General features: G+C 60.8%; 198 protein-coding genes, 2 tRNA genes, 3 rRNA genes and 2 pseudogenes (1 of these 205 only partly in view). 109 read left to right on the forward strand and 96 right to left on the reverse strand.

All coding sequences use genetic code 11. From position 1 onward, the window contains the following. Positions 1–256: 256 nt before the first annotated feature. The 11 genes from OQ248_RS09630 to OQ248_RS09680 all read right to left on the reverse strand — a co-directional run bounded on the left by OQ248_RS09630 (position 257) and on the right by OQ248_RS09680 (position 9,284). Positions 257–1,768 (reverse strand): YdgA family protein, encoded by a 1,512-nt coding sequence (locus OQ248_RS09630; protein ID WP_265812704.1) that lies wholly within the window; start codon positions 1,766–1,768, stop codon positions 257–259. Between the two features lie 199 nt (positions 1,769–1,967). Beyond that, complete coding sequence (locus OQ248_RS09635; RefSeq protein ID WP_085733402.1) at positions 1,968–2,603, reverse strand: NADH:ubiquinone oxidoreductase subunit N; 636 nt, start codon at positions 2,601–2,603, stop codon at positions 1,968–1,970. 93 nt (positions 2,604–2,696) lie between these two features. Next, positions 2,697–4,139: an efflux transporter outer membrane subunit gene (locus tag OQ248_RS09640; protein WP_265812705.1), complete on the reverse strand. Its 1,443-nt coding sequence runs from the start codon at positions 4,137–4,139 to the stop codon at positions 2,697–2,699. Then, complete coding sequence (locus OQ248_RS09645) at positions 4,136–5,020, reverse strand: HlyD family secretion protein (RefSeq protein WP_265812706.1); 885 nt, start codon at positions 5,018–5,020, stop codon at positions 4,136–4,138. The genes OQ248_RS09640 and OQ248_RS09645 overlap by 4 nt, the downstream gene beginning before the upstream one ends. Next, the gene (locus OQ248_RS09650) at positions 5,017–5,226 is read right to left on the reverse strand and encodes a DUF1656 domain-containing protein (protein ID WP_265812707.1); all 210 of its coding nucleotides are present in this window, start codon (positions 5,224–5,226) and stop codon (positions 5,017–5,019) included. Before OQ248_RS09650 ends, OQ248_RS09645 begins: the two co-directional genes overlap by 4 nt. Continuing rightward, the gene (locus tag OQ248_RS09655; protein ID WP_265812708.1) at positions 5,223–7,286 is read right to left on the reverse strand and encodes an FUSC family protein; all 2,064 of its coding nucleotides are present in this window, start codon (positions 7,284–7,286) and stop codon (positions 5,223–5,225) included. Before OQ248_RS09655 ends, OQ248_RS09650 begins: the two co-directional genes overlap by 4 nt. After that, positions 7,283–7,711, reverse strand: a complete 429-nt coding sequence (locus OQ248_RS09660; protein WP_248738715.1) for a MarR family transcriptional regulator — start codon at positions 7,709–7,711, stop codon at positions 7,283–7,285. The genes OQ248_RS09655 and OQ248_RS09660 overlap by 4 nt, the downstream gene beginning before the upstream one ends. A gap of 124 nt (positions 7,712–7,835) precedes the next feature. Next, positions 7,836–8,117, reverse strand: coding sequence for a type II toxin-antitoxin system RelE/ParE family toxin (locus OQ248_RS09665; protein ID WP_265812709.1), 282 nt, complete (start codon positions 8,115–8,117; stop codon positions 7,836–7,838). Then, positions 8,107–8,352 carry a type II toxin-antitoxin system Phd/YefM family antitoxin gene (locus OQ248_RS09670; protein WP_065257453.1) on the reverse strand — a complete coding sequence of 82 codons (246 nt, stop codon included), beginning with the start codon at positions 8,350–8,352 and terminating at the stop codon, positions 8,107–8,109. Before OQ248_RS09670 ends, OQ248_RS09665 begins: the two co-directional genes overlap by 11 nt. Before the next feature lie 95 nt (positions 8,353–8,447). Beyond that, positions 8,448–8,693: a DUF2789 domain-containing protein gene (locus tag OQ248_RS09675; protein WP_065257452.1), complete on the reverse strand. Its 246-nt coding sequence runs from the start codon at positions 8,691–8,693 to the stop codon at positions 8,448–8,450. 129 nt (positions 8,694–8,822) lie between these two features. After that, complete coding sequence (locus OQ248_RS09680; protein WP_085712631.1) at positions 8,823–9,284, reverse strand: YbaK/EbsC family protein; 462 nt, start codon at positions 9,282–9,284, stop codon at positions 8,823–8,825. A gap of 175 nt (positions 9,285–9,459) precedes the next feature. On the opposite strand from OQ248_RS09680, the gene OQ248_RS09685 reads away from it, so the two are divergent. Both OQ248_RS09685 and OQ248_RS09690 read left to right on the forward strand, forming a co-directional pair. Further along, a complete protein-coding gene (locus OQ248_RS09685) occupies positions 9,460–10,011 on the forward strand; it encodes an NfeD family protein (RefSeq protein ID WP_265812710.1) in 552 nt (183 codons plus the stop codon). A 2-nt stretch (positions 10,012–10,013) separates the two neighbouring features. Beyond that, positions 10,014–10,772, forward strand: coding sequence for a slipin family protein (locus OQ248_RS09690; RefSeq protein ID WP_114880952.1), 759 nt, complete (start codon positions 10,014–10,016; stop codon positions 10,770–10,772). Here the strand turns inward: OQ248_RS09690 and OQ248_RS09695 are convergent. From OQ248_RS09695 to OQ248_RS09725, 7 genes are all read right to left on the reverse strand, one after another. Next, positions 10,738–11,712 (reverse strand): sulfotransferase family protein, encoded by a 975-nt coding sequence (locus tag OQ248_RS09695; protein WP_265812711.1) that lies wholly within the window; start codon positions 11,710–11,712, stop codon positions 10,738–10,740. The genes OQ248_RS09690 and OQ248_RS09695 overlap by 35 nt on opposite strands. Beyond that, on the reverse strand, positions 11,700–12,485 hold the full coding sequence (locus OQ248_RS09700; protein ID WP_265812712.1) for an aspartyl/asparaginyl beta-hydroxylase domain-containing protein: 786 nt from the start codon (positions 12,483–12,485) through the stop codon (positions 11,700–11,702). The genes OQ248_RS09695 and OQ248_RS09700 overlap by 13 nt, the downstream gene beginning before the upstream one ends. Continuing rightward, complete coding sequence (gene cysC / locus OQ248_RS09705) at positions 12,482–13,087, reverse strand: adenylyl-sulfate kinase (RefSeq protein ID WP_265812713.1); 606 nt, start codon at positions 13,085–13,087, stop codon at positions 12,482–12,484. Before cysC ends, OQ248_RS09700 begins: the two co-directional genes overlap by 4 nt. Next, entirely contained in the window at positions 13,071–14,585 is a 1,515-nt protein-coding gene (locus tag OQ248_RS09710) for a TolC family protein (protein ID WP_265812714.1), read from the reverse strand. The genes cysC and OQ248_RS09710 overlap by 17 nt, the downstream gene beginning before the upstream one ends. A 47-nt stretch (positions 14,586–14,632) precedes the next feature. Then, positions 14,633–21,016: an Ig-like domain-containing protein gene (locus tag OQ248_RS09715; protein ID WP_265812715.1), complete on the reverse strand. Its 6,384-nt coding sequence runs from the start codon at positions 21,014–21,016 to the stop codon at positions 14,633–14,635. A 53-nt stretch (positions 21,017–21,069) separates the two neighbouring features. Next, on the reverse strand, positions 21,070–21,915 hold the full coding sequence (locus tag OQ248_RS09720; RefSeq protein WP_265812716.1) for a sulfotransferase: 846 nt from the start codon (positions 21,913–21,915) through the stop codon (positions 21,070–21,072). Between the two features lie 138 nt (positions 21,916–22,053). Next, complete coding sequence (locus OQ248_RS09725; RefSeq protein WP_265812717.1) at positions 22,054–23,649, reverse strand: glycosyltransferase family 39 protein; 1,596 nt, start codon at positions 23,647–23,649, stop codon at positions 22,054–22,056. 241 nt (positions 23,650–23,890) lie between these two features. Between OQ248_RS09725 and OQ248_RS09730 the strand changes: the two genes are divergently transcribed. From OQ248_RS09730 to OQ248_RS09755, 6 genes are all read left to right on the forward strand, one after another. Further along, positions 23,891–24,478: a tail fiber protein gene (locus OQ248_RS09730; protein ID WP_085733413.1), complete on the forward strand. Its 588-nt coding sequence runs from the start codon at positions 23,891–23,893 to the stop codon at positions 24,476–24,478. Positions 24,479–24,536: 58 nt separating this feature from the next. Then, positions 24,537–24,848: a hypothetical protein gene (locus OQ248_RS09735; protein ID WP_265812718.1), complete on the forward strand. Its 312-nt coding sequence runs from the start codon at positions 24,537–24,539 to the stop codon at positions 24,846–24,848. A gap of 169 nt (positions 24,849–25,017) precedes the next feature. Further along, entirely contained in the window at positions 25,018–27,087 is a 2,070-nt protein-coding gene (locus OQ248_RS09740) for a type VI secretion system tip protein VgrG (RefSeq protein WP_265812719.1), read from the forward strand. Continuing rightward, positions 27,084–27,935, forward strand: coding sequence for a DUF4123 domain-containing protein (locus OQ248_RS09745; RefSeq protein WP_265812720.1), 852 nt, complete (start codon positions 27,084–27,086; stop codon positions 27,933–27,935). Before OQ248_RS09740 ends, OQ248_RS09745 begins: the two co-directional genes overlap by 4 nt. Next, positions 27,932–28,705: a hypothetical protein gene (locus OQ248_RS09750; RefSeq protein ID WP_265812721.1), complete on the forward strand. Its 774-nt coding sequence runs from the start codon at positions 27,932–27,934 to the stop codon at positions 28,703–28,705. Before OQ248_RS09745 ends, OQ248_RS09750 begins: the two co-directional genes overlap by 4 nt. A 12-nt stretch (positions 28,706–28,717) precedes the next feature. Next, positions 28,718–30,904, forward strand: coding sequence for a lipase family protein (locus OQ248_RS09755; RefSeq protein ID WP_265812722.1), 2,187 nt, complete (start codon positions 28,718–28,720; stop codon positions 30,902–30,904). A 1-nt stretch (position 30,905) separates the two neighbouring features. Here OQ248_RS09755 and OQ248_RS09760 read toward each other — a convergent pair whose 3' ends face one another. The 15 genes from OQ248_RS09760 to OQ248_RS09830 form a co-directional block, all read right to left on the reverse strand. Then, positions 30,906–31,403 (reverse strand): GNAT family N-acetyltransferase, encoded by a 498-nt coding sequence (locus OQ248_RS09760; protein WP_265812723.1) that lies wholly within the window; start codon positions 31,401–31,403, stop codon positions 30,906–30,908. Between the two features lie 5 nt (positions 31,404–31,408). Further along, positions 31,409–33,505 carry a biotin/lipoyl-binding protein gene (locus tag OQ248_RS09765; RefSeq protein ID WP_265812724.1) on the reverse strand — a complete coding sequence of 699 codons (2,097 nt, stop codon included), beginning with the start codon at positions 33,503–33,505 and terminating at the stop codon, positions 31,409–31,411. Continuing rightward, on the reverse strand, positions 33,506–34,825 hold the full coding sequence (locus OQ248_RS09770) for an HlyD family efflux transporter periplasmic adaptor subunit (RefSeq protein WP_265812725.1): 1,320 nt from the start codon (positions 34,823–34,825) through the stop codon (positions 33,506–33,508). Beyond that, positions 34,822–35,601 carry an efflux RND transporter periplasmic adaptor subunit gene (locus OQ248_RS09775; RefSeq protein ID WP_265812726.1) on the reverse strand — a complete coding sequence of 260 codons (780 nt, stop codon included), beginning with the start codon at positions 35,599–35,601 and terminating at the stop codon, positions 34,822–34,824. Before OQ248_RS09775 ends, OQ248_RS09770 begins: the two co-directional genes overlap by 4 nt. Positions 35,602–35,684: 83 nt before the next feature. After that, positions 35,685–37,136: an efflux transporter outer membrane subunit gene (locus tag OQ248_RS09780; protein ID WP_265812727.1), complete on the reverse strand. Its 1,452-nt coding sequence runs from the start codon at positions 37,134–37,136 to the stop codon at positions 35,685–35,687. Then, on the reverse strand, positions 37,133–38,203 hold the full coding sequence (locus tag OQ248_RS09785; protein ID WP_265812728.1) for an HlyD family secretion protein: 1,071 nt from the start codon (positions 38,201–38,203) through the stop codon (positions 37,133–37,135). Before OQ248_RS09785 ends, OQ248_RS09780 begins: the two co-directional genes overlap by 4 nt. An 18-nt stretch (positions 38,204–38,221) precedes the next feature. Further along, positions 38,222–39,757 carry an MFS transporter gene (locus OQ248_RS09790; protein ID WP_265812729.1) on the reverse strand — a complete coding sequence of 512 codons (1,536 nt, stop codon included), beginning with the start codon at positions 39,755–39,757 and terminating at the stop codon, positions 38,222–38,224. 102 nt (positions 39,758–39,859) lie between these two features. Further along, positions 39,860–40,777, reverse strand: a complete 918-nt coding sequence (locus tag OQ248_RS09795) for a LysR family transcriptional regulator (RefSeq protein ID WP_085712612.1) — start codon at positions 40,775–40,777, stop codon at positions 39,860–39,862. 58 nt (positions 40,778–40,835) lie between these two features. Continuing rightward, positions 40,836–41,702, reverse strand: coding sequence for an ABC transporter permease (locus tag OQ248_RS09800; RefSeq protein WP_085608535.1), 867 nt, complete (start codon positions 41,700–41,702; stop codon positions 40,836–40,838). A gap of 20 nt (positions 41,703–41,722) precedes the next feature. Beyond that, positions 41,723–42,583, reverse strand: coding sequence for an ABC transporter ATP-binding protein (locus tag OQ248_RS09805; protein ID WP_265812730.1), 861 nt, complete (start codon positions 42,581–42,583; stop codon positions 41,723–41,725). A gap of 5 nt (positions 42,584–42,588) precedes the next feature. Next, a complete protein-coding gene (locus tag OQ248_RS09810) occupies positions 42,589–43,614 on the reverse strand; it encodes an ABC transporter substrate-binding protein (RefSeq protein WP_265812731.1) in 1,026 nt (341 codons plus the stop codon). A gap of 18 nt (positions 43,615–43,632) precedes the next feature. Further along, the gene (locus tag OQ248_RS09815) at positions 43,633–44,529 is read right to left on the reverse strand and encodes a TauD/TfdA family dioxygenase (RefSeq protein ID WP_064382651.1); all 897 of its coding nucleotides are present in this window, start codon (positions 44,527–44,529) and stop codon (positions 43,633–43,635) included. Positions 44,530–44,816: 287 nt separating this feature from the next. After that, positions 44,817–46,184, reverse strand: a complete 1,368-nt coding sequence (locus OQ248_RS09820) for an HlyD family type I secretion periplasmic adaptor subunit (protein ID WP_085712607.1) — start codon at positions 46,182–46,184, stop codon at positions 44,817–44,819. After that, a complete protein-coding gene (locus OQ248_RS09825; protein WP_265812732.1) occupies positions 46,174–48,330 on the reverse strand; it encodes a type I secretion system permease/ATPase in 2,157 nt (718 codons plus the stop codon). The genes OQ248_RS09820 and OQ248_RS09825 overlap by 11 nt, the downstream gene beginning before the upstream one ends. Positions 48,331–48,364: 34 nt before the next feature. Then, a complete protein-coding gene (locus OQ248_RS09830) occupies positions 48,365–49,717 on the reverse strand; it encodes a TolC family outer membrane protein (protein ID WP_119428529.1) in 1,353 nt (450 codons plus the stop codon). Between the two features lie 360 nt (positions 49,718–50,077). Here OQ248_RS09830 and OQ248_RS29015 point away from each other — a divergent pair. The 3 genes and pseudogenes from OQ248_RS29015 to OQ248_RS09840 all read left to right on the forward strand — a co-directional run. Further along, positions 50,078–50,503 (forward strand): annotated as a pseudogene (locus OQ248_RS29015) (retention module-containing protein); the annotation flags it as partial. Positions 50,504–50,575: 72 nt separating this feature from the next. Beyond that, positions 50,576–59,110: pseudogene (locus tag OQ248_RS09835) on the forward strand (LapA family giant adhesin); the annotation flags it as partial. A gap of 148 nt (positions 59,111–59,258) precedes the next feature. After that, complete coding sequence (locus OQ248_RS09840) at positions 59,259–59,597, forward strand: tryptophan synthase subunit beta (protein ID WP_085712603.1); 339 nt, start codon at positions 59,259–59,261, stop codon at positions 59,595–59,597. Positions 59,598–59,817: 220 nt separating this feature from the next. On the opposite strand, the gene lapD is transcribed toward OQ248_RS09840, so the two are convergent. Both lapD and lapG read right to left on the reverse strand, forming a co-directional pair. After that, a complete protein-coding gene (lapD, locus tag OQ248_RS09845; protein ID WP_265812734.1) occupies positions 59,818–61,764 on the reverse strand; it encodes a cyclic di-GMP receptor LapD in 1,947 nt (648 codons plus the stop codon). A gap of 14 nt (positions 61,765–61,778) precedes the next feature. Beyond that, positions 61,779–62,471, reverse strand: a complete 693-nt coding sequence (gene lapG, locus OQ248_RS09850) for a cysteine protease LapG (protein ID WP_248744649.1) — start codon at positions 62,469–62,471, stop codon at positions 61,779–61,781. 195 nt (positions 62,472–62,666) lie between these two features. Between lapG and OQ248_RS09855 the strand changes: the two genes are divergently transcribed. The 5 genes from OQ248_RS09855 to OQ248_RS09875 all read left to right on the forward strand — a co-directional run bounded on the left by OQ248_RS09855 (position 62,667) and on the right by OQ248_RS09875 (position 69,724). Further along, complete coding sequence (locus OQ248_RS09855; RefSeq protein ID WP_134828692.1) at positions 62,667–63,377, forward strand: GntR family transcriptional regulator; 711 nt, start codon at positions 62,667–62,669, stop codon at positions 63,375–63,377. A 750-nt stretch (positions 63,378–64,127) separates the two neighbouring features. Beyond that, positions 64,128–64,904, forward strand: a complete 777-nt coding sequence (locus OQ248_RS09860; protein ID WP_265815081.1) for a DUF3050 domain-containing protein — start codon at positions 64,128–64,130, stop codon at positions 64,902–64,904. Then, on the forward strand, positions 64,901–65,830 hold the full coding sequence (locus tag OQ248_RS09865; protein ID WP_265812735.1) for a diiron oxygenase: 930 nt from the start codon (positions 64,901–64,903) through the stop codon (positions 65,828–65,830). The genes OQ248_RS09860 and OQ248_RS09865 overlap by 4 nt, the downstream gene beginning before the upstream one ends. 13 nt (positions 65,831–65,843) lie before the next feature. Further along, complete coding sequence (locus OQ248_RS09870; protein WP_265812736.1) at positions 65,844–69,233, forward strand: non-ribosomal peptide synthetase; 3,390 nt, start codon at positions 65,844–65,846, stop codon at positions 69,231–69,233. 23 nt (positions 69,234–69,256) lie between these two features. Beyond that, on the forward strand, positions 69,257–69,724 hold the full coding sequence (locus OQ248_RS09875) for an SRPBCC family protein (protein ID WP_265812737.1): 468 nt from the start codon (positions 69,257–69,259) through the stop codon (positions 69,722–69,724). Positions 69,725–69,782: 58 nt separating this feature from the next. Here OQ248_RS09875 and OQ248_RS09880 read toward each other — a convergent pair whose 3' ends face one another. Further along, positions 69,783–71,663 carry a methyl-accepting chemotaxis protein gene (locus OQ248_RS09880; RefSeq protein WP_085712595.1) on the reverse strand — a complete coding sequence of 627 codons (1,881 nt, stop codon included), beginning with the start codon at positions 71,661–71,663 and terminating at the stop codon, positions 69,783–69,785. A gap of 311 nt (positions 71,664–71,974) precedes the next feature. Here OQ248_RS09880 and OQ248_RS09885 point away from each other — a divergent pair, with 311 nt between their 5' ends. From OQ248_RS09885 to OQ248_RS09900, 4 genes are all read left to right on the forward strand, one after another. Continuing rightward, on the forward strand, positions 71,975–72,475 hold the full coding sequence (locus OQ248_RS09885; protein WP_265812738.1) for a sigma-70 family RNA polymerase sigma factor: 501 nt from the start codon (positions 71,975–71,977) through the stop codon (positions 72,473–72,475). Continuing rightward, positions 72,475–73,488, forward strand: a complete 1,014-nt coding sequence (locus tag OQ248_RS09890; protein ID WP_265812739.1) for a FecR family protein — start codon at positions 72,475–72,477, stop codon at positions 73,486–73,488. Before OQ248_RS09885 ends, OQ248_RS09890 begins: the two co-directional genes overlap by 1 nt. Before the next feature lie 87 nt (positions 73,489–73,575). Further along, entirely contained in the window at positions 73,576–76,077 is a 2,502-nt protein-coding gene (locus OQ248_RS09895; protein ID WP_265812740.1) for a TonB-dependent siderophore receptor, read from the forward strand. Between the two features lie 76 nt (positions 76,078–76,153). Continuing rightward, positions 76,154–77,332, forward strand: coding sequence for a PepSY domain-containing protein (locus tag OQ248_RS09900; protein WP_265812741.1), 1,179 nt, complete (start codon positions 76,154–76,156; stop codon positions 77,330–77,332). A gap of 73 nt (positions 77,333–77,405) precedes the next feature. On the opposite strand, the gene rrf is transcribed toward OQ248_RS09900, so the two are convergent. The 7 genes from rrf to OQ248_RS09935 form a co-directional block, all read right to left on the reverse strand. After that, positions 77,406–77,521 (reverse strand): 5S ribosomal RNA (rrf, locus tag OQ248_RS09905). A gap of 150 nt (positions 77,522–77,671) precedes the next feature. Further along, positions 77,672–80,562 (reverse strand): 23S ribosomal RNA (locus OQ248_RS09910). A gap of 245 nt (positions 80,563–80,807) precedes the next feature. Continuing rightward, positions 80,808–80,883, reverse strand: a tRNA-Ala gene (locus tag OQ248_RS09915). Positions 80,884–80,913: 30 nt separating this feature from the next. After that, positions 80,914–80,990: transfer RNA gene (locus tag OQ248_RS09920), tRNA-Ile, on the reverse strand. A gap of 81 nt (positions 80,991–81,071) precedes the next feature. After that, positions 81,072–82,608, reverse strand: a 16S ribosomal RNA gene (locus OQ248_RS09925). The 16S, 23S and 5S rRNA genes sit together here with 2 tRNA genes alongside, the layout of an rRNA operon. Positions 82,609–83,252: 644 nt before the next feature. After that, positions 83,253–84,473: a CaiB/BaiF CoA-transferase family protein gene (locus OQ248_RS09930; RefSeq protein ID WP_119429956.1), complete on the reverse strand. Its 1,221-nt coding sequence runs from the start codon at positions 84,471–84,473 to the stop codon at positions 83,253–83,255. 13 nt (positions 84,474–84,486) lie between these two features. Further along, positions 84,487–85,668 (reverse strand): acyl-CoA dehydrogenase, encoded by a 1,182-nt coding sequence (locus tag OQ248_RS09935; protein ID WP_265812742.1) that lies wholly within the window; start codon positions 85,666–85,668, stop codon positions 84,487–84,489. Between the two features lie 158 nt (positions 85,669–85,826). Here OQ248_RS09935 and OQ248_RS09940 point away from each other — a divergent pair, with 158 nt between their 5' ends. The 11 genes from OQ248_RS09940 (at position 85,827) to OQ248_RS09990 (ending at position 95,940) form a co-directional block, all read left to right on the forward strand. Further along, positions 85,827–86,726: a LysR family transcriptional regulator gene (locus OQ248_RS09940; RefSeq protein WP_265812743.1), complete on the forward strand. Its 900-nt coding sequence runs from the start codon at positions 85,827–85,829 to the stop codon at positions 86,724–86,726. Positions 86,727–87,160: 434 nt separating this feature from the next. After that, the gene (locus tag OQ248_RS09945; protein WP_265812744.1) at positions 87,161–88,282 is read left to right on the forward strand and encodes a Re/Si-specific NAD(P)(+) transhydrogenase subunit alpha; all 1,122 of its coding nucleotides are present in this window, start codon (positions 87,161–87,163) and stop codon (positions 88,280–88,282) included. Positions 88,283–88,297: 15 nt separating this feature from the next. Next, positions 88,298–88,618, forward strand: a complete 321-nt coding sequence (locus OQ248_RS09950) for an NAD(P) transhydrogenase subunit alpha (protein ID WP_003220416.1) — start codon at positions 88,298–88,300, stop codon at positions 88,616–88,618. Then, positions 88,618–90,051 carry an NAD(P)(+) transhydrogenase (Re/Si-specific) subunit beta gene (locus OQ248_RS09955; protein ID WP_265812745.1) on the forward strand — a complete coding sequence of 478 codons (1,434 nt, stop codon included), beginning with the start codon at positions 88,618–88,620 and terminating at the stop codon, positions 90,049–90,051. Before OQ248_RS09950 ends, OQ248_RS09955 begins: the two co-directional genes overlap by 1 nt. Positions 90,052–90,266: 215 nt before the next feature. After that, on the forward strand, positions 90,267–91,760 hold the full coding sequence (locus OQ248_RS09960; RefSeq protein WP_085713003.1) for an acetyl-CoA hydrolase/transferase family protein: 1,494 nt from the start codon (positions 90,267–90,269) through the stop codon (positions 91,758–91,760). Between the two features lie 321 nt (positions 91,761–92,081). Further along, positions 92,082–92,297, forward strand: a complete 216-nt coding sequence (locus tag OQ248_RS09965; RefSeq protein ID WP_003220409.1) for a DUF1127 domain-containing protein — start codon at positions 92,082–92,084, stop codon at positions 92,295–92,297. A 257-nt stretch (positions 92,298–92,554) separates the two neighbouring features. Next, a complete protein-coding gene (locus tag OQ248_RS09970) occupies positions 92,555–92,764 on the forward strand; it encodes a DUF1127 domain-containing protein (RefSeq protein ID WP_265815082.1) in 210 nt (69 codons plus the stop codon). Positions 92,765–92,899: 135 nt separating this feature from the next. Then, the gene (locus tag OQ248_RS09975) at positions 92,900–93,217 is read left to right on the forward strand and encodes a DUF2388 domain-containing protein (RefSeq protein ID WP_085713004.1); all 318 of its coding nucleotides are present in this window, start codon (positions 92,900–92,902) and stop codon (positions 93,215–93,217) included. Positions 93,218–93,324: 107 nt separating this feature from the next. Then, on the forward strand, positions 93,325–93,633 hold the full coding sequence (locus tag OQ248_RS09980; RefSeq protein ID WP_265812746.1) for a DUF2388 domain-containing protein: 309 nt from the start codon (positions 93,325–93,327) through the stop codon (positions 93,631–93,633). A 28-nt stretch (positions 93,634–93,661) separates the two neighbouring features. Beyond that, positions 93,662–93,982 carry a DUF2388 domain-containing protein gene (locus tag OQ248_RS09985; RefSeq protein WP_065260625.1) on the forward strand — a complete coding sequence of 107 codons (321 nt, stop codon included), beginning with the start codon at positions 93,662–93,664 and terminating at the stop codon, positions 93,980–93,982. Further along, positions 93,979–95,940, forward strand: coding sequence for a DUF4105 domain-containing protein (locus tag OQ248_RS09990; RefSeq protein ID WP_265812747.1), 1,962 nt, complete (start codon positions 93,979–93,981; stop codon positions 95,938–95,940). The genes OQ248_RS09985 and OQ248_RS09990 overlap by 4 nt, the downstream gene beginning before the upstream one ends. A gap of 69 nt (positions 95,941–96,009) precedes the next feature. Here the strand turns inward: OQ248_RS09990 and OQ248_RS09995 are convergent, their stop codons facing one another. From OQ248_RS09995 to trpB, 3 genes are all read right to left on the reverse strand, one after another. Next, entirely contained in the window at positions 96,010–96,453 is a 444-nt protein-coding gene (locus OQ248_RS09995) for an anti-virulence regulator CigR family protein (RefSeq protein WP_114880913.1), read from the reverse strand. Between the two features lie 119 nt (positions 96,454–96,572). After that, the gene (gene trpA / locus OQ248_RS10000) at positions 96,573–97,385 is read right to left on the reverse strand and encodes a tryptophan synthase subunit alpha (protein ID WP_265812748.1); all 813 of its coding nucleotides are present in this window, start codon (positions 97,383–97,385) and stop codon (positions 96,573–96,575) included. Beyond that, positions 97,385–98,617: a tryptophan synthase subunit beta gene (trpB, locus tag OQ248_RS10005; RefSeq protein ID WP_265812749.1), complete on the reverse strand. Its 1,233-nt coding sequence runs from the start codon at positions 98,615–98,617 to the stop codon at positions 97,385–97,387. The genes trpA and trpB overlap by 1 nt, the downstream gene beginning before the upstream one ends. A gap of 112 nt (positions 98,618–98,729) precedes the next feature. Here trpB and OQ248_RS10010 point away from each other — a divergent pair, with 112 nt between their 5' ends. Continuing rightward, positions 98,730–99,647 carry a LysR family transcriptional regulator gene (locus tag OQ248_RS10010; protein WP_265812750.1) on the forward strand — a complete coding sequence of 306 codons (918 nt, stop codon included), beginning with the start codon at positions 98,730–98,732 and terminating at the stop codon, positions 99,645–99,647. Here the strand turns inward: OQ248_RS10010 and OQ248_RS10015 are convergent. Next, positions 99,620–99,946: a DUF883 family protein gene (locus OQ248_RS10015; protein WP_007953918.1), complete on the reverse strand. Its 327-nt coding sequence runs from the start codon at positions 99,944–99,946 to the stop codon at positions 99,620–99,622. The genes OQ248_RS10010 and OQ248_RS10015 overlap by 28 nt on opposite strands. A 156-nt stretch (positions 99,947–100,102) precedes the next feature. Between OQ248_RS10015 and OQ248_RS10020 the strand changes: the two genes are divergently transcribed. Continuing rightward, complete coding sequence (locus tag OQ248_RS10020) at positions 100,103–100,318, forward strand: dodecin (protein WP_003220389.1); 216 nt, start codon at positions 100,103–100,105, stop codon at positions 100,316–100,318. Between the two features lie 125 nt (positions 100,319–100,443). After that, positions 100,444–100,668 (forward strand): DUF1161 domain-containing protein, encoded by a 225-nt coding sequence (locus OQ248_RS10025; protein WP_085713011.1) that lies wholly within the window; start codon positions 100,444–100,446, stop codon positions 100,666–100,668. A 78-nt stretch (positions 100,669–100,746) separates the two neighbouring features. Here OQ248_RS10025 and OQ248_RS10030 read toward each other — a convergent pair whose 3' ends face one another. Continuing rightward, positions 100,747–101,748, reverse strand: a complete 1,002-nt coding sequence (locus OQ248_RS10030) for an LLM class flavin-dependent oxidoreductase (RefSeq protein WP_134828656.1) — start codon at positions 101,746–101,748, stop codon at positions 100,747–100,749. A gap of 244 nt (positions 101,749–101,992) precedes the next feature. Between OQ248_RS10030 and OQ248_RS10035 the strand changes: the two genes are divergently transcribed. Together OQ248_RS10035 and OQ248_RS10040 are read left to right on the forward strand one after the other, a co-directional pair. Continuing rightward, on the forward strand, positions 101,993–102,424 hold the full coding sequence (locus OQ248_RS10035; RefSeq protein ID WP_065260634.1) for an OsmC family protein: 432 nt from the start codon (positions 101,993–101,995) through the stop codon (positions 102,422–102,424). Between the two features lie 102 nt (positions 102,425–102,526). Further along, entirely contained in the window at positions 102,527–102,766 is a 240-nt protein-coding gene (locus OQ248_RS10040) for a DUF1161 domain-containing protein (RefSeq protein ID WP_085713012.1), read from the forward strand. A gap of 6 nt (positions 102,767–102,772) precedes the next feature. On the opposite strand, the gene OQ248_RS10045 is transcribed toward OQ248_RS10040, so the two are convergent. Continuing rightward, positions 102,773–103,192: a hypothetical protein gene (locus tag OQ248_RS10045; RefSeq protein WP_085713013.1), complete on the reverse strand. Its 420-nt coding sequence runs from the start codon at positions 103,190–103,192 to the stop codon at positions 102,773–102,775. A gap of 40 nt (positions 103,193–103,232) precedes the next feature. Then, complete coding sequence (locus OQ248_RS10050) at positions 103,233–103,655, reverse strand: hypothetical protein (protein WP_085733829.1); 423 nt, start codon at positions 103,653–103,655, stop codon at positions 103,233–103,235. A 59-nt stretch (positions 103,656–103,714) separates the two neighbouring features. On the opposite strand from OQ248_RS10050, the gene OQ248_RS10055 reads away from it, so the two are divergent. After that, positions 103,715–104,797 (forward strand): aminopeptidase, encoded by a 1,083-nt coding sequence (locus OQ248_RS10055; RefSeq protein WP_265812751.1) that lies wholly within the window; start codon positions 103,715–103,717, stop codon positions 104,795–104,797. A gap of 102 nt (positions 104,798–104,899) precedes the next feature. Here the strand turns inward: OQ248_RS10055 and OQ248_RS10060 are convergent, their stop codons facing one another. Continuing rightward, positions 104,900–105,550 carry an HAD family hydrolase gene (locus OQ248_RS10060; protein ID WP_265812752.1) on the reverse strand — a complete coding sequence of 217 codons (651 nt, stop codon included), beginning with the start codon at positions 105,548–105,550 and terminating at the stop codon, positions 104,900–104,902. A 28-nt stretch (positions 105,551–105,578) separates the two neighbouring features. Then, positions 105,579–106,124 carry a gamma carbonic anhydrase family protein gene (locus tag OQ248_RS10065; protein WP_007953951.1) on the reverse strand — a complete coding sequence of 182 codons (546 nt, stop codon included), beginning with the start codon at positions 106,122–106,124 and terminating at the stop codon, positions 105,579–105,581. An 88-nt stretch (positions 106,125–106,212) separates the two neighbouring features. On the opposite strand from OQ248_RS10065, the gene prlC reads away from it, so the two are divergent. The 3 genes from prlC (at position 106,213) to OQ248_RS10080 (ending at position 110,715) form a co-directional block, all read left to right on the forward strand. Further along, positions 106,213–108,264 carry an oligopeptidase A gene (prlC, locus tag OQ248_RS10070; protein WP_265812753.1) on the forward strand — a complete coding sequence of 684 codons (2,052 nt, stop codon included), beginning with the start codon at positions 106,213–106,215 and terminating at the stop codon, positions 108,262–108,264. Continuing rightward, positions 108,261–108,551, forward strand: coding sequence for a YheV family putative zinc ribbon protein (locus tag OQ248_RS10075; RefSeq protein WP_265812754.1), 291 nt, complete (start codon positions 108,261–108,263; stop codon positions 108,549–108,551). The genes prlC and OQ248_RS10075 overlap by 4 nt, the downstream gene beginning before the upstream one ends. Positions 108,552–108,663: 112 nt before the next feature. Beyond that, entirely contained in the window at positions 108,664–110,715 is a 2,052-nt protein-coding gene (locus OQ248_RS10080; protein ID WP_265812755.1) for a M3 family metallopeptidase, read from the forward strand. On the opposite strand, the gene OQ248_RS10085 is transcribed toward OQ248_RS10080, so the two are convergent. After that, the gene (locus tag OQ248_RS10085) at positions 110,702–111,346 is read right to left on the reverse strand and encodes a dual specificity protein phosphatase family protein (RefSeq protein ID WP_085713019.1); all 645 of its coding nucleotides are present in this window, start codon (positions 111,344–111,346) and stop codon (positions 110,702–110,704) included. The genes OQ248_RS10080 and OQ248_RS10085 overlap by 14 nt on opposite strands. 300 nt (positions 111,347–111,646) lie before the next feature. On the opposite strand from OQ248_RS10085, the gene OQ248_RS10090 reads away from it, so the two are divergent. Genes OQ248_RS10090 through OQ248_RS10100 form a run of 3 tightly spaced genes read left to right on the forward strand, consistent with a single transcriptional unit; the run spans position 111,647 to position 115,494 of the window. Then, the gene (locus OQ248_RS10090) at positions 111,647–112,393 is read left to right on the forward strand and encodes a gluconate 2-dehydrogenase subunit 3 family protein (protein WP_265812756.1); all 747 of its coding nucleotides are present in this window, start codon (positions 111,647–111,649) and stop codon (positions 112,391–112,393) included. A 2-nt stretch (positions 112,394–112,395) separates the two neighbouring features. After that, entirely contained in the window at positions 112,396–114,180 is a 1,785-nt protein-coding gene (locus OQ248_RS10095) for a GMC family oxidoreductase (protein WP_248740278.1), read from the forward strand. Between the two features lie 12 nt (positions 114,181–114,192). Further along, entirely contained in the window at positions 114,193–115,494 is a 1,302-nt protein-coding gene (locus OQ248_RS10100; RefSeq protein WP_265812757.1) for a cytochrome c, read from the forward strand. 53 nt (positions 115,495–115,547) lie between these two features. Here OQ248_RS10100 and OQ248_RS10105 read toward each other — a convergent pair whose 3' ends face one another. Continuing rightward, positions 115,548–115,850, reverse strand: a complete 303-nt coding sequence (locus tag OQ248_RS10105; RefSeq protein WP_265812758.1) for a hypothetical protein — start codon at positions 115,848–115,850, stop codon at positions 115,548–115,550. A gap of 233 nt (positions 115,851–116,083) precedes the next feature. Here OQ248_RS10105 and OQ248_RS10110 point away from each other — a divergent pair, with 233 nt between their 5' ends. From OQ248_RS10110 to OQ248_RS10120, 3 genes are all read left to right on the forward strand, one after another. Continuing rightward, the gene (locus tag OQ248_RS10110; protein ID WP_249484392.1) at positions 116,084–117,142 is read left to right on the forward strand and encodes a PA0069 family radical SAM protein; all 1,059 of its coding nucleotides are present in this window, start codon (positions 116,084–116,086) and stop codon (positions 117,140–117,142) included. Between the two features lie 215 nt (positions 117,143–117,357). Then, positions 117,358–118,089, forward strand: a complete 732-nt coding sequence (locus tag OQ248_RS10115; RefSeq protein WP_265812759.1) for a carbonic anhydrase — start codon at positions 117,358–117,360, stop codon at positions 118,087–118,089. Positions 118,090–118,179: 90 nt separating this feature from the next. Continuing rightward, positions 118,180–119,706, forward strand: coding sequence for a SulP family inorganic anion transporter (locus OQ248_RS10120; RefSeq protein WP_248744375.1), 1,527 nt, complete (start codon positions 118,180–118,182; stop codon positions 119,704–119,706). A 52-nt stretch (positions 119,707–119,758) separates the two neighbouring features. On the opposite strand, the gene OQ248_RS10125 is transcribed toward OQ248_RS10120, so the two are convergent. After that, the gene (locus OQ248_RS10125) at positions 119,759–120,391 is read right to left on the reverse strand and encodes a hypothetical protein (protein WP_065260651.1); all 633 of its coding nucleotides are present in this window, start codon (positions 120,389–120,391) and stop codon (positions 119,759–119,761) included. Between the two features lie 369 nt (positions 120,392–120,760). Here OQ248_RS10125 and coxB point away from each other — a divergent pair, with 369 nt between their 5' ends. The 4 genes from coxB (at position 120,761) to OQ248_RS10145 (ending at position 125,049) form a co-directional block, all read left to right on the forward strand. Then, positions 120,761–121,888 carry a cytochrome c oxidase subunit II gene (gene coxB / locus OQ248_RS10130; RefSeq protein WP_085713027.1) on the forward strand — a complete coding sequence of 376 codons (1,128 nt, stop codon included), beginning with the start codon at positions 120,761–120,763 and terminating at the stop codon, positions 121,886–121,888. An 82-nt stretch (positions 121,889–121,970) separates the two neighbouring features. Next, a complete protein-coding gene (gene ctaD, locus OQ248_RS10135) occupies positions 121,971–123,557 on the forward strand; it encodes a cytochrome c oxidase subunit I (RefSeq protein WP_114880897.1) in 1,587 nt (528 codons plus the stop codon). Positions 123,558–123,584: 27 nt separating this feature from the next. Further along, complete coding sequence (locus OQ248_RS10140; protein WP_085713029.1) at positions 123,585–124,136, forward strand: cytochrome c oxidase assembly protein; 552 nt, start codon at positions 123,585–123,587, stop codon at positions 124,134–124,136. Positions 124,137–124,161: 25 nt separating this feature from the next. After that, complete coding sequence (locus OQ248_RS10145; RefSeq protein ID WP_265812760.1) at positions 124,162–125,049, forward strand: cytochrome c oxidase subunit 3; 888 nt, start codon at positions 124,162–124,164, stop codon at positions 125,047–125,049. Between the two features lie 9 nt (positions 125,050–125,058). On the opposite strand, the gene OQ248_RS10150 is transcribed toward OQ248_RS10145, so the two are convergent. Then, entirely contained in the window at positions 125,059–125,262 is a 204-nt protein-coding gene (locus OQ248_RS10150) for a twin transmembrane helix small protein (protein ID WP_065260656.1), read from the reverse strand. A gap of 71 nt (positions 125,263–125,333) precedes the next feature. Here OQ248_RS10150 and OQ248_RS10155 point away from each other — a divergent pair, with 71 nt between their 5' ends. The 5 genes from OQ248_RS10155 to OQ248_RS10175 are packed head-to-tail and all read left to right on the forward strand — an operon-like array spanning position 125,334 to position 129,242. After that, complete coding sequence (locus OQ248_RS10155) at positions 125,334–126,074, forward strand: SURF1 family protein (protein WP_265812761.1); 741 nt, start codon at positions 125,334–125,336, stop codon at positions 126,072–126,074. After that, positions 126,040–126,633 (forward strand): hypothetical protein, encoded by a 594-nt coding sequence (locus OQ248_RS10160; protein WP_248744378.1) that lies wholly within the window; start codon positions 126,040–126,042, stop codon positions 126,631–126,633. Before OQ248_RS10155 ends, OQ248_RS10160 begins: the two co-directional genes overlap by 35 nt. A 10-nt stretch (positions 126,634–126,643) precedes the next feature. Beyond that, positions 126,644–127,723: a COX15/CtaA family protein gene (locus tag OQ248_RS10165; RefSeq protein WP_265812762.1), complete on the forward strand. Its 1,080-nt coding sequence runs from the start codon at positions 126,644–126,646 to the stop codon at positions 127,721–127,723. Continuing rightward, a complete protein-coding gene (gene cyoE / locus OQ248_RS10170; RefSeq protein WP_192552650.1) occupies positions 127,711–128,610 on the forward strand; it encodes a heme o synthase in 900 nt (299 codons plus the stop codon). The genes OQ248_RS10165 and cyoE overlap by 13 nt, the downstream gene beginning before the upstream one ends. Further along, on the forward strand, positions 128,607–129,242 hold the full coding sequence (locus OQ248_RS10175; protein ID WP_085733848.1) for an SCO family protein: 636 nt from the start codon (positions 128,607–128,609) through the stop codon (positions 129,240–129,242). Before cyoE ends, OQ248_RS10175 begins: the two co-directional genes overlap by 4 nt. Positions 129,243–129,532: 290 nt before the next feature. Here OQ248_RS10175 and OQ248_RS10180 read toward each other — a convergent pair whose 3' ends face one another. The 3 genes from OQ248_RS10180 to OQ248_RS10190 form a co-directional block, all read right to left on the reverse strand. Continuing rightward, positions 129,533–130,303 (reverse strand): MetQ/NlpA family ABC transporter substrate-binding protein, encoded by a 771-nt coding sequence (locus tag OQ248_RS10180; RefSeq protein WP_265812763.1) that lies wholly within the window; start codon positions 130,301–130,303, stop codon positions 129,533–129,535. Between the two features lie 77 nt (positions 130,304–130,380). Beyond that, the gene (locus OQ248_RS10185; RefSeq protein WP_065260662.1) at positions 130,381–131,055 is read right to left on the reverse strand and encodes a methionine ABC transporter permease; all 675 of its coding nucleotides are present in this window, start codon (positions 131,053–131,055) and stop codon (positions 130,381–130,383) included. Further along, positions 131,055–132,062 (reverse strand): methionine ABC transporter ATP-binding protein, encoded by a 1,008-nt coding sequence (locus tag OQ248_RS10190; protein WP_085713036.1) that lies wholly within the window; start codon positions 132,060–132,062, stop codon positions 131,055–131,057. Before OQ248_RS10190 ends, OQ248_RS10185 begins: the two co-directional genes overlap by 1 nt. 194 nt (positions 132,063–132,256) lie before the next feature. On the opposite strand from OQ248_RS10190, the gene katE reads away from it, so the two are divergent. Then, positions 132,257–134,464: a catalase HPII gene (gene katE, locus OQ248_RS10195; protein WP_265812764.1), complete on the forward strand. Its 2,208-nt coding sequence runs from the start codon at positions 132,257–132,259 to the stop codon at positions 134,462–134,464. Positions 134,465–134,559: 95 nt separating this feature from the next. On the opposite strand, the gene OQ248_RS10200 is transcribed toward katE, so the two are convergent. The 4 genes from OQ248_RS10200 to zur are packed head-to-tail and all read right to left on the reverse strand — an operon-like array spanning position 134,560 to position 137,359. After that, a complete protein-coding gene (locus OQ248_RS10200; protein ID WP_265812765.1) occupies positions 134,560–135,273 on the reverse strand; it encodes a PA5502 family lipoprotein in 714 nt (237 codons plus the stop codon). 37 nt (positions 135,274–135,310) lie between these two features. Then, complete coding sequence (gene znuB, locus OQ248_RS10205) at positions 135,311–136,099, reverse strand: zinc ABC transporter permease subunit ZnuB (RefSeq protein WP_065260666.1); 789 nt, start codon at positions 136,097–136,099, stop codon at positions 135,311–135,313. Continuing rightward, positions 136,092–136,877, reverse strand: a complete 786-nt coding sequence (znuC, locus tag OQ248_RS10210) for a zinc ABC transporter ATP-binding protein ZnuC (protein ID WP_065260667.1) — start codon at positions 136,875–136,877, stop codon at positions 136,092–136,094. Before znuC ends, znuB begins: the two co-directional genes overlap by 8 nt. After that, the gene (gene zur / locus OQ248_RS10215) at positions 136,877–137,359 is read right to left on the reverse strand and encodes a zinc uptake transcriptional repressor Zur (RefSeq protein WP_011331783.1); all 483 of its coding nucleotides are present in this window, start codon (positions 137,357–137,359) and stop codon (positions 136,877–136,879) included. Before zur ends, znuC begins: the two co-directional genes overlap by 1 nt. Positions 137,360–137,416: 57 nt before the next feature. Here zur and OQ248_RS10220 point away from each other — a divergent pair, with 57 nt between their 5' ends. Next, entirely contained in the window at positions 137,417–138,346 is a 930-nt protein-coding gene (locus tag OQ248_RS10220) for a zinc ABC transporter substrate-binding protein ZnuA (RefSeq protein WP_085713039.1), read from the forward strand. A 42-nt stretch (positions 138,347–138,388) separates the two neighbouring features. Here the strand turns inward: OQ248_RS10220 and OQ248_RS10225 are convergent, their stop codons facing one another. Together OQ248_RS10225 and OQ248_RS10230 are read right to left on the reverse strand one after the other, a co-directional pair. Beyond that, positions 138,389–139,342: a homoserine kinase gene (locus OQ248_RS10225; RefSeq protein ID WP_085713040.1), complete on the reverse strand. Its 954-nt coding sequence runs from the start codon at positions 139,340–139,342 to the stop codon at positions 138,389–138,391. Positions 139,343–139,401: 59 nt separating this feature from the next. Beyond that, entirely contained in the window at positions 139,402–139,692 is a 291-nt protein-coding gene (locus OQ248_RS10230; protein WP_114880887.1) for a DUF2782 domain-containing protein, read from the reverse strand. A gap of 74 nt (positions 139,693–139,766) precedes the next feature. Here OQ248_RS10230 and polA point away from each other — a divergent pair, with 74 nt between their 5' ends. Beyond that, the gene (gene polA / locus OQ248_RS10235) at positions 139,767–142,571 is read left to right on the forward strand and encodes a DNA polymerase I (RefSeq protein ID WP_134828636.1); all 2,805 of its coding nucleotides are present in this window, start codon (positions 139,767–139,769) and stop codon (positions 142,569–142,571) included. A 413-nt stretch (positions 142,572–142,984) separates the two neighbouring features. On the opposite strand, the gene yihA is transcribed toward polA, so the two are convergent. Beyond that, positions 142,985–143,629: a ribosome biogenesis GTP-binding protein YihA/YsxC gene (yihA, locus tag OQ248_RS10240; RefSeq protein ID WP_085733858.1), complete on the reverse strand. Its 645-nt coding sequence runs from the start codon at positions 143,627–143,629 to the stop codon at positions 142,985–142,987. A gap of 191 nt (positions 143,630–143,820) precedes the next feature. Between yihA and OQ248_RS10245 the strand changes: the two genes are divergently transcribed. From OQ248_RS10245 to OQ248_RS10275, 7 genes are all read left to right on the forward strand, one after another. Beyond that, positions 143,821–144,126: a c-type cytochrome gene (locus tag OQ248_RS10245; protein ID WP_085713044.1), complete on the forward strand. Its 306-nt coding sequence runs from the start codon at positions 143,821–143,823 to the stop codon at positions 144,124–144,126. 32 nt (positions 144,127–144,158) lie between these two features. After that, entirely contained in the window at positions 144,159–144,770 is a 612-nt protein-coding gene (locus OQ248_RS10250; protein ID WP_169428253.1) for a c-type cytochrome, read from the forward strand. A 211-nt stretch (positions 144,771–144,981) separates the two neighbouring features. Then, positions 144,982–145,623 (forward strand): thiol:disulfide interchange protein DsbA/DsbL, encoded by a 642-nt coding sequence (locus OQ248_RS10255; protein ID WP_085713046.1) that lies wholly within the window; start codon positions 144,982–144,984, stop codon positions 145,621–145,623. A 14-nt stretch (positions 145,624–145,637) separates the two neighbouring features. Further along, positions 145,638–146,516, forward strand: coding sequence for an endonuclease/exonuclease/phosphatase family protein (locus tag OQ248_RS10260; RefSeq protein ID WP_265812766.1), 879 nt, complete (start codon positions 145,638–145,640; stop codon positions 146,514–146,516). Beyond that, a complete protein-coding gene (locus OQ248_RS10265) occupies positions 146,513–148,615 on the forward strand; it encodes a diguanylate cyclase (RefSeq protein ID WP_265812767.1) in 2,103 nt (700 codons plus the stop codon). Before OQ248_RS10260 ends, OQ248_RS10265 begins: the two co-directional genes overlap by 4 nt. Before the next feature lie 95 nt (positions 148,616–148,710). Beyond that, the gene (locus OQ248_RS10270; protein ID WP_265812768.1) at positions 148,711–149,490 is read left to right on the forward strand and encodes an N-acetylmuramoyl-L-alanine amidase; all 780 of its coding nucleotides are present in this window, start codon (positions 148,711–148,713) and stop codon (positions 149,488–149,490) included. Positions 149,491–149,564: 74 nt separating this feature from the next. Continuing rightward, positions 149,565–151,178 (forward strand): EAL domain-containing protein, encoded by a 1,614-nt coding sequence (locus OQ248_RS10275; RefSeq protein WP_119429918.1) that lies wholly within the window; start codon positions 149,565–149,567, stop codon positions 151,176–151,178. Here OQ248_RS10275 and OQ248_RS10280 read toward each other — a convergent pair. Then, positions 151,175–152,965 (reverse strand): KinB sensor domain-containing domain, encoded by a 1,791-nt coding sequence (locus OQ248_RS10280; protein WP_265812769.1) that lies wholly within the window; start codon positions 152,963–152,965, stop codon positions 151,175–151,177. The genes OQ248_RS10275 and OQ248_RS10280 overlap by 4 nt on opposite strands. A 10-nt stretch (positions 152,966–152,975) precedes the next feature. After that, entirely contained in the window at positions 152,976–154,322 is a 1,347-nt protein-coding gene (gene algB / locus OQ248_RS10285) for a sigma-54-dependent response regulator transcription factor AlgB (protein ID WP_025112294.1), read from the reverse strand. A 427-nt stretch (positions 154,323–154,749) separates the two neighbouring features. Here algB and OQ248_RS10290 point away from each other — a divergent pair, with 427 nt between their 5' ends. The 5 genes from OQ248_RS10290 (at position 154,750) to OQ248_RS10310 (ending at position 159,094) form a co-directional block, all read left to right on the forward strand. Then, positions 154,750–155,034, forward strand: a complete 285-nt coding sequence (locus tag OQ248_RS10290; RefSeq protein WP_265812770.1) for a hypothetical protein — start codon at positions 154,750–154,752, stop codon at positions 155,032–155,034. A gap of 67 nt (positions 155,035–155,101) precedes the next feature. Further along, positions 155,102–155,266 (forward strand): DUF1328 domain-containing protein, encoded by a 165-nt coding sequence (locus tag OQ248_RS10295; RefSeq protein ID WP_003177151.1) that lies wholly within the window; start codon positions 155,102–155,104, stop codon positions 155,264–155,266. 2 nt (positions 155,267–155,268) lie between these two features. Continuing rightward, the gene (locus OQ248_RS10300; protein ID WP_085713053.1) at positions 155,269–155,733 is read left to right on the forward strand and encodes an inhibitor of vertebrate lysozyme family protein; all 465 of its coding nucleotides are present in this window, start codon (positions 155,269–155,271) and stop codon (positions 155,731–155,733) included. A 697-nt stretch (positions 155,734–156,430) separates the two neighbouring features. Next, on the forward strand, positions 156,431–157,762 hold the full coding sequence (gltP, locus tag OQ248_RS10305) for a glutamate/aspartate:proton symporter GltP (RefSeq protein WP_011331769.1): 1,332 nt from the start codon (positions 156,431–156,433) through the stop codon (positions 157,760–157,762). A gap of 102 nt (positions 157,763–157,864) precedes the next feature. Further along, a complete protein-coding gene (locus OQ248_RS10310; RefSeq protein WP_192559401.1) occupies positions 157,865–159,094 on the forward strand; it encodes a spore maturation protein in 1,230 nt (409 codons plus the stop codon). A gap of 114 nt (positions 159,095–159,208) precedes the next feature. Here the strand turns inward: OQ248_RS10310 and OQ248_RS10315 are convergent, their stop codons facing one another. The 9 genes from OQ248_RS10315 to OQ248_RS10355 all read right to left on the reverse strand — a co-directional run bounded on the left by OQ248_RS10315 (position 159,209) and on the right by OQ248_RS10355 (position 169,378). Then, complete coding sequence (locus OQ248_RS10315; protein WP_265812771.1) at positions 159,209–159,829, reverse strand: ABC-type transport auxiliary lipoprotein family protein; 621 nt, start codon at positions 159,827–159,829, stop codon at positions 159,209–159,211. Continuing rightward, positions 159,826–160,764, reverse strand: coding sequence for an MlaD family protein (locus tag OQ248_RS10320; RefSeq protein ID WP_265812772.1), 939 nt, complete (start codon positions 160,762–160,764; stop codon positions 159,826–159,828). The genes OQ248_RS10315 and OQ248_RS10320 overlap by 4 nt, the downstream gene beginning before the upstream one ends. A gap of 1 nt (position 160,765) precedes the next feature. After that, positions 160,766–161,551 (reverse strand): ATP-binding cassette domain-containing protein, encoded by a 786-nt coding sequence (locus OQ248_RS10325; protein WP_265815083.1) that lies wholly within the window; start codon positions 161,549–161,551, stop codon positions 160,766–160,768. A 14-nt stretch (positions 161,552–161,565) separates the two neighbouring features. Continuing rightward, positions 161,566–162,714, reverse strand: coding sequence for an ABC transporter permease (locus OQ248_RS10330; RefSeq protein ID WP_265812773.1), 1,149 nt, complete (start codon positions 162,712–162,714; stop codon positions 161,566–161,568). 55 nt (positions 162,715–162,769) lie between these two features. Further along, the gene (locus OQ248_RS10335; RefSeq protein ID WP_119429912.1) at positions 162,770–163,798 is read right to left on the reverse strand and encodes a DUF5924 family protein; all 1,029 of its coding nucleotides are present in this window, start codon (positions 163,796–163,798) and stop codon (positions 162,770–162,772) included. A 76-nt stretch (positions 163,799–163,874) separates the two neighbouring features. Continuing rightward, on the reverse strand, positions 163,875–165,266 hold the full coding sequence (locus OQ248_RS10340) for an insulinase family protein (RefSeq protein WP_265812774.1): 1,392 nt from the start codon (positions 165,264–165,266) through the stop codon (positions 163,875–163,877). 94 nt (positions 165,267–165,360) lie between these two features. Next, positions 165,361–167,019 carry a Na/Pi cotransporter family protein gene (locus OQ248_RS10345; protein WP_134828627.1) on the reverse strand — a complete coding sequence of 553 codons (1,659 nt, stop codon included), beginning with the start codon at positions 167,017–167,019 and terminating at the stop codon, positions 165,361–165,363. Between the two features lie 213 nt (positions 167,020–167,232). Then, a complete protein-coding gene (locus OQ248_RS10350; RefSeq protein WP_114880872.1) occupies positions 167,233–168,000 on the reverse strand; it encodes a TerC family protein in 768 nt (255 codons plus the stop codon). Between the two features lie 70 nt (positions 168,001–168,070). Continuing rightward, complete coding sequence (locus OQ248_RS10355) at positions 168,071–169,378, reverse strand: CitMHS family transporter (RefSeq protein WP_119429908.1); 1,308 nt, start codon at positions 169,376–169,378, stop codon at positions 168,071–168,073. A 324-nt stretch (positions 169,379–169,702) separates the two neighbouring features. Between OQ248_RS10355 and OQ248_RS10360 the strand changes: the two genes are divergently transcribed. Then, the gene (locus tag OQ248_RS10360; RefSeq protein WP_265812775.1) at positions 169,703–170,104 is read left to right on the forward strand and encodes a GFA family protein; all 402 of its coding nucleotides are present in this window, start codon (positions 169,703–169,705) and stop codon (positions 170,102–170,104) included. A gap of 1 nt (position 170,105) precedes the next feature. Here OQ248_RS10360 and OQ248_RS10365 read toward each other — a convergent pair whose 3' ends face one another. After that, a complete protein-coding gene (locus tag OQ248_RS10365) occupies positions 170,106–170,432 on the reverse strand; it encodes a DOPA 4,5-dioxygenase family protein (RefSeq protein WP_114880871.1) in 327 nt (108 codons plus the stop codon). 84 nt (positions 170,433–170,516) lie between these two features. Here OQ248_RS10365 and OQ248_RS10370 point away from each other — a divergent pair, with 84 nt between their 5' ends. Beyond that, entirely contained in the window at positions 170,517–171,182 is a 666-nt protein-coding gene (locus OQ248_RS10370) for an NAD(P)H-binding protein (protein ID WP_265812776.1), read from the forward strand. On the opposite strand, the gene OQ248_RS10375 is transcribed toward OQ248_RS10370, so the two are convergent. Next, positions 171,183–172,133, reverse strand: a complete 951-nt coding sequence (locus OQ248_RS10375; RefSeq protein WP_265812777.1) for a LysR family transcriptional regulator — start codon at positions 172,131–172,133, stop codon at positions 171,183–171,185. Between the two features lie 114 nt (positions 172,134–172,247). On the opposite strand from OQ248_RS10375, the gene betC reads away from it, so the two are divergent. The 3 genes from betC (at position 172,248) to OQ248_RS10390 (ending at position 176,532) form a co-directional block, all read left to right on the forward strand. Then, positions 172,248–173,762 carry a choline-sulfatase gene (gene betC / locus OQ248_RS10380; protein WP_265812778.1) on the forward strand — a complete coding sequence of 505 codons (1,515 nt, stop codon included), beginning with the start codon at positions 172,248–172,250 and terminating at the stop codon, positions 173,760–173,762. 16 nt (positions 173,763–173,778) lie between these two features. Continuing rightward, entirely contained in the window at positions 173,779–174,696 is a 918-nt protein-coding gene (gene choX, locus OQ248_RS10385) for a choline ABC transporter substrate-binding protein (RefSeq protein ID WP_248740301.1), read from the forward strand. A gap of 267 nt (positions 174,697–174,963) precedes the next feature. Beyond that, positions 174,964–176,532: a SulP family inorganic anion transporter gene (locus OQ248_RS10390; RefSeq protein ID WP_265812779.1), complete on the forward strand. Its 1,569-nt coding sequence runs from the start codon at positions 174,964–174,966 to the stop codon at positions 176,530–176,532. Between the two features lie 105 nt (positions 176,533–176,637). Here the strand turns inward: OQ248_RS10390 and aroE are convergent, their stop codons facing one another. Together aroE and hemF are read right to left on the reverse strand one after the other, a co-directional pair. After that, positions 176,638–177,459, reverse strand: coding sequence for a shikimate dehydrogenase (aroE, locus tag OQ248_RS10395; protein WP_265812780.1), 822 nt, complete (start codon positions 177,457–177,459; stop codon positions 176,638–176,640). Positions 177,460–177,468: 9 nt separating this feature from the next. Continuing rightward, on the reverse strand, positions 177,469–178,383 hold the full coding sequence (gene hemF, locus OQ248_RS10400) for an oxygen-dependent coproporphyrinogen oxidase (protein WP_265812781.1): 915 nt from the start codon (positions 178,381–178,383) through the stop codon (positions 177,469–177,471). Between the two features lie 152 nt (positions 178,384–178,535). Between hemF and OQ248_RS10405 the strand changes: the two genes are divergently transcribed. After that, on the forward strand, positions 178,536–179,513 hold the full coding sequence (locus tag OQ248_RS10405; RefSeq protein WP_265812782.1) for an NADPH:quinone reductase: 978 nt from the start codon (positions 178,536–178,538) through the stop codon (positions 179,511–179,513). A gap of 23 nt (positions 179,514–179,536) precedes the next feature. On the opposite strand, the gene OQ248_RS10410 is transcribed toward OQ248_RS10405, so the two are convergent. From OQ248_RS10410 to OQ248_RS10445, 8 genes are all read right to left on the reverse strand, one after another. Beyond that, a complete protein-coding gene (locus OQ248_RS10410; RefSeq protein WP_265812783.1) occupies positions 179,537–180,835 on the reverse strand; it encodes an AMP-binding protein in 1,299 nt (432 codons plus the stop codon). Next, the gene (locus OQ248_RS10415; protein ID WP_265812784.1) at positions 180,825–182,093 is read right to left on the reverse strand and encodes an aminotransferase class I/II-fold pyridoxal phosphate-dependent enzyme; all 1,269 of its coding nucleotides are present in this window, start codon (positions 182,091–182,093) and stop codon (positions 180,825–180,827) included. Before OQ248_RS10415 ends, OQ248_RS10410 begins: the two co-directional genes overlap by 11 nt. Further along, positions 182,090–183,184 carry a DUF3419 family protein gene (locus tag OQ248_RS10420; RefSeq protein ID WP_265812785.1) on the reverse strand — a complete coding sequence of 365 codons (1,095 nt, stop codon included), beginning with the start codon at positions 183,182–183,184 and terminating at the stop codon, positions 182,090–182,092. The genes OQ248_RS10415 and OQ248_RS10420 overlap by 4 nt, the downstream gene beginning before the upstream one ends. A gap of 42 nt (positions 183,185–183,226) precedes the next feature. Beyond that, the gene (locus tag OQ248_RS10425; RefSeq protein WP_265812786.1) at positions 183,227–183,961 is read right to left on the reverse strand and encodes an iron-containing redox enzyme family protein; all 735 of its coding nucleotides are present in this window, start codon (positions 183,959–183,961) and stop codon (positions 183,227–183,229) included. Next, positions 183,939–184,610 carry a hypothetical protein gene (locus OQ248_RS10430; RefSeq protein ID WP_265812787.1) on the reverse strand — a complete coding sequence of 224 codons (672 nt, stop codon included), beginning with the start codon at positions 184,608–184,610 and terminating at the stop codon, positions 183,939–183,941. The genes OQ248_RS10425 and OQ248_RS10430 overlap by 23 nt, the downstream gene beginning before the upstream one ends. Positions 184,611–184,882: 272 nt before the next feature. Next, a complete protein-coding gene (locus OQ248_RS10435; RefSeq protein WP_265812788.1) occupies positions 184,883–185,440 on the reverse strand; it encodes an L-threonylcarbamoyladenylate synthase in 558 nt (185 codons plus the stop codon). A 54-nt stretch (positions 185,441–185,494) separates the two neighbouring features. Continuing rightward, a complete protein-coding gene (gene dprA, locus OQ248_RS10440) occupies positions 185,495–186,595 on the reverse strand; it encodes a DNA-processing protein DprA (RefSeq protein ID WP_265812789.1) in 1,101 nt (366 codons plus the stop codon). A gap of 79 nt (positions 186,596–186,674) precedes the next feature. After that, positions 186,675–187,700, reverse strand: coding sequence for a LysM domain-containing protein (locus OQ248_RS10445; RefSeq protein ID WP_265812790.1), 1,026 nt, complete (start codon positions 187,698–187,700; stop codon positions 186,675–186,677). Between the two features lie 169 nt (positions 187,701–187,869). On the opposite strand from OQ248_RS10445, the gene def reads away from it, so the two are divergent. Genes def through OQ248_RS10470 form a run of 5 tightly spaced genes read left to right on the forward strand, consistent with a single transcriptional unit; the run spans position 187,870 to position 192,434 of the window. Then, the gene (gene def, locus OQ248_RS10450; protein WP_065260143.1) at positions 187,870–188,376 is read left to right on the forward strand and encodes a peptide deformylase; all 507 of its coding nucleotides are present in this window, start codon (positions 187,870–187,872) and stop codon (positions 188,374–188,376) included. Between the two features lie 57 nt (positions 188,377–188,433). After that, complete coding sequence (gene fmt / locus OQ248_RS10455; protein ID WP_265812791.1) at positions 188,434–189,393, forward strand: methionyl-tRNA formyltransferase; 960 nt, start codon at positions 188,434–188,436, stop codon at positions 189,391–189,393. Beyond that, positions 189,390–190,700 (forward strand): 16S rRNA (cytosine(967)-C(5))-methyltransferase RsmB, encoded by a 1,311-nt coding sequence (gene rsmB, locus OQ248_RS10460; RefSeq protein WP_265812792.1) that lies wholly within the window; start codon positions 189,390–189,392, stop codon positions 190,698–190,700. The genes fmt and rsmB overlap by 4 nt, the downstream gene beginning before the upstream one ends. Positions 190,701–190,722: 22 nt before the next feature. After that, positions 190,723–192,099, forward strand: a complete 1,377-nt coding sequence (gene trkA / locus OQ248_RS10465) for a Trk system potassium transporter TrkA (RefSeq protein WP_085713086.1) — start codon at positions 190,723–190,725, stop codon at positions 192,097–192,099. 20 nt (positions 192,100–192,119) lie between these two features. Further along, positions 192,120–192,434, forward strand: coding sequence for a tetratricopeptide repeat protein (locus OQ248_RS10470; RefSeq protein ID WP_265812793.1), 315 nt, complete (start codon positions 192,120–192,122; stop codon positions 192,432–192,434). Between the two features lie 51 nt (positions 192,435–192,485). Here OQ248_RS10470 and OQ248_RS10475 read toward each other — a convergent pair whose 3' ends face one another. Further along, positions 192,486–193,373, reverse strand: a complete 888-nt coding sequence (locus OQ248_RS10475; protein ID WP_085713088.1) for a lysophospholipid acyltransferase — start codon at positions 193,371–193,373, stop codon at positions 192,486–192,488. A gap of 40 nt (positions 193,374–193,413) precedes the next feature. Then, positions 193,414–193,971 carry a DNA-3-methyladenine glycosylase I gene (gene tag, locus OQ248_RS10480; protein WP_265812794.1) on the reverse strand — a complete coding sequence of 186 codons (558 nt, stop codon included), beginning with the start codon at positions 193,969–193,971 and terminating at the stop codon, positions 193,414–193,416. Positions 193,972–194,052: 81 nt separating this feature from the next. Here tag and glyQ point away from each other — a divergent pair, with 81 nt between their 5' ends. From glyQ to OQ248_RS10500, 4 genes are all read left to right on the forward strand, one after another. Beyond that, entirely contained in the window at positions 194,053–195,006 is a 954-nt protein-coding gene (glyQ, locus tag OQ248_RS10485; RefSeq protein WP_003187265.1) for a glycine--tRNA ligase subunit alpha, read from the forward strand. Then, positions 195,003–197,057, forward strand: a complete 2,055-nt coding sequence (gene glyS / locus OQ248_RS10490) for a glycine--tRNA ligase subunit beta (protein WP_114880852.1) — start codon at positions 195,003–195,005, stop codon at positions 197,055–197,057. The genes glyQ and glyS overlap by 4 nt, the downstream gene beginning before the upstream one ends. A gap of 4 nt (positions 197,058–197,061) precedes the next feature. Next, a complete protein-coding gene (gmhB, locus tag OQ248_RS10495) occupies positions 197,062–197,601 on the forward strand; it encodes a D-glycero-beta-D-manno-heptose 1,7-bisphosphate 7-phosphatase (protein ID WP_178083500.1) in 540 nt (179 codons plus the stop codon). Positions 197,602–197,683: 82 nt separating this feature from the next. After that, on the forward strand, positions 197,684–198,463 hold the full coding sequence (locus OQ248_RS10500; RefSeq protein ID WP_085713092.1) for a lysophospholipid acyltransferase family protein: 780 nt from the start codon (positions 197,684–197,686) through the stop codon (positions 198,461–198,463). 157 nt (positions 198,464–198,620) lie between these two features. On the opposite strand, the gene OQ248_RS10505 is transcribed toward OQ248_RS10500, so the two are convergent. Next, positions 198,621–200,162, reverse strand: coding sequence for an ATP-binding protein (locus tag OQ248_RS10505; protein ID WP_265812795.1), 1,542 nt, complete (start codon positions 200,160–200,162; stop codon positions 198,621–198,623). Positions 200,163–200,328: 166 nt separating this feature from the next. Between OQ248_RS10505 and OQ248_RS10510 the strand changes: the two genes are divergently transcribed. Beyond that, positions 200,329–201,045, forward strand: coding sequence for a response regulator transcription factor (locus OQ248_RS10510; protein WP_265812796.1), 717 nt, complete (start codon positions 200,329–200,331; stop codon positions 201,043–201,045). A 62-nt stretch (positions 201,046–201,107) separates the two neighbouring features. Here OQ248_RS10510 and gyrB read toward each other — a convergent pair whose 3' ends face one another. The 4 genes from gyrB to dnaA are packed head-to-tail and all read right to left on the reverse strand — an operon-like array spanning position 201,108 to position 207,315. After that, on the reverse strand, positions 201,108–203,525 hold the full coding sequence (gene gyrB, locus OQ248_RS10515; protein ID WP_085686140.1) for a DNA topoisomerase (ATP-hydrolyzing) subunit B: 2,418 nt from the start codon (positions 203,523–203,525) through the stop codon (positions 201,108–201,110). A 5-nt stretch (positions 203,526–203,530) separates the two neighbouring features. Then, complete coding sequence (gene recF, locus OQ248_RS10520; protein WP_265812797.1) at positions 203,531–204,634, reverse strand: DNA replication/repair protein RecF; 1,104 nt, start codon at positions 204,632–204,634, stop codon at positions 203,531–203,533. Between the two features lie 14 nt (positions 204,635–204,648). Continuing rightward, a complete protein-coding gene (dnaN, locus tag OQ248_RS10525; protein ID WP_085733897.1) occupies positions 204,649–205,752 on the reverse strand; it encodes a DNA polymerase III subunit beta in 1,104 nt (367 codons plus the stop codon). Positions 205,753–205,791: 39 nt separating this feature from the next. Continuing rightward, positions 205,792–207,315: a chromosomal replication initiator protein DnaA gene (gene dnaA, locus OQ248_RS10530; RefSeq protein ID WP_119429881.1), complete on the reverse strand. Its 1,524-nt coding sequence runs from the start codon at positions 207,313–207,315 to the stop codon at positions 205,792–205,794. A gap of 566 nt (positions 207,316–207,881) precedes the next feature. Between dnaA and rpmH the strand changes: the two genes are divergently transcribed. The 23 genes from rpmH to hutH form a co-directional block, all read left to right on the forward strand. Next, positions 207,882–208,016 carry a 50S ribosomal protein L34 gene (gene rpmH, locus OQ248_RS10535; protein WP_003213577.1) on the forward strand — a complete coding sequence of 45 codons (135 nt, stop codon included), beginning with the start codon at positions 207,882–207,884 and terminating at the stop codon, positions 208,014–208,016. Between the two features lie 16 nt (positions 208,017–208,032). Next, positions 208,033–208,434: a ribonuclease P protein component gene (gene rnpA / locus OQ248_RS10540; RefSeq protein WP_011336726.1), complete on the forward strand. Its 402-nt coding sequence runs from the start codon at positions 208,033–208,035 to the stop codon at positions 208,432–208,434. Further along, positions 208,427–208,672 (forward strand): membrane protein insertion efficiency factor YidD, encoded by a 246-nt coding sequence (yidD, locus tag OQ248_RS10545; RefSeq protein WP_010465488.1) that lies wholly within the window; start codon positions 208,427–208,429, stop codon positions 208,670–208,672. Before rnpA ends, yidD begins: the two co-directional genes overlap by 8 nt. A gap of 2 nt (positions 208,673–208,674) precedes the next feature. Then, positions 208,675–210,357 (forward strand): membrane protein insertase YidC, encoded by a 1,683-nt coding sequence (gene yidC / locus OQ248_RS10550; RefSeq protein ID WP_119429880.1) that lies wholly within the window; start codon positions 208,675–208,677, stop codon positions 210,355–210,357. A gap of 81 nt (positions 210,358–210,438) precedes the next feature. Next, positions 210,439–211,809 carry a tRNA uridine-5-carboxymethylaminomethyl(34) synthesis GTPase MnmE gene (mnmE, locus tag OQ248_RS10555; protein ID WP_114886525.1) on the forward strand — a complete coding sequence of 457 codons (1,371 nt, stop codon included), beginning with the start codon at positions 210,439–210,441 and terminating at the stop codon, positions 211,807–211,809. Positions 211,810–212,362: 553 nt separating this feature from the next. Beyond that, positions 212,363–214,261 (forward strand): tRNA uridine-5-carboxymethylaminomethyl(34) synthesis enzyme MnmG, encoded by a 1,899-nt coding sequence (mnmG, locus tag OQ248_RS10560; RefSeq protein WP_114886523.1) that lies wholly within the window; start codon positions 212,363–212,365, stop codon positions 214,259–214,261. Then, positions 214,258–214,902, forward strand: coding sequence for a 16S rRNA (guanine(527)-N(7))-methyltransferase RsmG (gene rsmG, locus OQ248_RS10565; RefSeq protein WP_007911906.1), 645 nt, complete (start codon positions 214,258–214,260; stop codon positions 214,900–214,902). Before mnmG ends, rsmG begins: the two co-directional genes overlap by 4 nt. 18 nt (positions 214,903–214,920) lie before the next feature. After that, complete coding sequence (locus OQ248_RS10570) at positions 214,921–215,718, forward strand: ParA family protein (protein WP_085713099.1); 798 nt, start codon at positions 214,921–214,923, stop codon at positions 215,716–215,718. 9 nt (positions 215,719–215,727) lie between these two features. Further along, positions 215,728–216,600: a ParB/RepB/Spo0J family partition protein gene (locus tag OQ248_RS10575; protein ID WP_085713100.1), complete on the forward strand. Its 873-nt coding sequence runs from the start codon at positions 215,728–215,730 to the stop codon at positions 216,598–216,600. A gap of 148 nt (positions 216,601–216,748) precedes the next feature. Further along, entirely contained in the window at positions 216,749–217,156 is a 408-nt protein-coding gene (locus tag OQ248_RS10580; protein WP_003229783.1) for a F0F1 ATP synthase subunit I, read from the forward strand. A gap of 16 nt (positions 217,157–217,172) precedes the next feature. Next, a complete protein-coding gene (gene atpB, locus OQ248_RS10585) occupies positions 217,173–218,042 on the forward strand; it encodes a F0F1 ATP synthase subunit A (protein WP_265812798.1) in 870 nt (289 codons plus the stop codon). 134 nt (positions 218,043–218,176) lie between these two features. Then, complete coding sequence (gene atpE / locus OQ248_RS10590) at positions 218,177–218,434, forward strand: F0F1 ATP synthase subunit C (RefSeq protein ID WP_003097235.1); 258 nt, start codon at positions 218,177–218,179, stop codon at positions 218,432–218,434. Between the two features lie 58 nt (positions 218,435–218,492). After that, on the forward strand, positions 218,493–218,963 hold the full coding sequence (locus OQ248_RS10595) for a F0F1 ATP synthase subunit B (RefSeq protein ID WP_007954149.1): 471 nt from the start codon (positions 218,493–218,495) through the stop codon (positions 218,961–218,963). A gap of 12 nt (positions 218,964–218,975) precedes the next feature. Continuing rightward, entirely contained in the window at positions 218,976–219,512 is a 537-nt protein-coding gene (locus OQ248_RS10600) for a F0F1 ATP synthase subunit delta (RefSeq protein ID WP_007911956.1), read from the forward strand. 21 nt (positions 219,513–219,533) lie between these two features. Next, positions 219,534–221,078, forward strand: a complete 1,545-nt coding sequence (atpA, locus tag OQ248_RS10605) for a F0F1 ATP synthase subunit alpha (RefSeq protein ID WP_085606310.1) — start codon at positions 219,534–219,536, stop codon at positions 221,076–221,078. A gap of 50 nt (positions 221,079–221,128) precedes the next feature. Beyond that, on the forward strand, positions 221,129–221,989 hold the full coding sequence (gene atpG, locus OQ248_RS10610) for a F0F1 ATP synthase subunit gamma (protein ID WP_008084419.1): 861 nt from the start codon (positions 221,129–221,131) through the stop codon (positions 221,987–221,989). A gap of 27 nt (positions 221,990–222,016) precedes the next feature. After that, on the forward strand, positions 222,017–223,393 hold the full coding sequence (atpD, locus tag OQ248_RS10615) for a F0F1 ATP synthase subunit beta (protein WP_007954162.1): 1,377 nt from the start codon (positions 222,017–222,019) through the stop codon (positions 223,391–223,393). Between the two features lie 45 nt (positions 223,394–223,438). Then, positions 223,439–223,864: a F0F1 ATP synthase subunit epsilon gene (locus OQ248_RS10620; RefSeq protein ID WP_007954164.1), complete on the forward strand. Its 426-nt coding sequence runs from the start codon at positions 223,439–223,441 to the stop codon at positions 223,862–223,864. Positions 223,865–223,982: 118 nt separating this feature from the next. Next, the gene (gene glmU, locus OQ248_RS10625) at positions 223,983–225,350 is read left to right on the forward strand and encodes a bifunctional UDP-N-acetylglucosamine diphosphorylase/glucosamine-1-phosphate N-acetyltransferase GlmU (RefSeq protein WP_085713101.1); all 1,368 of its coding nucleotides are present in this window, start codon (positions 223,983–223,985) and stop codon (positions 225,348–225,350) included. Between the two features lie 132 nt (positions 225,351–225,482). After that, positions 225,483–226,259 (forward strand): DeoR family transcriptional regulator, encoded by a 777-nt coding sequence (locus tag OQ248_RS10630; protein ID WP_119429875.1) that lies wholly within the window; start codon positions 225,483–225,485, stop codon positions 226,257–226,259. Between the two features lie 2 nt (positions 226,260–226,261). After that, positions 226,262–228,094 carry a glutamine--fructose-6-phosphate transaminase (isomerizing) gene (gene glmS / locus OQ248_RS10635; protein ID WP_134828596.1) on the forward strand — a complete coding sequence of 611 codons (1,833 nt, stop codon included), beginning with the start codon at positions 226,262–226,264 and terminating at the stop codon, positions 228,092–228,094. A 404-nt stretch (positions 228,095–228,498) separates the two neighbouring features. Further along, positions 228,499–230,190 (forward strand): urocanate hydratase, encoded by a 1,692-nt coding sequence (gene hutU, locus OQ248_RS10640; RefSeq protein ID WP_265812799.1) that lies wholly within the window; start codon positions 228,499–228,501, stop codon positions 230,188–230,190. Between the two features lie 2 nt (positions 230,191–230,192). Beyond that, positions 230,193–230,686, forward strand: the 5' portion of a protein-coding gene (gene hutH / locus OQ248_RS10645) for a histidine ammonia-lyase (RefSeq protein WP_265812800.1). 1,039 nt of this gene lie beyond the right edge of the window; only the first 494 of its 1,533 coding nucleotides appear in the window; the start codon lies at positions 230,193–230,195; its stop codon lies off the right edge, out of view.

Raw genomic sequence — 230,686 nt, forward strand, 5'->3', positions numbered from 1 at the left:
GTCAGCATCCTTACATGGCCAGCCGGGTTGCAATGCCCCCCCTTGCCTGATTCGTAACGGAGGCCAAGTCGCAATCACTCGGCCAAGCTAATCCAAGCAGTCTTGCACGCAAGCGTAGACCAATATTCAGAACACAATATTTGTTCAGATTCGTGACCGGAAACGCGGGGGCTCGCCGCAAACGCAGATTCCAGACAGCAAAACGCCCGGCGTTTGCGAGAGGCAAAGGCCGGGCGTTGAGGTGTTGCGCGGGGTTTTACTGTTCCTGGCTGACGCTGACGCCGGCAAATTTGCTCATCAGGAAACCGACGAATTGCTCGACGGTCATCTTCTGGCCGTTGAACTCCACCTGATTGGCGGCGTAATGCAACTTGGTCGTCACATTGGTGCCATCCAGCGCTGCCAGCTGCGAACCCACGGCCATGCCGGAGAACATGTCAGCGGCGGCGCTGGCCTGATCAACAATGGCTTTGGCATCGGTCTGACCGTCGATCTGGGCCTGTACGCTGAGCAGATCCACAAGCATTGGCTTGGACACCTGCACATTGAGGTCAAGCAGCGCGATCAGCTGTTTGCCCAGTTGATCCGGCGGCAGGTCCATCGAGGCCGGTTTGGTCAGGTCGAGCACCAGATTGGCACGGCTTTCACCGTTGGCGGTTTTCAGCGACAGGTCTTCCAGCGCCAGTTGCGGGCCGGCGGCCAGCAGTTTCTGCATGTCAGCCTTGACCTGGGCGGACTCGGCTTCGGTCAGGTTCAGCTCGGGCGCCGGCAGGCCGGCGGCAGTCGCTTCGGCGGCGGCTTTTTCGTACGGCTGCAGCTTGGTCTGGTAGATCTGCATCAGCGACAGGGCCGACGGGATGTCGAGGTTCTTCAGGCTCATCGCCAGGTTGGCCGAGCCGATTTTCTTGTCGTTGAGGGTCACTTCGCCGATTTTGTAGTCGGCACGACCGGAGGCGTTGCTGCCGTTCTCTTCGGTGAGGTTCTTCATCTCGAAGTTCTTCACGCCCAGCACCAACTGCTTGGCGCCGAAAGTGGTTTTGCTGCTGGTCAGCTCAAGAGTGTTCTCGCCGGTGTAATAGCCGTAGCTGCTCTTGTTCAGGTTGCTGGCCAGAGTCAGGCCGTTGAGTTCGATCTGCACCGGCGCCTGATCTTCAGCCACTGTGGTCAGGTGCAGGCTGTCCATGTAGCCGTTGGCCTTGACCTTCTGCGCCTGGGCGCTGGCGGAGATGTCCATGTTCAGGCCGGAAAACTTCAGGCTCGACTTGTCGTCCAGCGCGGTTTCCAGCGGCAGCAGTTCAATGTTGCCAGTGGTGGACTGATCGTAGCCGATGTTGACCACACCCTTGAGTGGCGCAGCGCCCTTGGTGGCGGCGAACCATTTTTCGGTGACCGGCGTCTTTTCCAGCTCGTAGTGACTGGTGGCCATGACCGGCAGCCATTTCAGCGAGACCAGACGCGAGAACGGCAGCGGGCCGTGTTCGATGTGGTCGACGAACAGCAGCTCGACCGGCGCTTCGCCGAACATCTCGCCTTCACCCTTGAGGCGATAGTGCGCGGTGCTGCTGAAGGTGTGACGCTCCAGCGATACCAGCTCCAGCGACGCGCTGCCGTTGGAACCGGCCATGGCGGTCTGCAGCTCTTTGTTGGCGTCGACGACGGCGTTGTTGAGCACGCCTTCAATTTTGGTGCCCGTATACCAGGCCCCGCCGACGCTGATGGCGCCGATGGCAACAACGATTCCGAGAAGCACGCCTGCTGATTTATTCATGAATGACCTGATCGATTTCCGTGGCTGAAGGTGTGGTCGTCTTCCGTGAACCCGTGACCGGGTCGTGGCTCGACTCCGCTGAATTTAGCGGTGGAGATTAGCACTGGCCGCGCAGGGCGGCCCAATGTTTAAAGGTTAAAGAGTGTCCACGGGACATGGACAAACAAAAAGATCGCCGGGTTCGGCGATCTTTTCGGGATCAGGAATATTGGACCTCGATCTCGTCGAGCTGATGATCGAAGCTTTTCAGCCGCGCGGTCCAGGTGTACACGAGCACCTCGAAATCCCGGTCGATCACCGCCCCGCCCGGCCCGTCGTTGCGCGGGTCACAGAAATCCAGTTGATAGCGCTCGCGGGCCATGGCCGTGGCCACGTCGGACAGCTCACGGGCATTGTTCAACCAGTGCCAGCCGTCATCGGCGACTTGCCTGTCGAGTTCCAGGCATTGTTTTTTCAGGGCTTCGAGGCTTTTTTCCAGCGGGGTGCCGGTGAGTTCGCCCATGACCTCGGCGAAGGTGCGTCCGGGTTGCCAGTAGCTGCCCCAGAAGTAGCGGTCGAACACGGTTTCGACTTTGCGCAACGCGACTTTGGTGTCCCAGATCAGCAGCAAGGTCTTGCTCTGCTCAAGCTGTCTTTTCTTGAGCTTTTGCACCTGCACCAACGACCAGGCCACCACCACAATCGCCATCACTGCGATCAACGCGGTCGCGCTGTCGAGGAAGACCATAGCCTTGTCGATCTGATGGGCCAGCATGATGCCGTAGAAATAGGTGGCAGACAGCAGCACCAGTGCGACCAGGGCGCACCAGAAGCCGAGAGCGTAAGGGTTTTTCATTATTGGTTTCCCCTAGACCTGCGCTAGCAATGTGCACTGGAAAGGCGCCTTGCTCAGGGCGCCCCTCCAACACTTCAAAGCATAGCAACGGCCTCAGGGTTTGCTGGCGCTCGAGGCTTGCGTTCGTCCGCTTTCCCAACCGCCGCCGAGGGCGAGGAACAAATCGATCTGGCTCATGGCAACCTGGGTGTTGGCGGCGGCCAGTTGCGCAGTGACATCGGTGTAGGTGCGGGTGGCTTGCAGGTCGGCAAGGAACGACTCGCGGCCCGCCTGGAAGAAGCGGTGCGTCTGGTCAGCCGCCAGCTTCGCCGACTGCTCGGCATCGGCCAGGGCATCGCGGCGTTGCAACAGCGCGGTGTACTGAGCCAGACCGGTCTGGGTTTCGCGGATGGCGTTGAGCACCACGCCGTCGAAATGCGCCAGTGCGCCCTGGGTTGAGGCTTCGGCTTCGCGGATACGTGCCCGGGCGCCGTTGGTCGGCACTTTCCAGCTCAGCGACGGGCCAAAGCCCCAGCGGTTGGTCGACGGGTCGCCAAGGTCGGAGACAATGCCGACGGTGCCGATGGTCGCGCCGATGCTGATGTCCGGGTACAGCTCGCCGGTGGCGATGCCGATGCCGGCGGTCGCGGCGGCCAGGCGACGCTCGGCCTGGCGGATGTCAGGCCGACGCTTGAGCAGCGCCGCACCATCGCCGACCGGCACCAATTGAGCGATTTTCGGTAGTTCGGCGCAGGTCGCGGTGCCGGCCGGCAATTGATCGACCGGTTTGGCCAGCAGCATCGACAGACGGAACAGCCCGGCCTGACGCGCCGCTTCATAGCGCGGCAGATCAGCGCGCAGGGACTTGAATTGAGTCTGCGAACGGGTGACCTGGGTTTCGTCGCCGCGCCCGGCATCGCGCAGGCGCTGAATCAGCGTGGTGCTCTGGGATTGCAGGTCGAGGGAATGCTGGGCGATTTCCCGCTCTTCGTTGGCCGCGCAAACCTGGGTGTAAGCCCGGACCACATCGGCGACCAGGGTGATGCGCGCGGTGTCGGCGGCGGCCTGGGTCGCGTCGGCGTTGGCTTTCGCCGCTTCGATCCCGCGCTGCAGGACGCCCCACAGGTCGAACTGATACGAGGCGCTGATGCCGATGTCGGCGACATTGGCCACCGGGACTTTCTCCGGCAGCAGGAACGCCTGACCGGACTCCTGCAAGCGCTGGGCGCCCATTTTCACGCCACCGCTCCAGCCCCCGGCCGCCTCGGCCTCATCGACCTGCGCGCGAGCCCGCGACAGGTTCGCCGCCGCCACCCGCAGATCGGTGTTGGACGCCATGGCCTGCTGCACCAGTTGGTCCAGACGCGGATCGCGATACAGCCGCCACCAGTCCGCCGGCACCGGCGTAGAAACCACAGGCTTGCCGGCCACCGCCAGATCGCCCTGAAAATCCTTGCGCTGAATCGCCGCATCGCCCGGCAGGTGATAGTCCGGCCCGACCATGGAGCAGGCCGACAACATCACCCCCAAACCGGCGACCATCAGGGCCCTGCTCATTTCGCGGGCTCCTGCTGATCATCGATGATCGAGACCGTGGCGGTACGCCCGGCGATCATGCGGAAGTCATCCGGCACGTCGTCGAAGGCAATGCGCACTGGAATCCGCTGGGCCAGACGCACCCAGCTGAAGGCCGGGTTGACGTTGGGCAGCAGGTTGCTGCCGCTCGAGCGGTCACGGTCTTCGATGCCGGCGACGATGCTTTCGACATGCCCGCGCAAACGGGCGCGGTCGCCGATCACGCGGATATCCACCGACTGACCGATATGGATGCCGTCGAGTTTGGTCTCTTCGAAATAGCCGTCGATGTGGAACGAATTGCTGTCCACCACCGACAACACCGGACGCCCGGCGGTGACGAACTCTTGTGCGCGCGGCGCACGGTCGTTGACGTAGCCGTCCACCGGGCTGCGGATCACCGAGCGGTCGAGGTTGAGCTGGGCGCTGTCCACCGTCACCAGCGCTTCAGCCAGTGCCGATTGCGCGCGGGCGACTTTCGACTGGCTCTCTTCCAGCTGTTCGGCCGGCACCAGATTGCCCAAGCCACGGTTACGCTTGGCTTCACGCTGGGCCTGAGCCAGGGTTTCTTCGCGGTCGGCAACGGCTGCCTTGGCCTGACGCAACGCCAGTTTGAAACGGTCCTGATCGATGCTGAAGAGCACCTGGCCACGTTTCACCAACTGGTTGTCCTTGACCTCGACCTGCTGGATCAGCCCGGACACGTCCGGGGCGATCTGCACAATGTCGGCGCGAATGTGGCCGTCACGGGTCCAGGGCGCGAACATGTAATACATCACCATGCGCCAGACCACGACGACGGCGAAAGCCACGATCAGCAAGGTCAGCATCACGCGACCGATAGTCAAAAACGGTTTTTTCATGTCATCAGGTATCGACTGAGTGAGTCCACGCCGAACAGCATCACGGCGTAGAGGGCCACGTTGAACAATGCCCGGTGCCAGACCAGACGGTAGAAATGCAGGCGTGTGAGCACGCCGTGTACCAGCACGAACAACACGTAGGTGATGCCCATCAGCACCAGCAGGGTCGGCAGGAAGATGCCGCTGATGTCCAGGTCACCGATCATAGGGGCGCTCCTTCGGGCAGCGGTTCTTCGGGCTCGGCACTGGAGACGAATTCGACGCCGGGCAACAGCGCCAGACGCAAACCGCTCAAGGCGTGCAACAGGTGTAGTCGGGTTTCTTCATCACCGTGACCATTGAGCGCACGACGGGTGCGGTCCATGGTCATCAGCAAGGCGCTGGGCGCCGGCAGGCGTTCGCCGGCCTTGAGGCAGGCGCGGAAATACTCGCCGACCTCGGCCACCACTTGCTGCAGCAACGCGTTCGGCGCACCGGTCACGCGCGGGGTGTAGGCCAGCAGATCGAGCAGGTTCAGCCCCACCCGCACTTCGCGCATGGCGATGCCGGTGTCCTGACCGGTCAGCGCCAGACGCGGCAGGTGCTGCATCAGGCGGTCGAGCAACTGCACGCCCAATTGACGGTGCTCGGCGAGGTTCGCCGGCTCGGTCATGCTGACGATGTCTTTCCAGCTGAAACGGGTCAGGCGCTTGGCCGCCAGTTCGGCACCGAACGGCCTGGCGATCAGGGTCCAGATGAAAGCGAACAACAGCCCCAGCGGCCCCGCCAGGTTGGAGTTGGCGAACGCAAAGAAGTCGGCGTCGTAGGCGCCCTGGATGCTGATGAACGACGAGGTGTTGACCAGCGTCAGCAGCATGCCGAGGTAAAACCGTGGCTGTACCGTCAGGGTACCGACGCAGATGAACGGAATGGCAAACGCCAGCACCAGCATCGGGAAATCGTGCAGGTTCGGCAGCACCAGAAACAGGTACAGACTGGCGAACAGCACCGACATCCCGGTCCAGAAAAAGAACCGGTAAATCTGCGGCGCCGGGTCGTCCATCGAGGCAAAGAAACTGCACGACACCGCCGCCAGAATCACCGCGCTGCCGCCGTCGGTCCAGCCCAGCAGAATCCACAATGTCGAGGCGACGATGATCGCCAGAATGGTCGACGCCACCGAGTAAAGCATCAGCCCACGGTCGAGGAACGGCGTCAGACGACCGAGGCGCCAGTGGCGGTAAACCGCGCGCCAGCTGTCCTGGCGTTCGCACAGAATCGCGTCCTGCAGACTGCGGCAGTCCTGCCACAGATCGATGAATTCGCCGAGGCGGTACAGCGCGTTAGAAAACAGCAACTGCTTGCGATCTTCCAGGGCTTCGGCGCCTGGTTGCAGGGCTTCGAGCTGATCCCGCAGGGCTTGCCAGCGGTCGAGATCGGCGTCTTTGTAGCCAAGCCATTCACGGGTGGCCGTGAGCAGCGGCGCGAATTTTTCCACCAGTTCCGGCGTGCGCCGTTCGAGGGCGTAGAGCGAATCCTCCAGCGCATCGATCACCGGCAGCAGATGGATCATCCGCCCGCGCAGTTCCTTGGTGTTGCGCACCGTCTGCGGCCGCGCGCCTTCGTGGGGCAACTGGCCGATCATCAATTCCAGGCTGTTGAAACTGCCGACCATGGCCATGCGCAGGGCGGTGACTTCTTCGGGATTCACGTCACGGCTGAGGAATTTCAGGCTGTAGGTGGTCGCGTCGGCGAACCACTTGCCCACGGCATCGTTGAACACCGGCGCCAGGCGCCGTGGCCAGAACATCGCACCGACCACGGCAGCGACCGCGATGCCGAGGAAGATCTCTTCAGTCCGCGCTTCCGCCACGTCCCACACCGCCAGCGGGTTATCCACTACCGGCAGGGCGATCAGCGGCAAGGTGTAGCCGGCGAGCATCAACGCGTAGTTGTTGGCGGTGCGCAGATGCAGGGACAGGAACAGCAGAATCCCGGTCCACAACGCGATGACCACCACCAGCACATAGGGGCTCTGGACAAACATCGGCACGAACAGCACCGCCGCAGCGGCGCCGAGGAACGTACCGATCGCCCGATACAGCGCCTTGGAACTGGTCGGCCCGAGGAACGGGCTGGAAACGATGTACACCGTGGCCATCGCCCAGTACGGACGCGGCATCTGCATCAGCAAAGCGATATACAACGCGATCATCGAGGCCGCGAAAGTGCGTATCCCGTAGAACCAGTCCCGGGCCGGAGGAATGCCGGAAAAAAAGCCGTTCACGGATGGGTCACCGCTGGCGGACTGGCCGCTTCGAAAGCTCTCAATACTCGAAGCGTAGCTTCCAGATCACTCCGGTCGATGCCTTCGAGCACTTCATGACGCAGACGCACCAGCTCGCCTTCCACCGCCTGCACCAGTTCGCGGCCGGTGTCGGTCAGGCTCAGGCATTTGGCCCGGCGATCCTGCGGATCTTCAGTGCGGCAGACGTAGCCTGCGTGGCACAACTGATCGAGCAACCGCACCAGCGAAGGACTCTCGATCCCCGCCGCCTGCGCCACCTGCACCTGATGCACGCGCTCCCCCAGCCGCCCGATCATCAAGAGCGGGACCGCGCAGGCTTCGGAAATTCCATAGTTGACCAGCGTGGTCTGGCAGATCTTCCGCCAATGCCTGGCGGCCACCACCATGGCACTGCTGATGTTCATCTGGAGGGATTCGAGGTTGTTCGGCACGAAGGAATGCACACACTGTTAGTTTGCTAACTATCAATATGGCATTGGAGGGGAAATTCAGTCAAGTTTTGAAACAAATTGGCAGGCACGCCTTAACTCAACGTCGCTTGGCGCTCTCGTAAACATCTCCACGCTCACGCTTACCGACCGCGACGACCGAGACAACCACCCGCTCTTCGATCACCTGGTAAACCAGGCGATAACCGGATGCCTTGAGTTTGATCTTGTAACAGTCAGGCATCCCATGCAGGGAATCAGCTGGAATGCGAGGACACTCCAGGCGCTCAGCCAGTTTCTTCTTGAATTGATCGCGCAGCGTATGACCCAGTTTGTTCCACTCTTTGTGAGCAGAAGGCAGGAATTCGAGCTTATAGGTCATCCAGACTCACCGGTATGGGAGTCTCATGACTGCGCGAACGAACGATTTCTGCCAACTCGAGATCGTCAAGCCGCTCCATCAGCGCTTCGTAAACGTCAGCCGGCACCATGTACCCCATGACCCGGTTGTGATTCAGGACAGCTACCGCTCCTCCATGCGCGCCGTTGAGCACCGCAGAAGGATTTTTTTTCAGTTCAGAAACACTGACAGCCATATCGGCCAGAACACTCTGCATAATAAAAGACCTCAATTGAGGTCGTGATTCTGGTCTAAATAATCATCACAGGCAACCGGATGAGTTAACCCGACTTACGAACGGCAGACTGACAGTTACCCCGCCCGCCCCTTCCTCAACATCACATCCAGTTGATCCACCACCTCCGCCCAATCCGCATCGTCAAGAATCTCGTCCCGCAAAAAATCCGCCTGGCTCTTGGTCCAGAAAAACGCGTCGCACAGGTGCAGTTCGGGCTTGAGCGGGGAATGGGCGGCGATGAACTGGTCGATGCTGACCGGGTCGTTGGGCAGGCCGAGTTGTTTGAACAGGGATGGGAGGCTGTGTGTTGGATTTTCCATTGTTCTACTCCTTCGAAGACTCAGTGGATAAAAACATTTCGCGAGCAAGCCACATTCCCACAGATTCATTGCAGAACCTGTGGGAGCGAGCCTGCTCGTGATTGGCGTCGGCACAGACGCTGAAAAAACCTACTGACTCAACTCCCGCACCTGGGCATGGGGCACCATTTTCAGGAACTCGGGCATGCTCATGTGCAGCAGGTTGTTGTGGTTGCCGGCCTCCAGGTAAATATCTTTCTGCCGGGTCACCAGCGGGTCGATGACCATGTCCAGTCCATAGGAATCGCCCAACGGCGGCACCGCGCCGCGTTCGCAGTCATCGAACAGGTGCGCCAGGGTGCTTTCGCGAGTGATCTGCCACTCGCCGCTAGTGCGCACTTTGCTCAGGTCCAGATGGCGGCTGGCGGGCAGCACGGCCATCAGGTAATGCCCGTGGTGGTCGTCGAGAATCACCGATTTGGCCACCCGCTCCGCCGGAATCCCCGAAACCCGAGCCGTTTCCAGGCTGCTGCTCGAGTGCGGATGGGAGACTACGTCGTATTGGCATTGCGCCCGGGTCAGGCTGCTTTGCACTTTTCTTGCCATACGCATGATGCACCTCGGTGCCCGCCGGACGCTGCGCGGCGGACAGTGATGAACGTTGTTCCTGTTCTGGAAAGTCTAGCCGGGCAAGCCGTGAATGAAGGTAAATCCGCCCACTGGCGACGCTGGAACTGATCAGAATTCCTCCGACCGCAGGCTCAACTAGACTGATAAGAGAACCCCCATGACTCTCCCGGAGGGTCACGTGAACATCCGTCGCTGTGCGTTTGTCCTGTTGATGCTGCTGAGCGGATCGTCCCTGGCTGCGGACATCCCGTTGCACGCCATCGATCCCATCGGCCTGTGGCTGATCACCCTGGGCATCGTGTTCCTGATCGCCGAAGCCGCGCTGCCCAATTACGGCGTGATTGGCTTGGGCGGCATCGTCATGTTCGTGATCGGCGCGCTGATCCTGAGTAACGCCGAGCTGCCGGTGCCGATGATGATCGGCCTCGGGCTGGTCAGCGCGCTGCTGCTGATCGCGTTGCTGGTTCGTGCCCTGAAAACCCGGCCGCGACACCCGGTCAGCGGCGACGCCGGCCTGGTTGGTAGCGTGACGGCCGTGACCGTCGTGGAGTCGCCGGACACCCGCAATGGCTGGGTGCAATTGCAAGGAGAACGCTGGCAAGTGTCGAGTGCCACGCCGCTGCACGCCGGGCAACCGGTGCGGGTGGTCGGGCGCAAGGGCTTGTTGCTGCAAGTGGCCGCGGCTGACGCGGCACCGCTCGGAGAGTGATCATGGGTCTGCAAATCGGTTTTGTCGCGCTGCTGCTGTTGCTCATCGCCCTCGCGGGCTCGACGTTCCGCATCCTGCGTGAATACGAACGCGGCGTGGTGTTCCAGCTCGGGCGCTTCTGGCAAGTCAAGGGGCCGGGGCTGATCCTGTTGATTCCGGTGGTGCAGCAAATGGTCCGGGTCGATCTGCGCACCATCGTCCTCGACGTGCCGCCGCAGGATGTGATCACCCGCGACAACGTCTCGGTCAAGGTCAACGCGGTGCTGTATTTCCGGGTGCTCGATCCGCAGAAAGCGATCATCCAGGTCGAAGACTTCCTGGTGGCCACCAGCCAACTGGCCCAGACCACCCTGCGCGCGGTACTCGGCAAGCATGAACTGGACGAACTGCTGGCCGAGCGCGAACAGTTGAACATCGACATCCAGCAAGTGCTCGACGCCCAGACCGATGCCTGGGGCATCAAGGTGGCCAATGTCGAGATAAAGCACGTCGACCTCAACGAATCGATGGTCCGCGCCATCGCCAGACAGGCCGAAGCCGAGCGGGAACGGCGAGCCAAGGTGATCCACGCCGAAGGCGAATTGCAGGCTTCGGAAAAACTCATGCAGGCCGCCGAAATGCTCGGTCGCCAGCCTGGCGCCATGCAATTGCGCTACATGCAGACCCTGAGTTCGATTGCCGGCGACAAGAGCTCGACCATCGTCTTCCCGTTGCCGATCGAATTGCTCAAGGGGATGGCGGATCTGTCGGCCAAGTCGTGATCGCGCGCAAACGCTCCAGCGCTTCGTAAGGTGCTCCCGCGCACCGTTCTACCCGCGCCTGCAACAGTGGAGAGGCTTCGCGGCGTTTGCTTTCGCCATCGGCGACAAACGCCTGTGACGGCTGCTTCGCATGCTGTGCCGAAGCGGTCAGCGCCTGTTCACACTGTTCGGCATTCAGCTGAAAAAACCTCGCCAGCCGTCCTGCCATCGCCTCGGGCAACTCACTGTAATTGACCGGCAGCCCGCCGAAATCAGCGCAGTGCAAGCGCGCCGCCTCCAGCAGACGTCCGAGCCTGCGGGCGATGAAATCTTCACGCCCCTCGAATGGCAGGTCGTCGTCCAGCACGCACTCGCCAAGCAGGCCGGGCACCATGTGCATACCCGGGCGACGCAGATGCGAAACGGCGATTTCCAGCGGATCGCGATAGACAAACAACCAAGACGTATCGGGGAAGCATTCGTGGAGCAACGGCCATTCACCGATGTTCCAGGCGTCGAGCTTGATCACCAGCCGCTGCTCCATCCCGCGCCGGCACTGGCCGTAGGCCGAGAGCAACCCGTTGATGGCGGCACGGCGTTCGGCGGCCGGCAGATCGCTGCGCAGCAAGGTATCGAGGGGCGGCGGTTCCGAGATCACGATGTGATCGTCGAGGCGGGCGAGCATCTGGCTGATCAGCGTCGATCCGCAACGCGAGGCATGCAGGATGAAGGCGCTCGGCGCGAGGCCGGGGCTGAGCGTCTGCCAATTCGTGAGCGCCGACAAAGGGGTTTGTCTTCGGAACGCCTGATTGAACGGCAGTTGCAGCGCCTGCTCCACCGCCTCGCGAAAAAACGGCTGGTGCAGCGGCGTTTCGCCAAACCAGCACCAGTCCACCTGCCATTGACCGGCACTTTTCCAGATGCGGATCGGCAACCAGCCGTGCAGATTCAGACTCGCCATTGTTCATTCCACGACCGGCGCCCGTTGCGCATCGCTGCGTGCAGTTCTTCCCGGGAGAATGACAAGCCGCGCTCGACGGCCAACGCCAGTGTCTGGCTGATGAACGCTTCGGGATCGCGCAACGCCTGCAGGGTCGCCGACAACGCGGGATCCGCGACCAGCAGACGCTGAAAACGCTGCAATGCCGAATCTTCGGCATCAGGCTGCGGCGTACTCGGCAAACCGTCGGCAATCATCTGCTCCAGCCAGGCGCCGGGGCGACAGTCGAGGACCAGATGAATGCGTGCCGCGCTGTCGCGATTGTCGACCCGGTGCGGACGCGCAAGATCGAGAAACCAACACTCGCCTGCCGTCATCGGCATGCGCAATCCATCGAGCCAGAAATCCACGGCGGGCGGGCTGAGCAATGGAATGTGCAACCGCAGATCGGCGGCCGGTCCGTCGAGGTCGTAATCACGATGCTCATGAATCTGCCCGCCGGGCCCGAGTCGCAGCAGCCGCGCACTGACGATCTCCAGCGGCAGATCCTGCAGCGCCTGCTGCCAGCGGAGGTCATTCAGCCAAGGGGCTCGCTGCACGGGCTCGGCGGTTCCGGGAGATAGTTCGGTCAACGCATCGGCCGCGGAAATCAGCGCCACGCCACTCCAGTCGCCGGCGAAATAGGTCGTGTTGAAATGCTCGCGCCAGGCATCGTTTTCAATCGCTGCCAGTGCCTGCAACAGCAGTGGCAGATCCACCGTTACCGGCAGCCGTGAAAACGCCGGACGGCTCATGCCCTTGGCAACACAGCGGACTCGCCGAGCCAGGTCAGCAACCGGTCAAGGCAGGCCTCGACCGTCAGCGTGCCGGTATCGAGCACCAATGAAGCCTGAGCCGGCGGCTCGTAAGGCGCCGATACGCCGGTGAACCCCGCCAGCTCGCCCCGTCGTGCCCGGGCGTAATGCCCTTTCGGGTCGCGCTGTTCGCACACCGCCAGCGCGGCGCTGCACCATACTTCGCGATAGTCATCGCCCAGACGTTGGGCGAACACCTGACGCAACTCCACCAGCGGCGCGATCATCGCCAGAATCACGATCTGCCCGTTTTCCACCAGCAGCGCCGCCAGTTCACTGGCGCGGCGGATGTTTTCCAGCCGGTCGGCATCGGTGAATCCCAGGTCGCGGTTGAGCCCGACGCGCAAGCCATCGCCGTCGAGCACCACACTTTGCTGACCACATCTGAACAACTCGGCATGCAACGCCTGAGCAAGGGTCGATTTACCTGCTGCAGGCAACCCGGTCAGCAACATCGCCGTGCCGCGATGACCGTTGCGGGCCTCGCGTTGCGCACGGCTGATACTGGCGGTCGGCGCCAGCACATCACTTCGCGGGGGCATGGGCCACCGGCACCGAAATATCCCCCGACGCCCACGCCGCTTCGCGGTTGGCCAGCGCCGTGGCGATCGACTGCACCTCGGTCGACTGCACCTGATCCGGCAGCGGATCGAGCCCCGCACTGGCGAAGATCTGGCCATAGGCATTGCGCAGATCGGCGTAGGACAGGTCGCGACGCAAGTCGGCTTGCAGGTTGTTCAGTTCGCCCTGGATCAGATCCAGTTCGCCGATGCCCGCCGCCTGATGGCGGTTGCGCAACTGACCGACGATTTGCCCGTCGATGTCCGACAGCTGCTGGTTGGTCTTGAACTGACGCAGCGCCTCCTGATAGTTGGCGTTGGCCACGTACAGCTGCGCCAGCACCGCAATCGACATCGCCTGACGGCGTGCGGTGGCGACTTCTTCGCCGGCCTTGGCCACATCGATGGCGGCCGGGGCGGAGATCACGTTGAACAGGTTCCAGGTCACTTTCACGCCGTAGTCGGCCCAGCGGTCGTTCACCAGGAACGAGTTGCTGTCGTAGTGCCCGCCGGCGGAAAACTCCAGGCCCGGCAGCATGCGCAACATCGCCTTGCGGGTTTCGGCGGCGCTGATCCGGGTCTGGTAATCCTGCTCGCGCAGTTCCGGGCGGCTGGTCAGGGCTTCCTGTTCCAGTTTGGCGATATCGACCTTGAGTTCCGGGATCTGATAACCGTCGTCAGCAGCTAGCGTCAGATTGGTGCCCATCGGCAGGTTGATCAGGGTCGCCAGCTCGGTTTTCGCCAGCGACAGCGCACGACGCTGCTCTTCCAGTTGGCGGGTGGCTTCGATCAGCGAACGTTGATAACCGAGGGACTGCACCGGATCGCCGATGCGCTGCTCGCTCATGCTTTCGCTATTGCGCCGGGCCGCATCGACCCGCGCCATCAGGCTGTCGATCTGCTTGAGCAGACGTTCGGCCGCCATCGCCCGCCAATAGGCGGAGCGCACGTCCTGAACGATGGTGTTGATCACCTTGCGCCGGCGTTCCTGAACGATCAGACGCTGGTCGCCCTGCTGCTTGGCGTTGATGTAGCTGACACCGAAATCGAGGACGTTCCAGACCATGGTCAGGTCGGCGACGTTGCGGTCGCGGTCCTGGGAGGTCGACGGTTCCAGGGACTGGGTGCCGGTGCGCACGCTCTGGCTGCTGGAAGCGCTGACGTTGTTGCGCCCGACGTAGCCGGCGTCCAGCGCCATGCGCGGCAGCATGTCGAAACTGGCGAGGTCGAGCTGCCGCTTGGCCAGCGCTTCCTCCATGATCTTCAAGCGACCTTCGAGGTTGTATTTCACCGCGCGGGCCATGGCCTGGTGCAGGGTCAGCGGACCGCGCAGCGGTTCCTGGCCCTTGTACATGGTTTGCAGGTCAGATTTGGCCCGTTGTTCGCTGACACTGCGTTCGATCGGTTCACTGGTGACTGCACATCCGCTGATCGCCAGCGCCAGCAGGCTGGCGCCGAACAGTTTCTGACTTTTCTTCATCCCTGGATCGCCCCTAGGTCCCGCACATATTGAGTTGTTGTGTGTTGTCAGGCCGGCATTTCGCTGATGCCGACCTGTTGCAGAGCCGCCGCCAGGTTGTCGACCCGATGCTGCTCGCTGTCCTTGATCTCTTGCAGTTGCTGGCCCAGGGTCGGCGCGCCGAACACACCGCGCAGGCCTTGGGACACGTCGCCGCCCCGGATCGAATGGCTGTTGAAGGCGTTCAGTGAGTCCCGCTCGGCGGCACTGTCCTGGTTGAACAGGCTCGACAGTGTGCTGATGCCGAACACCCCGCCATCACCCCCACCGAAACCGAGGAAGCCATGGCCTGAACCATCACCGCCGCTGTCGCTGCTGGTGAACACCTGGGCAATGAAGCTCGGGCTCAACGCGCCGTGGTTGATGAAGATGTCGCCCAGCGGACGGATGCCATTGCCGATCACCCGTTGCTCGAACAGCGGCGGGAAGGTCAGCGGTGAACCGAGGCCACCGGTGGGTGGCGCAAAGATGGTCGGTTGCAGCGGCACATCGGGCAGCGGCGGCGCAACGACTGGAACGTCGATGCGGAACTCCGGATCCGGTGATACCACCACCGGCGGTGATGTCGGAGGCACGGCCGGCACCGTGTTGATCACATAGTTGCCGGACTGACTGATCCCGCTGCCGCTATTGCCGGACAGGTCGTTGACCCCGGCACTGTTGACGCTGATCGCATTACTGGCGCTGTTGACGTTGGCGTTCGGCGTCAGGGTCGCGGTCCAGGTCTTGCCGCCGTCGCTGCTGCTCAGGTTGGACAGGGTGCCGTTGGCCACGCTGAGGTCCGACAGGTCAAAACCGGTCACCGCTTCGTTGAAGGTGATGATCACCTGCGAGGTCTGGCCGACGCCCAGGTTCGGATTGGCGACCACCACCGTGGCGGTCGGCCGCTCACTGTCGAGGGCGTAGTTGTTCGACACCGCCACCGTGCTGCCGGCGTTGCCCGCCAGGTCGGTTACGTTGCTGGTGTCCAGAGCAATGAAGTTGCTCGGGTCAGTCACGTTCGCGGTCGGGGTGAAGGTCGCGGTCCAGGTCTTGCCGCCATCACTGCTGCTCAGGTTGCTCAGGTCACCGTTGGTCACGCTCAGGTCCGACAGGTCGAAATTGCTCACCGCCTCGCTGAAGGTGAAGGTCACCGTGGTGGTCTGGCCGATGCCCAGGTGCGGGTTGGCGACCACGATGTTCACCGTCGGCCGGGTCGCATCGAGAATGTAGTTGTTGGAGATGGCAATGCTCGCCCCGGCGTTGCCGGCCAGATCCTGAACGCCGGCGGTGTCGAGGACGATCAGGTTGGTAGCGTCGTTGACGCCGGCAGTCGGTGTCAGGGTCGCGGTCCAGGTCACGCCGCCGTCGCTGCTGGTCAGGTTCGACAGCGCACCGTTGGCGACGCTGATGTCCGACAGATCGAACCCGCTCACCGCCTCGCTGAAAGTAATGGTCACGGTGGTGGTTTCACCGATGCCCAGGCGATTGTCGGCGACCACGATAGTGGCGGTCGGCAGCGCGGTGTCGATAGCGAAGTTGTTGGAGTCGGTGGTGCCGACGCCGCTGTTGCCCGACAGGTTGGCCACCCCGGCGTTGTTCAGGGTGATCAGGTTGGTGGCGTCGGTGACATTGGCGGTCGGGATGAACGTCGCGGTCCAGGTGATACCGCCGTCGCTGCTGCTGACGTTGGTCAACGTGCCGTTGGCGATGGTCAGGTCACTGTTGTCGAAACCGCTCACCGCTTCGCTGAAGGTGATGGTCACCAGCGAAGTTTCCCCGGCCCTGAGTGAAGTATCCGCAACCACAATGGTCGCGGTCGGCACCTGGGTCTGGATCTGATAGTTGGCCGAACTGGTGGTGCCGGTGCCGGTGTTGCCGGCCAGGTCGGTGATGCCGGTGTTGTTCAGGACAATCAGGTTGGTGAGGTCGGTGATGCCGATGTTCGGTGTGAACGTGGCCGTCCAGGTGATGCCGCCGTCGCTCGACGAAACGTTGCTCAGGGTGCCGTTGGCGACGCTCAGGTCGGAATTGTCGAATCCGGTCACGGCTTCGCTGAAGGTGATGGTCACCAGCGAAGTTTCGCCTGGGCGCAGGTCACTGTCGGTCATGACAATGGTCGCCGTCGGCCGCTGACTGTCGACGGCGTAGTTGTTGGAATCGGTGGTGCCGCTGCCGAGGTTACCCGCCAGATCGGAGATGCCTGTGTTGTCCAGGGTGATGACGTTGGTGGTGTCGGTGATCCCTGCCGCCGGCGTAAACGTGGCGGTCCAGGTGATGCCACCATCGCTGCTGCTCACCGCGCTCAGCGTACCGTTGGCGATGATCAGGTCGGCGTTGGTGAAACCGGTCACCGCTTCGCTGAAGGTGATGGTCACCAGTGAGGTCTGGCCGACGCCCAGTGCCGTGTCGGCAACCACGATGGTGGCGGTCGGGCGCTGAGTGTCGATCGAATAATTGTTCGAATCGGTAGTGCCGATGCCGGCATTGCCCGACAGGTTTTGAACCCCGCTGTTGTCCAGGGTGATCAGGTTGGTCGCGTCGGTAATGTTGGTGGTCGGCGTGAACGTTGCCGTCCAGGTGATACCGCCGTCGCTGCTGCTGACCGCGCTCAACGTGCCGTTGGCGATGGTCAGGTCAGCGTTGGTGAAGCCTGTGACCGCTTCGCTGAAGGTGATGGTCACCAGCGAGGTTTCACCGATTTTCAGGCTTGGGTCGGAGATGATGATGGTCGCGGTCGGCACCACAGTGTCGATGGTGTAGTTGTTGGAGTTGGTCGTGCCGCTGCCGGCGTTGCCGGCCAGGTCGGTGATGCCGGTGTTGGCCAGCGTGATCAGGTTGGTCGCGTCGTTGACGCCCACGTTCGGTGTGAAGGTTGCGGTCCAGGTGATGCCGCCGTCGCTGCTGCTGACCGCCGTCAGGGTGCCGTTGGCAACCACAATGTCGACGTTGCTGAAGCCGGTCACCGCTTCACTGAAGGTGAAAGTCACGAGGGTCGTTTCGCCGGCCGTGAGGGTGCTGTCGGCAACCACGATGGTGGCGGTCGGACGCTGGGTATCGATGGCGTAGTTGCCGGAATCGACGGTGCCGCTGCCGGCGTTGCCGGCCAGATCCGAGACGCCGGTCTGGTCCAGGGTGATGACGTTGGTGGCATCGGTGATGTTGCTGGTCGGCGTGAACGTCGCCGTCCAGGTGATACCGCCGTCGCTGCTGCTCACCGCGCTCAGCGTGCCGTTGGCAATGGTCAGGTCGGCGTTGGTGAAACCGGTCACTGCTTCGCTGAAGGTGATGGTCACAACCGAGGTTTCGCCGATTTTCAGCGCGTTATCGGACAAGACAATGGTCGCGGTCGGACGCTGGGTGTCGATCGCATAATTGTTCGAATCAGTGGTGCCGACACCGGCGTTGCCGTTCAGGTCAGCGATGCCGGTATTGTTCAGGGTGATCAGGTTGGTCGCGTCAGTGATGCTGGCGGTCGGCGTGAACGTGGCCGTCCAGGTGATGCCGCCGTCGCTGCTGCTGACCGCTGTCAGCGTGCCATTGGCGATGGTCAGGTCGGCATTGGTGAAACCGGTCACCGCTTCGCTGAAGGTGATGGTCACCAGCGAGGTTTCGCCGATTTTCAGGTTGTTGTCGGCCACCACGATGGTCGCGGTCGGACGCGCAGTGTCGATGGCGTAGTTGTTGGAGTTGGTGGTGCCACTGCCGGCGTTACCGGCCAGATCGACGACCCCGGTGTTGTCCAGGGTGACCAGGTTGGTGGTGTCGGTAATGTTGTTGGTCGGCGTGAGCGTGGCGGTCCAGGTGATGCCGCCGTCGCTGCTGCTCAGGCCGGTCAGGGTGCCGTTGGCCACTGTCAGGTCGGCGGTGGTGAAACCGCTGACCGCTTCGCTGAAGGTAATCGTCACCAGCGAGGTTTCGCCCGCCGCCAGATTGCTGTCGGCCACGACAATGGTCGCGGTCGGTCGCACGGTATCGATCACGTAGTTGGGCGAATCCGTGGTGCCGCTGCCGGCGTTGCCGGCCAGGTCAGCAATTCCGGTGTTGTCCAGGGAGATCAGGTTGGTGGTGTCGGTGATGCTCGCAGTCGGGGTGAACGTCCCGGTCCAGGTAATGCCGCCGTCGCTGCTGCTGACTGCGCTCAGCGTGCCATTGGCGATGGTCAGGTCGGCGTTGGTGAAACCGGTCACCGCTTCGCTGAACGTGAAGGTCACCAGCGAGGTATCGCCGATCTTCAACGCCGTGTCGGACATCACGATGGTCACGGTCGGCCGCGCGGTGTCGATTGCGTAGTTGACGGAGCTGGTCGTGCCGACGCCCGCCACGCCGTCGCTGATCGCGGTCACCCCGGTGTTGTCGAGGGTGATCAGGTTGGTGGCGTCGGTGATGTTGTTGGTCGGGGTGAAGGTCGCGGTCCAGGTCAGGCCGCCGTCGCTGCTGCTGACCGATGTCAGCGTGCCGTTGGCAATGGTCAGATCGGCATTGGTGAAGCCGGTGACTGCGCGGCTGAAGGTGATGGTCACCAGCGAGGTTTCGCCGATTTTCAGCGCGGTGTCGGACATCACGATGGTGGCGGTCGGTGGTTCCACATAGGCGGTGTTGAGGGTGCCGCCGTTGTTGTAGATCGCTGCAAAAGCCAACGGCACGGAACCCGTCACACCGCCGCCCAGCTCTGAGCCGCCGGAACCGCTGCCCGCCGCGTTACCGCTGATGGCACTGAAGTTGGAGGCCGTGATCAGTACCGTGCCGCCCTGGTTCCAGATCGCGCCGACACCCCGCCCGCCGTCGCCGCCGTTGAGGTTGTTGCTGCCCTGGCCACTGCCGCCGCCACCGCCGCCGCCCGCGCCGATGTTGTTGCTGATGACAGAGGTGCCGACGATTTTCAGGGTGCCGGTAGAGGCGTTGTAAATGCCGCCGGCCGCGTTGCCGCCGACACCGCCGACCTTGTCCCAGCCCGAGCCACCGCCACCACCGCCAATGGCAATGGTGCCGTTGTTGGCCGTGCCGCCATTGCCGCCGTTACTGTAATAGGACACGCCGACACCGCCGGCGCCGCCGATGGTGGAACCGCCGCGCCCGCCCATGTGCGTCGCATCGTAGCCACCGCCGTAACCGCCGACACCGCCGCTGCCGGCCTGGCCGCCCAGCGTACCGGTGCCCGGCCCGGCCGTACCGCCATGACCGCCACCCTGACCGCCGAGGCCACCGCCACCGCCACCACCGCCGCCGTAGTTGGCGCCCGTGACTCCCCCGCCGCCACCACCGCCCGCTGCCGCGTTGCCGGTGACCGAGACGTTGTTCAGCGTGAGGATGCCGGCGTTGAAAATCCCGCCGCCCATGGCCCCGGTCGCGCCGTAGCCGCCATTGCCGCCGTTGCCCGAAACCAGGCCCCGGGTAATCACCAGACCGTCGAGGGTCACGGTGCTGCCGGAAGTGATTTCCACCACCCGGGTCTTGTACTGGCCGTCGAGGGTGACATCGGCGACGCCGTCATTGTTCAGGTCGCCATCGACGGTGATGTTCTTGTTGATCAACAGTTCCGAGGTGAGCTGAACCGTCATGCCGCTGCTGAAGGTCACGATGTCGCCGTTTTGCGCCGACGCCAGCGCCGCGCGCAGCGAGCCGACCCCGGTGTTCGCATTGTTGGTGGCGGTCCAGGTGGCGAGGCCCCACTGATATTCGCTCATCGACAGGGCCGACAGCACGTTGGCGCTCTCGATCTTGCCGGTGGCGATCTCCAGATCCCAGTCGCCGCCCACGCCGGTGCGGTTGTTCGAAGCCGCCACGTCGCGGCCGGTCAGTTGCGCCAGCGAGTCGACGAAGCTCAGGCCACGGTCACCCTCCGCGGTGTAGCAGCCGTAAATGAGGATGTCGCCACCGACGTTCATGTCCTTGCCGATTTCCGCCAGCACGGCGCTGCGTTGTGCAACGTTGTCCGCCGACAGATAGCTGTTGCCGAGCCACAGGTCACCGGCGTTGCCGTGGGCGATGATTTCCACGGTACTGATGCCCTGATGCTGATCGAGGTAATCGGCGATCTGCTGCAAGCCGTCCTTACTCGCATCGAGCTTGACCACTTGCGTGCCAGGGGCGACGCCTTTAAGCAGGCTGTCGGCATCTTTGACCCGGGCATCGACGAACACCACAGCCTGGCCCGGCACCGCCACAGGGCTGGCAGCCGGCGTGGCATCTGCCTGACCGTGGGTATCCTTGCTCGCCACCGGATGATCGGCGGTCGGCGCCTTGGCCGCATCGGCGGTGGGATGGCTGTCGGGCTGGGCCGCGGCGGTATCGGCCACGGTGGCCGCGACAGCACCGTCGAACAGCATGCGCGGCTCCAGCGACATGATCAGCGGCGCAGCCGGCGTCCGTTGGCCCTCGGTTACCCGCGACTTTTGCTTGCTCCACCACATGTTGCTCACCCGGACTCGAACAGTTGTAAACGCATCAATGAAAAACGCCGCGATCAACTGATCGCGGCGTCGGACTTCATACGAATCACATTGGCAGCGCTGGCTGAGCCATCGAGCCAAAAGGACAGATCGGCGTATTGCTTGAACAGGTCCGGCGGCAGAATCGTGCGCCGGGACTGCAGGGCGACCTTGGGTTTGACCTTGTGCAGGCCGGCCACACCCAGGGCCTGGTCGAACTCCGGCGCGTCATAGGCCAGGTGTTCGAAATCGTGCTCGAACCACGGCTCGCCGATGAAATCGTAGACCAGCCGCAGCACGCGCTCCGGAGCCTGGGTCAGCAAATCGTAATCGACGATCAGCAGCGAATCGGCGTGCTCGCCGTAATAGGCTTCCTTGAGCGCCGCCCAGGCAAAACCCACCAGGCGGTTGCGCTGGGCCAGGGTTTCGCAGCGGCTGTAGACGGTGTTGCGCTCGACGGCATCGCCGAACAGCTTGGTGTTTTCGTAAGGGTTGGCGCGGTAGAGCCGCTCCAGGCTGTCCATCACCCAGGCGACGTTGCGCACACAGGCGATGATCTTGGCTTTGGGAAACAGATCATTGATGGCCGGCAGGCGCGAGCTCCACTGCCGGTTGGTGTCGAACACCACCGGTTTGTCAGCCTTGTCGGCGTAGTAGGAATCGAACAGGCCGCGCAGCAGGCGACGGCGCATGTCGGTGTCGATCACCGCGCCGAATTCGCTGCCGGCGCTGCATTGTTCAAGGACACCGGAAAACAGTGCGCCGACAGGGCTGGTCATGCCGGCATGGAAGCGCGGATTCTGCAAAAGGATCGCAGAAAGGAGGGTCGAGCCCGAGCGCGGCAAGCCGGAGATAAAGTGGAACTGCTGCAATCCCTTCACCTTACTTTGTAAGTCCTTTTGTCCGACGAGCGTAGTCCAACAATACCCTTTCGACTAGTAGTGTTTTGACATCAACATAGAGCAAAACGGACTTGTTCGACCATTTCTTATCGCGAACAGTAAGGTGAAGCGTTTAAGTCATTCCCCGTTGGTACGATCGTCCTTTTCCACAACGAAAAGTCGCGCTTTCGCCCCGCCAGCATTGGACTGTTCACGCAACTGCCAGGTCTTGGGCAGAGGCAGGAACGGGTCCGCGACTTCGGGGTCCAGGTCACCGATCAGCCAGACCCGGGAACTGTCCTTTGGCAGATCCGCGAGACGATCCAGATAAACCTCATCGGACACCAGTGTGCCGAAACCGTAGTGGTTCGGACGCGTCGAGCGCCCGTCGGCGGCAGGCGGCGTATACAACCGGATTTGCGCATCCGTGCGGTTGTAGTAGACGTAGCTCAGGTACCAGAGCATGTCGCTGGTGACAATCCGGTCGCCGCTGACGAAGTGCTGGTTGACGTGATCGACCATCACGTTGAACTGGTCATTCGGATCGACCGTGGCGTTGGTGTTCACCCCGACCATTTCGATTCCGACAAACGCCACCAGCACCGCCAGTGCCAATACGCGAACGCGGCTGTACAGGCGGTCGATGGCCAGCGCCGCCAGCATCGGCAGGCCCAACGCATAGGCCGTCAGATAGCGTTCGATGAACACCGGGCTGATGAACGACACCGCGAACACCAGAAACAACGGCACACCGGTATAGAGCGCCAGCAACACACTGCCATGGTTCACGCTGCGGTCACGGGCGACGGCCACGCCCGCCAGCGCCAGCATGGCCAGCGGCATGCCGCAGAACAGCAGCAGTGGAAGATGATCGCCCTCGTTCTGGATCAGCCACAGCCAGATCATCGACGGCAGCGAGGACAGGGTCACCGGATCTTCCCAGCCCACATCGCCACCGACCTTGAGCTCTTCCATGTGTTGCGTCAGATCGAGCAGGTTCGGCAGCCACGGCAGGTAGAGCGCGACAATCGCCAGATTGGCCAGCCACCAGTCCTTGCGCTGGATATGCCGCAAGCGATAGCCCGGCAACAGGCGGATCAGCCCCAGGTACAGCCAATGGCTCAGCGCCGCCAGCACCGCGAAATAGTGGGTATACAAAGCGGCGCTCATCAGCAGCGCATAGATCACCAGATACCGTCGGCGCTGCGGGCGTCTGACCCAGCAGATCAACGCCAGAGTGGTGCCGACCAGCAACAGGCCGAGCAGCGAGTACATGCGCACTTCCTGGCTGTAGCGCACCGCCGTCGGCAACAGCGCCAGCAACACCCCGGCGATGATCGCGGCGCGACGGGTCGCCAGACGATCGACCAGGCACATGCCCAGCCCGACCGTAGCGATGCCGGCCAGGGCACTGAGGCTGCGGATCGACAGGATCCCTTCGCCAAACAGTCCGATCCAGCCGTGCAGCAGCATGAAATACAACGGCGGATGCACATCGAACGCGGCGTGCTCCCAGATACCGCCCAGCGTATAGCGCGCCAGCAGCAGGCTGGAGCCTTCGTCACCCCAGATCGCGGCAGCGGTCAGGTCATAAAACCGCACGACGGTCGCCAACAGCAAAATCGGTATCAGCCACTGCTGACGAACCCAGCGCAGCAGACGCCGGACACCGGCATTCGGTGCGGCAAACGGGTCCTGGGTATCCCCCAGCGGAGTCTCTCGACGCGCTTCCATCAACCTTCCCTTACGGTATTCCGAGTAAAAAACAGCGCCATTCATTGCGCACACTGTAGGCCAGAGCCGAAGCCGACGCGCGGCCGCGACGACGTCCGGCAAGTCCGCCGATCCGGGTCTACGCTACGGCTTGGCGTGACCTGCCCGCGCAAATGGAAGGAGTCAGTAAAGCGTTTCGACCTGCCCGGCAACACAGGCTAACGCGCGGCGCGCCAACCACATAACAGAAGGATGAGGAACCATGGAAGTCTTTATGGGTACGATTCAACCGTTCGCCTTCAACTTCGCTCCCAGTGGCTGGGCCCTGTGTAATGGACAGATCCTTTCCATTGCGCAATACAACGCGTTGTTTGCGTTGCTGGGCACTTACTACGGCGGCAACGGCACGACCAACTTTCAGTTGCCCAACCTGCAGGGCCGAGTGCCAATGGCCCAGGGCAACGGTCTGGGCCTGACGCCGCGCGTCATCGGTCAGGTGGCCGGTACGGAAAGCGTCACCGCCACCATTGCCAACATGCCCAACCACACCCACGCGATGACCGGTCTCACCGCCAATACGGCCTTGTCGCTGGCGGTACCCGCCAGCAATCCGGCGACCGTACCGACTGCCACCAATTCCTACATCGGTGCCTCCGGCGGCGGCCCCGGCTCGGCGAACATCTATTCCGACGCCCAGGGCGCCACGCCGGTGCCACTCAAAGGTGTGACCACCACCGTCACCGGCGACATTTCCTCCACCGGCGGCAGCCAGCCGCTGGGCATCATGAACCCCTTCCTGGTCCTCAACTTCAGCGTTGCCCTGAACGGTCTCTTTCCGTCGCGCAACTGAGCAATCGTCCGGGGGCCCCGAGCCCCCGGACGTTTCGTTTTTTCTCTGGAGTCAGACCATGCTGCAATCGGTTCAGATCGAACACCTCCAGCCGTTGCTGGGGCAACAACGCACACTGCACCTGCCGGATGGCACAGCACTGCCGATTCAACTCGCTCACCTTGAAGAAGTCCCGTCGGCGAAAATGCGCTACAGCGAACGCATGCCCTTCTGCCTCGAATTCAACAGCCTGGAGCCGACGGAATTTGTCGACGGCCTGTGCGCACTGGAGTTGCCGGTGTTCGGCCGGGTGGAGGACATTTTCGTGTCACGAGTGCCGGCGATGGGGCGGGATCCGCAGTTGGGCTACTTCTGTATTTCCTTCAACTGATACCCCCTGCAGAATCTTCACGAAACCTTGTAGGAAAAAGATGTAGGACTGAAGCCAAGGCCTTGTAGGGCGGGCTCTTCAACCGATTTTATTGGGAAACGTCCGACATCATTTCCCGGATCACCTTGTTAGCGTTGTTCCGAATCCGTCACAGGACGAGGAACAACGGATGTTCAATGCCAACGCACGCTTTCGCCTTACGACCGACGACTTTAAACACGATTTTCAAGTGCTGTCCTTCAGCGGCAGCGAAGCCATCAGCGAGCCGTTTGCCTTTAAAGTCGAGCTGGTCGGCACCAGACCGGATGCCGATCTTGCGGGCCTGATGCACCAACAGGCCTTTCTTGCCTTCGATGACCACGGCCACGGCATACACGGACAGATCCAGCACATCGGCCGAGGCAATATCGGCGAACGGTTGACGCGATACAGCCTGACCCTCGCCCCTTGCCTGGCCAATCTGCGCCATCGCGTCAATCAGCGGATTTTCCAGAACCTGAGCGTTGCGCGAATCATCGCGCAGATTCTCGAAGAGCATGGCATCCACGCCGATCGCTACCGGTTCCAGCTCGGCCACCCGTTGCCGGATCGTGAATATTGCGTGCAGTACAACGAGTCCGACCTGCACTTCATCCAGCGCCTGTGCCAGGAAGACGGCTTGCATTACCACTTCCGGCACAGCCGCGACCGACACCTGCTGGTCTTTGGCGACGACCAGACCGTGTTCCCCCGCCTCGCTCGGCCAACACGCTTTAAACCGCACAACGCCATGGTGGCCGACAGAGCGGTGATTCAGCGATTCGACTATCGGCTCGAAACCCGGCCCAACCACGCCTCCAGCCGCGCCTACGACTTTAAAAAGGCGCGAATGTTGCTGGAAGCGGATGCCCGCAACCCCGATCGGTATCTCCAGCCCGATCCCGGGGTTTACGAATACCCGGGACGCTACCTCGATCGCGAGCACGGCAAGCAACTGGCCCGGCGAGCCCTGGAAGGTCACCGCGCCGATGGTTGCCTGGGAGAAGGCGACAGCAATGAACCGACGCTGGTGTCGGGGCATTTTCTGTCAATGGCCGAACATCCCGATCCGGCATTCAACGACCTGTGGCTGCTGACCGAAATCCGCCATGAAGGCAAGCAACCGCAAGTGCTGGAGGAAACCGCTGGCCACGCGTCAGCCGATCCCGAGAAGGACTTCATCCAGGGCTATCGCAACCACTTCACGGCAACGCCCTGGGAGGCGATCCATCGACCGCCGTTGCGCTTTCGCAAACCCCACATCGGTTCGACCCAGACAGCGGTGGTCACCGGCCCGGAAGGCGAAGACATCCATTGCGACCCGTATGGCCGGGTCAAGGTGCAGTTCTTCTGGGATCGCGAAGGCCGCCACAACGACAAGAGCAGTTGCTGGCTGCGGGTGGCCTCGAGCTGGGCCGGCAATGCCCACGGCAGCGTGATCGTCCCGCGGGTGGGCATGGAAGTACTGGTGACTTTTCTCCACGGCGACCCCGACCGTCCGGTGATCAGCGGTTGCCTGAACAACAGCGCCAACCCGGTGCCCTACGAGTTGCCGACGCACAAGACCCGCAGCGTGTTTCGCTCCCGCAGTTCGCCGGACAGCTCAGGCTTCAACGAGCTGATGATCGAAGACCGCGCGGGCCAGGAGCAGATTTACCTGCGCGCCCAGCGCGACCTGCGACAGAAGGTCGAGCACGACAGTCATCTGGACATCGGCAACCAACGCCGGGAATCCATCAGGGGCAACAGTTTCAGCGCGCTGCACGCGGAAGAACACCGCCTCGTCACCGGTCATCGCAAGACCCATCTCAAGGCCAGCGATTACCTGCACGTCGGCGAAAACAGCCACACCCGGGTCGGTCGATCACTGACGACCGAAGCCGCCGGACAGCTGTGCCTCAGCGCGGGCGAACATCTGGTGCTGGAGGCAGGAAAAAGCATCAGCCTGAAAGTCGGTGGCGAGCATTTTGTCCTCGATCACAGCGGTCTTTTCGGCAGCAGCGACTTGCTGATCGGCGGCGTGCCCGCGCCCTTCCTGCGCGCCCCGCTGCTGCAGCCCGACGGTATTGAAGACCTGTCGGCGCCTGCGCCTTTGCCGCCATTGGTAGCCCCTTCGCAACAGGCACTGATGACCGCCAGCAAAAACCTGGGCGCGGATTTCTGCCCGATCTGCGAAGCCTGCCGCACAGGCGCGTGCCCGATCCCGGAGGCTGCCGCATGAGCGACGCCCTTGTACGACGCTGGCTGATCGAACAACACCGCGCCGGTTGCCTCCTGTGCCTGGTTCTCGACTCGCAGAACGAGCGTGACATGCGCCAGCGCTGGCTGAAGAGCAGCCGTTACGAGCAATACGCCAGCGTCTACGGCGAAACCGCAGTCGCCGAACTGGCCGACACCGGCCCGTTCCTCTTCACCTTCGACCAGCCCGACGACCGCCGTCTCGACGCCCTGCTCGACAGACCGGACAGCCATTGGGGATGGTTGGCCAGCCTGGGCAAAGATGAGCTGAAGACCTGGGTCCGGCACTGGCAGGAGCGGCTGATCGTCGGCGTCCGTCCGCATCAGGCGCTGTACCGCTTTCACGACAACCGGGTGCTGGCCCGGGCGCTGGAGCATCTGCCGGTGGATGCTTTGCCGGCGTATCTCGGGCCGGCGATCAGCGTTTGCCATTGGCAGGGCTCGCACTGGCAGATGACCGACAACCCCGCGCCGGGCAGCTACCCCGTGCCGGACACGCCGCCGTGGCTGCAACTGCCGATGCCTGACGAGCAAGCCATGGAGATTCGCCTGGCCAATGCCCACCGCTTTCTGCTGGCCACCAGGCATGTGCAGGCTTATTCCGCGCTGGCGTGCGTTCAGGATCCGCAAATCTGGCTCCGTGAACGACTGACCCAGGCCGAAGCCTGGGGCTGGCTGGCACCGGAGCGGCTGGAGTTTCTGCTGATCCACAGCCTGCAAACGCCGAATCCCGCACCCCATTGGCAAGCCCGACCGGACGAAACGCCGGATGAACACTTTAATCGGGTTTACCAGCTTTCGAAGCACTGGAACGGGGAGATGCCCACATGAAAATTCCGCTCAAAAGCCTCGGTCTGATCGGCTGTTTCGCGGCACTGGGAGGGTGCAGAACCGAACCGCCCAACACCTTCAAATTCACTGCCGACCTGCCGCCGGAATTTGCCTATGTCGCGGCGGTTTATTACGTACCCGAGAAAGGCCAGACCTGCACCCTCGACAGACGCGACAACCTTGCCCCGGTGTTCAACAGCAAGTGGCGAACGGACTACAAGCCGGATGCCGAAATCACGATTCGCAAGACGGTTAAGGGGTGTCCGTTGGTCATCAGCAGGATCGCGCTGGAGATCAACGCGAGTTACTACAAAGCACGGGGAGATTTTGGGGGGGACGAAGGCATGGTCTTTTTGGGGAGCGATATAGAGGAGCAGTACAAAGGCACTTTCAATGAGGCAGGTGAAAGTACTTTTTACGGTCAATGTGAATGGTGGTTCCGGACAGCTGGCGCACAACGCCGCATCGTCAAGATTCTTGATTGCAAAACAACTGATGCCCAAGGAGTACGTGGGACAGGTAAGACTTATTCCGCTTATGGCCTTGATCAACTACCGGGTAAAACGGTGAGGATGAAAATTGAATTAGCAAGGGAGGAAAAACCCTACTTCAGAGACACATGGGTTCAGTTTCCAAACGGCTGGAAACGGTGCATGGGCGAAAGGTTTGAAGACCAAGATGCTTTCTGCCGCGGTAACTACACCGACTTCAGCACTTTCACCATGCCGAATGGCCGTATCTGCACCATCTATCCGGGCTGCACAGAATAAGGAGATCGCGCCATGACGTTATTGGAAAAGGATTTGGAATCACCCTTGGGCAGCCGGATGTTGACTTGCCCCACAGGCGGAAAATGGACAAGTTTTCAGCTGGTCGATGAGCACTGCTCAGGCGAACCCTATGCCGGTTTAGCCTACGTTGTAACCGACTCGGAGGGATACAAATACGCCGGCTGCCTGGATAACAAAGGAATTGGAAAAGTAGATAACCATTTTGGCGGACCGATTTCTCTACTCTTCGAGCAAGCTTACAAAGGGAACGAAAAAGTTTATCTGCGCATGATGGAAAGGCAGTATTACCCTCTCAAAATCACCGAGCTCCAAGTCCGAGCCGAGAAAACCCGCTACTTGAATCTGGGTGCCATTCGTACGCGTGAGCGACCTGAGATCGCAGACGGTGCGGACTACTTTCAAGTCGAAGTCCGTCATCTTGTCAGGCATGCCTCGCACCTGCCGCCCGAGGTTTATCGCGATTACCCCCTCGATTCCGGGTGCGCTGCAATCATGCGCGAACATGGAAAACTTGGCGTAGCGCTGATGCCGCAACGTCACACCGTTCTTGAAGTGCGCCCGCTACGCGCGTTGCGGCCGATGTTATCCACAACTCCGGCATTCTGTGCACTCAACCTGTACCAGCTCGCATTGATGGCGACCCTGAGTTACTGCCCTTTCGGCCAGGAACCCAAAGTCCCTTCCGCCGAAACCAGATCCGTTGAATTTCCGCTGCAACCCAGCGTGGGCAACTGGTTCGGCGATGCACTGGCCAAGGGAGAGGAACTGTGGAAAGTCGACAACGCTCAGACCAAAGCCTATTACCCGATATACGAGGATGTTCCGTACTCAAGAAGGCTAGAGATCATCCCGTTTGACCCGAACCTCTATGCAGTCAACAGGTACACGACTGAACGGGATCCGGAACACCCGGCCAGCGTCCACTTCCTCGATGACATCGGTAATAGAGACAGCACCGACACCCAAGCCTTCATCACCCACAACGACGAACTGATCCTGATCGCTGTGCGCGGCACTGCCGAGATAATCGCCGACGGCCTACGTGATGCCGACGCCCTTCAAGTGCCGTTTGAGGAAGGCGACGGCCAGGTACATCGAGGATTTTATGAAGCTGTGCAGAAAGCCTACGACTTCGCCGTCAAATACCTCGAAAAGTTCTACACCGGCCAAAACCTCCTGATCTGCGGCCACAGCCTCGGAGGTGCGATCACATTACTGCTCTCGGAAATGCTGCGCCGAAGAGCCGGGTTCAACTACAACATCCAGCTCTACACCTACGGCGCCCCCCGCGCCGGCGACGCGGATTTCGTGAAGGGCGCAGCCGATCTCGTGCATCACCGCATGGTCAATCACAACGACCCGGTGCCCAGCGTGCCCGGCAGCTGGATGAACACCAAGGCCGACATCTACGGTACCGGGGCGGCGTTGACGTTCGTCAATGTGCCGGTGGGTCTGTCGGTGTTCGTCGCCGGCATCACCAACTGGACCGGGGAAGCCTATGACCACCACGGCAGCCTGCGGCACGCCATGCCGGTGGAGTTCAGGCGTCAGCAGGTGTCTTCGATCCTGTGGAAGCCGGGTTGCGACACCATTACCCAGCACGCCGCATGCGATGTAGCGATCCGGCAGCGGCGCGGTTTGCCGGATCGACCGACGTTGCTCAAACAGATTTTCGACGCCGGGCATCACTCGATGACCGGGGCGTACATTCCGGCGTGCTGGGCGGTGTTGCGGCGTTGGCAGGAGGCCCAGGAATCAAGCCGTTCGCTGGTCACCGAACGGGAGTTTGCCGTGGTGGAGTCGGCCCTGGAACGCATCACCCACCAATTGCGCACCCGGCGCAACAACCTGCCGGGGCGCCCGGACAGTTACGTGCGCACTCAGTCCCGCACCCTTGAGGCGCTTAATCGTGAAGTCGAGAAAATCCGCGTGACACGTGAGCGCCTGGCAATCCTTCGCCATCGACGCATCACGACCCAAGACGTTTACGGGCAACTGGCAGAACAACCGGAACGGCTGGCCGAAAGCCTGCCGCGCTGGCAGCTGCACCCGGAAAACACTGCAGCCGAACAGCTCGCCATGGCGCCGGACGCCGCCGAAGATGACCCGCTGCTGGCGACGCTCTACGGCCACAAGATCGGCGCGCCGCACACCTTCGATATCAACTCGATGATTTGACTCAACCCTGTGGATACCACACCAGCCGCTCCGCCGCCGGATTGCGGTCTTCCACCGCGAATCCCAGCGCCAGGTAATGCTGGCGCGCATGGGGATTGTTGGCCCAGACCACCGTCGCCACCGGGCAGCGGACTTGCTGCGCTGCCTTCTGCACACCTTGCAGCACCACACGACCGTACCCCTTGCCCCGAGCCTGAGGGATGAAGGCGATGTACAACACGCGGATTTCATTAGGACCAAAGTCAGTGCTCAGCGCGCCAATGGCCGTGCCGAGTTTTTCCACGACGTAGTGCATGGCATTGGGATGGCTTTCACCCATGCCCTGCTCCTGCACCTGAAACTGCTGGGCAACGATTTGCTGCACCTGTTCCTGATCGCCGTCGATCCATTGCAGATCCGGCCGCGCCGATTGATACAGGCTTTGCAGAAAGGGGCCGTCAGTCGCCCGCGAAGGCCGCACCACCAATCCGTCCGCTGCCAGGTTTTCCGTCATCTTCACGCTCCCTAAAAACCGCTTTCCCTGACCCCCAGCGCCGCCAGCCGACGCCAGGCCACGCCGAGCACCGATTCGCCGCTGCCCTGCAACACCACCACGCCGCGTAACGGCTGTACCGGCGTCGGTGGCTGATCCAGCGTAGTCAATCGCGCGCCGTATTGCGCCTGCACCGGTTCCGCCCGTTGCTGTTGATCGCGGCGCACGGCAATCGGCCCGTGATGGTCGGACGTCAGGGCTTCCTGATCGACATAGGCCACGCCATTGGTATCGATTTCATCGAGTTTCACGGTGATCGCCGGATGCATCGGATCGTCGGCGATAAACCGCCCGGTGGCCCCCGGTTTGACCCGCCACAGTTCAGCTTCGGCCACATAACCACGCAGGCGCGAGCCGTCCTCGACCACCCGGGCCAGCGCGTCCTTGCTCGACAGCCAGCGGCCCGGCGTCAGGTTCGGCAACAAGTCGCGCACCGTGCCGGCGTGGGGTGCCCGCAGCAGCAGGCGTTCGCGGCGGGCGGACAGGCCCCGGTATTCCGCCACGGCTTCGGCGAGGCGTTGTTCGACGATGCCGGCGTCGGCGGCGGTTTCGCTGCGACCGGCCTGACGGCGCATCAGCAATTGTTGAATCTGGATTTCCCGGCGGACGATGGCCTGCCGCGAATCGAGGTCCGGCGATTCCAGTTCGATCAACACGTCGCCCTGCGCAACCTTCTGGCCGTCCGCAACCTTCACCGTTTTGACCCGCGCCGCCACCGGCGCATGCAACGCACTGGCCCGACCGCCCTCAAGCATCGTCGGCAGTTCGACCGCGCTACGCCACGGCACGACCAGCACCAGCAACAGGCCAAGCACCGCCAGGCTGCTGAGCAGCACGCGCGGGCCGTGAGCCTGGTCACGGCGGCTCCACCACTGGCGCCACTCACTCATGATCGGCAGAAAGATGAACCACACCAGTTCCACTAGCATCAGGAAAATCCCCAACACCTTGAAGAACAGGTGATAGACCGCCAGCGCGATCCCGAAAAACAACGCCGCACGCCATAACCACGAGCCATACCCCCAGATCAGCAAACGCCGCTGCATCGCCGGCGACCAAGGCTCCGGCGCCGGTGCGCCATAGCCGAACAAGAATTCCCGCAGGCGCCAGCGGCAAAAGGCAAAGGCCCGGCCCTGAAGGTTGTCGACCTCCCACAGATCGCTGAGCAGAAAGTAGCCATCGAAACGCATGAACGGGTTGAGATTGACCACCAGCGTAGTGATCCAGGTCGCACTCGCGAGCATGAACGCCGCCGTGCGTGCCGGGCCGTCCGGCAGCAACGACCAGACCAGCAACGCGATGCAGGCCAACAGCAATTCCGCCAGCACCCCGCCGGCACCGATCAACAGCCGCGCACGTCGCTCATTGACCCGCCAGGCATCGCTGACGTCGGTGTAGAACATCGGCAGCAAGACCATGAACGCCACGCCCATGCTCTGCACCCGACACCCGGCGCGCTTGGCCATGAACGCGTGGCCGAATTCGTGGCAGAGCTTGGCGAAGAACAGCGCCACACCGAACGAAATCGCCCCGCCGAGGCTGAACAGGTGCGGGAAGGTGCCAACGAAGCGCTGCCAGTCCCGCGACACCAGAAACATCCCGAGTCCCAGGGTCGCCGGAAAACCGTAGCGCAAAATCCTTGGTCCGAAGCGTTGCAGCCACGGCCACGCTCGATTGAGAAAAGCATCCGGGCGCCACAATGGAATGCGGAAAAACAGGTATTGATGGAGCAGGATTTTCCACAGGCTCTGGCGTTGCGCGAGGGCCTTGAGCTGATAGCTGGCGCGTTGCTGATCGTCGAGGGCGCTGATCAGGTCATGCCCGCGCAGAAACGTCAGCAGTTGCTCCAGCTCGACGCCGTCCAGTGGCAAGCCCGGTTCGCGGTTGGCGGCGCGCAGCACTTGCTCCGGATCGCCCAGCGACCAGTGGCGCAACAGGCGCATCGCCGCCGTGCCGAGTTTGAAGTAGCGCCCGCGCACCGGGTCGGCCAGGGTCCAGCGCGGCGAGCCGTCCAGCGCCGGCGCCGCGGGCGACAGTTGCAGGTCGGCACGCAGGCTCGGCAGGTTCATTTACAGGCCCACGCTCTGACGCAGACCGGCCAAAGGGCGGCGCAGCAGATACAGCGCCAGCGGCGCGCGGTCGCCGAAAATTTTTGCCGTGCCGCGCAGGCCGATACGCGGCGGTGCGTCGGTAAAATTCGCATCCAGCCGATAGGCCAGTTGGCCGCCAGCGGTGGGTTGCGCTTCATAGGCCGAACGCTCAAGTCGGGCGACGTGGCGTTGCAGCGGATCGCTGTCGAGGAACAACGCAATGTCGGCGCCCGGCTCCAGCGAAATCGCGTCGCCCACCGCCAGCTCGATGCGCAATTCGGCCTGGTTCGGGTCGGCGATTTCCATCAGCCGTTCGCCGGTCTGCACCGGTTTGCCGGTCCAGCGCTCGGCGTCGGCGAACACCGCAATGCCGTCACGCTCGGCGCGCACTTCGCTGCGGTTGAGCAGTTCTCGGGCGTAATCCCGTTCGGCGCGTTTCTGCTCGACCCGGGCGGCCAGCAGATCCACACGTGAACTGGATTCGGCGTCGGCGAATGCACGTTGGGAATTGGCTTTGAGTTCGGCTTCGGCCACACCGAGCGCACGCTCGGCGACATCGGCCTGGGCCTTGAGGGTGGTGCTTTCGAAACGCAGCAGCAGATCGCCGGTTTTCACGTTCTGATTGGGTTTGACCAGAAACTCGGCGATCACCCCGTCCAGCGGCGCCGCCACCACACGACCACCCAAGGGCACCACTTCGGCAGGGGCCAGCACTGACTGGCGCACCGGAATCAACAAACCGAGCAGCAGCACAGCGACCAGCGCCACCTGGCGTTTGCGGGTCCAGCGCAGCCGCCACGGCTTGCGCGGTTGCAACGCCAGCCAGGCGTGGCTGTAGGTATCGCCCAGTTGCGACAGCAGCACTTGTTCGGAAGGGTTCCACGGCACATCACGGGCCAGCCACAATCCGCCGAACACCTGACCCTCGCGGTCGATCAGCGGCAGCCAGAACACCTGCAGCGCCGACAGACTGCGCCAGTCGCTCTGGATCGGTTCGCTGACCATTTCGGGCGCGATCACCCGCGCCACCTTCAACACATCCTGCTTGAACAACTGCGCCACGGCCTGCTCGACGAACGCCACGAACGGCGCATTCGGCTCCACCGCGCTGACGCCGGTCACCGCCTGTACCTTGCCGGCGATCAGCAGCGCCGCATGCCGATAACCGAACAGCGGCTGCCCGTCATTGACCAGGCTGTAGGCCAGTTGCGACGCATCGCGGGCGGCGCGGGTCTGCCGTTCGAGATCGAGAAACCGCGCGAACACCTGCTCGGCGCCGCCGCTCACCGGGGCGTTCACTTGAGCTCCGGAAAACGCGCGGTGCCGCTCATGCCGGCGAGCAGGCCTTTGGCTTCAGGGAGTGTGGCGACCAGCAACAGCGTCTGGCTGCCCTCATCGATCCGCGCGCCAAGACGTTTGACTGTGGCGTCGATGGGCTGGCCGGTTTCATCGGGAACGAAACTGAAGGTCTGGCCGGGCTTGAGCCTGGCCATCCAGCGCGACGGCACCAGCAAATGGATTTCCAGGGTACGGTTGTCGACCACATCGAGCAGCGGCGCCCCGGCCGACACGCTTTCGTAGCGTTGCACCTTGCGCTCGACCACTTGCCCGTCGAACGGCGCGACCACGCTGCAGCGTTTGACCTGGACTTGATAAACCTGAGATTGCGCCTGGGTCTCGCTGACCTTGGCCTCGGCCCGGGCCACTTCGAAACGCCCGACAGAATTGAGCGCCGCCAGTTGCCGGTTGTGCGCCAACTCTTCGCCGGCGCCACGGCTGGCGGCTTGCGCGGCGTTCAACTGGGCCTGATAGGCCGAACAGTCGAACTTCGCCAGGGTATCGCCCTTCTTGAACGACTCGCCCTCGCTGAACGGCAACTCGACAATCCGCCCGGACAACTCGCTGGCCAGCGTCGCCTGATCCCGCGCCCGCAACACACCCCGTGCTTCGCTGCTGGCCGAGGCATTGGCGGCCCCAGCGTTATCCTGCAGCGGATCGTCTGGCACAGGCGTTTGCGCCTGAACTGCACACGTTACAAAGGTCAATCCGACAACCCAACCACGAAAACGCCGCATAACCGTTACTCCCTGACGGATGAGCGGAGTCTACGACAGCGGGGTTTAGCGTCAAGCGAAAGGCCATCATTCGGGTGCGAGAATCAGCGCTGCACCATCTCCCCCACCGGATACACCGACTCCCATCCCCCGCCCAACGCCCGGTACAACCCGACCATCGCCAGTGAAACGCCGGTGGAACTTTCCACCCATTGTTCCTGGGTGGCGAGCAGTGCGCCTTGTACGGTCAGAACGTTGACGAAGTCGGCCACGCCTTCGACGTATTGCTGTTGCGCGGTGCGCAGGGCGATCTGGTTCTGGCGCACGGCTTCGGCGAGGCTGTCGCGGCGACGCTGGCTGGCGTTGTAGGCGGTCAGTTGGTCGTCGATCTCGTGCCAGGCGCGCAGCACGGTCTGTTGATAACCGATGGCGGCTTCCTGCTGTTGGGCTTCGCGCAGTTGCAGCACGCCGCGCAAGCGGCCGCCGTCGAACAGCGGCAGGCTGAATTGCGGGCCGATGCCGAAGGCCCGCGAGCCCCAAGAGCCAAAATCGCTGAGCTGCATGGCCTGCGAGCCGAGGTTGCCGGACAGGGTGATGCGCGGATAGAAATCGCCCTTGGCCACACCGATGTTGGCGGTGGCGGCATGCAGCCGGGCTTCGGCCTGGCGAATGTCCGGGCGGCGCTCGGCCAGTTGCGACGGCAGGCCGATGGCGACTTGCGGCGGCGACTGCGGCACTGGCGCGTCTGTGGATAACGCTTTGGCCAACGCCTGCGGCGGCTCGCCCATCAACAAGCTGATGGCGTTGATCAGTTGCGCCTGACGTTGCTCCAGCGCCGGCAGCCGCGATTCGATGGCCGCCACTTGCGCGGCGGCTTCGGCCACGTCGAGATCGGTGGCCACGCCGTCGTTGAGCCGCAGTTGCGAGAGTTTCAGGCTGTGCCGCGCGACATCGAGGTTCTGCTCGGTGACCGCGCGGGTGTTCTGCACGCCGCGCAACTGGATGTAGTTCTGCGCGGTGTCCGCGAGTACCGCCAGCAAGACACCGCGACGGTCGTTTTCCGCCACCTCGAGATTGGCATCGGCGGCTTCGGTTTCCCGGCGCACCCGGCCCCAGAAATCAAGTTCCCAGGAAGCAGAGAAACCGGCATCCCACAGGTTGAAGGCAGAAGCGCCGTTGTGCCCGGACGGGTCGTTCAAGCCTTCGCCGCTGTTGCGTTTGCGGGCGTAACTGCCGGTTGCAGCAGTTGCCGGATAACGGTCGGCGGTAATCACCTGACGTGCGGCGCGACTTTGTTGCAGACGGCTGCTGGCCAGTTTCAGGTCGAGGTTGCTGCTCACGGCGCGCTGGGTCAGGGCGGAAAGTTGCGCGTCGTGGAAGACTTCCCACCAGCGCTCGTTCAGGGGTTCGCTGACGGCCTGGCTGGGTGCGGATTTGCCGGGTTTGGCCCACTCGGCAATCTGCGTGGCTTCGGGCTTCTGGAAGTCCGGGCCGACGGTGCAGGCCGCCAGCGCCGAAAGGCTCAGGACAACCGTCAGAGATTGAATGCGCTTCATCGCTGCGTCACCTCACGCACCGACGTCGCCGAGCTTTTGGTATCAATGCTCGCCTCCACCGACATGCCCACTCGCAGGCGCTCGGCCAGTGGCTGGCCAGGCTCCAGCAGGATTTTCACCGGAATCCGCTGCACGACCTTGGTGAAGTTGCCGGTGGCGTTGTCCGGTTTGACGGCGGCAAAGGTCACGCCGGTGGCCGGAGCGATGCTTTCGACGCGACCGCTCAGGGCTTCGCCGCCGAGGCTGTCGACTCGAACCACAACATCCTGTCCGGGCTGCACATCGGTGAGCTGGGTTTCCTGAAAGTTGGCGACTACATAGGCCTGCTTCAACGGCACCACCGCCAGCAGTTTGCTGCCCGGTGTCACGTAGGCGCCGACCCGCACGGCACGCTCGCCGATCATGCCGTCCTGAGGCGCAGTGATGCGCGTGTAGGACAGCTCGAAACTGGCGATTTCCAGCGCCGCCTGCGCCTGTTTCAGGCTGCCCTCGGCGGCATCGCGCTGCGCCGTCAGAATCTCGACCTGTTTGCGCTCCGCAGCCAGTTTGGCCGTGGCGGTGTCCAGCCGCGCAGTCGCCTGATCGATGCGAGTACGTGCCTGTTGCGCGTTCTGCACGGTGCCGGCACCGACGCCGGCCAGATGGTTGTAGCGGTTCAATTCCTGCTGGGCGAAGGCCATTTCAGCCTTGGCCGAGACCACCGACGCCTGCGCCTGAGCTATCACTGATGCCTGCCGCTCCAGGGTGGCTTTGGCGTTTTGCAATTGCGCCCGGGCAACCACGGTGTGCGCATCGGCGGCTTCGGCGGCGGCGCGCAGGTCCCGATCATCGATCAGCGCCAGCAATTGCCCGGCCTTGACCTGCTGGTTGTCTTCCACCAGCACTTCCTTGATGAACCCTGCCACACGCGGTACTACCAAGGTAAAGTCGGCGGAGACGAACGCGTCGTTGGTGTTCTGCTGAGTGCGCTTGCCGAACAGGCCGGGCATCGCCAGATACACCAGCACGCCGACTGCCAGCGCGGCCGCCACGGCCACCGCGAGTTTTTGCTTTGCTTGAGTCGTCATAAAAACCTTCTGTTCCAGTCAAGTCGGCGCGCGCGGCGGAAAGATCCGCGTCGGCAGCCAGAAAATCAGCAGGATCAGCGTCACTGCGACGCCAGCCATGCACAGATAAAGATCCGAAGAAGTCAGCACCACGGCCTGTTCGTGCAGGCGATGGGCGAGGCCCGGGTCGTTGCTCGCGGCCAGCGGCGAGTTGCCGAGGCGATCGACCAGCATCGTCGAGTGAAAATGCAGGCGCGCCGTGGTCAGCGCCTCGATGGCCCCGGTGGCGACCACCGCCGCCAGGCCTTTCACGGTGTTGAACCACGCCGAGGCGAACGGCCCGTCCTGCGGCTGGATGCTGCCGGTCGACAGCATCAGCAACGGCAGCACCGCCATCGGCTGACCGAAAATCTGCAGCCATTGCAGGACGTAGAAATTGTCGCGAATCCACACCGAGGTCAGCTGCGATCCGCCCAGGCAGGACAGCACCAGCATGCTCAACCCGATCCCGAGCACCCAGCGGCAATCGACCCAGCGCAGATTGCATAGCGCCGCCACCAGCGGCAGCGCGATCAGTTGCGGCAACGCCGCCAGCAGCATGATCGGCGCGGTCTGCACCGGCCGGTAACCCTGCACCTGAGCCAGATAACTCGATGGAATCAGCACCACCGCCAGCAACACCACCAGCACACCGGCCAGGGTCATCAGGGCGAACGACAGGTTGCGGATGCCGAGCATCTGCAACTTGAAAAACGGAATGGGCTGCGACCATTCATGGATCAGAAACGCCACCAGCAGCAGCGAACCGGCCCCCAGCAGCGCGCAAATCAGATTCGACTCGAACCAATCCAGACGATTGCCCTGCAACAGACCGATCACCAGCATGCAGATCGCCGGAAAGCCCAGCAGCAGGCCTTTCCAGTTGAAGGTCTTGAGACGCTCCAGCCGCAGCGGGTCCTGAGGGATGCCGTACGCCACCATTGCCATGGCGATCAGGCACGGCACGATGATTTGCCAGAACGTCCATTGCCAGCCGACGTATTCGGTCCACAACCCGGCCAGCGGTGTACCGAGGCCAGGGCCGAACGTGGCGGTCAGGGCGTAACCGGCGAGGCCGTACAGTTTGAAATTGGCCGGCAAAAACCGCAGCGCAACGGTCATCAGCATCGGCGGCAGCGCACCGCCGGCCAGGCCTTGCAGGATGCGCATCAGCAGCAGGCTTTCGTAATTCGGGGCGAACGGGCAGAGCACCCCGAGCAGGGTGAACAGGCCGATGGCACACAAGGTGAAGCGGCGCAGGGAAAAGGTCACCGAGCACCACGGCGCAAACGCCATGGCCGCCACCGAGGTCGCGGTGTAACTCGCGACCAGCCAGGTGCCTTCGTCGTAGCCGATGCTCAGGGCGCCGCGAATGTCGGCCAGGGCAACCTTGGTCACCATCTCGTTGAGGCCCGATACCAGCACCGCCAGCAGCACGCCGACCAGACCGATGATGATCCGCGCCCCGAACACCGGGGGCGCGGCGGCCATCGGAGCGGCAGCGGCAATCGGCGCCGTGACCGTCAGGGATGTCATGCAGGCAAACTCCGGAGGGAAAAATACCGGAGCATGGTAGTAGGGCTTAGTGCTGACGAAAATTGACTTCTTGGCAGTTTATAAGTGCATCAGACGCAATCGTCAGGGCTGCGCCGCCAGCCAGGTTTCATCGCAGCAGGTCTTGAGGGTTTCCCGCAGCCAGCGGTGGGCCGGATCCTTGTCGAAACGCGGGTGCCAGGCCTGGGTCAGCATCAGCGTCGGCAGCGGGATCGGCAGATCGAACGAGCGCAGTTTCAAACCCAGCCGTCGCACACTGAGCAGCGCTTCCTTGGGCACCGGCAGGATCAGGTCGGAGTCCGGCAGGGCGAACATTGCCGCGTGGAAACTGGGTGCGATCACCGCGACTCGCCGCTCCAGGCCCAGAGCATTCAAAGCGGTGTCGATAGGCCCACGGGCGATGCCCCGGCGGGACATGCTGATGTGGGAAAAACCGGCGTAGCGCTCTGCGGTGATCTCGCCATCCAGCAGCGGATGATCCTCGCGCACCAGACCGACGAAGTGGGTGGAAAACAGGTTCTGTATTTTGACTTCCGGCGTCACCGGGCGGGTGTTGCTGACACTCAGGTCGATCCGCCCTTCGCGCAAGGCTTCATCGTCGCCATCACCCTCGGGGACGAAGCGCAACTCACAGTGCGGTGCCAGTTGATCAAGGGTGTCGAACAGCTTGCCGCCGTACACGCCGACGAAAAAGTCGTTGGCGCGAATGCTGAAACGCCGGCGCAACGTGCCCAGTTCCACGGCATCCGCCGAGCGAAACAGCAACGCCGCCTGCTCGACCACATCGCGCACCTGCTCGCGCAATTCCAGCGCCTTGGGCGTCGGCACCAATCCCCGCCCGGCACGCACCAGAATCGGATCGCCAATGGCTTCGCGGATCCGCGTCAGCGTGCGGCTCATGGCCGCCGGGCTGAGGTTCATCCGCCGCGCGGCGCCGACCACGCTTCCCTCGTCGAGCAAAGCGTCGAGGGCGACCAACAGGTTCATGTCCGGGAGTTGCATGCTGAGCACTCATGACTGATCAGGATTGATTCGCACGCAATGCTAGCAGATCAAATAATCAGCGCTGCATGCCCCAGCGTTTCACCGTCACCCGCTCAAGCGTGTCGAACACCAGATTCTCCACCAGCAGACCGATGAGGATCACCACGGCCAGACCGGCAAACACCTTGTCGGTGTACAGCTCGTTGCGGTTCTGGAAGATGTACCAGCCCAGACCACCCTTGCCGCTGGTGGCGCCGAATACCAGTTCGGCGGCGATCAGGGTGCGCCAGGCGAAAGCCCAGCCGATTTTCAGCCCGGCGAGGATCGACGGCAGCGCCGCCGGGATCAGGATGAACAGCACGAAGCGCATACCCTTCAGACCGTAGTTCCGCCCGGCCATGCGCAGGGTTTCCGAGACGCCTAGAAACCCGGCATAGGTGTTCAGCGCCAGCGCCCACAGCACCGAATGCACCAGCACGAAAATCAGGCTGTTCTGACCCAGGCCGAACCACAGCAACGCCAGCGGCAACAACGCAATCGCCGGCAGCGGGTTGAACATCGAGGTCAGCGTACTCAGCAAGTCCCGGCCGAATTGGGTCGAGACCGCCAGCGTGGTCAGGGCGAAGGCCAGGACGATGCCGATCAGGTAACCCTTGAGCAGCACCACCAGCGAAATCCACACCTTGCCCAGCAGTTCGCCGCTGAGCAGGCCGTCGTACAGCGCATGACTGGTCTGCAAAAAGCTCGGCAACAGAAGATCGTTGTTCTGCACCCGGGCGACCACTTCCCAGAGCACGGCGAGCAAAATCAGGATCACGCTTTTACGCAGCCAGCCTTGTTGCCACAGGCGCTGGCCCAGCGGCAATTCGCGCTCCACCGGGACGCTGGTCAGCGGTTGCAGATCGTTCTCGAATTCTTGACGTACGGATGATGAATGGCTCATCGGGCGATCCTCCGGGTGGCTCAATAAGCGATGCGGATATCAGTGAAATCCAGTTCGCGCTCGGTTTCCGGCGACTGCCCTTCATCGAACAGCAAACGGTGAATGCGTCGCGCCGATTCCTGGAACGCCACGCCGCCAAGGCTGTGCAGATCGTATTGATGACTGTGCACTTCCGCCCTCACCCGGCCCGGATGCGGCGACAGCAGCAGGATGCGATTGCCCACCACCAGCGCTTCTTCAATCGAGTGGGTGACGAATAGCAGGGTGAAGCGCACCTCCTCCCAGAGCAGCAGCAATTCCTCCTGCATCTTGCGCCGGGTCAGGGCGTCCAGCGCGGCGAACGGCTCGTCCATCAAGAGGATTTTCGGCTGCATCGCCAGCGCCCGGGCGATCGCCACCCGCGCCTTCATGCCGCCGGACAAAGTGTGCGGATAGACATCGGCGAATGCCGCCAGACCGACCTTTTCCAGATAGTGCAGCGCACGCTCTTCGGCTTCCTTTTTCTTCAAGGTGCGCGAGGCCAGCAGCGGAAACATCACGTTCTGTTTGACGGTTTTCCACGGTGGCAGTTGATCGAACTCCTGAAACACCACGATCCGGTCCGGCCCCGGTGCATCGACGCGCTGGCCTTGCAGACGGATCTCGCCCTCGCACGGCGCAATGAACCCGGCGACGGCTTTGAGCAAGGTCGACTTGCCGCAACCGGACGGGCCGAGCAGCACGAAACGATCCTGTTGATCGACTTCGAAACTGACCTGATGGGTGGCGCGCACGACACGTTGCGGCGTGCGGTATTCGAGGCTGACCTGATCGACCGCCAGCAGCGCCTGCGCCGTGACGATCGGGTTGCTGGCCGCGTGGCCTTGCAAAGGGGCGTTCATGTCGATCAGCTCCCTTGCAGCGGTTTGGCGTCCTGGAAGAAGTAGTCCTTCCACGATTCAGGTTTGTTCTTGATCGCCCCGACGCGGTAGAGGAACTCGGCGAGCGGGTAGGTGTTTTTCGGCGTGACGCTGAATTCGAACTGCGGGTTGTCGATGATTTTCAGCAGCTCGGCGCGGTCGATCTTGGCCTTGGTCACGCGGATATAGGTGTCCGCCGCTGCGCCTTTGTCGTTCTGTGCAAACTGCGCGGCTTCGGTCAGGGCTTCGACGAATGCCTTGTAGGTCTTGGGGTTCTCGTTGCGGAATTTCTCGGTGGCGAACAGCACGGTCGGCGAGTTCGGGCCGAGCACGTCATAGGAATTGAGTACGACGTGCACGTTCGGATTTTCCAGCGCCTGATCCTGGAACGGCGGGTTGGAGAAATGCCCGGTCAGCTCGGTGCCGCCGGCGATCAACGCAGCGGTGGCGTCCGGGTGCGGTACGGCGATGGTGTACTTGTCGAGGCGATTGAATTCCTTGTCGCCCCACTGCTTGGCCGCTGCGTATTGCAGGAAGCGCGACTGCACCGAAACGCCAACCGCCGGCACCGCGATGCGGTCCTTCTCGGTGAAGTCGGCGATGGTTTTGACCTTGGGATTGTTGCTGACAAGGTAGTACGGGAAGTTGCCCAGCGACGCTACGGCTTTGACGTTCTGCTTGCCGTGGGTGCGATCCCAGATAGTCAGCAACGGCCCGACACCGGCGCCGGCAATATCGATGGAACCGGAAAGCAGCGCATCGTTGACCGCCGCGCCGCCGGACAACTGGGTCCAGTCGACCTTGATGTCGAGGCCTTCCTGTTTGCCGTACTTCTCGATCAGTCCCTGATCGCGCACCACGTTGAGCAACAGATAGACAATGCCGAACTGTTCGGCGATGCGGATTTCACCTTCGGCGTGGGCCACGGTCGGCGCCACCAGGCTGCCGGCAATCAGGCTGAAACCGAGGCCGATGGCCGCCGCCAGCGGTGCGAATGGAAGACGTTTGGACATGATCGGATCTCCGGCAAATCAGAAAGGCGCGTCGCCCTGGATGGTGGTGCGATACAGCTTGCGGCGCAGGTGCGCAGGGCAACCGGCGGCAAGGTGGATCAGCGAGCGGTTGTCCCAGAACACCAGGTCGTGGGGCTGCCATTGATGGCGATAGATGTTCTGCGGCAGCACGCTGTGGGCGTAAAGCTCGTCGAGCAGTTGCTTGCTCTCGTCCTCCGGCAGACCGACGATGCGGGTGGTGAAGCCTTCGCTGACGAACAACGCCTTGCGGCCGTTTTCCGGGTGGGTACGGACCACCGGGTGCACGACCTCGGCGACTTGAGCCAATTGCTCCGGGGTCAGGGTCGGGCGCCAGTTGCCTTCGAATTTGGTTTCGCTGTAGCGCGCGGTGTAGGAATGCGCAGCCGAGCGACCTTCGACCGCTTTGCGCAGCGCGTCGGGTAGGCTGTCCCAGGCTTTGTGCATGTCGGCGAACAGGGTGTCGCCACCCTCGGACGGCAGCTCCTGGGCGTGCAGCATCGAGCCGAGGCTCGGCAGCTCTTTATAGGAAAGGTCCGAGTGCCAGAACTTGCCGGCATCACCGAGGCCGATGTTCTGGCCGTTCTCGACGATGTTGGAAACGATGAGGATTTCCGGGTGGTTGGCCAGCAGGAACTGCTTGAGCACATGGATCTGCAACACGCCGAAGCGGCGGCTGAAGTCGATCTGTTGTTGCGGGGTGATGCGCTGGTCGCGGAACACCACGACGTGGTGATCGAGGTGCGCGCGGTGGATGCGGGCGAAGTCCTCGTCGTTGACCGGACGGGTCAGGTCGAGGCCGATGATTTCGGCACCGACGGCACCGCTGAACGGGCGGATTTCGAAGGTTTGCGGCGCGGCAGTCGCGGCGCTTGGGGTAGCAGTAGCTGCGGACATCAATCAATCTCCCACGCACGGCGCGCTCAAGGGCGCGCGCGTCGATCAGAAACTCACGCTGGATTGCGTGTGGGTTCGTGTCGTGCGGCGCGCCGATTGGTCGGCAGGTACGCAGGAGGCTGACTTTATAGCTATAAGAAGCGATATTTAAATACCGTTAGCGAATAACGATATGGCGATTGCTTCGGAATGGACTGGATGGTGAGTGACCATTTGTGTCACTTCTGGACGGGATATGGTGTTGCGACGGACGCCATCGCGAGTTCCGCGAAGGCGTCCGTGAAGACTTACCGTTCGTGCAGCGCCTCGGCCCGCGCCCGGATGATCGGCTTGAGCAGGTAGCTCAGCACGGTCTTCTTGCCGGTGATGATGTCCACCGACGCCACCATCCCAGGGATGATCAGCAACGGCTTCTCGTCAGTGCCGAGATGGCTGCGCTCGGTGCGCAGCTTGATGATGTAGTAGGTGGTTTTCTTGTCTTCGTCGGTGATGGTGTCGGCACCGATCTGTTCGAGTTTGGCCTTGAGACCACCGTAAATGGTGTAGTCATAGGCGGTGAATTTCACCGTGGCGTCCTGGCCCGGGTGCAGGAACGCGATGTCCTGCGGGCGGATCTTCGCTTCGACCAGCAAGGTGTCGTCCAGCGGCACGATCTCCAGCAGGTCGCTGCCCGGCTGGATCACGCCGCCAATGGTGTTGACCAGCATCTTGTTGACGATGCCCCGTACCGGCGAGGTAACGAGCGTACGGCTGACCCGGTCTTCCAGCGCCTTGCCAGTGGCCTGGGCCTTGTTCAGGTCGGTGCGCGCCTCGTTGAGCTGGGTCAGGGCGTCGCTGCGGAACTTGCCACGAGTCTCGTCGATCTTGCGCTGTACTTCCTTGATCGCCGATTCGGCACGCGGGATCGCCAGGGTGGTGGCGTCGAGCTGGCCACGGGTTTCCACCTCCGCACGCTTGAGTCGCAGCACTTCCACCGGCGACACCGCGCCCTGGGCCACCAGCGGCTCGGACATGTTGATTTCCTGGCGTTGCAGGCCGAGTTGCTGGCGGTACTGCGCCTGCTTCGAGGTGAACTCGCGCAGTTCTTGCTGGCGCTGGATCAACTGCTCCTGCAAGCCACCGACTTCATCGTGCAGTTGCTGGCGACGGCTGACGTACAGCGACTCTTCGCTCTTGGCCTGACCCGGCACGGCCTTGAGCACGTCCTCGGGGAAATTCAGCGGCCGGTCATCGACCTCGGCGCTCAGGCGCTCGACCCGCAATAGCATCGACAGTCGATCGGCTTCGGTCTCGCCGACGTTGGAGGCGAAGCGCGTGTCGTCCAGGCGAACCAGCGGTGCGCCGGCCTCGACGATCTGGCCTTCCTTGACGAACAGCTCGGAGACGATACCGCCCTCGAGGTTCTGGATTTTCTGGATCTTCGACGACGGAATCGCCTTGCCGTCGCCCTTGGTCACTTCGTCGATCACGGCGAAATTGGCCCACAGCATCAGGAACACGAAGAAACCGATGATCGCCCAGATCGTCAGCCGCACCACACGCGGCGCGTCCTCGATCAAGGCCTTGTTGACCTCCGGCAGCGGCTGGCCCTGCAACGATGCAGAGCCCTTGAAGTAGCGACGGATCGAATCCTTGAAACCCGACTTAAGCAACACTGATCTGCCCCTTCTTCAACGCTTCCATCACGGCGGCTTTCGGGCCATCGGCGAGAATCTGTCCACGGTCGACCACCAGCAGGCGATCCACCAGCGACAGCAGTGATGCCCGGTGCGTCACCAGCACCACGGTCTTGTTTTCAACGACAGCAGCCAGGCGTTGCTTGAGGCGTTCTTCGCCGGTGTTGTCCATGGCGCTGGTCGGTTCGTCGAGCAGCAGGATCGGCGGATTGAGCAGCAGCGCCCGGGCCAGGGCGACGTTCTGGCGCTGGCCGCCGGACAGGTTCTGCCCGCGCTCGCCGACTTGCAGTTCATAACCCTGCGGGTGCAGGCGGGCGAATTCATGCACGCCAGCCAGTTCGGCGGCTTGCAGCACCAGCTCGTCCTCGACGTACCGGGCACCGGAAATCAGGTTGTCGCGCAGGGTGCCGGCCAGCAGCTGGATGTCCTGCGGCACGTAGCCGATGTTGTAGCGCAGCTCGCTGACGTCGATCTGACGGATGTCGACGCCGTCCACCAGCAACGCGCCGTCGTCCGGCTGATACAGGCCCACCAGCAATTTGGCCAGCGAACTCTTGCCCGAGCCGCTGCGGCCGATGATGCCGATCTTCTCGCCGGGACGGATCACCAGGTTTATGTTCTTCAGCGCCGGGTTCTGCTGATCCGGGTAGGTGAAGTTGAGCTGACGGCATTCGATCGCACCTTGCAGCACCTTGCGGCTCAGCGGGCGTTCTTCGAAATTGCGCTCCTGTGGCAGCTCCATCATCTGGTCGACCGAAGTCATGGTCACCCGCGCCTGCTGGTAACGGGTCAGCAGACCGGACAGCGACGCCAGCGGGCTCAGTGCGCGGCCGCTGAGCATGTAGCAGGCGATCAGACCGCCCATGCTCAGGTTGCCGGCGATGATCTGGTACACGCCGAAGACGATCATGATCACCCCGGCCAGTTGCTGGATCAGCAGGGTGATGTTCATCGCCAGGCCGGAAAGCATTTTCACCCGCAGTTCGAGGCGGCTGAGGGTGCCGATGGTCTGCTCCCACTGGTACTGGCGTTCACTTTCGGCGTTGTTGACCTTCACCGCGTCGAGGCCGGCGAGGGTTTCGATCAGGCTCGACTGCCGCTCGGCGCCCAGCGCCATGGTGCGCTCCATGGTGGCCACCAGCGGCTTCTGCAACGCATAGCCGATCAGCAGCGCAATCGGGAAGGCCAGCACCGGAATCCACACCAGATGCCCACCAAGAATGGCGATGACGATGAAGATCAGAATGGTGAACGGCAGGTCGATCAGGCTGGTCAGGGTCAGCGAGGCGAGGAAGTCGCGCAGGCTCTGGAACTCGTGGATGTTCTGGGCAAAGCTGCCGACCCGCGCCGGGCGGTACTTCATGGCCATGCCGACGATCCGCTCGAACAGCGTGGCGGAGATGATCAGGTCGGTTTTCTTGCCGGCCAGATCCAGGCACAGGCTGCGCAGGCTCTTGAGGATCAGGTCGAACAGGTAGGCGCCGGTGATGCCCAGTGCCAGCACCCACAGGGTCGCCTCGGCCTGGTTCGGCACCACGCGATCGTAGACGTTCATCACGAACAGCGGGGCTGCCATGGCGATGATGTTGATCAGGAAACTGGCGGCGATGGCGTCGGCATACAGCCAGCGCGAACGCTTGAGGGTGTCGCGGAACCACGAGCGCGCGCGCGGGATCAGCGTGCCGTGGTTGACGTCGAATTTGTGCTGGGGCTGGGCGAAGAACACTTTGCCGAGGTAGTCGTCGGCCAGCAGCTCACGGTTGACGAGAGATTCGCCGCCATCGCTTTCGCTAAGCAGCACCCGGGCTTCGTTCTCACCCTGCCAGCCGAGCAGGACGGCACTGCGGCCGTCCCTGAGCAGCAACAGCGCCGGCATGGCGATGGCCGGAATTTCTTCCAGCTTGCGCTGCAGCACCCGCCCCTGCAGCCCGGCGCGCGCGGCGGCACGGGGCAGCAGCTCGACACTCAGGCGTTGCTTGGGCAGCGGCAGACCGGTGGTCAGCATCGCTGCGCTGGCGGGTTTCTGGTGCAGCATGCAAAGGGCGAGCAGACCATCCAGTAACGGATCGTCGTGCAACGCGCGTGGATCATGACTGAGATGAACTCGACTGACTTCTGATTCCACGCTCGACACTCTTTAACAGTTGAAAAGGGACAACTCAATTCATCCCGGGCAGTTGAACCTTGGGCTTCACGTCGTTCTGCACAACGGATGCCATCGGTGCGACCACTCCCTGGCTCTTGAGCAACTCGCCCATGGTCGCCTTGATTCGGTATTGAGTAAATAACTGAATGTTCTTGATCTCGGCCAGACGGCGCGAAGCGGTGAACAGTTCGTTTTCACTGTCGAGCAAATCCAGCAGGGTTCGTTCGCCGAGGCTGAACTGGCGCTGGTACGCGGTGCGCACTGCGGTGCTGTGGTCAACGTACTGCTGAGCGATCGGCACCTGGGCGTTGGCGTTGTTCAAGGCGTTCCAGGCCAGGCCCAGCTCTTCGTTCAACTGGCGCAGGGCGTTGTTGCGGATGTCCAGCGCCTGGTTCGAAAGGTAGGACTTGGACTCCAGGTCAGCCTTGTTACTGCCGCCGGAATACAGGTTGAAGCGCATGCGCAGCATCGCCTGCCATTCATTGCTGTGACCGTTCTGGCCGTCGAGGTCGTTGTCGGCGGTGCGGCCCAGCTCGGCGTCGAAACGCGGGTAGAAGGTCGACTTGGCGGTTTCATACTGCTTTTCGGCAGCGGCGATGTCGGACTCGGCCGAACGCAGGATCGGGCTGTTCTCCAGCATCTGCGCGCGGGCCTCATTGAGGTTGGCCGGCATCATCGCCATGAACGGCGCCGGACGCTCCAGTTGATCGGGCATCTGGCCGACGGCGCTGAGGAAGTTGGTTTCCGAGTCGGCGAGGTTGGTCTGCTCGGTGATCAGGTTGTTGCGGGCCTGGGCCATCCGCGCTTCAGCCTGGTCGAGGTCGGCACCGCTGCCGACGCCACGCTGGGTGCGCAACTGGATCTGATCGTAGATGCGCTGGTGGCTTTTGAGGTTTTCCTCGGCCAGGCGCACGAATTCGCGACGGGTCAGCACATCCAGATAAACCTGGGCCACGGTCAGCGCGGTGCGCTCGGAGGTGCCGAGCAAGGCATAGGCGCGGGAGTTGACGGTGGCTTGTTGACGCCCGACTTCGCTGGACGTCGCAAAACCGTCAAAAACCATTTGCGACAGTCGCACACTCGACTCGCCACGGTTCAGGGTTTCCCAGTGATTGCCGCCGCCGTTGGCACGGGTGGTGACGCTGTCGGTGCCTTCACGGCCATAGCCGCCGAGCAGATCGACCTTGGGCAGGTATCCACCTTTGGCAGCCTTTAACTGATAATCCGCAGCCAATCGACTGTTGACCCCTGCCTGGATTTCCGGATGGACATCCAGTGCCTGTTGCATGGCTTCCGGTAAGGATTGTGCTTGAGCAAAAGACGCGGCGAGAGCGAAAGGTAGAGCCTTGAACAGGGGCGAACGCATGGTAAGGAATTCCCAAAACTTCTTGTCGTGAATCACAGCAAATAAGGGTGCTGCGTCGGATGATGGCAACCGGAATGACCGTATGTCGGAAAGTTTAAAACCGGAACTGGATCACATGCTCAAGGGCAAGTCGCCGCGTAAATATCAATGTGACATTAGTGGGGCGATTGTTTAGGATGGCATCCATAAGGTCAATAGTTTGGCATAAAGTTAATAGCGAAAGATTCTAGCCAAAATATTGACGAAGATCAGCGTCAAACTTGATTCACATTTTTTAAAAAGTACGTCCAGACTGAATCGGCGCAGAAAAGCCATCAGGTCTATGGAAGTCAACTGAACGTGACACCCGGAGAGTCTTCAATGAGCAGTGTTGTGGCCATCGTCAAAAGCATTGTCGGTCAGGTTTTCGTGGTGTCCCCAGAGGGCGTCCGTCGCGTACTCGTTGAAGGCGACCGTCTGTTCGCCGGCGATCAGGTCGATACCGGCGTTTCCGGCGCGGTGTCCCTGGAACTGGCTGATGGCCGCACCCTCGATCTGGGTCGTGACACTCAATGGAGCGCCGACACGCCGGACTCCACCACCGACCTGGCCGAGGCCACTGCACAAGCCGCACCGTCCGTTGAAGAACTGCAGCAAGCCATTGCCGCCGGTGTCGACCCGACTACCGCCCTTGAGGCCGCAGCAGCCGGCCCGACCGCAGCGGGCACTGGCGGTGCCGCCGGTGGCGGCCACAGCTTCGTGATGCTCGATGCGACCGCTGGGCGTGTCGATCCGACCATCGGCTTCCCGACCGCGGGCATTAACTCCGCTGGCCAGGCCGCCCAGAACATCACCGGTGGCCAGACCACCGACACCACCACCAACGCCCTGCGCGACTCGACCCTGAGCCTCAGCGCCACGCCGACCATCACCGAAGCCGGCGGCGTGCTGGTGTACACCGCGACCCTGACCCAGGCGCCGCTGACCGACCTGACCGTCACCCTGTCCAATGGCGCGGTGATCGTGATTCCGGCAGGTTCCACCACCGGTACCGTCAACGTGCCGCTGGCCCCGAATGACACGGTCTACAACGACCCGACCCAGATCAACGTGACCGTCACCGGCACCACCGGTGGCAATGGCATTACTGTCACCGTGCCGACCACGCCGGCCGTGACCCAGGTCACCGACACCATCGACACCACCACCGTCACCCTGACGGCGGGCAGCAGCGTCACCGAAGGTGGCCAGATCACCTACACCGCGACCCTGACCAACCCGGCCGGCACGCCGGTCACCGTGACCCTGTCCAACGGCGCGGTGATCACCATCGAAGCCGGCAAAACCACCGGCACCGTGACTGTTCCGGCCCCTGCCGATGACGTCTACAAGGACGCCGGCAAAGTCGAAGTCACCATCAAGGATGCGTCCGGCGGCAATTTCGAGAACCTCGTTCCGAGCACTGTCCCGGCGGTTACCGAAGTGACCGATACCATCGACACTTCAACCGTGAAACTGACCGCTGACACTTCGGTAGCTGAAGGCGGCACCGTTACTTACACCGCCACTGTTGGCGCACCGGTGACGGGCTCCCCGGTCACCGTGACCCTGGCCAACGGTCAGACCATTACCATCGAAGTCGGCAAGACCACCGGCACCGTGACCACCGCCGCACCGAACGATGCGTTGAACGGTCATGAACCGTTGAGCAACTCGATCACCGGCGTGAGCGGCGGTAACTACGAAAACCTCGTAGCTGACAAAACTCCGGTCAGCACCACAGTGACCGACACCGTCGACACCACCAATCTGTCGCTGACTGCAACCGGTACCGTGGCCGAGGGCGGTTCGATTGTTTACACCGCTACCCTGACCAACCCTGCCGGCACCCCGGTGACCGTGACGTTGAGCAACGGCTCCGTCATCACCATCGAAGCGGGCAAAACCACTGGCACCGTGACCGTTCCGGCTCCGGCCGATGACGTCTACAAAGACGCTGGCAAAGTCGAAGTGACCATCAAGGATGCAACCGGTGGCAACTTCGAGAACTTGGTACCAAGCACTGTTCCAGCGGTTACCGAAGTCACCGACACCATCGACACCACCACAGTCAAACTGACTGCGACCGAGTCGGCGGCTGAAGGCGGCACCGTTACTTACACCGCCACTGTTGGCGCACCGGTGACTGGTTCGCCAGTGACCGTGACCCTGGCCAATGGTCAGCAGATCACCATCGAAGTCGGCAAAACCACCGGCACGGTGACCACCACCGCGCCGAATGACGCGTTGAACGGTCACGAGCCTCTGGTCAACTCGATCACCGGCGTGACCGGTGGCAACTACGAGAACCTCGTAGCCGACAAGACACCGGTCAGCACCACCGTGACCGACACCGTCGACACCACCAACCTGACCCTGAGCGCCACTGGCTCCGTGGCCGAGGGCGGTTCGATCGTCTACACCGCCACCCTGACCAACCCGGCCGGTACGCCGGTGACCGTAACCTTGAGCAATGGCTCGGTCATCACCATCGAGGCCGGTAAAACCACCGGTACCGTGACTGTTCCGGCTCCGGCTGATGACGTCTACAAGGATGCGGGCAAAGTCGAAGTCAGCATTACCGGTACAACCGGCGGCAATTTCGAGAACCTGGTGCCAAGCACTGTTCCGGCCGTCACCGAAGTCACCGACACCATCGACACCACCACGGTGAAACTCACCGCGACCGAAACCGCAGCTGAAGGCGGCACCGTTACCTACACCGCCACTGTTGGTGCGCCGGTGACCGGCTCGCCTGTGACCGTGACCCTGGCCAATGGTCAACAAATCACCATCGAAGTCGGCAAGACCACCGGTACCGTGACCACCACCGCGCCGAACGATGCGTTGACCGGCAATCCGCCCCTGACCAACTCGATCACTGGCGTGAGCGGCGGCAACTACGAAAACCTCGTGGCCGACAAGACCCCGGTTTCGACCACGGTCACCGACACCGTCGACACCACCAACCTGACCCTGAGCGCCACTGGCTCCGTGGCCGAGGGCGGTTCGATCGTCTACACCGCGACCCTGACCAATGCCGCCGGCTCGCCAGTCACCGTGACCCTGTCCAATGGCGCGGTGATCACCATCGAAGCCGGCAAAACCACCGGCACCGTGACCGTCGACGCGCCGAAGGACGACGTCTACAAGGACGCCGGCACCGTTGAAACGACCATCAAGGGCGCCACCGGCGGCAACTTTGAAAACCTGGTCACCAGCACTGCCCCGGCGGTCACCACCGTTCACGACACCATCGACACGTCCACCGTGTCGCTGACCGCTACCGCCAACGTCGCCGAAGGCGAAACCGTGGTCTACACCGCGACCGTGAACGCGCCAGTGACCGGTTCGCCGGTCGTGGTGACCCTGTCCAACGGTCAGACCATCACCATCGCCGTGGGCGAGACCACCGGCACCGTGAACTTCGTCGCGCCGAACAGCCCATTGGCGGGCGGCAGCTCGCTGAGCGTGACCATCGACAAGGCCACCGGTGGCAACTACGAAAACCTGGCGGTCGACAGCAAACCGGCCAACACTTCGGTTTCGGACACGGTCGACACCACCAACCTGAACCTGACCGCCACCGACTCGGTAGCCGAGGGTGGTTCGATTGTCTACACCGCGACCCTGACCAATCCGGCCGGCACCCCGGTGACCGTGACCCTGTCGAACGGCGCGGTGATCACCATCGAAGCCGGTAAAACCACTGGCACCGTAAGCGTTCCGGCTCCGGCCGATGACGTTTACAAGGATGCTGGCAAAGTCGAAGCGACCATTTCGACGGCCACTGGCGGCAACTTCGAGAACCTGGTGCCAAGCACCGTTCCGGCCGTGACTCAGGTTACCGACACCATCGACACCACCACGGTCAAACTGACCGCGACCGAGTCGGCGGCTGAAGGCGGGACAGTCACCTACACCGCGACTGTGGGCGCACCTGTGACCGGTTCGCCAGTCACTGTGACCCTGTCCAACGGTCAGCAAATCACCATCGAAGTCGGCAAGACCACCGGCACCGTCACCACCACCGCTCCTAACGATGCGTTGAACGGCCATGCACCACTGACCAACGCGATTACCGACGTCAGCGGCGGCAACTACGAGAACCTCGTAGCGGACAAGACGCCGGTCAGCACCACCGTCACCGATACCATCGACACCACCAACCTGTCCCTGAGCGCCACCAATACGGTCGCCGAGGGCGGTTCGATCATCTACACCGCCACACTGACCAACGCTGCGGGCACCCCGGTGACCGTGACCTTGAGCAACGGCGCCGTGATCACCATCGAGGCCGGTAAAACTACGGGCACCGTGACGGTTCCGGCACCGGCCGATGACGTCTACAAGGACGCCGGCACCGTAGAAGCGACGATCAAGTCCGCCACTGGTGGCAACTTCGAAAATCTGGTGACCAGCACGGCTCCTGCGGTGACCCAGGTCACCGATACCATCGACACCACCACGGTGAAACTCACCGCGACCGAGTCGGCGGCTGAAGGCGGCACCGTTACTTACACCGCGACCGTCGGCGCGCCAGTGACCGGTTCGCCAGTGACCGTGACCCTGTCCAACGGCCAGACCATCACCATCGACATCGGCAAGACCACCGGCACCGTCACCACGACCGCGCCGAACGACGTGTTGAATGGTCACGCACCGTTGACCAACTCGATCACCAACGTCAGCGGCGGCAACTACGAAAACCTCGTGGCCGACAAGACGCCGGTCAGCACCACCGTCACCGACACCATCGACACCACCAACCTGTCTCTGACCGCGACCGGCACCGTGGCCGAAGGTGGCTCGATCACCTACACCGCGACCCTGACCAACGCGGCAGGCACCCCGGTGACCGTGACCCTGAGCAACGGCTCGGTGATTACCATCGAGGCCGGCAAAACCACTGGCACCGTGACCGTTCCGGCACCGGCCGACGACGTCTACAAAGACGCCGGCACCGTGCAGGCAACCATCACCAACGCCACCGGTGGCAACTTCGAAAACCTGGTGACCAGCACCACACCAGCCGTGACCAGCGTCACCGACACCATCGACACCACCACCGTGAAGCTGACCGCGACCGCAACAGCGGCCGAGGGCGGCAACGTTGTCTACACCGCGACTGTCGGCGCGCCAGTGACCGGCTCGCCAGTGACCGTGACTCTGTCGAACGGCCAGACCATCACCATCGAAGTCGGCAAGACCACCGGCACCGTCACCACCACCGCGCCGAACGACGTGCTGAATGGTCATGCGCCACTGACCAACGCGATCACCGGCGTAAGCGGTGGCAACTACGAGAATCTGGTGGCCGACAAGACTCCGGTCAGCACCACCGTCACCGATACCATCGACACCACCAACCTGTCCTTGAGCGCCACCAATTCGGTCGCCGAGGGCGGTTCGATCATCTACACCGCCACCCTGACCAACGCTGCGGGCACCCCGGTGACCGTGACCCTGAGCAACGGCGCCGTGATCACCATCGAGGCCGGTAAAACCACCGGCACCGTGACCGTTCCTGCGCCGGCCGATGACGTCTACAAGGACGCCGGCACAGTTCAGGCAACGATCACCAACGCCACGGGCGGCAACTTCGAAAATCTGGTGACCAGCAACACGCCAGCGGTGACCAACGTCACCGACACCATCGACACCACCACCGTCAGCATCACCGGCAGCACCTCGGTGACCGAAGGCCAGACCGCGACCTATACCGTGAGCCTGACCCACCCGGCGCAAACCGAAGTGACCCTGAAAATCGTCTACAGCGGCACCGCCGCCGACGGTTCGGACTTCACCGGCGTGTACACCGTGAAGATCCCGGCGGGCGCCAGCAGCGCGCAGTTCAATGTTGCGACCATCGACGACAAGATCACCGAAGGCACCGAGAACTTCGTGGTCAAGATCGACTCGGCCACCGGCGGCAACTTCGAAAACCTGGCGGTCAGCAGCACCAACGGCAGCGTCAGCACCTCGATCATCGACAACGATGCGCCTCCGGTTCTCGACCTCGACGCCAACAACTCCAGCGGCGCCACCGGGGCCGACTACAAGGTGACCTTCACCGAAAACACCCCGGGCGCGGGTGTGTCGATCGCCGATACCGACATCAGCATCACCGACCCGGACAGCACCATGCTGACCGGCGCCACCATCGTGCTGACCAACCGTCAGCCGGGCGACTCGCTGAACCTGGGCAACAGCGTCAACGGCATCACCATCAATGCCAACAGCAAGGATGGTTCGATCACGCTGACCCTGTCGGGCAACGCGACGCTGGCCGACTACATGCAGCAGATCAAGAACATCACCTTCACCAACAACAGTGAAGATCCGAGCACCGTGCCGCGCATCATCACCGTGACGGTGACCGATGGCGGCAACTACTCCAACGTCGCCACCACCACGGTCAACGTGGTGGCCGTCAATGACGCGCCGGTCGCAGCACCGGTCAATGTCACCGGCACCGAAGACACCCCGCTGATCCTCGGCTGGTCGACCTTCGGTGTCACCGACGTGGACAGCCCGGCCTCGAGCCTGGGCGTGAAAATCACCCAGCTGCCGGGCGAAGGCAAACTGCAGTACCTGGACGGTTCGACCTGGAAAGACGTCGCCACCAACCAGACCTTCAGCAAGGCCGACATCGACGCCGGCAAGCTGCGCTTCCTGCCGGATGCCAACGAATCGGGTGCGAACGGTTATGGCGGCACCGGTCTGGGCAACAACCAGGCGGACTACGCGCAGATCAAGTTCCAGCCAACCGACGGCCAACTGCTGGGCAACACCGGCACGATCAAGATCGACATCACGCCGGTGGCGGATGCGCCGACCCTGTCGGTGGCCGACAACAGCGTGAAGTCCACCGGGCTGATCAAGGAAGTCTGGACCGGCCTGTCGGGCCTGGGCACCGATGGCAGCGGCGCCAACTCGACCACCCTGAAAAACGTGATCGACGGCGCCGGCAAACCGAACACCAGCGGCACCGTGACCAACGTGCAGTCCGACGGCAGCGTAGCCGCGGGCACGGCGTCGAAGACCTCCGGCCTGATCTACCTCGAAGCCGGCAAGACCTACACCTTCACCGGCACCGGCGATGACAGCCTGCTGGTGAACATCGGTGGCAAGAATGTGGCCTCCACGACCTGGGGCGCGGGCGGCAACCTCAACGGTTCGTTCACCCCGACCACCAGCGGTTACTACACCCTGGAGATCTACCACCATAACCAGAGCGGCCCGGGCAGCTACGACGTCAACCTGTCGGTCAACGGCGGTACGGCGATCGACCTGAGCAGTGCCGGCGTGCCGATCTACACCGGCGTACAGGACCTGGTGAACTCCGGCGTGACCGTCTCCGACCTGCACGGCACCAACGGCGAAGGCTATTACGACGGCTACAAGCTCAACACCGGCGCCGAAGGCACCACCGTGAAACTGTCGTCGATCAGCACCGCGCTGACCGACACCGACGGTTCGGAAACCCTGAGCATCAAGATCAGCGGCGCACCGGTCGGTTCGGTGCTCAGCGACGGCGCGGGCCACAGCTTCACCGTGACCGCCACCAGCGGCGACGCCAACGTCACCGGCTGGAACCTCGGCAGCCTGACCGTGACCCCGCCGGCCTACTACAACGGCCAGTTCAACCTGACCGTGACCTCGACCTCCACCGAGGCGCTGGGCGGCTCGGCCAGCACCACCGCGACCATTCCGGTCTCCGTGGTGCCGGCGGTCTACAACTCGATTGTCGCCACCTCGGCCGATGACACCGTCACCGGCACCGATGGCAACGACATCATCGTCGCCGACATCGGCGGCCTGACCGTGGTGCCGGGCACCAACTACAACATCGCGTTCATGGTCGACAGCTCGGGCAGCATGAGCACCTCGTCGATCAACGCTGCCAAAGACTCGCTGACCTCGGTGTTCAACACCCTCAAGCAGAGCATGGGCAACAACTCGGGTACGGTGAACATCTTCCTGGTGGACTTCGATACCCAGGTCAACAAGTCGGTGTCGGTGAACCTCAACGACCCGAACGCGCTGACCAAGCTCAAGGCAGTGCTGGACTCGATGACCTCCGGCGGCGGCACCAACTACGAAGACGTGTTCAAGGCTACGGCCAACTTCTTCCAGAGCGCCGAAGCCGTGGCCAACACCGGGGCGAAGAACCTCACGTACTTCATCACCGACGGCCAGCCGACCTACTACCAGAGCGGCGAGCAGACCAACCCGACGCTGTACGGCAACGTGAAGCTCGACGACGTGGTGAAGACCAGCAACTACAAACTGGGCGACAGCTTCAGCACCTACATCGACAGCACTCACTACCTGACCATCAGCACAGCGGGTGCCGTGGTCCTGCAGACGTACAAGAACGGCAGCTGGAACTGGAGCAACGTGGGCACCATCCACGCCCAGGGCGACGGCACCTACGAGCTGTCGAGCCTGGCAGGCTCCGGCAGCAGCACCAGCCAGGCCACCACCGACAACGCCAACAGCGCCTTCGCACTGCTGGGCAATCTGTCCAATGTGGAAGCCATCGGGATCAATAGCGGTGTCAGCCTCAACGACCTGAAACCGTACGACACCGATCACAACCCGCAGACCAACATCGATCCGAAGGACCTGGCCAACTCGATCATCGGCCACACCGAAGCGACGATGCCGGGCAACGACACCGTCAACGGTGGCGATGGCAACGACATCCTGTTCGGCGATCTGGTGAGCTTCAACGGCATTGCCGGCGAGGGTTACCAGGCGATGCAGGCGTTCGTTGCGCAGCAGACCGGCGTCGATGTCAGCAAAGTCACCACCAGCAACGTGCACCAGTACATCACCGAGCACTATCAGGCGTTCGATGTGTCCGGTGCCCATGACGGCAACGACACGCTGCTGGGTGGCGCGGGCAATGACATCCTGTTCGGCGGCGGCGGCAATGACGTGCTCGATGGCGGCAAGGGCAATGACATCCTGCTCGGCGGCTCCGGCAACGACACGCTGATCGGCGGCCAGGGCAACGACATCCTGATCGGCGGTTCCGGTGCCGACACCTTCGTCTGGAAAGCAGGCGATACCGGCAACGATGTGATCAAGGACTTCAACGCCAGCGAAGGTGACCGCATCGACCTGCGCGACCTGCTGCAGGGCGAGTCCGGCAGCACCATCGACAACTTCCTGAAGATCACCACGGTCGACGGCGTGTCGTCGCTGCAAGTCAGTTCGGCGGGCAAGTTCAACTCCGCCGATGCGGCTGCCGCCACACCGGACGTGACGATCAAGCTGGAAGGCAACAACTGGTCCACTGCCAACATTCACAACCTGATTGCCGGCAGCGATCCGACCATCAAGGTCGACCACAACAACAGCTGATGCGTGAACAAAACGGCCGCCCCAATGGGGCGGCCGTCACGTTTGCATCTTTCTTCCCGGTGACGATTGCGTCGCCGCACCGCATACTCCCGTGCAGTTGGCTATGCTGCTGACAGCATGACGCCGGTCCATTTCCGAGGGATGCTCAATGTTTTACGTGCAACGCGATGCACAGGGTCAGTTGGTTCGCGTGGAAGCTGCGGCCTGGGCCGAGGCCACGGAAACGCTGCCCGCCGACCACCATGAAATCCAGGCCTGGTTTGCCAACGCGGCCGTGGAAAACAGCCTCAAGCAACTCAAGCAGAGCGACCTGGAGATGATTCGGGTACTCGACGACCTGATTCAGGTCCTGACCCAGAAAGGCGTGATCCGCGTCACCGACCTGCCGCCGGCGGCCCAGGCCAAGTTGATGGACCGGACCCAGGCCCGGGAAGCGTTGGGTGGGTTGAGCCAGTTGATTGATGATGAAGAGACTGGGTTGATCTGATCCACCTGTAGAAGCAGATCAAAAGCCGGCCCTCACCCTAACCCTCTCCCGGAGGGAGAGGGGACTGACCGAGGTGTCTTACGCGATACGCCGACCTGAAAAATCGAGTCGATTATGGATTCACGGCGAATCGTTCAGGTCGGCGGACCCTCCAATATCCCCCAATCGGTCCCCTCTCCCCCCGGGAGAGGGTTAGGGTGAGGGCGTGGCTTTTAATGACTCACCGCCAAGGCCGAGGCTCACCGAAGAGCTGCCCCTGAACCCCGTACAAGCCCATCTCGCGAATCACCGACAACTCCCCTTCCGTCTCGACCCGCTCGGCAATCAGCGGCAGATCGATGCTGTGCGCCGCCCGCTGGATCGCCTCGATGAACAGGCGCTTGTCGCTCTCCTGATCGATCGCACGAATGTAGCTGCCATCGATCTTCAGGTACGCCAGCCCCAGCCGCGCCAGGTTGCCGATCATGCTGAAGCGCCCGCCGAAGCGTTGCAGGCTCAGGGAGAAACCGAGTTCGCGCAGGCGCCGGGTCAACTGTTCCAGCACCGCTTGTTCCGGCAATTGTTCCTCGCCGATTTCCAGGGTCAGGCGTGGCCCCAGATTGGAATGCGAGCGCAGAATCTCGAAGACTTTGTTCAGCGCCTGCGGATCGGCCAGGGTCGCCGAGGACAGGTTCAGCGCCAGGGACTCTTCATGGCCGGCCATTTGCTCCAGCACCCACTCGAGCATCAGCCGGTCCAGCCGTGCGGTCCAGCCAAAGCGCTCCAGCCATGGCAGGAAACGCCCGGCGGGAATGGTCTGGCCCTGTTCGTCGAGCAGGCGCGACAGCACTTTGTAATGCAGCACCAATTGCGTGTCCTGCGCTGCGACTACCGGCTGGAAGAACAGCTCGAAGCGCCGTTGATTCAGCGCCTGATCGAGCAAGCGGTGCCAGGCGTGGTGATCGTCGCCGACGTCCGCCACCAGGCTCTGGTCAAGGCACGCCCAATTCTGTTCGCCCTGACCTTCGGCCTGAGCCAGGGCCTGATCGCCGAGGCTGAGCACCGCTTGTGGGGAATCGCCGTGGGCGAACGGTGCCACGCCGATGGAGGCCACGGCGGCCACGTCGGTGGCGCCCGTCGCGTGCAGGCTGCCCAGGGCGCTGTCGAGGTTCTGCGCCAGTTGCAGCGCTTCTTCGCGAGTCAGCCCCGGCGCCAGCACGGCGAATTCACCGCCACGGATACGGGTCACGAGGTTCTGGGTTTCCGGGTATTTGGCGCACTCGCGAGAGAGTTGCTGGCCGACCGCTTTCAACAGTTCATCGGTGCGCTGACCGCCAAGGCGCTGGTTCAAACCCGCCAGATCCTTGACCCGAAGCAACAGCAAGTAACCTGAGCTGGCCTGTTCCGGGTTGCTCACCCGGGCGTTCAGTTGCATCTCGAAGTAGCGCCGGTTGGCCAGCCCGGTGAGGTTGTCCTGATAGGACTCGGTGCGCAGTTTTTCGCTGCGCTCGGCCTGCTCCTGGAACAGCGCCTTGAGCTTTTCGACCATCTGGTTCATCGCCAGCACCACGCGACGCAGCTCAGGCGTGCGCGGCAGGTCCGGCAGGCTGAGGAATTCGCGACGGGCGATGGCGTGGGATTGCTTGACCATGTAATCCAGCGGCCGCAATTGCCGGCGCAGCAACAGCGCACCCAGCACGGCACTGACGGCACCGCAAACCAGCAACCAGCCCAGGCTGCCGAGCGCGCTCTGCCAGAGCTTGGCCAACGCGAACATCGGGTGACTGACCACCTCGACCCGCGCCGCCTGTTCCCAGCCACGGCTGACCAGTGCATCGCCGCCGGCCGGTTCCAGGCCGATCAGTTTGACGAACCAGTCCGGCACGTTGGTGACGGCGGGAATGCCGCTGCGCTCGACGATGGTCTGGTCGGTCTTCAGATCGACCACGCGGATGCTCGAGTAATAACCGCTGTCGAAGATCGAACTGACCAGCAGCTCGACCATCGCCGGGTCGTCGATGTTCGGGGTCAGCGACAACGCCAGCGCCGTGGCGGCGTCCTGGGCGTGGGAGCGCAACTGGTTGACGTACTGGGTGCGCGAGCTCTCCAGGCTGACCATGAAGCTGCCGGTGAAGGCGACCACGAGGAACAGACAGATAGCGATCAACAGCTGTTTGAACAAGGACATCTGAGCGCGTGCTCCTAGTTAGTCGTCTCGACCGGGAATCCTTCGGCCTGCATTTTCTTCAACACATCCTGCCAGCGTGACAGGCGTTTGGTGTCGCCGACCTTTTTGTTGCCCTTGGCCCCCGGCAGGTACAGACCTTCGGCATTGAAAGAGTAGACCGGCAGCAAATCGGTTCGCTCGGACGCCGGCCTGATCGGGTCGATCAGGCTGTCGAGCACCAGCGGCATGGCATCGGGACTGGAATAGTAGGTCAACACCATATGCGCGCGGTTCTGGCGCAGGGCCTTGACGTAGGTGATGCGCAACTTGTCACTGGCCACGCCGAGATGGCGCAGGCTGAAATACTTGGCGATCGCGTAGTCTTCACAGTCGCCGGCGCCTTTCCACAAGGCTTCGATGGGGGTCTCCCAATAATCGACCTGGCCCCATAGGTCGATGTCCTCGACGTAGCGCATCTGTTTGTTGAAAAACAGGTTCACCACTTTGAGCTTTTCCATCTCGCTGACCTGTTTTTGGGTGGCCAGCAGATTCTGCCAGGCATCGATCCGTTGTTGCCCGGCGCCCAGCGGTCCGTACAATGCCGTGGCCTTGCGGCTGATCGCGGAAAAATCCCAATCGGCATGCAGGCCGCCCAGCATGATGCCGGCCAGCAGCAGCGCGCAGGCCAGCCAGCGCGCAATCCGGGGAATCGCGAAACGTACCGCCAATGCAAGGCATCCAGGGCAGGAGGAAAGGCGTTTGATGGTGAAGGTTAGCCGAGCAAAAAACAATGGCACCCTGAGATCATCGCGTGCGCGCTAAACTTCAGATGTGACAGGGTTCTTCTACACGGTTTGACAACCTGTAGAGCAATCACTAGTGTCCTTTGGATCCAAATTCAGCAGTCAACAGGGTGTGCAGTTGTGACCCAGAAGCCCAAGCCACTCCACAGCATCAAAGTCGAAGGGCCGATTCCCGCGCATCTGGCGCGCTCGGTCATCGAAGAAACCCTGCGCTCGGCAATCCTCGACGGGCGCCTGCCCTGCGGTACCGCCGTGCGCCAGCAAGACCTGGCGGACCTGTTCGGCGTCAGCCGCATGCCGGTACGCGAAGCGTTGCGTCAACTGGAAGCCCAGGGCCTGTTGAGCGTGGTTGCCCACAAAGGCGCCGTGGTAGCGCCGCTGATCCAGGGCGACGCGACCGAAACCTACGAGCTGCGCATCCTGCTGGAGTCCGAAGCCCTGCGCCAGTCGATCCCGCTGCTGACCAGCGCCGATCACGAGCGCGCCGCCGGCTACATCGAAGAGCTGGAAACCGAGCACGACTACACCGAAATCGGCCGGCTCAACCGCCTGTTCCACATGACGCTTTACAGCAAATCCCCGAACGGCCGTCTGCTGCGGCTGGTCGAGGACGGTTTGAATGAAGAAGAACGCTTCCTGCGCTTCAACCTCGAGGCCATGGGCCTGGGCAAGATCTCCCAGGACGATCACCGCGCTCTGCTGCAAGCCGTGCAGCAACGGGACACCCCGCTCGCAGTGGCATTGCTGGAGCAGCACCTCAACCGCGGTGTCGAGGTCATCACCCGTTACCTCGCCAGCCCCGCCGCACAAAACCGCAAGACAGCCCGCTGATGTCCCCTTCCGGGTGAGCTCCCGCTCACCCGGCGAATAACCCGCTTACAAATCCCCACGCCGGTCACGCTCAATTGCCGTGGCACTTCGGCGCCTTCGCTCTAACCTCCCCCCTGCTTTGGGCAGCCCGGAAATTGCACCGCAAGGAAGTCATTTTCGACGATAGCCGCGGCGCCGATTTACGCGCACCCTTGAATCGCCAACCCAAATAGAACGGGGACGCGCCGCCCCGGCAGCAGTCCCCGCAACAGGAACCTACGGAAGGAGCCTTGTCACGGGAAAAGGAAGATTCGCCGCCGTATCAGGCCAACTTCATCCCCTCAGATCATTTCAATTACTTACTTCAAAAGTTGCTTTGAGTGAGGCATTCACTCTTGTTATTCAATTTTGGCCTTTAAAAGCCGGAAGGAGCAACTACGCCCAAATAAAACTTAAATTAAAAGTTTTATCAGCCCCGCTCATACTTGAAAAACAGCAAACTTAAATTAATTAAAAATATACTTGTTAAGTTGTTTTGCGATGTATTAGTTTTTCTTCGCCGGGTTTTGCGCCCAACCGCAAATCCGGCAAGCTCCAACAAAATGGCCCGTTGCACGTCAGTCTTTACTGGCGTTCCGATGTACCAGGCCTCTCCATACAACTTCAACTTTCATCGAAACGAATGAGGCTATCGCTCGCCTGGAAACCATATCCAACGTTGTTAGCCATTGATTGAGCAGTCCCTATATCCCTATAAGCCAGAGGCTCGCAATAATGCCAACTAAAGAACAACTCGCCCAAAAGAAAGCCGAACTCAGCGTTCATCCGATCTTCTCCGAAATCGATTCGCTGTCGGTGTTGCGACGCTTCATGGAATCCCATGTCTTTGCCGTATGGGATTTCATGTCGCTGACCAAACGCCTGCAACAGGAACTGACCTGCACCCGCCTGCCGTGGCTGCCGCCGCGCGATCCCCATGCCGCACGATTGATCAATGAAATCGTGCTGGGCGAAGAGTCGGACGATCGGCTGTCACACGGGCATTACAGTCATTTCGAGTTGTACCTGGATGCGATGCGCGAAGTCGGTGCGAGCACCTCGGCGGTGGAGCGCTTTGTCGCGCTGCAACAGGAGGGCGTGAGCTATGACGTCGCGCTGCAAAGTGTCGAGGTCGACCCGGCCGCCGCGCAGTTCGTTCGTGACACCTTGCACACCGCGCTGCATGCACCGGGGCACAGCGTCGCCGCCGCCTTCCTGCATGGCCGCGAGAGCGTGATCCCGACCATGTTCCAGCGCATGCTCGACGCCTGGGGCATCGGTGTCGAACAGGCGCCGACCTTCCGTTACTACCTGGAGCGACACATCGAAGTCGACTCCGAAGACCACGGCCCGGCCGCCGAGCAACTGCTGGAGCGCCTGGTCGATGGCGATCCGCAGCGTGAGGCCGAAGTCTATGCCAGCGCCATCGCCGCCGTGGAAAGCCGTATCGCGTTGTGGGACGGCTTGCTCCTGAGCATGCGCGAGCCGCTGGCGGAGGTGGCCGAATGAACGCCGCCGACTACCAATCCTTCGCCGACGCCTGGGAAAGCCGCGCCACCATCCGCACCCGGCCACGCCGCATACTGGAGGACGACGCGCGGCTGATCTATCCGCTCAGCCGCCAGCCGTTGGTGCTCAGCGAAACCTTCCTGCGCGAATGTCCGGATCAGCGTGATTTTGCCCTGGTGCAGACGCTGTACAAGTTCATCAACGACGTGGTGATTTTCGAGACCGAGATCGTCGACAAGACCGCCCGCAGCATCGCCAAGAACCGCTTCGCCGTGGCCTTCCCGTTCGCCTGTCGCTACGACGCCATGACCGTGGTCGTGGACGAGGATTACCACGCGCTGGTGGCGATGGATTTCATGCAGCAGACCGTGGCCATGACCGGCATCGAGCCCATCGAGTTGCCGAATGAAATCGAACTGAGCCGGGCGATTCCGGCCGCCGTCGAACTGGCCCCGGAACACCTGCGCAGCGCCGTGGAGCTGATTTGCGTCGCCATCGCCGAGAACACCGTGACCGGTGATGTCGCGGCGTTCGCCCGGGACGACACGGTCAAGCCATCGATCAAGGGCCTGATGGCCGACCACTTGCTCGACGAGGGCCGGCACTCGAGCTTCTGGGCGCGGATGGTGCGCATCTATTGGCACACCGCGAGCGATGCGGATCGCGAATGCATCGCGCAGATCCTGCCGGTGTTCATCGGCCACTACCTCACCAATGACATCCAGAAAGCCTTCGACCTGCGCCTGATCGATGCCTTGCCGGTCAACGATGCGACCCGCCGCGCACTGAAAGACGAGATGGCCGGGCTGGCCTTCCCGATCAATCGTCACCATCCGCTGGTGGGCAACATCGTGCGCTTTTTCCACAACAGCTCGCTGCTCGACACACCGTGCGTACAGCACGCCCTGCGCGACTACCTGGTTTGACACGGAGGCTGACATGAGACGTCTCGACATTTTGCTGAAGGGCCGCAGCCAGGCCTTGACCGACCTGGCGCTGGAGCTCGAACAACACGGTCATTCATTGCTGTCGGAAGCGGCTCCGTCGATGGATCTGGTGATCGACGACGGCAGTCTTGCGCGGCAGAACTACGGCACGACACCGCACCTGACTTTGCGTCTGGGCATCGGTGCACCAGGCGCCGGCGGTTTGCCGGTGCTCGATCTGCTGTGCCTCTGCAACTCGACACTGCTGAGCCGCGTGCCCATCGCCGACGCCCCCTCCGGCAACGGTCAGGCCCTGCGCCAGCGAACACTCGCACTCGTGGTGGACGAAGTGGCACTGCTGGTCAGCCGCTTTTCCCGCGATGCCGAATATTTTCAGCACGCGACGACGGCCCGTGCACCAGACTTCGAGCAGGTGGAAAACCTGCTGTTTCTCGACAGCCTGGCCTATGTCCATCGCCTCAATGCAACGGCCAATCCGGCATTGCTGCAACAGGCGCGGATTCCGGTCATCGAGCGCCTGCAAGAAAGCCTGATCGAGCATGCCGAACGCCCGGCGCTGCACCTCGCCGAGCAGTCGATCAGCTATCGCCAGCTGCATGATCACAGCCGGGCGATCCAGCAGCAGTTGCTGGCAATGCTGGAGGCGCATCCGCAACCGTGGGTGGTAGGGATTTGCCTGCCGAAATGCGATGCGCTGTTCGCTTCGATTCTGGCGGTACTCGGCAGCGGCGCGGTGTATCTGCCGCTGGAGCCAAGCCATCCGCTTCAGCGCCAGCAGTACATCCTCGAAAACGCCGGTGCTGTGTTGTTGCTGCACGACGGCGAACACCCGCTGAGCGGTTCGATGCCGGGGCTGGATGTCTGCCGCATCGACCGCACTGAAGTCGATATGGCGCTACCGCTGATGCTTCATCGGCCCGAGCTCAATGCACCGTGCATGGCGCTCTACACCTCCGGCACCACCGGCCATCCGAAGGGTGTGCTGCTCAGTCAGGCAAACCTCGCGCACTTCACGGCGTGGTACGCCGACTACGTGCAGTTGCACGCCGAGAGCCGGGTGCTGCAGTTCTCGTCGCTGAGTTTTGACTCGTCGCTGATCGACATCTTCCCGACCCTGCTCGAAGGCGCGGAACTGGTGGTGCCCGACGACAACCAGCGCCGCGATCCGCTGCAACTGGTGGCGTTGATCCGCCGCCGACAGTTGACTCACGCGTTCCTGCCGCCGGCGCTGCTGAGCATCCTGCCGCTGGAGCAACTGCAAATCGTCGGGCAGATCATGACCGGCGGCGATGTCTGCGAGCCGTTCGTGATCGAGCAACTGACGCGCCAGGGCAAGCTGCACAACCTCTACGGCCCCACCGAAGCCACGGTGCTGATCACCGCACGGCAACTGCAACCGGGCGACAGCAATCGCACCCTCGGCGGGCCGATTGCCAACAGTCAGGTACTGATCCTCGATGACGATCTGCAACCGGTGCCGGAACAAACGGTGGGCGAGCTGTTCATCGTCGGCCCCGGTGTGTGCCTGGGTTACCTGAACAATCCGCAGCAGACCGCCGAGCGCTATCTGGACCTGGCGTTGCCGGACGGCCAGCGTCTGCGCGCCTACCGCAGCGGCGACATGGCCAAGTGGGGCGAGGACGGCATCGAGCTGTGCGGACGCCGCGACAATCAGGTGAAGATTCGCGGCTTCCGGGTCGAGCCGGAAGAGATCGAGCGCTGCCTGCGCGAGAGTCAGCTGTATCGGCAAATCGCCGTGGTGATCGACAGTCAGCGACGGATTCTGGCGTTCCTCGCCCAGCCACAATCGGACGCCGCCCGCGATGCGCTGAAGGCACATGCCCAGCAGTTCTTGCCCGACTACATGCAACCGGTGGCGTGGACGGAATTGCCGAACATGCCGTTCGCCGCCAACGGCAAAGTCGACCGCAAAGCCTTGCTGGAACTGCCGGTGAGCGTGCAGGACAGCGGCCCGAAATGCCTGCCGGCCAACGCCGACGAAGCGCTGCTGCTGGAGATCTGGGGCGAACTGCTGGAGTTGCCGACCAGCGACATTTCCACCGATGAAAGCTTCTTCAATCTCGGCGGTCACTCGATTCTGCTGTCGCGCATGCTCCTGCGTCTGCGGGAGGAATTCGGCCGCAGCATCTCGATCAACCGCTTCATCGAACTGCCGACCATCGCCAAGCTTGCCACGCTGGTGCGCGGCACCGATGACAGCGCAGTGCTCAGCGCCCAGGCCATGGCCGACGCCGAGCGCCCACTGGACATCGAGCCATTGCCGATCAGCCGCATGGGCGATGTGCACAAGGTGATCGTCACCGGCGCCAACAGTTTTGTCGGCGTGCACATCGTCGAGGCGTTGCTGGGATGGGGCGCCAGCGAAGTGGCGTGCCTGGTACGCGACGGTGGCGGACAAACGGCGGCGCAGCGTTTTGCCCAATCGTTGCGAGAGAACCGGCTGGAGCATCTGGACCTGAGTCGGGTGCGGGTCTATTCGGCCGACATCACCCGGCCGCAACTGGGCCTGGCTGATGAAGACTTCGAGCGACTGGATCGCGAGTTCGGCGCGCTGGTGCACAACGCGGCCAACGTCAATCACGTCCTCGATTACGAGTCGCTGGCGGCGGACAACGTCGAACCGATTTTCGAACTGCTGCGGTTGTGCGAAGGCCGCAGCAAGAAGGTGTTCAATTTCGTCTCGACACTGTCGGCCTCCAGCACTGTGGATGACGCAGGGCGGGTGCTGGAACTGCCCGCCGCACCGACACCGCCGATCTACATCCGCAACGGCTACAACCTCTCGAAGTGGGTCGGCGAACGCATCCTCGAACGGGCGCGGGAACGTGGGGTGCGGGTCAATCTGTATCGACCCGGCAACATCAGTTTCAACAGCCTCAGCGGCGTCTGCCAGCCGCACAAGAACCGTTTGATGCTGATGCTCAAGGGCTCGATCCAGCTCGGCCAGGTGCCGGCCTTCGCGCTGAACTTCGACCTGATGCCGGTGGACTTTCTCGCCCGCTTCATCGCCTTCCACGCCAGCCGTTATTCGGCGGAACGGGCGGTGTTCAACCTGCATAACCCGGAGCCCCTGAGCTGGGATGCCTACGTCGCGTCGTTCCGCGAAACCGGCAGCGAGTTTGCGCTGGTCAGCGTCGCCGACTGGCAACAGCAACTGGGCCGGGTCGATGCCGACAACGCGCTGTTCGGCGTGCTCGGTTTCTACCTCAACGGCTTCGAGGAAGACATCGGCGACATCTCCCTGATTGGTCACGCCAACGCCCAGGCCGGCGTGCTGCAGATGGGCGCGCACTACCCGGAAAAATCCCCGGCGCTGCTGCGTCGCGGCTGCGACTACCTGAAAGAAATCAACTTCATCTGACTCATCAACCAAGGAGCAACACCATGAGCAATCTACAACCCGACACCCTGATCAAGAACCCTCACGGCTGCCACGTTGTGTCTTCGGTGGAAGTGCCGGCGGACGCCAAGCAGGTGTGGACGGTGGTCGGCCAATTCGACGGCTTCGACCGTTTCATTCCAGCGCTGTCGCACATCGAAATGACCGGCGAAGGCGTGTCTTCGCTGCGCAAGAAATTCTTCAAGGATGGCAACGTGGTGGTCGAGCAACTCAACTCCCGGGACGACCAGGCGCTGAGCATGACCTGGACCACGATCTACAACACCCTGGGTGTGGCCAATCTGTGGGCGGCGATGAATGTGGAATCGCTGGGCGCGGGCAAGTCGCGAGCGACCTGGACGATCATCGCCGAGCCGGCCAGCGGTGGGCCGGAAGCGCTGCCGGGGTTCCAGAATTTCGTCCAGGGGTTTGCCGATGATGCGATGGGCAATGTGCTGAAGCTGTTTGTGTAAGGCATGAAAAAGCCCGCTGCGGATCACTCCGCAGCGGGCTGTTTTTTATCGCAAGCGATCAGATCTTGAAGCTGTCGACCAGTTGTTTCAAACGGTTGGCCTGCTGCGACAACGCATCGCAATCCTTCAACGTTTCATTGAGGTTGGCCACGCTCTGCTGGTTCAGCAGGTTGATCTGGTTGACGTCGACGTTGAGGGTTTCCACCACCGCGGTCTGCTCTTCGGTCGCCGCTGCCACCGACTGGTTCATGCCGTCGATTTCGCCGATGCGCTGGGTCACGCTGACCAGACGCAGACCGGCCTGGTTTGCCACTTCAACGCTCTCTTCGCTGGACGCCTGACTGGCGTTCATGGTGGTCACCGCTTCGCGGGAGCCGACCTGCAGCGAGGTGATCATCTTGTGGATCTCTTCCGCCGATTCCTGAGTGCGATGAGCGAGGTTGCGCACCTCGTCCGCCACCACCGCAAAACCGCGTCCGGCTTCACCGGCACGGGCCGCTTCGATGGCCGCGTTGAGCGCCAGCAGGTTGGTCTGTTGGGAGATGCCTTTGATCACATCGAGAATGTGGCCGATGTTGTCGGTGCTCGCATTCAGGGTTTCGATCTGGGTGCACGACAGGCTGATCTTCTGCGACAGCTCGGTCATCGCCTGAATCGTCTGCTCGACCACCTGACGACCGTCATCGGCCTGCTCGCTCGCGCCGCTGGCGTGTTGCGAAGCATCGGCGGCGTTGCGGGCGATTTCCTGGGTGGCGGCACCCAGTTGATTGATCGCGGCAGCCACGCTGTTGGTGCGCGCACTTTGCTCGTCGGAACCAATGATCGAGGCGTTGGACGATGCCATCACCCGTTGCGACAGGTCGTGTACATGACGAGTCGCAGAAGACACTTCGGAAATGGACGCGTGAATCCGTTCCACGAACTGGTTGAACGAACTGCCCAGCTCGCCGAACTCGTCCTTGCTTTCCACTACCAGACGACGGGTCAGGTCACCTTCGCCCTGGGCGATGTCCTGCATCGCGCGGCCCATGGTGATCAGCGGACGCATCAGCACGGTAATCAGCAGGCTCAGGAATACCGCAATCGCACCCACTGCGACGAACATCGCGATCAGTGCCGAGGTGCGGAACTGACTGAGTGCGGCGTAGGCCTTGTCGCGATCGATCGACAGACCGATGTACCACTCGGCATTCGGCAGACCGGTGACCGGGGTGAACGACAGGATGCGCTCCTGGCCGTTGAGCACCACGTTCTGGTTGCCCTTCTGGATGCGCACATCGGCATTCGGGTAGATGTCCTTGAGGTTCTTCATCACCTGATCTTTGTCCGGGCTGACGATCACCTGACCGTCACCGCTGACCAGGAACGCGTGGCCCAGGCCACCGAAGTCCACCGAGTTGATGATCTTCACCAGGGTTTCCAGACTCAGGTCACCGCCCACCACACCGAGCAGCTCGCCGTTCTTTTTCACCGGCATGGCGATGGTCACCACCAGACCGCCAACGGCAGCCATGTATGGCGGGGTCAGCATGGTCTGGTCAGCGGCCACGGCCTGCTTGTACCAGGGACGCTGACGCGGGTCGTAGCCGTCCGGCATCTTCGCGTCAGGACGCTGGGTGAACACGCCGTTGGCCTGGCCGACGTAGGTGAACTGGAAGTTCGAGGTGAAGGCCGGTTGATCGACCAGCCCCGGGAAGTCGGCGTTCTTGCCCTGATGAGCGACGTTCTGCGCGAGGTTTTCCAGCACCAGAATCCGCCCGCTCATCCAGTTCTGCACACTGCTGGCGGTCAGGTCGCCGGCCTGCTGGACGGAGGACTGCAGGTTCTGGCGAATGGTGTTTCGCTGCAGATAGTCGTTGTACAACGTGAACAGCGCGAACGCCAGGACCACGACGCCCGAGGCGGCCAACAGGATTTTATGGCTGAACTTGAGATTCATTTCATGGGACTTCTTATGCCAAAAGTGGGGATGCGTTCCGGATGCAACATTCCATGTACAGCGCAGGCAGCGTTCTGATGGCTGCTCTACTTTGGTGCACGCATGTCTCACCAGTCTGTCGGCACGATTCGGAGAAAACTTAGCGTTTTGTAGGAAATGGACGGCATTTCTGCCAGCTTCCCGCCGAACGGCGTGCCAGAGCGTTCGCCTGTCATTTTTTGATGACTGTTTTGCAGCGCCGGTTGCAAATTCTGTAACCCTTGATGACAATGCGACTAATTATCATTTGTGACGTTCGGGCTGTCGCGTTCATGTCCTCATCTGAGTTTGCGGTACAGGCGCTTTACAGTCGTCATCACGGTTGGCTCAACGGCTGGTTGCGCACACGACTGGGCAATGCGGCCGATGCGGCGGATCTGGCCCAGGACACCTTCGTTCGCCTGCTGCAACGCACCGAACGTCTCGAACTCAAGGCGCCCCGCGCGTTTCTGCGCACCATCGCTCGCGGTCTGGTCATCGACCATTGGCGTCGCGAAGAAATCGAACGCGCGTATCTGGAAACCATCGCCCATTTGCCCGAAGCCGAGACACCCGGCGCTGAAGCCCGCGCGCTGGTGATCGAACTGCTGGAAAGCATCGCCCGCATGCTTGAAGGACTGAAGCCCAAAGTGCGTCAGGCGTTTCTGCTGGCGCAATGCGAAGGTTTGACCCACAAGCAGATTGCCGAACAAATGGGCCTGTCCTTGCGCTCGGTGGAGCGCTACGTCGCCGATGCGCTGTATCACTGCTACGTGTTGCGGTACGAAAGCTGATGCCGGTGGATAACCTGTCAGTCGCCCGAAACCCCGAGCCACAGCAGAAAGTGGTCAAACAGGCGATTCACTGGCTGCTGCGCCTGCGCAATAACCACGGCAATCCGCGCCTGAACCACCAATGTGAACAATGGCGCGCCGAGCACCACGATCACGAACTGGCCTGGCAACGGGTGCAGTCGCTGCAAAACGAATTGACCCACAACCTGCGTGCCGTGCCAGGCGCACAAGTGGCATTCAATACATTGGAAAACAGTGCGCAGGGCCTCGGTCGCCGCCAGGCGTTGAAGCTGCTGTCCGGTGCGTTGGTGATGGGCTCCGCCGCATGGCTGGCCAGAGATACGTCGGCCTGGCAGCAATGGAGCGCCGATTACGCCACCGCCACCGGCGAACGCCGTGGATTCCAGTTGCCTGACGGCACGCGGATCGAACTGAACACGGCCAGCGCCGCGGACCTCGATTACACGGCGCAACAGCGGCTGATCAAACTGACTCGGGGCGAGATCATCGTGACCTGCGGCGGGGTCGATGAAGGTTCGTCAAATGATCGACCGCTGCGGGTACAAAGCCGCCATGGCATTTATGAGCCGTTCAACGCGCGGTTCATCCTGCGTCAGGAAGCCGATTGCACGCGCCTGAGCGTCACCAGTGGCCGGGTCGCGATTCTTTCGCCACGGGCGAGCGATGGCGCCTCCACCGAGGTGCTTGCCGGTCAGAGTTATTTGATTGATCACCATCAGGCGCGCCCCGCTCCGCCGCTGGACATGGATGCCGGGGCCTGGGTCGACGGGCTGATTGTGACGCGTAACATGCGCCTGGGTGACTTCCTCAAAGAGGTTGGTCGCTATCGTCCAGGCTTCTTGAGTTGTGCTGCACAAGTCGCGGATCTGCGTTTATCCGGCGTGTTCCGCCTCGATGATACCGACAAGCTGCTGGCGATCCTGCCGCAGACCCTGCCGGTGCAGTTGCGCTATCGCACCCGCTGGTGGGTAACGCTGGAACGAGCGGTCTGAAATTTTTTTGGCGGGTTTTCATGGCAAGTCCGGCTTAGTCAGTAAGCACTTCAACTCAGCCTTCGCGACTAGCAACGGAAACCTACAATGACTGCGCGCGTTACCTGTAAGAACCCTCTGAATTTCACTGCCGAATCGGGCCTTCTGCGCCGCGCCATTCAGGCCGCGTTGTTCTCCACGGCACTGGGCGTCGGCCTGCTGCCGAACCTGGGCGTCGCGGCAAGCGCCAGTGAGGTCAGCAGCCACCGCTACAACATCGCCGCCGGGCCATTGGGCGAGGCGCTGAATCAGTTTGCGCGCCAGGCCGGCATCACCTTGTCGATGATCCCGCAGCAAACTGAAGGCCGACAATCACCCGGCGTGCAGGGCGAGTATTCGACCGATCAGGCGTTGAGTCATCTACTGGGCGGCTCGGGTCTGGAGGCGGTCAGCCAGGACGGCAGCAGCTACGTCTTGCGCTCCATCGCGGAAACCGAAGCGTTGGCCCTGCCAACCACCGACATCAAAGGCTTCGCACTCGGCAACGCACTGGGCAGCATGGACGGCTACAACGCGACACATAGTCAGATCGCCACCAAAACCAGTACCGCGCTGCTGGAAACCTCGCAAACCGTGTCGGTGGTCACTCGCGAGCAAATGGACGACCAGGGCTCGCAAACCGTGTCCCAGGCCATGCGCTACACCCCCGGCGTGCTGACCAACCCCTATGGCGCGACGCACCGTTACGACTACGTGGCGATGCGCGGTTTCAACGACGGCTCGGTGGACAACATCTACCTCGACGGCCTCAAGTCCATGGGCGACAGCGGCACCTACAGCACGATGCAGGTCGATCCGTATTTCCTCGAGCGCGTGGACATCCTCAAAGGCCCGTCGTCGGTGTTGTACGGCCGCAGTTCGCCGGGCGGACTGGTGGCGCTGACCAGCAAGAAACCGCTGTACGAGGCCTATCACCAGGTTCAAGCCACGGTTGGCACTCAGGGCCAGCGCGGTGTCGGTTTTGACTTCAGCGGTCCGGTCGATGACGACAAGCGCATCGCCTATCGTCTGATCGGTTTGACGGATCAGTCCGACACACAATTCGACCACAACAAGGAAAAACGCTTCGCCCTCGCGCCGACAGTCAGCATCGACTTCAACGAAGACACTTCGCTGACCCTGCAGGCGTATCTGCAGCATGACCCGAATGGCGGCTATCACGGTGGCGTACCGGCCGACGGCACGATTCATCAGCGCAACGGCAACCGGATCTCACCGCACTTCTTCGAGGGCGAACCGGGAGTCGATGGCTATTCCCGCGATCAGCAGTCGTTCGGCTATCAATTCGAACATCGCTTCAACGACGTCTTCACCGCGCGGCAAAACTTCCGTTACCTCGACTCCAAAGTGAACATGGATCAGGTGTACGCCTATGGCTGGACGTCGCCGACCAGTAACGAACTGAATCGCTACTACACCGGCGGTGACGAACGCCTGCATGCGTTCATCGTCGACAACATGCTCCAGGCCGAATTCTTCACCGGCGCGACCAAGCACACGGTACTGATGGGGGCGGACTATCAGCGGCGCAAAACCGTGGTTGACTGGACCAGCGGTGGTCTGGCGCCGATCAATGCGTTCAATCCGGTGTACGGCAATGCCGCCATCGATATGTATGGTGAGACCAGTTATCTGCGTCGTCTGGAGCAGACCGGGGTTTACCTGCAAGACCTGATTGAAATGGACAAATGGCGTTTCTCCCTCGGTTTGCGTCAGGACTGGGTAGAGACGTCCGAGGAGAACCGGATTGCCGAAGCGAGCCGCCCGGTCGGCACCGAGATCAGTGACAAGCGCACCAAACTGACTGGCCGTGTCGGGGCGCTCTATCTGTTCGATAACGGCCTGGCGCCGTACATCAGCTACTCGGAGTCGTTCAACCCGAACTCCTATGCCGACAGCGCCGGCAATCCGCTGGCTCCAACGGATGGCACGCAGTGGGAAGCGGGTCTGAAGTATCAGCCTCCCGGCACCGACAATCTGTTCACGGCCTCGCTGTTCCGGATCGACCAGGAAAACCTGGCGACTAAATTGCCGCAGGAAAACTTCTATCGTGCTGTAGGCGCTGTCCGCTCTCAAGGTCTGGAGCTAGAGGCGCACATGCAGCTCACCGATAACCTGAAAGTGCTCGGTAGCTACACCTTCACTGACATCGAGTACTCGAAGTCGATGGTCAGCACCCTGAGCACCCCGAGCAATGTCATCGAGAACAAAGGCAACTCGCCAACACAGGCACCACGACACATGGCTTCGCTGTGGGCGGACTACAAGTTCAACAGCGCGGCGCTTGATGGCCTGCGAGTGGGCGGTGGTGTGCGTTACGTCGGCTATAGCTGGGCGGATGCAGAGAACACCATGAAGGTGCCGTCCTACACGTTGTTCGACGCGTCGATCGGTTATGACCTGGGCAAGGTTGGTTTGAAGGGCGTCGATGTACGCCTGAATGCGAACAACCTGACCAATGAATCCTACGTAGCTTCCTGCGCCAGTCTGAACTTCTGCTACATGGGCGAAGAGCGCAACGTCGCCGCCACGGTCAGCTACCAGTTCTAAGCCTTTGTCTTGTGCATAAAAAAGCCAGTCCCTGAGGTTCAGGGACTGGCTTTGTCGTATTCGTGGGGAAATTTTCATGCGTTCGTTTCTGGTTTTACTGCACCGGTATATCGGGTTGGCCACGGCTGTGTTTCTGCTGCTGGCGGGAATCACGGGGAGCATTCTCGCGTTTAACCATGAGTTGGATGAGTGGCTGAACCCGGAGTTTTATGCGACTTCGGCCAAGGGGCAACGCCTACCACCGGGTGATCTGGTCGATGCCGTGCAATCTGCACATCCGAAGCTGCAGGTCTGGTACATGGAGTACCCGAATGAGGCAGGCCACACAGCGTTGCTGGCGGCAGTTCCACGTAATGATCCGGCGACGGGAAAACCGTTCGATGAGCGTAATCAGGTGTTCTACCTCGATCCGGTCAGTGGCGAACAAAAGGGCCAGCGCTATTGGGGCGAGTGCTGTTTTCAGCGAGAGAACTTCATTCCTTTCATTCTTGAGTTCCACTACAACCTGACGCTGCCCGGGAACTGGGGTTTGCTGTTGATGGGATTGGTGGCCATCGCCTGGGTGATCGATTGCTTCATCGCTCTCTGGCTGACGTTACCGCGAGGCAAACCCTTTTGGAGGAAGTGGTCGAGCGCCTGGAAGATCAAGGGTGGGCATGCCTATCGGCTCAACTTCGATCTGCATCGGGCGGGGGGCTTGTGGCTATGGTTGTTATTGCTGCCGATAGCCGTCAGCAGCGTCGCCATGAACTTGCCGAGCCAGGTCTTCAAACCGATGGTGTCGCTGTTTTCTCCGATTGAACCGAGCGTATATGAGGCCCGAGGTCGAATGCCTGCCGATGAGTTGGGGATCACTCGATTGAGTTATCAACAGGCCTACGAAAGGGCACAGCAGGAGGGAGAAAGATTGGGGCTTACAGCGGCGATCGGGGAGTTGTATTACAGCTTTGAGTACAACTTCTACGGCGCGGGGTTTGGAGAGCATGACACCGAGGTCCATGGCAAATCCTGGTTGTTCTTTCACGGTACGGATGGGCGATTACTTGGGCAGGAGATCGCAGGAGAAGGGACGTTGGGAGAGCGGTTTTATCGGTTGCAGCTGCCGATACACGGGGGACGGATCATAGGCTTTACCGGGCAAGTGATGATCGCGGTATTGGGTATTCTGATTGCGGGGTTGTCCGGGACTGGCGTCTACATCTGGTGGCGCAAATGGCAGGCTCGTCGAAGCAGCAAGGCACGCAGAGCGGTTTGAAGATGAGGCTTTTGCAGGCTCTGAAACGACAAAACCCCTGTCTGCATTCGCAGACAGGGGTTTCGGAATTTAATCTTGACGATGACCTACTCTCACATGGGGAAACCCCACACTACCATCGGCGATGCATCGTTTCACTTCTGAGTTCGGGATGGGATCAGGTGGTTCCAACGCTCTATGGTCGTCAAGAAATTCGGGTACTGACTCGTGACCGGATGGCCTCGCTTCAGCAAATTGGGTATGGGATAGTTTTCGGTGTTTTGTGAACTCGAACTTTCGGTTCATTGCGTCTTCACACACCGCAATCTGGCCTTTCGACTCAAATTGCTTGGGTGTTATATGGTCAAGCCTCACGGGCAATTAGTATTGGTTAGCTCAACGCCTCACAGCGCTTACACACCCAACCTATCAACGTCGTAGTCTTCGACGGCCCTTCAGGGAACTCAAGGTTCCAGTGAGATCTCATCTTGAGGCAAGTTTCCCGCTTAGATGCTTTCAGCGGTTATCTTTTCCGAACATAGCTACCCGGCAATGCCACTGGCGTGACAACCGGAACACCAGAGGTTCGTCCACTCCGGTCCTCTCGTACTAGGAGCAGCCCCTCTCAAATCTCAAACGTCCACGGCAGATAGGGACCGAACTGTCTCACGACGTTCTAAACCCAGCTCGCGTACCACTTTAAATGGCGAACAGCCATACCCTTGGGACCGGCTTCAGCCCCAGGATGTGATGAGCCGACATCGAGGTGCCAAACACCGCCGTCGATATGAACTCTTGGGCGGTATCAGCCTGTTATCCCCGGAGTACCTTTTATCCGTTGAGCGATGGCCCTTCCATACAGAACCACCGGATCACTAAGACCTACTTTCGTACCTGCTCGACGTGTCTGTCTCGCAGTCAAGCGCGCTTTTGCCTTTATACTCTACGACCGATTTCCGACCGGTCTGAGCGCACCTTCGTACTCCTCCGTTACTCTTTAGGAGGAGACCGCCCCAGTCAAACTACCCACCATACACTGTCCTCGATCCGGATAACGGACCTGAGTTAGAACCTCAAAGTTGCCAGGGTGGTATTTCAAGGATGGCTCCACGCGAACTGGCGTCCACGCTTCAAAGCCTCCCACCTATCCTACACAAGCAAATTCAAAGTCCAGTGCAAAGCTATAGTAAAGGTTCACGGGGTCTTTCCGTCTAGCCGCGGATACACTGCATCTTCACAGCGATTTCAATTTCACTGAGTCTCGGGTGGAGACAGCGCCGCCATCGTTACGCCATTCGTGCAGGTCGGAACTTACCCGACAAGGAATTTCGCTACCTTAGGACCGTTATAGTTACGGCCGCCGTTTACCGGGGCTTCGATCAAGAGCTTCGCGTTAGCTAACCCCATCAATTAACCTTCCGGCACCGGGCAGGCGTCACACCCTATACGTCCACTTTCGTGTTTGCAGAGTGCTGTGTTTTTAATAAACAGTCGCAGCGGCCTGGTATCTTCGACCGGCATGGGCTTACGGAGCAAGTCCTTCACCCTCACCGGCGCACCTTCTCCCGAAGTTACGGTGCCATTTTGCCTAGTTCCTTCACCCGAGTTCTCTCAAGCGCCTTGGTATTCTCTACCCAACCACCTGTGTCGGTTTGGGGTACGGTTCCTGGTTATCTGAAGCTTAGAAGCTTTTCTTGGAAGCATGGCATCAACCACTTCGTCGCCTAAAGGCAACTCGTCATCAGCTCTCGGCCTTAAGATCCCGGATTTACCTAAGATCTCAGCCTACCACCTTAAACTTGGACAACCAACGCCAAGCTGGCCTAGCCTTCTCCGTCCCTCCATCGCAATAACCAGAAGTACAGGAATATTAACCTGTTTTCCATCGACTACGCTTTTCAGCCTCGCCTTAGGGACCGACTAACCCTGCGTCGATTAACGTTGCGCAGGAAACCTTGGTCTTTCGGCGTGGGTGTTTTTCACACCCATTGTCGTTACTCATGTCAGCATTCGCACTTCTGATACCTCCAGCAAGCTTCTCAACTCACCTTCACAGGCTTACAGAACGCTCCTCTACCGCATCACTTACGTGATACCCGTAGCTTCGGTGTATGGTTTGAGCCCCGTTACATCTTCCGCGCAGGCCGACTCGACTAGTGAGCTATTACGCTTTCTTTAAAGGGTGGCTGCTTCTAAGCCAACCTCCTAGCTGTCTAAGCCTTCCCACATCGTTTCCCACTTAACCATAACTTTGGGACCTTAGCTGACGGTCTGGGTTGTTTCCCTTTTCACGACGGACGTTAGCACCCGCCGTGTGTCTCCCATGCTCGGCACTTGTAGGTATTCGGAGTTTGCATCGGTTTGGTAAGTCGGGATGACCCCCTAGCCGAAACAGTGCTCTACCCCCTACAGTGATACATGAGGCGCTACCTAAATAGCTTTCGAGGAGAACCAGCTATCTCCGAGCTTGATTAGCCTTTCACTCCGATCCACAGGTCATCCGCTAACTTTTCAACGGTAGTCGGTTCGGTCCTCCAGTCAGTGTTACCTAACCTTCAACCTGCCCATGGATAGATCGCCCGGTTTCGGGTCTATTCCCAGCGACTAGACGCCCTATTAAGACTCGCTTTCGCTACGCCTCCCCTATTCGGTTAAGCTCGCCACTGAAAATAAGTCGCTGACCCATTATACAAAAGGTACGCAGTCACAGAACAAAGTCTGCTCCCACTGCTTGTACGCATACGGTTTCAGGATCTATTTCACTCCCCTCTCCGGGGTTCTTTTCGCCTTTCCCTCACGGTACTAGTTCACTATCGGTCAGTCAGTAGTATTTAGCCTTGGAGGATGGTCCCCCCATATTCAGACAAAGTTTCTCGTGCTCCGTCCTACTCGATTTCATGACTAAGAGATTTTCGCGTACAGGGCTATCACCCACTATGGCCGCACTTTCCAGAGCGTTCCGCTAATCTCAAAGCCACTTAAGGGCTAGTCCCCGTTCGCTCGCCACTACTAAGGGAATCTCGGTTGATTTCTTTTCCTCAGGGTACTTAGATGTTTCAGTTCCCCTGGTTCGCCTCTTGCACCTATGTATTCAGTGCAAGATAACCATCTTGTGATGGCTGGGTTCCCCCATTCAGACATCTCCGGATCAAAGTCTGTTTGCCGACTCCCCGAAGCTTTTCGCAGGCTACCACGTCTTTCATCGCCTCTGACTGCCAAGGCATCCACCGTATGCGCTTCTTCACTTGACCATATAACCCCAAGCAATCTGGTTATACTGTGAAGACGACATTCGCCGAAAATTCGAATTTCTCAACTAAGAGAACTCACAAATTTTACCTTAGCCTGATCCGTTACCAGTGAAAGTAACGTTCAGTCTATCTTTCTATCACATACCCAAATTTTTAAAGAACGAACTAGTCAAAGACTAGAAATCAACATTCACCATCAAATCGATGGAATGCTCATTTCTAAGCTCTTACTTCAGAAGCAGTAGTGGTGGAGCCAAGCGGGATCGAACCGCTGACCTCCTGCGTGCAAGGCAGGCGCTCTCCCAGCTGAGCTATGGCCCCGTATTTCTACAGGCGTTTCCCACACAAAATTGGTGGGTCTGGGCAGATTCGAACTGCCGACCTCACCCTTATCAGGGGTGCGCTCTAACCAACTGAGCTACAGACCCAATTTCGGGCTGCTTCTTTCGTCTTCTTCAATGAATCAAGCAATTCGTGTGGGAACTTATGGAGCAGCTGATGTCGTCGATTAAGGAGGTGATCCAGCCGCAGGTTCCCCTACGGCTACCTTGTTACGACTTCACCCCAGTCATGAATCACACCGTGGTAACCGTCCTCCCGAAGGTTAGACTAGCTACTTCTGGTGCAACCCACTCCCATGGTGTGACGGGCGGTGTGTACAAGGCCCGGGAACGTATTCACCGCGACATTCTGATTCGCGATTACTAGCGATTCCGACTTCACGCAGTCGAGTTGCAGACTGCGATCCGGACTACGATCGGTTTTATGGGATTAGCTCCACCTCGCGGCTTGGCAACCCTTTGTACCGACCATTGTAGCACGTGTGTAGCCCAGGCCGTAAGGGCCATGATGACTTGACGTCATCCCCACCTTCCTCCGGTTTGTCACCGGCAGTCTCCTTAGAGTGCCCACCATAACGTGCTGGTAACTAAGGACAAGGGTTGCGCTCGTTACGGGACTTAACCCAACATCTCACGACACGAGCTGACGACAGCCATGCAGCACCTGTCTCAATGTTCCCGAAGGCACCAATCCATCTCTGGAAAGTTCATTGGATGTCAAGGCCTGGTAAGGTTCTTCGCGTTGCTTCGAATTAAACCACATGCTCCACCGCTTGTGCGGGCCCCCGTCAATTCATTTGAGTTTTAACCTTGCGGCCGTACTCCCCAGGCGGTCAACTTAATGCGTTAGCTGCGCCACTAAGAGCTCAAGGCTCCCAACGGCTAGTTGACATCGTTTACGGCGTGGACTACCAGGGTATCTAATCCTGTTTGCTCCCCACGCTTTCGCACCTCAGTGTCAGTATCAGTCCAGGTGGTCGCCTTCGCCACTGGTGTTCCTTCCTATATCTACGCATTTCACCGCTACACAGGAAATTCCACCACCCTCTACCATACTCTAGCTCGCCAGTTTTGGATGCAGTTCCCAGGTTGAGCCCGGGGATTTCACATCCAACTTAACGAACCACCTACGCGCGCTTTACGCCCAGTAATTCCGATTAACGCTTGCACCCTCTGTATTACCGCGGCTGCTGGCACAGAGTTAGCCGGTGCTTATTCTGTCGGTAACGTCAAAATTGCAGAGTATTAATCTACAACCCTTCCTCCCAACTTAAAGTGCTTTACAATCCGAAGACCTTCTTCACACACGCGGCATGGCTGGATCAGGCTTTCGCCCATTGTCCAATATTCCCCACTGCTGCCTCCCGTAGGAGTCTGGACCGTGTCTCAGTTCCAGTGTGACTGATCATCCTCTCAGACCAGTTACGGATCGTCGCCTTGGTGAGCCATTACCTCACCAACTAGCTAATCCGACCTAGGCTCATCTGATAGCGCAAGGCCCGAAGGTCCCCTGCTTTCTCCCGTAGGACGTATGCGGTATTAGCGTTCCTTTCGAAACGTTGTCCCCCACTACCAGGCAGATTCCTAGGCATTACTCACCCGTCCGCCGCTGAATCCAGGAGCAAGCTCCCTTCATCCGCTCGACTTGCATGTGTTAGGCCTGCCGCCAGCGTTCAATCTGAGCCATGATCAAACTCTTCAGTTCAAACATCTTTGGGTTTTTAAGAAACCCTAAACTTGGCTCAGCAATCGTTGGTTACATCTTTGATTTCTCGCGGAGTAACTTGTGATGCTGATAATCTTGTTGACTATCAGTCTGACTCCACAAGCACCCACACGAATTGCTTGATTCAGTTGTTAAAGAGCGGTTGGTCAAGATCTTTCGTCTCAACCGAGGCGCGCATTCTACAGCAGCCTCATTTGCTGTCAAGTGATTATTTTCAGAAGTTTTCGAAGATTTCTTCAACAACTTCAACCACTTGCGCTTCCGATCTCTCGTTAGCGGGAGGCGAATTCTACAGCGTTACACGCTGCTGTCAACACCTCTTTTTCTCCACTTTCGATCGAGAAGACCGAACCGTTGAAAGCACCAGAAGAACCGGCATTTCCAACTCCTTCCAGGCTTCGATGATCTGAAGCAACTCGCTATCGAAACCTACATAACTCATTGAATATCAAGGAGTTTTCCGTTTCGACTGCGCCGGAAGTGGGGCGAATTATAGAGACTCAGAATCTGCCGTCAACCCTTAATTTAGCTTTTCTTTCAATAACTTGCAGACAGGCCAAAAAACGCTCAAGACCCTCTATATAGAAGAAGGACTCAATACCCCTTCTATATAGAGAGAACCTTCAGAGCACTCCATCCTCTTTCATCGCAGCCACTGCACCCGCCCCGAGACCCAGCACCCTCTGCAAAACGTCCAAGGTATGCTCGCCCAACAAAGGAGGCGCACGACGATACTCCACAGGAGTCCGAGACAACCGAATCGGACTGGCCACCTGCGGCACCATCCCCGCCAGCGCGTGAGGCAGTTCAATCGCCAACCCGCGAGACTTCACCTGTGGGTCCTCGAACACCTGCGACAGATCATTGATTGGCCCACACGGCACCCCCGCCTGCTCCAGCTGAGCCACCCACTCGGCGGTCGTCTTGAAGACTGTCGCCTGACGGATCAACGGAATCAGCACCGCCCGATTCGCCACACGCAGCTTATTGGTCGCGAAACGCGGATCATCCGCCCACTGCGGCTGCCCGGCTACTTCCGCAAATTTGCGAAATTGCCCGTCATTACCCACCGTGAGAATGAAGTCACCATCAGCCGTAGGAAAATCCTGGTACGGCACGATATTCGGATGCGCATTCCCCAGCCGCTTTGGCGCATTGCCCGTCGTCAGGTAGTTCATTGCCTGATTAGCCAGGCACGCCACCTGCACATCCAGCAGCGCCATATCAATGTGCTGACCGCCACCATCGTGATCACGATGAGCCAGCGCTGCCAGGATCGCCACGGTCGAATACAGCCCCGTGAGGATATCCGTGAGCGCTACACCCACTTTCACGGGCCCGGCACCCTCATCACCCTCAGGCCGTCCGGTCAAACTCATCAGCCCGCCGAGCCCCTGGATCATGAAGTCATAACCCGCGCGCTTGGCATAAGGCCCGGTCTGACCGAAACCAGTGATGGAGCAATAAATCAGATCCGGATTGATCGCCTTCAACGACTCATAGTCCAGTCCATAAGCCGCCAACCCACCGACCTTGAAGTTCTCGATCAGGATGTCCGACTTGGCTGCCAGCTCCCGCACCAGTTTCTGACCCTCGGGACGCGTGAAATCAATCGTCACCGATTGCTTGTTGCGGTTGGCCGACAGGTAATAAGCCGCCTCGCTGGTGTTCTCGCCATAAGCGTCTTTCAGGAAAGGCGGCCCCCAGGCACGAGTGTCGTCACCATTACCCGGGCGCTCGACCTTGATCACTTCCGCCCCAAGGTCGGCCAGGATCTGACCAGCCCATGGGCCAGCCAGCACTCGCGATAAATCCAGTACCCGCAGATGCGACAGCGCGCCCATGGTCGCTCTCCTGTTAATAGAACGCCTGCAGGCCGGTCTGCGCACGACCGAGGATCAGCGCGTGGACGTCGTGAGTACCTTCATAGGTATTCACCACTTCCAGGTTGACCAGATGACGGGCCACACCGAATTCATCGGAAATGCCGTTGCCGCCCAGCATGTCGCGCGCCATGCGAGCGATCTCGAGAGACTTGCCGCAAGAGTTACGCTTCATGATCGAAGTGATTTCAACCGCAGCAGTGCCTTCATCCTTCATGCGACCCAGACGCAGGCAGCCTTGCAGTGCCAGAGTGATTTCGGTCTGCATGTCGGCCAGTTTTTTCTGGATCAACTGAGTAGCAGCCAACGGACGACCGAACTGTTGACGATCCAGGGTGTACTGGCGAGCGGTGTGCCAGCAGAACTCAGCCGCGCCCAGCGCACCCCAGGAGATGCCATAACGTGCAGAGTTGAGGCAGGTGAACGGACCTTTCAGGCCACGCACATTCGGGAAGATGTTCTCTTCCGGCACGAACACGTTGTCCATGACGATTTCACCGGTGATAGATGCCCGCAGGCCGACCTTGCCGTGAATCGCCGGAGCGCTCAGGCCTTTCCAGCCCTTCTCCAATACGAAGCCGCGGATGTCGCCGGCGTCGTCCTTGGCCCAGACCACGAACACATCGGCGATCGGGCTATTGGTGATCCACATCTTGGCGCCGGTCAGGCTGTAGCCGCCTTCGACTTTGCGTGCACGAGTAATCATCGCGCCCGGGTCGGAACCATGGTTCGGCTCGGTCAGACCGAAGCAGCCGATCCATTCGCCGGAAGCCAGTTTCGGCAGGTACTTCTGCTTCTGTGCTTCGGTACCGAATTCATTGATCGGCACCATCACCAGCGAAGACTGCACGCTCATCATCGAACGGTAGCCGGAATCCACGCGCTCGACTTCACGGGCAATCAGGCCATAGCTGACGTAGTTGAGGCCGCTGCCACCGTACTGCTCGGGGATGGTCGCGCCCAAAAGGCCGACTTCGCCCATCTCACGGAAGATCGCCGGATCGGTCTTCTCATGGCGGAAGGCTTCAAGAACGCGTGGCGCGAGGCTCTGCTGAGCGAATTGCTCGGCAGTGTCGCGGATCATGCGTTCTTCTTCAGTCAGCTGTTGATCCAGCAGCAGTGGATCGATCCAGTTGAAGCTAGCTTTACCGCCCATGAGTGAGTCCTCGCAAATCGGGTGAATTAACGTGGCATTGATCCTAGGCCCGCTTCGCCATCCCGGCAAACGAGGATTTCGCATCCTGTTGTGCTAATTTCTCACTCCGAAACGTCGCCAAGTGCCTTATATGCGGCGTATTAGTGAGGTTGACGTACATGCGCCGCAAGATACCCAGCACCACCGCTCTGATCAGCTTCGAAGCCGCCGCCCGCCACGAGAGCTTTACCAAGGCCGCCGAAGAACTTTCCCTCACTCAGGGAGCCATTTGCCGACAGATCGCCAGCCTTGAGGATTTCCTCAGCGTTGAACTCTTCCGACGCTCGCGACGCGGAGTGAAGCTGACGGAAGCGGGCCTTTCCTACAGTCGACGGGTTGCCACCCAACTCGATGCCGTAGAGCGCGACACCCTGTCAGTGATGGGCCAGCAAGGCACCAACGTGATCGAACTCGCGGTGGTGCCCACCTTCGGCACGCAATGGCTGCTGCCAAGACTCAAGGACTTCCAGCTCAAACATCCGGAGGTCACGGTCAACCTGACCAACCGCACCCGCCCCTTCCTGTTTGCCGACACTGAATTCGATGCCGCCATCTACTTCGGCGATGCCGATTGGTCGGGTACCGAATCCCACAGACTGATGGGTGAGAACCCGATGCCGGTGTGCAGCCCCGCCCTGCTCGGCAACAAAACTCACCTGACACCCGATGAAATTGCCGATCTCCCTCTCCTCCAGCAAACCACCCGCCCCTACGCCTGGCGACAGTGGTTCAACTCGCAGCACCTGAACATCCCCCGCGACATGACAGGTCCGCGCTACGAGCTATTCTCCATGCTGGCCCAGGCAGCCATGCACGACATGGGGATCGCGCTGATCCCACCGTTCCTGATCCAGCGCGAATTGGCCGAGAAACGCCTGGTGGTTGCCAACCCCAATGCACTCTCCAGCATCAAGGCGTATTACCTGATGATTCCCGAGCGAAAAGTCGAATCTGCGTCACTCAAGGCTTTTCGCGACTGGCTGGTAAATCAGGCACACAGCTACAACCTAGAAGGATAAAGGCCTACAGCAATTGCTAACCCCGTAGTCAGGATATTCAAAGCCCTACAGATATAACTATTTGTCGCAAATCGACAGACTGTATCCGAAAGTCGTACAGACGTCCCACAAGCGCCTGCCGACGTGGCTTTGAGCCCTCATTCGCGACTCATTGCGGCCTATTCACGTCACCGATGAGAAAAATCTTCAAATTCATCCAGACTCCTTGAAAGGCACGGCCTGCAAGGGATTCAACTGGCCATCTGCGACATTCGGTCACGGGATGACTTGTAGTTAATTTTCCGTCACCCGTCATAATCCCTTGAAGGGCATAAACTTCGCCTGCAAAATGCCGCGCCCCGCCCTGATTCGGCGGGATCGTGCTGATCGGCCGCCCCAGTCGCACCATCCGTAGTGCATGGGTTTACTCAATAAGATCACGCAGGAGATTTGACGTGCACATTGGTGTTCCTCTCGAAACCCAGACCGGTGAAACACGGGTTGCTGCAACCCCGGAAACCATTAAAAAGCTGATCAGCCAAGGTCATAAGGTCACTGTGCAAACCGGCGCGGGCGTTAAAGCCAGCGTTGTCGACAGTGCCTATGAAGCGGCAGGCGCAACCATTGGCAGTGCCAATGACGCGTTTGGCGCCGAGCTGATTCTCAAAGTGGTCGCGCCAAGCGATACCGAACTGACGCTGATCAAGCGCGGCACGGTGCTGGTGGGCATGCTCAACCCGTTCAACAACGACACCATCGCGAAGATGGCCGAGTGCGGGATTACCGCGTTCGCCCTGGAAGCGGCGCCACGTACCTCCCGGGCCCAGAGCCTCGACGTGCTGTCGTCCCAGGCGAACATTGCCGGCTACAAGGCCGTGTTGCTGGCCGCTCACTACTATCCGCGCTTCATGCCGATGCTGATGACCGCTGCGGGCACCGTGAAAGCGGCGCGCGTGCTGATTCTGGGGGCAGGCGTGGCCGGGTTGCAGGCGATTGCCACGGCGAAACGTCTGGGTGCCGTCATCGAAGCGTCCGACGTACGTCCGGCCGTGAAGGAACAGATCGAGTCTCTCGGCGCCAAGTTCGTCGACGTGCCTTACGAGACCGATGAAGAACGCGAATGCGCGGTCGGCGTCGGTGGTTACGCACGCCCGATGCCGGCGAGCTGGATGCAGCGTCAGGCCCAGGCCGTGCACGAGCGCGCCAAGCAGGCTGACATCGTCATCACCACCGCACTGATCCCGGGCCGCAAGGCACCGGTGCTGTTGAGCGCGGACACTGTGGCGCAGATGAAACCCGGCTCGGTAGTCATCGATCTCGCAGCTGCTCAGGGTGGTAACTGCCCGCTGACCGTGGCCGATCAGGTCGTGGTCGAGAACGGCGTAACCATCGTCGGCCCGACCAACCTCGCCGGTGAAGTCGCCGCAGACGCCTCGGCGCTTTACGCACGCAACCTGCTGGACTTCCTGAAGCTGGTCTTCACCAAAGAAGGCCAGTTCGAAGTGAACCTCGAAGACGACATCGTCGCCGCGTGCCTGATGTGCCGCGACGGCCAAGTCATCCGCAAAAACGCCTAAGCAGGGATTCAGACGATGGAAGAGCTTATCTCCCCCGGTATCTACAACCTGATCATCTTCGTGCTGGCGATTTATGTCGGTTACCACGTGGTCTGGAACGTTACACCCGCATTGCACACGCCACTGATGGCGGTGACCAACGCCATTTCGGCGATCGTGATCGTCGGCGCGATGCTCGCTGCTGCCCTGACCGTCACCCCCCTGGGCAAGACCATGGGCACCCTCGCCGTAGCGCTGGCCGCGGTCAACGTGTTCGGTGGCTTCCTGGTCACCCGCCGCATGCTTGAGATGTTCAAGAAGAAAGCCCCGAAAGCAAAAGAAGAGGCGCCTAAGTAATGAGCATGAACCTCGTCACGACGCTCTACCTGATCGCGTCGATCTGCTTCATCCAGGCCCTCAAAGGTCTGTCGCACCCGACCACGTCGCGCCGCGGCAACCTGTTCGGCATGCTCGGCATGGCGTTGGCGATCCTGACCACCATCGGCCTCATCTATAAGCTCGGGGCTGAGCTGGCTACCGCCGGTATTGGCTACGTGATCATCGGCCTGCTGATCGGCGGCACCGCCGGCTCGATCATGGCCAAGCGCGTTGAAATGACCAAGATGCCGGAACTGGTTGCGTTCATGCACAGCATGATCGGCCTGGCAGCGGTGTTCATCGCTATCGCAGCAGTGGTTGAGCCGCAGTCGCTGGGCATCGTCAAGCAATTGGGCGACTCGATCCCGGCGGGTAACCGTCTGGAGCTGTTCCTCGGTGCAGCCATCGGTGCCATCACCTTCTCCGGTTCGGTAATCGCGTTCGGCAAGCTCTCGGGCAAGTACAAGTTCCGCCTGTTCCAGGGCGCACCGGTACAGTTCAGCGGTCAGCACAAGCTGAACGCCGTGCTGGGCCTGGCAACTCTGGTGCTGGGTGTGACCTTCATGCTCACCGGCAACCTTGCTGCATTCGCACTGATGCTGGCCCTGGCGTTCGTCATGGGCGTGCTGATCATCATCCCGATCGGCGGCGCCGACATGCCGGTGGTGGTATCGATGCTCAACAGCTATTCCGGCTGGGCGGCGGCGGGTATCGGCTTCTCCCTGAACAACTCGATGCTGATCATTGCAGGTTCCCTGGTGGGTTCGAGCGGTGCGATCCTCTCGTACATCATGTGCAAGGCGATGAACCGTTCCTTCTTTAATGTACTGCTCGGCGGTTTCGGCAATACCGCGGACGCCGGTCCTGCCGGTGAGAAGGAAGCCCGTCCGGTGAAATCCGGTTCGGCTGACGACGCAACCTTCCTGCTGACCAACGCCGACACCGTGATCATCGTGCCGGGCTACGGTCTGGCAGTGGCCCGTGCGCAGCACGCATTGAAAGAGCTGACCGAGAAGCTGACCCACCACGGCGTGACCGTGAAGTACGCGATCCACCCGGTGGCCGGTCGGATGCCTGGCCACATGAACGTATTGCTGGCCGAAGCCGAAGTGCCGTACGACCAGGTGTTCGAGATGGAAGACATCAACTCCGAGTTCGGCCAGGCCGACGTGGTGCTGGTGCTCGGCGCCAACGACGTGGTCAACCCGGCCGCCAAGAACGATCCGAAGTCGCCGATTGCCGGCATGCCGATCCTCGAAGCGTTCAAGGCCAAGACCATCATCGTCAACAAGCGCTCGATGGCCAGCGGCTATGCCGGTCTGGACAACGAACTGTTCTACCTGGACAAGACTATGATGGTGTTTGGCGACGCGAAGAAAGTCATCGAAGACATGGTCAAAGCGGTCGAGTAAATCGCACGCTGCTGTACCAAACGCCCCGACTTGTCGGGGCGTTTTTGTTTGCAAAAACCGTCGGACAATTTGCCGCGTTGTTGCAGATCCGGTAACGGTGTTTTACTTGAAACCCGCTAAATAGACGCCTCGTTTGCGACCTTGGTAGCGGGACAGGCGCCCGCGAAATTCACTAGACTGCGCATCCTGCTACTCGCTGCCCGAGAAAATAATCCATGTACCGTGACCGTATTCGCCTGCCTTCGTTGTTGGATAAAGTGATGAGCGCCGCCGACGCCGCTGCGCTGATTGAGGACGGCATGACCGTCGGCATGAGCGGCTTCACCCGCGCCGGCGAAGCCAAGGCCGTTCCCCATGCACTGGCCGAGCGAGCCAAGGTCACGCCGCTGAAGATCAGCCTGATGACCGGTGCCAGTTTGGGCAACGACCTCGACAAGCAACTGACCGAGGCCGGCGTCCTGTCGCGACGCATGCCGTTCCAGGTCGACAGCACCCTGCGCAAGGCGATCAACGCCGGCGAAGTGATGTTCATCGACCAGCACCTGTCGGAAACCGTCGAGCAACTGCGCAACCAGCAACTGAAGCTGCCGGACATCGCTGTGATCGAAGCTGTGGCCATCACCGAACAAGGTCACATTGTGCCGACCACCTCGGTGGGCAACTCGGCGAGCTTCGCGATCTTCGCCAAACACGTGATCGTCGAGATCAACCTGGCGCACAACGCCAACCTCGAAGGTCTGCACGACATCTATATCCCGACCTACCGCCCGACCCGCACACCAATTCCGCTGGTAAAAGTTGACGACCGCATCGGCAGCACCGCGATCCCGATTCCGCCGGAGAAGATCGTCGCCATCGTCATCACCCAGCAGTCGGATTCGCCGTCCACCGTCTCGTCGCCGGATGTCGACACCAAAGCCATCGCCGATCACCTGATCACCTTCCTCAAGCAGGAAGTCGACGCCGGGCGCATGACCAACAAGCTCGGCCCGCTACAGGCCGGGATCGGCAACATTGCCAACGCGGTGATGTGCGGGCTGATCGATTCGCCGTTCGAAGACCTGACCATGTACTCCGAAGTGCTGCAGGACTCGACCTTCGACCTGATCGATGCGGGCAAGCTGAGCTTCGCCTCAGGCAGTTCGATCACCCTGTCGGAACGGCGCAACAGCGACGTGTTCGGTAACCTGGAAAAGTACAAGGACAAACTGGTGCTGCGCCCGCAGGAGATCTCGAACCATCCGGAAGTGGTTCGTCGCCTGGGCATCATCGGCATCAACACGGCGCTCGAATTCGACATCTATGGCAACGTCAACTCCACCCACGTCTGCGGCACGCGGATGATGAACGGCATCGGTGGTTCGGGCGACTTCGCACGCAACGCGCATCTGGCGGTGTTCGTGACCAAGTCGATTGCCAAGGGCGGTGCGATTTCCAGCGTGGTGCCGATGGTCAGCCACGTCGACCACACCGAGCATGACGTCGACATCCTGGTGACCGAGGTAGGCCTGGCCGACCTGCGTGGCTTGGCGCCACGGGAGCGCGCCCGGGTCATCATCGACAACTGTGTGCACCCGGATTACCGCCAGGCGCTGAATGATTACTTCGACAAAGCCTGTGCCATTGGCGGCCACACCCCGCACATTCTGCGCGACGCCCTGAGCTGGCATATCAATCTGGAAGAAACCGGGCACATGCTGAAGGCTTGAACCGCACAGATATTCCGCTGGCGCAAACACAGTTTCGTCAGCGGAAATTTGAAAATCTCCAATCCCTTCAAAAACTGTACTGCTGTACCGGTCTTTTCCTACAGATTTTACCTACTGGAATCATAGGATCGAGCAAGAATGCACCAAATAAGCGCAGACAGGTACAGTTTGCGCGATTTTGACCCGTACACCCCCTATAAACAGTTAACTGGTCACTCACAATACAAGTGAACTGTATCTAGAGAGTCTGGCCAAACGAGAGGATCATGGGCACCAGTTAAACCACTACCTGATCCCGCCACAAGCGGAAGGATGTCAACCATGGAACGTACACTCAGTTCCGAACTGTTCTTCGAAGACAAAGCTGCAAAAACCCAGGCTTCCTTGCCTCTGCGCGTTATCGCCAACCTGATGTTGTGGCAGCGCCGCATCTCCAGCCGCCACCAACTGGCTCGTCTGGATTCGCGTCTGCTGGCTGACGCCGGTATCAGCGAAGCACAACGCTACGAAGAGCTCAGCAAGCCGTTCTGGCGCTAAGTAGCGTCGCTGGCTCTGGTCACCAGACCCACCGCCAGCAACCCGAATTGAACAAACAAGACCCGTCGCGGGAAACCGCGACGGGTCTTGTCGTTTTGGGGGCGGAAAACAGACGATACAGGTGCTTGTATCGCAGACAGGTACAGTTTCACTTAACGCAAAACTGAACCAGTACAATTTTGCACCCGTGTATCTGCCGCGCTCATTGTAATGAGATCAACATGACCTTCCGCCTCCACTGGCAAAAGGAAGACGTCATGAATCACTTACAGGATGTTTCAGCAGTTACGGCTGATCGCACTCCCCGCTGCGGTCTCCTACGGCGGCTATTCAAAGGCTTCTGGCAAGGCCTGGAGCGCGCCAGGACAAGGCGCCTGCTGGCTCAACTCGATGGGCGGGATCTCGCCGATCTGGGTCTCAGCCACGCGGATCGACTGAACGAACTGGAAAAACCCTTCTGGCGCTAGCATTTTGCCCTCTGTGCGAAACCTCCCGCACAAGCCTAATATCCGGGCAGAACGTGGCGAATGCCGTGCGACTGGCGTCTGACTCCCCAGACACCAAGCCACCTCTCAATACGAAATTTCCAGAGGAGTTACACCATGTCCCGTCTTCGCCTGCTCAGCGCTGCCGCCCTGCTGGCCGTGGCTGCCAATGCCAGCGCCACCAGCTTCATTGTGACCACCGACGCCGTTGTTGGCGCACTGAAGTCCTCTTCGGACGCGACTTCCGACGTCAGCTCTTCGCTGCGTGACAACAAAGTCGTTATCGCTGCCCGTGACGATGCTGCCAGCTTCGTTGCCAGCGAAGGCCAGATTCGCGGCGTGAAACTTGAAAGTGCCCTGGATCTCATCCGCCATCAGGCACCGCAACTGAATGCGACCGACGCACAACTGGCACAAGCCATCCTGGCGATCTGATCCGACGTTGCTGGAAGGGACACGCCAGCCGTGTCCCGATGTTTCGCCGCTGGCTCTGGACCGGGCATTGCGCTAGCCTTGGGACTCGCTAACCGCTCCTGAGACCCATGCGTTTTTATCAAAATCTGCTTATCCCTTCTGTTCTGCTCACTGCCTGCTGGGCGACCTCGGTCGATGCCTTTGATGTCTCGACGCAAAACACCGTCGTCAGCGGTTACGCCACCAGCATGGTGTCTTCCGCGCCTTTCGACCGTAAACTAGTGTTCGCCGCCCACGACGATGCTGCGGCATTCGTTGCCAGTGACGGCCAATTGCGAGGCGCCCAGCTGGAATCCGCACTGCATTACCTGCGTAAATCCCGGCCAAAACTTCATGTAAGCGACCTTGAACTGGCACAGGCAATTCTCGTCCAATAGTTATTCTTGCCCCCTCCGGAGTCGTTCCATGCGTAGCCCGCTGATTGCTGCCGCCCTTGGCCTGCTGTTGTTGGCCGATATGGCCCAGGCGCACACCCTGGTAGCCACCAGTAACATCATCGTTCGTGCCTCCCAGCGCACCATCGATTTCACTTCCGACACCACCACGTCGATCCGCGATTCGAAAATCATCCGCGAAGCCCACGACGACGCCGCCAGCTTCGTTGCCAGCAACGGTGATATCCGTGGCGCGCACCTGGAAGCCGCCCTCAATACCTTGCGCACCCGCGTGCCGGAAGCCCGCGACGCCAGTGATCAGGTACTCGCCGAAGCCATCCTCGCATTGTGAAGTCTCTCAGCGCCTGGCTGCTGGCCGGGGCGCTGCTGCTGATCGGCAGCAACGCCCACGCCAGCCTGCAACTGCGGCTCAAGACCGAGGGTCTGAGCCCCGCCCAACAACAGGCCAGTCAGGCGCTGCTTGATGAAGCAATGCAGAAACTGCCGCCCAGCTTCATCGAACGCCTGGATCGACGCATCGATGTCGGCTGGACCGACGAGATGCCCGACAATGCCTACGGTGAGGCGGCTCTTGTTTCCGAGCTGGACCTGAACCGCAAACTGCTCGCCAGTCTCACCGACGGCAGCGCAGCCAAACAGAAGACAAGTCGCCCCCACGGCACTGTGCGGCAAGAATTGCTCGCTACGGTGCTGCACGAAATCACCCACATTTACGACCGCGCACGCCTGTGGCCAGCCGCCGAACGCACGCTGATCCAGCGCTGCACCCGCCGCAACAACAGCGCCGGGCTGGTTGGCCTGCCGGATGAGTGCCGGGGCCAGAACGACCGGCGCTTCACCCTCAGCGATGACCCGCGCCTGCTCGACCTCGCCGGTTGGCAGCAATATGTCGGCCGCCGTGGCGAACGTGAACAGCACAACCGGCAGATCGCCCGCAGCCCGGACCTGTACGAGATCTCCAGTCCGAAGGAGTTCGTCGCGGTCAACATGGAGTACTTCCTCCTCGACCCGAGCTACGCCTGCCGCCGCCCGGCGCTGTACCGCTATTACAAGGAACACTTCGGCTGGGCACCGCCGGAAAAAGACACCTGCGCCAAATCCTTCGCTTTCCTGAATGCCGGCAACGACTTTGCCAAACAGCCCCTGGGCCAGGTCGATCCGGAACGAGTCTACGCCATCGACTACCTGCTGGCCGAAGCGAACCAGAACTGGGTCAGCCGCTGGGGACACAGCATGTTGCGCCTGGTGATCTGCGCCCCGGACCGGCCGCGCGGGCCGGACTGCCGACTGGATCTGGACCAGCATCTGGTGCTGTCCTACCGCGCATTCGTCGGCGATGTGCAGTTGTCGAGCTGGGACGGACTGGTCGGCAAATACCCGTCGCGTCTGTTCGTCCTGCCGTTGGCCCAGGTGATCGACGAGTACACCAAGACCGAACTGCGCAGCCTCGCCTCGGTGCCGCTGAACCTGTCGCGCAGCGAGATCGAAGACGTGGTCGAACACGCCGCCGAAATGCACTGGAGCTACGACGGCAATTACTTCTTCCTGTCCAACAACTGCGCGGTGGAAAGCCTGAAGCTGCTGCGCAGCGGCAGCAACAATTCGCAGCTTGTCGGCCTCGACAGCATCATGCCCAACGGCCTGCTGGAAGTGCTCAAGGGCCGGGGCCTGGCGGATACCAGCGTCCTCGATAATCCCAAAGAGGCGTTGCGTCTGGGTTACCGTTTCGACTCGTTCCGCGATCGCTATCAGGCAATGTTCGAGGTGCTGAAGAAGCAATTGCCGATCAAGCAGACCAGCGTCGAGGAATGGCTGTCGCTGTCTGCCGAAGAACGGCGGCCATGGTTCGAACGCGCCGACCTGCGCACCAGCGCTGCATTGCTGCTGTTGGAACAGGCGAGTTTCCGTCGCCAGTTGCTGCTGGCCCAGGATGAGGTCAAGCAACGCTACCTCGGTGCCCGGGAGCTGGAAAACGGCGGCATGGATAAAGCCAACGCGACGTTGCAGCAAATCCTCGCCAACAGCGGTTTCCTCAGTCGCCCTGCAGAACTGCTCGACTCTCGCGGTTACGGCCTGCCGCAACCCAGCGAATTCAGCCGACTGGAAGCCGAAAGCAGCCAGCGCCAGAAACAGCTGTTGGTGCTGAGCGGTGATCTGGACAAGGAAGTACGCGCGCTGCTGGAACCGAAGCGCGCAGCGGAAATTGCCGCCAACGAGGCCAACGTGAAGCAGATCGGCGAACATTTGCGCAAACTGCACAAAGCCTCGGGCGGCCTGGAATTGCCCTGAAAATAACGGCCCTGAAAAACAAAAGACCGCAGCCTAAGCAAGGCTGCGGTCTTTTTTATTGCCTGCAAATCAGTACAGAACGCCATCCAGAATTTCGTAGACGATCCCGGTACCGACTGCGATCAACACGATATCGCCACCGGCCCGACGCCACTCATAGCCCGGATACACCGGCAAACGCCCCAAGGCCCGAGCATCCAGGCGCTCGCCGTAATAACCGTGAGGCAATGGCCGGCCGCGTTCCAGGCGAATACCCGGAGGTGGCGGTGCACCGCGAACGAAATAGCCATGGTTGTCACGGATCACCTGGCGCACAGGCCCGAAGTCACGTGGTGGCGGGCCGCCACGATGGCTGCTTTGCCAATCATGGTGATCGCCACCGCGATCGTCGTAATGGCCCTGCTGCGGGCCGCCGTGGTCGTGATCGTCGCGTGGGTCGGCGCTGGCCAGCAGCGGCGTCGCGCTGATCATCAGCACGCCCAGACTGGCAATCAGACGTTTCGGCATTTTCATGGGTTTTCCTCACTGCACTGACAGCAAAAAGGGATTCAGAACGGGTTCTGAATCCCTTGGTCTTGCTTGATTAGTCTGTGCCGCGAGGTGCTAATTCCTCTGTATCAGGAACTTTACCTTCAGCTGACGCGAGCCTTACGCACGCCTTCGGACAGCGCCGAGCACAGGCTCAGCACGCCATCGATGGCCTGAGCCGGCGTGGCCGCATTGGCGATGTGATCGATCAGTGCCGAGCCCACCACCACGCCATCGGCCAGACGCGCGATGGACGCAGCTTGCTCCGGCGTGCGGATACCGAAACCGATGCTGATCGGCAGGTCGGTATGACGACGCAGGCGCGCCACGGCTTCCTCGACGTGTTCCAGAGTCGCCGCACCGGCACCGGTCACACCGGCGACCGACACGTAGTAAACGAAGCCGGAGCTGCCGTTCAGTACTTTCGGCAAACGTGCGTCATCGGTGGTTGGCGTGGTCAGGCGGATGAAGTCGATGCCGGCAGCCTGGGCCGGGTCGCACAGCTCCGAGTTGTGCTCCGGTGGCATGTCGACCACGATCAGACCATCAACGCCGGCCTCTTTGGCTTCGGCGATGAAACGCTCGACGCCGAACTTGTGGATCGGGTTGAAGTAACCCATCAGCACCAGCGGCGTGTCGCTGTTGTCCTTGCGGAACTCGCGAACCATTTGCAGGGTTTTGATCAGATTCTGCTTGGCGCCCAAGGCACGGATGTTCGCCAGCTGAATCGCCGGGCCGTCGGCCATCGGGTCGGTGAACGGCATGCCCAGTTCAATCACGTCGGCACCGGCTTTCGGCAGACCTTTGAGGATCGCCAGCGAGGTGTCGTAATCCGGATCGCCGGCAGTGACGAAGGTCACCAGGGCGGCGCGGTTCTGTTCCTTGAGTTCGGCAAAGCGGGTTTGCAGGCGGCTCATCAGTGTTTCTCCTGCTGCGATTGTTCCATGTGGTGCATGACGGTCTGCATGTCTTTGTCACCGCGGCCGGACAGGTTGACCACCATCAGGTGATCCTTCGGCAACTTCGGTGCACGTTTGAATACTTCGGCCAAGGCATGGGCGCTTTCCAGTGCCGGGATGATGCCTTCGAGGCGGCAGCACTGGTGGAATGCAGCGAGGGCTTCGTCGTCGGTCACCGAGGTGTACTGGACACGGCCGATGTCATGTAACCAGGCGTGTTCAGGACCGATGCCCGGGTAGTCGAGGCCGGCGGAAATCGAGTGGGCGTCGATGATCTGGCCATCGTCGTCCTGCAGCAGGAAGGTACGGTTGCCGTGCAACACGCCCGGTACGCCGCCGTTGAGGCTGGCCGCGTGCTTGCCGGTTTCGATGCCATAACCGGCGGCTTCGACGCCGATGATTTCCACGCCCTTGTCGTCAAGGAACGGGTGAAACAGGCCCATGGCATTGGAACCGCCACCGATGCATGCCACTAGGCTGTCCGGCAGACGACCTTCCTGGGCTTGCAACTGATCGCGGGTTTCCTTGCCGATCACGGCCTGGAAGTCGCGAACCATTGCAGGGTAAGGGTGCGGACCGGCCACGGTGCCGATCAGATAGAAAGTGCTGTCGACGTTGGTCACCCAGTCACGCAGCGCTTCGTTCATCGCGTCCTTCAGGGTGCCGGTGCCGGCGACCACCGGGATCACTTCGGCGCCCAGCAGTTTCATGCGGAACACGTTGGCCTGCTGACGCTCGATGTCAGTGGTGCCCATGTAGATCACGCAATCCAGGCCGAAACGCGCGGCTACGGTGGCGGTGGCCACGCCGTGCATGCCGGCGCCGGTCTCGGCGATGATGCGTTTCTTGCCCATGCGCCGCGCCAGCAGGATCTGGCCGATGCAGTTGTTGATCTTGTGCGCGCCGGTGTGGTTCAGCTCTTCGCGCTTGAGGTAGATCTTGGCGCCACCGCAGAACTCGGTCAGGCGCTCGGCGAAGTACAGTGGGCTTGGACGTCCGACGTAGTCGCGCTGGAAGTAGGCCAGTTCTTCTTTGAACGCCGGATCTTCCTTGGCCGCTTCGTATTCGCGGGCCAGATCGAGGATCAACGGCATCAGGGTTTCGGCAACGTAACGGCCGCCGAACGAGCCAAACAGGCCGTTGGCGTCAGGGCCGTTACGCAGATCGGAGGTGTTCGAAGTCTGGGTCATGGTTCGCTCCAGCGGATTTCACGAGAAGACAATGGCGTTCACTCTACCCCTCACCTTCCAGGCTGAAAACCGATAAGATCGCCACAACCTGTCAGGAAAACTCACAGATATCATGAGCCATGACCTTCCGCCGCTGAACGCCCTGCGCGCCTTCGAAGCCACCGCCCGCCTGAACAGCGTCAGCCAGGCCGCCGAGCAGTTGCACGTCACCCACGGCGCGGTCAGCCGTCAGCTCAAGGTGCTTGAAGAGCACCTTGGCGTCAGCCTGTTCGTCAAGGACGGTCGCGGCTTGAAACTCACAGATGCCGGTATCCGTCTGCGCGATGCCAGCGGCGAGGCGTTCGACCGCTTGCGCAGCGTCTGCGCCGAGCTGACCCAAAGAACCGCCGACGCTCCCTTCGTGCTCGGCTGCTCCGGCAGCCTGCTGGCGCGCTGGTTCATTCCACGACTGGGAAGGCTGAATGCCGATCTGCCGGACTTGCGTCTGCACTTGTCCGCCGGTGAAGGTGATCTCGATCCGCGCCGACCGGGACTGGATGCGCTGCTGCTGTTCGCCGAGCCGCCATGGCCGGCGGACATGCAAGTCTATGAGTTGGCCAGCGAACGCATCGGGCCGGTCATGAGCCCATTGTTCGGCGGCTATCAACAACTGCAATCCGCACCGCCCGCTGCCTTGCTCGGCGAGCCCTTGTTGCACACGACCTCTCGCCCGCAAGCTTGGCCGAGCTGGGCACAGCAAAACGGCCTTGACGCCAAGGCGTTGAAGCTGGGGCAAGGTTTCGAACATTTGTATTACTTGCTGGAAGCGGCCGTCGCCGGGTTGGGCGTGGCAATCGCGCCGGAACCGCTGGTGACCGAAGACTTGAAGGCCGGGCGCCTGGTCGCGCCATGGGGTTTTTGCGAAACCCCGGCGCAACTGGCGTTGTGGCTACCCAAACGCGCCGCCGACGGGCGCGCCCGGCAATTGGCGCAGTGGCTCAGGAACGAGCTGCGCCAGGCGGATCACTCGCCGCGCTTGAACAGCAAGTAAGCGGCCAGCAGACCCAGCGCACCGACCGCCACACCGGCGGTCGTCCACGGATGTTCCTGTGCGTAATCGCGGGTGGCGATCCCGGTCTCGCGGGTTTTGACTTTGACTTCTTCGTAGGCATCGCTGAGCAGGCTGCGCGAATGTTTCAGCGCGCTTTCGGCGTTGCCCTTGAGCGCCTTGAGGGTCTTGCGCGACTCGTCCGAAGCGTCGTCTTTCAGGCTTTCCAACGACTTGAGCAGACTCTCGATCTCCGCTTCCATGCTTTGCAACGAGGCTTTGCGTAACGAGGTGTTGGCCATGGTGGCTCTCCTGCATTGGTGATGAGTGGCGTGTGTTGTTTGGGACTTCACCGGTTCTGGAAAGTGCAGAAAATCTGAACTCCGGTTTCTCCCGGCGACCGAAATCAACAGCGCAAATCGCTGCTAGGCTCAATTCCACACGTCAAGGAGATCGCCATGAGTGACCATCACACCTACAAGAAAGTCGAGCTGGTCGGTTCGTCCACCAGCAGCATCGAGGACGCCATCAACAACGCGCTGGCCGAGGCCAACAAGAGCATCAAGCATCTGGAATGGTTTGAAGTGGTCGATACTCGCGGCCACATCAAGGACGGCAAGGCTGCCCACTTTCAAGTGACCCTGAAAGTCGGGTTCCGGATTGCCAGCAGCTGAGTTTGGGCTACGCTTCTGAACTTGCGCGCTGGCCGAATGCCATAGGAATGGCAAAGCGCTACAGGGTGGACGCATCGAGTGAACTCGATGCCCGCCTCTTTTAATCCGACCAGGGAGTGCGACCGATGAAGAAGTTCATATTGGCAGTAGGTTTGTTGAGCCTTGCGGGTGGTGCGTTTGCTGCCGGCAAGCCTTGCGAAGAAGTGAAAGCCGAGATCGCGGCAAAACTGGACGCGAAACACGTCTCCGGTTATTCGCTGGAAATCGTCGATAAAGGTGCAGCAGCGGGCGGCAAGGTCGTCGGCAAGTGCGAGGGCGGCACCAAGGAAATCGTCTACAAACGCGGTTGATCGCGCCTGAAATGCAAAAGCCGACGCAATGCGTCGGCTTTTTTGTACCCGGCTATCTTTGTGCAGAACTATAAGACCTCAGCCCTTCATCACCTGTGCCAGCAATTCATAGGAATGCAGGCGATCGGCGTGTTCGTACAGATCGCAGGTAAAAATCAGCTCATCAGCCTGGGTCTGTTCGACCAGCACTTCCAGTTTCGCGCGAATTTTCTGCGGGCTGCCGACCATCGCCAGACCGAGGAAATCGCCCACCGCCTCACGTTCGTGTGGCAGCCACAGGCCGTCCATGGTTTTCACCGGCGGACGCTGCACCAGACTTTGCCCACGCATCAGCGCGAGAATTCGCTGGTACACCGAGGTCGCCAGGTAGTCGGCCTGTTCGTCGGTGTCGGCCGCCACAAGCGGTACGCCGAGCATCACGTACGGCTTGTCGAGCACCGCCGATGGCTTGAAGTGATTGCGGTAGACGCGGATCGCCTCGTGCATGAAGCGCGGTGCGAAATGCGAGGCAAAGGCGTAGGGCAAGCCGCGCTCGCCGGCCAATTGCGCACTGAACAGACTGGAGCCGAGCAGCCAGATCGGCACATTGGTGCCAGTGCCTGGCATCGCGATCACCCGCTGATCCGGCGTTCGCGGGCCGAGGAAGCGCACCAGCTCGGCCACGTCTTCCGGGAAATCGTCGGCGCTGCCGGAGCGCTCGCGGCGCAGGGCGCGGGCGGTCATCTGATCGGAACCTGGCGCACGGCCCAGGCCGAGGTCGATCCGCCCCGGATACAGGCTTTCAAGGGTGCCGAACTGCTCGGCAATCACCAGCGGCGCGTGGTTGGGCAGCATCACGCCACCAGAACCGACACGAATGGTCGAGGTGCCGCCGGCCAGATAACCCAGCAACACCGAAGTCGCGGAACTGGCGATGCCATCCATGTTGTGGTGCTCGGCAACCCAGAACCGGGTGTAGCCGAACTTCTCGACATGCTGCGCCAGATCCAGCGAATTACGCAGCGACTGGGCCGGGCTGCCGTTCTCGCGCACCGGCACCAGATCGAGGGTGGAAAACTTTACGTCGGACAGTTGCTTCATGAACCTGCATCTCCGATTGAGGGCGCCGGGTTTGTTCCTGACGAACGCAAACCTGCCCAATTCATAAGCGTGTTCTCTGCAATAAGGGCATATACCCGAGTTTCAATAGCCGATCTGAAATTTCCTACTAAAAAAGTCAACGATTCAGCCGGGCTGAACTTTGTTCCGGCGTCTATCCTCAGAAGCCTTGCAGGCAAAAACCACGACGGCGCGGCGTTTCGCGCCCGAATTGAAGGAGGCACACATGGCTATCGTGAAGAAGGCATCCGCACACTGGGAAGGTGACCTGAAAACCGGCATCGGCTCGATCTCCACCGAAACCGGCGTCCTGCGGGAAGCGCCGTACGGCTTCAAGGCCCGCTTCGAGGGCGGCAAGGGCACCAACCCGGAAGAACTGATCGGCGCGGCCCATGCCGGCTGTTTCTCCATGGCGTTCTCGATGATCCTCGGCGATGCCGGGCTGAAGGCCGAAAGTATCGACACCCAGGCCGAAGTCACCCTCGATCAGGTTGACGGCGGTTTCGCGATCACTGCAGTGAAGCTGATTCTCAAGGCGAAGATTCCTGGCGCCACCCAGGCGCAGTTCGAAGAACTGAGCAACAAGGCCAAGGAAGGATGCCCGGTGTCGAAGGTATTGAATGCGAAGATCAGTCTGGATGCGTCGCTGGTCAGCTGATCGACTTGAGCAGAATCAGAACCCGCCAGGCAAAAATGTGGTCGAATAAATGACAGCAGCTTTCGCGCATCGTCGTGCGCACTGCTCCCAGGAGCTTCAACCATGAAACGTTTTGCTTTGGCGGTTATCTGTGGCGTGCTGGCAACTTCGGCCTTTGCGGCACCCAAAGATTGCGAAGAACTCAGGAAAGAGATCGAAATCAAGATTCAGGCGAATGCCGTGCCCTCCTACACGCTGGAGATAGTCTCCAAAGAGGAAGCCGAAAAGCACGACGTCGCCATGATCGTCGGCACTTGCGAGAACGGCACCAAGGCCATCATCTACCAGAAGAACGACAGCTGATTCACGCTAGATGGCGCAGTAGGTGTCGCGATCCTCGGCGACGATTTCCCGCTTGGCGTTATACAGCCGGGCACTGGGCGTAAACATCAGGGAGCGACCCTCCAGCACGTAGCGCTGACCCGCTTCGAAATGGTCGAAGCGGATGGTCAGGTAGCACAGGCGCTCCACAGGGTCGTTCAACATGCCAGCTCCTCCACCAGGTGCCTCGAAATCGAAACGCACCAGCAACTCATGGCTGCCGGGCGTTACCTGGAAAAAACGTCCGTCAGTCAGGCGCTGCTTGTCGAGACGTTCGGCCATCAGCAGTTTTCCGCCCGGGGTCGGCGTCGAGAACTCGACCCAGGCCATGTTGGGGTCGACCGGGGGCATCGGCGTCTGACAACCGGCGAGCACACCGGCAACCAGCAACAGCATTGACTTGCGCATGATGAATGTCCGTGGATTCGGACATCCAGCATAACGCCGATCAGGTGCGCTGACAGCCTGCCGGTTTGCCCTGGCCGACTACATTTTTCTGCTGGTCATAGAGCTTGGCCCACGGCCGAAAACCGATGTAGCCAGCCTGGAGCTGATAGCGCTGGCCGGCGTTGAAGTCCGTGAATTTCAGGCTCAACTGGCAATCGCGCCACAGGGGCTCGGCGTCCGGGCCGATGTTGGTCGCTTCCACCGGAAACTGGTAGCGCACCTTCAGTTCATGGCTGCCGGGTTGTACCTCGAAGTAACGCTTGTCGACAGCGGCCTTTCTGTCGACTTCCAGCGCTTGCAGCGCCGTGTCCTGTTGCCGGGCGTCCAGATCGATCCAGGCTTGCGTGGGGTCAGGCGAAGGCATTCCGAATCCGGCACAACCGGCCAGCGTCAGCAGGCCTCCCGTCAGTATCAAGATGCGCATGGCGAAGCTCCAATGGGCGGGATAGTCTTGCGATCAGACTTTCCAGGGATGTTCTTATTGTGATCAGGCCGTTTCCAAGCCTTGGGTTACTTGATCGCGTTTTGCGGGTTTTGTTTCCGGGTGTGTTGTTTTTGTTGCTCAACGGTTGTTCCAGCGTCAGCTATTACAGCCAGCTGGCCAGCGGTCAGCTGCAATTGCTGCGGGCGCGGGAGCCGGTGGCCAAGGTGATTGCCGACCCGAACCGCGACGCAACGCTGCGCGCCCACCTGGCCCAATCGCAAAAGGCCCGGGATTTCGCCAGCCAACACCTGCACCTGCCGGATAACCAGAGTTATCGCCTGTACGCCGACATCCACCGGCCGTACGTGGTGTGGAACGTGTTCGCCACCCCGGAGTTTTCCCTGAGCCCGCAGAATCATTGCTTCCCGATTGCCGGGTGCGTGGCCTATCGCGGTTACTACAGCCAGAGTGCGGCGCGGGGTGAGGCGGCGATTCAGCGTCTGCAAGGCATGGACGTGTCGATTGGCGGCGTCGAGGCCTATTCGACCCTGGGCTGGTTCAACGACCCGATCCTCAATTCAATGATGGGCTGGGGCGACGAACGCTTGGCCACGCTGATCTTCCATGAGCTGGGTCACCAACGTTTCTATGTGAAGGACGACACCGAGTTCAACGAGTCCTATGCCACGTTTGTCGAGCAGGAAGGCACCCGCCAGTGGCGGGCGTTTCGTGGCTTGCCGCCAGAGAACGATGCCCAGCTCAAACGCCGCGATCAGTTCATTCAACTGATCCTCGATACCCGTACCCGGCTGGAAAAGCTGTACACCCAGTCGATGCCCGTCGAACAGATGCGTGAACGCAAAGCTGCCGAGTTCGAACGGTTTCGCCGGGACTATCGGGAGATGCGCGACGGCCAGTGGGCGGGGGACAAGCGTTATGACGCCTGGGTCAATGCGCCGCTGAACAATGCGCGATTGTTGCCGTTCGGCCTGTATGACCAGTGGGTGCCGGCGTTTGCTGCCCTGTTCAGGCAGGTCGGTGGGGATTGGCCGAGGTTCTATGCGCAGGTGGAGAAACTGGGTGAGTTGCCGGTGGCTGAGCGCAAAGCCGCGCTGAAAGCGTTGGTAGATTCGAAAGTCTGAGTGGCTGAAAGGACCTCTTCGCGAGCAAGCCCGCTCCCACATTGGTTTTGTGTTGAACACAGACCCAATGTGGGAGCGGGCTTGCTCGCGAAGGCTATCTGATCAGCGCTGCAAAAACGCCTGATGCAACTCAGCCAGGGTTTCAAAATGATAAGCCGGCGCCTCGGCGCTCAGCTCTTCATGACTACCGAAGCCATAACCCACGGCTGCCGCATCCAGACCGTTGCTGCGAGCGCCGATCAGATCGTGCTTGCGGTCACCGATCATCAGCGTGCTGGCCGGATCCAGCCCTTCCTCCGCGATCAGGTGGGCAATCAGCTCGACCTTGTTGGTGCGGGTACCGTCCAGTTCGCTGCCGTAGATCACCTTGAAGTGTTTGGCGAAATCGAAGTGCCGGGCGATTTCCCGGGCGAACACCCAGGGCTTCGACGTCGCGATGTACAGCTGCCGGCCCTGGCCTTTCAGGGTTTCCAGCAACGGCGTGACGCCTTCGAACACCCGGTTCTCGTACAGGCCGGTGACCTTGAAGCGCTCGCGATAGAAATTCACCGCCTCCCAGGCCTTGGCTTCATCGAAACCATAAAACTGCATGAACGCCTGCAACAGCGGCGGGCCGATGAAGTGTTCCAGTTTGGTCAGGTCCGGCTCATCGATGCCGAGTTTGGCCAAGGCGAACTGGATGGAGCGGGTAATGCCCTCACGCGGATCGGTCAGGGTGCCATCAAGGTCGAACAGTACGGTCTGGTAATGCATGAAAAATCCCGGGCAGTAGAGAGAAAAGTCAGAGCTGGTCGTAGCCTTCGGCCAGATGCAGGTCCTTGAGCTTCACGTAATTCGCCGCGCTGTAGGTGAAAAAGGCGTTTTCCTTGTCAGTCAGCGGGCGAATCTGTTTCACCGGGCTGCCCACGTACAGGAACCCGCTTTCCAGGCGCTTGCCCGGCGGTACCAGGCTGCCGGCGCCGATGATCACGTCGTCCTCGACCACCGCGCCGTCCATGACGATGCTGCCCATACCGATCAGCACGCGGCTGCCGACGGTGCAGCCATGCAGCATGACCTTGTGGGCGATGGTCACGTCATCGCCGATCAGCAGCGGGAAGCCGTCCGGGTTGAACGGGCCGGCGTGGGTGATGTGCAACACGCAGCCGTCCTGCACGCTGGTGCGCGCGCCGATGCGGATGCGGTGCATGTCGCCACGGATCACCGTCAGTGGCCACACGGAGCTGTCTTCGCCGATTTCGACGTCGCCGATCACCACCGCGGAGCCGTCGACAAAAGCGCCTTGGCTCAAGCGTGGGGTGTGATTCTGGTACTTGCGAAGGGACACGATTAGTTCTCTCTCTGTCGCCGATAGCTGCGGTGGGTGTCGATTGTAATTAAGATGGGCGCATGTTTCTTCCAGCCAAGGTGCAACCGTGAGCGTGAACAACCCTCTTCTGCAGTCCTACGACCTGCCGCCGTTCTCCGCGATCCGTGCCGAACACGTGCAGCCGGCCATCGACACCATCCTGGCCGACAACCGCGCCGCCATCGCCGAGATCCTCAAGACCCAGGGCCAGAACCCGACGTGGGCCGGGCTGGTGCTGGCGATGGACGAACTCAACGATCGCCTGGGCGCCGCCTGGAGCCCGGTCAGCCACCTCAATGCCGTGTGCAACAGCGCCGAACTGCGCGAAGCCTACGAGTCGTGCCTGCCGGCCCTGAGTGCCTACTCCACCGAGATGGGCCAGAACCGCGAACTGTTCCAGGCCTATGAAGCCCTGGCCAACAGCCCGGAAGCCGCCGGTTTTGACGTGGCGCAGAAAACTATCCTGGAACACGCCCTGCGTGACTTCCGCCTGTCGGGTATCGACCTGCCGGAAGCCGAGCAGAAGCGCTACGCCGAAGTGCAGAGCAAGCTGTCCGAGCTGGGCAGCCGCTTCTCCAACCAGTTGCTCGACGCCACTCAGGCCTGGACCAAGCACCTGACCGACGAAGCCGCCCTCGCCGGCCTGACCGATTCGGCCAAGGCGCAAATGGCTGCCGCCGCACAGGCCAAAGGCCTCGACGGCTGGCTGATCACCCTGGAGTTCCCGAGCTACTACGCGGTGATGACCTACGCCCAGGACCGTGCGCTGCGCGAAGAAGTCTACGCCGCCTACTGCACCCGTGCGTCGGATCAAGGCCCGAACGCCGGCCAGAACGACAACGGCCCGGTGATGGGTGAGATCCTCGACCTGCGTCAGGAGCTGGCCAAGCTGCTGGGTTTCTCCAGCTTCTCCGAGCTGAGCCTGGCGACCAAAATGGCCGAATCCAGCGATCAGGTGCTGAGCTTCCTGCGCGACCTGGCCAAGCGCAGCAAACCGTTCGCCGCCCAGGATCTGCAACAGCTCAAAGCGTACGCCGCCGAACAGGGCTGCGCCGATCTGCAAAGCTGGGACAGCGGTTTCTACGGCGAGAAACTCCGTGAACAACGCTACAGCGTCGCCCAGGAAACCCTGCGCGCCTACTTCCCGATCGACAAAGTGCTGGGCGGCCTGTTCGCCATAGTCCAGCGCCTGTACGGCATCGAAATCGCCGAACTGAAAGACTTCGACACCTGGCATCCGGACGTGCGCCTGTTCGAGATCAAGGAAAACGGCCAGCACGTCGGCCGCTTCTTCTTCGACCTATACGCCCGCGCCAACAAGCGCGGCGGTGCCTGGATGGACGGCGCACGCGACCGTCGCCGCACCCTCGACGGCGTGCTGCAAAGCCCGGTGGCCAACCTGGTGTGCAACTTCACCCCGGCCGACAGCGGCAAGCCTGCGCTGCTGACCCACGATGAAGTGACCACCCTGTTCCACGAATTCGGCCACGGCCTGCATCACCTGCTGACCCGTGTCGAGCATGCTGGCGTATCCGGCATCAACGGCGTGGCATGGGACGCGGTCGAGCTGCCGAGCCAGTTCATGGAAAACTGGTGCTGGGAGCCGGAAGGCCTGGCGCTGATTTCCGGTCACTACGAAACCGGCGAACCATTGCCGCAGGATCTGCTGGAGAAAATGCTCGCAGCGAAGAACTTCCAGTCCGGCCTGATGATGGTGCGTCAGCTGGAGTTCTCGCTGTTCGACTTCGAACTGCACGCCACCCACGGTGACGGCCGCAGTGTCGCGCAGGTTCTGGAAGGTGTGCGAGATGAAGTCTCGGTGATGCGTCCTCCGGCCTACAACCGTTTCCCGAACAGCTTCGCGCACATCTTCGCCGGCGGTTACGCGGCGGGTTACTACAGCTACAAATGGGCGGAAGTGCTGTCGGCAGATGCCTTCTCCAAATTCGAAGAAGACGGCGTGCTCAATGCCGACACCGGTCGCGCCTTCCGTGAAGCAATCCTGGCCCGCGGTGGCTCGCAGGAGCCGATGGTGCTGTTCGTCGACTTCCGTGGCCGCGAGCCATCGATTGACGCACTCTTGCGCCACAGCGGCCTGAGTGAGGACGCGGCAGCATGAGTGAGGCACCTGTGAAAACGAAAAAACGCTTTATCGCCGGGGCGGTCTGCCCGGCGTGCAGCGAGCCGGACAAGCTGATGATGTGGAGCGAGGACGATGTTCCGCACCGCGAATGCGTGGCGTGCGGCTACAGCGATACGCTCAATGCCCAAGGGTTGTCGGTTCCGAAGGAACTGGGCACGCGGGTCAACACCAGCGTGCTCAAGCCTGCACCGGACAAGACGGTTCAGGCAGTGCAGTTCTTCCCGAACCCGAAGCTGAAGAAAAAGCCTGACGAGCAACACTGATCCGGCACCACCTTCCACCGATTTCCGGCGGAAGGTGGTATTGGCTTAACACCTGTCCCCTGCACTTGCTTCGTAGGCTGGCCGTTTCCGCCACGCCTCGAAGGAAGTTGCCATGCCCGACACCAATCCCCTCCTGCAACACTGGACCCTGCCGCCCTGGCCGGCGATTCGCGCCGAGCATTTGCTGCCGGCGATCAACAGCATCATCGAAGACCACCGACGAATCATTGCGCAAGTGCTCGCCACTCAGCTGGAGCATCCTGGCTGGGACGATCTGGTACTGAGCATCGACGAAGCCGATGCCCGCATCGGTGAATTCCGGTCGATTCTCGAAACACTGTCCATGGTCAGATCCGACGATGCCGACTGGCTCGTGGAAAGCGCCAAGGCTCAACTCGCGATCAACCAGTATCGCTCCGAAAAAAACCGCAATCGCCCGCTGTACGATGCCTACCAGCGTCTGACGCAGAGCTCGATCGCGGCCAGTTTCGATGAGTCACGCAAGATCGTGCTGGAGCGGATACTGCGCAAATTCAGGCAGTCAGGTATCGACCATCCCACCGCGCAACAACAGGAACTGGCCCGGCTGAACCTTGAGATCGATGGCCTGGAATCCGTGTTTTTGACCCACCTCGAACGCTGGACCGAGACCTGGAGCAAACGGGTCAACGATATTGCACAGCTTGCGGGCCTGACCCCGTCGATGAAGGATCGTCTGGCACGCGCCGCCCGTGAGGCCGGACATGATGGCTGGCTGATTCGCCTGGACCAGAACACCTGCCAGCACATCCTCAAATACGCCGAGAATCGTGCCTTGCGCGAGGAATGCTGTGTGGCCTACGCGACCCGCGCCTCCGATCAGGGGCCACTGGCCGGGCGCTTCGACAACGGCCCGGTGCTGACGAAGCTGCTTGCCTTGCGCCAACAGAAAGCCCGCTTGCTTGGCCACGAAAACGCCGCGCAACTGAGTCTGTCAAAAAGCATGGCCGGAACGACGGCCTGGGTCAGGGATTTTCTCCAGTGCCAGGTGGCGCAATTGACACCCATCCTGGAGCAGGACGCAAAACAACTGGCCGCCTTCGCCCGGCAACAGGGAATCGACCGGGTCCAGCCATGGGATGAAGAATTTCTCGCCGAGCAATGGCGGCAGCAACAGTTTCCCGGAGCGCTGGATAACCTGCGCGACTACTTCGCGTTCGATGGGACCCTGCGCCGCCTCTGTCTTTTTTGCGAGCGCATGTTCGGAATCCGTATCGTCGAACAGGTCGGTGGGAAACACTGGCATGACGATGTGCGGCTGCTGGAAATCAGCGAGCATGAACAGGTCATCGGTTACATCTACCTCGACCCGTTTCACCGCAACAACGCTGCGGACTTCGCTGGCACCTCCACTCTACGCAACCGCCGTATCAACGCCGAAGGCCGACCGGCTCTCCCCATTGCCGTGCTGTACAGCAATTTCACACCGGCCACCGACGGCCATCCTTGCCGCCTCGAACTCAGTGAGTTGCGGGTACTTTTTCATGAATTCGGCCACTGCCTTCAGCACGTATTGACGCGCTCGCCCCATCACACCCTTTCCGGCATCCAGCAGTTGGGCCATGAGGCGGCGGAGTTTTCCGGGCAATTGTTCGAGCAGTGGTGTCTGTCGCGAGAGTTCGTGCTGTGGCTCGGCGCGCATTTCCAGACTGGTGAGCGCTTGAGCGCTGCACGGGTCGATGCGGCACTCTCGGCCACCGAGGCCCACTCCAGTCGGCAACAGGCCTTGATACTGATGGGAGCGATCATCGATTTCGAACTGCACGCCACCCACGGCGACGGGCGTTCTGTCGAAGAGGTTTGCGCCGACGTGCAGCGCACAATGACTCACCTGCAACTGCCCGACAGTCACCGCTTCGCCAATGGTTTCGATTACATGGTGACCCAGTACGACGCTTCGGTTTACGCCTATGTCTGGTCGGGGGTGCTGGCTCAGGAAGCGTTCAAGCGCTTCAGTCGTGACTGGGTGTTCAACGCGCAGACCGGCCGGGCGTTCCGGGAAACGTTCTTTGCGCCCGGTGCCGGGCGCCCGTTGCTGGAAGCGGTGGAGGGATTCGTTGGCCAGCCGATCAGTGAAGAACTGTGTGTCGGCCGGCCGATCAACCGGCGGATTACTTCAGATTAACGGTCTGGAACCAGCTCTTCATCGAGCAGGTAGCGAACGCACTGGTACTGCAATCGCCATTGGCCAGCGCGGTACGCAGCTTGTCGACGTCGGCCTGCATCACGTAACGCACGCCGTCCTTGAAGTGGCCGCTTTCACCGAAACCGCCCTGGGTCATTTCGTTCAGGGCGTCTTCCTTGCTCCAGCCCTGCACCACGATGCGGTACATCGCGGCCATCAGGCCGGTGCGGTCGGAGCCGTGTTTGCAATGCATCAGCACCGGGCCGTTGGCTTCGGCGGTCTGGATCGCACGCAGGGTCTTGAGGACATCGGCGTCATCGACATGATTGGTGCGATACGGCAATTGCACCTGGTTGATGCCCGGGGTTTTCAACCAGCTCGAGTCCGCTTCCGGCAGGAAGTTGATGACCGTGGCCACTTTCAGGTTTTGCAGCAACGGCACGGCACCGGCGTCAGGCAGCGCACTGCGGTAAAGCGTGGGCGACATCTGGAAGAAGTTGTATTTCATTTCGACCGGTTGTGCCCATTCCGGAGGGCGAGAAACCGGCGCATCTGCGGCATGGGCCGAAATCGAGCCGAGCAGGGCAAACAGCGAGAAACAGATCGCGGAGGAAAAACGCTTCAAGGACATGCTGTGCGGTGACCGTATGAGATTCGTCAGTGAGGGCGGCAGCTTGCGGGTTGTCCAGTCAAATCCCTGTGAGGCGATTGTCAAAGAAACGTGAAGCCGGAGAGTTCCTTCGTCGCAATCCTGGGCTTTTTTTCGGCTGAATCGGTTCATCCGGTTGGTTAGGCTGCTACCATTTGTCACATCATGTTGCAGACGCGTCCCCCTTTTCCGGGTCATTTCCGGCCACGTCGCAACCGACCACTCAAAAAGCCGTCCCCAGAAACGGCTGATAACCATCAATGCCTGATGAGGTGCACCCCCATGTCTGATCAAGATCGAGACAACCCGCGGCGTGAGTTCTTGCGCAAATCCCTGACCCTGATCCCGGTGGTCACCCTCGCCGGCACCGGCCTGGGTAGCAGCGTGCTGCAAGCGGCTCCCGAAAGCTCGCCAGCCCCGGCCCCTGCCAAATCGGTTGCCGCAGATACCAGCGCCTACCAGCCGAGCTACTTCACCGCAGAAGAGTGGGCGTTCATCAATGCCGCCGTCGCGCAGTTGATCCCCAACGATGCCCAGGGCCCCGGCGCTCTGGAGGCCGGTGTGCCGGAATACATCGACCGTCAGATGAACACCCCGTACGCCGCTGGTGCCCTGTGGTACATGCAAGGCCCGTTCAACGCCGACGCTGCGCCCGAGATGGGCTGGCAGAGCAAACTGGTGCCAAAAGAAATCTATCGCCTCGGCATCGCCGCCACGGATCAGTGGACAAAATCCCTCAACGGTAAAACATTTGCCGAGCAAGACAGCGCTACCCGAGACGATCTGCTCAAGCAGCTCGAAGCCGGAAAACCGCAATTCGACAGCGTTCCGGCGAAGATTTTCTTCAGCCTGCTGCTGCAAAACACCAAGGAAGGGTTCTTCTGCGACCCGATCCACGGTGGCAATAAGGGCATGGTCGGCTGGACCCTGATCGGCTTCCCCGGCGCCCGCGCCGATTTCATGGATTGGGTGGAACGCAACGAGCAATACCCCTTCCCGGCAGTTTCGATTCGCGGCGAGAGGGCGTGAGCATGGCAACGGTAATGAAGAAGGTCGACGCGGTGATCGTCGGTTTCGGCTGGACAGGCGCAATCATGGCCAAGGAGCTGACCGAGGCGGGCCTCAATGTGCTGGCGCTGGAGCGCGGGCCGATGCAGGACACCTACCCTGACGGCAACTATCCCCAGGTGATCGACGAACTCACCTACAGCGTGCGGAAAAAACTCTTCCAGGACATCTCCAAAGAGACCGTCACCATCCGCCACAGCGTCAACGACATCGCCCTGCCGAACCGCCAGTTGGGCGCGTTCCTGCCGGGCAATGGCGTCGGCGGCGCCGGCCTGCACTGGTCGGGCGTGCACTTTCGCGTCGATCCGATCGAGTTGCGGATGCGCAGCCACTACGAAGAACGCTACGGCAAAAGCTTCATTCCCAAGGACATGACCATCCAGGACTTCGGCGTCAGCTATGAAGAGCTGGAACCGTTCTTCGATTTCGCCGAAAAAGTCTTCGGCACCTCCGGCCAGGCCTGGACCGTGAAGGGCCAACTGGTCGGCCAGGGCAAGGGCGGCAACCCGTACGCGCCGGATCGCTCGAACCCGTTCCCGCTGGAAGCGCAGAAGAACACGGTTTCCGCACAGCTGTTCGGCAAAGCGGCCACAGAAGTCGGTTATAAACCCTACAACCTGCCTTCCGCGAATACGTCAGGGCCGTACACCAATCCCTACGGCGCGCAGATGGGCCCGTGCAACTTCTGCGGGTTCTGCAGCGGCTACGTTTGCTACATGTATTCCAAGGCCTCGCCGAACGTGAACATTCTGCCGGCGCTGAAACCGCTGCCGAATTTCGAACTGCGGCCCAACGCCCACGTGCTGCGGGTCAACCTCGACAGCACGAAAACCAAAGCCACCGGCGTCACCTACATCGATGGCCAGGGCCGCGAGATCGAGCAACCGGCGGATCTGGTGATTCTCGGTGCGTTCCAGTTACACAACGTGCGGCTGATGCTGCTCTCCGGTATCGGCAAGCCGTATGACCCGGTCAGCGGTGAAGGCGTGGTCGGGCGTAACTTCGCCTACCAGAACATGGCGACCATCAAGGCGTTCTTCGACAAGGACACCCACACCAACAACTTCATCGGCGCCGGCGGCAACGGCGTGGCGCTGGACGATTTCAACGCCGATAACTTCGACCACGGGCCACACGGCTTCGTCGGCGGCTCGCCGATGTGGGTCAACCAGGCCGGCAGCCGACCGATTGCCGGCACCTCCAACCCGCCGGGCACTCCGGCCTGGGGCAGTGCGTGGAAACGCGCGACCGCCGATTACTACACCCACCAGGTGTCGATGGACGCTCACGGTGCGCATCAGTCCTACCGTGGCAATTACCTCGATCTGGACCCGGTGTACCGCGATGCCTACGGCCTGCCGCTGCTGCGGATGACATTCGACTGGCAGGAAAACGACATCAAGATGAACCGCTTCATGGTCGAGAAAATGGGCAAGGTCGCGCAAGCCATGGGCCCGAAAGCCATTGCCGTGCTTGGCAAGAAAGTCGGCGAGCACTTCAACACCGCGTCCTACCAGACCACCCACCTCAATGGTGGCGCGATCATGGGCACCGATCCGAAGACCAGCGCGCTGAATCGCTACTTGCAGAGCTGGGACGTGCACAACGTATTCGTCCCGGGTGCCTCGGCATTCCCGCAGGGCCTGGGTTACAACCCGACCGGGCTGGTTGCCGCACTGACCTACTGGTCGGCGAAGGCGATCCGCGAGCAATACCTGAAAAACCCCGGCCCGCTGGTTCAGGCTTAAGGAGCGATGACCATGAAGACTTTCGTTATCGCGACCCTGGCGCTGCTTGGCAGCGTTGCCGCTCACAGTGCCGAAGTTGATCAATCCTTGATCAAGAAAGGCGAATACCTCGCCCGCGCCGGGGACTGCGTGGCTTGCCACACGGCCAAGGACGGCAAGCCGTTCGCCGGCGGCCTGCCGATGGAGACCCCGATCGGCACGATCTATTCGACCAACATCACCCCGGACAACACCGGGCTGGGAGGCTACAGCTTCGAGGAGTTCGACCAGGCCGTACGTCATGGCGTCGCCAAAAACGGTAGTACGTTGTACCCGGCGATGCCGTACCCGTCCTACGCCCGCGTCAGTCAGGATGACATGCAGGCGCTGTACGCCTACTTCATGCACGGCGTTGAACCGGTGGCACAGGAAAACAAGGCCAGCGACATCCCGTGGCCGTTGAGCATGCGCTGGCCGCTGATGGGTTGGCGCTGGCTGTTCGCGCCGAAGGTCGAGGACTACAAACCCGCGTCGGAGGATGGCGTCGTAAGCCGTGGGGCGTATCTGGTGGAAGGCCTCGGACATTGCGGCGCCTGCCATACGCCACGGGCCCTGACCATGCAGGAAAAATCCCTGAGCGCGGCCGAAGGCAGCAGTTTTCTGTCAGGCAGTGCACCGCTGGAAGGCTGGATCGCCAAAAGCCTGCGCGGTGACCACAAGGATGGCCTAGGCAGCTGGAGCGAAGAGCAACTGGTGCAATTCCTCAAGACCGGCCGCAGCGACCGCAGTGCGGTGTTCGGCGGCATGAGCGACGTGGTTACCCACAGCATGCAGTACATGACTGACGCCGACTTGACCGCGATTGCCCGTTACCTGAAATCGCTGCCGGCCAATGACCCTTCCGACCAGCCGCACCAGTACGACGAGAAAGCCGCCAAGGCCTTGTGGAACGGTGATGACAGTCAGCGTGGCGCCTCGGTGTACATCGATAACTGCGCGGCCTGCCACCGTACCGACGGCCACGGCTACACCCGGGTGTTCCCGGCGCTGGCGGGCAATCCGGTGCTGCAATCGGACGACCCGACGTCGCTGATCCACATCGTGCTCAAGGGCGGCACCCTGCCCGCGACGCATACGGCACCGTCCACTTTCACCATGCCGGGTTTCGCCTGGCGTCTGTCGGATCAGGAAGTCGCAGATGTGGTGAGTTTTATTCGTGAAAGTTGGGGTAACAAGGGCTCCGCCGTCACTGCGAAAGATGTTGCCAAGTTACGTACTGACGATATGACTACAACATCAGCCGGTGACCTTGGACAAGTAACAAGTCACAACTGAACGCAATAACCCCTGCATGACTAATCATGCAGGGGTTATTCATTCAATCGCTGTTACGGATTTGTAATACTGGCATAGGCTTTGGCCAGGGCAACAAGTTTTGCCCGATCCTGCTCACCGATTTCACCGTCACGATCCACATCGTGCTCCAGACGGCCAATGCTGAAGGTATGGCCGCCATCCCCGGAGGTCGCGGTAACAAAAATCGGGTCAACCAGCATCTCGGTCTGCACGCCAGCCTCGGCATCCCAGCCCAGTTCCTTACGTGCAAGTTGCATGGAAACCAGTGTATTGGGTTCCGATGGGCCGGGCTGCATCAGTTGCAGGAAAATACCGCGCGAATTAAAAAACGACATCATCAATTCCTTTTGTCTTTTATATATTCAAGTGCTGTGAAGCGGGGTGAATACTACGAACTTTAATAGCAAACGAACAGCCGACTTATGTTTCTTCAATTTGCACCATTACAACTTTACATCTAAACAAACTTACAACTAACCGTGCGTTTTATTGATGGACGGCCGAACGGTAGTGGATCATCCGCAACCTTGCAGATACTGTATGCATATACAGATCAAGGAAACCCGTGATGACCAGCCTCTTGCCCCCACGCGGCCGCGGCACCGCCACCAATCCGCACAACCGCTTCGCGCCGAGTCGTTCGGTGGCCGAGGACGACGGCTGGTTTCAGGAAGTGCCACTGACCCAGGGCACCGAAGTCAGTTTCGAGACGGCGAAAACCATCATCACCCGCAACACCTCGCCGGACCTGCCCTTCGACCGCTCGATCAACCCCTATCGCGGCTGCGAGCATGGCTGCATCTATTGCTACGCACGACCGAGCCACGCCTATTGGGACATGTCGCCGGGGCTGGATTTCGAAACGAAGCTGATCGCCAAGACCAACGCCGCCCAGGTGCTGGAGGAACAGCTTGGCAAGAAAGGCTATCAATGCGCGCCGATCAATCTCGGCTCCAACACCGACCCGTATCAACCGATCGAACGCGAACACAGAATCACCCGCCAGACCCTCGAAGTGCTGCTGCGTTATCGACATCCGGTGACCATCGTCACCAAGGGCTCGCTGATCCTGCGCGACCTCGACCTGCTTACCGAACTGGCGCAGCAACGGCTGGTGGCGGTGATGATCAGCCTGACCACCCTGGACGATGAACTCAAACGCATCCTCGAACCCCGTGCCGCAGCGCCCAAGGCCCGGTTGCGGGCGATCCGGGTGATGCGCGAGGCGGGAATTCCGGTCGGTGTGCTGTGCTCACCGATGATTCCGATGATCAATGACAGCGAAATCGAAAGCCTGCTGACCGAAGCCCACGCCGCCGGCGCCCAGAGCGCCGCGTACATGATGCTGCGCCTGCCGCTGGAAGTAGCGCCGCTGTTCGAGGAATGGCTCGAGGCGCATTACCCGCAGCGCGCCGCCCATGTGTTGAGCCTGATCCGCCAGAGCCGTGGCGGCGAACTGTACGACAGCCGTTTTGGCGCACGCATGCGCGGTGAAGGGCCGTTTGCCGACCTGCTCGCCCAGCGATTCGCCAAGGCGTTGAAACGCCTGGGACTCAATCACCGCGAAGGTTTCAATCTCGACTGCACAGCTTTTTGTCCGCCGGGTCGCCAGATGGCGCTGATTTAAGGAGGGAATGACTGGCCAGATTCACCCCAGTCACGTTTTTTGTGACCTGGAACACACGTTCTAGAGCGTTTCATTCAGTTTGAGTTAAGTTTCGGCGGTTACCGTGTTCATCGAGTGACTGACGGGTCAGGACGGCCCGGATGTTTTAAACAGCCACTGGCTTCATACCGGAATACACGGGAATGACTCCCCGAATCCGCCAAAGAGGATGAATCATGAGTGACAAGGATAAACAGCCGTTGGCTGCGTCGGCGCAAGCCGTCCCCGGGGCGGAATCCGCCGATGCAGCACTGCGACATATCGTTGACGGCTTTTTGCATTTTCATCATGAGGTCTTCCCACAGCAGGAAGAACTCTTCAAGAAACTCGCCACGGCCCAGTCGCCACGGGCGATGTTCATCACTTGCGCCGACTCGCGCATCGTTCCCGAACTGATCACCCAGAGCTCTCCCGGCGATCTGTTCGTGACCCGTAACGTCGGCAACGTGGTTCCCCCCTACGGCCAGATGAACGGCGGCGTTTCCACCGCCATCGAATACGCGGTACTGGCCCTTGGCGTGCAACACATCATCATTTGCGGCCACTCCGATTGCGGCGCCATGCGCGCGGTACTCAATCCGGGCAGCCTGGAAAAAATGCCGACGGTCAAAGCCTGGCTGCGCCACGCCGAAGTCGCGAAAACCATGGTGCATGACAACTGCAACTGCACTGACGAAAAAGAAAGCATGCCGATCCTCACCGAGGAAAACGTCATCGCCCAACTGCAGCACTTGCGTACCCATCCTTCGGTAGCCTCGCGCATGGCGAACGGTCATCTGTTCATCCATGGCTGGGTCTACAACATCGAAACCAGCGAAATCAAAGCTTACGACGCGGATCAGGGACGCTTCCTGCCGCTCGACGGCAGCCATCCGATTCCGGTGGCGACGCCCAAAGCGCGCTTCTGAATCCTCCTAAAAATCCGTGTGGTCTGATGCCGGTCGCTGTTCAAGCGACCCGGCTTCGCCACGCCTGAAGAAAACTTCGGGAGAGTCATCATGCGTGCGGCTCAATTGAAAGCGGTGTTGCCACGGGAGCTGCTCGCTTCAGTGGTTGTGTTTCTGGTCGCCCTGCCATTGTGCATGGGCATTGCAATTGCTTCAGGGTTACCGCCGGCCAAAGGTCTGATTACCGGGATTATCGGCGGACTGGTGGTGGGTTGGCTGGCGGGCTCGCCATTGCAGGTCAGCGGGCCGGCGGCGGGGCTGGCGGTGCTGGTGTTCGAGCTGGTGCGCCAGCACGGGATCGAGATGCTCGGGCCGATTTTGCTGCTGGCGGGTTTTCTGCAACTGCTGGCCGGGCGTCTGAAGCTCGGTTGCTGGTTTCGGGTCACGGCGCCGGCGGTGGTCTACGGGATGCTCGCGGGGATCGGCGTGCTGATCGTGCTCTCGCAAGTGCACGTGATGCTGGATGCCGCGCCGAAACCCTCCGGGCTGGACAACCTGACGGCGTTCCCTGGCGCAGTGGCGCAGGCCTTGCCGTCCTTTGGCTGGCAGGCCGGGTTGCTCGGGCTGTCGACCATCGCCGTGATGTGGCTGTGGGAGAAATTCCGCCCGCACTCGCTGCGTTTCATTCCCGGCGCGCTGCTCGGTGTCGGTCTGGCGACCGGCGCCAGTCTGCTGCTGGCATTGCAGGTCAAACGGGTTGAAGTACCGGCGAATCTGGCCGAAGCCATCGACTGGCTGAAGCCGGCGGACCTGCTGAGCCTGGCCGACCCGACGCTGCTGATCGCCGCGTTCGCCGTGGCCTTCATCGCCAGCGCCGAAACCCTGCTGTCCGCCGCGGCGGTGGATCGCATGCACAGCGGCCCGCGTTCGGACTTCGACCGTGAACTGTCGGCGCAAGGAGTCGGCAACATGCTCTGCGGGCTGGTGGGCGCGTTGCCGATGACCGGGGTGATCGTGCGCAGTTCTGCCAACGTCCAGGCCGGTGCGACCACGCGCTACTCGACGATTTTCCATGGTCTGTGGCTGCTGGCCTTCGTGCTGTTGCTGTCGAGTCTGCTGCAAAGCATTCCGGTGGCGAGTCTGGCCGGGGTGTTGGTCTACACCGGTTTCAAACTGGTGGACCTCAAGGCGTTTCGTGGCCTGGGGCGTTATGGCCGGATGCCGATGTTCACCTACGCGGCGACAGCGCTGGCGATCATCTTCACCGACCTGCTGACCGGCGTGCTGATCGGTTTCGGTCTGACCCTGGTGAAACTGGCGTTCAAGGCTTCGCGACTGAAGATCAGCCTGATCGATCTGCCGCAGGACGGGGAAATGGAATTGCGCCTGGTGGGCGCGGCGACATTCCTCAAGGTGCCGGCACTGACTCAGGTGCTGGGCAGCATTCCACCGGGCACGACGGTGCATGTGCCGCTCAACAACCTGAGCTACATCGACCATTCGTGTCTGGAATTGCTGGAAGAGTGGGGCCGGGCCAATGCGGCCAAGGGTTCGAAGCTGTTGATCGAGTCGCGCGGACTGAAACGCAGGCTTGAGGGGAGAATCCGCACCACTACCGGCATCGGTGCGGCAGGCTGAAAAAAACCTGGGGGAACAGAGCAATCTGTTCCCCCAAACGTTTGCGCCGAGATCAAGCCGCAGGCTGATCCAGTTCCAGGCCCACGCCCAGACGGCGGCTCATGCACGGCCAGCGCTTCCACGCCGCACCGGTGTCAGGGCTGCTGAGTTTTTCGCGGTAGGCTTCCACCGACTCCAGCGCAAAGCTGTCGTCGTCGAGCATGCTGTCTACCGCGTGGTGCACCACTTCATCGAGTTGATTGGCAAATTCCTCACCGAGCAACTGGTGAGCAATCAGATTGGCGACCGTCATGTCCAGGGGGATCAGTGGCTGGCCGAAATGCTTGATGTACAGGTCGTTGACCTCTTCGACAAAGCGGTGGGCCAGATAGGCCTCGTCCAGCAGACTGTCCAGGCCGACCGGCGGCTGGAGAAAGTACTGTTCGGCGATTTTCAGCACCGGTTTGATCTGTGACTCGATTCCCGCTTCCCTGGCGACTTCATTGGCTGCATCCAGCAGGTCTGGCACTTCATCGATGTAGGCGGCGACAAAACGCGTCAGCACGCCGTTGGCGTCGGTTTCCGGCAACTGGATGGCCGGGTGCAGGTGTTGCAGTTGATTTTCGAGCTGACGGGTCAGCTTTCCGGTTTCGATCTCGTGTTGTCGGGCTATGTGGATCTGCTCGCGCAATGCGGCGGTGTTCATGAAAACTCCAGGAAACAAGGCAATGAAATAGGGAAGACATAACTTAGCTGGCTTACGAAAAATGCTAAGACGCATTTGTCATAATTATTTCATCCTTGATACACCTGCGTTATATCGGTTTGCCACCACTCGTCTGCATCCTTCTCCATTCGTGCCCTGGAACGCAAGTGCCAGCTGTTTCATTCGATTTACGTGCGCACATTGCATTTTTCCGCCGCTGTCTATACTCGCCATTGAATGGAGTTAGCTGATGACGCCCGACTGCACCCGCAGCAAGGCCCGGCGATTCAAGTTCGTAGTCTGATGCAGCCGCTCCCTTGCCGCAGGCGAAAGCCGGCGGGATAACAAGAACGATAAGGGGAACCCGCAATGATGCGACATCCACACGTCTGGATGGGCCTCCTGTTGTGGTCGATTTTCAGCCAGGCCAACGCCGCCTGGACTGTGAATATGGCGCCTGGAGCGACTGAAATCAGTCACGCAGTATTCGACCTGCACATGACCATTTTCTGGATCTGTGTGGTGATCGGGATCATCGTCTTCGGCGCCATGTTCTGGTCGATGATGGTGCACCGCCGTTCTACCGGGCAGGTCGCCGCAAAATTCCACGAAAGCACCACCGTCGAGATTCTCTGGACCGTCGTCCCGCTGCTGATCCTGGTGGCGATGGCCGTTCCGGCGACCGCCACGCTGATCCGCATGTACGACACCAGTGAGCCGGATATCGATATCCAGATCACCGGCTACCAGTGGAAATGGCACTACAAATACCTGGGCCAGGACGTCGAGTTCTTCAGCAACCTGGCCACCCCCGCCGAACAGATCCACAACAAGGAAGCCAAGGGCGAGCATTACCTGCTCGAGGTCGACAAGCCATTGGTGCTGCCGATCGGCGCCAAGGTGCGCTTCCTCGTTACTTCCGCCGACGTGATCCACTCCTGGTGGGTGCCGGCCTTCGCGGTCAAGCGCGATGCGATCCCCGGATTCGTCAACGAAGCCTGGACGCGCATCGACAAGCCCGGCATCTACCGTGGCCAGTGCGCCGAGCTGTGCGGCAAGGATCACGGCTTCATGCCGATCGTGGTCGACGTCAAAGAGAAGGCCGACTACGAAAAATGGCTGGCCGACCGCAAGGCCGAGGCGGCGCAGCTCAAGGAGCTGACCAGCAAGGAATGGACCCTCGACGAGCTCAAGGAGCGCGGCGACAAGATCTATCACACCACCTGCGTCGCCTGTCACCAGGCCGAAGGCCAGGGCCTGCCGCCGATGTTCCCGGCGCTCAAGGGCTCGCCGATTGCCACCGGGCCGAAAGCCGATCACCTGCACCGCGTGTACTTCGGCAAACCGGGCACCGCCATGGCGGCGTTCGGCAAGCAACTCTCGGAAGTCGATATCGCAGCGGTCGTGACCTACGAACGTAACGCTTGGGGCAACAACAAGGGCGACATGGTCACGCCAAAAGAAGTGCTGGAGCTGAAACAGGCGGAAAGCAAATGAGCCGGTCTATTGCGTACTTCGTGAACCGGCCGGGGCGCCTTGCCCCGGCCTGCCAAGTCCACTCACTTGAAGGAGACCGGCCATGAGCGCTGTCATCGATGACCACGGTCATGCCGACCACGCCCACGGCCCCGCCAAAGGCCTGATGCGCTGGGTGCTGACCACCAACCACAAGGACATCGGCACGCTGTACCTGTGGTTCGCGTTCTGCATGTTCCTGCTCGGCGGCTCGTTCGCCATGGTGATCCGCGCCGAGCTGTTCCAGCCCGGCCTGCAGATCGTCGAACCGGCGTTCTTCAACCAGATGACCACCATGCACGGTCTGGTGATGGTCTTCGGTGCGGTGATGCCGGCGTTCGTCGGCCTCGCCAACTGGATGATCCCGTTGATGATCGGCGCGCCGGACATGGCCCTGCCACGGATGAACAACTTCAGCTTCTGGCTGCTGCCGGCGGCGTTCCTGTTGCTGGTGTCGACCCTGTTCACTCCCGGTGGCGGGCCGAACTTCGGCTGGACGTTCTATGCGCCGCTATCCACCACCTACGCGCCGGAAAGCGTGACCTACTTCATCTTCGCCATTCACTTGATGGGGATCAGTTCGATCATGGGCGCGATCAACGTGATCGCCACCATCCTCAACCTGCGCGCCCCCGGCATGACGTTGATGAAAATGCCGCTGTTCGTCTGGACCTGGCTGATCACCGCGTTCCTGCTGATCGCGGTGATGCCGGTGCTGGCCGGGTGCGTGACGATGATGCTGATGGACATCCACTTCGGCACCAGTTTCTTCAGTGCCGCCGGTGGCGGTGACCCGGTGCTGTTCCAGCATGTGTTCTGGTTTTTCGGCCACCCCGAGGTGTACATCATGATCCTGCCGGCCTTCGGTGCCGTCAGCCAGATCATTCCGACCTTCTCGCGCAAGCCGCTGTTCGGCTACACCTCGATGGTCTACGCCACCGCGAGCATCGCGTTCCTGTCGTTCATCGTCTGGGCGCACCACATGTTCGTGGTGGGCATTCCGCTGGTGGGCGAGTTGTTCTTCATGTACGCGACGATGCTCATCGCGGTGCCGACGGGGGTGAAAGTGTTCAACTGGGCCAGCACCATGTGGCAAGGCTCACTGACCTTCGAGACGCCGATGCTGTTTGCCGTGGCGTTCGTGATCCTGTTCTCCATCGGCGGTTTCTCCGGGCTGATGCTGGCCATCGCCCCGGCAGACTTCCAGTACCAGGACACCTACTTCGTGGTCGCGCACTTCCACTACGTGCTGGTGCCGGGGGCGATCTTCGGGATCTTCGCGTCAGCCTACTACTGGCTGCCGAAATGGACCGGCCACATGTACGACGAAACCCTGGGCAAGCTGCATTTCTGGCTGTCCTTCGTCGGCATGAACCTGACGTTCTTCCCGATGCACTTCGTGGGACTGGCGGGGATGCCACGGCGGATTCCGGACTACAACCTGCAGTTCGCCGACTTCAACATGGTCTCGTCGATCGGCGCGTTCATGTTCGGCGCCACGCAGATCTTCTTCCTGTTCATCGTGATCAAGACCATCCGTGGCGGCGAGCCGGCACCGGCCAAACCGTGGGATGGCGCCGAAGGCCTGGAGTGGAGCGTGCCGTCGCCGGCGCCGTATCACACCTTCACCACGCCGCCGGAAGTGAAATGAACCCTGTAGCCCTTGAGGGCCACCGCCATGGCTGACTCGATTTCGCTGAAGAAACTGGTGACCCGACTGTTGGGCGTGGTGGTGGCGATGTTTGTTTTCGGTTTTGCTTTGGTGCCGATCTACGACGTGATGTGCAAGGCGTTCGGCATCAACGGCAAGACTGCCGGGCAGTACGAGGGCGAGCAGGTTGTGGATAACTCGCGACAGGTGCGGGTGCAGTTCCTGTCGATGAACAACGCCGACATGCCTTGGGAGTTCTATCCCAAGGGTGAGGAACTGGTCGCCCATCCGGGCGGGGTGAACGAGATGATCTTCATCGCCCGCAATCCCACCGACAAGCCGATGAGCGCCCAGGCCGTACCGAGCATCGCCCCGAGCGAAGCGGCGGCGTATTTCCACAAGACCGAATGCTTTTGTTTTACCCAGCAGGTGCTGCAGCCCGGTCAGCAGATCGAGATGCCGGTGCGCTTCATCGTTGACCGCGACATGCCCAAGGACGTGAAGCACCTGACGCTGTCCTACACGCTGTTCGATATCACCGCCCGACATCCTCCGGTGGCTGCAAACACTGGCGGTTAAGCGTGCCCGATAAGGAGAACAATAAATGGCAACTCATGAGCACTATTACGTCCCGGCCCAGAGCAAGTGGCCGATCATCGCCACCTTCGGCATGGTCATCACCGTTTACGGCCTGGCCACCTGGTTCAACGATCTGAAGGCTGCACGCCCGGAATCCCACGGGCCGTACATCTTTTTCGTCGGCGGGCTGTTGCTGGCGTACATGCTGTTCGGCTGGTTCGGCGCGGTGATCAAGGAAAGCCGCGCGGGGTTGTACAGCCCGCAGCTGGATCGCTCGTTCCGCTGGGGCATGAGCTGGTTCATCTTCTCCGAGGTGATGTTCTTCATCGCCTTCTTCGGCGCGCTGTTCTACGTGCGGCACATTTCCGGCCCGGCGCTGGGCGGCGAAGGCACCAAGGGCATTGCGCACATGCTCTGGCCGAACTTCCAGTTCACCTGGCCGCTGCTGCACACGCCCGACCCGAAACTGTTCCCGCCGCCCAAGGAAGTCATCAGCCCGTGGGGCCTGCCGCTGGTCAACACGATCCTGCTGGTGAGTTCCAGCGTGACCATCACCATCGCCCACCATGCCCTGAAGAAAGGCCATCGCGGGGCGCTGAAAGTCTGGCTGGCGATTACCGTGCTGCTGGGTTGCGGCTTCCTCGCCTTGCAGGCCGAGGAGTACATGCACGCCTATCACGAACTGGGCCTGACCCTCGGTTCGGGGATCTATGGCGCGACATTCTTCATGCTCACCGGGTTCCACGGCGCCCACGTGACCATCGGCACGATCATCCTGTTCGTGATGCTGATGCGCATCATGAAGGGCCACTTCGACAACGAACACCAGTTCGGCTTCGAAGCCGCGAGCTGGTATTGGCACTTCGTCGATGTGGTGTGGATCGGCTTGTTCATCTTCGTTTACGTGCTCTGAAGGACAGAGCTACCAGGGCGCGTGCGACACCAGTTGGCCGCTGTAGAAACCCCAGGCAATCAAGCCGACGGTGCAAGCGGCCAATGCCACCCGAACACTCAAGGCGATGACCAGGCGATTTGAACTGCTGTCGTCCTTGACCAGGAAAAACAGGCCGCTGAACAGGCTGATCACCGTGGCAATCAGCATCAGGACGATAGCTGCTTTGAGCATGGGAAGACTCCGGGGGTACAGGCGATGCAATCAAGTATAGCGGTCGCATTCACTGCTTTTCTGGCGCGGCCATGAAGCGCTTCCGGCCGGGCGTCGTGCCGACGCTGGTGGTCGCCTTGCTGCTGCCGCTGCTGATTTCGCTGGGCTTCTGGCAACTGGGCCGGGGCGCGGAGAAAACCGCCCTGCTCGCCAGTTACGCCGAGCGCCGGGCCGCCGAACCGATGGCCAGCACCGAGCTGCTGCACAGTGCCGATCCGGCCTTTCGCCGGGTGCATCTGCACGGCCAGTTCGATGCGGCGCACAGTCTGCTGCTGGACAACCGGCAGCGGGACGGCAAGGTCGGCGTCGAATTGCTGCAACCGTTTCAGGATCAGCGCACCGGCCTTTGGATGCTGGTCAATCGCGGCTGGCTGCCGTGGCCGGACCGGCGCGTTACCCCGCAATTCAAGACACCGGCCGATGCCGTGAATGTCGACGCCTGGGTGTACGTCGCCCCCGGCGCGACCTTCCAGTTGCACGCCGACCCGGTCAGCAGCACCTGGCCGCAAACCGTCACCGCCGTCGAACCGGCCAAATTGTGGAAAACCCTCGAGCGCGACGGCTTCGCTTACGAGCTGCGCGCAGAACCCGGTCCCGCCAGCTATCAGGCCGACTGGCCGGTAGTCGCCATGGGCCCGGAAAAACACCTCGGCTACGCCGTGCAGTGGTTCGCCATGGCCACCGCCCTGTTCGGTCTCTACATCTATCTCGGATTGCACAACGCGAAGGAGAAACACCATGGGAGCGGCCATGAATCCACCCAGCATGTCTGAAGCCAAAGCCCCGGCCGGTCGCCGTCGCGGGCGCATTCAACTGCTGTTGATCCTGCTCGGCGTGATCGGCCCGATGATCCTCGCCACCGGCATGTACAAGTTGCAGTTCTGGGTCCCGGAAGGACGCAGCTATCACGGCGAACTGATCGGCAACGGCCAGAGCCGCGCCGACCTCGGCGTGACAGCTGACGAAGAACGCTGGCAGATGCTGGTGACTGCACCGAAGGACTGCGCGGTGGACTGCCAGCAGCTGGTGTACCTGGCGCGGCAGATCCAGATCGGCCTCGGCCGCGATGCCGGCCGCGCCAGCCACGCCCTCGCCGCCGCACAACCGCTGACGGCCGATTACGAAGCCAAGCTGACCCGCGAATATCCGCAACTGCAACGCTATCCGCTGGACGCCGCCGCATTCAGCAAGGCCACCGGCGACAAGGCCACGCCGCAGCTATGGATCATCGACCCCCACGGCAATCTCGTGCTGCGCTACGACCCGAGTGTTAAGGGCAAGGATCTGCTCAACGACCTGCGCCACCTGCTGAAACTGTCGAACATCGGATAAGGGCATCGTCATGGCCAAACCTGGATTTCGCCTCGCGCTGTTTGCCACCCTGCTGGCGCTGATCGTGGTGCTGCTCGGCGCCTACACCCGCCTGACCCACGCCGGCCTCGGCTGCCCTGACTGGCCGGGCTGCTACGGCTTCATCAGCGTGCCGAAAAGCGAAGCCCAACTGGCCCATGCCGAACTGCATTACCCGGACTCGCCGGTGGAGGCGCACAAAGGCTGGAACGAGATGATCCACCGCTACTTCGCCGGCACCCTCGGCATGCTGATCTCGATTCTGGCCGGTCGCGCGTGGGTCAATCGGCGGCATCCGGGGCAGCCGCTGAAACTGCCGCTGTTTCTGCTGGCGGTGGTGTTTGCCCAAGCGGCGTTCGGCATGTGGACGGTGACGCTCAAGCTCTGGCCGCAAGTGGTGACCGGGCATTTGCTCGGTGGCTTCGCGACCCTGAGCCTGCTGTTTCTGCTGACGCTGAGGCTGTCCGGCGTGCTGCCGGCGCTGACCGTGCCCAAGCGTCTGCAATATTGGGCCACCGCCGGGCTGCTGCTGGTGATCAGCCAGATCGCCCTCGGCGGCTGGGTCAGTTCCAACTATGCGGCGGTGGCCTGCATCGACTTCCCGACCTGCCACGGCCAATGGCTGCCGCCGGCGGATTTCGCCAACGGCTTTCACCTGACCCAGCACATCGGCCCCAACTACCTCGGCGGGCAACTCGACAGCGACGCACGCACGGCGATTCATCTGACCCACCGCATCGGTGCCCTGCTGGTGACGATTGTCCTGCTCGGTCTGGCGTGGCAACTGAAAGTCGTGGGCATGACGCGACTGGCCGGGCTGGTGCTGGTTGCGCTCGGCGCGCAGATCACCCTCGGTATCAGCAACGTGCTGTTTCATCTGCCGCTGCCGGTGGCCGTGGCGCACAACGCCGGCGGCGCAGCGCTGCTGCTGACCATGGTGCTGGTCAACTATCACGCGCGAACCAGTCTGGTCCGGGTCAAGCAACCGATGCTCGCACGCTGGCGCCTGAGCCCGCGTAAACCCTCGGCGGCGCCCATCACCCTAAAAGGAGAGACGCCATGGCGATTCTGATCGGCGAACGTCCCGCACAGGCGTTGTGGCGAGATTATCTGGAGCTGACCAAACCGAAAGTCGTGGTGCTGATGCTCATCACCTCGCTGGTCGGCATGTTCCTCGCGACCCGCGCCGGGGTGCCATGGACGGTGCTGGTGTTCGGCAATCTGGGGATCGCGCTGTGTGCCGGTGGTGCGGCGGCGGTCAATCATGTGGTGGACCGGCGCATCGATGCGGTCATGGCACGCACCCACAAACGGCCGCTGGCCGAGGGCCGGGTTTCGCCCACGGCGGCACTGACCTTTGCGCTGGTGCTGGCGCTGCTTGGTCAGGCCTTGCTGCTGACCTTCACCAACCCGCTGACCGCGTGGCTGACCCTGGCCTCGCTGCTCGGCTACGCGGTGATCTACACCGGTTTCCTCAAACGCGCGACGCCACAGAACATCGTCATCGGCGGCCTCGCCGGCGCCGCGCCGCCGCTGCTCGGCTGGACCGCCGCCACCGGCCACATCGGTGCCGAACCACTGCTGCTGGTGCTGATCATCTTCGCCTGGACCCCACCGCACTTCTGGGCGCTGGCGATTCACCGCAAGGAGGAATACGCCAAGGCCGACATCCCGATGCTGCCGGTCACCCACGGCGAGCACTACACCAAGGTGCACATTCTGCTGTATACCTTCGCCCTGCTGGCGGTCAGCCTGCTGCCGTATGTAATCCACATGAGCGGCGCGCTGTACCTGATCTGCGCCCTCGGGCTGGGTGCGAGGTTTCTGCAATGGGCCGTGGTGCTGTACCGTGGCACTCGGCCGCACGCGGCGATCAACACCTTCAAGTACTCTATCTGGTACTTGTTTCTGCTGTTCATCGCCCTGCTCGTAGACCACTACTTACTGTTGAACCTATGACTCGAACCCAGAAAACCGTCTTCATCCTCGTGGCCGTGATCGCGCTGATCCTCGGCCTGACCGTCAACAAAGTGCTGAGCGGCAAGGGCCAGGGCGACCCGACCGCGCTGATCGACGCCGGCATCATCCTGCTGCCACAGAGCCGCAACCTGCCGGACGTGACGATGACCAATCAGGACGGCCAACCGGTCACGGTCAACGAGCTCAAGGGCAAGTGGAGCCTGCTGTTCTTCGGCTACACCTTCTGCCCGGACATCTGCCCGACCACCCTCGCCCAACTGCGCCAGATCAAGAGCGAACTGCCGAAGGACGCTGTGGATAAATTGCAGATCGTGCTGGTCAGCGTCGACCCGAACCGCGACAACCCCGCGCAGTTGAAGCAGTACCTGGGCTACTTCGATCCACAGTTCATCGGCCTCACGCCGAAGTCGATCGAGGAGCTGCAGAAGGTGGCGAACGCGGTGAGCATTCCGTTCATTCCGGCGGATACCAGCAAGCCGAACTACACGGTGGATCACAGTGGGAATCTGGCGGTGATCGGGCCTGATGGGACGCAGCGCGGGTTTATTCGGGCGCCGTTGAACAACGCCAAACTGGTTGCGCAGTTGCCGGTGATGCTGAACCGCAAGTAAGAAGATCAAAAGCGCCCTCACCCTAACCCTCTCCCGGAGGGAGAGGGGACTGACCGAGTGATATTAAAGAATTACGCCGACGTGAAATTGCTGCTTGGAATCCATAATCGACTCAATCTTTCAGGTCGATGTAAGGCTCAAGACACCTCGGTCGGCTCCCTCTCCTGGGGGAGAGGGCTGGGCGGGCGGCGTTCCGATGAGGGGAGAGCTCACCGCGGGTCCAAAGCCGAACTCTCGGCCACAAAAAAGGGGACGCCAATGGCGTCCCCTTTTCATTGCAGCTATCTGAATCAGAACGCCGGCAACACCGCACCTTTGTACTTCTCGGTAATGAATTTCTTCACTTCCGGGCTGTGCAGGGCTTCAGCCAGTTTCTTCATGGCGTCGCTGTCCTTGTTGTCCGCGCGGGACACCAGGATGTTCACGTACGGCGAGTCGTTACCTTCGATGACCAGCGCGTCCTTGGACGGATCCAGCTTGGCTTCCAGCGCGTAGTTGGTGTTGATCAGCGCTAGGTCGACCTGGGTCAGCACGCGCGGGATGGTCGCGGCTTCCAGTTCACGGATCTTCAGGTCTTTCGGGTTTTCGGCGATGTCCTTGACAGTGGACAGGATGTTTTTCGAATCCTTCAGCTTGATCACGCCCGCCTTGTCCAGCAGCAACAGCGCACGGCCGCCGTTGGTGGCGTCGTTCGGGATCACCACGTTGGCGCCGCCTGGCAGGTCTTCGATTTTCTTGATCTTGCTCGAGTAGGCGCCCAGCGGCTCCAGGTGCACGCCGGTCACGGCCACCAGGCTGGTGCCCTTGGCCTTGTTGAACTCATCGAGGTACGGCTGGTGCTGGAAGAAGTTGGCGTCCAGACGCTTCTCGGCCACCTGCACGTTCGGCTGGATGTAGTCGGTGAAGACCTTGACCTTCAGATCCACGCCTTCTTTGGCCAGTGCCGGCTTCACGAATTCGAGGATTTCTGCGTGCGGCACTGGAGTGGCAGCAACGGTCAGGGTTTCAGCCTGAGCCGAAAAAGCGGCTACGGCAGCGAAAGCAGCGATCAGTTTTTTCATTCAGCTAACTCCTTTTGAGGTGCCCGTGTGGCACCTGCCAGCGAATGGCCGGCTCATTTTTTGATTACCAAACCGGGTTATTTGCGCGAGAAATGCACGACCAGCCGATCGCCGACCATTTGCAGCACTTGCACCAGAATCAGCAGCAACACCACGGTGACGATCATCACGTCGGTCTGGAAACGCTGGTAACCGAAACGGATTGCCAGGTCACCCAAACCACCGGCGCCAACCACACCGGCCATCGCCGTGTAGGAAACCAGTGTAATCGCCGTCACCGTAATCGCTGCGAAGATGCCCGGACGGGCCTCCGGCAGCAAGGCATTCATGATGATCTGGCGAGTGGTCGCGCCCATGGACTGGGTCGCTTCGATGATGCCGCGATCGACTTCACGCAGGGCGGTTTCCACCAGACGCGCGAAGAACGGCGTTGCACCCACGACCAGCGGTGGAATCGCACCGGCCACACCCAGCGAGGTGCCGGTGATCAGCACGGTGAACGGGATCATCACGATCAACAGAATAATGAACGGCAGCGAACGCAGGATGTTCACCACCAGCGACAGCAGTGCGTATACGCCCTTGGCTTCGAGCAACTGACGCGGGCTGCACAGGAACAGCAACACGCCCAACGGCAGGCCGAGCAGGACGGTGAACAGCAGCGAACCGCCGAGCATCATCATGGTGTCGCCGGTGGCCAGCCAGATTTCGTACCAGTCGATATTGGTGAAGAAACTCATCAGGTCTGCCATTAGCGCAACACCTCCATGTGAACATCAGCGGCGGTGAAGCGGGCAAAGGCCGCTTCCATGTCGCCACCGGTGACGGCGAGGGTCAATTGCCCGTAAGGAATATCTTTGATGCGGTCGATACGACCGGCCAGGATGCTGTAGTCCACACCGGTTTCCCGGGCGACGGTTCCGAGCAACGGCGCGTAGGTCGCTTCGCCCTGGAAGGTCAGACGCACGATGCGGCCCGGCACGTGAGCGAAGTCATCGCGCTGTTCGCTTTCGTCGATCTGCTCGTCTTCCTGCACGAAACGCTTGGTGGTCGGGTGTTTCGGATGCAGGAACACCTCGGCCACCGAACCTTGTTCGACGATCACGCCGGCGTCCATCACCGCCACCTGATCACAGACACGGCGGATCACGTCCATCTCGTGGGTGATCAGCACGATGGTCAGCTTCAGCTCACGGTTGATCTCGGCCAGCAGTTGCAGGACCGATGCAGTGGTCTGCGGGTCGAGGGCGCTGGTGGCTTCGTCGCACAGCAGGATTTTCGGCTTGGTCGCCAGGGCGCGGGCGATGCCGACGCGCTGCTTCTGGCCACCGGACAACTGAGCCGGGTACTTCTTCGCGTGGTCGGACAGGCCGACCCGCGCCAGCAATTCGGCCACACGCTGGTCGATCTCGGCGCGGGACAGTTCACCGGCCAGGGTCAGCGGCAGCGCGACGTTGTCGGCCACGGTCTTGGATGCCAGCAGGTTGAAGTGCTGGAAGATCATCCCGACCTGCTGACGGAAACGGCGCAGGCCGTTGGCGTCCAGCGCGGTGACTTCTTCGCCGTCGACGATGATCTTGCCGCCACTGGAATCTTCCAGGCGATTGATCAGACGCAGCAGGGTACTTTTTCCCGCGCCGGAATGGCCAATCAGGCCAAACACCTGACCGTTCTCGATGGAGAGACTGGTCGGATGCAGCGCGGTGATGTCCTTACCGGCGACGCGGTAAGTCTTATGGACGTTTTGAAACTCGATCACGTAGCGAACCTTGTGGGGCGCGTTGGAAAAGGATCAGCGGTTAGCCGGGCGCGCATTTTAGCCTGTCCGTATAGAGGTTCTTAGCATTTATTTCGCAATTAACCTTCGATTTGGCAATAACAGGATCAAAGGTCATAAAAAAGGAACGCCCAAAACCCTCGTCAGTCACTAGGTAAGCGACTTGAAAACCCTGGGTGCCGTGCCCGGGAACCACTCAAGCGTCCCGGAGCAACGCCGGGGCAGACAGGAGTTCACGACTGATGAGTACGAAAAAACCTGCCACAGACAAAAGCCAGATGGCCGGCACCGACACCCCGGATCGCGCCAATACCAACGCCAAACTCGACAGCCTGGAAAAATTCCGTTCCGACGCCACCGGCCAGGCCCTGCGCACCAATCAGGGCGTGAAGGTCGCGGACAACCAGAACACCCTCAAGGCCGGGCCACGAGGGCCGTCGCTGCTGGAAGACTTCATCATGCGTGAGAAAATCACGCACTTTGACCATGAGCGGATTCCCGAGCGCATCGTCCATGCCCGCGGTACCGGGGCCCATGGTTTCTTTCAGACCTACGAGAATCATTCGGCGTTGACCAAGGCCGGTTTCCTGCGGGATCCGGGAAAGAAAACACCGGTGTTCGTGCGTTTTTCCACGGTGCAAGGGCCACGGGGCTCCGGCGATACCGTGCGCGACGTGCGCGGTTTTGCCGTGAAATTCTTCACCGACGAAGGCAATTTCGACCTGGTCGGCAACAACATGCCGGTGTTCTTCATTCAGGACGCGATCAAGTTTCCCGACTTCGTCCACGCCGTGAAACCCGAACCGCACAACGAAATGCCTACCGGCGGCTCGGCTCACGACACCTTCTGGGACTTCGTGTCGCTGGTGCCGGAATCGGCGCACATGGTCATCTGGGCCATGTCCGACCGGGCCATCCCGAAAAGCCTGCGCAGCATGCAGGGTTTCGGCGTGCACACCTTCCGGCTGATCAACGCCGAGGGCAAATCGCGCTTCGTCAAGTTCCATTGGCGCCCCACCGCCGGCACCTGTTCGCTGGTGTGGGACGAAGCGCAGAAGCTGGCCGGTAAAGACACCGACTACCATCGGCGCGATCTCTGGGAGGCCATCGAGACCGGGGACTATCCGGAATGGGAACTTGGCGTACAGGTCATCGAGGAGGAAAACGAGCACCACTTCGATTTCGACATCCTCGACCCGACCAAACTGATTCCCGAGGAAATCGTCCCGATCACACCGCTGGGCAAGATGACCCTCAACCGCAACCCTGACAATTTCTTCGCCGAAACCGAGCAAGTCGCGTTCTGCCCCGGCCATATCGTGCCGGGTATCGACTTCTCCAATGACCCGCTGCTGCAAGGTCGGCTGTTTTCCTACACCGACACGCAGATCAGCCGACTCGGCGGGCCGAACTTTCATGAGCTGCCGATCAATCGTCCGGTGGCGCCCTTCCACAACGGCCAGCGCGATGCCCAGCACCGCACGGTGATCGACAAGGGTCGTGCGTCCTACGAGCCGAACTCGATTGATGGCGGTTGGCCGAAAGAAACACCACCGGCCGCCCAGGACGGCGGGTTCGAGAGCTATGCGGAGCGCATCGACGCCAACAAGATCCGCCAGCGCAGTGAGTCGTTCAGCGATCACTTCTCCCAAGCGCGACTGTTCTTCAAGAGCATGAGCAAGCACGAGCAGGAACACATCATTTCGGCTTACAGCTTCGAACTGGGCAAGGTCGAGCGCGAGCACATCCGGGCCCGGGAAGTGAACGAGATTCTGGCCAACATCGATCTGGAACTGGCCAAGCGCGTGGCACACAACCTTGGGTTGCCGGCGCCAGCCAAAGGGACGGTCGAGGTGCGCAAGACATCACTGGACCATTCGCCGGCACTGAGTCAGGCCAACCTGTTGCCGGAGAACATCAAGACGCGAAAAGTGGCGATTCTTGCGGCCAATGGCGTCGATGGTGCAGCGATCGATGCGATGAAGAAGGCTCTGGCGGCAGAAGGTGCGCATGCCAAATTGCTCGGGCCGACCTCGGCGCCGTTGAAGACGGCCGATGGCAAAAGCCTCGCGGTGGATGCGTCGATGGAAGGTTTGCCTTCGGTGGCGTTCGACGCGGTGTTCGTGCCGGGTGGCGCGGCGTCGATCAAGGCCATGAGCGGTGACGGCGTGGCGTTGCATTACCTGCTGGAGGCATACAAACACTTGAAGGCGATTGCGCTACATGGCGAGGCCAAGCAGTTGCTGGATGCGTTGAAGCTGGAGGCGGATGCCGGGTTGATCGAGGGCAAGGATGTGAAAGCGCTGACCAAGCCGTTCTTTGCGGCGATCGGGCAGCATCGGGTCTGGGATCGGGAGGCGAAGGCCAAGGCAATTCCAGCTTAAGGATGTTGGTTGACTGAAAGGACGCCTTCGCGAGCAAGCTCGCTCCCACAGGGTTCACGCTGTACCTGTGGGAGCGGGCTTGCCCGCGATGCTTTTTAAGGTTTGCGCGGGCTTAGAACCATCTGTGCCGGGACTGTGCGCAGAATCTGCTTCTCGATCTGCAGATCGAAATCCGGATCGAGCTTCTTCACGCGCTTGGTGATCAACGTCGCCAGCCACGGATAATCATTGGTACGCGGTGCCTGAATGCTCACGGCACAGTCGTAATTCACCACATCGGCGGCGATCGCATCGAGTTGACGGCGAAGTTTGCGGCTATCGGTGATGTTCAACGCAACCGTGGTGCTCTCGGCAGTCGGATCGATCACCTTGGCTTTCGGCTTGGCCTCGGCGGCCAGGAGCGCCGCTTCGGCTTTTTCCAGCTCAGCCTTGCGCGCCTCGGTGATGGCGCCGTTGACGCCACCGGTCAGCGCCGGGGCCTTGGGCATCAGCGCGCGGGCACGGGCCAAAGCGGTTGCGGCAGCATTCACATCGCCCTTTTGCAGGACGATCTGGCTGCGGCGCAGATAGGCTTCGGCCAACTGGCGCTGGTATTGCTCAAGGGACTGATCGTTGGGCGTTTCGGCCTGCAAGGCTGCCAACTGGTCTTCGGCAGTGGCCAGTTCGCTGCTGGCCAGGCTTTGCTCCAGCTGTGCGATGGCCGTGGCCCGCGCATCGGGGGCTTCGGCCACCGGCGGCGTGCTTTGGCAGGCGCCCAGCAGCACTGAAAATGCGACAAGGAGCAGATAACGGGAGGCGAACGGCTTCATTCCTGCGACTCTCTATTTGCGCAAAAAACGAGCAAGTCTACACCCCTCGACGGGGCAGAACAAAACTCAGCAGAAACAGTGCGGCCGCCGTCACAACGATTGACGGGCCGGCCGGGGTGTCCTTGAACCAGGACAGCGCCAGCCCGCCACACACGGCGAGCATGCCCAGCAGGCTCGCGCCCAGTGCCATCTGCTCCGGCGAACGGGCGTGACGTTGTGCCGCAGCTGCCGGGATGATCAACAGCGACGTAATCAGCAATACACCGACGATTTTCATCGCCACAGCGATCACCACCGCAATCAACAGCATCAGCGCCATGCGCAATCCGGCTACCGGAAGGCCTTCGACCCGGGCCAGTTCTTCGTGCACGGTGATCGCCAGCAGCGGCCGCCACAGCGTCACCAGCAACACCAGCACCGCCGCGCTGCCTCCGAGGATCCACGCCAGATCGGTCGGGCTGATCGCCAGCAAGTCGCCGAACAGATAGGCCATCAGGTCGATCCGCACTTCATGCATGAAGCTTAGTACCACCAGCCCGAGAGAGAGTGTGCTCGGCGCAAGAATGCCCAGCAACGTGTCGGACGCCAGCGGCTGACGCTGTTGCAGAGTCACCAGCAGCACCGCCAGCAGCAGGCAGCCCACGGTGACCGCGACGGTCGGGCTGACATCCAGCAGAAAGCCCAGCGCCACGCCGAGCAGTGCGGCGTGGGACAGGGTGTCGCCGAAATAGGCCATGCGCCGCCAGACCACGAACGAGCCCAGCGGCCCCGCGACCACCGCCAGCGCCAGACCTGCAAGCAGGGCGTAGAACAGAAAATCAGCCATGCTTGCAGCTATCTCCGTGAACGTGAGGTTGGCCTTTTACAGGCCCCTTGACCACCGAGCCGTGCAGGTCGTGGGCGTGGTCGTGATGGTGGTGATAGACCGCCAGGCTTGGCGCGTGATTGCCGAACAGCTCGACAAAGGCCGGATCGCCACTGACCTGCTCGGGATGCCCGGAGCAGCAGACGTGACGGTTGAGGCACACCACCTGATCCGTGGTGCTCATCACCAGATGCAGATCGTGAGAGACCATCAACACGCCGCAACCGTGGCGGTCGCGCAGCCGGGTGATCAGGCTGTACAACTCGGCCTGCCCGGCGACGTCGACACCCTGCACCGGCTCGTCGAGCACCAGCAGCTCCGGCTCGCGCAACAGCGCCCGGGCCAGCAAAACGCGCTGCATTTCACCGCCGGAAACGCTTTGCACCGGGCTGTCGATGACATGCTCGGCGCCGACTTCCTTGAGTGCCGCCAGCGCACGCGGGCGGTCAACGCCCGGCACCAGCCGCAGGAAGCGCAGGACGGACAGCGGCAGGGTCGGATCGACGTGGAGCTTTTGCGGCATGTAGCCGACGCGCAGTTTCGGTTTGCGCCAGACGCTGCCGCTATCGGGTTTCAGCAGCCCGAGCACGGCGCGTACCAGCGTGGTCTTGCCGGCGCCGTTGGGGCCGATCAGGGTGACGATCTGCCCCGGCTCGACGCTCAGGTGAATGTTGTCCAGCACGTTCTGCCCGGCAAACCGGACAGCCACCTGCTCCAGACGGATCAACGCATCGCTCATCAAGCCCCCCGGCAACCGGAGCAGAGGCCGACCACTTCGACGGTCTGGGCCTCGACGATGAAGCCGACGTCCTTGGCGCTGTGGACGATCGCGTCGCTGATGGTTTTTTGCTCAAGCTCAATGGCCGCGTGGCACTCGCGGCAGATCAGGAACTGGCCCTGATGCGAATGCTTCGGGTGAACGCAGCCGACAAAGGCGTTCAGCGAGGAGATGCGGTGTACCAGACCGTTTTCCAGGAGGAAATCCAGCGCGCGGTACACGGTCGGCGGCGCAGCGCGGCGGCCGTCCTGCTCGCTGAGCACAGCGAGGATGTCGTAGGCACCCAGCGGCTTGTGGCTCTGCCAGACCAGTTCCAGCACCCGCCGACGCAATGCGGTCAGGCGCAGGCCTTTCTGTGCACACAAGGCATCGGCCTCGGACAGGGCGCTGTGAACGCAGTGCGAGTGGTCGTGGGGACGGCTGGCAATCGGTGTAATAGGCATGAGCGGCGACGAGTTTGGTTAGAGACGTTATTATGTTACCCGTTCTCGCCTCCTTGAGTGGTCATCGTGTCCCGACTTTTTTCTGTTTTTGTGGCCTTTGTCGCCAGTTTTCTGCTGATCGGTTCGGCTCAGGCCGAAGTCAGAGTCCTCACCAGCATCAAGCCGCTGCAACTGATTGCCGCTGCGGTGCAGGACGGCGTGGCGATTCCGGAAGTGTTGCTGCCGCCGGGAGCTTCGCCGCATAACTATGCGTTGCGCCCGTCCGACGTGCGCAAGGTGCAATCGGTGGACCTGCTGTACTGGATCGGCCCGGACATGGAAGGTTTCCTGCCCCGCGTGCTGAACGGTCGTACGCTGCCGAGCGTCGCCGTGCAGGATCTGCCGGGCATGAAGCTGCGCCGCTTCGCCGAAGACAGCCACTCCCATGCCGAAGATGCCGACGAGCATGATCACGATCACCGTCCAGGCACCCTCGATGCGCATTTGTGGCTATCGCCGGTGAACGCGCGGGTGATTGCCGACAAGATGGCCGCTGACCTGAGCGCTGCCGACCCGGCCAATGCCGAGCGCTACCAGAGCAACGCCAAGGCGTTCGACGAGCGTCTGGATGCACTGGATCAGCGTTTGAAGAAGCGTCTGGCCAGCGTTGAAGGCAAACCCTACTTCGTCTTTCACGAAGCCTTCGATTATTTCGAAGATGCTTACGGCCTGAAACACACCGGTGTATTCAGCGTGGCGGCGGAAGTACAGCCGGGCGCCCAGCATGTGGCGGCGATGCGCGCGCGGTTGCAGGAAGTCGGCAAGACGTGCGTGTTCAGCGAGCCACCGCTGCGTCCACGTCTGGCGGAAACCCTGGTGGCGGGCCTGCCGGTGAAGCTGGCGGAACTGGATGCACTGGGCGGGTATACGCCAGCGACGGCTCAGGGTTATGAGCAAGTGCTGGAGAAGCTGGGGAATGATCTGGCGGGTTGCCTGGAATCGCTCTGATACAAAAAAACCGCAGCCTGCACAGGCTGCGGTTTTTTTCTTTTACAGGGCAAACGGCAGCGGTGTGTTGACCTGCTGACGCTGCGCCAGCCGCTGCTCGAACTCTTTCGGATCGTGAATCAGCACGTCCTGCCCGGCGAACGATTCCGCCGCGATCAACCGCGACAGCCAGAACCGCACGCACGCCACGCGCAACATGGTCGGCCACAGTTCGGCCTCAGCTGCCGTGAACGGACGCAGTGCCGCGTAGGCACCCAGGAAGGCCCGCGCCCGAGGGCCGTCAATCAGGCCATCATCGTCCGAACACCAGTCGTTCAAGGCAATCGCCACGTCGTAGAGCATCGGCCCGGAACAGGCGTTGTAGAAGTCGATCAGCCCGGTCAGGTGCGTGCCTTCGAACATCGCGTTGTCACGGAACAGGTCAGCGTGGATGTTCGCCCGAGGCAGCGCGAGAATTTTCTCTTTCTGTTGAGTGATTTCGTCCAGCGCCTTTTGCAGCAGCGCACGCGGCTCGTCGCTCAGGTGCGAGAGAAACTCGGTCCCCTCCTCCAGCATCCAGTCCAGGCCACGATCGGTCTTGCGCTTGATCATGCTGTCGCCCTGGGTTGCCAGGTGCAGGTGCGCCTGCAAGTCACCGACCTGCGCGCAATGCTGGGCATTGGCCTGTTTGATGTGCTTGCCGGCCAGGCGCGGTTGCAGCAGTGCCGGTTTGCCTTTCAGCTCGCGCAGGGCCACGCCATCGGTGGTGCGCAGCGCGTAGGGCACCGGCAGGTCGGCTTCGTGAAGGACGTCGAGAAGGTCGATGAAGAACGGCATTTCCTGCACCGGGCCGCGCTCGACCAGGGTCAGGACGAACTCGCCCTTTTCCATGCTGATGAAGAAGTTGGTGTTTTCGCTGCCGGCGGCGATCCCCTGGAAATCGAGCAGACGGCCGAGCCCGTAAGGGGCGAGAAAGGTTTCCAGCTCGGGCCGAGCCAGGGGGGTGAACACAGACATGGTTAAAAACTGCTCAGTTCTGGCGCCGCCATCGAGCGGCGCCGGTTGAAATTAAGAAACTACTTCCACTCGAAAATCTTCCACGCCGGGATCAGCATATCCGGCTGGTCCGAGCGGATGAAGTTTGCATCAGTACCGTCCGCACGCACCAGGAAATAGGGCGGGAAACCCTTCTTGGTCACCTTGATCGCGTACAGGAAACCGTTCTGCCGGTACTCCTGAATGGTCTTGTCACCCTCGGTGCGGATGGTGACTTCCGGCTCCGCTGACGGCGCATCATCCGCCGCGATCGCAGGCAAGGGTGAGACAGCAATCAAACTGACCAGCAGCAAGCGATTTAACGTACGCATGATAACCTTGTCCCTTTGTCGTCAACGGTCCCGCTATTCTAGCGCCGGACCCGCCGAAAAGGTTGATCCTGCTCATGAGCCAAGCCCCCCTCGTCCTGGTGGACGGTTCGTCTTACCTGTACCGCGCCTTTCACGCGCTGCCACCGCTGACCACGTCCAAAGGCCTGCCGACCGGTGCGGTCAAGGGCGTGCTGAACATGCTCAAGAGCCTGCGCAAGCAGTATCCGGACAGCCCGTTCGCCGTGGTGTTCGACGCCAAGGGCGGGACATTTCGCGATGAGATGTACGCCGAATACAAAGCCAACCGCCCGAGCATGCCCGACGACATGCGCCTGCAGATCGAACCGCTGCACCAGAGCGTAAAAGCCCTCGGTTTCCCGCTGCTGTGCGTCGAAGGCGTGGAGGCCGATGACGTGATCGGCACCCTGGCCCGCAGCAGCGCTGCCGCCAACCGCCCGGTGATCATCTCCACCGGCGACAAGGACATGGCGCAACTGGTCGACGGCCACATTACCTTGGTCAACACCATGTCCGGTAGCTCGATGGACGTGGAGGGCGTGAAGGAGAAATTCGGCGTCGCTCCGGAGCAGATCATCGATTATCTGGCCCTGATGGGCGATTCTTCCGACAACATCCCCGGCGTTCCCGGCATCGGGCCGAAAACCGCGTCCGGCCTGCTGGTCGGCGTCAACGGAGGCCTGACCGAGCTCTACGCGCAACTCGACATCGTGCCGACCCTGCCGATCCGTGGCGCCAAGACCCTGCCGGCCAAGCTCGAAGAGCACAAGGAGATGGCGTTCCTCTCCTATCAACTGGCGACCATCAAGGTCGACGTGCCGCTGGACATCGGCCTCGACGACCTGCAAATGGGCCCGGAAGATCCGGCCAAGCTGCTTGAGCTTTACACCCTGCTGGAGTTCAAGAGCTGGATCAACGATCTGGAACGCGATGCCAAACGCCTGGAACTGAGCAGCGCCGCCGCGCCTGAGCCGGCCGTCGACCTGTTCAGCGCACCTGCGGAAGAAGCACCGGTCGCTCCGGCCGAGGCCGCGTACGAGACCATCCTCGATCAGGCCCGTTTCGACGTCTGGCTGGAAAAACTCAAGAACGCCAAGCTGTTCGCCTTCGACACCGAAACCACCGGCGTCGACGCGCAACAGGCGCAACTGGTCGGTCTGTCCTTCGCGGTGCAGGCCAATGAAGCAGCCTACATTCCGCTGACCCACTCCTACATCGGCGTGCCGGAGCAGCTGGATCGCGACACCGTGTTGCGCGCGCTGAAACCAATCCTGGAAGACCCGAACAAGCTCAAGGTCGGCCAGCACGCCAAGTTCGACATGAACATCCTGGCCAACTGCGCCATCGGTGGCGACCAGAACGAAGGCATCACCGTGCGCGGCATCGCCTTCGACACGATGCTTGAGTCCTACGTGCTCAACTCCACCGCCACCCGTCACGACATGGACAGCCTGGCGCAGAAGTATCTGGATCATACTACCGTCAGCTTCCAGGACATCGCCGGCAAAGGCGCCAAGCAGCTGACCTTCGACCAGATCGCGCTGGAACAGGCCGGGCCGTACGCCGCCGAAGATGCCGACGTGACCCTGCGCCTGCACCAGACACTGTTCGAAAAACTCAGCGCCATCCCGAGCCTGGCCAGCGTGCTGACCGACATCGAGATCCCGCTGGTGCCGGTGCTCGCTCGCATCGAGCGTCAGGGGGCGTTCGTCGATGCGGCGCTGCTGGGCGTTCAGAGCATCGAGCTGGGCGACAAGATGGTCGCGCTGGAACGTGAAGCCTTCGAGATCGCCGGTGAAGAATTCAACCTCGGCTCGCCAAAGCAACTGGGCGTGATCCTCTACGAAAAACTCGGCCTGCCGGTGCTGAAGAAAACCGCCAAGGGCCAGCCGTCCACTGCCGAAGAAGTCCTGGCAAAACTGGCGGAAGACGATCACCGCCTGCCGAAAGTGCTGATGGAACACCGTTCCATGAGCAAGCTGAAAAGCACCTACACCGATCGCCTGCCGGAGCAGATCAACCCGCGCACCGGGCGTATCCACACCTCGTACCATCAGGCCGTCGCATCGACCGGGCGCCTGTCGTCCAGCGATCCAAACCTGCAGAACATCCCGGTGCGCACCGCCGAAGGTCGACGCATCCGTCAGGCCTTCGTTGCGCCGAAAGGCTACAAACTGCTGGCGGCGGACTACTCGCAGATCGAACTGCGGATCATGGCCCACCTGTCCCGCGACGAAGGCCTGATGAACGCCTTCCGCAACAATCTGGACGTGCACACCGCAACTGCCGCCGAAGTGTTCAAGGTCGAGCTGAACGAAGTGACCTCCGACCAGCGCCGTGGCGCCAAGGCGATCAACTTCGGTCTGATCTACGGCATGGGCGCGCAGAAGCTGGGCAAGGACATCGGCGTCGACACCAAGACCGCCAAGGCCTACATCGACACCTACTTCGCGCGCTACCCGGGCGTTCGCGAATACATGGATCGCACGCGCGCGCAGGCAGCGGATCAGGGCTACGTAGAAACGATCTTCGGTCGTCGCCTGTACCTGCCGGACATCAACTCCAACAAGCCGCAGGAGCGCGCCGCTGCCGAACGCACAGCGATCAACGCCCCGATGCAGGGCACCGCAGCGGACATCATCAAGAAAGCCATGGTGGCGGTGGACAACTGGCTGAGCGCTTCGGGGCTGGACGCCAAAGTCATCCTGCAGGTGCACGACGAACTGGTGCTGGAGGTTCGCGAGGATCTGGTCGATCAGGTTCGCGACGAAATTCGCGTCCACATGAGCGAAGCGGCGAAACTGGACGTGCCGTTACTGGTGGAAGTCGGGGTTGGCAACAATTGGGACGAGGCGCACTGATGCCTCTGGGACGGGGTTTTGCCGCGACATGACGTCGCGGCAAAGGCATCGGAGGGGGCTTAGTTCTGATCGTTCTTGAGCTTATTCCAAAGTTTTTTGAAAAGAATCTGAACTAATCTTGCGACAGGCCACTCAGAGTTACTGAATGGCTGGTGAAGCCCTTCGATGCTCCTATGTTGTGTTAAGTGTTGGCAGATATCTGAACCCCGCCCTAGCGGTTCGGAACTTGACCCCCGGAACTTCTCCCTCCCCATATGAAGTCCGGGGCTTTTTTTGCCCAAAAATTGGCTGTAGCGCGGTCATGCTGCGTTAAAAGCGTTACTAAAAATGCTCATTTAGGTCCCCTAAACTCCGCTTTTTAGTAAAGCTTTTGCCTTGCCTGACCGCACTACAGCCAATTTTCCATATTCCGATTATTCGGTTGCCGCTTCTGCGCCTTTGTCTGCCAGTTCCATCCAGCCCGCCAGCTTGGTGTAGGCCTCTTCCAGGCCCATGCGTTTTGGTGCGGAGAACAGCTGGATCGTCACCAGATCGCCCCACCCCTTGCGGATTTCCGACTGCACCTTGAGCAGCGTGTTCTTGGCTGCGCCGTAGGTCAGCTTGTCCGCTTTGGTCAGCAGAATGTGCATCGGCATGCCGGCCGCAACGGCCCAGTCGAGCATCAGCAGGTCGAAGTCGGTCATTGGATGACGGATATCCATCATCAGAATCAGCCCTTTCAAACTCTCGCGGCCACCGAGGTAAGCCTCGAGGTGACGCTGCCAGTGTTGCTTGAGCGGGATCGGTACTTTTGCATAACCGTAGCCCGGCAGGTCGACCAGACGCCGTTCATCGTCTAGCTTGAAGAAGTTCAACAGCTGTGTGCGACCCGGGGTTTTCGAGGTGCGCGCCAGGCTGGCGTGAGTCAGGGTGTTCAGCGCGCTGGATTTACCGGCGTTGGAACGACCGGCGAACGCCACTTCGAAGCCTTCGTCGTCGGGGCACTGATCGACTTTGGCGGCACTGAGCATGAACGTGGACTGTTGGCACAGGCCGAGGATGGGATTCTTGAGTTGCATGGGATTTCCGATGTGGGCGGCGCCGGGATTGGGCGCGGAACGCGGTGTCGCTTCCGTTTCAGTGACGCCAGTATATAATGCCGCAGATTTTGTGTGTGCTTTGTCCCAGCGAAGGATGAAGTTCACGAGAGCGACAGACTTTGATTGCGCAACAGAACGCAGATCGCTCTCAACCCTGAAAAGGTCGTTTTATGACGAAATGGCTGCTGGCTGCCGGAGTTCTGATGCCGCTTTACAGCGCACAGGCTACACAGGATCCGGAAGCCGTGTACAACCGTGTTTGTGGTGCCTGTCATTCCGGCCAACTCCCCATGGCGCCCAGAAGAGGCGATCAGGAAGCTTGGACGCCGAGGTTGGCGAAAGGTATGGAGACGCTGGTGCAACACGTGACCCAGGGTTTCAAGGCGATGCCGCCGCGTGGTTTGTGCATGGACTGCAGTGCCGAGGATTACCAGGCCATCATCCTCTGGATGAGCGGAAGTAAACCCGGTCCATAACTCTTAACCCTTAGCCGTAGTTGGATTAGCTGATGAACAAACTGATCGTGAGTCTGCTGTTGACCGTGGGAATCTCAGGTTTCGCCCATGCTGCAGGCGATGCCGCCGCAGGCCAGGCGAAGGCTGCCGTATGCGGGGCCTGCCATGGCCCGGATGGCAACAGCATGGCGCCAAACTTTCCAAAACTGGCCGGCCAGGGTGAACGCTACCTGACCAAGCAACTGCACGACATCAAGTCGGGCAAGCGCACCGTTCTGGAAATGACCGGCCTGCTGACCAACCTGAGCGATCAGGACCTCTCTGACATCGCCGCCTATTTCGCCAGCCAGAAAGGCAGCGTCGGCGCCGCCGATCCGAAGATCGTCGCTCGCGGCGAAGCCCTGTTCCGTGGCGGCAACCTGGAAAAAGGCCTGCCAGCCTGCACCGGTTGCCACTCGCCGAACGGCGCGGGCAATGCCGCCGCCGGCTTCCCGCACCTGGGTGGCCAACACGCTCAATACATCGCCAAACAGCTGACCGATTTCCGCAAGGAAGAAGCCGGTCGCAGCAACGACGGCGATGCCATGACCATGCGCACCATCGCTCGCAAGCTGAGCGACGAGGACATCGCGGCGGTCTCCAGCTACATTCAAGGCCTGCACTAAGGCCAGGCCTGCGAGGGTGATTAGAGCGTTGCGCGCGCAGGACAACTCCCGCCACGTTAACGCTCGATTAATCCGTTGCATGAAGTATAAAAAGGGTGGCTTTGGCCGCCCTTTTTTGTGGCCGCTGCCGTTACACTACAGAACTCATGCCCGCCAGGATCTGTCTGAAAACAGCCCGCGCGAGGCGAACAAAATTGTCCAGGAGTAAAGCATGCGTAATCTGATCATCAGCGCCGCTCTCGTCGCTGCCAGCCTGTTCGGCGTAACCGCCCAGGCTGCCGAAGCACCTGCTGCCCCTTACGTCGAGCTGAGCAATCCGGTTCCGGTTGCCGTGCCTGGCAAGATCGAAGTGGTGGAACTGTTCTGGTACGGCTGCCCGCACTGCTACGCCTTCGAGCCGGTGATCAATCCTTGGGTTGAAAAACTGCCTTCCGACGTCAACTTCGTCCGCATCCCGGCCATGTTCGGCGGCCCTTGGGACGCACACGGCCAGATGTTCCTGACCCTGGAAGCCATGGGCGTCGAGCACAGCGTTCACGCTGCCGTGTTCAACGCGATCCAGAAAGAACACAAGAAGCTGACCGACAAGAACGACATGGCCGACTTCCTAGCCACCCAGGGCGTGGACAAGGACAAGTTCCTCGCCACCTTCGACTCCTTCGCCATCAAGGGCCAGATCGTCAAGGCTCGTGAACTGGCCAAGAAATATGAAATCTCCGGCGTACCAACCATGATCGTCAACGGCAAATACCGCTTTGACATCGGCTCTGCCGGGGGTGCCGAAGAGGCTCTGAAACTGGCTGACCAACTGGTCGCCAAAGAGCGAGCGGCCAACAAGGCAGCCGCCAACTAAGCGCGGCAATCGCCATGCGCCGCTGGGGAACCGAACGTCTCGTCGGCCTGCATGATCCGCAGGTCAACGAGCATCACCTGGAATCCACGGGCTTGCCCGCAGACAGCCGTTTGCGCTTGCTCAGCTTCAATATCCAGGTCGGCATCAGCACCGAGCGTTATCGGCACTACCTGACCCGTAGCTGGCAGCATCTGCTGCCGCACCCCGGCCGCTCCGGCAATCTGCAGAAGATCGGCAATCTGCTCGGCGACTTCGATCTGGTCGCCCTGCAGGAAGCCGATGGCGGCAGCCTGCGCTCAGGCTACGTCAATCAGGTCGAGCACCTGGCCCACCTCGGCGCCTTCCCCTACTGGTATCAACAACTCAATCGCAACCTTGGCCGACTGGCCCAGCACAGCAACGGCGTGCTCAGTCGCCTGCGCCCGTGGGCGATCGAGGACCATCCGCTGCCGGGACCGAAAGGTCGCGGGGCGATCCTGGTGCGCTTTGGTGAAGGTCCCGAGGCACTGGTGGTGGTGATGATGCACCTGGCGCTCGGCGCCCGGGTACGCACCATGCAACTGGCTTATATCCGCGAGCTGATCGGCGGCTACAAGCATCAGGTGCTGATGGGCGACATGAACACTCACGCCAGCGACCTGCTGCAACACTCGCCCCTGCGCGGCCTCGGCCTGCTGGCCCCGCAACTCGAAGCGACATTCCCCAGCTGGCGCCCGCAGCGCTGCCTTGACCATATTCTGCTCAGCCCGACCCTGACTCTGGAAAAGGTCGAAGTGCTGGCCCAACCGATTTCCGATCACCTGCCCGTCGCGGTAGAGATTCGTCTGCCGGGTTCGCTCACGGCCGATGCATTGCCCGCGTTGAGTCCTGCCCCTCGCGGAACGCCTGAATGAGCGACGAAGCCCAGCGCTGGAAAGAAAAATACCTCAAAAGCATCGAACAACAAGAAAAGCTTGAACGTCGATGGGATGCCCGGCTCGACCTGCTGCGTCGCGGCCTGGTGCGTAGCACCCTCGCGGCGGAAGGCACCGATCGCGTGGTCGATCAATGCATGAAGGAAATGCGCGATGTGGTGCGCACGGACGACATGGACGCCGGCCTCGCCGCCCTGCTGCCGCGCCTTGAAAAAGCCGTGCTCGACTCCGAGCAACGCCGCGAAACCCGGATCGAGCAGGTCAGCACCGCGCTGAATTCACTGGTGGCTCAGCTGCAAGCGCTGCCCCTGCCCCGAGATGTCGCGCAGCCACTGAAGAAGTTCGCCAAGCAGCTCGACGGGCGAGTCAGTCAGGCGCGGGAAATGCCGCTGCTGCTCAGTGAGCTCAGTGGTTTGCAGGGCAAGGCGTTGAGCCAACTGGAGACGCCGGCGGAACCGGGGCGTCCGGGGTTGCTGCAACGCCTGTTCGGCAGCCGCGACAGTGAGGAAACGCCTGCACCTGTAGCTCAGCCTGCCGTGATCACTCCGGCCGCTCAACCAGAGAAACCGCCCGCCGCGCCTGAAAGCGCGCCAATGCCAGAAGCGCCTGCCGCAATCGCCGAACCGGCAGCCATTGCCACCGTCAGTGAAGCACCAGTCGCCGCACCTCTGGTCGCGCCACCGCAAGCTTCAGCACCAACACCAATATCAACACCTGAGCCTGTTGCAGAGCCGGAAGTGGTTGCCTTCGAGCCTGCCCGGATCCTCACAGAAGTCGTTCCGTCTCCCAGCGAACCGGCCCCCTCCGAGCCAGAACCCGAACCGCAAGCCTTCACGCCGCCTCCGGTCTTTGCGCCATCGACGCCGATCGCCATTAACCCTGACGAGCTGATCCACCCCGGCGACAGCCCGCCCCCGGTCTTCCTCGACAGCCTGCCTCTGCCCGAGCCCATCGCGCAGGCGCTGGCGGCCATCGACCCGGAGCAACCCGAGCAAGACATTCTCTATGCCCTGCCGGATTCGCCCGAACCGTCCTACAGCTCGGTGGCCAAGCACATCGAAGACACGCTGATCGGCCTGCTGGACGACCTGACCCTGCCTGAGCGCCACCGCCCGCAAGCCGAAGCCATGCGCGACCGGCTGAAAAATGGCCTGAACTGGTACGAACTGCTACCGATCCTCGACGATCTGGCGACCTTGATGCTGGCCATCACCGACAGCGGTCAGCACGAGTTCGAGGCCTATCTGCAACAGCTCAACGAACGCCTCGAAGCGTTCCAGAGCAACCTGCAGGCTGCCAGCGAAGGTCACGCCGACAACAGCTCGGCGGCGCGAGCGATGGACACGCAGATCCGCGAACAAGTCGATGGCCTGCAGACCAGCGTGCAGGAAGCGGCGGACCTGGACGACCTCAAGCAGGTACTGGAAAACCACCTGGAAGGCCTGCTTGGCACGATGGACCAGCACCAGAAACAGCGCGACGCCCGTGAGCAGGAAGTGGCCGGACGCCTGAGGAGCCTGGCCGAACGGGTGGCGCACATGGAGCAGGAAGCCCTTGGGTACCGCGAGCACCTTGAAGAGCAGCGCCAGAAAGCCCTGATCGATCCGCTCACCGGCCTGCCCAACCGCGCCGCCTGGAGCGAGCGGCTCGACCACGAGATCGCGCAGTGGCAGCAGCACGGCAACACCCTGAGCCTGGCGATGCTCGACCTTGATCACTTCAAACGGATCAACGACAACTACGGCCATCTGGCCGGCGACAAAGTGCTGAAGATCATCGCCACGGTGCTGCGCAAGCGCCTGCGCGGCAGCGATTTCATTGCCCGGTTCGGCGGCGAGGAATTCGTCCTGCTGTTGCCGGCAACTCCGCCGGCCGTCGGCGCCAAACTGCTGGAAACCCTGCGCGCGTCCATCGAGGCCTGCCCGTTCCACTTCAAGGGTGAGCGCGTCACGATCACCATTTCCATGGGGCTGGCGGCGTTCAGACCGGGAGAACACAGCGATCTGGTGCTCAAAAGAGCCGATCAGGCGTTGTACCGGGCCAAAAACGCAGGTCGCAACCGGGTGGAGCTGGGCTGAAGACAATTGTTCCATTTCATTTAAATCAGCCCTTTTGCCGTTCGCACGCAAGTCAGTACGTTACACTGTTGCATTACTGACTTGCGTGTACTGCCATGAAATTCCTTGCCATCATCACGTCGCTGCTCATTCTGGCCGGTTGTGCCAGCGGACCGCGCTACGACACCAGCCATCCTTCTGCCAATCACGACAGCCGCGCGCAATTCGTGATCGTGCATTACACCTCCGCCTCTCTCGAGCGTTCGCTGCAACTGCTGACCCACGGTGAAGTCAGCAGCCACTACCTGATCGGCGATGACAAAAACGGCACGATCTACAAGCTGATGGATGAAAACCTGCGGGCCTGGCATGCCGGCGAAAGCGAATGGCAGGGTCGTACCTGGCTAAACTCAAGCTCCATCGGCATCGAAATCGTCAACCCTGGCTTCAAGGACACTCCGACCGGGCGCGTGTGGTATCCGTACAGTGAAGCCCAGGTTCAGTCGTTGATCGTCCTGCTCAAGGACATCAGCAAACGCAACGGCATCAGCCCGGACCACATCATCGGCCACAGCGATATCGCACCGCTGCGCAAGCTTGATCCGGGCCCATTGTTCCCGTGGAAGCGCCTGGCTGCCGAAGGCCTTGGCTTGTGGCCGGACGAACAAGCTGTCGCCCGCCAGCAAGTGCGGTTCGAGGTGGAGTTACCGAGCATCAGCTGGTTCCAGACCCAACTGGCACGCCTGGGCTACGCAACGCCGCAGAACGGCGAGCTGGACGTGGCGACCCGCCATGTCCTCGCAGCCTTCCAGATGCACTTCCGTCCTTCCCGCTTCGACGGTACTCCGGATGCGCAAACGGCAGCGTTGCTGCTGGTGTTGAATCAGACAAAATAATGACGCCCGCCCGACGGTCAGGGCGAAACTGCAATCAGCAGCTATAACTCATTGGTAATTCTTCGGATATCCATATGGTTGCTACCCGAGAGGCGCTGCGTAGCTGGTTTTATCGTCCGTGGTTTCTGGCGATGCTGGCGGCTGTCCTCAGTGCAGGCCTATTGATCACCGGCGGGCTGTTCGTGGCCATGCATCAGGTCGAACAGAGCGAAAGCCAGGAAATGAATGCTCAGGGCGAGCGCTTCCTGGCTCGCCTGGAGCAATTGTTCGGCCAGTTGCGCGAAAGTCTGGACGATCTGGAAGCCCAGCCATTGCGCAGCTGCGATGACGAAATGATCGCCACGCTGCAGCAAGTGACCTTCAACTACCGCTTCGTCTATGAAGCCGCCTACATGGATGCATCGCGCATCTGCTCCAACCGCCCGCGCCAGGAAGGCCTGTCAGTCGTCCGCCCGCCGGACATCAAGGGCCCGACCTACAGCTATTGGCTGAACACCACCACCGAACCCGACGAAAACCGCGCAGCGCTGATGCTCGGCCGCGGCAACTTTCGCGTGGCCACCTCACGCGGGCACCTGACCGACATGGTCGACCTGTCTCCAGACAGCAGCCTGCTGGTGGTGCTGGATCACGGGACCCGGGCGATTCCGGTACTCGGCGTTCCACAGGCCTGGCCACCCACTGAACCGTGGCCACCGAAGTCCACCGACGCGTTGCAGGTTACCCAGACGCATCTCATCTATCGCATGCCCACCGACAATCCGGAATATCAATTGGTATTGATCACACCACGTACCGGCATGCATATCCCGGAATTGTGGTGGTGGATGGTGCCGTTCTGTCTGGTACTCGGGGCGCTGGTGGGCGTTCTGGTGTTCTGGATAGTGCGCCAGCGTCAGTCGCTGGATGCCGAGCTTCACGGTGCAATCCGCCGTGGCGAGTTGCAGGTGCTGTATCAACCGATCTTCGATCTCGACAGCCGCAACTGCGTCGGCGCCGAAGCCCTGCTGCGCTGGCGCCGGCCGGACGGCACGCTGACCAGCCCCGACCTGTTTATTCCGATGGCGGAAAACACCGGGCAGATCCGCCAGATGACCGATTTCGTCCTCCAGCGCCTGCTGGAGCAACTGGGTCAATTACTGCGAGCCAATCCGCAGCTGTATATTTCGGTGAACCTGGCGGCCTGTGACGTGATGGTGCCGCGCATTGGTCAGGTCATGGCGCGGCTGCTGAGCCTGCACCGGGTGGCAGCGCGGCAGATTGCGTTCGAAGTGACCGAGCGCGGCCTGATCGATGTGGTGGTCGCACGGGAAAACCTGCAAGCGCTGCGCGATGTCGGTCATCAAGTGCTGATCGACGATTTCGGCACCGGCTATTGCAGCCTCGCCTACCTGCAGACCCTGCCGGTGGACTGCCTGAAAATCGACAAGGCCTTTATCGACGCCCTCGGCCATGACGCGGCCAGTAGCGGTGTGGCGCCACACATCATTCACATGGCCCAGGCACTGGACCTGAAGGTGATTGCCGAAGGTATCGAACATGAATCCCAAGCAGCGCTGCTCAGCAGCGAAGGCGTGAAGTTCGGTCAGGGCTGGCTGTTCGCCCATGCCTTGAGCGCCGTGCAATTCATCGAGCTGATTACCCGGGGACGGCGGCTCGCCGGCCGCCGGATGGACGACGAAGCCTAGACCGCCAGCGCCATGTAGAACTGCGTGCCCTGCCCCGGCCGCGAATAGACGCCCATCCGGCCGCCATGCAACTGGACAATTTCCTTGCACAGCGCCAGCCCGAGTCCGGCCCCACCCTTCTTGCGTCCGACCTGGACGAACGGCTCGAAAATTCGCCCTTGCTGACCGTAGGCGATGCCTTCGCCATTGTCTTCGACGCTGATGATCACCCGCTCGCCATGCCGGCGTGCCTGCAAACGGATCAGGCCGTCACGGGCCGTATGGCGCAAGGCGTTGTCGATCAGGTTGTCCAGCACCCGATCCAGCTGGGCCTGATCGGCCTGCAAGCGCGGTAACGGACTCTGTACCTCGACATTCAATGCCACGCCCTTCTGCGCCGCCGTGTCGGCAAAACGCGATTGCGCCTGAGCCAGCAAATCCTCGATGGAGCACGGCGCCAGCGTGAGTTTCTGCAACCCGCTTTGATAGCGTGAGAAATTCAGCAGGTCGTTGATCAACTGCATCAGGCGCTGCATTTCTTCATTGACCGTGTCGAGCAGATCCGACTCACGGGATTCCGCCGGAAACTTCGCCCGCTCGCGGAACAGCCCGAACGCCATGTGCATGCCGGTCACTGGCGTGCGCAGTTCGTGGGAGGCACGCAATACGAATTCGCTGCGCACCCGCTCGAAGGCCCGCTGCTCGGTGACGTCATGCAGCACCATCACCGCGCCGAGGATATGCCCTTGGGTATGGCTGACCGGGGTCAGGCTGTAGGTCAGCAGTCGCGACTCGCCATCGACCTCAATGCTCAAATCTTCCGGCGCGCGCTCAAGGGTGCCGCCGCGCAGCACCAGTTGCAGCTGCGCATCCAGCTCCGGACGCTGGAGCGCGCTGCCCAGGCCTTCGCCAAAACGGTCACTGTCCCAACCCAATTGCCGCTGGGCCACCGGGTTCAAGTGCTCCAGATGCCCCTGACGGTCGATCATCAGCAGGCCGTCATCGATGCTGTCGAGCACGGCCTGCAAACGCTGCTGGCCGGCCAGCAATTCATCGACATTGGTCGCCTGATGCTCGCGAAGGGCTTCGGCCATCAGCCCGAAACGCCGGGTCAGCAGGTTGATTTCCATGGCCGAAGACACTGGCAAGGTCACTTCGAAATTACCTTGGCCGATGTTGTCCGCGGCTTTCGCCAGCGCCTCGATCGGCGAACCGAACCGGCGGGCAATCCCCTGGGCGGTGATGAAACCGATGATCAGCACCGCCAGCCCCACCAGCCCGAGCAGGCCGGCAATCAGCAAGGCCCGGTCGCGGGCGGCGTGTTGTACGGAGTTGATGTTATCCAGTGCGTGCTTGTGCTCGGCGATCAAGCCGTTGCGCAGAGTGTTGAAGCGTTCACGCAGATCGCCGCTACCGCTCAGGGCCGCAGCCGGGTCGCGGGACACATCAAATGCCTGGAGGAAGTTCAGATAATCCGCTTTGGCCTGACTGAACCCGTACTGGCGTCCGTCGTCCTTCTGTTCCTGGGCGATGCCCTCGTCGAGCAGTTCGAAGTAATGCTGTTTGGACGCTTCGAAGGCCACCGGATCGGGCTTCTCGGCAAGCATCATGATCAGTTGATCGCCCAAGGTCTGGCGCAGCTTGAGGCCCAGATCGAGGGTGACGAAGTTGTTGCGGATCAACGCCTCCTGAGTACCGGCCATTTGCATCACGCTGACCAGCCCGAGCATCAGCCCGAGCAAGGCCACGGTGATCAGCGCGGAAATGCTCAGGAACAAGCGGGTCCGCAACTTCATCGCCAGTTTCATCGGCGGGCGCTCACAGGTTGTACTGCTTGCGCTTGCGATACAGGGTCGAGGCGTCGATCCCCAAGGTCTTGGCGGCCTGATCGAGGGTGCCGGCAGTCGCCAGCACCGCGCCGATGTGGGCCTTCTCCAGTTCGTCGAGGCTCAAGGCCGCACCGACGCGCGGCGCATTGTTGGCGGGTTGCTCGGCCATACCGAGGTGGCTGATTTCCACCCGCTCCTGCGGGCAAATGATGCTCGCCCGCTCGACCACGTTGCGCAGCTCGCGGATGTTGCCGGGCCAGCGGTAGCCCAACAGTGCTTCCCGGGCCTCGTCGCTGAAGCCACGGGCCGGACGGGCATATTCCTTCACGAAACGGGCGAGGAAGCGGTCAGCCAGGGTCAGGATGTCTTCGGCTCGCTCGCGCAACGGAGGCAAATGCAGGGTGATGACGTTCAGGCGATAAAGCAGGTCTTCACGGAAACGACCGTCACGCACCATGTCCTCAAGATTGAGGTTGGTGGCCGCAAGGATGCGCACGTCGGCGCGGCGGGTGACTGGGTCCCCTACTCGTTCGTACTCCTTGTCCTGGATAAAACGCAGCAACTTGGGTTGCAACGTAAGGGGAAAGTCGCCGATCTCGTCGAGAAACAGTGTGCCGCCATCCGCCTGATTGACCCGGCCCAAGGTGCTTTCGCTGGCCCCGGTGAACGCGCCGCGGCTGTGACCGAACAGCTCGCTTTCCATCAGCTCGGCGGTCAGCGACGGGCAATTGATGGTGACGCAGGATTTCTTCTCGCGCTTGCTCCAGCCGTGAATCGCCCGGGCCAGCTCACCTTTACCGGTGCCGGACTCGCCGAGGATCAGGATATTGGCGTCGGTGCTCGCCACTTGCCGCGCGGTTTCCAGTACGACTTTCATCGCCGGGCTGTGGGAATCGAGACCGTCCTTGGGTTTGCGGATCTCGCCTTCGAGGGCTTCCAGACGCGCCGAGAGCTGGCGGACTTCGAGTTGCTTGGCGGTGGCCAGACGCAGCTGGTCAGGGCTGCACGGTTTGACCAGATAATCGGCGGCGCCCGCCTGAATCGCGTCCACCGCCGTATCGACAGCTGAATGGGCGGTGACGATCACCACCCGCATCCACGGCGCCTGAATGCGCATCTGCGCCAATACATCAAGGCCGTTGTCTTCGCCGAGGCGCAGATCGAGGAAGCACAGATCGAACACCTGACGCTGCAACAGCGCGTCAGCCTGGGCCGCGCTGTTGGCGGTGGCGACCGTATAGCCTTCGTCTTCGAGGCAATAACGGAAGGTTCGCAGGATGGCGGATTCATCGTCCACCAGCAGAATGCGGCCTTGATGCTCAGTGGCTGATTCCATTTTTCCTACGCTCCATAAGTGAATGTCTTGGGTTAGTCCCGGAAAAATCGGGCAAGTTGCATGGTTGATTCTGATCGATTCCAGTCATAGCAGGGTAGCTCTCTCCTGCCCTCACGGCTAATTCACTGATTTTGTTGATTTTTTAAACAAACGGCGTTTTTCAGGCATTTGCCTGCTTCCTTTTCTGACATCCGCACCCTGCTCTCAATTCAAAAAGAATGATTTCTCCTACGAAGCATTCGTGCATTTCGCACGACCGTGGATGAGCCATCGTGCAGGATGCGTCGTCCTGATTTTTCATTACGTTTGTAACCATCTGATTTTATTGGTTTTTTTAAAACAAAAAAGCTGGCATGCAGGCTGCAATACCTCTCTCAGCCCGGGCAGATATGCACTGCCCTAACCGAATAAGAGTGAGGAACCCAGGATGACTCGCCAACGTGCCGCCCAAATGCGTATCTCGCCACTGCACCTGCAGCAGGCCCTGTTTGGCGCACTTGCGCTGCTGATTACCCTGATCGTCTGCCAGCAATACCTGCGCTGGGAACAGAGTCAGCAACCCGAGCCCCTGATTTCGATGCAGCACGCAACCCAAACGCACTTCAGCGCCGTCAGCAGCAGCCAGGCCGACAACGGTGCGATGCGCATGATGGATGTCGACCAGCCACAGCCGCTGGGCGACGTGCCACGCGAAGAACGCTGGGTTTTCTGATCCACGAATCTGGGCGCCGCTGCGCCGAGACCGGCAACACCCCTAAATAGAAACAAGGAGAATCACCATGTTGAGCTGGGCAATCACATTCCTGATCATTGCCATCATCGCTGCAGTACTGGGCTTCGGTGGTATCGCGGGCACCGCCACGGGTATCGCCAAGATTCTCTTTGTCGTGTTCCTGGTGATGTTCATCGCCTCGTTCTTCTTTGGCCGTCGCGGCCGAGGTTGACCATGAGTGCTTTAAAGACACTGGCAGCCGCCCTGCTTCTGGGCGGTAGTGCCATGGCGATGGCGGCCAATGATGGCCAGACGCGGGTCAACGAGCTGTTGAGTTCGGACCCGCACTACAGGGAAACCTGGGAAGGCGTGGTGAAGAAGGAAGAACGCCTGCCGGAATGGGTGATGAACCTCTCCGGCACGCCGGACCAACAGATGAATGCCGTCACTGAAGATGGCGACAAGTACCTGGTCGGGCCGCTCTGCGAATCGCAGGACAAATGCCTCAACCACCGCTTGATCGTCGCGTTCAGCTTCGACAAGAAACATGCTTACGCCATGCTGGTCGATGTGCCCGAAGGATTGCCGGCCGACAAGTCGCCGACGCGACATGCCACCTACCGCTTCCTCGGCAAACCCGATCAGGGCATGCAGGATCTGTTGATGGAAACGCTGAAGAAAGATCCGAACTGGTATTGAACATGAAGGCAGCCGACAGCTGCCTTCCATTGCGCCCGCCCGAGGAAGGCCGGTGCATGACCAGGGGGCCGGGACGTTCTGACTGTTGCAGGGTCGGAGTGACCTACGGGTACAGGGAGTGCCTGCGATGAGGGCCGGGTCAGGGTAAAAGCTGCGACGCAAGTTCGCCAACCCGGAGCGGTTCGACGGACTTGCGCTGAGCTCTCAAAGTGACAAAACATTGATCCAGAGCGTTCTGCTCGTCTTTTTATGACTCACACTGCGCGCGAAAAGCATTTCGCGGTGTTTCGTCGCGACCGTATATCGAGAAAGAGTCGATCAAGCCAGTGAGACTTTTAGTTTCCAAACGTAGGCTTTTTCGGAAAATTTTCGCCGAAATCACTCGTTCAAAAAATAACCAATCTACGCTGTAATGGCCGGTTCACGGCACTTATGCCTGCCGAAATGTCGTATTCGAACCGGTTGGGACGCCAGTTTCATTTAAAAAAGCTCATGCCGATTCGGCATAGGGTAGGCGTTTACGGCATTAGACGGCGCAACCCCGCATCGGAATAGTTGCGCCTTTTTTCGCCTGCCGGAGAGCCGTAAACACGCGCTTCGGGGCACCTTATACGGAGGCAGATGCACAGACTTTTCCGCCAAGAGCGTTCCAGTTCCTGCATGTGCCTTGAGTCAAACGCAAGTAAGGGTAAAGAATATGAAGAAGGCAAAGCTTAGCCTCGCCTGGCAGATCCTCATCGGTCTGGTATTGGGGATTGCAATCGGTGCGTTGCTCAACCATTTCAGTGCCGAGAAGGCCTGGTGGATCAGCAACGTCCTGCAACCGGCAGGCGATATCTTTATCCGTCTGATCAAGATGATCGTGATCCCGATCGTCATTTCTTCCCTTATCGTCGGCATCGCCGGCGTGGGCGACGCCAAGAAGCTCGGGCGTATCGGCCTGAAGACCATCATCTACTTCGAAATCGTCACCACCATCGCCATTGTCGTCGGCCTGCTGCTGGCCAACCTGTTCCATCCGGGTGCGGGCATCGACATGAGCACCCTGGGCACCGTGGACATCTCCAAGTACCAGGCGACCGCCGCCGAAGTACAGCATGAACACGCGTTCATCGAGACCATCCTCAACCTGATCCCGTCGAACATCTTCGCGGCCATGGCCCGCGGCGAGATGCTGCCGATCATCTTCTTCTCCGTGCTGTTCGGTCTCGGTCTGTCGAGCCTGCAGTCGGACCTGCGCGAGCCGCTGGTGAAGATGTTCCAGGGCGTTTCGGAAAGCATGTTCAAAGTCACCCACATGATCATGAACTACGCCCCGATCGGCGTGTTCGCGCTGATCGCGGTGACCGTGGCCAACTTCGGTTTCGCTTCGCTGCTGCCGCTGGCCAAGCTGGTGATCCTGGTTTACGTCGCCATCGCCTTCTTCGCCTTCGTGATTCTGGGCCTGATCGCCAAGATGTTCGGTTTCTCGGTGATCAAGCTGATGCGCATCTTCAAGGATGAGCTGGTGCTGGCTTACTCCACCGCGTCCTCGGAAACCGTGCTGCCACGCGTGATCGAGAAGATGGAAGCCTACGGCGCACCGAAAGCCATCTGCAGCTTCGTGGTGCCGACCGGTTACTCGTTCAACCTCGACGGTTCGACCCTGTACCAGTCCATCGCCGCCATCTTCATCGCTCAGCTGTACGGCATCGACCTGTCAATCAGCCAGCAACTGCTGCTGGTTCTGACTCTGATGGTGACCTCCAAAGGTATCGCCGGCGTGCCGGGCGTGTCCTTCGTGGTACTGCTGGCCACTCTGGGCAGCGTCGGCATTCCGCTGGAAGGCCTGGCGTTCATCGCTGGTGTCGACCGTGTGATGGACATGGCGCGTACCGCCCTGAACGTGATCGGCAACGCCCTCGCCGTACTGGTTATCGCCCGTTGGGAAGGCATGTACGACGACGCCAAGGGCCAGCGCTACTGGAACTCGCTGCCGCACTGGCGCAGCAAGGAAAAACTGCCGGCCGGTGACGTTTCGAAAAACTGATCCCCGCCCGCAAGGCACCCTGACAAACCCCGGAGAAATCCGGGGTTTGTCGTTTCTGGCGACCCCGCTATCATTCGCCGCATCTTCCGGGGGATTTGACTGATGCTTAATGGCCTGTGGCTTGGCTTCTTCATCGTGGCAGCCGTGTCGGCGCTGGGGCAATGGCTGATCGGCGGCAACGCCGGGATCTTCGCGGCGATGGTGGAAAGCATTTTTGCCATGGCCAAGCTGTCGGTCGAAGTCATGGTGCTGCTGTTCGGCACGCTGACCCTGTGGCTGGGCTTCCTGCGCATCGCCGAGAAGGCCGGGATCGTCGAGTGGCTGGCCAAAGCCCTGGGCCCGCTGTTCCTGCGGCTGATGCCCGAAGTGCCGGCCGGCCACCCGGCCATCGGCCTGATCACCCTGAACTTCGCCGCCAACGGCCTGGGCCTGGACAACGCCGCCACACCGATCGGCCTCAAGGCCATGAAGGCGCTGCAAGAGCTCAACCCCAGCTCGACCATCGCCAGCAACGCGCAGATCCTGTTCCTGGTGCTCAACGCCTCGTCCCTGACCCTGCTGCCGGTGACGATCTTCATGTACCGCGCCCAGCAAGGCGCGCCGGACCCGACGCTGGTGTTCCTGCCGATCCTGCTGGCCACCAGTTGCTCGACCATCGTCGGCTTCCTGTCGGTGGCGTTCATGCAGCGGCTGCGGGTCTGGGACCCGGTGGTGCTGGCCTACCTGATTCCCGGCGCGCTGATCCTCGGCGGCTTCATGGCGCTGCTGGCGACGATGTCGGCCACGGCACTGGCGGGGCTGTCGTCGATCCTCGGCAACCTGACGCTGTTCGGCCTGATCATGTTGTTCCTGGTGATCGGTGCCTTGCGCAAGGTGAAGGTCTACGAAGCGTTCGTCGAAGGTGCGAAGGAAGGTTTCGACGTCGCGAAGAACCTGCTGCCGTATCTGGTGGCGATGCTCTGCGCTATCGGCGTATTGCGCGCGTCAGGCGCACTGGATTTCGGCCTCGACGGCATTCGTCATCTGGTGCAGTGGGCAGGGTGGGACACGCGCTTCGTCGATGCGCTGCCGACTGCGATGGTCAAACCGTTCTCCGGCAGCGCCGCCCGGGCGATGCTCATCGAAACGATGAAGACCTCCGGGGTCGACAGCTTCCCCGCGCTGGTGGCGGCGACGATCCAGGGCAGCACCGAGACCACGTTCTACGTGCTGGCGGTGTACTTCGGCGCGGTGGGCATCCAGCGCGCCCGGCATGCCGTCGGTTGCGCGCTGCTGGCCGAGCTGGCGGGTGTGCTCGGCGCTATCGGCGTCTGCTACTGGTTCTTCGGCTGATTGAAAACCCTGTGGGAGCGGGCTTGCCCGCGAAGAGGGCCGCACATCCAGAATTTCTGGTGACTGACACACCGCCATCGCGGGCAAGCCCGCTCCCACAGGGGCTACGGTGAATCAGGGCTTTGCGGGGGCGAATTTCTGGCCCTGTTCGACAGCCCACGCTACCACCTTCGCGGTGAGGCGATCACTGGCCTGACCGAATCCGGCCACCACCGCCGGCACCTGCAGATCGCTTAGCGGCTGGCGCTCTTCAAAGCGGTGGCTGGCGAGAATCTTCTGGTCATAGCCGCGCACCAGCAACGCATCCACGCGCACCACGACGCTGGCCTGATTGCCCTGATATTCCGTCTGGAACGCCTGCAAGCTGCCGCCCAGCTCCAGATCCGCAGCAAAATTGCTGTCATCGGTACTGAGTAACGTCACCCGGCCATCACGCGCAAAGCCATCGAGCAGCCGGTTACGCACCAGCACCGGCGCCGGATCGCTCCAGCGCGAAGCCTTGTAGGTGCTGATCACATCGCCCTGGGGAATCACGGCGATGCCCGGACGGTTCAGCGCTTCGCTGGCCTGTAGTTTGTTCAAGCGCAGCGACCAGTGCTGGGTCGCCGAGCTGGCCGAGGCCGGCGCCTGTGCAGAAGGCAGGCGGTAAACGTCCAGCGGCTCGGACTTGGGCAGGATCGAGCAGGCACCGATCAGCGTGAAGCCGGCGAGGAGGGCGAGGCGAGTCAGCTTCATGGCGTGAACTCCTTGTTCTTTTCACTGCCCAGCAGGTAACCGCTGGGGTTGGCCTCCAGACGTTGGGAAATGGCCCGCAGCGAGGTCAGGGTTTCACGCAGTTCGCGCACTGCCGGCGCAAGGCCGTTGAGGCCCTGCATGCCGCTGTCGAGGGAATTCTGATTCTTGCTCAGCAAGCCGTTGATGGTGGCGCTGCTCTGCTCCAGCGACTTCATCGCCTGCTCGGCACTGCCCAGCGCCTGCTTGCCCTGATCGTTGAGCAGGCCGTTGGCGTTGCGCATCAGCGCCGAAGTCTGCTCGAGCATGCTGCCAGCCTGTTTGCCGACGGTTGCCAGTTGTTGCATGGCCTGGCGCAGATCGCCGCGCTGATCGTTGATCGAACCGGTGGTCTGTTCAAGGTGCTCGAGGGTTTTGCTCACGCGCTCGATGTTGTCGGCGGAGAACATCTGATTGGCATTGCTCAGCAGCGTGCTGACCCCGCTCATCAGGTCGTTGCTGTCATTGAGCAGCCGCGAGATAGGCGAGGGCGAGGCGACGATGGTCGGCAGTTCGCCGTCCTTGCCACGCAGCTTCGGGCTCTCTGGCGTGCCGCCGCTGAGCTGGATGATCGAGGTGCCGGTGATCCCGGCCAGGGCCAGTTTTGCCAGGGTGTCTTCCTTGACCGGCGTGTCGCCACCGAGGCGAATCCGCGCCAGCACCCGGCGCGGGTCCTGCGGATCGAGCCGCAGGCTGACCACGTCGCCAACCTTGATCCCGCTGTACTGCACCGGGCTGCCCCGGGACAGGCCGCTGACCGCCTCGTTGAAGACGATTTCGTAATCCTTGAACTCGGTGTCGACGCTGGACTTGGCCAGCCACAGACCGAAGAGCAGGGCGCCGGCCACCACAATCACCGTGAACAGGCCGATCAACACATGATGGGCTCGGGTTTCCATGTCAGACCTCGTTGAGCAGTTTGGCGGCGTCCAGCGCCGAGCGGCCGCGAGGGCCGTGGAAATATTCGTGAATCCACGCGTCGTCGGTTTCCGAGACCACGTCGATGGGCCCGGCCACCAGCACTTTTTTCTGCGCCAGCACCGCCACCCGGTCGGTGATGGTGTAGAGCGTGTCGAGGTCGTGAGTCACCAGAAACACGCTCAGGCCCAGCGCGTCGCGCAGGGTCAGGATCAACTGGTCGAACTGCGCCGCACCAATCGGATCGAGGCCGGCGGTAGGTTCGTCGAGAAACAGGATGTCCGGATCCAGCGCCAGCGCCCGGGCCAGTGCCGCGCGCTTGATCATGCCGCCGGAGAGCGAGGCGGGGTATTTGTCCGCCGCCGACAGCGGCAGCCCGGCCAGCGCCAGCTTCACCGCCGCCAGGTGCTCGGCGTCGTCACGGCTCAGGCCGGCGTGTTCGATCAGGGGCAGGGCGACGTTCTCGGTGACGGTCAGCGAGGAGAACAGCGCGCCTTTCTGGAACAGCACGCCAAAGCGCCGCTCGATCAGCGAACGCTCATGCTCTGGCAGGCTCGGCAGATTCTGGCCGAACACCTTGACCATACCTTCGCTGGGCCGGCGCAAGCCGACGATGCTGCGCAGCAACACCGACTTACCGCTGCCGGAACCCCCAACCACGGCGAGAATTTCGCCTTTGTACAAGTCCAGGTCGAGGTTCTCGTGCACGCTCTGGCTGCCGAAGCGATTGCACAGGCCACGGACTTCGATCACCGCCTCGGACGGCATGCGGGGTAGACGACTCACCAGCCCATCTCCATGAAGAACAGCGCGGCAACCGCATCGAGCACGATCACCACGAAGATCGATTGCACCACGCTCGAGGTGGTGTGGGCGCCGACCGATTCGGCGCTGCCGCTGACCTTGAAGCCTTCCAGACAGCCGATGGCGGCAATCAGGAACGCGAAGATCGGGGCTTTGACCAGGCCAACCAGGAAATGTTGAATCCCTATGTCGCTTTGCAGCAGCGACAGGAACATCGCCGGCGAAATATCCAGCGACACCGCACACACCACAGCGCCACCGATGATCCCGCAGATCATCGCGAGGAAGGTCAGCATCGGCAGCGCCACCAGCAAGGCCAGCACCCGCGGCACTACCAGCAGTTCCATGGGGTCGAGGCCGAGGGTGCGGATCGCGTCGATTTCCTCGTTGGCCTTCATCGAGCCGATCTGTGCGGTAAAGGCACTGGCGGTGCGGCCGGCCATCAGGATCGCCGTGAGCAACACGCCGAACTCGCGCAGGAAGGCGAAGCCCACCAGATCCACGGTGAACACGCTGGCGCCGAAACTGGCGAGCACCGTCGCCCCGAGAAACGCCACCACCGCGCCCACCAGAAAGGTCAGCAGCGCCACGATGGGCGCGGCGTCGAGGCCGGTTTGTTCGATGTGCGCGATCATCGGCGTGATCCGCCAGCGTTTGGGCCGGAACAGACTGCGAGCAATGGTTTCGAGGATCAGGCCGACGAAGCCGAGCAGTTGCAGGGTGTCCTGCCAGACCGTGTCGACGGCGCGGCCGATGCGGGTCAGCAATTGCACGCTGACGCTGATTTCCGGTTCCTTGATCGGCACGCAGAAGTCGGTCAGCGAGCGATACACGGTTTGCAGCAACGCGCGGTCAGCCGTGGAAATCGTGCAGTCGGGGTGTTCGGCGGATTTGCCCAGTCGCTCGGAGCCAAGCAGTTCGACCAGCAGCGAGGCGCCGGCGGTGTCGAGGGCGCCGAGGCCGTTGAGATCGATGGGGGTGCTGGCGTCGTACTGACCGCGGAGCGTTTCGCTCAGGTGCTTGAGTTCGGCGTAATGGGCGAGCGTCCAGTCCCCGGTGACCCGCAGACGGGCAGGGCTGATCGTGGTGTCCAGTCGGGCATTACCGGTCATCGAGCTGCTGGTCATAAGCTCCGTGCTTGTTCGGCTGAATTCGCGAACCTACGTAATAGCACGAACCGGATTACTTTTCTTTGGTCGGTGTGCTGTCCGTGACTTCGAAGCGCAGCACGCCGATCACCTGGTCGTCTTCGGTCAGCACCCGAACCTGCCAGTCGCCCACCGGGTTGCCGGGGAAAACCTGCTTGTGGGTCCACGCCCGGTAGCCTTCCTTGCGCCCGCCATGGATGTCGAGGGCAATGCGGTCGACCTCTTTGCCGTTGAACTGCCACACGTGATAGATCCGCTCATCGAGCCCGCGCGGTGCGTTGATCGCGGTGTAGGCGTAGAGCCCGCCGTTGCGGATCTGCTCGGCGCTGACTTGTTCAAGGCTGGCGCCGGGAGTGCGATCCTGCAACTGGGTGCTGATCGCCACGTCAGTCATCCACAGCGTCGCCGGCGGTACCCACGAACGCAGGACCCAACCGACGCCGCCGATACCAATGGTGATGCTGAGGATCGCCAGCGCGTTACGCACGGTGCGGATCGGGAAGATCGACGCCAGGCTCGGGAACGACAGCACCACGGCAGTCCCCAGCGCCCATTTGAAGCTCTGAGAGGTGGTCAGGTGCATGATCACCGGCAGCGCGGTGAGCAAGGCAGCGAACAGCGTCAGGGTGTGCAACGCAAGGAACGCCCAGCGCCGCGGCGCCAGCCATTTGTAGTAGAGCGGGTCGACAATCGAGATCAGCGCGGCGATGCACAGCAACCCGGTGAACACCAGTTGGCCGCTGTTCCAGGTGGTGGTGATAAAGAAAAACGGCAGGACGAAAAACAGGCTTTCCTGGTGAATCATCTGCGTCGCGTAACGCAGCAGCGGCTGGGGGATTTCCCGTTTGAAGACTCGGGTGAACAGCTCGGTCAGGCTGTTTTCCAGCATCAGCCAGATCCAGCTCAGCAGCATGATCGTGGTGATCCAGCTCGCCAGCCCCTGTTGCCGGTCGACCAGAATGAAACTGCCGACGCCGGAGATGAAACCGCCGAGCGCAATGACCCCGGGGTAGCGCTTCATCAGTTCGAGGATGCGCTGGATCAGGAGGGTCAATTTGGGCATTTGGGCGGTTCACGACAGTCGAAGAAAAAAACCTCGACAGAGTACCGCCCGCCGGGGGCTGTGGCGAGGCTGTCGATCAGTCTGAAGGCACGGATTTACGCCGGCGCAGATGCCAGCCGAGCAGGACAAGCCCCAGGACACCGACCGCGCCGCCAATCAGCCACAGCACCTGATCGTCACTGAACAGCGGCTTCTCGATCCGCAGATAGCCCGGCTGCAACAGCAATTCGCGCATGGCCTTGTTCGCCGCCTCCAGCGTGACCCCTTGCAGTTCCCGGGCGGGATCGGCGAAGCGGCCATCCTCGTAGTCGCCCAGCGCGCTCCAGTAATAGTCGGCCATGCCACTGTTGCCCTGCACGGCCCAGGCCTGGTGGGCGATGGCTGCCTGTTTGATGCGATTGAAGGTATCGGCATCGAGGCCGTTTTTCAGCAGGCTGGCCTTGAGGTCTTCCAGCACCTGTTCGGCTTCGGTGATGTCGCCACGATCCAGATCGGCGTTGAGACTCATGAAGCCGACACCGCCGAACACCTCACGCTCGGCCCAGGGCCCGTAGGACAGACCATGGTTCAGGCGCAACTCGCGGTACAGCGCCCACTCCAGATACTCCTTGAGCAGGTCGAAAGTCTCGTCGTACTGATCGTCGAGCATCGGCTCCGGCACCAGCCAGTGCAGCTTTGCGCTGTTACCGATGAAACCGCGAGTGATCGTGCGTTCGTGAGCAGCGCTGGTGCGGATGTCCGGCAGCGATCGGTGCTCGCTCGGATCGACCGCCTCGAGCGCGCCCCACGCCCGTTCCAGATAAGCCGGCAGCAGCTTGTCGAGGTCACCGACGACGATCAGGGTCATGTTGTTCGGGGCGTACCAGGCCTTGCGCACCTTATCTAGCTGCTCGCGGGTCAGGCCCTCGACTTCGGCCCGTTGCGGGCATTTCAGACCCAGCTCGACCGCCAGTTGATTGCTCGCACTGTGGCCAAGGTCCTGACGGTCGAGAAAACGCCGCAGACGGGTGTAATGGCCGCCATCCTCGCGCTCGACCACCCGTTTGGCGGCGTTGATCGCGTTGTCGTCGAAACGGGTCTGGGTCAGCAGATCCAGCAGCAGATCGAGCACCTTGCGCTGGTTTTTTGCCGGGGCTTCGATGACGAAAGTGGTGTCGGCGTTGCTGGTGAAGGCGTTCCAGTCGCCGCCCAGGGCCTGCATACGCTCTTCGAGGCCACCTTCACCGGTGGCGTCGATGCCGCTGAACAGCAAGTGTTCGAGCAGGTGCGGCAGCTCCTTTTCATTGCAGTCGAAGTCGTCGAGGCCGACGCCCACCACCAGCCGGATTGCCACATGCCCGCGCTCGGTGCCGGGCTTGAGCAGCAATTGCAGGCCGTTGGGCAAGGCATAGCCTTCGACCTGGAAACGATCCAGGGCGAAGGCGGGCAAGGAACCGAGCAACAGACAAGCGAACAACAGGCAACGCATAACGAGCTTCCATACAGCTGAATTGGAGATCCGTGTCATCAGTCCGGCCGTGAGGCTGAACCTTGAGTTACTGACTGACCGCAACTCCAGACGTTCAAGGCGAATGCGTGATGTCCGCCATTTCGTCCGCCGCCAGCGCCCCGGTGTCGGAGGTTTCAAGCACCACGTACGCGCTGCTGCAGAACAGCGAATTCAAACGTTTCATGTCGGCAATCAACTCCAGGTGCAGCGAACTGGTCTCGATACTTTGCACGATCTTGCGTTGCAAACGGCTGACATGGGCGTGTGCCAGACGGCGCTCCTGGGCGCGGAAACGACGTTTCTCGCGCAACAACTGGCGAGCACTTTCCTTGTCGCCACTGAGAAACACCGACAGCCCGAGCCGCAGGTTGGCGATCAATTGCTGGTGCAGTCCGGCAAGCTCTTCCAGCCCGTCCTCGGAAAACGAGCGGCGTTGCGAAGTCTTCTGCTGCTGGATTTTGCGCAGCATGCGTTCGATCAGGTCGCTGGCGAGCTTGAGGTTGATCGCCAGTTCGATGATTTCCGCCCAACGCCGACTGTCCTGCTCGCCGAGATCTTCCCGGGGCATCTGCGCCAGATACAGCTTGATCGCGCTGTACAGGGCCTCGACGTCATCGGTCAGTTTGCGCATTTCCTGGGTGACGGCGGTCTGCTTGCCGCGCAGCACATCGAGGGCGGCATCGAGCATGTTGTCGATCAGGTCGCCCATGCGCAGGGTTTCCCGGGCGGCGTTGGCCAGCGCCAGGCTTGGCGTGACCAGTGCCGTCGCGTCGAGATGACGCGGTTTGGCAGTGCCGTTGACCTCCGGACGCTCCGGCAACAGCCAGGCGCACAGCCGAGCCATGGGTGCGACCGTCGGCAGCAGAATCAGGCAGCGCGCCGTGTTGTAGAGCAGGTGGAAGCCGATGACCATTTCCTGCGGGCTGTAATCGAGGTTGTCGATCCAGTGCGCCAGCGGATCGAGCACCGGAATGATCAGCAACAGCCCGATCAGTTTGTACAACAGGCTGCCCAACGCCACTTGCCGTCCGGCGGCGTTCTGCATGCTGGTGCTCATGAAGGCCAGCACGCCGCTGCCGATGTTGGCGCCGATCACCAGACCGATCGCCACCGGCAGGCTGATCACATTGGCGCCGGCCAGGGTCGCGGTCAGCAGCACGGCGGCGAGGCTGGAGTAGGAAATCATCGCGAACAATGCACCGACCAGGGCGTCGAGCAGGATGTCGCCGGTCAGCGAGGCAAAAATCACCTTCACGCCTTTTGCGTGGGTAATCGGCCCGGCAGCCTCGACGATCAGTTGCAGCGCCAGAATGATCAGCCCCAGCCCGATGGCCACACGGCCCATCTGCCCGAGCCGCGTCTGTTTGCGCGAGAGAAAGAAAATCACCCCGAGGAAAATCAGCAGCGGCGACAGCCACGACAGATCGAACGTCAGCACCCGCGCCATCAACGCCGTACCGACGTCGGCGCCGAGCATGGTGGTCAGGGCCGGAGTCAGCGCCATCAGGCCCTGGCCGACGAAGGAGGTGACGAGCATGGCGGTGGCGTTGCTGCTCTGCACCATGGCGGTCACGAGGATGCCGGCGATGAAGGCGAGCCAGCGCCTGGACATGTTCTGGCCGATCACATGCCGCAGGTTGGTGCCGTACACCCGCAGGATGCCGGTCCGAACGATGTGCGTGCCCCAGATCAGCAAGGCCACGGCGGAAAGCAGATTGAGCAGGGTGAGCATGCAGACCCCCTGTAGTTGCAGCGCCCCAAAGGGGCAAGTTGACGATACCGCGCGGTTTCTACGTGTTGTTCTTAAGCTGTAGTTGGCTAACGGTCCGGGCGCCAGCATTGCACAGCTAAAGCGGGGATTGAAACAAAAGCGTCATGAAAACAGGTTCATGCAGCCATGAAAAAAGGGCCCGAAGGCCCTTTGATCATCAGCGCAGCGTTCCGGTTACTGACCCGGAACATCCTTGCGCAGTTTCACCGGATCCTGCTGTTTCTTCTTTTTCGCCATCGCGGTGCGCAGCTTGATGTTGATGGCCTCAACCGCCAGCGAGAAGCCCATGGCGAAGTAGACGTAGCCTTTCGGTACGTGTACGTCGAACGCTTCGGCGATCAGCACGGTGCCGACCACCAGCAGGAACGACAGCGCGAGCATTTTCAGCGACGGGTGCTTGTCGATGAACTCGCTGATCTTGCCCGAGGCCGCCATCATCACCAGTACCGCGACGATGATCGCCGCCACCATCACTGGCACATGGGAGACCATGCCGACGGCGGTGATGACCGAGTCCAGCGAGAACACGATGTCGATGATCGCGATCTGGATGATGGTGTAGAGGAAGTTGCCGCCCTTGCCGCCGGGCGTCTCGTCGCTTTCGTCTTCACCTTCCAGCGCGTGGTACATCTCCTGGGAGCTTTTCCACAGCAGGAACAGGCCACCGAAGAACAGGATCAGGTCACGCCCGGAAATACCCTGGCCGAACACCACGAACAGGTCGGCGGTGAGGCGCATGACCCAGGTGATCGACAGCAGCAACAGGATCCGCGTGATCATGGCCAGGCCAAGACCGAAGATCCGGGTGCGCTGCTGCATGTGTTTGGGCATGCGGCTGACCAGGATCGAAATCATGATGATGTTATCGATGCCCAGGACGATTTCCAGGGCGGTCAGGGTGAAGAAGGCAACCCAGATCTCAGGGTTGGTCAGCCATTCCATGTGTATTCCTTTGAGCGTGTGTTAAACCAGGACGCCAGCAAGCAGCTGGCGTTCTGGTGAGTTGATGCCGTTACAAAGTGCTGAACAGCGGGAAAGTCCCCAACAGCAAGGCTGCGGCCAGTATGCACAGGCAGACCAGCACTGCCCACTTCAGGGTGAAACGCTGGTGATCGCCGAACTCGATCCCGGCCAGTGCGACCAGCAGGTAGGTCGACGGCACCAGCGGGCTCAGCAGGTGAACCGGCTGACCGACAATCGAGGCACGGGCCATTTCCACGGCGGTGATGCCGTAATGGCTGGCCGCTTCCGACAGCACCGGCAGCACACCGTAGTAGAACGCGTCGTTCGACATGAAGAACGTGAACGGCATGCTCACCAGCGCGGTAATCACCGCCAGGTACGGGCCGAGGAAATCAGGGATCACCGCCAGCAGGCTTTTCGACATGGCATCGACCATGCCGGTGCCCGACAGGATACCGGTGAAGATGCCCGCCGCGAAGATCAGACTGACCACCGACAGCACGCTGCCGGCGTGAGCCGCGACGCGATCCTTCTGCTGTTGCAGGCAAGGGTAGTTGACGATCATTGCAATACTGAACGCCACCATGAACAGCACCGGCAGCGGCAGCAGGCCGGCAATCAGGGTGCACATCAGCGCCAGGGTCAGCAGGCCGTTGAACCAGATCAGCTTCGGACGACGGGCATCCGGGAATTGCGAGACGCTGATTTCGCTGTGATCGATTTCGTCGCCGATCAGGTGCAGCTCGCCCAGACGCGCACGTTCACGTTTGCCGTAGAAGTAGGCAATGATCAGGATCGCGATTACACCGGCGCCCATGGCCGGGATCATCGGCACGAAAATGTCCGACGGGTCCACGTGCAGCGCACTGGCGGCACGGGCGGTCGGGCCGCCCCACGGGGTCATGTTCATCACGCCGCCGGCGAGGATGATCAGGCCGGCCATGATCCGCGGGCTCATGCCGATGCGGCTGTACAGCGGCAGCATGGCGGCCACGCAGATCATGTAAGTGGTCGCGCCGTCACCATCGAGGGAAACGACGAGCGCCAGTACGGCGGTGCCGACCGAAACTTTCAACGGGTCGCCCTTGACCAGTTTGAGGATCTTGCGCACGGCCGGGTCGAACAGGCCGGAGTCGATCATCAGGGCGAAGTACAGAATGGCGAACATCAGCATCACGCCGGTCGGCGCAAGCTTGGTAATACCTTCGAGCATCATCGGGCCGATCTTCGGCGCGAAGCCACCGAACAGGGCGAACAGGATCGGGATGATGATCAGAGCGATCAGCGCAGACAGGCGCTTGGTCATGATCAGGAACATGAACGTGATGACCATGGCGAAGCCAAGGAAAGTCAGCATGGGAATACTCCAGGCGTAGCGCGGCTAGGTAAGTGAGCGGATCGGGCGGGATCAGCGCAGAACGGGAAGCACGAGACGTACGGGCGGAGTTGGAGCGAGGAGGCGGGCTACAGAGGACATCAGAATCACCATTGTTGTTGTTAATTGGGCCTGACGCGGGAGCAATCACACGCGCTGGCCAACCGGTCTGTTGCCGGTAGTGGCGGCGATCCTAATGGGGCAACCTTTCAGCCAGCTTTCGCAGGTGAAAGCTTCGATGCGAACGGCCAACCGACCGTCGGATGCGGCTAGAGTCAATAAACACGGGAACGGGAGGGCGGGACGATGAGTGAATTGCACAGCGGCGGCTGCCATTGCGGACATATCCGCTATCAGTTCAGCGGAGCGTTGCGCGACATTGCCCACTGTCATTGTTCGATCTGTCGAAAGGTCAGCGGTGGCATCGTCACCACCTGGATCACGCTGCCGGCGGCGAATTTCCAATGGTTGGCCGGAACACCTTCGCGCTATGACTCGTCGGCCAGTTGCGCACGGTTCTTCTGTCCGAACTGCGGCGCACAATTGGCGCTGGTGACGTTGCTCAGCCCCAAGAGCATCGATCTGACCATCGCCACGCTGGATCACCCGGAACAAGCCGCCGCCGAGCGGCACATCTGGACTGACAGCCAGTTGCCGTGGCTGCATCTGGATGAACATCTGCCGGGTGAACCTGAAGAGACTCTTTAGGTTAAAAAACAGACAGATCCAGCGGCCGCATCGCGCCCATCCAGATAGCGTGCTCGGTGTGGTCAAGCAAGTCATCACCGGTGTCCGGGTGCAGGAACACCACCAGTCCCTTGCGATTGAGCGCCAGCCACGGCAGCACGTCGCCGATCAGTTCGGGGCCGAAGGCCAGTTGGCAGCTCCAGTCCGGATGCGGGCCGACCGGGCGTTCGTGCACGCGGCCCATCTTCAACGGGAATAATTGCGCGGCCTGCTCACACAGCGCCCGCGCCTGTTCGATGGTGCTGGCGTCGTAATAAACGTGGGCGTGATAACCCTTGATCGTCTGCATCGCAAACCCTCTGAATCGGTTCGAACCCTCGGCGCTGGCCGTATGTCACACGCCATACAAGGGAAAACAAAAGGGACCTCAGCCATGAAAAATGCCGAAACCCCGGTGGTGAAAGTGGTGCTCTATGGTGCCATGAGTAGCCTGGGCAGTGCGTTGATGGCTGAACTGCTGCGGCGCCAGCACGAAGTCATCGCCATCCTCGACGACCTGACCGCACTGGCGCCGCGCCCGGGCCTGCGTACCAAGAGCGGCGATCTGTTTGATGCCGAACGAGTCAACCAGAGTGTGGCCGGCAGTTCGGCGGTGATCTGCCTGCTCGATGCGCCGGGCCTGCCGTTCAGCAGCGAGCATGTGGAAAATTCCGTGGTGCTCGGGCCGGTGGAACAGGTGCTGGCGGTCGATGCGCTGATCGAAGGCCTGCAAGCGGCCAATGTGTCGCGACTGTTTGTCGTGGGGGATTTCGCGCTGCTCGACGAGCCGGATCTGGATGATCGCCTGCAACGCCACGCCGCCGAGGAAATCCGCGAAGCCCTGCAAGGCAGCCCGTTGCACTGGACGCTGGTCGACGCGCCCCGTGGAGTAGCGGGACTGACCATCGAGCATTTCAGCCAGGTCAGCAGCAGCCTTGAGCCGGGCCTGGCCGAACCGCTGGAGCGCCTGAACCGGGTGGCCATCGGCATGGCCGATGAGCTGCAGTTGAATCTGCATGTGGGCGAACACGTGAGTTTTGTCGCGGCGTCGGAAGGCTGATCACACCGCGATCGAAGGCAATTCCATTCCCGTCAGCGACTGCGCGCTGCTGGCCTGTTCGGCCATCAACCAATCGACGAATTGCTGGATCAACGCCCCACGCCGTTTGCGCTGCGGCAGCACCACGTAATAGCCGAGGCGGGAAAGGGTGGTTTCGGCAATCGGCCGACACAACAAACCCTGGGCCAGCAAGTTATCCACAAGGTGCCGCCAGCCGATGGCCACACCCTGACCGCCAATCGCCGCTTGAATCAGCAAGGTGTAGTTGTCGAAACGCAGTTGGCCCGGCGCCGGCGGTGTGTTGATACCGAGTTCGCGGAACAGACCGCTCCAGTCGAACCAGTTGCTGCTGTTCTCGCCGCGCAAGTGCAGCAGCGGAAACTCCAGCAGCGCCTGGGGCGGCAAGGGCCGGGCGCGATCCTTGAGCAATTGCGGGCTGCACACCGGAAACACTTCTTCGCTGAACAGCCAGTGACTTTCGCCCTGTTTGAAGCGACCGTCGCCGAACAGCACGGCAACGTCGATATCCGGCCGCAGCATGTTGTGATTGCGCTCGCTGGTGACCAGGCTGACATCGACCTGCGGATTGGCTTCGTGAAAACGATGCAGTCGCGGCATCAGCCAGTACGCGGCGAAGGCGAAATCGGTAGCAACCTGCAGCACCTCATGCTGCTGTTGTGCGCTGATCGCGCTCAATCCTGCGTCGATATTCTGCAAACCGAGGGTGACTTGCTCGAAAAGGATCGAGCCGACCTCGGTCATTTCGATGCCTCGGTAGATCCGGTCGAACAGCCGTGTTCCGAGCTGCTCCTCCAGCCTTTTGATTTGCTGACTGATGGCCGGTTGAGTGGTGCCGAGTTCCACCGCAGCAGCAGTAAAACTGCGATGACGGGCTGCCGCCTCGAAGGCGCGCAGCAGGTCCAGCGATAAATCACCGAGGGCTTCATACATAAGCTGTGCTTATCCTAGTCATTGTCCGGTGCGGGCTTTACCGGAGATTGCGTGGAATCCATGCTCGATCGCAGCAATGTCGCATAAATATTTACTATGGAATGCCGCGATCACATGAAGCGCAAGAACATTCTCTTCATCATGGCCGATCAAATGGCCGCGCCAATGTTGCCGTTCTACGGCCCGTCGCCGATCAAACTGCCGAATCTCAGCCGCCTCGCCGAACAGGGCGTGGTGTTTGACGCCGCGTATTGCAACAGCCCGCTGTGCGCGCCGTCGCGATTTACCCTGGTCAGTGGCCAATTGCCGAGCAAGATCGGCGCCTACGACAACGCCGCCGATTTCCCCGCCGACATTCCGACCTACGCCCATTACTTGCGCCGCCTCGGTTACCGCACCGCGCTGTCGGGCAAGATGCACTTCTGCGGGCCGGATCAACTGCACGGTTACGAAGAACGCCTGACCAGCGACATCTACCCGGCCGACTACGGCTGGGCGGTGAACTGGGACGAGCCGGATGTTCGGCCGAGCTGGTATCACAACATGTCTTCGGTGTTGCAGGCCGGGCCGTGCGTGCGCACCAACCAGCTCGACTTCGACGAAGAGGTGGTGTTCAAGGCGCAGCAATACCTGTTCGATCACATTCGCGAGGACGGCGACCAGCCGTTTTGCCTGACGGTGTCGATGACTCACCCACACGATCCGTACACAATTCCCAAGGCCTTCTGGGGTTTGTACGACGATGCGGATATCCCGCTTCCCACAACGCCGGATCAGCATTCACTCGATCCGCATTCCCAGCGTTTGCTCAAGGTCTACGACCTGTGGGACAAGCCATTGCCTGTGGATAAAATCCGCGATGCTCGCCGGGCCTATTTCGGTGCGTGCAGCTATATCGACGCCAACGTCGGTAAACTCCTGCAAACCCTCGAAGATACCGGGCTCATCGATGACACCATCATCGTGTTCTCCGGTGACCACGGCGACATGCTTGGGGAAAAAGGCCTCTGGTACAAAATGCACTGGTTCGAGATGGCCTCGCGGGTGCCCCTGTTGATAAGTGCGCCGGGGCAGTTCAAATCCGGCCGCGTCAGCGCTGCTGTGTCCACCGCCGACTTGCTGCCGACCTTCGTCGAACTGGCCGGCGGCAGCCTGGAACCGGACCTGCCGCTGGACGGCCGCTCGCTGGTATCGCACCTGCAAGGGCAGGGCGGTCACGACGAAGTGTTCGGCGAATACATGGCCGAAGGCACCGTCAGCCCGTTGATGATGATCCGGCGTGGCGCCTACAAATTTATCTACAGCGAAACCGACCCTTGCCTACTCTTCGATGTGGATAACGATCCACGGGAGCAGGAAGAACTCAGCCAGTCACCGCAACATCGCCAACTGTTCGACGATTTTCTCGCCGAAGCACGGGCCAAATGGGACATTCCGGCGATTCACCGCGAGGTGCTCGAAAGCCAGCGGCGCCGGCGCTTCGTTGCCGAGGCGCTGACCATCGGCAAGCTGAAGAGCTGGGATCACCAGCCGCTGGTGGACGCCAGTCAGCAGTACATGCGCAACCACATCGACCTCGATGACCTGGAGCGCAAAGCCCGTTATCCACAACCCTGCCAAAACCAATAACGTTAAGGGGAAGTCCATGGTCAAGTTATCCACAGTCGTGACGGTCAGCCTGCTGGCACTGGGCAGCGCGTCCGCGTTCGCCGAGAGCTGCGACACGGTGAAAATGGCCGATCCCGGCTGGAGCGACATCGCCGCGACCAACGCCATCACCGGGTTTCTGCTGGACGGCATGGGCTACAAGGCCAAGGTCGACACCCTCGCGGTGCCGATTACCTTCGGCGGCTTGAAGGATGGCCAGGTCGACGTGTTCCTCGGCAACTGGATGCCGGCGCAGCAGGGCTTCTACGACAAGTTCGTGGCCACCGGCGACGTCACGCAACTGGCGAAGAACCTCGACGGCACCGAATTCACCCTGGCCGTGCCGGACTACGTGTGGGACGCGGGTGTGCATAACTTTTCCGACCTGAACAAATTCGCCGACAAGTTCGACCGCAAGATCTACGGCATCGGCTCCGGCGCGCCGGCGAACATCTCGCTGCAAGAGATCATCAAGAAGAACGACTTCGACATGGGCCAGTGGAAGCTGATCGAGTCCAGCGAACAGGCGATGCTTGCCGAGGTCTCGCGGGCGGTGAAGAAACAGAAATTCGTCACCTTCCTCGGCTGGACCCCGCACCCGATGAACGTGCAACTGAAAATGCATTACCTCAAGGGTGGCGAGAAGTACTTTGGCGACACGGGCAGCGTCTACACCCTGACCCGCAAGGGCTACGCCGAGGCTTGTCCGAATGTGGGTAAATTGCTGACCAATCTTTCGTTCACTCAGGAGATGGAGAACAGCATCATGGCCGAGGTGGTGAACAAGAAGGTCAGCAATGCGGATGCGGTGAAGGCGTGGATCAAGGCCAACCCGGCGGTGCTGGATAAGTGGCTTGATGGGGTGAAGACGGTGGATGGGAAGGATGCATTGCCGGCCGTAAAAGCCAAGCTTTGATCGCGGTGTGCTGAAGGTCTGAGTTCGCTTTAGATCTTTTCCCCCCTCACCCCAACCCTCTCCCCCCAAGGGGGGCGAGGGGGAAAGGGAGCAGACCGTCTTTGGTTTCAAAACCTGAGTTCGACTGAAGACTTTCAGGTCGGTGTATCCCGTACATCCACCTCGGTCAGTCCCCTCTCCCTCTGGGAGAGGGTTAGGGTGAGGGGCTTTTTCTGACTGACACCCTGATACCCTTCACGCACCACCAATCCCAAACCGAGAGGACCCATGGCCTTCCCCAGCCGCCGCTCACTGTTCCCCTTCCTGACCTGGCTGCCCCGGCAGACCCGCGCCAGCGTCGGGCGGGACCTGGTCGTCGGCCTCAGCGGCGCGATTCTCGCGTTGCCGCAGTCGATTGCCTACGCCCTGATCGCCGGGCTCCCACCCGAATACGGTCTCTATGCAGCGATCATCCCGGTGCTGATCGCCTGCCTGTGGGGATCATCCTGGCACCTGATCTGCGGCCCGACCGCTGCCATTTCGATTGTCCTTTACGCCAGTGTCAGCCCACTGGCCGTGCCTGCATCACAGGACTACATCACCCTGATTCTGCTGCTGACGTTCCTGGCGGGGATTTTCCAGTGGCTGCTTGGCCTGTTGCGCTTCGGCGCGCTGGTGAATTTCGTCTCGCACTCGGTGGTGCTGGGGTTCACCCTCGGTGCAGCGGTGGTCATTGCCATCGGTCAATTGCCGAACCTGCTGGGGCTGGATCTGCCGGCCAAGGCCACGGCACTGGCCAGCCTGATGGACTTGCTGCGCCATCTCGGGGCTGTGGATAAACCCTCGCTCGTCCTTGGCGTCGCTACGGTGCTGGTTGGCGTATTGCTCAAACAACTGCTGCCACGCTGGCCGACGTTGTTGATGACTCTGGTGCTCGGCAGCCTGGTGGTGTGGCTGTGGCCGGCGATGTTTGGCCATGTTCACCTGGTCAGTGCTTTTGTCGGGCGCTTGCCGCCGTTCAGCGGGTTGCCGCTGGACATGGATCTGGTCCTGCGCCTGCTACCCAGTGCCGTGGCGGTGGGTATGCTCGGGCTGGTCACCAGCCTGTCAATTGCCCGCTCGATTGCCGCGCGCTCGCAACAGCTGCTCGATGCCAATCAGGAGGTCCGCGCGCAGGGTCTTTCGAACATTGTCGGGGCGTTCTTTTCGGGATCGTTGTCCGCCGGTTCGTTCACCCGCTCCGGGTTGAGCTATGAGGCCGGGGCCTGTTCGCCGCTGGCCGGGGTGTTTTCGGCGTTGTGGGTGGCGCTGTTCGCGATTTTCGGCGCCGGGTTGATTTCCCACATTCCGATTCCGGCCATGGCCGGCAGCATTCTGTTGATCGCCTGGGGACTGGTGGATCATCGCGGCATTCGTGCGTTGCTGCGGGTCAGCCGGGCAGAATTTGTGGTGATGGGCCTGACCTGCGTTGCCACGTTGCTACTGGAATTGCAGACAGCGATTTACGCCGGGGTGCTGGCGTCGCTGTTTTTCTACCTCAAGCGCACTTCGCAGCCACGAGTACAGCATTGGCGCGACGGCGAGGACGATGTGCTGCGGGTCGGCGGGTCGATCTTCTTCGGCGCCAGCCACTACCTGCAAGTGCGCCTGCAACGGATGCACGGCGCGCGGGTGGTGATCGAGGCGCAGCAGATCAACTTCATCGACTATTCCGGCGTGGAAATGCTGCATCAGGAAGCCCGGCGCCTGCTGCGCCAGGATCGCAGCCTGACCTTGCGTCAGGCGCGACCACAGGTGGTGGAGGAGTTGCGCAAACTCGAAGGGCCGGAAAAATGCCCGATCCGCTTTGAAGATTGAAGAAGAACCCATTGTGGGAGCGAGCTTGCTCGCGATGGCGGTCTGTCTGTCAGATTGATTCTGGATCTGGCGACGTCATCGCGAGCAAGCTCGCTCACACAGGTATTATTCCGCCAACTGCCGACGCAATTCCGCCAGAACGGGCGCGGTGTCAGGACGTACGCCGCGCCACAGGAAGAAGGCTTCCGCCGCCTGTTCTGCCAGCATGCCCAAGCCATCCATCACCACGCCCGCGCCATGCTCACTGGCCCAGCGGCAGAACGCGGTCGGCTCCTTGCCATACATCATGTCGTAGCACAGGGTCTTGCCCGGTTCGATCAGGCTTTCTGCAATCGGCGGCACGTCGCCGGTGAGGCTGGCGGAGGTGGCGTTGATGATCACGTCCACCGGCTCGCGCAGCCAGTCGTAACCGCTGGCCGACACCGGCCCGAGGTCGCAGAACAGTTCGGCCAGCAACTCAGCCTTGTCCACCGTGCGGTTGGCGATGATCACCGACGCCGGTTTCTCTGCCAGCAAGGGTTCCAGCGCACCGCGCACCGCGCCACCGGCGCCGAGCAGCAGAATGCGTTTGCCGGTCAGGCTGAACCCGGCGTTGACCGTCAGATCGCGCACCAGCCCGGCGCCGTCGGTGTTATCACCGAGCAGGCTGCCGTCGGCGAGCTTGCTCAGGGTGTTCACCGCGCCCGCGCGTTGGGCACGGTCGGTCAGGCTGTTGGCCAGGCGGTAGGCGTCTTCCTTGAACGGTACAGTCACGTTGGCACCGCGACCTTCCTGGAAAAACGCCGTGGCGCAGCCGGAAAAATCGTCGAGCGGCGCCAGCAGGGTGCTGTAGTCGAGGCTCTGCCCGGTCTGTTCGGCGAACAGCTTGTGAATCATCGGCGATTTGCTGTGGCCGATCGGGTTACCGAAAACGACGTAACGATCCATCAGAAATCCTCAGGCCTGGGCCAGCCAGTCGCGATCTTGCAGGAAGTAGTCGGTCAGGCGCGCCTCTTCGCTGCCCGGTTCGGCTTTCCAGTCGTAGGCCCAGCGCACTTGCGGCGGCAGCGACATCAGGATCGACTCAGTGCGACCGCCCGACTGCAGGCCGAACAGGGTGCCACGGTCGTAGACCAGGTTGAACTCGACATAGCGGCCGCGACGGAACTCCTGGAACTCGCGCTGCCTGGCGGTAAACGCGTCGTTCTTGCGGCGTTGCACGATCGGCAGGTAGGCGTCGATGTACGCATCGCCGATGGCGCGCATGAAGGCGAAGCTGGTGTCGAAGTCCCACTCGTTCAGGTCATCGAAGAACAGACCGCCGATGCCCCGTGGTTCGTGGCGATGCTTGATGTGGAAATAGGTGTCGCACCAGGCCTTGTAGCGCGGATAGACGTCCGGGCCGAACGGCGCGCAGGCCTGCTCGGCGATGCGGTGCCAGTGGATGCAGTCTTCTTCGTTGCCGTAGTACGGCGTCAGGTCGAAGCCACCACCGAACCACCAGACCGGCTCTTCACCTTCCTTTTCGGCGATGAAAAAGCGCACGTTGGCGTGGGACGTCGGCACATGCGGGTTGTGCGGGTGAATCACCAGCGACACGCCGAGGGCTTCGAAACCACGCCCGGCCAGCTCCGGCCGATGAGCGCTGGCGGACGGTGGCAGGCCACTGCCGAAGACGTGGGAAAAGTTCACGCCGCCCTTTTCGATCACCGCGCCGTTCTCGATCACCCGGGTGCGACCGCCACCGCCGGCCGCGCGGGTCCAGGCGTCTTCGACGAAGCGCGTGCCGCCGTCTTCGGATTCCAGCGCCGCGCAGATGCGGTCTTGCAGGTCGAGCAGATAGGCCTTTACGGCGTCGGTGCGGGTCGTCATGGCATCACCTTGGATCGGGCATCGCCCCGTGAGCGAGGGGGCGGCGCAAATGGGCGCGTAGCATACCATCGCAAGCCGGCACGCCGCAGTTGACGAAGATCAAGCAGGAGAGTTCGATAGGGGCCTTCCGAATCGTCCCAAGGAGTAGGCAGATGGCCAAGCGAATCCAGTTCCGCGCCCATGGCGGCCCCGAAGTGCTCGAATACGTTGACTACCAGCCCGCCGAGCCCGGCCCGCAGCAGGTTCGCGTGAGCAACAAGGCCATCGGCCTGAACTTCATCGACACCTACTACCGCAGCGGTCTCTACGCGCCACCGGCATTGCCGTCGGGTGTGGGGGCGGAAGGCGCGGGCATCGTCGAGGCGGTGGGCAGCGCCGTCACCCGGTTCAAGGTCGGCGACCGCGTGGCCTATGGCAGCGGCCCGCTGGGCGCGTACAGCGACGTGCATGTTCTGCCGGAGGCGAATCTGGTGCACCTGCCGGATGCCATCAGCTTCGAAACCGCCGCCGGCGTGATGCTCAAGGGCCTGACCGTGCAGTACCTGCTGCGCCAGACCTATGAACTCAAGGGCGGCGAAACCATTCTGTTCCACGCGGCGGCCGGCGGCGTCGGTTTGCTGGCCTGCCAATGGGCGAGAGCGCTGGGAGTGAAGCTGATCGGCACCGTCAGCTCGCCAGCGAAAGCCGAACTGGCCAAGGCCCACGGCGCCTGGGAAACCATCGATTACAGCCACGAAAACGTCGCCCAGCGGGTGCTGGAATTGACCGACGGGAAAAAGGTCCCGGTGGTGTACGACGGCGTCGGCAAAGACACCTGGCCGGCCTCGCTGGACAGCGTGGCGCCTCGCGGTCTGCTGGTGAGCTTCGGCAATGCCTCGGGCGCGGTGGACGGGGTGAACCTGGGGATTCTGGCGGCGAAAGGTTCGCTGTACGTGACCCGGCCAACTTTGGCGACCTACGCCAACAATGCCGAAAACCTGCAACGCATGGCGGATGAGCTGTTCGGGATGATCACCAGCGGCAAGCTGAAAGTGGATATCAGCCAGCGTTACGCACTGGCTGATGCGGCGAAGGCGCAGACTGAATTGTCGGCGCGACGCACCACCGGCTCCACCGTTCTGCTGCCCTGACGGCAGATCTCTCCGGCCAATCGTCATGACTTGGTCGGAGTCTGTGGCAACTCGGCAAAAAACGGTGTCTTGCCGGTCAAGGTCGTTTCAAATCCCTGACGGGCAAGACGCCTCACCTCCAGCCCCAATACGCCGGGCAGACTGAGCAATGCGCTCGTTTGCCCTTCAACCTGCAACGCACCTTCGATGAAGGTATGCGCGACAGCAGTCAGCTTGTCCTCGGCGATAGCCAGACGCATGTGCGCTCCACCGGGCTGTCGATCGATCTGCACCTGGACATCTGCAGTGTCCAATTCAGGCAAGAGCTGCCGAAGTACGTGCAACACCTGTGACCGAGTGATGATCGCCCCACCCAGTTTGATCGATGTTTCGACCCGTCCCTCAAGGGCCAGAACCGGCATGGAGCTGCCACAGGCACAATTCGTCACCGTGCGCAGGATTCGCCCGCGATCCCCGATCCTGTAGCGAAACAGCGGCGCATGATCGGGCAGCAGGGGCGTCAGCAGAAACTCGCCTGTCTTCTCTTCTGCCACGGCCAGAAGGGTCAGGGGATCAACCACTTCGACCAGCATCGCGTCGGCATGCAAATGATAAAAACCGTGTTCAAGGTGTGCACACTGAAAGCCGATGGGACCCGTTTCCGTCGAGCTGTAGCCCAACGAGCGAATTTTCAGCTTCGGCCAGTCTCGGGCCAATTGGTTGCGCAGCGTTTTACTGCAGGGTTCTCCAATGTAGTAAAGCCACCTCAGACTGCCCAACTGTTCTGAACCAACGTTTTCATGATTGAACAACGCAGCGGCGAAAGAAGGGGTGCACATCAGCGCATCGGCCGCGTGCGACTGAATCAGCTCGGCAATGCGCTGAACACCCATCTGTGAGCCGGCGGGCAACAAGCGTGCGCCAATGTGCTGGACGATGGCTGTCGCGTAATGAAACGCACCCTGCATTTCACCGGCCGTCAGGCAGTTGATGACCACCTCCGGATGCTCGTCCGTCACATCAAACATCCGTGCCCCCAGAGGCACGATCGCGGCGTTGAACGCCCAGGAATGGGTGATCTGTTTGCGATGGCCGGTGCTCCCTCCCGAGGTCAGGGTCAGTCCGCCACCGGGTGCTCGGTGTGACGCATCGCCGAGCGCGGAAAACAGCCCACCGCCTGACTCGTCTTCCACTGCCAGAACCGGCAGTCGATGCAGATCAGCCAATGTCTGCACCTCCAGGATCCGGGGATACAGCGCGCGGAACCACGGCAAAGCGCGCGCGTGAGCCAATTTTTGTGCAAGCGCCTCGGCTGATAAATCCATCAGTGGATCATTGCTCATTGCCCCATCCTCCCTGACGAATGCCCAACTCGTCGAATCCGCTACGGACGGCACTCGCCAGAGATTCCAACTGGCGCTGACTGTGGCTCGCGCTGATGGCCAGACGCAAAATCGCCTCGCCCTTGGCCACTACCGGAAACAGTGCGGTAGTGACCGCCATGCCCCGCCGACGCAAATGCTGCGCCAGACAGATCGCATCTCTCTCGGCTCCGACGCGGACAAAACGAATGGGGGACTCGACCTGATGATTGCCCAGCACCGGCCCAAGCAAACCGTCGATCACGGCGATATTTCGCCACAGGTCAGACTGCAATCGACCCAGCTCCGGCGACAGGTGGATATTCCCGGAGACGACCGCCGCGCCCACTCCAGCCATGGAAAGGGGGCCGCCAAACGTATAGGTCGAGGCGTGGCTGCGTATCAGCTCGGCATCCGCCGCCGTACGCACGGTGATCGCGCCACCGGTTGCACCGAATGCCTTGGACAGCGACGACAGAAGGATCAGCCGACCGCGCAGCCGTTCTTCCGCAGCGGCCAATGCATACCCACCCCCTGCCACTCCGTGGATCGAAGTGCCGTGGGCATCATCCGCATAGAGATAACCGTCAAAACGCTCCGCCAGTTGCAGCAGGCGGTTGACCGGATACACACCGCGCATCGAGCCAATGCTGTCGGTCAGGATGATGGGCGTGTTACCCGCTGCAACCGCCGCCAGACACGCCTTCTCCACTTGCTCCACATCACTGCAATCGCAGCGCTGTACCGGACCGAACTGCCAGAGAATGCCTTGCAGCACCTGCATCGAAGCATGCGCCGCACGGTCAACAATCCAGCAGGGGCCACGGCGCATGGGATACGAGGGCATCTCGCCGGAACCGAGCAGCGGCAGGCAGCCAAGATGCGCACTGCCTACAGAGTTGAAGGTAACCGCATGTCCCTGAAATATCCGGCTCAGTTGTTCATCCAGCTCACGCATGGGAGGCAACAGGACTCGGGTTCGCGCGGCAGCAAACTGCACACCGAAGGCTTCGGCGGCGCTCACGGCTCCGTGAATCAAGCGTGGATCACACTCCAGCCCCAGGTAAGAACATGAGAGAAACTCCGTCAGCCGTTCGCCGCTGTCGAGTTCGATCTCCTTACCTTCACGCTTGACCAGTTTCAGACCGTTCAGCCCGGCATCGAATAATTGCTGCTGATCATCACGAGATTGCCGGACACGGTTTTTGACCCAATTGACGCTCGGTTGAATGGTGTTCATCGGGATACCTGCATAGCGGCTGTCCGGCGATAGACCTGCACACGCCAGAGCTGGGTTTTTTCTTGTGCGATCTCTGCCTGGTACTGATGGGTGATATCGCAGAAACCTGCACAATCGGGTTGAACCACATGCAAATGACCACGCATGACCACCCGCGCGTTTTCTGCCAGCGCCGGGGCCAGGCTCTGGAGAACATGGGCACCAGCCGTTTCGGGCATGAAGGAAGGCACGTCCGACAGAGATACGAAATCGATGCCTGTTTCCCCGCCAACACAATCGAAGATGTCAGCCTGCACAACGCGTAAATCGCACTGCTGAAGCCCCTCACGGGCACGCTGGAAAATTGCCGGATCGCACTCCAGCGGAAAGCCTTGCGGATAGCGCAGCTCACCGAAAAACAGCATTTGCAGGAAAAAGCTCTCGCGGACCACGTGAGAGGTGAACAGCGTGTGGAAAATTTCCAGGTAGGCCGCGCGAGAACTGATACCAAGGTTGTTGGGTGGAAACGAGCCTTTGTACAACAGCGAATTGAGCACTGCTGCGTTGCCCAGCAAAGCGATCACGGCCTTCCAGCGCTTGAGTGGAAAGCGCTTTCGGTAATATTCCGTTTGTTCTTCAAGGCAGCCGTACTGAAAAATGCCCCGGCCCGCCTTGCCGGTAAACAGTCCGGTGATCTTCGCCAGCCGCTTCAGAGTCTGCTCGAATGCGCCCATATAAATCGGCGCGTCCCATTGCCTGGACTGGAATAACCCGAACAACCAGCGACGATCCGCGGGCGGCAAAATCAATTGCTGAAAAATGGATCGGCGCCGTGCTCTGAGACTTTCCATCCGATAGCCCATGAACTCCATGAACGACTCGTGATCGGTCTGTTCCAGCAACGCCAGACGCAACCGGGTGAACGCCAGTTGCGGCGCACTGATGTCGCTACAGGTCATGCGTAACGGGTTTGCGGCCAGCAGCGGCAACAGGCGCCCGCCGCATCCGGCAATTCCCAACACGTGTCGGGCATGCCTGGGCAGGATCGCGTACTCAAGCGCGGTGTCTTCATCCCCCAGCGTGTAGTTCAGCTGGTCGAAATAGTCAGCCATATCCGCCTCCAGCCTCCTGATATGAACATGGGCGTGAAGTCTTCATTGGTTGTCCAGGGCGTGGAGAAAGTCATAGCGGGGCGCCAGCCCGTTTTGCCAGGCCTCGTATTGCTCATAAACGGCCTCAAGCATGTTGCCGGTCAGGCGCAGGCTGGTTTCCATGACGGTGGCAACGGCATCCCAATCGTCCTGACGCTTGCAGGTACGCTGCAGCATGAGTTTGATTTCGTTGAAGTGCTCGATATCGATGTCGGAATGTGCAACGAAGAACGTCAGCTGAGCCGGTTTCAGCTCCAGCGTTTCACTCAGACGGTTTATAAGTGGCGTAATGAACTGGTAGGCATTTTCTGCCCAATAACTATAACCAAGCCGCTGCAGCGGATTACCGGTAAAGGAAATCCAGTATAAATAGGCAATCAACACTTCAGTCTCTGGAAGTGCAGATGGAATATCGAACACTTCATGCTTCAGACCAAGGCTCATGACATCGTGCAATGCCATCTTTTCATGACCGACTTCCTGTGCCGCATGTTCAAAACAGAACTTTGCATACACCGGATTATCTGCATGTCGCACACCCACCAATCCTTGATTTCGCGCATTGTGTGCCGTGTAGTGAAAGGTTTCGATCATGTAGATCGCATATAACGCTCTGGAAACTTCACCTTCGCGAATGGCTTTAACCAGCCGCGAATTCTCCAGAATATCGGCCCATGACTTTTCTATTCGCTCATCGAGCAGGCTCAACTGTTGGTTAAAACTGAGGGGCGCATTCATCAACATGTTTCTCCGATGGGTTGGCGAGCAGGTGCGTGGGTTGTTGAAGCGCGGCGAAAATCTGCTGCCATTGAGCTGAAAGCAGCCAGTAATCACCGCGTTTGCGGTGTTCGATGTGTAGAGCGTCGGTCGTGATCGGTGTGAGGCCAAAACGCTGGAAGAATCGCCGTTGCGGTGATCGGCAGAGGGCGGTGACGCCTTCATGACCGTGCCTGATCGCCCATTCCGTGGCAGCCGCCAGCAGGCCGTTGACCAACATCGGGAACTGATTTTGCGAGTGGCTGATCAAGCGGCTGAACTCGACATGGCGCGATAGCGCCGCCGTGGGAGAAACATGCTGCTGCGTCAGTGATGCCCATTCGAACGGCGCAGGCGTGACTCTCAATACAGCCATGGGTCTGTCGTGCAGATACAGCAAAAAGTGGGTACTGCGCGAGGCAATTGCCAGGCGTGTTTCAAACAGTCTGGCTTTGGGCGTCAACATGTAGTGCTGCAATCGCAGTCGAAAATGACGAACAACAAACTGTTCAAACTCTCGCGTATCCGAGCCTGCCTCAAGAATAACGATACGATAACTTTCATAACGACTTTTCAAGGTCGCCTGTAATGCCTGCAGACAGTCCGTTAATTGCAAATACCTGATATCCATTTCTTCTCCGCAGCCGTTAACTTTTCGAAGTTTTCTGAGCGCATTGAAATAATGAATGTTTTTAGAAAAACCGCCACTGTGCGGCTTCTGAGAATAACGTCGGAAAAATTACAACAAATGAATACTTACCGATTCATCTGACATAGAAAGGAAAAAATCAAACCGAAAAACCGGTCAGTATGTTTAGTTACATGAAGGAAAAATCGCAGGCATGCGTAGTACTCCTCGCTATAAAAGCCGAGGAGTACTCATAGAATTAACCAAGGGTAATATCAGGCCGGGCGCACAATCTTGCCGGTCGCCAGATCGCGGATCAGGCTCGGGTTCTTGCGTCCGCCGAGCATTCCGCCCAACACCAGATCGACCTGACCACGGAAATACTGCTCGACCCGCAAGCGAGTCTTCGCCGCCGGCCGGCCTTGCGGGTTGGCCGAGGTCGAGATCAACGGCCCCACCAGCGAGCACAAGTCCCGCACCTGCGGATGATCGCTGACCCGCAGCGCCACGGTGTCATGCACCCCGGTCACCCACTCCGGCAACAGGTTCTGGTGCGGCACCAGCCAGGTGTTCGGCCCCGGCCAGGTACTGGCCATGCGGTCGATCCAGTCCTGAGGGAAATCCTCGAACAGGAAATCGAACTGACGAATGTTGTCGGCGACCAGGATCAACCCCTTGTCCACCGAACGGTTCTTGATCGCCAACAGGCGATCGACCGCTTCTTCATTCCATGGATCGCACCCCAGCCCCCAGACGGCTTCGGTTGGATAGGCAATCACCGCCCCGGCGCGAATCTCTCGTGCGGCTTGTTGCACACGCCAACTGTTAACCATGAAAAACTCTCCGCAAACAGGTTTCGCGCAGTTTACCGATCTTCAATGTAAAACCTAGCTTACCCGCGCAAACCAGCGACCGTTTTCGCATACGGCGCGGCCCTCCATCTCCAGTTCGGTCAATGTCGCCAGTACTTTGGGCAACGCCCAGCCACTGCTGTCGGCCAAACCTTCGCTGGTATGGGGTGCGGCGTGCAACAGCCGCAACAACGGGTTTTCGGTACTCGGTGCGATTGCGGACACCGACACGTGCTGCCAGCCGCGCAAGGCTTCCAGAATATGTTCGATGGTTTCCACCAGCACCGCGCCATCGCGGATCAGTTGATGACAACCGCGCGCGCCGGGGTGGTGGATCGAGCCCGGAATCGCGTACACCTCGCGCCCCTGCTCCGCCGCCAATCGAGCGGTGATCAACGAACCGCTGGCCACGCTGGCCTCGACCACCAGTACGCCGAGGGACAAACCGCTGATGATCCGGTTACGTCTGGGGAAGTTGCTCGCGGTCGGTCCGGCGTCCAGTGGAAACTCCGAAATCACCGCACTGCCCGAGGCAATCATCGTGTCCGCCAGCCGCCGGTTGCGCTGTGGATAAAATTTTTCCAGACCAGTCCCCAGTACACCCACGGTTTGCCCGCCGACGTCGAGCGCGGCTTGATGCACGGCGGCATCGATGCCCAGCGCCAGGCCACTGGTAATGACAAAACCGGCCCCGGCCAGGCTGCGGGCAAACGCTGTGGCGGTGTCCATGCCCGGGCGCGAAGCGCGGCGACTGCCGACCATCGCCAGTTGCGGTTTTTCCAGGATCAGCGGGTCTCCGGCGACAAACAGCAGCGGTGGCGGGTCGGTAATCTGCGCCAGCAAGGCCGGGTAGTCCGGCTGGTCCCACATCAGCAAATGCTGGCCCGGGCGCTCTAGCCAGGCCAATGCGCGGCTCGCGCCGTCGCGTACTTCAGGACAACGACGGGCTTCGGCACTTGCCACCGGCAAACCCAGCGAACGCCAGGCACTGGCCGGCGCACTGATGGCTTTGGAGGCGGAGCCGAACGCTTCGAGCAATCGGGCAAAACGTTTCGGGCCGATTTCCGGCAAGCGGTGCAAGCGCAAACGCGCTTCCAGTTCCGCTGGGGAAACCGGCGTACAGACAGGCATCATCATGGATCATCCTTGATCGTTATAAGCCCTGAACCTTTCGGAACAAGCTGTGGATAACTCTGTTGGTAACTTGTGAAGCCAGCTAAGGATTTCGTACCTTGTCCAGCACCGCCAACGAGCGCGATGCGTTCAACACCAGGCCGTAGCTGAGTTTGTCGTAGGTGCGGAACACCATCAGTAATCCGGCGCGTTCATCAGGGATCTTCAGTGGTTTGCCGGTGATCCGGTCACGCACGGTTTCCCCGGTTTTCATCACCACCAGTACGTTGCCTTCGGCCAGACCGTCGCGCTTGCCCTTGTTCAGGGTCACCACGTCCATTGCGCCGATCTGCGTGACGCCACGTGGCACGTCGATGATCAGGCCGTTGATGTCGGTGGTGGGAGCGCTGGGCATGAAGGTCGAGTTGATGGAACGCTCCTCGCCGCTGAACAGACGGTCGCCGAGGCGCACTTCCTGGGTGGTCCGTTGCAGGGCGAGGGTGGCGACGTCGCCCTCGGTGGCGACGATTTCACCGCCGCCGATGTCATCGGCGTTGATCCCCAGGAACTCCTTGCTCTGTGGATCGGTGTAGACCTTGCCCTGACGGAAGATGCCGTAGACCGGCTGGTTCGGATCGAAATGCCCGCGGGCGAAGATCCGGTCGCCGGTGCCGCTGAGCACCCGCTCGGCATCACCGGCAACGATGTACGGCGCCTTGTCGAAGTCCTCGACCTTGTCGACGATGCGGTTGCTCAGCAGAAAGCTGTTGATGGATTTCAGCGGAATGCTCGGAATCGCCTCGGCCACCGGGCTGCTGCGGATCCGTGGCGAGAGCTTGATGGTGCCGCGCGACGCCCCGCGATTGAGGGTCAGGCGCGGCTGGCCGTTGACGTAACTGAGCGTCAGGGTGTCGCCCGGATAGATCAGGTTGGGGTTTTCGATCTGCGGATTGGCCCGCCACAACTGTGGCCACTGCCAGGGTTCGCGCAGGTACTTTCCGGAGATGTCCCAGAGTGTGTCCCCCGAAACCACCGTGTATTGCTGTGGAAAACCTTCCTTGAGTTGCACTTGCCCATACGCGGTGCCGGCCGAGGCCAGAAACAGCAGGGCGAGTAGTGATTTCCTCATGCGGTGAATCCCTTTATCATGTGCGTTCGCGTGAAACGCCAGAGCCCCCGTGGCTCGCTCCCTGCTCTATGCTGAAAAGCAAGGAGCTACGTTTCACAACGGTAGCCTGCATCTTCGGACCCGCCAGGCCATCGCCCGACTTTACCTCACACGTGCAGCAATCAAGCTTATGGCCATTTTGAACATCCTCGAATTTCCGGACCCGCGTCTGCGCACTATCGCCAAACCTGTGGCTGTAGTGGACGACGAAGTGCGTCAGCTGGTCGATGACATGTTTGAAACAATGTATGAAGCGCCGGGCATCGGCCTTGCCGCGACCCAGGTCAACGTGCACAAACGTATCGTCGTGATGGACCTTTCCGAAGACCGCACCGAACCCCGGGTGTTCATCAACCCCGAGTTCGAACCGCTGACCGACGAAATGGAGCAATACCAGGAAGGCTGCCTCTCGGTGCCGGGTTTCTACGAAAACGTCGACCGCCCGCAGAAGGTCAGGATCAAGGCTCTGGACCGTGACGGCCAGCCTTACGAACTGATCGCCGAAGGCCTGCTCGCGGTGTGCATCCAGCACGAATGCGACCACCTCAACGGCAAGTTGTTCGTCGACTACCTGTCCACGCTCAAACGCGACCGGATCAAGAAGAAACTGGAAAAGCAGCACCGCCAGAACGCTTGATGCCCCTCTCCAAAGGCTTGCTGCGGCAAGCCTTTTTCTTTTTATGAGATTCCCCCCATGACTGAGCCACTGCGCATCGTTTTTGCCGGTACCCCGGAATTCGCCGCCGAACACCTCAAGGCCCTGCTGGACAGCCCTTACGAGATCGTCGCGGTCTACACCCAACCGGATCGTCCGGCCGGTCGTGGGCAAAAACTGATGCCAACCCCGGTCAAACAGCTCGCCCTGGAAAATAATATCCAGGTGTTGCAGCCGCCGACTCTGCGCAACGCTGACGCTCAAGCCGAGCTCGCAGCCTTGAAGCCTGACTTGATGGTGGTGGTCGCCTACGGCCTGATCCTGCCGCAAGCGGTGCTGGATATTCCGCGCCTGGGTTGCATCAACAGCCACGCCTCGTTGCTGCCACGCTGGCGCGGGGCGGCGCCGATCCAGCGCGCCGTCGAAGCAGGCGACGCCGAAAGCGGCGTGACCGTGATGCGCATGGAAGCGGGCCTGGACACCGGGCCGATGCTGCTCAAGGTCGTGACCCCGATCAGCGCCGAAGACACTGGCGGCAGCCTCCACGACCGCCTCGCCGAAATGGGCCCGCCAGCCGTCGTGCAAGCGATTGCCGGTCTGGCCGCCGGCACCCTGGAAGGCGAAGTGCAGAACGACGACCTCGCCACCTATGCGCACAAACTGAACAAGGATGAAGCGCGCATCGACTGGAGCCGTCCGGCCGTCGAGCTGGAACGTCTGGTCCGCGCCTTCAACCCATGGCCGATCACCCACAGCACGCTCAACGGCGAAGCGCTGAAAGTGCTGGCGGCGACACTGGCCGAAGGCAAAGGCGCACCGGGCACCATTCTCGGCGCCAGCAAGGACGGCCTGCTCGTCGCCTGTGGCGATCAAGCACTGTGCCTGACCCGCCTGCAATTGCCCGGCGGCAAAGCGCTGAATTTCAGCGATCTGTTCAACAGCCGTCGTGATAAATTCGCCACCGGCACGGTACTGGGCGCAGCGGTGGACGCGCAATGAACCCGCGTCTGGCCGCCGCCAAGGCACTCGCCGCCGTCCTGAGCGGCAAGGCTTCGCTCAACAGCTCCCTGCCGACGCAACTGGACAAGGTCGAGGATCGCGATCGCGGTTTCACCCAGGATCTGGCCTTTGGCACCGCCCGCTGGCAGCCACGCTTGTCGGCACTGGCGGAAAAACTGCTGCAGAAGCCGTTCAAGGCTGCCGACGCCGATGTCGAGGCGTTGCTGCTGGTCGGTCTCTATCAATTGCTCTACACCCGCGTCCCGGCTCATGCCGCCATCGGCGAAACCGTCGGTTGCGCCGACAAGCTGAAAAAGCCGTGGGCCAAGGGCCTGCTGAATGCCGTACTGCGCAACGCCCAACGTGAACATGAGGCGATCTTCGCCGAACTGGAACGTGACCCGGTAGTGCGCACCGCCCACCCGCGCTGGCTGCAAAAATCCCTCAAGGCCTTCTGGCCTGAGCAATGGGAAGCCATCTGCGAGGCGAACAACGCGCATCCGCCGATGATTCTGCGGGTCAACCGCCGTCATCACAGCCGCGACGCCTACCTCAGTCTGCTGACTGACGCGGGTATCGCCGCGCAGCCATGCACTTTCAGCCGCGACGGCATCGTCCTCGACGCTGCCGCCGACGTGCGCAGCCTGCCCGGCTTCACCGAAGGCTGGATCAGCGTGCAGGACGAAGCCGCGCAACTGGCCGCCGACCTGCTCGATCTCGCGCCGGGCCAGCGAGTGCTGGACGCCTGTTGCGCACCGGGCGGCAAGACGTGCCACATCCTCGAAGCCGAACCGGCGCTGGCCGGTGTGGTGGCGGTGGATCTGGAAGCCAAGCGTCTGGTGCGGGTGAAGGAAAACCTCGAACGCCTCGGTCTGAGCGCTGAGCTGATCGCCGCCGACGGTCGCGACACGGCCGCGTGGTGGGACGGCAAACCGTTCCAGCGCATCCTGCTCGACGCGCCGTGCTCGGCCACCGGAGTGATCCGCCGTCATCCGGACATCAAGCTGACCCGTCAGGCCGACGACATCGCCGCCCTCGCGCAACTGCAAGGCGAGTTGCTCGACGCGATGTGGAAAACCCTCGAAGTGGGCGGCATCCTGCTCTACGCCACCTGTTCGACCTTGCCGACCGAGAACACCGAAGTCATCGCCGCGTTCCTTGAGCGCACGCCGGGCGCCCGGGAGCTGGATCTGGCCACGCAGGCCGGGATCAAACAGCCCCACGGTCGCCAGTTGCTGGCCCAGCAAGGCGGCCATGACGGGTTCTACTACGCCAAGTTGATCAAGATCGCTGCCGCGCGCGGCTAAACGGATTCAATGGAGTGACGGGTTGAAAATCATCATCCTCGGTGCAGGGCAGGTCGGCGGTTCGCTGGCTGAACATCTGGCCAGCGAAGCCAACGACATCACCGTGGTCGACACCGATGGCGACCGTCTGCGCGACCTTGGCGACCGTCTCGATATCCGCACCGTGCAGGGCCGTGGCTCGCTGCCGACCGTGCTGCGTCAGGCCGGTGCCGACGACGCCGACATGCTGGTGGCGGTGACCAACAGTGACGAAACCAACATGGTCGCCTGCCAGGTCGCTCACACCCTGTTCCACACCCCGACCAAGATCGCCCGGGTACGCGAAGCGTCGTACCTGACCCGCGAGGAGCAACTGTTCCAGAACGAAGCGATTCCGGTCGACGTGCTGATCAGCCCCGAGCAAGTGGTCACCAACTACATCAAGCGCCTGATCCAGCATCCCGGCGCCTTGCAGGTGATCGACTTCGCCGAAGGCCAGGCGCAACTGGTGGCGGTGCGCGCCTATTACGGCGGGCCGCTGGTGGGGCAGCAACTGCGCCAGTTGCGCGAACACATGCCGAATGTGGAAACCCGCGTCGCCGCCATTTTCCGCCGTGACCGTCCGATTCTTCCCCAGGGCGACACGGTGATCGAGGCCGATGACGAAGTCTTCTTCATCGCTGCCCGTGAGAACATTCGCGCCGTGATGAGCGAAATGCGCCGTCTCGACGAAACCTACAAACGCATCGTCATCGCCGGCGGCGGGCAGATCGGCGAACGCCTGGCCGAGGCCATCGAAAGCCGTTACCAGGTAAAGATCATCGAGATGAACCCGGCGCGCTGCCGATACCTCTCCGATACGCTCGACAGCACCGTGGTGCTGCAGGGCAGCGCGTCGGATCGCGACCTGCTGCTGGAAGAGAACATTGCCGACGCGGACATCTTCCTGGCGCTGACCAACGATGACGAAGCCAACATCATGTCGTCGCTGCTGGCCAAGCGCCTGGGCGCGAAGAAGGTGATGACGATCATCAACAACCCGGCCTACGTCGACCTGATCCAGGGCGGCGACATCGACATCGCCATCAGCCCGCAACTGGCGACCATCGGCACCTTGCTGGCCCACGTGCGCCGTGGCGATATCGTCAGCGTTCACTCGTTGCGCCGGGGTGCGGCGGAAGCCATCGAAGCCGTGGCCCATGGCGATTCGAAGTCGAGCAAGGTCATCGGCAAGGCCATCGAAAACATCGCTTTGCCGCCGGGTACCACCATCGGCGCGATCATCCGCGATGAAGAAGTGATCATCGCCCACGACGACACGGTGATCGCCGCCGGCGACCACGTGATCCTGTTCCTTGTGGATAAAAAGCATATTCGCGATGTGGAGAAGCTGTTCCACGTGGGCCTGAGTTTCTTCTGACCGACCAAGAGGCGAGACCAATGATCGAATCCCTGGAAAAAATGCTCGCCAAGGGTGTGGATAACTCATTGCTGCGCTTCGGCCTGGGCAAGGGTTATCTGGATCTGGGGGAGAACGCGAAGGCGGCCGAGCATTTCCAGCGTTGCGTCGGCTTCGATTCGAAGTACTCGGCAGCGTGGAAACTGTTGGGCAAGGCGCACCTGGCGCTGGGTGATCTGGCGGCTGCGCGGCAGGCGTGGGAGCAGGGGCTGGAAGCGGCCCGGACCCATGGCGACAAGCAGGCGGAGAAGGAAATGACGGTGTTTCTGAAGAAGCTGGACCGGCAGAAGCCGTAACGGCTGTGGATAACCCGTTTTGTCAGGTTATCCACAATTGCACATCGCCGATCAGTACCAGCGCGCCTCACCCGGCGGACGCTTCTTGAAGCGTTTCATGCTCCACATGTACTGGCTCGGATAAGCCGCCACATACCGCTCGACCACCTGACTCATCGCTGCGCAGGACGTTTCGGTGTCTGTGCTGTACATCGCTTCCGGCGCGGCCTCCAGAATCACCTTGTAGCCGGAACCGTCCGGCAGACGCAGGGCATGCAGGAACACCCCGACAGCCTTGCCACCGGCGAGCATGTTCGGCACGAACTTGCTGGTCAGGGCCTGAGTCGCGAAGAACGGCACGAAGATCCCGGCGGATTCAGCTGGCTCCGGGTCTGCGGGAATCCCCACCTGACCGCCCTTGCGCACTTCCTTGATGACACTGAGGATGCCTTCCTTGGTCGACGCCGCCACGCGGTTGCCCAATTGCACCCGCTGCTTGCGCAGCAGTTCATCCACAGCCTTGAGCTTCGGCGGACGATAGAAAATGATCGGTTTGCACTGGCTGCAATAGAAGTGGTTGAGCACTTCCCAGTTGCCCAGGTGGCTGGTGATGCCGACCACGCCTTTGCCCGACGCCAATGCATCCTTGAGGATGTCGAGGCCTTCGACTTCGCGCACCAGATCGATAGAACGCTGGGCTGGCCAGATCCAGGCGCAGGCGCTTTCGGTCAGGGACTTGCCGATGTCTTTCAGGCTCTGGCCCACCAGACGCTCACGTTCGGCCGGGTCCATCTGTGGAAAACATTTGGCGAGGTTGATCCGCACCACGTCGCGGGAACGGTTGGGGGTTTTCCACATGATCCAGCCGATCGCCGAACCCACGGCCTGCACGGCCCGCCACGGAAGCAGGGCAAACAGCCGCAGAGCGCCAACCAGCATGGCGCCTTTAAACTTTTCCACAGGTCACTCCTGATCTTGTGCTGTGCGCGAGGCGGCCATTCTAACCGGCGTTGACCAGCTGCGCGTAGCGGTCACAGTCCTGAGTGTGGTCCATGACCATGCCCGAGGCCTGCATCAGCGCGTAGCAGATGGTTGGGCCGACAAAGGTGAAACCGGCCTTTTTCAGGCCTTTGCTCATGGCCACGGCCTGCGGGGTGATGGCCGGGACTTCGCTGCGATCCTTGAAATGATTGATCACCGGCTGGTTATCCACAAACGACCAGAGGAAGGCCACCGGATCTTCCAGCGCCAGCCACGCCTGAGCGTTGCGACGGGCGGCATTGAGCTTGAGGCGGTTGCGGATGATCCCCGGATCGAGCATCAATTCATCGATTTCCGCGTCGCTCATCTGCGCCACGCGTTGTACGTCGAAGCCGTACAACACCTCGCGATATCGCTCGCGCTTGCGCAGCACGGTGATCCACGAAAGCCCGGCCTGGAACCCTTCGAGCAAAAGCAACTCGAACAATCCCTGCGCATCGCGTAGCGGCGTGCCCCACTCTTGATCATGGTAAGCCATGTACAGCGGATCTTCGTTGCACCAAAAGCAGCGTGGCATAAGGCTCCAGGGGGTGGAGGTGCGACTGAATCGGGTATACTCCCGCTCTTTAAATCGCAGCCCAAGAAACAGGTGAATTTCGTGAGCCAGCCTACGCCAGCCGTGCGTACCTTCCAAGACTTGATCCTCGCGCTCCAGCAATACTGGGCCGAGCAAGGTTGTGTGGTACTTCAGCCCTACGATATGGAAGTAGGCGCCGGCACTTTCCACACCGCGACATTCCTGCGTGCCATCGGCCCGGAAACCTGGAACGCCGCTTACGTACAGCCAAGCCGCCGTCCGACTGACGGCCGTTACGGCGAAAACCCGAACCGTCTGCAGCACTACTACCAGTTCCAGGTAGTCCTGAAGCCGAACCCGGACAACTTCCAGGAACTGTACCTGGGCTCCCTCAAGCATGTCGGCCTGGACCCGCTGGTCCACGACATCCGCTTCGTCGAAGACAACTGGGAATCGCCGACCCTCGGCGCCTGGGGTCTGGGCTGGGAAGTCTGGCTGAACGGCATGGAAGTGACCCAGTTCACTTACTTCCAGCAGGCGGGCGGCATCGAGTGCTACCCGGTGACCGGCGAGATCACCTATGGTCTCGAGCGTCTGGCCATGTACCTGCAGGGCGTGGACTCGGTCTACGACCTGGTCTGGGCTGACGGTCCGTTCGGCAAGGTGACCTACGGCGACGTGTTCCACCAGAACGAAGTGGAGCAGTCCACCTACAACTTCGAACACGCCAACGTCGACAAGCTGTTCGAACTGTTCGACTTCTATGAAAGCGAAGCCAAGCGCCTGATCGAACTCGACCAGCCGCTGCCGTTGCCAAGCTATGAAATGGTCCTGAAGGCCTCGCACACCTTCAACCTGCTGGATGCGCGCCGGGCGATCTCCGTGACTGCGCGTCAGCAATACATTCTGCGCGTTCGCACCCTGGCGCGTTCCGTCGCCCAAGCCTACCTGCTGGCCCGCGCCAAGCTGGGCTTCCCGATGGCAACCCCGGACCTGCGTGACGAAGTACTGGCCAAGCTGGAGGCTGCACAATGAGTGCTCAAGATTTTCTGGTTGAACTGGGCACCGAAGAACTGCCACCCAAAGCCCTGAACACCCTGGCCGAAGCGTTCCTCGCCGGTATCGACAAGGGCCTGCAGGCTGCCGGTCTGAACTACGAAACCAAAACCGTCTACGCCGCACCGCGTCGTCTGGCCGTGCTGATCACTGCGCTGGCCACCCAGCAGCCGGACCGCAGCATCAACCTCGACGGCCCGCCACGTCAGGCTGCGTTCGATGCCGAAGGCAATCCGACTCAAGCGGCACTGGGTTTTGCCAAGAAGTGCGGCGTCGAGCTGAGCGAAATCGACCAGAGCGGTCCGAAACTGCGCTACAGCCAGAACATCGCCGGCAAGCCGACCGCCAGCCTGCTGCCGACCATCGTCGAAGACTCGCTGAATGACCTGCCGATCCCGAAACGCATGCGTTGGGGTGCGCGCAAGGAAGAGTTCGTGCGTCCGACCCAGTGGCTGGTGATGCTGCTCGGCGACCAGGTCATCGACTGCACGATCCTCGCGCAGAAGGCTGGCCGTGAATCCCGTGGTCACCGTTTCCACCACCCGGAAAGCGTGCGCATCGGTTCGCCGTCGAGCTACCTGGCCGACCTGCGTGCCGCTTACGTACTGGCCGACGCCAACGAGCGTCGCGAGATCATCAGCAAGCGCACCGAAGAGCTGGCGACCCGCCAGGAAGGCACCGCGATCGTGCCGCCGGCGCTGCTCGACGAAGTGACCGCGCTGGTCGAGTGGCCGGTGCCGCTGGTGTGCTCGTTCGAGGAACGTTTCCTCGATGTGCCGCAGGAAGCGCTGATCACCACCATGCAGGACAACCAGAAGTACTTCTGCCTGCTGGATGCCGACGGCAAGTTGCTGCCGCGTTTCATTACCGTGGCCAACATCGAATCCAAAGACCCGCAGCAGATCATCGCCGGTAACGAGAAGGTGGTTCGCCCACGTCTGACCGACGCCGAGTTCTTCTTCAAGCAGGACAAGAAGCAGAAGCTCGAAGCCTTCAACGATCGTCTGCAGAACGTGGTGTTCCAGGAAAAACTCGGCAGCGTCTACGACAAGGCCGAACGCGTGTCGAAACTGGCGGCTTACATCGCCGCACGCATTGGCGGCAACGCTTCGTGGGCTGCCCGCGCAGGCCTGCTGTCCAAGTGCGACCTGGCCACCGAAATGGTCGGCGAGTTCCCGGAGATGCAAGGTGTCGCCGGCTACTACTACGCCCTCAATGACGGCGAGCCGGAAGACGTCGCTCTGGCCCTGAACGAGCAATACATGCCGCGCGGTGCCGGCGCTGAACTGCCGGCCACCCTGACCGGTGCGGCCGTGGCCATCGCCGACAAGCTCGACACCCTGGTCGGCATCTTCGGCATCGGCATGCTGCCGACCGGCAGCAAAGACCCGTATGCCCTGCGCCGTGCGGCATTGGGCGTGCTGCGGATCCTGATCGAGAAACAACTGGATCTGGACCTCAACGACGCCGTTGCTTTCGCCGTGAATTCCTTCGGCGCCAAGGTCAAGGCTGCCGGCCTGAACGACGCGGTGCTGGAATTCATCTTCGACCGTCTGCGTGCGCGTTATGAAGACGAAGGCGTGGATGTGGCCACCTACCTATCGGTTCGTGCCCTGAAGCCGGGTTCGGCGCTGGACTTCGACCAGCGTGTGCAGGCGGTTCAAGCCTTCCGCAAACTGCCGGAAGCGGCAGCGCTGGCGGCGGTGAACAAGCGTGTGTCGAACCTGCTGAGCAAAGTCGAAGGCTCCGTGCCGACCGACGTTCAGGCCAAGTACTTCGACAACGCCAACGAGTTCTCGCTGTACTCGGCGATCCAGCAGGCGGACCAGGCTGTACAGCCAATGGCCGCGGCACGTCAGTACAACGAATCGCTGGCACGCCTGGCCGCCCTGCGCGAGCCGGTGGATGCGTTCTTCGACGCGGTGATGGTCAATGCCGAAGATGCCAATGTGCGGGCCAACCGTTACGCGCTGCTGGCGCGTCTGCGTGGCCTGTTCCTGGGCGTTGCCGACATTTCGCTGCTGGGTTGAGGGATTGCTGTTGAAACTGCTGATTCTCGATCGGGACGGGGTGATCAATTACGACTCCGACGCTTACATCAAGTCGGTGGAGGAGTGGATTCCGCTGCCCGGCTCGATCGAAGCGATTGCGCAGTTGAGCAAGGCCGGCTGGACGGTGGCGGTCGCCACCAACCAGTCGGGCATTGCTCGCGGCTACTACGACCTCGCCACCCTCGATGCCATGCACGCGCGCCTGCGCGAACTGGTGGCGGAGCAGGGCGGTGAAGTCGGGCTGATCGTGTATTGCCCGCATGGGCCGGACGAGGGTTGCGACTGCCGCAAGCCGAAACCCGGCATGCTGAAAACCATCGCGCAGCATTACAACGTGGCGCTGACGAATGTCTGGTTCGTCGGCGACAGCCTTGGTGACCTGGAGGCCGCCAAAGCCGTCGATTCACAGCCCGTTTTGGTAAAGACCGGGAAAGGCGAAAAGACTCTGGGCAAGACCCTTCCGGTCGGCACCCTGATTTTTGACGATCTGGCGGCGATTGCCGCAGAACTTATCCACAACTAGAGTACTTCTGAAGTTCCTGACCAGGGATTGATCGGGAGTGCGCTTGAACAGTCGGGCATCGCCCGTAACGGTAAACGTCGCCATGTCGATACTGCAGGCCATCAGAATCTTCCTCTTTTACCTGCTGCTGGGCACCACCGCTCTGCTGTGGTGCAGCCTGAGCTTTTTTATCGCGCCCTTTCTGCCGTTCAAGGCGCGCTATCGCTTCATCAATGTGTACTGGTGCCGCTGCGCCTTGTGGTTGACCAAGGTGTTCCTCGGTATCCGTTACGAAGTCAAAGGCGCGGAAAACGTGCCTGACCGGCCCTGCGTGATTCAATCGAACCACCAGAGCACCTGGGAGACGTTCTTTCTCTCCGCTTATTTCTCGCCCTTGAGCCAGGTGCTCAAGCGCGAATTGCTGTACGTGCCGTTCTTCGGCTGGGCCATGGCCATGCTGCGGCCGATCGCGATTGATCGCGACAACCCGAAAGCCGCCCTCAAGCAGGTCGCGGCGAAAGGTGACGAGCTGCTCAAGGACAATGTCTGGGTGCTGATCTTCCCTGAAGGTACTCGCGTTCCCCACGGCACCATCGGCAAGTTCTCCCGCAGTGGCAGCGCATTGGCGGTGAATGCCGCGCTTCCGGTACTGCCGATTGCGCACAATGCCGGCAAGTTCTGGCCGAAAATCGGCTGGGGCAAAAAACAGGGTGTGATCACCGTGGTCATCGGTGAACCGATGTATGCCGAAGGATCAGGCCCTCGCGCCATCGCCGATCTGAACGACCGGGTACAGGCATGGAATGAGCAGGCCCAAAGGGAAATGGGTTCGTTGCCACCGGCACCACAAGCCCCGGCAGCCAGCGATCAAGTGACTGTCTGATTTTTGTGGATAACCTGTGTACGGTTTGTTGGCAATATTCCGAAAACATCAATTAACTTACTGATTTTTATATATATTTCTGAAGCTGATAAAACACCGTAAAAGGTGCATAAGTTTTTTTCGGAAGTAAGAAAACCGGCTGATATAGCCGGTTTTTTTATGCCTGCTCTTCGGTGATCAACGGCAGTTCAAGGCGGAATGTGGTGCCCTGATCGATTACGCTGATGCATTCGATCCGCCCACCATGGTGATCCACCACGGCTTTGACCATCGACAGCCCCAGCCCGACGCCATCGATGCCCTTGGCCGAAGAAAAACGCCGATATTGAGTGAACAGATCGGGTAGCTCTTCAGCCGCAATGCCTTTGCCCTGATCGGTCAGTTCGCAGTGCAGCCAGTCATCGTGGCAGCGAACGCGCAATCGGACCGTGGAGCCGACAGGACTGTACTTGATCGCGTTTTCCAGCAGATTGAACAGCGCCCGGGTCAGCAGGCCCTGATCTGCCAGCACCAGACGTTCCTGGGATTGTTCGTCCATATCGTTCAGCAGTTCGATACGCTTCTGTTGGGCAATGGGCAGAGCCTGATCCAGGACGTCCATTACCAGCATCGCAAACAGACTCGGCTGGAACTGATAGGCCTTGGATTCGGCCCGGGCCAGTAAAACGAAACCATCGGTCAGCTCCAGCGCCCGACGCACCTGGCGTTCGATCTGCTCGAACAGTGGTGAATCCGTCCCGGCCTGATGCCGGTGGACATCGAGCAGGGCAAGGATTGCCGAATGCGGGGCACGCAAGTCATGGGACAGAAAACGCAACAGCACGCCGCGCTGCTCTTCGGCGGCACGTTCGGCGCTCAGATCGGTAAGGCTCAGCAGCCAGCCAATCGGTGTGTCGCCGTCCACCGGCAACAAGGCTGCACGTTCCAGCCGCAAGCTGCGCTCCTTGTGGTCACGGAACTCCAAGAGAGGCAGGTCGGACAACAATGGACGCGACGCTGTGGATAAATCCGGATAGCCAAGACTCGCCAATCGATCGAGGACGTCATCACCGACCAGATCACTGCCGAACAAGTCACGCGCCTTGCGATTGCCCAACAGGATCTGACCTTTGGGGTCACTGATCAGGGTCGCAACCGGCAGATACTCCAGGCCATCGGCGATGAAGCGACGGGTGTCCCGCGTGCGGCTCATGGCCTGTTCAAGCGCCATGATCTGGCCTTGCAACCGGTCGCCACTGGCAAATTGTGTGCGGCGACGTTCGGGGAACACCTTCGGTTCATCGTCCAGCCGGGACAACTCCCAGCCGAAGTAGGTCAGCACGACACTCAGACGTCGCCAGTTCCAGATCAGATAACCGAACAGCATGCCCAGCACTGCCGGCGTCGGGGACCACCAACGCTGAATTTCCGCCAGACCGGCGCTGGTCAGCAGCACGCCGACCATGCCGATCAGCGTGAGCCAGAGCGCCAGACGAGGGCGCCACAGCAATAACCCCAGCACGATGGCCACCAGCACGGTAGACAGCACTGCGCCGCTGACCGGCGCCGGATCATGCAGATTGATCTGTGCACGCCAGGACAACAATGCAGTCAGCGGCAACAGCACTAGACTTATCCACACCCACTCGCGCACCAGTTGCCGAAAAAGGCGTTGAACCTGACTTTGCACACGGCTTTCGTGGCGGCGTCGGTTAATCATGGAAAACAGGGCAGAGCGGGTTGAATGGTTTCATGGGCGACAGGTCTGAGGACGTAGACCCGAAGAATCATAGCGGCTCACCCCACGGCGTGCCGCTTACTTTCACTGCTTTGGTCGAACCGCCGGTGTCGACCACCCATTACCCAAGCGACAAGGAATACCGCGTATGCGCGTTGCGATACTGGACGATGAACCCGCCGAACTGCGCCGGGTCGAGCAGACCCTGCAACAAATGGCCGAGGCCGGCGAACAGCCCTGGTCGCTGCACAGCTTCGAACGCGGAGAAGACCTGCTGCGGCAATTGCGCCGGGAAACCTTCGACCTGCTGATCCTCGACTGGCAGCTTCCCGATCTCACCGGCCTGGCGCTGCTGCGCTGGACTCGCGAGCACATGGAAGCCCCGCCTGCCGCCATCATGCTCACCAGTCGCGACGGCGAGAGCGATATCGTCCAGGCATTGAATGCAGGTGCCGACGACTATGTCAGCAAACCGTTCCGTCCCAACGAGTTAAAGGCTCGTGTCACCGCCGTATTGCGCCGGCACAGCCATCAGCGCCCGACGGTGGCCAATGTCCTGCGTTTCAATGATCTGGTTTTTGATGACGCCGAGTTGACCGTCACTCGCGAAGGAAAGCCAATCATGATGACCGAGCGCGAGTATCGCCTCGCGCATTGCCTGTTCAGCAACCTGGGCCGGCCGTTGTCGCGGGACTATCTATACGAAAGGTTCTGGCCCCATGAAGAGATGGCCTCGTCACGGCCACTGGATACCCATATCTATCGCCTGCGCAACAAGCTCGGGCTGACAGCGGATCGGGGTTGGCAGTTGCTGACGATTTATGGGTATGGGTATCGGTTGGAGAGGGTGGCGGCGGGCGAGTGAAGCGCAGGCAATAAAAAAGGCCAACGCTTGTGCGTTGGCCTTTTTGTTGGCGCCGACCGGGATCAGAAATCCAGGTTGGAAACCGCCAGAGCGTTGCTCTCGATGAAGTCACGGCGAGGTTCGACCGCATCACCCATCAGGGTGTTGAAGATCTGGTCTGCGCCGATGGCGTCTTCGATGGTGACTTTCAGCATGCGGCGTACGCTTGGGTCCATCGTGGTTTCCCACAGCTGATCCGGGTTCATTTCGCCCAGACCTTTGTATCGCTGGATGGTGTGGCGCTTGGTGCTTTCGGCCATCAGCCAGTCCAGGGCTTCCTTGAACTCGGTGACCGCTTTCTTGCGCTCGCCACGCTGGATGTACGCGCCTTCGTCGAGCAGGGTGCTCAGTTGAGCGCCGAGGGTGACGACGGTCTTGTAGTCGTTGCTGCCGAAGAAGTCGCGGTTGAAGGTGACGTAGTTCGACAGGCCGTGGGAGATCAGTTCGACCTCTGGCAGCCACACGCCACGTTCGCGGTCTTCACGCAGGCTGGCCTTGTAGACCAGGCCCGACTTCTCGACGGTGCGCAGACGGACTTCGTACTGGGCCAGCCAGTCTTGCATCTTCGCGTGGTCGCCGAGCATTTCCAGGCTGACGGCCGGCAGGTAGATGAAGTGCTCGGTCAGCTCCTGCGGGTACAGGCGCGACAGACGCTTGAGGGTCTTCATCACCATGCGGAAGTCATTCACCAGACGCTCCAGCGCTTCACCGGAAATGCCCGGGGCGTCTTCGTTCAGGTGCAGGCTCGCATCTTCCAGGGCCGACTGCGTCATGTACTCTTCCATGGCGTCGTCGTCTTTGATGTATTGCTCTTGCTTGCCTTTCTTGACCTTGTACAGCGGCGGCTGGGCGATGTAGATGTAGCCGCGCTCGATCAGCTCCGGCAACTGACGGAAGAAGAAGGTCAGCAGCAGGGTACGGATGTGCGAACCGTCGACGTCAGCATCGGTCATGATGATGATGTTGTGATAGCGCAACTTGTCGATGTTGTACTCTTCGCGACCGATACCGCAGCCCAGCGCGGTGATCAGGGTGCCCACTTCCTGGGACGAGATCATCTTGTCGAAACGGGCTTTCTCGACGTTGAGGATCTTGCCCTTCAGCGGCAGGATGGCCTGGGTCTTGCGGTTACGTCCCTGCTTCGCAGAGCCGCCCGCGGAGTCACCTTCCACGAGGTACAGTTCGGACAGCGCCGGGTCTTTTTCCTGGCAGTCAGCGAGCTTGCCCGGCAGGCCGGCGATGTCCAGCGCGCCTTTGCGGCGAGTCATCTCACGGGCCTTGCGCGCCGCTTCACGGGCACGGGCGGCGTCGATCATCTTGCCGACGACCAGCTTGGCTTCGTTCGGGTTTTCCAGCAGGAAGTCAGAGAAGTACTTGCCCATTTCCTGTTCGACCGCGGTCTTCACTTCGGAAGACACCAGCTTGTCTTTGGTCTGGGAGCTGAACTTCGGATCCGGCACCTTCACCGAAATGATCGCAGTCAGGCCTTCACGTGCATCGTCACCGGTGGTGGCGACTTTGTGCTTCTTCGCCAGACCTTCCTGCTCGATGTAGTTGTTCAGGTTACGCGTCAGTGCGGAACGGAAGCCCACCAGGTGGGTACCGCCATCGCGCTGCGGAATGTTGTTGGTGAAGCACAACAGGTTCTCGTTGAAGCTGTCGTTCCACTGCAGGGCGATTTCCACGCCGATGCCGTCTTCACGCTGGATGTTGAAGTGGAACACCTGGTTGACCGCAGTCTTGTTGGTGTTCAGGTATTCAACGAACGCACGCAGGCCGCCTTCGTATTTGAACAGTTCTTCCTTGCCGCTGCGCTCATCCTTGAGGACGATGCCGACACCGGAGTTGAGGAAGGACAGCTCACGAATACGCTTGGCCAGGATGTCCCAGCTGAAGTGAATGTTCTTGAAGGTTTCCTTGGAAGCCTTGAAGTGAATCTGGGTGCCGGTGGTTTCGCTGTCGCCAACGATCGCCATCGGTGCCTGAGGTACGCCGTGGACGTAGGTCTGTTCCCAGATCTTGCCGCTGCGGCGAACAGTCAGGACCAGCTCTTCGGACAGAGCGTTCACAACCGAAACACCTACACCGTGCAGACCGCCGGATACCTTGTAGGAGTTGTCGTCGAACTTACCGCCGGCGTGGAGGACGGTCATGATGACCTCAGCGGCGGAAACGCCTTCCTCTTTGTGCACGTCTACCGGGATGCCACGGCCGTTGTCTTTGACAGTGATGGACTCATCCGGGTGGATGATGATGCTGATGTCGTCGCAATGGCCGGCGAGGGCTTCGTCGATCGAGTTGTCGACCACCTCGAACACCATGTGGTGCAGACCGCTGCCATCGTCGGTGTCACCAATGTACATACCGGGACGTTTGCGCACGGCATCCAGGCCTTTCAGCACTTTAATGCTCGATGAGTCGTACGTATTTTCTTCGCTCAATGCCTTCACTCCCGATGGTCGTGGGTCTGGGTGATACGGCCCTGTTCCACGTGGAACAGAGCGACTGGCGTTTCCGTCTGCCAGCCTTCCCTCAATAATTCGTGATCTACACAGGTGATAAAGACCTGGCAGCGTAAGTCTTCCAGCAAGCGGCACAGCGCGCGACGGTGGCTCTCGTCCAGCTCGGACGGCAAATCGTCCACCAGATAAATACACTGACCGCGCCGGGCCTGGCTCACCAGATGCCCCTGAGCAATCCGCAACGCACAGACCACCAGTTTCTGCTGACCCCGGGACAAGATGTCCGCGGCATTATGAGCGCCCAATCTAAGACGCAAGTCAGCGCGCTGCGGTCCGGCCTGGGTATGCCCCATCTGCTGGTCCCGTTGCAGGGATCCGGCAAGCACAGCACTCAATTCCCGATCCTTGTCCCAGCCTCGGTAATAGCTGAGCGTCAAACCTTCGAGCTCAACCAGTTCGCTCAAGGTTTGCTCAAAGACTGGTTTCAAGGCTTTGATGTAAGCGCGGCGGTATTCATCGATTTCAGCGCTGGCCTGGCACAGTTCCCTGTCCCAAACCGCTTGCGAAACGGCGTCAAGTGTACCATGCCGCAGCCAGGAGTTTCTCTGGCGCAAGGCCTTCTGCAAACGCTGCCAGGTGACCATGAACCGCGGTTCGACGTGGAACACGCCCCAGTCCAGGAACTGTCGGCGGATCTTCGGCGCACCTTCCAGCAGACGGAAGCTGTCGGGGTTGATCAACTGCAGCGGCAGAATCTCCGCCAGTTGCGCGGCGCTGCGGGCATTCTGACCGTCGATGCGAATCTGGAATTCGCCCTGACGGTCGCGAGATATCCCCAATGCACTGTGACCGCCCTCGGCGAGCTCGACCTGACCGAAAACGGTACAGGCAAGTTGCTCATACTGGATGACCGGCAACAGCCGGGTGCTACGAAACGAACGGGCAAGCCCCAGCAGATGAATGGCTTCCAGAACACTGGTTTTGCCGCTGCCGTTGGCGCCGTAAAGAATGTTGATTCGGGGGGAGGGGGAGAAGGTCACCGGGTGCAGATTGCGCACCGCGGTGACCGAGACGCGACTTAGCGACATCCAGAGTCAGCTGATTACAGACGCATCGGCATGACAACGTAAGCCGAATCGTCGTTGTCGGACTCTTGCACCAGCGCACTGCTGTTGGAGTCGGACAGGATCAGACGAACCTGCTCGGTGGTCATCACGCCCAGTACGTCGAGCAGATAGCTGACGTTGAAGCCGATTTCCAGGGAGCCGCCGTTGTATTCCACGCCTACTTCTTCTTCCGCTTCTTCCTGCTCCGGGTTGTTCGCCTGGATTTTCAGCTGACCGCTGGCCAGTTGCAGACGAATGCCGCGGTACTTCTCGTTGGACAGAATCGCAGTACGGCTGAACGCTTCGCGCAGCGCCTGGCGGTCGCCCAATACCAGCTTGTCGCCGCCCTTCGGCAGAACGCGCTCGTAGTCAGGGAACTTGCCGTCGACCAGCTTCGAAGTGAAGGTGAATTCGCCGGTGGTCGCACGGATGTGGTGTTGACCCAGGACGATGCTGACGTTGCCGTCCGGCTCGGTGAGCAGACGAGCCAACTCAAGAATACCTTTGCGCGGCACGATCACCTGGTGACGATCCTGCTGACCGATGTCGGCCTGCATCGAGCACATCGCCAGACGGTGACCGTCGGTAGCCACGGCACGAATCACACCTGTGGACACTTCCAACAACATGCCATTGAGGTAGTAACGCACGTCCTGCTGGGCCATGGCGAAACTGGTGCGCTCGATCAGGCGACGCAGCTTGCTCTGATCCAGGCTGGTAGTCAGCGAGCCAGGGCCTTCTTCCACCGTCGGGAAGTCATTGGCCGGCAGGGTCGACAGGGTGAAGCGGCTACGGCCGGCCTTCACTACCAGCTTCTGCTCGTCGACCTTGATGTCGATCAGCGCATCGTTCGGCAAGCTCTTGCAGATATCCATCAGCTTGCGCGCGGGCACGGTGATGGAACCTGTTTCAGCCGGCTCTTCGAGTTGCACGCGACCGACCAGCTCGACTTCCAGGTCGGTACCGGTCAGCGACAGTTGCTGGCCATCGACGACCAGCAGCACGTTGGAGAGTACCGGCAAGGTCTGTCGGCGCTCGACGACGCCTGCGACCAGTTGCAGGGGTTTCAACAGGGCTTCGCGTTGAATGGTGAAATGCATGGTCTAGTCCCTTGCCTTAATAAGCTGCGCTGGTGTTCATCAAGTGGTCAGAGTACGCAGCAGGTTCTTGTAGTCCTCGCGGATGTCCGCGTCGGATTCCTTAAGTTCGTTGATCTTGCGGCAGGCGTGCAACACCGTCGTATGGTCGCGACCGCCAAACACATCGCCGATTTCCGGCAGGCTGTGGTTGGTCAGTTCCTTGGACAGTGCCATGGCGACCTGACGCGGGCGAGCGACCGAGCGCGAACGGCGCTTGGACAGCAAGTCGGAGATCTTGATCTTGTAGTACTCGGCGACGGTGCGCTGAATGTTATCCACAGAGACCAGTTTGTCCTGCAATGCCAACAGGTCTTTCAGGGATTCGCGAATCAGCTCGATGGTGATGTCGCGGCCCATGAAGTGCGAGTGGGCGATCACGCGTTTCAGCGCGCCTTCCAGCTCACGGACGTTGGAGCGAATGCGCTGGGCAATGAAGAACGCGGCATCGTGTGGCAACTCGACTTTGGCCTGGTCGGCCTTCTTCATCAAGATGGCCACGCGGGTTTCCAGCTCCGGCGGCTCGACGGCAACCGTCAGGCCCCAGCCGAAGCGGGATTTGAGGCGCTCTTCAAGGCCTTCGATTTCTTTCGGGTAGCGGTCACTGGTGAGAATGACCTGCTGGCCACCTTCAAGCAGGGCGTTGAAGGTGTGGAAAAACTCTTCCTGGGAACGCTCCTTGCGGGCGAAGAACTGAATGTCGTCGATCAGCAGGGCGTCCACCGAACGGTAGAACCGCTTGAACTCGTTGATCGCGTTCAGTTGCAGCGCCTTGACCATGTCGGCCACGAAACGCTCGGAATGCAGGTACACGACCTTGGCATTCGGATTCTTCTTTAATAGATGGTTACCCACCGCGTGCATCAAGTGCGTTTTACCCAGACCGACGCCGCCATAAAGGAAGAGCGGGTTGTAGCCGTGCTTGGGGTTGTCTGCCACTTGCCAGGCCGCCGCACGGGCGAGCTGGTTGGATTTACCTTCTACAAAGTTCTCAAAGGTAAAGGTGCGGTTCAGGTAGCTGGTGTGCTTGAGCGCACCTTCGACCTGCACGGTGCGCTGTTCGGCACGCACTGGCGCTTGCTGCGAAGCCGCACCGGCCATCGGATCGAAACTGTCACGGGACGGCTCTTCGCTGACTTCCTCGGTTTTCTGCGTCACACGCTTGGCCGGGGTCGGAGCCGGTGCTGGTGCCGGAGCGCTGACGGGTGCGGCATTGGCCTGAGCCAGGGATGCAGCAGCGGCGGCCAACGGTGCATTCGGCGCGGCACGCGGTGCAGAACTGCGCTTGCTGCCTATTAATAAGGAGAGCGACGGCGCCAAGCCGTTGCCATGCTCATCCAGCAGTTCAAGGACGCGCCCCAGGTACTTTTCGTTGACCCAGTCCAGAACAAAACGGTTCGGTGCGTAGACACGCAACTCGTCGCCTTCGGCTTCGACCTGTAATGGACGGATCCAGGTGTTGAATTGTTGGGCTGGCAGCTCTTCGCGCAAAAGCTCCACGCACTGCTGCCAAAGTTCCACTGACACGGAAATCCCCTAAGTTGAAAGCCGGTGAGGCAAAAACAAGCGGCCATTGTAGCGGCGGGGCGTTCACTTATCCACATGCAGGTTGCCCGGTGGACATGATTTATCAATGCCTTATCCGGTGAAAAAGCGACCGACGGTGTGTGAATAAGCTCTGTGGATAACCGTAGCTGAGAGCACTGGACAACTGGGGGCGAAACCCGGTGGACAAGTCGCCTGTGGATAACCTCGCTTTCCACACACAGGTTATCCGACAGCGCAGCACAGGCTGAACACTGTTTTCCAGCGTAGTTGTCATTCTCTGTACATCAAGCCCCACAAGGCCTCAGATCAGTTATCCACAGAAGGTGGTGATCCTAGCTTTTACAAGCTTTACAAAAAAGCTTTAAATAATTCCCTTCTTTATTTTTATGTCTGGCGAACAAGGTTTCGAGCCTGCGGGCACCAGAGATCTATTTATAAGGAAACGTTGGTTGGAAATTGACCTATGGACTTGCTTTCTCTAGAATCCCCGGTCTCTTAAAACGGGGGCCATTCCGGCCCGTTGTGGACGAACCAGGTAACACGACATGAAACGTACTTTCCAACCAAGCACTATCAAACGCGCTCGTACCCACGGTTTCCGTGCTCGCATGGCTACCAAGAACGGTCGTGCCGTACTGTCGCGTCGTCGCGCCAAAGGCCGCGCACGTCTGGCAGTTTGATAATCCGGCACTGGAGGTGAGTCAGGACTTCAGTCGGGAAAAGCGTCTGCTTACTCCCCGGCATTTCAAGGCAGTCTTTGACTCCCCTACCGGCAAGGTTCCGGGGAAAAATCTCCTGCTCCTTGCACGCAACAACGATCTCGATCACCCCCGTCTTGGACTGGTTATCGGGAAAAAGAGCGTAAAGCTTTCCGTTGAGCGCAATCGCCTCAAACGTCTGATGCGCGAATCGTTTCGCCTGCACCAGGATTCATTGGTCGGCTGGGACATCGTTATCGTCGCGCGCAAAGGTTTGGGTGATGTAGAGAACCCCGAATTGATTCAGCATTTCGGCAAACTCTGGAAGCGTCTGGCACGCAACAAGCCGGTACCAGCAGTCAAAACCGAAACTGTAGGGGTAGACAGTCCAGATGCGTAAACTGGCACTCGTTCCGATCCAGTTTTACCGCTACGCCATTAGTCCCCTGATGGCCAGTCACTGTCGTTTCTACCCCAGTTGTTCTTGCTACGCGTATGAAGCCATCGAAAATCATGGCCTTCTGCGCGGTGGCTGGCTGACCTTTCGTCGTTTAGGTCGCTGTCATCCGTGGAATCCCGGTGGTTATGACCCGGTTCCACCTATCCCTACCTCCCGTTCTTCTTCGATGGCCGAGTAATCATGGATATCAAACGCACGATCCTGATCGTCGCCCTGGCAATCGTGTCCTACGTCATGGTTCTTAAATGGAACCAGGACTATGGTCAGGCTGCCCTGCCGACTCAGAATGTTGCTTCCAGTACGACTACATCCGGTTTGCCGGACACCGCCACTGGCAATAACGCTGCAGCCAGTGACGATATTCCGCGCGCCGCAAGCGATACCAGCGCACCTGCCGAAACGCCGGTCGCCGCCAGCAAGGATCTGATCCAGATCAAAACCGACGTGCTCGATCTGTCGATCGATCCACAGGGTGGCGATGTTGCCCAACTGACCTTGCCACTGTATCCGCGTCGTCAGGATCGTCCGGACGTTCCGTTCCAGCTGTTCGACAACGGCGGCGAGCGTACTTACCTGGCGCAAAGCGGTCTGATCGGCACCAACGGCCCGGACGCCAGCCCGGCCGGTCGTCCGATCTACTCCTCGGAGAAGAAGACTTATCAACTGGCTGACGGTCAGGACCAATTGGTCGTCGACCTGAAGTTCAGCAAGGACGGCGTCAATTACATCAAGCGTTTCACCCTGAAACGTGGCCTGTATGACGTGACCGTCACTTATCTGATCGACAACCAGAGCGCTCAGCCTTGGTCCGGTTCGATGTTTGCCCAGCTGAAACGCGATGCAAGCGCCGATCCTTCGTCGACCACGGCTACCGGCACCGCGACTTACCTGGGCGCTGCCCTGTGGACAAGTTCCGAGCCGTACAAGAAAGTGTCCATGAAAGACATGGACAAAGGTCAGCTCAAGGAAACCGTGACCGGTGGCTGGGTAGCCTGGCTGCAACACTACTTCGTGACTGCATGGGTTGCTCCGAAGGGCGAAAACAACATCGTCCAGACCCGTAAAGACAGCAAAGGCAACTACATCATCGGTTACACCGGTCCTTCGCTGACCGCTGCACCGGGTGCAAAAGTCGAGACCAGTGCTGTTCTGTACGCCGGCCCGAAAAGCCAGGCTGTACTGAAAGAGTTGTCCCCAGGTCTGGAACTGACCGTCGACTACGGCATTCTGTGGTTCATTGCCCAGCCGATCTTCTGGCTGCTGCAACATATCCACGCCATTGTCGGCAACTGGGGCTGGTCGATCATCTTCCTGACCATGCTGATCAAAGGGATTTTCTTCCCGCTGTCGGCCGCCAGCTACAAGTCGATGGCCCGCATGCGTGCCGTGGCTCCGAAACTGGCTGCACTGAAAGAACAACATGGCGATGACCGGCAGAAAATGTCGCAAGCCATGATGGAGCTGTACAAGAAAGAGAAGATCAATCCGCTGGGTGGCTGCTTGCCGATCCTCGTGCAGATGCCGGTTTTCCTTTCCCTGTACTGGGTTCTGCTGGAAAGCGTGGAAATGCGCCAGGCGCCGTTCATGCTGTGGATTACCGACCTGTCGATCAAGGATCCGTTCTTCATCCTGCCGATCATCATGGGCGCGACCATGTTCATCCAGCAGCGTCTGAACCCGACTCCTCCGGATCCGATGCAGGCCAAGGTCATGAAAATGATGCCAATCATTTTCACGTTCTTCTTCCTGTGGTTCCCGGCTGGTCTGGTGCTGTACTGGGTTGTGAACAACTGCCTGTCGATTGCCCAACAGTGGTACATCACGCGTAAGATCGAAGCGGCGACGAAAAAAGCCGAGGCGTAACTTACTCTGTGGATAACACCACTCAAAACGCCCCCTAGTGGGGCGTTTTGCTATCTGTCATTTTTGTCTGGATACCGGTTTATGAGCGCACCTCGTGAAACCATCGCAGCCGTCGCCACAGCTCAGGGTCGTGGCGGCGTGGGCATCGTTCGAATTTCCGGGCCGCTGGCCAGCGTGGCGGCCAAGGCCATCAGCGGCCGCGAACTGAAACCGCGTTTTGCCCACTACGGGCCCTTCTTCAGTGACGATCAACAGGTGCTCGATGAAGGTCTGGCGCTGTATTTCCCCGGGCCGAACTCGTTCACCGGTGAAGATGTGCTGGAACTGCAGGGCCACGGCGGCCCGATCGTCCTCGACATGTTGCTCAAGCGTTGTCTGGAACTGGGTTGTCGACTGGCCCGGCCGGGTGAGTTCAGCGAACGCGCCTTCCTCAATGACAAACTCGACCTGGCGCAGGCCGAGGCCATTGCCGACTTGATCGAAGCCAGTTCTGCACAGGCTGCACGCAATGCCTTGCGTTCCTTGCAGGGCGCGTTTTCCCAACGTGTGCATAACCTCACCGAACAACTGATCGGTCTGAGGATTTACGTTGAGGCAGCCATCGATTTCCCGGAAGAAGAGATCGACTTCCTCGCCGATGGCCATGTATTGAGCATGCTCGACAAGGTACGCGACGAGTTATCCACCGTACTACGTGAAGCCGGGCAGGGTGCGCTGCTGCGTGATGGCATGACGGTGGTGATTGCCGGTCGTCCGAATGCCGGCAAATCCAGCCTGTTGAATGCACTGGCCGGGCGAGAAGCCGCCATCGTGACGGAAATCGCCGGCACGACCCGGGATATCCTGCGCGAACATATCCACATCGATGGCATGCCGCTGCATGTCGTAGACACCGCCGGTTTGCGTGATACCGACGACCATGTGGAAAAAATCGGCGTCGAACGTGCGTTGAAAGCCATTGGCGAAGCCGATCGGGTGCTGTTGGTGGTCGATGCCACGGCGCCGGAAGCTGCAGATCCGTTCGCGTTATGGCCTGAATTCCTTGAAACCCGACCAGATCCGGCAAAGGTCACCCTGATTCGCAATAAAGCGGATCTCACCGGTGAAGCAATTGCCCTGGAAGTCAGCGACGATGGCCACGTCACCATCAGCCTGAGTGCCAAGGCTGCCGGCGAAGGTCTGGACCTGCTTCGCGATCACCTGAAGGCCTGCATGGGTTACGAGCAGACCTCGGAAAGCAGCTTCAGCGCACGCCGTCGCCACCTGGAAGCGTTGCGTCATGCCAGCGCGGCTCTGGAACACGGCCGTGCACAGCTGACTCTGGCAGGGGCTGGCGAACTGTTGGCCGAAGATCTGCGCCAGGCTCAGCAGTCTCTCGGGGAAATTACCGGGGCGTTCAGCTCCGATGATCTCCTCGGGCGGATCTTTTCCAGCTTCTGCATCGGCAAATAACCCTTCCGCTGTCCACAGGCAGGTCCATTCGCGACCTGTCTGTTTCTCCTCTCCGCATTCCTTTCCTACCAGTGCCGGGCTGATTCCTTCTCCCTGAGCGGATTTCCCCTGTCCGCTGCATGCTCATTCATCCGATTTCTGTGGATTAAGCCCTGTGAATAACTGCCGCTGAGGGCAGTTGATAACAGGGCATGAAAACTGAACATAACTGCCTCTGTGGATAACGGCCCCATTCATCCACAGGCTTACACCGGTTATCCAAGGGCCTCATTGCTACATGGCCACAGGGTTTTGAATCTCTGTACATATTGAAAATAAAGGCCTGTAGCAATCTATCCACAGAAATCATAGGCAGTAAGAATAAGCTTTAAAACAAAGGTTTTATAAATTTCTCTCTTTTTTATTCTTTTAACCGCTAGTTCTCCACAGCTGGTTAAATTTTGTGCAAAGGGTTCTTTAGGAAGGGCGAAGTCCCTATACTTGTCGACCAGGTTCAGAAACCTGATCTCAAACTATTCCTGAATTACCTACTTAAGCAGGCACGAGGTGCGTGGTGGATTTCCCTTCCCGTTTTGAAGTGATCGTCATCGGCGGCGGTCATGCCGGTACCGAGGCAGCACTGGCCTCAGCACGCATGGGTGCAAAAACCCTTCTGCTGACGCATAACGTGGAAACCCTCGGTGCCATGAGTTGCAACCCGGCCATCGGCGGCATCGGCAAAAGCCATCTGGTCAAGGAAATCGACGCCCTCGGCGGCGCGATGGCCATCGCTACCGACCTGGGTGGCATCCAGTTTCGCGTGTTGAACAGCCGTAAAGGCCCGGCCGTACGTGCAACCCGTGCACAAGCCGACCGGATTCTTTACAAGGCCGCTGTCCGCGAAATCCTGGAAAACCAGCCGAACCTGTGGATATTTCAACAAGCCGCCGACGATCTGATCGTCGAGCAGGAACAAGTACGCGGTGTTGTCACGCAAATGGGTCTGCGTTTCTTCGCTGATTCCGTGGTGTTGACCACTGGTACCTTCCTGGGCGGACTTATCCACATCGGTTTGCAGAATTTTTCCGGCGGGCGCGCCGGTGATCCGCCGTCGATCGCCCTGGCGCACCGTCTGCGTGAACTGCCGCTGCGTGTCGGTCGCCTGAAAACCGGTACGCCACCGCGTATCGACGGCAAGTCTGTGGATTTCTCGGTGATGACCGAGCAGCCAGGCGATACGCCGATCCCGGTGATGTCGTTCATGGGCAACAAGGAACAACATCCGCGGCAAGTCAGTTGCTGGATTACCCACACAAACGCCCGTACCCACGAAATCATCGCCGCGAACCTTGATCGTTCGCCGATGTATTCCGCAGCCGGCGAGATCGAAGGCATCGGCCCGCGTTATTGCCCGTCGATCGAAGACAAGATCCACCGCTTTGCCGACAAGGAAAGCCATCAGGTGTTCATCGAGCCGGAAGGCCTGACCACCCATGAGCTGTATCCGAACGGGATATCCACAAGCCTGCCGTTCGACGTGCAATTGCAGATCGTGCAATCGATTCGCGGCATGGAAAACGCGCACATCGTGCGTCCGGGTTATGCCATCGAGTATGACTACTTCGACCCGCGTGACCTGAAGTACAGCCTGGAAACCAAAGTGATCGGCGGTCTGTTCTTCGCCGGCCAGATCAACGGCACCACCGGTTACGAAGAAGCCGGCGCCCAGGGTTTGCTGGCCGGCGCGAACGCCGCATTGCGCGCAAAAGGCAAAGAAGCCTGGTGTCCGCGTCGCGATGAAGCGTACATCGGGGTATTGGTCGACGACCTGATCACACTCGGCACCCAAGAGCCGTACCGCATGTTCACGTCCCGTGCCGAGTACCGCCTGATCCTGCGTGAGGACAACGCCGACCTGCGTCTGACCGAAAAAGGTCGCGAACTGGGTCTGGTCGATGACGCGCGTTGGGCGGCGTTCTGCAAGAAGCGCGAAAACATCGAGCTGGAAGAGCAGCGTCTGAAAAGTACCTGGGTTCGCCCGGGCACCCAGCAGGGTGATGCGATTGCTGAAAAATTCGGTACGCCGCTGACTCACGAATACAACCTGCTCAATCTCTTGAGCCGTCCGGAAATCGACTACGCTGGTCTGGTCGAAGTGACCGGGCAGGGCGCCGAAGATCCACAGGTCGCCGAGCAGGTCGAGATCAAGACCAAATACGCCGGTTACATCGACCGTCAACAGGACGAAATCGCCCGTCTGCGTGCAAGCGAAGACACGAAACTGCCTGTGGATATCGATTACACCAACATTTCCGGTCTCTCCAAGGAGATCCAGAGCAAACTTGGCGCGACTCGTCCCGAGACGCTGGGCCAGGCTTCGCGGATCCCGGGTGTGACCCCGGCAGCGATTTCGCTGTTGATGATTCATTTGAAAAAACGCGGCGCGGGCCGTCAGTTGGAGCAAAGCGCTTGAGTTCTAAGGTCACTTCGCAACACGCCGAAGAGTTATCCACAGGAGCCCGCGAGCTCGGTGTCAACCTCACTGAAACCCAGCACGAATTGTTGCTGGGTTATCTGGCCCTGTTGATCAAATGGAACCAGGCCTACAACCTGACTGCCGTTCGCGATCCGGACGAAATGGTTTCCCGTCACTTGCTCGATAGCCTCAGCGTGATGTCGTTCATCGAAAACGGCCGCTGGCTGGACGTCGGCAGCGGCGGTGGCATGCCGGGGATCCCTTTGGCGATCCTGTATCCGGACTCGCAAGTGACCTGCCTGGACAGCAACGGCAAGAAAACCCGCTTCCTGACCCAGGTCAAACTCGAACTCAAGCTGGACAACCTGCAAGTTATCCACAGTCGCGTCGAAGCGTTCCAGCCTGCACAGCCATTCAACGGGATCATTTCCCGGGCATTCAGCAGCATGGAGAACTTCACCAACTGGACTCGCCACCTCGGCGACGCCGATACGCGCTGGCTGGCAATGAAGGGCGTCCATCCGGCCGATGAGCTGGTAGCATTGCCGGCAGACTTCAAACTCGATAGCGAACACGCCCTGGCCGTACCCGGTTGCCAAGGCCAACGCCATCTGCTGATACTGCGCCGCACGGCATGATTGGGAACACAAGCAAGAATGGCTAAGGTATTCGCGATAGCGAACCAGAAGGGTGGTGTGGGCAAGACCACCACCTGCATCAACCTCGCAGCATCCCTGGTCGCGACCAAGCGCCGGGTGCTGTTGATCGATCTCGATCCACAGGGCAACGCCACCATGGGTAGCGGTGTGGATAAACATGGCCTGGAAAACTCGGTCTACGACCTGCTGATCGGTGAATGCGATCTGGCCCAGGCCATGCACTTTTCGGAACACGGCGGTTATCAACTGCTGCCGGCCAACCGGGATCTGACGGCGGCCGAAGTGGTGCTGCTGGAAATGCAGATGAAGGAAAGCCGTCTGCGCAGCGCGCTGGCGCCGATCCGGGAAAACTACGATTACATTCTGATCGACTGCCCGCCGTCGCTGTCGATGCTCACATTGAACGCACTGGTCGCGGCTGACGGGGTCATTATCCCCATGCAGTGCGAGTACTTTGCGCTCGAAGGTTTGAGCGACCTTGTGGATAACATCAAGCGTATCGCCGAACTGCTGAACCCGAACCTGAAAGTCGAAGGCCTGCTACGGACCATGTATGACCCGCGCCTGAGCCTGATGAACGACGTATCGGCCCAGCTCAAGGAACACTTCGGCGATCAGCTGTACGACACCGTCATCCCGCGCAACATCCGTCTGGCCGAAGCCCCGAGCTACGGCATGCCGGCGCTGGCCTACGACAAGCAATCGCGTGGCGCGCTGGCCTATCTGGCCCTGGCGGGCGAGATGGTTCGCCGTCAGCGCAAAAATTCACGCATCGCCGCTGCCCAGCCAACTTAAGGAATCCCCATGGCCGTCAAGAAACGAGGTCTCGGACGAGGACTGGATGCACTGCTGAGCGGTCCGACTGTCAGCTCGCTGGAAGAACAGGCGGCGCAGGCTGACAGCCGTGAGTTGCAGCACCTGCCGCTGGACTTGCTGCAGCGCGGCAAGTATCAGCCGCGCCGGGACATGGATCCGCAGGCGCTGGAAGAACTGGCGCAGTCGATCAAGACTCAAGGCGTGATGCAGCCGATCGTGGTTCGCCCGATTGGTGGCGGTCGCTTTGAAATCATCGCCGGTGAGCGCCGTTGGCGCGCAAGCCAGCAGGCCGGGCAGGAAACCATTCCGGCCATGGTCCGTGATGTGCCGGATGAAACGGCGATCGCCATTGCGCTGATCGAGAACATCCAGCGCGAAGACCTGAACCCGATCGAGGAAGCGGTGGCCCTGCAGCGCTTGCAGCAGGAATTCCAGCTCACCCAGCAACAGGTCGCCGAGGCTGTGGGTAAGTCCCGCGTTACGGTGGCCAACCTGTTGCGCCTGATTGCATTGCCGGAAGTCATCAAGACCATGCTGTCCCACGGCGACCTGGAAATGGGCCATGCCCGTGCATTGCTCGGTCTGCCGGACAATCAGCAGGTGGAAGGGGCGCGACATGTTGTCGCACGCGGCCTCACCGTGCGCCAGACTGAGGCACTGGTTCGCCAGTGGCTGAGTGGCAAACCCGAGCCTGTCGAACCTGCAAAACCGGACCCGGATATCGCCCGACTCGAGCAGCGTCTGGCCGAGCGCCTAGGCTCTGCGGTGCAGATCCGCCACGGCAAGAAGGGAAAGGGTCAGTTGGTGATCGGTTACAACTCCCTCGATGAGCTTCAGGGTGTGCTTGCACACATCCGCTGAAACAATTCCTCTTGTAGCGCGCAGTCGGAAATCACTACCTGACAGTTGAATAGGGGCAGAACCGCCCCTATACTCTGCGCGCATTTTGTCGGCACAAATTATGCCAAGTTATTGAATTTCGGCAGCCGACCATTGGAGAGCAATAGTGATGGAAACCCGCAAGCCAAACCGCCTGCCGTTCCATCGCCTGGCGGTTTTTCCGGTGTTGATGGCTCAATTTGTCATTTTGCTCATTGCCGCTTTGGCGCTCTGGCAATGGCATGGAGTCGTTGCCGGATACTCGGGACTTTGCGGAGGCCTGATAGCCTTGCTGCCCAATGTTTATTTCGCTCACAAGGCATTTCGGTTTTCCGGCGCCCGAGCAGCCCAGTCCATCGTCCGGTCTTTCTATGCCGGCGAGGCAGGCAAACTGATTTTGACGGCAGTGCTGTTTGCACTGGTGTTTGCAGGTGTGAAGCCACTGGCGCCGATCGCTGTATTCGGCGCCTTCGTGCTGACTCAGTCGGTCAGCTGGTTCGCTCCCCTGCTGATGAGAACAAGACTTTCGAGACCTTAGGGCGTTTGAGGCAACCATGGCAGAAACAACCGCTTCGGGCTATATCCAGCACCACTTGCAGAACCTGACCTTCGGTCAGCTACCCAACGGCGGCTGGGGCTTTGCCCACACCGCAGCAGAAGCCAAGGAAATGGGCTTCTGGGCTTTCCACGTCGATACCCTCGGCTGGTCGGTCGCACTGGGTCTGATTTTCGTCATTCTTTTCCGCATGGCGGCCAAGAAGGCGACTTCCGCTCAGCCAGGTGCACTGCAGAACTTCGTTGAAGTCCTGGTCGAATTCGTCGATGGCAGCGTGAAAGACAGCTTCCATGGCCGTAGCCCGGTGATCGCACCGCTGGCACTGACCATCTTCGTCTGGGTGTTCCTGATGAACGCCGTCGACCTGGTACCGGTCGACTGGATTCCTCAGCTGGCCATCCTGATCTCCGGTGACCACCACATCCCGTTCCGTGCCGTGTCGACTACCGACCCGAACGCGACCCTGGGCATGGCGTTCTCGGTTTTCGCACTGATCATTTTCTATAGCATCAAGGTCAAGGGCCTCGGCGGCTTCATCGGCGAGCTGACCCTGCACCCGTTCGGCAGCAAGAACATCTTCGTTCAGGCCCTGCTGATCCCGGTGAACTTCCTGCTGGAATTCGTGACCCTGATCGCCAAACCGATCTCTCTGGCTCTGCGTCTGTTCGGCAACATGTATGCCGGCGAGCTGGTGTTCATCCTGATCGCTGTGATGTTCGGCAGCGGCCTGCTCTGGCTGAGCGGCCTGGGCGTTGTCCTGCAGTGGGCGTGGGCTGTGTTCCACATCCTGATCATCACCCTGCAGGCGTTCATCTTCATGATGCTGACCATCGTCTACCTGTCGATGGCGCACGAAGAAAACCATTAAGACCGGTCTCGACCAGTCTGATGTCCTTCCCGGTAAAACGGGGAGGGGCTCCTCACGGGGCACCATGAAACGATTTGTTTTACCGCTTTAATCTAAAAAACCTAAACCATACGACGTAAAAGTCGGGAGGAAAGATGGAAACTGTAGTTGGTCTAACCGCTATCGCTGTTGCACTGTTGATCGGCCTGGGCGCACTGGGTACCGCAATTGGTTTCGGCCTGCTGGGCGGCAAGTTCCTGGAAGGCGCAGCGCGTCAGCCAGAAATGGTTCCAATGCTGCAAGTTAAAATGTTCATCGTTGCCGGTCTGCTCGACGCCGTAACCATGATCGGTGTTGGTATCGCTCTGTTCTTCACCTTTGCGAACCCGTTCGTTGGTCAAATCGCTGGCTAATCATTCGGATTTTCCGAGTGATTTGGTGTGATGGACAACGTAACTGCGAGGTGTTGGCGTGAACATTAATGCGACCCTGATTGGCCAGTCCGTTGCGTTCCTGATTTTTGTACTGTTCTGCATGAAGTTCGTATGGCCTCCGGTCATCGCAGCTCTGCACGAACGTCAAAAGAAGATCGCTGATGGTCTGGACGCTGCCAGCCGTGCAGCTCGCGACCTGGAGTTGGCCCAAGAGAAAGCGGGTCAGCAACTGCGCGAAGCGAAAGCTCAGGCAGCTGAAATCATCGAGCAAGCCAAGAAACGCGGTAACCAGATTGTCGAAGAGGCCGTTGAAAAGGCCCGTGTCGACGCTGACCGTGTGAAGGTTCAGGCTCAAGCCGAGATCGAACAGGAACTGAACAGTGTCAAAGACAAGCTGCGCGCCCAAGTGGGCTTGCTGGCTGTCGGCGGCGCCGAGAAGATCCTGGGTGCCACAATCGATCAAAACGCGCACGCAGAGCTGGTTAACCAACTGGCTGCTGAAATCTAAGCGAGGGCGATCATGGCAGAACTGACCACGTTGGCCCGACCTTACGCTAAGGCGGCCTTCGAGCACGCTCAGGCCCACCAGCAACTGGCCAATTGGTCAGCCATGCTCGGCCTGGCTGCAGCGGTGTCGCAAGACGACACCATGCAGCGCGTGCTCAAGGCCCCGCGACTGACGAGCGCAGAAAAGGCCGCCACGTTCATTGACGTGTGCGGCGACAAGTTTGATGCCAAGGCACAGAACTTCATCAATGTCGTTGCCGAAAACGACCGTCTCCCGCTTCTGCCGGAGATCGCTGCTCTTTTCGACCTGTACAAGGCCGAACAAGAGAAATCGGTAGATGTTGAAGTGACCAGTGCTTTCGCATTGAACCAAGAACAGCAAGACAAACTCGCCAAGGTTCTCAGTGCACGACTCAACCGGGAAGTGCGCCTGCAAGTTGCGGAGGATGCTGCCCTTATAGGTGGTGTCGTTATCCGCGCCGGCGACCTGGTTATCGATGGCTCGATTCGCGGCAAAATCGCGAAACTTGCCGAAGCATTGAAATCTTGAGTTTGAAGGGGCAGCAGAGCAATGCAGCAACTCAATCCTTCCGAAATAAGTGAAATTATCAAGGGCCGCATCGAAAAACTCGATGTGACCTCCCAAGCCCGTAACGAAGGCACTGTCGTCAGCGTATCTGACGGTATCGTGCGGATTCACGGTCTGGCCGACGTCATGTACGGCGAGATGATCGAGTTTCCGGGCGGCGTCTACGGTATGGCCCTCAACCTGGAGCAAGACTCCGTAGGTGCCGTTGTACTGGGCGCATACACGACTCTGGCTGAAGGCATGAGCGCCAAGTGCACCGGCCGCATCCTCGAAGTTCCGGTTGGTAAGGAACTGCTGGGTCGCGTTGTCGACGCACTGGGTAACCCTGTTGACGGCAAAGGTCCACTGGGCAACACCGAGACCGACGCGGTCGAGAAAGTTGCTCCGGGCGTGATCTGGCGTAAGTCGGTAGACCAGCCTGTACAGACTGGCTACAAGGCTGTCGATGCCATGATCCCTGTCGGCCGTGGCCAGCGTGAGCTGATCATCGGTGACCGTCAGATCGGTAAGACCGCTCTGGCGATCGACGCGATCATCAATCAGAAAGACAGCGGCATTTTCTGCGTCTACGTGGCAATCGGTCAGAAGCAATCGACCATCGCCAACGTGGTTCGCAAGCTGGAAGAAAACGGTGCACTGGCTAACACCATCATCGTTGCAGCGAGCGCCTCGGAATCTGCAGCACTGCAGTTCCTGGCTCCGTACTCCGGTTGCACCATGGGTGAATTCTTCCGCGACCGCGGTGAAGACGCGCTGATCGTTTATGACGATCTGTCCAAGCAAGCAGTGGCTTACCGCCAGATTTCCCTGCTGCTGCGCCGTCCACCAGGCCGTGAAGCTTACCCAGGCGACGTGTTCTATCTCCACTCCCGTCTGCTGGAGCGCGCATCCCGCGTTTCGGAAGAGTACGTAGAGAAGTTCACCAACGGCGCAGTGACCGGCAAAACCGGTTCCCTGACCGCACTGCCGATCATCGAAACCCAGGCTGGCGACGTTTCCGCGTTCGTTCCGACCAACGTGATTTCCATCACCGACGGTCAGATCTTCCTGGAATCGGCCATGTTCAACTCGGGCATCCGCCCTGCAGTGAACGCCGGTGTTTCGGTATCCCGTGTGGGTGGTGCCGCTCAGACCAAGATCATCAAGAAGCTGTCCGGTGGTATCCGTACCGCTCTGGCTCAGTACCGTGAACTGGCGGCATTCGCCCAGTTCGCTTCTGACCTGGACGAAGCGACCCGCAAGCAACTTGAGCATGGTCAGCGCGTTACCGAGCTGATGAAGCAGAAGCAATACGCACCTATGTCGATCGCTGACATGGCGCTGTCGCTGTATGCCGCTGAGCGTGGGTTCCTGACTGACATTGAAATCGCCAAGATCGGCAGCTTCGAACAAGCGCTGATTGCTTTCTTCAACCGCGATCACGCCGACTTGATGGCGAAGATCAACGTTAAAGGTGACTTCAATGACGAAATCGACGCTGGCCTGAAGGCTGGTATCGAGAAGTTCAAGGCCACCCAAACCTGGTAAGCCGCAGCGGGAGCCGCAAGGCTCCCGCTTGCTAACCTGATAGGTGTTACATGGCAGGCGCAAAAGAGATTCGCAGTAAGATTGCGAGCATCAAAAGCACGCAAAAAATTACCAGCGCCATGGAAAAAGTGGCGGTCAGCAAAATGCGCAAGGCACAAATGCGCATGGCTGCTAGCCGTCCTTATGCGGAGCGTATCCGCCAGGTAATTGGGCATCTGGCCAACGCCAACCCGGAATACCGCCATCCGTTCATGATCGACCGCGCCATCAAGCGCGTTGGTTATGTCGTGGTGAGCAGTGACCGTGGTCTGTGCGGCGGCTTGAACACCAACCTGTTCAAGGCCCTGGTCAAGGACATGGCGGTAAACCGCGAAAACGGCGTCGAGATTGATCTGTGTGTCGTTGGTAGCAAGGGTGCGGCCTTTTTCCGCAACTTCGGCGGTAACGTCGTTGCAGCTATCAGCCACCTGGGTGAAGAGCCGTCGATCAATGATCTGATCGGCAGCGTCAAGGTGATGCTGGATGCCTATCTGGACGGCCGTATTGACCGCCTTTCCGTGGTATCCAACAAGTTCATCAACACCATGACGCAACAGCCTACCGTGGAGCAGTTGATTCCACTGGTAGCGACCCCGGATCAGGATCTCAAGCACCACTGGGACTACCTCTACGAACCAGACGCCAAAGAGCTGCTTGACGGCTTGATGGTGCGTTACGTGGAGTCGCAGGTGTACCAGGCGGTGGTCGAGAACAACGCGGCCGAACAAGCTGCGCGGATGATCGCGATGAAGAACGCTACCGACAACGCCGGTGATTTGATCAGCGATTTGCAGCTGATCTACAACAAGGCGCGTCAGGCTGCGATCACCCAAGAGATCTCGGAAATCGTCGGCGGCGCTGCCGCGGTTTAACGGTTCAAATATTCAGAGGATCCAGCTATGAGTAGCGGACGTATCGTTCAAATCATCGGCGCCGTTATCGACGTGGAATTTCCACGCGACAGCGTACCGAGCATCTACGACGCCTTGAAGGTTCAAGGCGCCGAAACCACTCTGGAAGTTCAGCAGCAGCTGGGCGACGGCGTGGTTCGTACCATTGCGATGGGCTCCACCGAAGGCTTGAAGCGCGGTCTGGACGTCAACAACACTGGCGCAGCCATCTCCGTACCGGTCGGTAAAGCGACTCTGGGCCGGATCATGGACGTACTGGGCAACCCGATCGACGAAGCTGGCCCGATCGGCGAAGAAGAGCGCTGGGGTATCCACCGCGCCGCTCCTTCCTTCGCGGAACAAGCTGGCGGCAACGAGCTGCTGGAAACCGGCATCAAGGTTATCGACCTGGTTTGCCCGTTCGCCAAGGGCGGTAAAGTCGGTCTGTTCGGTGGTGCCGGTGTAGGCAAGACCGTAAACATGATGGAGCTGATCCGTAACATCGCCATCGAGCACAGCGGTTATTCCGTGTTCGCCGGTGTGGGTGAGCGTACTCGTGAGGGTAACGACTTCTACCACGAGATGAAGGACTCCAACGTTCTCGACAAGGTAGCGCTGGTCTACGGTCAGATGAACGAGCCACCAGGAAACCGTCTGCGCGTAGCGCTGACCGGTCTGACCATGGCCGAGAAGTTCCGTGACGAAGGTAACGACGTTCTGCTGTTCGTCGACAACATCTATCGTTACACCCTGGCCGGTACCGAAGTATCCGCACTGCTGGGCCGTATGCCTTCGGCAGTAGGTTACCAGCCGACCCTGGCTGAAGAGATGGGCGTGCTGCAAGAGCGCATCACTTCGACCAAGCAAGGTTCGATTACTTCGATCCAGGCCGTATACGTACCAGCGGACGACTTGACTGACCCGTCGCCAGCGACCACGTTTGCTCACCTGGACGCCACCGTCGTTCTGTCCCGTGACATCGCTTCCCTGGGTATCTACCCGGCGGTAGACCCACTGGACTCGACTTCGCGTCAGCTGGACCCGAACGTGATCGGCAACGATCACTACGAGACCGCTCGCGGCGTTCAGTACGTGTTGCAGCGTTACAAAGAGCTGAAGGACATCATCGCGATCCTGGGTATGGACGAGCTGTCGGAAGCCGACAAGCAGTTGGTAAACCGTGCTCGTAAGATCCAGCGCTTCTTGTCGCAGCCGTTCTTCGTGGCTGAAGTCTTCACCGGTGCTTCGGGTAAATACGTTTCCCTGAAAGACACCATTGCTGGCTTCAAAGGCATCCTCAACGGTGACTACGACCACCTGCCAGAACAAGCGTTCTACATGGTCGGCGGCATCGAAGAAGCGATCGAGAAAGCCAAGAAACTGTAATCCCGGCGCCCGGCAACGGGCGCTCATTTAGGTTGAGGCAATCAGATGGCTATGACAGTCCATTGCGATATCGTCAGCGCGGAAGGAGAAATCTTTTCCGGCCTGGTCGAGATGGTGATTGCGCACGGTGCTCTGGGTGATCTTGGTATCGCTCTGGGTCACGCGCCGCTGATCACGAATCTCAAGCCGGGTCCGATCCGCCTGATCAAGCAAGGCGGGGAAGCCGAGGTGTTCTACATCTCCGGTGGTTTCCTCGAGGTTCAGCCGAACATGGTCAAGGTGCTTGCCGATACCGTGCAACGTGCCGCCGACCTGGATGAAGCTCAGGCTCAGGCAGCTCTCAAGGCTGCCGAAGCTGCTCTGCATGAGAAGAGCGCAGATTTCGACTACGGAGCTGCGTCCGCACGTCTGGCCGAGGCTGCAGCTCAGCTGCGCACCGTCCAGCAGATCCGCAAGAAGTTTGGCGGTTAATCCGTCAGCCACTTGTTGTGCGATTGATAAAAAAGGGTAGCCTCGGCTACCCTTTTTTCTTTTCAGAATTCTACAAACCCGGTCGCAGTTGCTGACCACCCAGGATTGGTAGCCAGTCATGTCTCTTGAAATCGTTATCCTCGCGGCCGGCCAAGGCACCCGCATGCGTTCGGCATTGCCGAAAGTGCTGCACCCGGTAGCCGGCAACTCCATGCTCGGCCATGTTATCCACAGTGCCCGTCAACTCGATCCACAGCGCATTCACGTGGTCATCGGTCATGGCGCCGATGTCGTGCGCGAGCGCCTGGCCGCCGATGATCTCAATTTCGTGTTGCAGGACAAGCAATTGGGTACCGGTCACGCCACCGCCCAGGCTGTTCCGTTCATTACCGCCGACACCGTGCTGATTCTCTACGGTGACGTGCCGCTGATCGAAGTTGAAACCCTGCAGCGCCTGCTCAAGCACGTCGTGCCCGGCCAGATGGGACTGCTCACTGTCGAGCTGGACGACCCGACCGGCTACGGCCGCATCGTGCGTGATGCAAGCGGCAAGGTCGCGGCCATTGTCGAGCACAAGGACGCCAGCGAAGCACAACGCGCGATCACCGAAGGCAATACCGGCATTCTCGCCGTGCCTGCCAGTCATCTGGCTGACTGGATGAGCCGCCTGTCGAACAACAACGCCCAAGGTGAGTATTACCTGACCGACGTGATCGAAATGGCGGTCGGTGATGGCCTGGTGGTTGCGACCGAGCAGCCCCACGATCCGATGGAAGTGCAGGGCGCCAACGATCGCAAGCAACTGTCCGAGCTGGAGCGCCACTATCAGTTGCGCGCAGGCCGTCGCTTGATGGCGCAGGGCGTGACTCTGCGTGATCCGGCCCGCTTTGATGTGCGTGGTGAAGTGACCGTTGGTCGCGATGTGCTGATCGACATCAACGTCATTCTCGAAGGCAAGGTCGTCATCGAAGACGACGTGGTGATCGGCCCGAACTGCGTGATCAAGGACAGCACCCTGCGCAAGGGTGTGGTGATCAAGGCCAACAGTCATATTGAAGGTGCAGTGCTCGGTGAAGGCAGCGATGCCGGCCCGTTTGCACGCCTGCGTCCAGGCACCGTGCTGGAAGCTCGCGCCCATGTGGGTAACTTCGTCGAACTGAAAAATGCCCGTATGGGCGAAGGCGCCAAGGCCGGACACCTGACTTATCTGGGCGATGCCGAGATCGGTGCCCGCACCAACATCGGCGCCGGCACCATCACCTGCAACTACGATGGCGCCAACAAGTGGAAAACCGTGTTGGGCGAAGACGTGTTCATCGGCTCCAACAACTCGCTGGTGGCGCCTGTGGATATCTCCGCCGGTGCAACTACCGCAGCCGGTTCGACCATCACTCAGAATGTGGATAACGCCCAACTGGCCGTCGGTCGCGCGCGGCAGAAGAACATCGATGGCTGGAAGCGGCCGGAGAAGATCAAGAAGAGCTGAGTTATCCACAGCGCTTCAATCAAAAGGATCGCTGCCCTTGGGCAGCGATTTTTTTTCATCCCCGGCTTGACGACTTTGCGTCGATAGGTTTTGATTGCTTCCGTTATCTTTCGAATCGAAACTTATCAAGCCATGTCGAAACGCAATACACCCCAACGTCGCCACAACATACTGGCCTTGCTCAACGAGCAGGGCGAAGTCAGTGTTGACGAGCTCGCCAAGCGTTTCGAAACCTCGGAAGTTACGATTCGCAAGGATCTGGCCGCGCTGGAAAGCCATGGTCTGCTGCTGCGCCGTTATGGCGGAGCGATCACCATGCCCCAGGAACTGGTGGCCGATGTCAGTCAGAACGTTTCCAAGTACAAGCAGGCCGTTGCTCGCGCGGCGGTGACACGTATTCGCGAGCACGCCCGCATCATCATCGACAGCGGCAGCACCACCGCCGCGATGATCCCCGAACTCGGCCAGCAACCGGGGCTGGTGGTGATGACCAACTCGCTGCACGTCGCCAATGCCCTGAGCGAACTCGAACATGAACCTGTCCTGCTCATGACCGGCGGCACCTGGGATCCCCATTCGGAATCCTTTCAGGGCCAGGTCGCCGAGCAGGTACTACGCTCTTACGACTTCGATCAGTTGTTTATCGGTGCCGACGGCATCGATCTGGTGCGTGGAACCACCACCTTCAATGAGCTGCTCGGTTTGAGCCGGGTAATGGCGGAAGTGGCGCGGGAAGTGATCGTGATGGTCGAGGCCGACAAGATCGGCCGCAAGATTCCAAACCTGGAGCTGCCATGGAGCAGCGTCCATACCCTAATCACCGATGATCGCCTGCCGCAGGAGGCACGGGATCAGATTCAGGCTCGCGGTATCAATTTGATTTGCGCGACGGTCAGTCAGGAGAAATAAGCATGTGTGGAATTGTCGGCGCGGTAGCTGAACGTAATATCACCGCCATCCTGGTCGAAGGTCTCAAGCGCCTCGAATACCGGGGTTATGACAGTGCCGGTGTCGCGGTGTACACCAATGACGGCACGCTGGAGCGCACCCGTCGTGTGGGCAAGGTCAGCGAACTGGACGCGGCCCTGGCGGAACACCCGCTGGTTGGCCGTCTCGGTATTGCCCACACCCGTTGGGCAACCCACGGTGCGCCGAGCGAACGTAATGCTCACCCGCATTTCTCCGGCAATGTCGCAGTGGTGCACAACGGCATCATCGAAAACCATGAAGCGCTACGCGAACAGCTCAAGGCCCAGGGTTACGTGTTCTCTTCCGACACCGACACCGAAGTCATCGCCCACCTGCTGACCGAAAAACTCAAGGCACTGCCGGACTTGACCGACGCCCTGAAGGCAACGGTCAAGGATCTGCATGGCGCCTACGGTCTGGCGGTCATCCACGCGCTGCAACCGGATCGTCTGGTCGCTGCCCGCAGCGGCAGTCCGCTGGTGATCGGCCTGGGTCTGGGCGAGAACTTCCTGGCTTCCGACCAGTTGGCCCTGCGTCAGGTCACTGACCGTTTCATGTACCTGGAAGAGGGCGATATCGCCGAAATCCAGCGTGACAAGGTGCAGATCTGGGACGTGACCGGCAAAGCCGTCGAGCGCCAGACCGTGCAGTACACCGACGGTGCCGAAGCCGCCGACAAGGGCGAGTTCCGCCACTACATGCTCAAGGAAATCCACGAGCAGCCGTCCGTGGTGCAACGCACTCTGGAAGGTCGCCTCAGCCCGAACCAGGTGCTGGTGCAGGCATTCGGCCCGCAAGCTGCCGAACTGTTCGCCAAAGTGCGCAACGTACAGATCGTCGCCTGCGGCACCAGTTATCACGCCGGCATGGTTGCCCGTTACTGGCTCGAAGAGCTGGCCGGGATTCCGTGCCAGGTCGAAGTCGCCAGTGAGTTCCGCTACCGCAAGGTTGTGGTACAGCCGGACACGCTGTTCGTCACCATTTCCCAGTCCGGCGAAACCGCCGACACCCTGGCCGCGCTGCGCAACGCCAAGGAGCTGGGTTTCCTCGGCAGCCTGGCGATCTGCAACGTCGGCATCAGTTCGCTGGTGCGCGAATCCGACCTGACCCTGCTGACCCAGGCCGGTCGCGAAATTGGCGTGGCCTCGACCAAGGCGTTCACCACGCAACTGGTTGGCCTGCTGTTGCTGACTCTGTCTCTGGGCCAAGTGCGCGGCACGCTGGGCAAAGACGTTGAAGCCACGCTGGTCGAAGAACTGCGTCGCCTGCCGACCCGTCTGGGCGAAGCGCTGGCCATGGACAGCACCGTGGAAAAGATCGCCGAACTGTTCGCCGACAAGAACCACACCCTGTTCCTCGGGCGTGGCGCGCAATACCCGGTCGCGATGGAAGGGGCCCTGAAACTCAAGGAAATCTCGTATATCCACGCCGAAGCCTATCCTGCCGGCGAACTGAAGCATGGCCCGCTGGCGCTTGTGGATAACGACATGCCGGTGGTCACCGTTGCGCCGAACAACGAACTGCTGGAGAAGCTCAAGTCCAACCTGCAGGAAGTCCGTGCCCGTGGCGGCGAACTGATCGTGTTCGCTGATGAGAAGGCCGGGATGACCAACGGTGAAGGCACCCACGTGGTACAGATGCCGCACATCCACGACATCCTGTCGCCGATCCTCTACACCATACCGCTGCAATTGCTGTCGTACTACGTTGCTGTGCTCAAGGGCACTGACGTGGACCAGCCGCGCAACCTGGCCAAGTCGGTGACGGTGGAATAAGTTATCCACACGCCGCAATAGACGACCACAGCCTGGAGACTCACTGAGTCTCCAGGCTGTGGGATGTTTCCCACTTTTTGTTACCGAACACCCCAGCGCGGTGCAATGCCACGCTCCTGTAACAGCCTCTCTGCTTTCAAAAAGCGCCCCTTCGAAAAAAATTCAATCACTCGATGCCCCATGATTTCGGTGTCCTCAGCGATGTTCGCTGGTTTTGTCGGACAGCTTCTTCATAAGTTGGCCGTTCAATTGCATATGCTTGTATGTACAAGTAAAGACGTATGCATACGAGTTGAAAGAAACCAAGCATCACGTCCACTGATTCGCTTGTCGCGCATTGAAGCGCACAAGCCGCTTGCCCATCGCCAGGGTTGGTTTGAATTGATCGCTGAGGAGTCTTTTTCGTGACTGACGCAAAAACTACTAAATTCCGTGACGTCGAAATCCGCGCCGCGCGCGGCAACAAGCTGACCGCCAAGAGCTGGCTGACCGAAGCGCCGCTGCGCATGCTGATGAACAACCTCGACCCGGAAGTGGCCGAAAACCCGAAAGAGCTGGTGGTCTACGGCGGTATCGGCCGCGCCGCGCGCAACTGGGAGTGCTACGACAAGATCGTCGAAAGCCTGACCAACCTGAATGACGACGAAACCCTGCTGGTGCAGTCCGGCAAGCCGGTCGGCGTGTTCAAGACCCACAGCAACGCGCCGCGCGTACTGATCGCCAACTCCAACCTGGTGCCGCACTGGGCGACCTGGGAACACTTCAACGAACTCGACGCCAAGGGCCTGGCCATGTACGGCCAGATGACCGCCGGCAGCTGGATCTACATCGGCAGCCAGGGCATCGTCCAGGGCACTTACGAAACCTTCGTCGAGGCCGGTCGCCAGCATTACAACTCCAACCTCAAGGGCCGCTGGGTCCTGACCGCCGGCCTCGGTGGCATGGGCGGCGCCCAACCTCTGGCGGCAACTTTGGCCGGTGCCTGCTCGCTGAACATTGAATGCCAGCAGGTGAGCATCGATTTCCGCCTGAAAAGCCGTTACGTCGACGAGCAGGCCAAAGACCTCGACGACGCCCTGGCGCGCATCGAGAAGTACACCAAGGAAGGCAAGGCCATCTCCATCGCGCTGCTGGGCAACGCCGCCGAAATCCTCCCGGAACTGGTCCGTCGCGGCGTGCGCCCGGACATGGTCACCGACCAGACCAGCGCCCACGATCCGCTCAACGGCTACCTGCCGGCCGGCTGGACCTGGGACGAATACCGCGCCCGCGCCAAGACCGAACCGGCCGCTGTGATCAAGGCTGCCAAGCAATCGATGGCGGTGCACGTCAAAGCCATGCTCGCCTTCCAGAAGCAAGGCATCCCGACCTTCGACTACGGCAACAACATCCGTCAGATGGCTCAGGAAGAAGGCGTGGAAAACGCTTTCGACTTCCCGGGTTTCGTCCCGGCCTACATCCGTCCGCTGTTCTGCCGTGGCATCGGCCCGTTCCGTTGGGCGGCGCTGTCGGGCAACGCTGAAGACATCTACAAGACCGACGCCAAGGTCAAAGAACTGATCCCGGACGACGCGCACCTGCACAACTGGCTGGACATGGCCCGCGAGCGCATCAGCTTCCAGGGTCTGCCGGCGCGTATCTGCTGGGTCGGTCTGGGCCAGCGCGCCAAGCTCGGTCTGGCGTTCAACGAAATGGTCCGTCGCGGCGAGCTGTCGGCGCCGATCGTGATCGGTCGCGACCACCTCGACTCCGGCTCGGTATCGAGCCCGAACCGTGAAACCGAATCGATGCAGGATGGCTCGGATGCCGTTTCCGACTGGCCACTGCTCAACGCTTTGCTCAACACCGCGAGCGGCGCGACCTGGGTTTCCCTGCACCATGGCGGTGGCGTCGGCATGGGCTTCTCGCAGCACTCGGGCATGGTGATCGTCTGCGACGGTACGGACGAAGCAGCCGAGCGTATCGCTCGCGTGCTGCACAACGACCCGGGCACCGGTGTGATGCGTCACGCCGATGCCGGTTACCAGATCGCCATCGACTGCGCCAAGGAGCAGGGCTTGAACCTGCCAATGATTACTTCGGTTAAAGGAGCCTGAACATGACTGCACTGAACCTGATCCCTGGCCAACTGAGCCTGGCCCAACTGCGTGACGTCTACCAGAACCCGGTCAAACTGACCCTCGACTACAGCGCTGCTGCACAGATCGAAGCCAGCGTCGCCTGCGTCGAGCAGATCCTCGCCGAGAACCGCACCGCCTACGGCATCAACACCGGTTTCGGCCTGCTGGCCTCGACCCGTATCGCCAGCGAAGACCTGGAAAACCTCCAGCGCTCGCTGGTGCTGTCCCACGCCGCCGGCGTCGGCCAGCCGATCAGCGATGAGCTGGTGCGTCTGATCATGGTGCTCAAGGTCAACAGCCTGAGCCGTGGTTTCTCCGGTATCCGCCGTGTGGTGATCGATGCGCTGATCGCCCTGATCAATGCCGAGGTTTATCCGCACATTCCGTTGAAAGGTTCGGTCGGTGCATCCGGCGATCTGGCACCGCTGGCGCATATGTCGCTAGTGCTGCTGGGCGAGGGCAAGGCGCGCTA

The organism is Pseudomonas sp. COW5, from assembly GCF_026240005.1.
Classification (GTDB): domain Bacteria; phylum Pseudomonadota; class Gammaproteobacteria; order Pseudomonadales; family Pseudomonadaceae; genus Aquipseudomonas; species Aquipseudomonas kribbensis.

Bases quoted from the DNA above. Each gene is read 5' to 3' on its own strand.
- OQ248_RS09985 (WP_065260625.1), top strand. From the start codon at position 93,662: ATGCGTAGCCCGCTGATTGCTGCCGCCCTTGGCCTGCTGTTGTTGGCC.
- trpB (WP_265812749.1), bottom strand. From the start codon at position 98,617: ATGACCCAGACTTCGAACACCTCCGATCTGCGTAACGGCCCTGACGCC.
- OQ248_RS09795 (WP_085712612.1), bottom strand. From the start codon at position 40,777: ATGCAACTCCCGGACATGAACCTGTTGGTCGCCCTCGACGCTTTGCTC.
- OQ248_RS10425 (WP_265812786.1), bottom strand. From the start codon at position 183,961: ATGAATGCGCCCCTCAGTTTTAACCAACAGTTGAGCCTGCTCGATGAG.
- OQ248_RS09800 (WP_085608535.1), bottom strand. From the start codon at position 41,702: ATGAGCCATTCATCATCCGTACGTCAAGAATTCGAGAACGATCTGCAA.
- OQ248_RS10570 (WP_085713099.1), top strand. From the start codon at position 214,921: ATGGCTAAGGTATTCGCGATAGCGAACCAGAAGGGTGGTGTGGGCAAG.
- OQ248_RS09930 (WP_119429956.1), bottom strand. From the start codon at position 84,473: ATGGGCGCGCTGTCGCATCTGCGGGTACTGGATTTATCGCGAGTGCTG.
- OQ248_RS09670 (WP_065257453.1), bottom strand. From the start codon at position 8,352: ATGCAGAGTGTTCTGGCCGATATGGCTGTCAGTGTTTCTGAACTGAAA.
- OQ248_RS10150 (WP_065260656.1), bottom strand. From the start codon at position 125,262: ATGCTCAAAGCAGCTATCGTCCTGATGCTGATTGCCACGGTGATCAGC.
- coxB (WP_085713027.1), top strand. From the start codon at position 120,761: ATGATGCGACATCCACACGTCTGGATGGGCCTCCTGTTGTGGTCGATT.
- OQ248_RS09960 (WP_085713003.1), top strand. From the start codon at position 90,267: ATGTACCGTGACCGTATTCGCCTGCCTTCGTTGTTGGATAAAGTGATG.
- OQ248_RS09805 (WP_265812730.1), bottom strand. From the start codon at position 42,583: ATGAACGCCCCTTTGCAAGGCCACGCGGCCAGCAACCCGATCGTCACG.
- OQ248_RS09840 (WP_085712603.1), top strand. From the start codon at position 59,259: ATGTTTTACGTGCAACGCGATGCACAGGGTCAGTTGGTTCGCGTGGAA.
- OQ248_RS09890 (WP_265812739.1), top strand. From the start codon at position 72,475: ATGCCGGTGGATAACCTGTCAGTCGCCCGAAACCCCGAGCCACAGCAG.
- glmS (WP_134828596.1), top strand. From the start codon at position 226,262: ATGTGTGGAATTGTCGGCGCGGTAGCTGAACGTAATATCACCGCCATC.
- tag (WP_265812794.1), bottom strand. From the start codon at position 193,971: ATGCCACGCTGCTTTTGGTGCAACGAAGATCCGCTGTACATGGCTTAC.
- OQ248_RS10280 (WP_265812769.1), bottom strand. From the start codon at position 152,965: ATGAAACTGGCGATGAAGTTGCGGACCCGCTTGTTCCTGAGCATTTCC.
- OQ248_RS09775 (WP_265812726.1), bottom strand. From the start codon at position 35,601: ATGCGGCGTTTTCGTGGTTGGGTTGTCGGATTGACCTTTGTAACGTGT.
- OQ248_RS10575 (WP_085713100.1), top strand. From the start codon at position 215,728: ATGGCCGTCAAGAAACGAGGTCTCGGACGAGGACTGGATGCACTGCTG.
- OQ248_RS10290 (WP_265812770.1), top strand. From the start codon at position 154,750: ATGACTCGCCAACGTGCCGCCCAAATGCGTATCTCGCCACTGCACCTG.
- OQ248_RS10370 (WP_265812776.1), top strand. From the start codon at position 170,517: ATGAAAAATGCCGAAACCCCGGTGGTGAAAGTGGTGCTCTATGGTGCC.
- OQ248_RS09695 (WP_265812711.1), bottom strand. From the start codon at position 11,712: ATGGCGAGTCTGAATCTGCACGGCTGGTTGCCGATCCGCATCTGGAAA.
- OQ248_RS10160 (WP_248744378.1), top strand. From the start codon at position 126,040: ATGGGAGCGGCCATGAATCCACCCAGCATGTCTGAAGCCAAAGCCCCG.
- OQ248_RS10330 (WP_265812773.1), bottom strand. From the start codon at position 162,714: ATGACCAGCAGCTCGATGACCGGTAATGCCCGACTGGACACCACGATC.
- OQ248_RS10105 (WP_265812758.1), bottom strand. From the start codon at position 115,850: ATGTCGTTTTTTAATTCGCGCGGTATTTTCCTGCAACTGATGCAGCCC.
- znuC (WP_065260667.1), bottom strand. From the start codon at position 136,877: ATGAGCGATGCGTTGATCCGTCTGGAGCAGGTGGCTGTCCGGTTTGCC.
- atpG (WP_008084419.1), top strand. From the start codon at position 221,129: ATGGCAGGCGCAAAAGAGATTCGCAGTAAGATTGCGAGCATCAAAAGC.
- OQ248_RS09675 (WP_065257452.1), bottom strand. From the start codon at position 8,693: ATGGAAAATCCAACACACAGCCTCCCATCCCTGTTCAAACAACTCGGC.
- OQ248_RS10030 (WP_134828656.1), bottom strand. From the start codon at position 101,748: ATGAAGCAACTGTCCGACGTAAAGTTTTCCACCCTCGATCTGGTGCCG.
- OQ248_RS09830 (WP_119428529.1), bottom strand. From the start codon at position 49,717: ATGCGTTCGCCCCTGTTCAAGGCTCTACCTTTCGCTCTCGCCGCGTCT.
- OQ248_RS09955 (WP_265812745.1), top strand. From the start codon at position 88,618: ATGAGCATGAACCTCGTCACGACGCTCTACCTGATCGCGTCGATCTGC.
- OQ248_RS10020 (WP_003220389.1), top strand. From the start codon at position 100,103: ATGAGTGACCATCACACCTACAAGAAAGTCGAGCTGGTCGGTTCGTCC.
- OQ248_RS10090 (WP_265812756.1), top strand. From the start codon at position 111,647: ATGTCTGATCAAGATCGAGACAACCCGCGGCGTGAGTTCTTGCGCAAA.
- OQ248_RS10045 (WP_085713013.1), bottom strand. From the start codon at position 103,192: ATGCGCAAGTCAATGCTGTTGCTGGTTGCCGGTGTGCTCGCCGGTTGT.
- OQ248_RS10600 (WP_007911956.1), top strand. From the start codon at position 218,976: ATGGCAGAACTGACCACGTTGGCCCGACCTTACGCTAAGGCGGCCTTC.
- OQ248_RS10035 (WP_065260634.1), top strand. From the start codon at position 101,993: ATGGCTATCGTGAAGAAGGCATCCGCACACTGGGAAGGTGACCTGAAA.
- OQ248_RS10200 (WP_265812765.1), bottom strand. From the start codon at position 135,273: ATGAAGCCGTTCGCCTCCCGTTATCTGCTCCTTGTCGCATTTTCAGTG.
- OQ248_RS10430 (WP_265812787.1), bottom strand. From the start codon at position 184,610: ATGGATATCAGGTATTTGCAATTAACGGACTGTCTGCAGGCATTACAG.
- OQ248_RS10115 (WP_265812759.1), top strand. From the start codon at position 117,358: ATGAGTGACAAGGATAAACAGCCGTTGGCTGCGTCGGCGCAAGCCGTC.
- polA (WP_134828636.1), top strand. From the start codon at position 139,767: ATGAGCCAAGCCCCCCTCGTCCTGGTGGACGGTTCGTCTTACCTGTAC.
- OQ248_RS10620 (WP_007954164.1), top strand. From the start codon at position 223,439: ATGGCTATGACAGTCCATTGCGATATCGTCAGCGCGGAAGGAGAAATC.
- OQ248_RS09780 (WP_265812727.1), bottom strand. From the start codon at position 37,136: ATGAAGCGCATTCAATCTCTGACGGTTGTCCTGAGCCTTTCGGCGCTG.
- OQ248_RS10410 (WP_265812783.1), bottom strand. From the start codon at position 180,835: ATGAGCAATGATCCACTGATGGATTTATCAGCCGAGGCGCTTGCACAA.
- OQ248_RS10435 (WP_265812788.1), bottom strand. From the start codon at position 185,440: ATGGTTAACAGTTGGCGTGTGCAACAAGCCGCACGAGAGATTCGCGCC.
- betC (WP_265812778.1), top strand. From the start codon at position 172,248: ATGAAGCGCAAGAACATTCTCTTCATCATGGCCGATCAAATGGCCGCG.
- OQ248_RS09685 (WP_265812710.1), top strand. From the start codon at position 9,460: ATGACTCTCCCGGAGGGTCACGTGAACATCCGTCGCTGTGCGTTTGTC.
- OQ248_RS09865 (WP_265812735.1), top strand. From the start codon at position 64,901: ATGAACGCCGCCGACTACCAATCCTTCGCCGACGCCTGGGAAAGCCGC.
- OQ248_RS10405 (WP_265812782.1), top strand. From the start codon at position 178,536: ATGGCCAAGCGAATCCAGTTCCGCGCCCATGGCGGCCCCGAAGTGCTC.
- choX (WP_248740301.1), top strand. From the start codon at position 173,779: ATGGTCAAGTTATCCACAGTCGTGACGGTCAGCCTGCTGGCACTGGGC.
- OQ248_RS10415 (WP_265812784.1), bottom strand. From the start codon at position 182,093: ATGAACACCATTCAACCGAGCGTCAATTGGGTCAAAAACCGTGTCCGG.
- OQ248_RS09735 (WP_265812718.1), top strand. From the start codon at position 24,537: ATGCTGCAATCGGTTCAGATCGAACACCTCCAGCCGTTGCTGGGGCAA.
- OQ248_RS10095 (WP_248740278.1), top strand. From the start codon at position 112,396: ATGGCAACGGTAATGAAGAAGGTCGACGCGGTGATCGTCGGTTTCGGC.
- lapD (WP_265812734.1), bottom strand. From the start codon at position 61,764: ATGTCCTTGTTCAAACAGCTGTTGATCGCTATCTGTCTGTTCCTCGTG.
- OQ248_RS10120 (WP_248744375.1), top strand. From the start codon at position 118,180: ATGCGTGCGGCTCAATTGAAAGCGGTGTTGCCACGGGAGCTGCTCGCT.
- OQ248_RS10325 (WP_265815083.1), bottom strand. From the start codon at position 161,551: ATGCCGTCCGAGGCGGTGATCGAAGTCCGTGGCCTGTGCAATCGCTTC.
- OQ248_RS10445 (WP_265812790.1), bottom strand. From the start codon at position 187,700: ATGAGGAAATCACTACTCGCCCTGCTGTTTCTGGCCTCGGCCGGCACC.
- OQ248_RS09665 (WP_265812709.1), bottom strand. From the start codon at position 8,117: ATGACCTATAAGCTCGAATTCCTGCCTTCTGCTCACAAAGAGTGGAAC.
- OQ248_RS10230 (WP_114880887.1), bottom strand. From the start codon at position 139,692: ATGCGTACGTTAAATCGCTTGCTGCTGGTCAGTTTGATTGCTGTCTCA.
- atpD (WP_007954162.1), top strand. From the start codon at position 222,017: ATGAGTAGCGGACGTATCGTTCAAATCATCGGCGCCGTTATCGACGTG.
- glmU (WP_085713101.1), top strand. From the start codon at position 223,983: ATGTCTCTTGAAATCGTTATCCTCGCGGCCGGCCAAGGCACCCGCATG.
- OQ248_RS10295 (WP_003177151.1), top strand. From the start codon at position 155,102: ATGTTGAGCTGGGCAATCACATTCCTGATCATTGCCATCATCGCTGCA.
- algB (WP_025112294.1), bottom strand. From the start codon at position 154,322: ATGGAATCAGCCACTGAGCATCAAGGCCGCATTCTGCTGGTGGACGAT.
- OQ248_RS10420 (WP_265812785.1), bottom strand. From the start codon at position 183,184: ATGGCTGACTATTTCGACCAGCTGAACTACACGCTGGGGGATGAAGAC.
- hemF (WP_265812781.1), bottom strand. From the start codon at position 178,383: ATGACGACCCGCACCGACGCCGTAAAGGCCTATCTGCTCGACCTGCAA.
- ctaD (WP_114880897.1), top strand. From the start codon at position 121,971: ATGAGCGCTGTCATCGATGACCACGGTCATGCCGACCACGCCCACGGC.
- OQ248_RS10335 (WP_119429912.1), bottom strand. From the start codon at position 163,798: ATGCCCAAATTGACCCTCCTGATCCAGCGCATCCTCGAACTGATGAAG.
- OQ248_RS09965 (WP_003220409.1), top strand. From the start codon at position 92,082: ATGGAACGTACACTCAGTTCCGAACTGTTCTTCGAAGACAAAGCTGCA.
- dprA (WP_265812789.1), bottom strand. From the start codon at position 186,595: ATGATGATGCCTGTCTGTACGCCGGTTTCCCCAGCGGAACTGGAAGCG.
- OQ248_RS10015 (WP_007953918.1), bottom strand. From the start codon at position 99,946: ATGGCCAACACCTCGTTACGCAAAGCCTCGTTGCAAAGCATGGAAGCG.
- aroE (WP_265812780.1), bottom strand. From the start codon at position 177,459: ATGGATCGTTACGTCGTTTTCGGTAACCCGATCGGCCACAGCAAATCG.
- fmt (WP_265812791.1), top strand. From the start codon at position 188,434: ATGACTGAGCCACTGCGCATCGTTTTTGCCGGTACCCCGGAATTCGCC.
- OQ248_RS10260 (WP_265812766.1), top strand. From the start codon at position 145,638: ATGCGCCGCTGGGGAACCGAACGTCTCGTCGGCCTGCATGATCCGCAG.
- OQ248_RS10145 (WP_265812760.1), top strand. From the start codon at position 124,162: ATGGCAACTCATGAGCACTATTACGTCCCGGCCCAGAGCAAGTGGCCG.
- OQ248_RS10310 (WP_192559401.1), top strand. From the start codon at position 157,865: ATGCTTAATGGCCTGTGGCTTGGCTTCTTCATCGTGGCAGCCGTGTCG.
- OQ248_RS10010 (WP_265812750.1), top strand. From the start codon at position 98,730: ATGAGCCATGACCTTCCGCCGCTGAACGCCCTGCGCGCCTTCGAAGCC.
- OQ248_RS09785 (WP_265812728.1), bottom strand. From the start codon at position 38,203: ATGACGACTCAAGCAAAGCAAAAACTCGCGGTGGCCGTGGCGGCCGCG.
- OQ248_RS10500 (WP_085713092.1), top strand. From the start codon at position 197,684: ATGTCGATACTGCAGGCCATCAGAATCTTCCTCTTTTACCTGCTGCTG.
- OQ248_RS09980 (WP_265812746.1), top strand. From the start codon at position 93,325: ATGCGTTTTTATCAAAATCTGCTTATCCCTTCTGTTCTGCTCACTGCC.
- OQ248_RS09970 (WP_265815082.1), top strand. From the start codon at position 92,555: ATGAATCACTTACAGGATGTTTCAGCAGTTACGGCTGATCGCACTCCC.
- OQ248_RS10050 (WP_085733829.1), bottom strand. From the start codon at position 103,655: ATGCGCATCTTGATACTGACGGGAGGCCTGCTGACGCTGGCCGGTTGT.
- OQ248_RS10505 (WP_265812795.1), bottom strand. From the start codon at position 200,162: ATGATTAACCGACGCCGCCACGAAAGCCGTGTGCAAAGTCAGGTTCAA.
- def (WP_065260143.1), top strand. From the start codon at position 187,870: ATGGCCATTTTGAACATCCTCGAATTTCCGGACCCGCGTCTGCGCACT.
- OQ248_RS09715 (WP_265812715.1), bottom strand. From the start codon at position 21,016: ATGTGGTGGAGCAAGCAAAAGTCGCGGGTAACCGAGGGCCAACGGACG.
- OQ248_RS09640 (WP_265812705.1), bottom strand. From the start codon at position 4,139: ATGAGCAGGGCCCTGATGGTCGCCGGTTTGGGGGTGATGTTGTCGGCC.
- dnaN (WP_085733897.1), bottom strand. From the start codon at position 205,752: ATGCATTTCACCATTCAACGCGAAGCCCTGTTGAAACCCCTGCAACTG.
- OQ248_RS10110 (WP_249484392.1), top strand. From the start codon at position 116,084: ATGACCAGCCTCTTGCCCCCACGCGGCCGCGGCACCGCCACCAATCCG.
- OQ248_RS09815 (WP_064382651.1), bottom strand. From the start codon at position 44,529: ATGTCCGCAGCTACTGCTACCCCAAGCGCCGCGACTGCCGCGCCGCAA.
- gltP (WP_011331769.1), top strand. From the start codon at position 156,431: ATGAAGAAGGCAAAGCTTAGCCTCGCCTGGCAGATCCTCATCGGTCTG.
- OQ248_RS09630 (WP_265812704.1), bottom strand. From the start codon at position 1,768: ATGAATAAATCAGCAGGCGTGCTTCTCGGAATCGTTGTTGCCATCGGC.
- glyS (WP_114880852.1), top strand. From the start codon at position 195,003: ATGAGTGCTCAAGATTTTCTGGTTGAACTGGGCACCGAAGAACTGCCA.
- OQ248_RS10320 (WP_265812772.1), bottom strand. From the start codon at position 160,764: ATGGAAACCCGAGCCCATCATGTGTTGATCGGCCTGTTCACGGTGATT.
- OQ248_RS09650 (WP_265812707.1), bottom strand. From the start codon at position 5,226: ATGATCGGTGACCTGGACATCAGCGGCATCTTCCTGCCGACCCTGCTG.
- OQ248_RS10275 (WP_119429918.1), top strand. From the start codon at position 149,565: ATGGTTGCTACCCGAGAGGCGCTGCGTAGCTGGTTTTATCGTCCGTGG.
- OQ248_RS10060 (WP_265812752.1), bottom strand. From the start codon at position 105,550: ATGCATTACCAGACCGTACTGTTCGACCTTGATGGCACCCTGACCGAT.
- rpmH (WP_003213577.1), top strand. From the start codon at position 207,882: ATGAAACGTACTTTCCAACCAAGCACTATCAAACGCGCTCGTACCCAC.
- OQ248_RS10270 (WP_265812768.1), top strand. From the start codon at position 148,711: ATGAAATTCCTTGCCATCATCACGTCGCTGCTCATTCTGGCCGGTTGT.
- OQ248_RS09895 (WP_265812740.1), top strand. From the start codon at position 73,576: ATGACTGCGCGCGTTACCTGTAAGAACCCTCTGAATTTCACTGCCGAA.
- OQ248_RS10025 (WP_085713011.1), top strand. From the start codon at position 100,444: ATGAAGAAGTTCATATTGGCAGTAGGTTTGTTGAGCCTTGCGGGTGGT.
- OQ248_RS09950 (WP_003220416.1), top strand. From the start codon at position 88,298: ATGGAAGAGCTTATCTCCCCCGGTATCTACAACCTGATCATCTTCGTG.
- OQ248_RS10315 (WP_265812771.1), bottom strand. From the start codon at position 159,829: ATGAAGCTGACTCGCCTCGCCCTCCTCGCCGGCTTCACGCTGATCGGT.
- OQ248_RS09765 (WP_265812724.1), bottom strand. From the start codon at position 33,505: ATGAACCTGCCGAGCCTGCGTGCCGACCTGCAACTGTCGCCCGCGGCG.
- OQ248_RS10085 (WP_085713019.1), bottom strand. From the start codon at position 111,346: ATGTCCTTGAAGCGTTTTTCCTCCGCGATCTGTTTCTCGCTGTTTGCC.
- OQ248_RS09975 (WP_085713004.1), top strand. From the start codon at position 92,900: ATGTCCCGTCTTCGCCTGCTCAGCGCTGCCGCCCTGCTGGCCGTGGCT.
- OQ248_RS09810 (WP_265812731.1), bottom strand. From the start codon at position 43,614: ATGTCCAAACGTCTTCCATTCGCACCGCTGGCGGCGGCCATCGGCCTC.
- cysC (WP_265812713.1), bottom strand. From the start codon at position 13,087: ATGCCCCCGCGAAGTGATGTGCTGGCGCCGACCGCCAGTATCAGCCGT.
- OQ248_RS09700 (WP_265812712.1), bottom strand. From the start codon at position 12,485: ATGAGCCGTCCGGCGTTTTCACGGCTGCCGGTAACGGTGGATCTGCCA.
- OQ248_RS10345 (WP_134828627.1), bottom strand. From the start codon at position 167,019: ATGCTCACCCTGCTCAATCTGCTTTCCGCCGTGGCCTTGCTGATCTGG.
- OQ248_RS09745 (WP_265812720.1), top strand. From the start codon at position 27,084: ATGAGCGACGCCCTTGTACGACGCTGGCTGATCGAACAACACCGCGCC.
- OQ248_RS10300 (WP_085713053.1), top strand. From the start codon at position 155,269: ATGAGTGCTTTAAAGACACTGGCAGCCGCCCTGCTTCTGGGCGGTAGT.
- OQ248_RS10255 (WP_085713046.1), top strand. From the start codon at position 144,982: ATGCGTAATCTGATCATCAGCGCCGCTCTCGTCGCTGCCAGCCTGTTC.
- zur (WP_011331783.1), bottom strand. From the start codon at position 137,359: ATGCCTATTACACCGATTGCCAGCCGTCCCCACGACCACTCGCACTGC.
- atpA (WP_085606310.1), top strand. From the start codon at position 219,534: ATGCAGCAACTCAATCCTTCCGAAATAAGTGAAATTATCAAGGGCCGC.
- OQ248_RS10390 (WP_265812779.1), top strand. From the start codon at position 174,964: ATGGCCTTCCCCAGCCGCCGCTCACTGTTCCCCTTCCTGACCTGGCTG.
- OQ248_RS10245 (WP_085713044.1), top strand. From the start codon at position 143,821: ATGACGAAATGGCTGCTGGCTGCCGGAGTTCTGATGCCGCTTTACAGC.
- OQ248_RS09740 (WP_265812719.1), top strand. From the start codon at position 25,018: ATGTTCAATGCCAACGCACGCTTTCGCCTTACGACCGACGACTTTAAA.
- OQ248_RS10080 (WP_265812755.1), top strand. From the start codon at position 108,664: ATGCCCGACACCAATCCCCTCCTGCAACACTGGACCCTGCCGCCCTGG.
- OQ248_RS09690 (WP_114880952.1), top strand. From the start codon at position 10,014: ATGGGTCTGCAAATCGGTTTTGTCGCGCTGCTGCTGTTGCTCATCGCC.
- OQ248_RS10350 (WP_114880872.1), bottom strand. From the start codon at position 168,000: ATGGAATGGCTGACCAACCCTGAGATCTGGGTTGCCTTCTTCACCCTG.
- OQ248_RS10360 (WP_265812775.1), top strand. From the start codon at position 169,703: ATGAGTGAATTGCACAGCGGCGGCTGCCATTGCGGACATATCCGCTAT.
- OQ248_RS09900 (WP_265812741.1), top strand. From the start codon at position 76,154: ATGCGTTCGTTTCTGGTTTTACTGCACCGGTATATCGGGTTGGCCACG.
- OQ248_RS10165 (WP_265812762.1), top strand. From the start codon at position 126,644: ATGGCCAAACCTGGATTTCGCCTCGCGCTGTTTGCCACCCTGCTGGCG.
- OQ248_RS10365 (WP_114880871.1), bottom strand. From the start codon at position 170,432: ATGCAGACGATCAAGGGTTATCACGCCCACGTTTATTACGACGCCAGC.
- atpE (WP_003097235.1), top strand. From the start codon at position 218,177: ATGGAAACTGTAGTTGGTCTAACCGCTATCGCTGTTGCACTGTTGATC.
- OQ248_RS09725 (WP_265812717.1), bottom strand. From the start codon at position 23,649: ATGGAAGCGCGTCGAGAGACTCCGCTGGGGGATACCCAGGACCCGTTT.
- OQ248_RS09935 (WP_265812742.1), bottom strand. From the start codon at position 85,668: ATGGGCGGTAAAGCTAGCTTCAACTGGATCGATCCACTGCTGCTGGAT.
- OQ248_RS09645 (WP_265812706.1), bottom strand. From the start codon at position 5,020: ATGAAAAAACCGTTTTTGACTATCGGTCGCGTGATGCTGACCTTGCTG.
- OQ248_RS10175 (WP_085733848.1), top strand. From the start codon at position 128,607: ATGACTCGAACCCAGAAAACCGTCTTCATCCTCGTGGCCGTGATCGCG.
- OQ248_RS10075 (WP_265812754.1), top strand. From the start codon at position 108,261: ATGAGTGAGGCACCTGTGAAAACGAAAAAACGCTTTATCGCCGGGGCG.
- OQ248_RS09880 (WP_085712595.1), bottom strand. From the start codon at position 71,663: ATGAATCTCAAGTTCAGCCATAAAATCCTGTTGGCCGCCTCGGGCGTC.
- OQ248_RS10100 (WP_265812757.1), top strand. From the start codon at position 114,193: ATGAAGACTTTCGTTATCGCGACCCTGGCGCTGCTTGGCAGCGTTGCC.
- recF (WP_265812797.1), bottom strand. From the start codon at position 204,634: ATGTCGCTAAGTCGCGTCTCGGTCACCGCGGTGCGCAATCTGCACCCG.
- OQ248_RS09875 (WP_265812737.1), top strand. From the start codon at position 69,257: ATGAGCAATCTACAACCCGACACCCTGATCAAGAACCCTCACGGCTGC.
- OQ248_RS10470 (WP_265812793.1), top strand. From the start codon at position 192,120: ATGATCGAATCCCTGGAAAAAATGCTCGCCAAGGGTGTGGATAACTCA.
- OQ248_RS09750 (WP_265812721.1), top strand. From the start codon at position 27,932: ATGAAAATTCCGCTCAAAAGCCTCGGTCTGATCGGCTGTTTCGCGGCA.
- OQ248_RS10250 (WP_169428253.1), top strand. From the start codon at position 144,159: ATGAACAAACTGATCGTGAGTCTGCTGTTGACCGTGGGAATCTCAGGT.
- OQ248_RS10355 (WP_119429908.1), bottom strand. From the start codon at position 169,378: ATGCTGACTTTCCTTGGCTTCGCCATGGTCATCACGTTCATGTTCCTG.
- OQ248_RS09885 (WP_265812738.1), top strand. From the start codon at position 71,975: ATGTCCTCATCTGAGTTTGCGGTACAGGCGCTTTACAGTCGTCATCAC.
- OQ248_RS09660 (WP_248738715.1), bottom strand. From the start codon at position 7,711: ATGAACATCAGCAGTGCCATGGTGGTGGCCGCCAGGCATTGGCGGAAG.
- OQ248_RS10340 (WP_265812774.1), bottom strand. From the start codon at position 165,266: ATGCGTTGCCTGTTGTTCGCTTGTCTGTTGCTCGGTTCCTTGCCCGCC.
- OQ248_RS10580 (WP_003229783.1), top strand. From the start codon at position 216,749: ATGGAAACCCGCAAGCCAAACCGCCTGCCGTTCCATCGCCTGGCGGTT.
- yidD (WP_010465488.1), top strand. From the start codon at position 208,427: ATGCGTAAACTGGCACTCGTTCCGATCCAGTTTTACCGCTACGCCATT.
- yidC (WP_119429880.1), top strand. From the start codon at position 208,675: ATGGATATCAAACGCACGATCCTGATCGTCGCCCTGGCAATCGTGTCC.
- OQ248_RS10180 (WP_265812763.1), bottom strand. From the start codon at position 130,303: ATGAAAAAACTGATCGCTGCTTTCGCTGCCGTAGCCGCTTTTTCGGCT.
- trpA (WP_265812748.1), bottom strand. From the start codon at position 97,385: ATGAGCCGCCTGCAAACCCGCTTTGCCGAACTCAAGGAACAGAACCGC.
- OQ248_RS09940 (WP_265812743.1), top strand. From the start codon at position 85,827: ATGCGCCGCAAGATACCCAGCACCACCGCTCTGATCAGCTTCGAAGCC.
- OQ248_RS09635 (WP_085733402.1), bottom strand. From the start codon at position 2,603: ATGAAAAACCCTTACGCTCTCGGCTTCTGGTGCGCCCTGGTCGCACTG.
- atpB (WP_265812798.1), top strand. From the start codon at position 217,173: ATGGCAGAAACAACCGCTTCGGGCTATATCCAGCACCACTTGCAGAAC.
- OQ248_RS09730 (WP_085733413.1), top strand. From the start codon at position 23,891: ATGGAAGTCTTTATGGGTACGATTCAACCGTTCGCCTTCAACTTCGCT.
- OQ248_RS10375 (WP_265812777.1), bottom strand. From the start codon at position 172,133: ATGTATGAAGCCCTCGGTGATTTATCGCTGGACCTGCTGCGCGCCTTC.
- OQ248_RS09710 (WP_265812714.1), bottom strand. From the start codon at position 14,585: ATGAAGAAAAGTCAGAAACTGTTCGGCGCCAGCCTGCTGGCGCTGGCG.
- OQ248_RS09680 (WP_085712631.1), bottom strand. From the start codon at position 9,284: ATGCGTATGGCAAGAAAAGTGCAAAGCAGCCTGACCCGGGCGCAATGC.
- OQ248_RS10225 (WP_085713040.1), bottom strand. From the start codon at position 139,342: ATGTCTGTGTTCACCCCCCTGGCTCGGCCCGAGCTGGAAACCTTTCTC.
- OQ248_RS10630 (WP_119429875.1), top strand. From the start codon at position 225,483: ATGTCGAAACGCAATACACCCCAACGTCGCCACAACATACTGGCCTTG.
- OQ248_RS10125 (WP_065260651.1), bottom strand. From the start codon at position 120,391: ATGAACACCGCCGCATTGCGCGAGCAGATCCACATAGCCCGACAACAC.
- OQ248_RS09995 (WP_114880913.1), bottom strand. From the start codon at position 96,453: ATGAAAATGCCGAAACGTCTGATTGCCAGTCTGGGCGTGCTGATGATC.
- znuB (WP_065260666.1), bottom strand. From the start codon at position 136,099: ATGGCTGATTTTCTGTTCTACGCCCTGCTTGCAGGTCTGGCGCTGGCG.
- OQ248_RS10185 (WP_065260662.1), bottom strand. From the start codon at position 131,055: ATGGCAGACCTGATGAGTTTCTTCACCAATATCGACTGGTACGAAATC.
- mnmE (WP_114886525.1), top strand. From the start codon at position 210,439: ATGAGCGCACCTCGTGAAACCATCGCAGCCGTCGCCACAGCTCAGGGT.
- OQ248_RS09870 (WP_265812736.1), top strand. From the start codon at position 65,844: ATGAGACGTCTCGACATTTTGCTGAAGGGCCGCAGCCAGGCCTTGACC.
- OQ248_RS10140 (WP_085713029.1), top strand. From the start codon at position 123,585: ATGGCTGACTCGATTTCGCTGAAGAAACTGGTGACCCGACTGTTGGGC.
- OQ248_RS09755 (WP_265812722.1), top strand. From the start codon at position 28,718: ATGACGTTATTGGAAAAGGATTTGGAATCACCCTTGGGCAGCCGGATG.
- cyoE (WP_192552650.1), top strand. From the start codon at position 127,711: ATGGCGATTCTGATCGGCGAACGTCCCGCACAGGCGTTGTGGCGAGAT.
- OQ248_RS09790 (WP_265812729.1), bottom strand. From the start codon at position 39,757: ATGACATCCCTGACGGTCACGGCGCCGATTGCCGCTGCCGCTCCGATG.
- OQ248_RS10040 (WP_085713012.1), top strand. From the start codon at position 102,527: ATGAAACGTTTTGCTTTGGCGGTTATCTGTGGCGTGCTGGCAACTTCG.
- OQ248_RS10265 (WP_265812767.1), top strand. From the start codon at position 146,513: ATGAGCGACGAAGCCCAGCGCTGGAAAGAAAAATACCTCAAAAGCATC.
- OQ248_RS10155 (WP_265812761.1), top strand. From the start codon at position 125,334: ATGAAGCGCTTCCGGCCGGGCGTCGTGCCGACGCTGGTGGTCGCCTTG.
- OQ248_RS10510 (WP_265812796.1), top strand. From the start codon at position 200,329: ATGCGCGTTGCGATACTGGACGATGAACCCGCCGAACTGCGCCGGGTC.
- rsmB (WP_265812792.1), top strand. From the start codon at position 189,390: ATGAACCCGCGTCTGGCCGCCGCCAAGGCACTCGCCGCCGTCCTGAGC.
- yihA (WP_085733858.1), bottom strand. From the start codon at position 143,629: ATGCAACTCAAGAATCCCATCCTCGGCCTGTGCCAACAGTCCACGTTC.